General features: G+C 56.7%; 222 protein-coding genes, 4 tRNA genes and 1 pseudogene (2 of these 227 running past the window's edge). 108 read left to right on the top strand and 119 right to left on the bottom strand.

From position 1 onward, the window contains the following. The 20 genes from LINBF2_RS03675 to LINBF2_RS03580 form a co-directional block, all read right to left on the bottom strand. Positions 1-579, bottom strand: partial view of an NADH-quinone oxidoreductase subunit J gene (locus LINBF2_RS03675; protein WP_281891277.1) — the 5' portion only. The gene continues 135 nt to the left of window position 1, outside the view; the window shows 579 of its 714 coding nt (coding positions 1-579); its start codon is at positions 577-579; the stop codon falls past the left edge of the window. Positions 580-590: 11 nt separating this feature from the next. Beyond that, positions 591-1,103, bottom strand: a complete 513-nt coding sequence (nuoI, locus tag LINBF2_RS03670; protein ID WP_108359112.1) for an NADH-quinone oxidoreductase subunit NuoI — start codon at positions 1,101-1,103, stop codon at positions 591-593. A 15-nt stretch (positions 1,104-1,118) separates the two neighbouring features. Continuing rightward, positions 1,119-2,201, bottom strand: coding sequence for an NADH-quinone oxidoreductase subunit NuoH (gene nuoH, locus LINBF2_RS03665; protein WP_281890500.1), 1,083 nt, complete (start codon positions 2,199-2,201; stop codon positions 1,119-1,121). After that, positions 2,201-4,303, bottom strand: coding sequence for an NADH-quinone oxidoreductase subunit NuoG (gene nuoG, locus LINBF2_RS03660; RefSeq protein ID WP_281890498.1), 2,103 nt, complete (start codon positions 4,301-4,303; stop codon positions 2,201-2,203). The genes nuoH and nuoG overlap by 1 nt, the downstream gene beginning before the upstream one ends. Positions 4,304-4,317: 14 nt before the next feature. Continuing rightward, complete coding sequence (gene nuoF, locus LINBF2_RS03655; protein WP_281890496.1) at positions 4,318-5,673, bottom strand: NADH-quinone oxidoreductase subunit NuoF; 1,356 nt, start codon at positions 5,671-5,673, stop codon at positions 4,318-4,320. A 2-nt stretch (positions 5,674-5,675) separates the two neighbouring features. Beyond that, the gene (nuoE, locus tag LINBF2_RS03650) at positions 5,676-6,191 is read right to left on the bottom strand and encodes an NADH-quinone oxidoreductase subunit NuoE (RefSeq protein WP_104799157.1); all 516 of its coding nucleotides are present in this window, start codon (positions 6,189-6,191) and stop codon (positions 5,676-5,678) included. After that, positions 6,188-7,441, bottom strand: coding sequence for an NADH-quinone oxidoreductase subunit D (locus LINBF2_RS03645; protein WP_281890493.1), 1,254 nt, complete (start codon positions 7,439-7,441; stop codon positions 6,188-6,190). Before LINBF2_RS03645 ends, nuoE begins: the two co-directional genes overlap by 4 nt. Positions 7,442-7,443: 2 nt before the next feature. Continuing rightward, the gene (locus LINBF2_RS03640) at positions 7,444-8,055 is read right to left on the bottom strand and encodes an NADH-quinone oxidoreductase subunit C (protein WP_281890492.1); all 612 of its coding nucleotides are present in this window, start codon (positions 8,053-8,055) and stop codon (positions 7,444-7,446) included. A 13-nt stretch (positions 8,056-8,068) separates the two neighbouring features. Next, on the bottom strand, positions 8,069-8,545 hold the full coding sequence (locus LINBF2_RS03635) for an NADH-quinone oxidoreductase subunit B (RefSeq protein WP_100132916.1): 477 nt from the start codon (positions 8,543-8,545) through the stop codon (positions 8,069-8,071). Positions 8,546-8,585: 40 nt separating this feature from the next. Beyond that, positions 8,586-8,945 carry an NADH-quinone oxidoreductase subunit A gene (locus LINBF2_RS03630; protein WP_104799154.1) on the bottom strand — a complete coding sequence of 120 codons (360 nt, stop codon included), beginning with the start codon at positions 8,943-8,945 and terminating at the stop codon, positions 8,586-8,588. 88 nt (positions 8,946-9,033) lie between these two features. Next, positions 9,034-9,118 (bottom strand) — tRNA-Leu (locus LINBF2_RS03625). Positions 9,119-9,226: 108 nt separating this feature from the next. Beyond that, a complete protein-coding gene (gene secG / locus LINBF2_RS03620; RefSeq protein ID WP_104799153.1) occupies positions 9,227-9,565 on the bottom strand; it encodes a preprotein translocase subunit SecG in 339 nt (112 codons plus the stop codon). A 25-nt stretch (positions 9,566-9,590) separates the two neighbouring features. After that, complete coding sequence (gene tpiA, locus LINBF2_RS03615) at positions 9,591-10,349, bottom strand: triose-phosphate isomerase (RefSeq protein WP_281890488.1); 759 nt, start codon at positions 10,347-10,349, stop codon at positions 9,591-9,593. Further along, complete coding sequence (locus LINBF2_RS03610) at positions 10,349-11,350, bottom strand: NAD(P)H-quinone oxidoreductase (protein ID WP_281891276.1); 1,002 nt, start codon at positions 11,348-11,350, stop codon at positions 10,349-10,351. Before LINBF2_RS03610 ends, tpiA begins: the two co-directional genes overlap by 1 nt. 28 nt (positions 11,351-11,378) lie before the next feature. After that, a complete protein-coding gene (pnp, locus tag LINBF2_RS03605; protein WP_104799151.1) occupies positions 11,379-13,511 on the bottom strand; it encodes a polyribonucleotide nucleotidyltransferase in 2,133 nt (710 codons plus the stop codon). A gap of 195 nt (positions 13,512-13,706) precedes the next feature. Beyond that, the gene (gene rpsO, locus LINBF2_RS03600) at positions 13,707-13,970 is read right to left on the bottom strand and encodes a 30S ribosomal protein S15 (RefSeq protein ID WP_104799150.1); all 264 of its coding nucleotides are present in this window, start codon (positions 13,968-13,970) and stop codon (positions 13,707-13,709) included. A 126-nt stretch (positions 13,971-14,096) separates the two neighbouring features. Then, entirely contained in the window at positions 14,097-15,137 is a 1,041-nt protein-coding gene (tsaD, locus tag LINBF2_RS03595) for a tRNA (adenosine(37)-N6)-threonylcarbamoyltransferase complex transferase subunit TsaD (RefSeq protein WP_281890485.1), read from the bottom strand. Positions 15,138-15,187: 50 nt separating this feature from the next. Next, positions 15,188-17,197, bottom strand: a complete 2,010-nt coding sequence (locus LINBF2_RS03590) for a hypothetical protein (protein WP_281890483.1) — start codon at positions 17,195-17,197, stop codon at positions 15,188-15,190. Positions 17,198-17,284: 87 nt separating this feature from the next. Continuing rightward, a complete protein-coding gene (locus tag LINBF2_RS03585) occupies positions 17,285-18,682 on the bottom strand; it encodes a HAMP domain-containing sensor histidine kinase (RefSeq protein WP_281890481.1) in 1,398 nt (465 codons plus the stop codon). 3 nt (positions 18,683-18,685) lie between these two features. Continuing rightward, positions 18,686-19,375, bottom strand: a complete 690-nt coding sequence (locus LINBF2_RS03580) for a response regulator transcription factor (protein WP_281890479.1) — start codon at positions 19,373-19,375, stop codon at positions 18,686-18,688. 160 nt (positions 19,376-19,535) lie between these two features. Here LINBF2_RS03580 and LINBF2_RS03575 point away from each other — a divergent pair, with 160 nt between their 5' ends. The 6 genes from LINBF2_RS03575 to LINBF2_RS03550 all read left to right on the top strand — a co-directional run bounded on the left by LINBF2_RS03575 (position 19,536) and on the right by LINBF2_RS03550 (position 23,762). Next, positions 19,536-19,835: a hypothetical protein gene (locus tag LINBF2_RS03575; RefSeq protein ID WP_281890478.1), complete on the top strand. Its 300-nt coding sequence runs from the start codon at positions 19,536-19,538 to the stop codon at positions 19,833-19,835. A 72-nt stretch (positions 19,836-19,907) separates the two neighbouring features. Next, positions 19,908-20,810: a DNA-binding protein YbiB gene (gene ybiB / locus LINBF2_RS03570; protein WP_281890476.1), complete on the top strand. Its 903-nt coding sequence runs from the start codon at positions 19,908-19,910 to the stop codon at positions 20,808-20,810. A 2-nt stretch (positions 20,811-20,812) separates the two neighbouring features. After that, a complete protein-coding gene (gene cobA, locus LINBF2_RS03565; RefSeq protein WP_281890475.1) occupies positions 20,813-21,595 on the top strand; it encodes a uroporphyrinogen-III C-methyltransferase in 783 nt (260 codons plus the stop codon). Between the two features lie 39 nt (positions 21,596-21,634). Continuing rightward, positions 21,635-22,885: an NAD(P)/FAD-dependent oxidoreductase gene (locus tag LINBF2_RS03560; protein WP_281890474.1), complete on the top strand. Its 1,251-nt coding sequence runs from the start codon at positions 21,635-21,637 to the stop codon at positions 22,883-22,885. Positions 22,886-23,020: 135 nt separating this feature from the next. Continuing rightward, positions 23,021-23,233: a 30S ribosomal protein S21 gene (rpsU, locus tag LINBF2_RS03555; protein ID WP_006296472.1), complete on the top strand. Its 213-nt coding sequence runs from the start codon at positions 23,021-23,023 to the stop codon at positions 23,231-23,233. Positions 23,234-23,315: 82 nt separating this feature from the next. Next, positions 23,316-23,762: a GatB/YqeY domain-containing protein gene (locus tag LINBF2_RS03550; RefSeq protein ID WP_104799142.1), complete on the top strand. Its 447-nt coding sequence runs from the start codon at positions 23,316-23,318 to the stop codon at positions 23,760-23,762. A 242-nt stretch (positions 23,763-24,004) separates the two neighbouring features. Here the strand turns inward: LINBF2_RS03550 and pmbA are convergent, their stop codons facing one another. After that, on the bottom strand, positions 24,005-25,393 hold the full coding sequence (gene pmbA / locus LINBF2_RS03545; protein ID WP_104799141.1) for a metalloprotease PmbA: 1,389 nt from the start codon (positions 25,391-25,393) through the stop codon (positions 24,005-24,007). Between the two features lie 79 nt (positions 25,394-25,472). Between pmbA and yjgA the strand changes: the two genes are divergently transcribed. Both yjgA and mog read left to right on the top strand, forming a co-directional pair. Continuing rightward, on the top strand, positions 25,473-26,147 hold the full coding sequence (gene yjgA / locus LINBF2_RS03540; protein ID WP_281890471.1) for a ribosome biogenesis factor YjgA: 675 nt from the start codon (positions 25,473-25,475) through the stop codon (positions 26,145-26,147). Positions 26,148-26,155: 8 nt separating this feature from the next. Next, positions 26,156-26,776, top strand: a complete 621-nt coding sequence (gene mog, locus LINBF2_RS03535) for a molybdopterin adenylyltransferase (protein WP_281890470.1) — start codon at positions 26,156-26,158, stop codon at positions 26,774-26,776. A 45-nt stretch (positions 26,777-26,821) separates the two neighbouring features. Here the strand turns inward: mog and LINBF2_RS03530 are convergent, their stop codons facing one another. From LINBF2_RS03530 to LINBF2_RS03520, 3 genes are read right to left on the bottom strand one after another with little or no spacing between them, the layout of a single operon-like run. Beyond that, the gene (locus LINBF2_RS03530; protein WP_104799138.1) at positions 26,822-27,211 is read right to left on the bottom strand and encodes a hypothetical protein; all 390 of its coding nucleotides are present in this window, start codon (positions 27,209-27,211) and stop codon (positions 26,822-26,824) included. A gap of 2 nt (positions 27,212-27,213) precedes the next feature. After that, positions 27,214-27,984, bottom strand: a complete 771-nt coding sequence (gene cysE / locus LINBF2_RS03525; RefSeq protein ID WP_281890468.1) for a serine O-acetyltransferase — start codon at positions 27,982-27,984, stop codon at positions 27,214-27,216. 48 nt (positions 27,985-28,032) lie between these two features. Then, complete coding sequence (locus tag LINBF2_RS03520; RefSeq protein ID WP_281890466.1) at positions 28,033-28,806, bottom strand: RNA methyltransferase; 774 nt, start codon at positions 28,804-28,806, stop codon at positions 28,033-28,035. A gap of 104 nt (positions 28,807-28,910) precedes the next feature. On the opposite strand from LINBF2_RS03520, the gene LINBF2_RS03515 reads away from it, so the two are divergent. From LINBF2_RS03515 to LINBF2_RS03500, 4 genes are read left to right on the top strand one after another with little or no spacing between them, the layout of a single operon-like run. Then, on the top strand, positions 28,911-29,804 hold the full coding sequence (locus LINBF2_RS03515; RefSeq protein ID WP_281890465.1) for an inositol monophosphatase family protein: 894 nt from the start codon (positions 28,911-28,913) through the stop codon (positions 29,802-29,804). A 30-nt stretch (positions 29,805-29,834) separates the two neighbouring features. Further along, positions 29,835-32,549 carry a DNA mismatch repair protein MutS gene (gene mutS, locus LINBF2_RS03510; RefSeq protein ID WP_281890463.1) on the top strand — a complete coding sequence of 905 codons (2,715 nt, stop codon included), beginning with the start codon at positions 29,835-29,837 and terminating at the stop codon, positions 32,547-32,549. Further along, a complete protein-coding gene (locus LINBF2_RS03505; protein ID WP_108282154.1) occupies positions 32,546-33,373 on the top strand; it encodes a proteasome-type protease in 828 nt (275 codons plus the stop codon). The genes mutS and LINBF2_RS03505 overlap by 4 nt, the downstream gene beginning before the upstream one ends. 5 nt (positions 33,374-33,378) lie before the next feature. Continuing rightward, positions 33,379-34,197, top strand: a complete 819-nt coding sequence (locus tag LINBF2_RS03500; RefSeq protein WP_281890462.1) for an alpha/beta hydrolase — start codon at positions 33,379-33,381, stop codon at positions 34,195-34,197. Between the two features lie 109 nt (positions 34,198-34,306). Here LINBF2_RS03500 and LINBF2_RS03495 read toward each other — a convergent pair whose 3' ends face one another. Further along, positions 34,307-35,164, bottom strand: coding sequence for an undecaprenyl-diphosphate phosphatase (locus LINBF2_RS03495; protein ID WP_281890461.1), 858 nt, complete (start codon positions 35,162-35,164; stop codon positions 34,307-34,309). Positions 35,165-35,218: 54 nt separating this feature from the next. On the opposite strand from LINBF2_RS03495, the gene LINBF2_RS03490 reads away from it, so the two are divergent. The 3 genes from LINBF2_RS03490 to LINBF2_RS03480 all read left to right on the top strand — a co-directional run bounded on the left by LINBF2_RS03490 (position 35,219) and on the right by LINBF2_RS03480 (position 38,315). Then, positions 35,219-37,051: a glutamine--tRNA ligase/YqeY domain fusion protein gene (locus LINBF2_RS03490; RefSeq protein ID WP_281890459.1), complete on the top strand. Its 1,833-nt coding sequence runs from the start codon at positions 35,219-35,221 to the stop codon at positions 37,049-37,051. Positions 37,052-37,081: 30 nt separating this feature from the next. Beyond that, positions 37,082-37,447 (top strand): hypothetical protein, encoded by a 366-nt coding sequence (locus LINBF2_RS03485; RefSeq protein WP_281890458.1) that lies wholly within the window; start codon positions 37,082-37,084, stop codon positions 37,445-37,447. A gap of 229 nt (positions 37,448-37,676) precedes the next feature. Further along, complete coding sequence (locus tag LINBF2_RS03480; protein ID WP_281890456.1) at positions 37,677-38,315, top strand: NAD(P)H-dependent oxidoreductase; 639 nt, start codon at positions 37,677-37,679, stop codon at positions 38,313-38,315. On the opposite strand, the gene LINBF2_RS03475 is transcribed toward LINBF2_RS03480, so the two are convergent. Next, positions 38,316-38,984 (bottom strand): SOS response-associated peptidase family protein, encoded by a 669-nt coding sequence (locus tag LINBF2_RS03475; RefSeq protein ID WP_281890455.1) that lies wholly within the window; start codon positions 38,982-38,984, stop codon positions 38,316-38,318. A gap of 78 nt (positions 38,985-39,062) precedes the next feature. Here LINBF2_RS03475 and LINBF2_RS03470 point away from each other — a divergent pair, with 78 nt between their 5' ends. From LINBF2_RS03470 to LINBF2_RS03430, 9 genes and pseudogenes are all read left to right on the top strand, one after another. Further along, on the top strand, positions 39,063-39,596 hold the full coding sequence (locus LINBF2_RS03470) for a pseudouridine synthase (RefSeq protein WP_281890454.1): 534 nt from the start codon (positions 39,063-39,065) through the stop codon (positions 39,594-39,596). A gap of 29 nt (positions 39,597-39,625) precedes the next feature. Then, positions 39,626-40,240 carry a nucleotidyltransferase domain-containing protein gene (locus LINBF2_RS03465; RefSeq protein WP_281890453.1) on the top strand — a complete coding sequence of 205 codons (615 nt, stop codon included), beginning with the start codon at positions 39,626-39,628 and terminating at the stop codon, positions 40,238-40,240. Beyond that, positions 40,221-40,640 carry a hypothetical protein gene (locus LINBF2_RS03460; protein WP_281890451.1) on the top strand — a complete coding sequence of 140 codons (420 nt, stop codon included), beginning with the start codon at positions 40,221-40,223 and terminating at the stop codon, positions 40,638-40,640. Before LINBF2_RS03465 ends, LINBF2_RS03460 begins: the two co-directional genes overlap by 20 nt. Positions 40,641-40,832: 192 nt before the next feature. Then, positions 40,833-41,114: a hypothetical protein gene (locus tag LINBF2_RS03455; RefSeq protein WP_281890450.1), complete on the top strand. Its 282-nt coding sequence runs from the start codon at positions 40,833-40,835 to the stop codon at positions 41,112-41,114. A 10-nt stretch (positions 41,115-41,124) separates the two neighbouring features. Beyond that, positions 41,125-41,430, top strand: a complete 306-nt coding sequence (locus tag LINBF2_RS03450; protein WP_104799123.1) for a 2Fe-2S iron-sulfur cluster-binding protein — start codon at positions 41,125-41,127, stop codon at positions 41,428-41,430. Positions 41,431-41,432: 2 nt separating this feature from the next. Beyond that, on the top strand, positions 41,433-42,113 hold the full coding sequence (locus tag LINBF2_RS03445; protein ID WP_281890449.1) for an RluA family pseudouridine synthase: 681 nt from the start codon (positions 41,433-41,435) through the stop codon (positions 42,111-42,113). Between the two features lie 62 nt (positions 42,114-42,175). After that, positions 42,176-43,357, top strand: coding sequence for a beta-ketothiolase BktB (gene bktB, locus LINBF2_RS03440; protein WP_108282143.1), 1,182 nt, complete (start codon positions 42,176-42,178; stop codon positions 43,355-43,357). A gap of 6 nt (positions 43,358-43,363) precedes the next feature. Further along, positions 43,364-44,695: pseudogene (locus LINBF2_RS03435) on the top strand (MFS transporter); the annotation flags it as partial. Positions 44,696-44,819: 124 nt separating this feature from the next. Next, entirely contained in the window at positions 44,820-45,341 is a 522-nt protein-coding gene (locus LINBF2_RS03430) for a hemerythrin domain-containing protein (protein WP_281890447.1), read from the top strand. Between the two features lie 357 nt (positions 45,342-45,698). Here LINBF2_RS03430 and LINBF2_RS03425 read toward each other — a convergent pair whose 3' ends face one another. The 4 genes from LINBF2_RS03425 to ettA form a co-directional block, all read right to left on the bottom strand. Further along, on the bottom strand, positions 45,699-46,739 hold the full coding sequence (locus LINBF2_RS03425) for a methionine synthase (RefSeq protein WP_281890445.1): 1,041 nt from the start codon (positions 46,737-46,739) through the stop codon (positions 45,699-45,701). A gap of 21 nt (positions 46,740-46,760) precedes the next feature. Further along, entirely contained in the window at positions 46,761-47,771 is a 1,011-nt protein-coding gene (locus LINBF2_RS03420) for an LLM class flavin-dependent oxidoreductase (RefSeq protein ID WP_281890444.1), read from the bottom strand. 61 nt (positions 47,772-47,832) lie between these two features. Next, positions 47,833-48,465 carry a response regulator gene (locus LINBF2_RS03415; RefSeq protein ID WP_281890443.1) on the bottom strand — a complete coding sequence of 211 codons (633 nt, stop codon included), beginning with the start codon at positions 48,463-48,465 and terminating at the stop codon, positions 47,833-47,835. Between the two features lie 205 nt (positions 48,466-48,670). After that, positions 48,671-50,338, bottom strand: a complete 1,668-nt coding sequence (ettA, locus tag LINBF2_RS03410; RefSeq protein WP_281890442.1) for an energy-dependent translational throttle protein EttA — start codon at positions 50,336-50,338, stop codon at positions 48,671-48,673. 168 nt (positions 50,339-50,506) lie between these two features. On the opposite strand from ettA, the gene LINBF2_RS03405 reads away from it, so the two are divergent. Further along, a complete protein-coding gene (locus LINBF2_RS03405; protein ID WP_281890441.1) occupies positions 50,507-50,947 on the top strand; it encodes a hypothetical protein in 441 nt (146 codons plus the stop codon). Positions 50,948-51,144: 197 nt separating this feature from the next. Further along, positions 51,145-52,998 (top strand): DEAD/DEAH box helicase, encoded by a 1,854-nt coding sequence (locus LINBF2_RS03400; protein WP_281890439.1) that lies wholly within the window; start codon positions 51,145-51,147, stop codon positions 52,996-52,998. A 3-nt stretch (positions 52,999-53,001) separates the two neighbouring features. On the opposite strand, the gene LINBF2_RS03395 is transcribed toward LINBF2_RS03400, so the two are convergent. From LINBF2_RS03395 to LINBF2_RS03355, 9 genes are all read right to left on the bottom strand, one after another. After that, positions 53,002-53,316: a 2Fe-2S iron-sulfur cluster binding domain-containing protein gene (locus tag LINBF2_RS03395; RefSeq protein WP_281890438.1), complete on the bottom strand. Its 315-nt coding sequence runs from the start codon at positions 53,314-53,316 to the stop codon at positions 53,002-53,004. Beyond that, a complete protein-coding gene (locus tag LINBF2_RS03390; RefSeq protein ID WP_281890437.1) occupies positions 53,313-54,353 on the bottom strand; it encodes an aromatic ring-hydroxylating dioxygenase subunit alpha in 1,041 nt (346 codons plus the stop codon). Before LINBF2_RS03390 ends, LINBF2_RS03395 begins: the two co-directional genes overlap by 4 nt. A 21-nt stretch (positions 54,354-54,374) precedes the next feature. Continuing rightward, entirely contained in the window at positions 54,375-55,112 is a 738-nt protein-coding gene (locus tag LINBF2_RS03385; protein ID WP_281890436.1) for an ABC transporter ATP-binding protein, read from the bottom strand. Further along, positions 55,105-55,875 (bottom strand): ABC transporter ATP-binding protein, encoded by a 771-nt coding sequence (locus LINBF2_RS03380; protein ID WP_281890434.1) that lies wholly within the window; start codon positions 55,873-55,875, stop codon positions 55,105-55,107. The genes LINBF2_RS03385 and LINBF2_RS03380 overlap by 8 nt, the downstream gene beginning before the upstream one ends. Next, entirely contained in the window at positions 55,872-56,846 is a 975-nt protein-coding gene (locus LINBF2_RS03375) for a branched-chain amino acid ABC transporter permease (RefSeq protein WP_281890432.1), read from the bottom strand. Before LINBF2_RS03375 ends, LINBF2_RS03380 begins: the two co-directional genes overlap by 4 nt. Continuing rightward, entirely contained in the window at positions 56,843-57,721 is an 879-nt protein-coding gene (locus LINBF2_RS03370; protein ID WP_281890430.1) for a branched-chain amino acid ABC transporter permease, read from the bottom strand. The genes LINBF2_RS03375 and LINBF2_RS03370 overlap by 4 nt, the downstream gene beginning before the upstream one ends. After that, complete coding sequence (locus LINBF2_RS03365; protein WP_281890428.1) at positions 57,721-58,887, bottom strand: ABC transporter substrate-binding protein; 1,167 nt, start codon at positions 58,885-58,887, stop codon at positions 57,721-57,723. The genes LINBF2_RS03370 and LINBF2_RS03365 overlap by 1 nt, the downstream gene beginning before the upstream one ends. Positions 58,888-58,914: 27 nt before the next feature. Next, entirely contained in the window at positions 58,915-59,688 is a 774-nt protein-coding gene (locus LINBF2_RS03360) for a GntR family transcriptional regulator (protein WP_281890427.1), read from the bottom strand. A 62-nt stretch (positions 59,689-59,750) separates the two neighbouring features. Next, positions 59,751-60,470: an alpha/beta hydrolase gene (locus LINBF2_RS03355; protein WP_281890426.1), complete on the bottom strand. Its 720-nt coding sequence runs from the start codon at positions 60,468-60,470 to the stop codon at positions 59,751-59,753. 149 nt (positions 60,471-60,619) lie between these two features. Here LINBF2_RS03355 and LINBF2_RS03350 point away from each other — a divergent pair, with 149 nt between their 5' ends. Beyond that, positions 60,620-62,242 carry an FAD-dependent monooxygenase gene (locus LINBF2_RS03350; RefSeq protein WP_281890425.1) on the top strand — a complete coding sequence of 541 codons (1,623 nt, stop codon included), beginning with the start codon at positions 60,620-60,622 and terminating at the stop codon, positions 62,240-62,242. A gap of 12 nt (positions 62,243-62,254) precedes the next feature. On the opposite strand, the gene LINBF2_RS03345 is transcribed toward LINBF2_RS03350, so the two are convergent. Genes LINBF2_RS03345 through LINBF2_RS03335 form a run of 3 tightly spaced genes read right to left on the bottom strand, consistent with a single transcriptional unit; the run spans position 62,255 to position 65,280 of the window. Further along, positions 62,255-63,235, bottom strand: a complete 981-nt coding sequence (locus LINBF2_RS03345) for a tripartite tricarboxylate transporter substrate binding protein (protein ID WP_281890423.1) — start codon at positions 63,233-63,235, stop codon at positions 62,255-62,257. 19 nt (positions 63,236-63,254) lie between these two features. Beyond that, complete coding sequence (locus LINBF2_RS03340; protein WP_281890422.1) at positions 63,255-64,331, bottom strand: amidohydrolase family protein; 1,077 nt, start codon at positions 64,329-64,331, stop codon at positions 63,255-63,257. A gap of 13 nt (positions 64,332-64,344) precedes the next feature. Beyond that, on the bottom strand, positions 64,345-65,280 hold the full coding sequence (locus tag LINBF2_RS03335) for a 2-hydroxyacid dehydrogenase (protein WP_281890421.1): 936 nt from the start codon (positions 65,278-65,280) through the stop codon (positions 64,345-64,347). A 69-nt stretch (positions 65,281-65,349) separates the two neighbouring features. Here LINBF2_RS03335 and LINBF2_RS03330 point away from each other — a divergent pair, with 69 nt between their 5' ends. Then, positions 65,350-66,123, top strand: a complete 774-nt coding sequence (locus LINBF2_RS03330; protein WP_281890419.1) for an enoyl-CoA hydratase-related protein — start codon at positions 65,350-65,352, stop codon at positions 66,121-66,123. Between the two features lie 78 nt (positions 66,124-66,201). Here LINBF2_RS03330 and LINBF2_RS03325 read toward each other — a convergent pair whose 3' ends face one another. The 5 genes from LINBF2_RS03325 to LINBF2_RS03305 form a co-directional block, all read right to left on the bottom strand. After that, positions 66,202-66,516, bottom strand: coding sequence for a high-potential iron-sulfur protein (locus tag LINBF2_RS03325; protein ID WP_108359161.1), 315 nt, complete (start codon positions 66,514-66,516; stop codon positions 66,202-66,204). A gap of 90 nt (positions 66,517-66,606) precedes the next feature. Continuing rightward, the gene (locus LINBF2_RS03320; RefSeq protein ID WP_281890416.1) at positions 66,607-67,182 is read right to left on the bottom strand and encodes a nucleotidyltransferase family protein; all 576 of its coding nucleotides are present in this window, start codon (positions 67,180-67,182) and stop codon (positions 66,607-66,609) included. After that, a complete protein-coding gene (locus LINBF2_RS03315; RefSeq protein WP_281890414.1) occupies positions 67,179-68,168 on the bottom strand; it encodes an XdhC family protein in 990 nt (329 codons plus the stop codon). Before LINBF2_RS03315 ends, LINBF2_RS03320 begins: the two co-directional genes overlap by 4 nt. An 8-nt stretch (positions 68,169-68,176) precedes the next feature. Beyond that, positions 68,177-70,327, bottom strand: coding sequence for a xanthine dehydrogenase family protein molybdopterin-binding subunit (locus LINBF2_RS03310; protein ID WP_281890413.1), 2,151 nt, complete (start codon positions 70,325-70,327; stop codon positions 68,177-68,179). 17 nt (positions 70,328-70,344) lie between these two features. Beyond that, on the bottom strand, positions 70,345-70,809 hold the full coding sequence (locus tag LINBF2_RS03305; protein WP_104799108.1) for a (2Fe-2S)-binding protein: 465 nt from the start codon (positions 70,807-70,809) through the stop codon (positions 70,345-70,347). 112 nt (positions 70,810-70,921) lie between these two features. Between LINBF2_RS03305 and pdxH the strand changes: the two genes are divergently transcribed. Beyond that, positions 70,922-71,560: a pyridoxamine 5'-phosphate oxidase gene (gene pdxH, locus LINBF2_RS03300; RefSeq protein ID WP_104799107.1), complete on the top strand. Its 639-nt coding sequence runs from the start codon at positions 70,922-70,924 to the stop codon at positions 71,558-71,560. Between the two features lie 73 nt (positions 71,561-71,633). Here pdxH and LINBF2_RS03295 read toward each other — a convergent pair whose 3' ends face one another. The 3 genes from LINBF2_RS03295 to msrA all read right to left on the bottom strand — a co-directional run bounded on the left by LINBF2_RS03295 (position 71,634) and on the right by msrA (position 74,800). Further along, complete coding sequence (locus tag LINBF2_RS03295; RefSeq protein WP_281890409.1) at positions 71,634-73,763, bottom strand: TonB-dependent receptor; 2,130 nt, start codon at positions 73,761-73,763, stop codon at positions 71,634-71,636. A 91-nt stretch (positions 73,764-73,854) separates the two neighbouring features. Continuing rightward, complete coding sequence (locus tag LINBF2_RS03290; RefSeq protein WP_104799105.1) at positions 73,855-74,250, bottom strand: hypothetical protein; 396 nt, start codon at positions 74,248-74,250, stop codon at positions 73,855-73,857. Continuing rightward, on the bottom strand, positions 74,243-74,800 hold the full coding sequence (gene msrA / locus LINBF2_RS03285; protein ID WP_281890408.1) for a peptide-methionine (S)-S-oxide reductase MsrA: 558 nt from the start codon (positions 74,798-74,800) through the stop codon (positions 74,243-74,245). Before msrA ends, LINBF2_RS03290 begins: the two co-directional genes overlap by 8 nt. Positions 74,801-74,871: 71 nt before the next feature. Between msrA and LINBF2_RS03280 the strand changes: the two genes are divergently transcribed. The 7 genes from LINBF2_RS03280 to LINBF2_RS03250 are packed head-to-tail and all read left to right on the top strand — an operon-like array spanning position 74,872 to position 83,166. Continuing rightward, complete coding sequence (locus LINBF2_RS03280) at positions 74,872-75,648, top strand: YdcF family protein (protein WP_281890407.1); 777 nt, start codon at positions 74,872-74,874, stop codon at positions 75,646-75,648. Positions 75,649-75,703: 55 nt separating this feature from the next. Next, a complete protein-coding gene (locus LINBF2_RS03275; protein ID WP_281890405.1) occupies positions 75,704-76,369 on the top strand; it encodes a TetR/AcrR family transcriptional regulator in 666 nt (221 codons plus the stop codon). Then, complete coding sequence (locus LINBF2_RS03270; RefSeq protein ID WP_281890403.1) at positions 76,366-77,547, top strand: efflux RND transporter periplasmic adaptor subunit; 1,182 nt, start codon at positions 76,366-76,368, stop codon at positions 77,545-77,547. The genes LINBF2_RS03275 and LINBF2_RS03270 overlap by 4 nt, the downstream gene beginning before the upstream one ends. A 15-nt stretch (positions 77,548-77,562) precedes the next feature. Continuing rightward, positions 77,563-80,745: an efflux RND transporter permease subunit gene (locus LINBF2_RS03265; RefSeq protein ID WP_281890401.1), complete on the top strand. Its 3,183-nt coding sequence runs from the start codon at positions 77,563-77,565 to the stop codon at positions 80,743-80,745. Between the two features lie 41 nt (positions 80,746-80,786). Then, complete coding sequence (locus LINBF2_RS03260; RefSeq protein WP_281890399.1) at positions 80,787-81,440, top strand: protein-L-isoaspartate O-methyltransferase; 654 nt, start codon at positions 80,787-80,789, stop codon at positions 81,438-81,440. 9 nt (positions 81,441-81,449) lie between these two features. Then, the gene (locus tag LINBF2_RS03255) at positions 81,450-81,791 is read left to right on the top strand and encodes a rhodanese-like domain-containing protein (RefSeq protein WP_281890397.1); all 342 of its coding nucleotides are present in this window, start codon (positions 81,450-81,452) and stop codon (positions 81,789-81,791) included. 16 nt (positions 81,792-81,807) lie between these two features. Continuing rightward, entirely contained in the window at positions 81,808-83,166 is a 1,359-nt protein-coding gene (locus LINBF2_RS03250) for a TolC family outer membrane protein (protein ID WP_281890395.1), read from the top strand. Here LINBF2_RS03250 and LINBF2_RS03245 read toward each other — a convergent pair. Genes LINBF2_RS03245 through LINBF2_RS03235 form a run of 3 tightly spaced genes read right to left on the bottom strand, consistent with a single transcriptional unit; the run spans position 83,163 to position 86,877 of the window. Next, complete coding sequence (locus LINBF2_RS03245) at positions 83,163-84,437, bottom strand: 3-deoxy-D-manno-octulosonic acid transferase (RefSeq protein WP_281890394.1); 1,275 nt, start codon at positions 84,435-84,437, stop codon at positions 83,163-83,165. The genes LINBF2_RS03250 and LINBF2_RS03245 overlap by 4 nt on opposite strands. A gap of 23 nt (positions 84,438-84,460) precedes the next feature. Further along, complete coding sequence (gene waaC, locus LINBF2_RS03240) at positions 84,461-85,480, bottom strand: lipopolysaccharide heptosyltransferase I (RefSeq protein ID WP_281890392.1); 1,020 nt, start codon at positions 85,478-85,480, stop codon at positions 84,461-84,463. Beyond that, positions 85,477-86,877, bottom strand: coding sequence for a phosphomannomutase/phosphoglucomutase (locus LINBF2_RS03235; RefSeq protein ID WP_281890390.1), 1,401 nt, complete (start codon positions 86,875-86,877; stop codon positions 85,477-85,479). Before LINBF2_RS03235 ends, waaC begins: the two co-directional genes overlap by 4 nt. A gap of 84 nt (positions 86,878-86,961) precedes the next feature. On the opposite strand from LINBF2_RS03235, the gene LINBF2_RS03230 reads away from it, so the two are divergent. The 5 genes from LINBF2_RS03230 to LINBF2_RS03210 all read left to right on the top strand — a co-directional run bounded on the left by LINBF2_RS03230 (position 86,962) and on the right by LINBF2_RS03210 (position 90,009). Beyond that, entirely contained in the window at positions 86,962-87,468 is a 507-nt protein-coding gene (locus LINBF2_RS03230; protein WP_281890388.1) for a methylated-DNA--[protein]-cysteine S-methyltransferase, read from the top strand. Continuing rightward, the gene (locus tag LINBF2_RS03225; protein ID WP_104799094.1) at positions 87,465-88,364 is read left to right on the top strand and encodes a DMT family transporter; all 900 of its coding nucleotides are present in this window, start codon (positions 87,465-87,467) and stop codon (positions 88,362-88,364) included. Before LINBF2_RS03230 ends, LINBF2_RS03225 begins: the two co-directional genes overlap by 4 nt. A 181-nt stretch (positions 88,365-88,545) precedes the next feature. Continuing rightward, positions 88,546-88,791 carry a hypothetical protein gene (locus LINBF2_RS03220; RefSeq protein WP_236657881.1) on the top strand — a complete coding sequence of 82 codons (246 nt, stop codon included), beginning with the start codon at positions 88,546-88,548 and terminating at the stop codon, positions 88,789-88,791. Between the two features lie 125 nt (positions 88,792-88,916). Then, positions 88,917-89,423 carry a hypothetical protein gene (locus LINBF2_RS03215; protein WP_281890385.1) on the top strand — a complete coding sequence of 169 codons (507 nt, stop codon included), beginning with the start codon at positions 88,917-88,919 and terminating at the stop codon, positions 89,421-89,423. A gap of 91 nt (positions 89,424-89,514) precedes the next feature. Beyond that, entirely contained in the window at positions 89,515-90,009 is a 495-nt protein-coding gene (locus tag LINBF2_RS03210; protein ID WP_281890383.1) for a hypothetical protein, read from the top strand. A gap of 120 nt (positions 90,010-90,129) precedes the next feature. Here LINBF2_RS03210 and LINBF2_RS03205 read toward each other — a convergent pair whose 3' ends face one another. From LINBF2_RS03205 to folC, 10 genes are all read right to left on the bottom strand, one after another. Continuing rightward, the gene (locus LINBF2_RS03205; protein ID WP_104799091.1) at positions 90,130-90,498 is read right to left on the bottom strand and encodes an RNA-binding protein; all 369 of its coding nucleotides are present in this window, start codon (positions 90,496-90,498) and stop codon (positions 90,130-90,132) included. A 253-nt stretch (positions 90,499-90,751) separates the two neighbouring features. After that, positions 90,752-90,828: transfer RNA gene (locus LINBF2_RS03200), tRNA-Asp, on the bottom strand. A 58-nt stretch (positions 90,829-90,886) separates the two neighbouring features. Further along, positions 90,887-90,962, bottom strand: a tRNA-Glu gene (locus LINBF2_RS03195). A 58-nt stretch (positions 90,963-91,020) separates the two neighbouring features. Beyond that, a tRNA-Ala gene (locus LINBF2_RS03190) sits at positions 91,021-91,096 on the bottom strand. A gap of 34 nt (positions 91,097-91,130) precedes the next feature. Continuing rightward, the gene (gene gltX, locus LINBF2_RS03185; RefSeq protein ID WP_281890380.1) at positions 91,131-92,522 is read right to left on the bottom strand and encodes a glutamate--tRNA ligase; all 1,392 of its coding nucleotides are present in this window, start codon (positions 92,520-92,522) and stop codon (positions 91,131-91,133) included. An 8-nt stretch (positions 92,523-92,530) separates the two neighbouring features. Beyond that, positions 92,531-93,742, bottom strand: a complete 1,212-nt coding sequence (locus LINBF2_RS03180) for an O-succinylhomoserine sulfhydrylase (protein WP_104796310.1) — start codon at positions 93,740-93,742, stop codon at positions 92,531-92,533. Between the two features lie 7 nt (positions 93,743-93,749). Then, positions 93,750-95,264, bottom strand: coding sequence for an amidophosphoribosyltransferase (gene purF, locus LINBF2_RS03175; RefSeq protein WP_281890377.1), 1,515 nt, complete (start codon positions 95,262-95,264; stop codon positions 93,750-93,752). Beyond that, positions 95,264-95,758 (bottom strand): CvpA family protein, encoded by a 495-nt coding sequence (locus LINBF2_RS03170; RefSeq protein WP_281890374.1) that lies wholly within the window; start codon positions 95,756-95,758, stop codon positions 95,264-95,266. Before LINBF2_RS03170 ends, purF begins: the two co-directional genes overlap by 1 nt. Positions 95,759-95,768: 10 nt before the next feature. After that, positions 95,769-96,488 carry an SPOR domain-containing protein gene (locus LINBF2_RS03165; protein WP_281890372.1) on the bottom strand — a complete coding sequence of 240 codons (720 nt, stop codon included), beginning with the start codon at positions 96,486-96,488 and terminating at the stop codon, positions 95,769-95,771. A gap of 12 nt (positions 96,489-96,500) precedes the next feature. Then, positions 96,501-97,799 carry a bifunctional tetrahydrofolate synthase/dihydrofolate synthase gene (gene folC / locus LINBF2_RS03160; protein ID WP_281890370.1) on the bottom strand — a complete coding sequence of 433 codons (1,299 nt, stop codon included), beginning with the start codon at positions 97,797-97,799 and terminating at the stop codon, positions 96,501-96,503. A gap of 55 nt (positions 97,800-97,854) precedes the next feature. Here folC and LINBF2_RS03155 point away from each other — a divergent pair, with 55 nt between their 5' ends. The 4 genes from LINBF2_RS03155 to argG all read left to right on the top strand — a co-directional run bounded on the left by LINBF2_RS03155 (position 97,855) and on the right by argG (position 100,634). Next, positions 97,855-98,214: an arsenate reductase gene (locus LINBF2_RS03155; protein ID WP_281890368.1), complete on the top strand. Its 360-nt coding sequence runs from the start codon at positions 97,855-97,857 to the stop codon at positions 98,212-98,214. 85 nt (positions 98,215-98,299) lie between these two features. Beyond that, entirely contained in the window at positions 98,300-98,839 is a 540-nt protein-coding gene (locus tag LINBF2_RS03150) for a hypothetical protein (RefSeq protein ID WP_236657666.1), read from the top strand. A gap of 115 nt (positions 98,840-98,954) precedes the next feature. Continuing rightward, positions 98,955-99,272 carry a pyrimidine/purine nucleoside phosphorylase gene (locus tag LINBF2_RS03145; RefSeq protein WP_104796316.1) on the top strand — a complete coding sequence of 106 codons (318 nt, stop codon included), beginning with the start codon at positions 98,955-98,957 and terminating at the stop codon, positions 99,270-99,272. 21 nt (positions 99,273-99,293) lie between these two features. Further along, complete coding sequence (gene argG, locus LINBF2_RS03140) at positions 99,294-100,634, top strand: argininosuccinate synthase (RefSeq protein WP_281890364.1); 1,341 nt, start codon at positions 99,294-99,296, stop codon at positions 100,632-100,634. 51 nt (positions 100,635-100,685) lie between these two features. On the opposite strand, the gene murB is transcribed toward argG, so the two are convergent. Then, positions 100,686-101,738 (bottom strand): UDP-N-acetylmuramate dehydrogenase, encoded by a 1,053-nt coding sequence (gene murB, locus LINBF2_RS03135; RefSeq protein ID WP_281890362.1) that lies wholly within the window; start codon positions 101,736-101,738, stop codon positions 100,686-100,688. A gap of 39 nt (positions 101,739-101,777) precedes the next feature. On the opposite strand from murB, the gene LINBF2_RS03130 reads away from it, so the two are divergent. Beyond that, on the top strand, positions 101,778-102,263 hold the full coding sequence (locus LINBF2_RS03130) for a YajQ family cyclic di-GMP-binding protein (RefSeq protein WP_108282095.1): 486 nt from the start codon (positions 101,778-101,780) through the stop codon (positions 102,261-102,263). Positions 102,264-102,339: 76 nt separating this feature from the next. Here the strand turns inward: LINBF2_RS03130 and plsY are convergent, their stop codons facing one another. The 3 genes from plsY to LINBF2_RS03115 all read right to left on the bottom strand — a co-directional run bounded on the left by plsY (position 102,340) and on the right by LINBF2_RS03115 (position 106,019). Further along, positions 102,340-103,005 (bottom strand): glycerol-3-phosphate 1-O-acyltransferase PlsY, encoded by a 666-nt coding sequence (gene plsY / locus LINBF2_RS03125; RefSeq protein WP_281890360.1) that lies wholly within the window; start codon positions 103,003-103,005, stop codon positions 102,340-102,342. A gap of 22 nt (positions 103,006-103,027) precedes the next feature. After that, a complete protein-coding gene (locus tag LINBF2_RS03120) occupies positions 103,028-104,095 on the bottom strand; it encodes an aldo/keto reductase (protein ID WP_281890358.1) in 1,068 nt (355 codons plus the stop codon). An 85-nt stretch (positions 104,096-104,180) separates the two neighbouring features. Further along, positions 104,181-106,019: an AMP-binding protein gene (locus tag LINBF2_RS03115; protein WP_281890356.1), complete on the bottom strand. Its 1,839-nt coding sequence runs from the start codon at positions 106,017-106,019 to the stop codon at positions 104,181-104,183. A gap of 25 nt (positions 106,020-106,044) precedes the next feature. On the opposite strand from LINBF2_RS03115, the gene LINBF2_RS03110 reads away from it, so the two are divergent. From LINBF2_RS03110 to LINBF2_RS03090, 5 genes are all read left to right on the top strand, one after another. Then, entirely contained in the window at positions 106,045-106,962 is a 918-nt protein-coding gene (locus tag LINBF2_RS03110; RefSeq protein ID WP_281890354.1) for an alpha/beta hydrolase, read from the top strand. A gap of 40 nt (positions 106,963-107,002) precedes the next feature. Next, complete coding sequence (locus LINBF2_RS03105) at positions 107,003-107,554, top strand: hypothetical protein (protein ID WP_281890352.1); 552 nt, start codon at positions 107,003-107,005, stop codon at positions 107,552-107,554. 59 nt (positions 107,555-107,613) lie between these two features. Further along, a protein-coding gene (gene prfB, locus LINBF2_RS03100; RefSeq protein ID WP_281890350.1) for a peptide chain release factor 2 occupies positions 107,614-108,718 on the top strand; the annotation gives its coding sequence in 2 pieces (ribosomal slippage) (positions 107,614-107,694 and positions 107,696-108,718; 1,104 coding nt in all). 8 nt (positions 108,719-108,726) lie between these two features. Then, positions 108,727-111,444, top strand: coding sequence for an aminopeptidase N (gene pepN, locus LINBF2_RS03095; protein WP_281890348.1), 2,718 nt, complete (start codon positions 108,727-108,729; stop codon positions 111,442-111,444). 9 nt (positions 111,445-111,453) lie between these two features. Continuing rightward, positions 111,454-112,467 (top strand): class 1 fructose-bisphosphatase, encoded by a 1,014-nt coding sequence (locus LINBF2_RS03090; protein WP_281890346.1) that lies wholly within the window; start codon positions 111,454-111,456, stop codon positions 112,465-112,467. A gap of 74 nt (positions 112,468-112,541) precedes the next feature. On the opposite strand, the gene LINBF2_RS03085 is transcribed toward LINBF2_RS03090, so the two are convergent. The 5 genes from LINBF2_RS03085 to LINBF2_RS03065 are packed head-to-tail and all read right to left on the bottom strand — an operon-like array spanning position 112,542 to position 117,119. Further along, complete coding sequence (locus LINBF2_RS03085; RefSeq protein WP_281890344.1) at positions 112,542-113,252, bottom strand: ABC transporter ATP-binding protein; 711 nt, start codon at positions 113,250-113,252, stop codon at positions 112,542-112,544. Between the two features lie 3 nt (positions 113,253-113,255). Next, on the bottom strand, positions 113,256-114,014 hold the full coding sequence (locus LINBF2_RS03080; protein ID WP_281890342.1) for an ABC transporter ATP-binding protein: 759 nt from the start codon (positions 114,012-114,014) through the stop codon (positions 113,256-113,258). Next, entirely contained in the window at positions 114,011-114,985 is a 975-nt protein-coding gene (locus LINBF2_RS03075; protein WP_281890340.1) for a branched-chain amino acid ABC transporter permease, read from the bottom strand. The genes LINBF2_RS03080 and LINBF2_RS03075 overlap by 4 nt, the downstream gene beginning before the upstream one ends. 26 nt (positions 114,986-115,011) lie before the next feature. Beyond that, positions 115,012-115,932, bottom strand: coding sequence for a branched-chain amino acid ABC transporter permease (locus LINBF2_RS03070; protein ID WP_281890338.1), 921 nt, complete (start codon positions 115,930-115,932; stop codon positions 115,012-115,014). A gap of 2 nt (positions 115,933-115,934) precedes the next feature. Then, complete coding sequence (locus LINBF2_RS03065; RefSeq protein WP_281890336.1) at positions 115,935-117,119, bottom strand: ABC transporter substrate-binding protein; 1,185 nt, start codon at positions 117,117-117,119, stop codon at positions 115,935-115,937. Positions 117,120-117,173: 54 nt separating this feature from the next. On the opposite strand from LINBF2_RS03065, the gene LINBF2_RS03060 reads away from it, so the two are divergent. Beyond that, positions 117,174-117,926, top strand: a complete 753-nt coding sequence (locus tag LINBF2_RS03060) for a class I SAM-dependent methyltransferase (RefSeq protein ID WP_281890334.1) — start codon at positions 117,174-117,176, stop codon at positions 117,924-117,926. Here LINBF2_RS03060 and LINBF2_RS03055 read toward each other — a convergent pair whose 3' ends face one another. After that, complete coding sequence (locus LINBF2_RS03055) at positions 117,927-119,228, bottom strand: hemolysin family protein (protein WP_281890332.1); 1,302 nt, start codon at positions 119,226-119,228, stop codon at positions 117,927-117,929. 28 nt (positions 119,229-119,256) lie between these two features. Between LINBF2_RS03055 and LINBF2_RS03050 the strand changes: the two genes are divergently transcribed. Next, entirely contained in the window at positions 119,257-120,114 is an 858-nt protein-coding gene (locus LINBF2_RS03050) for a symmetrical bis(5'-nucleosyl)-tetraphosphatase (RefSeq protein ID WP_281890330.1), read from the top strand. A gap of 72 nt (positions 120,115-120,186) precedes the next feature. Here LINBF2_RS03050 and LINBF2_RS03045 read toward each other — a convergent pair whose 3' ends face one another. The 9 genes from LINBF2_RS03045 to phaZ are packed head-to-tail and all read right to left on the bottom strand — an operon-like array spanning position 120,187 to position 128,537. Beyond that, on the bottom strand, positions 120,187-122,271 hold the full coding sequence (locus LINBF2_RS03045) for an AAA domain-containing protein (protein ID WP_281890328.1): 2,085 nt from the start codon (positions 122,269-122,271) through the stop codon (positions 120,187-120,189). Between the two features lie 31 nt (positions 122,272-122,302). Then, entirely contained in the window at positions 122,303-122,692 is a 390-nt protein-coding gene (locus LINBF2_RS03040) for a transcriptional regulator (protein ID WP_281890326.1), read from the bottom strand. A gap of 17 nt (positions 122,693-122,709) precedes the next feature. Beyond that, positions 122,710-123,018 carry a type II toxin-antitoxin system HigB family toxin gene (locus tag LINBF2_RS03035; protein WP_281890324.1) on the bottom strand — a complete coding sequence of 103 codons (309 nt, stop codon included), beginning with the start codon at positions 123,016-123,018 and terminating at the stop codon, positions 122,710-122,712. 9 nt (positions 123,019-123,027) lie between these two features. After that, positions 123,028-123,231, bottom strand: a complete 204-nt coding sequence (locus LINBF2_RS03030; RefSeq protein WP_281890322.1) for a hypothetical protein — start codon at positions 123,229-123,231, stop codon at positions 123,028-123,030. Positions 123,232-123,288: 57 nt separating this feature from the next. Continuing rightward, entirely contained in the window at positions 123,289-124,764 is a 1,476-nt protein-coding gene (locus tag LINBF2_RS03025; protein ID WP_281890321.1) for a DEAD/DEAH box helicase, read from the bottom strand. A gap of 37 nt (positions 124,765-124,801) precedes the next feature. Further along, positions 124,802-125,635: a Rossmann-like and DUF2520 domain-containing protein gene (locus LINBF2_RS03020; protein ID WP_281890319.1), complete on the bottom strand. Its 834-nt coding sequence runs from the start codon at positions 125,633-125,635 to the stop codon at positions 124,802-124,804. Further along, a complete protein-coding gene (gene dcd / locus LINBF2_RS03015) occupies positions 125,636-126,211 on the bottom strand; it encodes a dCTP deaminase (RefSeq protein ID WP_100132599.1) in 576 nt (191 codons plus the stop codon). Positions 126,212-126,229: 18 nt separating this feature from the next. Beyond that, a complete protein-coding gene (locus LINBF2_RS03010; protein WP_281890317.1) occupies positions 126,230-127,282 on the bottom strand; it encodes an adenosine deaminase in 1,053 nt (350 codons plus the stop codon). A gap of 37 nt (positions 127,283-127,319) precedes the next feature. Beyond that, positions 127,320-128,537: a polyhydroxyalkanoate depolymerase gene (phaZ, locus tag LINBF2_RS03005; RefSeq protein WP_281891275.1), complete on the bottom strand. Its 1,218-nt coding sequence runs from the start codon at positions 128,535-128,537 to the stop codon at positions 127,320-127,322. A gap of 132 nt (positions 128,538-128,669) precedes the next feature. On the opposite strand from phaZ, the gene LINBF2_RS03000 reads away from it, so the two are divergent. Together LINBF2_RS03000 and LINBF2_RS02995 are read left to right on the top strand one after the other, a co-directional pair. Next, positions 128,670-129,326, top strand: coding sequence for a glutathione S-transferase family protein (locus LINBF2_RS03000; RefSeq protein ID WP_281890315.1), 657 nt, complete (start codon positions 128,670-128,672; stop codon positions 129,324-129,326). A gap of 26 nt (positions 129,327-129,352) precedes the next feature. Continuing rightward, complete coding sequence (locus tag LINBF2_RS02995) at positions 129,353-129,778, top strand: cupin domain-containing protein (protein WP_281891274.1); 426 nt, start codon at positions 129,353-129,355, stop codon at positions 129,776-129,778. A 72-nt stretch (positions 129,779-129,850) separates the two neighbouring features. Here LINBF2_RS02995 and LINBF2_RS02990 read toward each other — a convergent pair whose 3' ends face one another. The 11 genes from LINBF2_RS02990 to LINBF2_RS02940 form a co-directional block, all read right to left on the bottom strand. Next, on the bottom strand, positions 129,851-130,993 hold the full coding sequence (locus LINBF2_RS02990) for a BMP family ABC transporter substrate-binding protein (RefSeq protein ID WP_281890313.1): 1,143 nt from the start codon (positions 130,991-130,993) through the stop codon (positions 129,851-129,853). A gap of 42 nt (positions 130,994-131,035) precedes the next feature. Further along, entirely contained in the window at positions 131,036-131,953 is a 918-nt protein-coding gene (locus LINBF2_RS02985) for an ABC transporter permease (protein WP_104796347.1), read from the bottom strand. Continuing rightward, entirely contained in the window at positions 131,953-133,041 is a 1,089-nt protein-coding gene (locus LINBF2_RS02980) for an ABC transporter permease (protein ID WP_281890310.1), read from the bottom strand. Before LINBF2_RS02980 ends, LINBF2_RS02985 begins: the two co-directional genes overlap by 1 nt. Continuing rightward, entirely contained in the window at positions 133,028-134,575 is a 1,548-nt protein-coding gene (locus tag LINBF2_RS02975) for an ABC transporter ATP-binding protein (protein WP_281890308.1), read from the bottom strand. The genes LINBF2_RS02980 and LINBF2_RS02975 overlap by 14 nt, the downstream gene beginning before the upstream one ends. 9 nt (positions 134,576-134,584) lie before the next feature. After that, a complete protein-coding gene (locus LINBF2_RS02970) occupies positions 134,585-135,967 on the bottom strand; it encodes a glycerate kinase (protein WP_281890305.1) in 1,383 nt (460 codons plus the stop codon). A gap of 28 nt (positions 135,968-135,995) precedes the next feature. Then, positions 135,996-137,000: a transketolase family protein gene (locus tag LINBF2_RS02965; RefSeq protein WP_104796351.1), complete on the bottom strand. Its 1,005-nt coding sequence runs from the start codon at positions 136,998-137,000 to the stop codon at positions 135,996-135,998. Between the two features lie 47 nt (positions 137,001-137,047). Continuing rightward, on the bottom strand, positions 137,048-137,887 hold the full coding sequence (locus LINBF2_RS02960; RefSeq protein ID WP_104796352.1) for a transketolase: 840 nt from the start codon (positions 137,885-137,887) through the stop codon (positions 137,048-137,050). A gap of 37 nt (positions 137,888-137,924) precedes the next feature. Further along, complete coding sequence (locus tag LINBF2_RS02955; RefSeq protein WP_104796353.1) at positions 137,925-139,184, bottom strand: TRAP transporter large permease; 1,260 nt, start codon at positions 139,182-139,184, stop codon at positions 137,925-137,927. 13 nt (positions 139,185-139,197) lie between these two features. Continuing rightward, positions 139,198-139,704, bottom strand: coding sequence for a TRAP transporter small permease (locus LINBF2_RS02950; RefSeq protein ID WP_104797096.1), 507 nt, complete (start codon positions 139,702-139,704; stop codon positions 139,198-139,200). Positions 139,705-139,771: 67 nt separating this feature from the next. After that, a complete protein-coding gene (locus tag LINBF2_RS02945) occupies positions 139,772-140,755 on the bottom strand; it encodes a TRAP transporter substrate-binding protein (RefSeq protein ID WP_104796354.1) in 984 nt (327 codons plus the stop codon). A 48-nt stretch (positions 140,756-140,803) separates the two neighbouring features. Next, entirely contained in the window at positions 140,804-141,553 is a 750-nt protein-coding gene (locus LINBF2_RS02940; RefSeq protein WP_104797097.1) for an SDR family NAD(P)-dependent oxidoreductase, read from the bottom strand. Between the two features lie 112 nt (positions 141,554-141,665). Between LINBF2_RS02940 and LINBF2_RS02935 the strand changes: the two genes are divergently transcribed. The 3 genes from LINBF2_RS02935 to LINBF2_RS02925 all read left to right on the top strand — a co-directional run bounded on the left by LINBF2_RS02935 (position 141,666) and on the right by LINBF2_RS02925 (position 146,153). After that, positions 141,666-142,541 (top strand): LysR substrate-binding domain-containing protein, encoded by an 876-nt coding sequence (locus tag LINBF2_RS02935; RefSeq protein WP_104796355.1) that lies wholly within the window; start codon positions 141,666-141,668, stop codon positions 142,539-142,541. Positions 142,542-142,602: 61 nt separating this feature from the next. Next, positions 142,603-144,615, top strand: a complete 2,013-nt coding sequence (tkt, locus tag LINBF2_RS02930) for a transketolase (protein ID WP_281890298.1) — start codon at positions 142,603-142,605, stop codon at positions 144,613-144,615. Between the two features lie 113 nt (positions 144,616-144,728). After that, complete coding sequence (locus tag LINBF2_RS02925) at positions 144,729-146,153, top strand: 8-oxoguanine deaminase (RefSeq protein WP_281890296.1); 1,425 nt, start codon at positions 144,729-144,731, stop codon at positions 146,151-146,153. Positions 146,154-146,201: 48 nt separating this feature from the next. Here LINBF2_RS02925 and LINBF2_RS02920 read toward each other — a convergent pair whose 3' ends face one another. Genes LINBF2_RS02920 through LINBF2_RS02910 form a run of 3 tightly spaced genes read right to left on the bottom strand, consistent with a single transcriptional unit; the run spans position 146,202 to position 149,058 of the window. Next, on the bottom strand, positions 146,202-147,512 hold the full coding sequence (locus tag LINBF2_RS02920) for a TRAP transporter large permease subunit (protein WP_281890294.1): 1,311 nt from the start codon (positions 147,510-147,512) through the stop codon (positions 146,202-146,204). After that, positions 147,512-148,078, bottom strand: a complete 567-nt coding sequence (locus LINBF2_RS02915) for a TRAP transporter small permease (protein ID WP_104796358.1) — start codon at positions 148,076-148,078, stop codon at positions 147,512-147,514. Before LINBF2_RS02915 ends, LINBF2_RS02920 begins: the two co-directional genes overlap by 1 nt. A gap of 2 nt (positions 148,079-148,080) precedes the next feature. After that, complete coding sequence (locus LINBF2_RS02910; protein WP_104796359.1) at positions 148,081-149,058, bottom strand: TRAP transporter substrate-binding protein; 978 nt, start codon at positions 149,056-149,058, stop codon at positions 148,081-148,083. Between the two features lie 162 nt (positions 149,059-149,220). On the opposite strand from LINBF2_RS02910, the gene LINBF2_RS02905 reads away from it, so the two are divergent. The 7 genes from LINBF2_RS02905 (at position 149,221) to LINBF2_RS02875 (ending at position 154,805) form a co-directional block, all read left to right on the top strand. After that, positions 149,221-149,754 (top strand): winged helix DNA-binding protein, encoded by a 534-nt coding sequence (locus tag LINBF2_RS02905; protein ID WP_104796360.1) that lies wholly within the window; start codon positions 149,221-149,223, stop codon positions 149,752-149,754. A gap of 18 nt (positions 149,755-149,772) precedes the next feature. Next, complete coding sequence (gene pxpB / locus LINBF2_RS02900; protein WP_104796361.1) at positions 149,773-150,522, top strand: 5-oxoprolinase subunit PxpB; 750 nt, start codon at positions 149,773-149,775, stop codon at positions 150,520-150,522. After that, positions 150,519-151,568 (top strand): biotin-dependent carboxyltransferase family protein, encoded by a 1,050-nt coding sequence (locus tag LINBF2_RS02895; RefSeq protein WP_104796362.1) that lies wholly within the window; start codon positions 150,519-150,521, stop codon positions 151,566-151,568. The genes pxpB and LINBF2_RS02895 overlap by 4 nt, the downstream gene beginning before the upstream one ends. A 14-nt stretch (positions 151,569-151,582) precedes the next feature. Beyond that, positions 151,583-152,365 carry a 5-oxoprolinase subunit PxpA gene (locus LINBF2_RS02890; RefSeq protein WP_104796363.1) on the top strand — a complete coding sequence of 261 codons (783 nt, stop codon included), beginning with the start codon at positions 151,583-151,585 and terminating at the stop codon, positions 152,363-152,365. Beyond that, positions 152,362-153,648: a Glu/Leu/Phe/Val dehydrogenase gene (locus tag LINBF2_RS02885; RefSeq protein ID WP_104796364.1), complete on the top strand. Its 1,287-nt coding sequence runs from the start codon at positions 152,362-152,364 to the stop codon at positions 153,646-153,648. The genes LINBF2_RS02890 and LINBF2_RS02885 overlap by 4 nt, the downstream gene beginning before the upstream one ends. A 62-nt stretch (positions 153,649-153,710) precedes the next feature. Next, positions 153,711-154,061, top strand: a complete 351-nt coding sequence (locus LINBF2_RS02880; RefSeq protein WP_281890284.1) for a CidA/LrgA family protein — start codon at positions 153,711-153,713, stop codon at positions 154,059-154,061. Between the two features lie 3 nt (positions 154,062-154,064). Beyond that, positions 154,065-154,805, top strand: a complete 741-nt coding sequence (locus LINBF2_RS02875; RefSeq protein WP_281890282.1) for an LrgB family protein — start codon at positions 154,065-154,067, stop codon at positions 154,803-154,805. Positions 154,806-154,808: 3 nt separating this feature from the next. Here the strand turns inward: LINBF2_RS02875 and modC are convergent, their stop codons facing one another. The 8 genes from modC to uraH form a co-directional block, all read right to left on the bottom strand. Further along, positions 154,809-155,897, bottom strand: coding sequence for a molybdenum ABC transporter ATP-binding protein (gene modC, locus LINBF2_RS02870; RefSeq protein WP_281890280.1), 1,089 nt, complete (start codon positions 155,895-155,897; stop codon positions 154,809-154,811). Continuing rightward, the gene (modB, locus tag LINBF2_RS02865) at positions 155,894-156,586 is read right to left on the bottom strand and encodes a molybdate ABC transporter permease subunit (RefSeq protein ID WP_281890278.1); all 693 of its coding nucleotides are present in this window, start codon (positions 156,584-156,586) and stop codon (positions 155,894-155,896) included. Before modB ends, modC begins: the two co-directional genes overlap by 4 nt. Positions 156,587-156,595: 9 nt before the next feature. After that, a complete protein-coding gene (modA, locus tag LINBF2_RS02860; RefSeq protein WP_281890275.1) occupies positions 156,596-157,342 on the bottom strand; it encodes a molybdate ABC transporter substrate-binding protein in 747 nt (248 codons plus the stop codon). Between the two features lie 9 nt (positions 157,343-157,351). Continuing rightward, positions 157,352-158,563, bottom strand: coding sequence for a urate hydroxylase PuuD (locus LINBF2_RS02855; protein WP_281890273.1), 1,212 nt, complete (start codon positions 158,561-158,563; stop codon positions 157,352-157,354). A 183-nt stretch (positions 158,564-158,746) separates the two neighbouring features. Next, entirely contained in the window at positions 158,747-159,583 is an 837-nt protein-coding gene (gene xdhC, locus LINBF2_RS02850; RefSeq protein WP_281890271.1) for a xanthine dehydrogenase accessory protein XdhC, read from the bottom strand. A gap of 7 nt (positions 159,584-159,590) precedes the next feature. Then, entirely contained in the window at positions 159,591-161,951 is a 2,361-nt protein-coding gene (gene xdhB, locus LINBF2_RS02845; protein WP_281890269.1) for a xanthine dehydrogenase molybdopterin binding subunit, read from the bottom strand. Then, complete coding sequence (gene xdhA / locus LINBF2_RS02840) at positions 161,952-163,424, bottom strand: xanthine dehydrogenase small subunit (RefSeq protein WP_281890266.1); 1,473 nt, start codon at positions 163,422-163,424, stop codon at positions 161,952-161,954. Positions 163,425-163,517: 93 nt separating this feature from the next. After that, positions 163,518-163,874, bottom strand: a complete 357-nt coding sequence (gene uraH, locus LINBF2_RS02835) for a hydroxyisourate hydrolase (protein WP_281890264.1) — start codon at positions 163,872-163,874, stop codon at positions 163,518-163,520. A gap of 107 nt (positions 163,875-163,981) precedes the next feature. Here uraH and LINBF2_RS02830 point away from each other — a divergent pair, with 107 nt between their 5' ends. The 9 genes from LINBF2_RS02830 (at position 163,982) to LINBF2_RS02790 (ending at position 174,567) form a co-directional block, all read left to right on the top strand. Then, positions 163,982-164,650, top strand: coding sequence for a GntR family transcriptional regulator (locus LINBF2_RS02830; protein ID WP_281890262.1), 669 nt, complete (start codon positions 163,982-163,984; stop codon positions 164,648-164,650). Positions 164,651-164,705: 55 nt separating this feature from the next. Further along, entirely contained in the window at positions 164,706-165,677 is a 972-nt protein-coding gene (gene puuE / locus LINBF2_RS02825) for an allantoinase PuuE (RefSeq protein WP_281890260.1), read from the top strand. A 61-nt stretch (positions 165,678-165,738) separates the two neighbouring features. Then, positions 165,739-167,571, top strand: coding sequence for a 2-oxo-4-hydroxy-4-carboxy-5-ureidoimidazoline decarboxylase (gene uraD / locus LINBF2_RS02820; RefSeq protein WP_281890258.1), 1,833 nt, complete (start codon positions 165,739-165,741; stop codon positions 167,569-167,571). A gap of 36 nt (positions 167,572-167,607) precedes the next feature. Beyond that, positions 167,608-168,858, top strand: a complete 1,251-nt coding sequence (locus tag LINBF2_RS02815) for a M20/M25/M40 family metallo-hydrolase (protein WP_281890256.1) — start codon at positions 167,608-167,610, stop codon at positions 168,856-168,858. Positions 168,859-169,293: 435 nt separating this feature from the next. Then, positions 169,294-170,781, top strand: coding sequence for a nucleobase:cation symporter-2 family protein (locus LINBF2_RS02810; protein WP_281890254.1), 1,488 nt, complete (start codon positions 169,294-169,296; stop codon positions 170,779-170,781). A gap of 202 nt (positions 170,782-170,983) precedes the next feature. Beyond that, positions 170,984-171,673, top strand: a complete 690-nt coding sequence (locus LINBF2_RS02805) for a TerC family protein (protein ID WP_104796384.1) — start codon at positions 170,984-170,986, stop codon at positions 171,671-171,673. A gap of 247 nt (positions 171,674-171,920) precedes the next feature. Then, the gene (locus LINBF2_RS02800) at positions 171,921-172,955 is read left to right on the top strand and encodes an ABC transporter substrate-binding protein (RefSeq protein ID WP_281890252.1); all 1,035 of its coding nucleotides are present in this window, start codon (positions 171,921-171,923) and stop codon (positions 172,953-172,955) included. A gap of 13 nt (positions 172,956-172,968) precedes the next feature. Beyond that, positions 172,969-173,793 carry an ABC transporter ATP-binding protein gene (locus LINBF2_RS02795; protein ID WP_281890250.1) on the top strand — a complete coding sequence of 275 codons (825 nt, stop codon included), beginning with the start codon at positions 172,969-172,971 and terminating at the stop codon, positions 173,791-173,793. Between the two features lie 6 nt (positions 173,794-173,799). Next, positions 173,800-174,567, top strand: a complete 768-nt coding sequence (locus tag LINBF2_RS02790) for an ABC transporter permease (protein ID WP_108359242.1) — start codon at positions 173,800-173,802, stop codon at positions 174,565-174,567. Here LINBF2_RS02790 and LINBF2_RS02785 read toward each other — a convergent pair. Beyond that, positions 174,553-176,313, bottom strand: coding sequence for an ABC transporter transmembrane domain-containing protein (locus tag LINBF2_RS02785; protein ID WP_104796387.1), 1,761 nt, complete (start codon positions 176,311-176,313; stop codon positions 174,553-174,555). The genes LINBF2_RS02790 and LINBF2_RS02785 overlap by 15 nt on opposite strands. Beyond that, complete coding sequence (locus LINBF2_RS02780) at positions 176,310-177,569, bottom strand: putative Na+/H+ antiporter (RefSeq protein ID WP_281890247.1); 1,260 nt, start codon at positions 177,567-177,569, stop codon at positions 176,310-176,312. Before LINBF2_RS02780 ends, LINBF2_RS02785 begins: the two co-directional genes overlap by 4 nt. Before the next feature lie 406 nt (positions 177,570-177,975). Here LINBF2_RS02780 and LINBF2_RS02775 point away from each other — a divergent pair, with 406 nt between their 5' ends. From LINBF2_RS02775 to LINBF2_RS02740, 8 genes are all read left to right on the top strand, one after another. Beyond that, positions 177,976-178,551, top strand: a complete 576-nt coding sequence (locus LINBF2_RS02775) for a hypothetical protein (RefSeq protein WP_281890245.1) — start codon at positions 177,976-177,978, stop codon at positions 178,549-178,551. A gap of 8 nt (positions 178,552-178,559) precedes the next feature. Beyond that, positions 178,560-180,203, top strand: coding sequence for an ion transporter (locus tag LINBF2_RS02770; protein WP_281890243.1), 1,644 nt, complete (start codon positions 178,560-178,562; stop codon positions 180,201-180,203). Positions 180,204-180,311: 108 nt separating this feature from the next. Continuing rightward, a complete protein-coding gene (locus LINBF2_RS02765) occupies positions 180,312-181,223 on the top strand; it encodes an ion transporter (RefSeq protein WP_281890241.1) in 912 nt (303 codons plus the stop codon). Positions 181,224-181,231: 8 nt separating this feature from the next. Beyond that, positions 181,232-182,188, top strand: coding sequence for an ion transporter (locus LINBF2_RS02760; RefSeq protein WP_281890239.1), 957 nt, complete (start codon positions 181,232-181,234; stop codon positions 182,186-182,188). A gap of 18 nt (positions 182,189-182,206) precedes the next feature. After that, on the top strand, positions 182,207-182,416 hold the full coding sequence (locus LINBF2_RS02755) for a hypothetical protein (RefSeq protein WP_104796393.1): 210 nt from the start codon (positions 182,207-182,209) through the stop codon (positions 182,414-182,416). Positions 182,417-182,428: 12 nt separating this feature from the next. After that, positions 182,429-183,001 (top strand): DUF4337 domain-containing protein, encoded by a 573-nt coding sequence (locus LINBF2_RS02750; RefSeq protein ID WP_281890236.1) that lies wholly within the window; start codon positions 182,429-182,431, stop codon positions 182,999-183,001. Positions 183,002-183,066: 65 nt separating this feature from the next. Next, on the top strand, positions 183,067-184,659 hold the full coding sequence (locus tag LINBF2_RS02745; RefSeq protein WP_281890234.1) for an ion transporter: 1,593 nt from the start codon (positions 183,067-183,069) through the stop codon (positions 184,657-184,659). Between the two features lie 57 nt (positions 184,660-184,716). Then, the gene (locus tag LINBF2_RS02740) at positions 184,717-185,331 is read left to right on the top strand and encodes a flavin reductase family protein (RefSeq protein WP_104796396.1); all 615 of its coding nucleotides are present in this window, start codon (positions 184,717-184,719) and stop codon (positions 185,329-185,331) included. Between the two features lie 75 nt (positions 185,332-185,406). Here the strand turns inward: LINBF2_RS02740 and LINBF2_RS02735 are convergent, their stop codons facing one another. Further along, positions 185,407-186,018: a class I SAM-dependent methyltransferase gene (locus tag LINBF2_RS02735; RefSeq protein ID WP_281890231.1), complete on the bottom strand. Its 612-nt coding sequence runs from the start codon at positions 186,016-186,018 to the stop codon at positions 185,407-185,409. A 105-nt stretch (positions 186,019-186,123) separates the two neighbouring features. Between LINBF2_RS02735 and LINBF2_RS02730 the strand changes: the two genes are divergently transcribed. Next, a complete protein-coding gene (locus LINBF2_RS02730; protein WP_281890229.1) occupies positions 186,124-186,912 on the top strand; it encodes an energy transducer TonB in 789 nt (262 codons plus the stop codon). Between the two features lie 23 nt (positions 186,913-186,935). On the opposite strand, the gene LINBF2_RS02725 is transcribed toward LINBF2_RS02730, so the two are convergent. Continuing rightward, positions 186,936-188,336, bottom strand: coding sequence for a sensor histidine kinase (locus LINBF2_RS02725; RefSeq protein WP_281890227.1), 1,401 nt, complete (start codon positions 188,334-188,336; stop codon positions 186,936-186,938). After that, positions 188,333-189,022 carry a response regulator transcription factor gene (locus LINBF2_RS02720; protein WP_281890225.1) on the bottom strand — a complete coding sequence of 230 codons (690 nt, stop codon included), beginning with the start codon at positions 189,020-189,022 and terminating at the stop codon, positions 188,333-188,335. The genes LINBF2_RS02725 and LINBF2_RS02720 overlap by 4 nt, the downstream gene beginning before the upstream one ends. A gap of 63 nt (positions 189,023-189,085) precedes the next feature. Here LINBF2_RS02720 and LINBF2_RS02715 point away from each other — a divergent pair, with 63 nt between their 5' ends. Further along, positions 189,086-190,315, top strand: coding sequence for an efflux RND transporter periplasmic adaptor subunit (locus LINBF2_RS02715; RefSeq protein ID WP_281890223.1), 1,230 nt, complete (start codon positions 189,086-189,088; stop codon positions 190,313-190,315). Beyond that, positions 190,312-193,386, top strand: a complete 3,075-nt coding sequence (locus LINBF2_RS02710) for a CusA/CzcA family heavy metal efflux RND transporter (RefSeq protein ID WP_281890221.1) — start codon at positions 190,312-190,314, stop codon at positions 193,384-193,386. The genes LINBF2_RS02715 and LINBF2_RS02710 overlap by 4 nt, the downstream gene beginning before the upstream one ends. Here LINBF2_RS02710 and LINBF2_RS02705 read toward each other — a convergent pair. Both LINBF2_RS02705 and LINBF2_RS02700 read right to left on the bottom strand, forming a co-directional pair. Then, the gene (locus LINBF2_RS02705; RefSeq protein WP_348773714.1) at positions 193,383-194,357 is read right to left on the bottom strand and encodes a tripartite tricarboxylate transporter substrate binding protein; all 975 of its coding nucleotides are present in this window, start codon (positions 194,355-194,357) and stop codon (positions 193,383-193,385) included. The genes LINBF2_RS02710 and LINBF2_RS02705 overlap by 4 nt on opposite strands. A 31-nt stretch (positions 194,358-194,388) precedes the next feature. Next, positions 194,389-195,198: an amidohydrolase family protein gene (locus tag LINBF2_RS02700; RefSeq protein WP_281890218.1), complete on the bottom strand. Its 810-nt coding sequence runs from the start codon at positions 195,196-195,198 to the stop codon at positions 194,389-194,391. Between the two features lie 37 nt (positions 195,199-195,235). Here LINBF2_RS02700 and LINBF2_RS02695 point away from each other — a divergent pair, with 37 nt between their 5' ends. Genes LINBF2_RS02695 through LINBF2_RS02685 form a run of 3 tightly spaced genes read left to right on the top strand, consistent with a single transcriptional unit; the run spans position 195,236 to position 198,012 of the window. Further along, positions 195,236-195,976, top strand: a complete 741-nt coding sequence (locus LINBF2_RS02695; RefSeq protein ID WP_281890216.1) for a GntR family transcriptional regulator — start codon at positions 195,236-195,238, stop codon at positions 195,974-195,976. A 15-nt stretch (positions 195,977-195,991) separates the two neighbouring features. Next, complete coding sequence (locus LINBF2_RS02690) at positions 195,992-196,990, top strand: tripartite tricarboxylate transporter substrate binding protein (protein WP_281890214.1); 999 nt, start codon at positions 195,992-195,994, stop codon at positions 196,988-196,990. Positions 196,991-197,007: 17 nt separating this feature from the next. After that, positions 197,008-198,012 carry a tripartite tricarboxylate transporter substrate binding protein gene (locus LINBF2_RS02685; protein WP_281890212.1) on the top strand — a complete coding sequence of 335 codons (1,005 nt, stop codon included), beginning with the start codon at positions 197,008-197,010 and terminating at the stop codon, positions 198,010-198,012. 46 nt (positions 198,013-198,058) lie between these two features. Here LINBF2_RS02685 and ttdB read toward each other — a convergent pair whose 3' ends face one another. The 3 genes from ttdB to LINBF2_RS02670 are packed head-to-tail and all read right to left on the bottom strand — an operon-like array spanning position 198,059 to position 200,562. Then, complete coding sequence (gene ttdB / locus LINBF2_RS02680; RefSeq protein ID WP_104796406.1) at positions 198,059-198,667, bottom strand: L(+)-tartrate dehydratase subunit beta; 609 nt, start codon at positions 198,665-198,667, stop codon at positions 198,059-198,061. Further along, entirely contained in the window at positions 198,664-199,563 is a 900-nt protein-coding gene (ttdA, locus tag LINBF2_RS02675; protein WP_104796407.1) for a L(+)-tartrate dehydratase subunit alpha, read from the bottom strand. Before ttdA ends, ttdB begins: the two co-directional genes overlap by 4 nt. Positions 199,564-199,593: 30 nt before the next feature. Beyond that, entirely contained in the window at positions 199,594-200,562 is a 969-nt protein-coding gene (locus LINBF2_RS02670; RefSeq protein ID WP_281890209.1) for a tripartite tricarboxylate transporter substrate binding protein, read from the bottom strand. A gap of 95 nt (positions 200,563-200,657) precedes the next feature. Between LINBF2_RS02670 and LINBF2_RS02665 the strand changes: the two genes are divergently transcribed. After that, the gene (locus LINBF2_RS02665) at positions 200,658-201,572 is read left to right on the top strand and encodes a LysR family transcriptional regulator (protein ID WP_108402388.1); all 915 of its coding nucleotides are present in this window, start codon (positions 200,658-200,660) and stop codon (positions 201,570-201,572) included. Positions 201,573-201,594: 22 nt separating this feature from the next. Here LINBF2_RS02665 and LINBF2_RS02660 read toward each other — a convergent pair whose 3' ends face one another. After that, complete coding sequence (locus tag LINBF2_RS02660) at positions 201,595-202,266, bottom strand: hypothetical protein (RefSeq protein WP_104796410.1); 672 nt, start codon at positions 202,264-202,266, stop codon at positions 201,595-201,597. Between the two features lie 51 nt (positions 202,267-202,317). Further along, the gene (locus tag LINBF2_RS02655) at positions 202,318-202,557 is read right to left on the bottom strand and encodes a DUF333 domain-containing protein (protein ID WP_108402387.1); all 240 of its coding nucleotides are present in this window, start codon (positions 202,555-202,557) and stop codon (positions 202,318-202,320) included. Between the two features lie 157 nt (positions 202,558-202,714). Between LINBF2_RS02655 and recC the strand changes: the two genes are divergently transcribed. The 8 genes from recC (at position 202,715) to LINBF2_RS02615 (ending at position 218,178) form a co-directional block, all read left to right on the top strand. Continuing rightward, complete coding sequence (gene recC / locus LINBF2_RS02650; RefSeq protein ID WP_281890204.1) at positions 202,715-206,314, top strand: exodeoxyribonuclease V subunit gamma; 3,600 nt, start codon at positions 202,715-202,717, stop codon at positions 206,312-206,314. Further along, the gene (gene recB, locus LINBF2_RS02645; RefSeq protein WP_281890201.1) at positions 206,311-209,931 is read left to right on the top strand and encodes an exodeoxyribonuclease V subunit beta; all 3,621 of its coding nucleotides are present in this window, start codon (positions 206,311-206,313) and stop codon (positions 209,929-209,931) included. Before recC ends, recB begins: the two co-directional genes overlap by 4 nt. Beyond that, entirely contained in the window at positions 209,928-211,751 is a 1,824-nt protein-coding gene (gene recD / locus LINBF2_RS02640) for an exodeoxyribonuclease V subunit alpha (RefSeq protein ID WP_281890199.1), read from the top strand. The genes recB and recD overlap by 4 nt, the downstream gene beginning before the upstream one ends. 34 nt (positions 211,752-211,785) lie before the next feature. Beyond that, complete coding sequence (locus LINBF2_RS02635; protein WP_281890197.1) at positions 211,786-213,336, top strand: hypothetical protein; 1,551 nt, start codon at positions 211,786-211,788, stop codon at positions 213,334-213,336. Between the two features lie 31 nt (positions 213,337-213,367). Then, positions 213,368-214,120, top strand: coding sequence for an OmpA family protein (locus LINBF2_RS02630; protein WP_281890196.1), 753 nt, complete (start codon positions 213,368-213,370; stop codon positions 214,118-214,120). A gap of 15 nt (positions 214,121-214,135) precedes the next feature. Then, entirely contained in the window at positions 214,136-215,584 is a 1,449-nt protein-coding gene (locus LINBF2_RS02625) for an EH signature domain-containing protein (protein WP_281890194.1), read from the top strand. A gap of 135 nt (positions 215,585-215,719) precedes the next feature. Continuing rightward, positions 215,720-217,684, top strand: coding sequence for an acetate--CoA ligase (gene acs / locus LINBF2_RS02620; RefSeq protein WP_281890192.1), 1,965 nt, complete (start codon positions 215,720-215,722; stop codon positions 217,682-217,684). Positions 217,685-217,821: 137 nt separating this feature from the next. After that, complete coding sequence (locus tag LINBF2_RS02615; protein ID WP_201746934.1) at positions 217,822-218,178, top strand: flagellar protein FlaG; 357 nt, start codon at positions 217,822-217,824, stop codon at positions 218,176-218,178. Between the two features lie 13 nt (positions 218,179-218,191). On the opposite strand, the gene LINBF2_RS02610 is transcribed toward LINBF2_RS02615, so the two are convergent. After that, entirely contained in the window at positions 218,192-218,818 is a 627-nt protein-coding gene (locus tag LINBF2_RS02610; protein WP_104796436.1) for a ParA family protein, read from the bottom strand. A 116-nt stretch (positions 218,819-218,934) separates the two neighbouring features. On the opposite strand from LINBF2_RS02610, the gene LINBF2_RS02605 reads away from it, so the two are divergent. From LINBF2_RS02605 to LINBF2_RS02585, 5 genes are all read left to right on the top strand, one after another. After that, on the top strand, positions 218,935-219,261 hold the full coding sequence (locus LINBF2_RS02605) for a polymer-forming cytoskeletal protein (protein WP_281890189.1): 327 nt from the start codon (positions 218,935-218,937) through the stop codon (positions 219,259-219,261). Between the two features lie 111 nt (positions 219,262-219,372). Beyond that, positions 219,373-220,026 carry an energy transducer TonB gene (locus LINBF2_RS02600; protein WP_281890187.1) on the top strand — a complete coding sequence of 218 codons (654 nt, stop codon included), beginning with the start codon at positions 219,373-219,375 and terminating at the stop codon, positions 220,024-220,026. A gap of 48 nt (positions 220,027-220,074) precedes the next feature. Continuing rightward, positions 220,075-220,812, top strand: a complete 738-nt coding sequence (locus LINBF2_RS02595) for a MotA/TolQ/ExbB proton channel family protein (RefSeq protein ID WP_281890185.1) — start codon at positions 220,075-220,077, stop codon at positions 220,810-220,812. A gap of 3 nt (positions 220,813-220,815) precedes the next feature. Further along, positions 220,816-221,238, top strand: a complete 423-nt coding sequence (locus LINBF2_RS02590; RefSeq protein ID WP_104796440.1) for a biopolymer transporter ExbD — start codon at positions 220,816-220,818, stop codon at positions 221,236-221,238. A gap of 2 nt (positions 221,239-221,240) precedes the next feature. Next, positions 221,241-221,675 (top strand): biopolymer transporter ExbD, encoded by a 435-nt coding sequence (locus tag LINBF2_RS02585; RefSeq protein WP_281890183.1) that lies wholly within the window; start codon positions 221,241-221,243, stop codon positions 221,673-221,675. A 15-nt stretch (positions 221,676-221,690) separates the two neighbouring features. On the opposite strand, the gene LINBF2_RS02580 is transcribed toward LINBF2_RS02585, so the two are convergent. Together LINBF2_RS02580 and LINBF2_RS02575 are read right to left on the bottom strand one after the other, a co-directional pair. Next, entirely contained in the window at positions 221,691-222,917 is a 1,227-nt protein-coding gene (locus tag LINBF2_RS02580) for a CaiB/BaiF CoA-transferase family protein (RefSeq protein ID WP_281891273.1), read from the bottom strand. 54 nt (positions 222,918-222,971) lie between these two features. Then, positions 222,972-223,601, bottom strand: coding sequence for a hypothetical protein (locus LINBF2_RS02575; RefSeq protein WP_281890181.1), 630 nt, complete (start codon positions 223,599-223,601; stop codon positions 222,972-222,974). Positions 223,602-223,829: 228 nt separating this feature from the next. Between LINBF2_RS02575 and leuC the strand changes: the two genes are divergently transcribed. From leuC to LINBF2_RS02545, 6 genes are all read left to right on the top strand, one after another. Beyond that, the gene (gene leuC / locus LINBF2_RS02570) at positions 223,830-225,251 is read left to right on the top strand and encodes a 3-isopropylmalate dehydratase large subunit (RefSeq protein ID WP_281890179.1); all 1,422 of its coding nucleotides are present in this window, start codon (positions 223,830-223,832) and stop codon (positions 225,249-225,251) included. 15 nt (positions 225,252-225,266) lie between these two features. Beyond that, a complete protein-coding gene (locus LINBF2_RS02565) occupies positions 225,267-225,401 on the top strand; it encodes an entericidin A/B family lipoprotein (protein WP_281890177.1) in 135 nt (44 codons plus the stop codon). After that, entirely contained in the window at positions 225,401-226,057 is a 657-nt protein-coding gene (gene leuD / locus LINBF2_RS02560; RefSeq protein WP_281890175.1) for a 3-isopropylmalate dehydratase small subunit, read from the top strand. Before LINBF2_RS02565 ends, leuD begins: the two co-directional genes overlap by 1 nt. Positions 226,058-226,078: 21 nt before the next feature. Further along, entirely contained in the window at positions 226,079-227,164 is a 1,086-nt protein-coding gene (gene leuB / locus LINBF2_RS02555) for a 3-isopropylmalate dehydrogenase (RefSeq protein WP_281890173.1), read from the top strand. Between the two features lie 317 nt (positions 227,165-227,481). Continuing rightward, positions 227,482-228,612: an aspartate-semialdehyde dehydrogenase gene (gene asd, locus LINBF2_RS02550; RefSeq protein ID WP_281890171.1), complete on the top strand. Its 1,131-nt coding sequence runs from the start codon at positions 227,482-227,484 to the stop codon at positions 228,610-228,612. Between the two features lie 21 nt (positions 228,613-228,633). Then, positions 228,634-228,749, top strand: partial view of a FimV/HubP family polar landmark protein gene (locus LINBF2_RS02545; RefSeq protein ID WP_281890169.1) — the beginning only. The gene runs 1,546 nt beyond the window's last position; the window shows 116 of its 1,662 coding nt (coding positions 1-116); the start codon lies at positions 228,634-228,636; its stop codon lies beyond the right edge, outside the window.

Below are 228,749 nucleotides of genomic sequence, written 5' to 3'. Positions count from 1 at the left end.
GCGCAAAGTCAAAGCGATGGCAGCAATCAAAGCCACCAACAAAATCAACGCCGCCACTTGCACGGGGTACAGGTACTCGGTGTAGAGCAACACGCCCAGGGCCTTGGTGTTAGAGGCTTGCGCCACCACCACGTGGCCCACATCTGCAGCAGAAGCCACATCAACAGGCGCCGCCGCAGTAACCGCCGCTGGAGAAATGACTTGTGCAGCCAGTTGCTTTTGGGGTTCGCTGATGCGGAAACCGCCCAATAAGACACCGGCCAATTCCAGAGCAATCACCGCACCCACAGTGGCGGCGAGTGGGAAATGCTTCCAGAAGCCTTGGCGAATGCTGTCGATGTTGATGTCGAGCATCATCACCACGAACAAAAACAAGACCATCACCGCGCCCACGTACACGAGCACGAGAGCGATGGAGAGGAATTCTGCTTTGAGCAACATCCAGATGCCCGAGGCTTGGAAGAAAGCCAAGACCAAATAGAGCGCGGCGTGCACAGGGTTACGCGCCGTGATGACGCGGAATGACGCAAACAGCATGACTGCTGAGAACGCGTAAAAAAGAGCCGATTGAACGTCCATCATGAAATCTTTCAACGGTATTTGGCGTCAGCTGCTTTGTTAGCAGCGATTTCGGGTTCGTAGCGGTCGCCCACTGCCAACAACATTTCTTTAGTGAAGTACAAGTCACCGCGTTTTTCGCCGTGGTACTCAAAGATGTGTGTTTCAACGATCGAATCCACAGGGCAGCTTTCTTCGCAGAAACCGCAGAAGATGCACTTGGTCAAGTCGATGTCGTAGCGCGTGGTACGGCGGCTGCCGTCTTCGCGCTGGTCTGATTCGATGGTGATTGCCATCGCTGGGCACACTGCTTCGCACAGTTTGCAAGCAATGCAACGCTCTTCGCCGTTTTCATAACGACGCAAAGCATGCAGGCCACGGAAGCGAGGTGACAAAGGTGTCTTCTCCTCCGGAAACTGAATGGTGATGCTGCGCGAGAACATGTATTTGCCTGTGAGGGCCATGCCTTTGAAAAGCTCGAGCAACAAGAAGCTCGACAAAAAGTCGCGCAACGAGAAAGGAGCGGAATGTGTAGTCGTTGTCATGGTGTAGTTCCGGCCTTAGTTCCAGATATTCCAAGGTGTTTGGATCCAAACACCCACCACCAACAACCAGATCAGGGTGAGTGGAATGAAGATCTTCCAACCCAAACGCATGATTTGGTCATAGCGATAGCGTGGGAACGTGGCGCGCACCCACAAGAACATGGTCACGACCACAAAGGTCTTAAGCCCGAGCCAAATCCAGCCGGGGATCATGTTGAACAGTGCGTTGTCGAAGGGTGACAACCAGCCGCCCAAGAACATCACCACGGTCAACACAGAAACCAAAATCATGTTGGCGTATTCGGCCAAGAAGAACATGGCGAAGGACATGCCCGAGTATTCGATCATGTGGCCAGCCACAATTTCAGACTCACCTTCCACCACGTCAAACGGGTGGCGGTTGGTTTCAGCCAAGCCGGAGATGAAGTAAATGATGAACACAGGGAACAAAGGCAACCAGTTCCAAGACAAGATGCCTAGGCCCTTGTCAGCCATCATGCCTTTGGCTTGGCCCATGACGATGTCGGTCATGTTCAAGCTGTTCGAAATCATCAAGACGATCACGAAGCAAAAGCCCATCGCAATTTCGTAGCTCACCATTTGGGCCGATGCGCGCATGGCACCAATGAAAGCGTACTTGGAGTTGGAAGCCCAACCCGCGATGATGACGCCGTACACCTCAAGCGATGTGATGGCCATCAAAAACAGCAAGCCTGCGTTCACGTTGGCCAAAGCGACATCAGGACCAAATGGCACCACCGCCCATGCAGCCAAGGCTGGCATGATGGTCATGATCGGGCCCAAGAAGAACAAGCTGGTTGTCGCTTGTGTAGGGATGATGATCTCTTTGGTGAGCAACTTCAGCGCGTCAGCGATGGGTTGCAACAAACCACCAGGGCCTGTGCGGTTCGGGCCTTTACGGATTTGGGTGTAACCAATGGCTTTGCGTTCCCACAAAGTCAGGTAGGCCACGCAACCGAGCAAAGGCAACAGCACCGCCACGATCTTAAGCAAGGTCCACAGAACGGGCCAAGCCAGTGTGGTCCACCACACATCAGACATCAAGCCAAAGCCTGCGTTGTAAATGTTGTCAACCATTACAGGCCTCCTTGCAACTTCGCGTCAGCGGTGAGTTGCAGCGATGGTGCGCGACGCACCAAGCTGTCGAGTTGATAAATCGCCGCAGAGGCAGGCTGACCTGCAGCTGGGCTCACGTCCACGCTCGCGGAGCATGCGTTGGACAACAAGGCTTGCACGTCGGCAGGGATCGCTTGAGCGCGAACTTCTTCGATGGTTTCGAATTCGAAGCCAGGCACGTGGAGCATAGAACCCAACACGCGCAACACTTTCCATGCAGGACGCGCTTCGCCCAATGGCTTGACCACACCATGGAAGCTTTGTGCGCGACCTTCGGTGTTGATGAACGTGCCAGCAGTCTCAGTGAAGGGCGAGATAGGCAGCAGCACATCGCTGATGTCCATATTGGCCTTGAAGGGAGACAAGGTGACCACCATTTCGGCTTGGCCGATGGCTTGTGCAGCAGCAGCGCCGTTGGCAGCGTCGAAAGCGGGTTCGGTGTTAAGCAACACCACCGCCTTCAAACCACCTGCCAACATTTGGCCTGCAGTTTGACCACCCGCTTTTGGCAAGGCACCCACCACTTGAGCACCCACCGTGTTGGCGGCTTCGCCGAGGTAACCCACGGTTGCGCCAGTTTGTGCGCCGATCCAGTTGGCCAAGCTGAGCAAGCTGGAGGCTTTGGCGTGGTGTGCGGCTGCGTTGCCCAACAAAATGGCTTTGCGCTCACCGCCTGTCAATGACTTGGCGATGGCTTGTGCTTCTGCGCTGTTGGCGTTACCCGCCACAGGTGCAGCCGCGCCAGTGATAGCGCCCACGGCAGCAGCGATGTCAGCCAAGGCTTGCACCCAGTTGGCGGCATCCGCCACCAAGGTGCTGGCCACAGGCATGGCCCAGTCGTAGGCTTGTGCGTTCAAGGCATTGACCTTGCCGCCATTACGCACTGCTTGACGCAGACGTTGGGCCAACAAAGGTTGGTCTTTACGGATGTTTGAACCAATCACCAATGCACGTTGCAGTGTGGTGAGAGAAGCCACAGAAGTACCCAACCAACGGGCTTTGCCATCGGTTTGGAAGTCTGCAGCGCGCAAACGTGTGTCGATGTTTTGGCTACCCAAACCACGCGTCAGGTTGGCAGCCAAGAACAACTCTTCAGCCGTGCTGTGTGGGCTAGCCAAAGTGCCGATGGCTTGTGGGCCGTGCTGGGCTTTGACGCCTTGCAAGCCGTTGGCCACGTATTCGAGGGCAGTTTGCCAATCGACTTCTTTCCACTCGCCGCCTTGCTTGAGCATGGGCTTGGTCAAGCGGTCTGCGCTTTCCAAAGCTTCGTAGCTGAAACGGTCGCGGTCAGCAATCCAGCATTCGTTGACGTCTTCGTTTTCCAAAGGCACGACACGCATGACTTTGTTGTTCTTGACTTGAACGATCAGGTTGGCACCTGTTGCATCGTGTGGGCTGACCGACTTGCGACGGCTCAATTCCCAAGTACGTGCGCTGTAACGGAATGGCTTGCTGGTCAACGCGCCCACGGGGCAGATGTCGATCATGTTGCCTGAGAGCTCGGAGTCGACCGATTGACCCACGAAGGTTTCAATCTGAGCGTGTTCACCACGGTGGGACATGCCCAATTCCATGATGCCTGCCACTTCTTGACCAAAGCGCACGCAGCGTGTGCATTGGATACAGCGGCTCATCTCTTGCATGCTGACCAAAGGACCCACGTCCTTGGGATTGACCACACGTTTTTCTTCTTCGTAACGTGAAGTGGTACCGCCGTAGCCGACCGCCAAATCTTGCAACTGGCACTCACCGCCTTGGTCGCAAATTGGGCAATCCAGTGGGTGGTTGATGAGCAAGAACTCCATCACCGACTGTTGAGCCTTGATGGCGCGTTCGCTCTTGGTGCGAACAATCATGCCTTGCGTCACGGGTGTGGCGCAGGCAGGCATGGGCTTAGGCGCTTTTTCCACATCGACCAAGCACATGCGGCAGTTGGCCGCGATGCTGAGTTTCTTGTGATAGCAGAAGTGCGGAATGTAGGTGCCGGCCTTTTCAGCTGCGTGCATGATCATGCAGCCTTCTTGGACGTCAATCTTTTTACCGTCGAGTTCGATTTCAATCATGGCACTTATCCGTGTCAAACGTAGGCAGAGACCGTGCAGGTCTTGTGCGTGATGTGGTGTTCAAACTCATGGCGGAAGTGCTTGATCATGCCGCGCACGGGCATGGCTGCTGCATCTCCGAGGGCGCAAATCGTGCGGCCCATGATGTTCTCTGCCACGTTGTCGAGCAAAGCCAAGTCGCTTTCGCGGCCTTCACCACGCTCAATGCGGTCGACCATGCGCCACAACCAACCTGTACCTTCACGGCAAGGTGTGCATTGGCCGCATGACTCGTGCATGTAGAAGTAGCTCAAGCGCAGCAGACTCTTGACCATGCAGCGTGAGTCGTCCAAAACGATCACAGCACCTGAACCCAACATTGAACCGCCGTCTTTGGCGATGCTGTCGTAGTCCATGGTGAGCTTCATCATCAAGTCGCCAGGAACAACTGGCGAAGAAGAACCGCCAGGGATCACAGCTTTGAGCTTGCGACCCTTGCGAACGCCACCGGCTAACTCCAACAATATGGAGAACGGTGTGCCCATAGGCACTTCGTAGTTGCCAGGACGCTCGACATCACCGCTCACCGAGAAGATCTTGGTGCCGCCGTTGTTGGGCTTGCCGCATTCGAGGTAAGCCTGACCACCGTTGTTGATGATCCAAGGCACCGCCGCGAAGGTTTCGGTGTTGTTGATGGTGGTGGGCTTGCCGTACAAACCAAAGCTCGCTGGGAACGGTGGTTTGAAACGGGGTTGGCCTTTTTTTCCTTCGAGCGACTCGAGCAATGCAGTTTCTTCACCGCAGATGTAAGCGCCAAAACCGTGAGCCGCGTGCAACTGGAAGCTGAACGTGGAGCCCAAGATGTTGTCACCCAAGAAGCCAGCTGCGCGGGCTTCTTCGAGGGCAGCTTCAAAACGCTCGTAGGTTTGGAAGATTTCGCCGTGGATGTAGTTGTAGCCCACGCTGATGCCCATGGCAAAAGCGGCGATGGCCATACCTTCAATCACGATGTGGGGGTTGTGTTGCAAGATCTCGCGGTCTTTGCAAGTACCGGGCTCGCCCTCGTCTGAGTTACAGACCAAGTACTTTTGACCTGGGAACTGGCGAGGCATGAAGCTCCACTTCAAACCTGTGGGAAAGCCCGCACCGCCGCGACCACGCAATCCGGATTCTTTGACGATCGCAATGACTTGATCTTGGGTCAAACCTTCCGTCAAGATCTTGCGCAGGGCTTGGTAGCCACCGCGTGCGACGTAGTCTTGCAACGACCAGTTATTGCCGTTCAAACCAGCCAAAATTTGTGGGCCGATGTGACGGTCGTGGAAACATGTTTCCACTGCGGTCGTTTGGAATTGGGAGAGAACTTGTAAAGCTTGGCTAGAGGTAGTCATGCTTATTCCTTCACCGCGCGCAAGCCTGCGACCATTTGGTCGATCTTGTCGTCGCTCATGTAGCTGCACATGGTGCGGTCGTTCACCAACAACACTGGCGCATCGGCGCAAGCGCCCATGCATTCGCCGGGTTGCACGGTAAACATGCCATCAGCCGTGGTCTCGCCGACTTCAATACCCAAGGTCTTGACCAAGTGCATCAAAGCGCCCTGCCCGTTGCGCAATTGGCATGGCAGGTTGGTACACACGTTGATCTTGAACTTGCCAACCGGTTGTTGGTTGTACATGTTGTAGAAGGTGGTCACTTCGTGCACAGCCATGGGGGCCATGCCAAGCAACTCAGCAATCACGCGCTCGCTCTCGGCGCTGACAAAGCCCTGCTCTTGCTGGGCGATGGACAAGCAAGCCATGACGGCAGATTGCTTCTGGTCGTCTGGGTATTTGGCGACTTCACGCGCAAAACGCGCCTGAGCCTCGGCCGACAGCGGTGCGCTGTGGTGGGTGTTTACAGAACTCATCGGTCAATTTCCCCGAACACAATGTCCATCGTGCCAATCACCGCCACGGTGTCAGCGATCATGTGGCCACGCGCCATTTCATCCATGGCTGCCAAGTGGGCAAAGCCAGGAGCGCGAATCTTCATACGGTAAGGCTTGTTGGCACCATCACTCACGAGGTAGATACCAAACTCACCTTTGGGATGCTCAACGGCGGCATACGCCTCGCCTTCGGGCACGTGGAAACCTTCAGTGAAGAGTTTGAAGTGGTGGATCAACTCTTCCATGTTGGACTTCATGCCTTCACGGCTAGGTGCAGCCACCTTGTGGTTGTCGGTGATGACAGGACCTGGGTTGACACGCAACCAGTCCACGCACTGCTTGATGATGCGGTTGGACTGACGCATTTCTTCGACGCGCACCAAATAACGGTCGTAGCAGTCACCGGTTTTGCCCACAGGAATGTCGAAGTCCATGCGGTCATACACGTCATAAGGCTGGTGCTTGCGCAAGTCCCATGCAATGCCTGAGCCACGCAACATCGCACCTGAGAAACCAAGGTTTTTCGCGCGCTCTGGCGTGACCACACCGATGTCGACCGTGCGTTGCTTCCAAATGCGGTTGTCGGTGAGCAGTGTTTCGTACTCGTCAACCAACTTGGGGAAGCGCTGCGTGAAGTCGTCAATGAAGTCGAGCAAAGAGCCTGAACGGCCTTCGTTCAAACGTGCCACCGACTTGGCATTGCGCACTTTGCTGGCTTTGTACTGAGGCATGCTGTCTGGCAGGTCTCGGTACACGCCGCCTGGACGGAAGTAAGCCGCATGCATACGAGCACCAGAGACTGCTTCGTACATGTCGAACAAATCTTCACGTTCGCGGAAGCAGTAGATCAAGATGTTCATCGCGCCGCAGTCGAAACCATGGCAACCCAACCACAACAAGTGGTTGAGCAAACGGGTGATTTCGGAATACATCACACGGATGTACTGCGCACGCTCAGGCACTTCAATGCCCATCATTTTTTCGATGGCCAAGCAGTAAGCATGCTCGTTACACATCATGGACACGTAGTCGAGACGGTCCATGTAGGGCAACGATTGAATGTAGGTTTTGCTCTCGGCCAGCTTCTCAGTGGCGCGGTGCAACAAACCGATGTGTGGATCGGCACGTTGGACCACTTCGCCGTCGAGTTCCAACACCAAACGCAGCACGCCGTGTGCTGCAGGATGTTGAGGGCCCAAGTTCAGGGTGTAGTTCTTGATATCAGCCATGGTCAGTGCGTACCGCCGTAGTTGTCTTCACGAATGATGCGCGGTGTGATTTCGCGCGGCTCGATGGTGACGGGTTGGTACACCACACGTTTTTGCTCGGCGTCGTAACGCATTTCCACGTGACCCGAGGTTGGAAAATCTTTACGGAAGGGATGACCCACGAAACCGTAATCGGTCAACAAGCGACGCAAGTCGAGGTGACCTTCGAACACGATGCCGAACAAGTCAAACGCTTCGCGCTCGAACCAGTTGGCAGAGTTCCACAAATCGTTGACCGAAGCAACCACAGGCACGTCTTCGCTCACAGCGAACACGCGCACACGCAGGCGCCAGTTATGGCTGACCGACAACAAATGGCTCACCACGGCATAGCGCGGGCCATCTGTGAATTTGGAATGGGCGCCATCTTTGTAGCTGGAGTAATCAAGACCACACAGGTCCATCAACTGCTCAAAGCCCAAACGCGAATCGTCGCGCAAGGTTTGGCACACACCGTGGTAATCAGCAGCAGAGACCGTCAAGGTCAATTCGCCCAAAGCGGATTCGAGAAGCTTGACTTTGCTACCCAGCACGTCTTGCAAGGCCGCTTCAAGCGTTTGAATGGAATGACTCATCTGTTTTTCCTAATCAGCGAGCGATGGTGTTTTCGCGGCGAATCTTGCTTTGCAGCTGCAAGATGCCATACAACAAAGCCTCAGCCGTGGGTGGACAGCCTGGCACGTACACGTCTACTGGCACCACGCGATCACAGCCGCGCACCACCGAGTAGCTGTAGTGGTAGTAGCCACCGCCGTTGGCGCATGACCCCATAGACAACACCCAACGTGGCTCAGACATTTGGTCGTACACCTTACGCAAAGCGGGGGCCATCTTGTTGCACAAGGTGCCAGCCACGATCATCAAATCGGACTGACGTGGACTTGGACGGAACAACATGCCAAAGCGGTCGATGTCGTAACGGGCAGCGCCCGCATGCATCATCTCCACCGCGCAGCAAGCCAAGCCGAATGTCATTGGCCACAACGAGCCTGTTTTGGCCCAATTCACCACCGAGTCGTAGGACGTGGTGATGAAGCCTTCTTTGAAAACGCCTTCAAGTGACATAGTTATTCCTTATTCCCAATAGGACAGAGAGCCGATTGGGTTACTCCCAATCGATGGCACCCTTGATCCACATGTAGGCAAAGCCTGCAACGAGGATGGCAAGGAAGATCATCATGTCGATGAAGCCAATGAAACCAATTTCCTTGAGCGCCACAGCCCAAGGGAACAAAAATGCGATTTCCAAATCGAACAAGATGAAGAGGATGGCGATCAAGTAGTAACGCACATCAAACTTCATGCGCGCGTCTTCAAACGCCTCGAAGCCGCATTCGTAAGGGGAGTTTTTGGCCGGATCTGGGCGACGAGGGCCCAAAAAGAAGCCGATGACTTGAGGAGCAACCCCCACGCCTAAGCCCACAAGGATAAATAAGAGGACGGGAAGGTATTGTTCTAAGCTCATCTCAATCTCGCGGTCTGACTATCTGGTTTTTAGTCTGCGAAGTCTGCCGTAACTGGTTGACACCAGAGTTACAGCAGACTTTTTTGGATGGTGCCGTCGGCGAGACTCGAACTCGCACAGCTTTCGCCACTACCACCTCAAGATAGCGTGTCTACCAATTTCACCACGACGGCTTTGGGTTGTTTGTTCAAAAAAGCGAAGAGGGATAACGCTTCCTGAACAGCCTAAGAGTTTACCCCGAAAAAGGGCCCCATTCGCTCTGAGGCGTGAAGGTTTTGCGATTACTTCGTTGGAATTTGCGCAGCACCAGAGGCTGGCACTTCCACCACCGGCGCAGGCGCCACAACAGCACCCTCAAGCACACTACCAGAGCTGACAGGACGCAAGTTACCGAAGTAAGCCAAGGCCAAAGTACACACAAAGAACACGGCTGCCAACACCCCGGTGGTGCGTGACAAAAAGTTAGCGCCACCGCTGGCACCAAACAAGCTGCCCGAGCTGCCGCTGCCGAAAGCTGCGCCCATGTCTGCACCTTTGCCGTGCTGAACCAAGATCAAACCAATCATGCCCAAGGCAGACAACAACTGAACCACTTGGACGATATTCAAAATCAAACTCATAAAAACTCCGAAAAAATTATTACTTTCAACGCGCCGCAGCCGCGATGATGGTTAAGAAATCTGCCACCTTGAGGGCTGCACCACCAATGAGGCCGCCATCAATGTCGGGTTGCGCCAGCAATTCAGCCGCATTCGCCGCGTTCATGCTACCGCCGTACAAGATGTGCACGCGATCCGAATGCTCGGTCGCCGCCTTGAGCTGACCACGCAACACAGCATGCACCGCTTGCGCTTGCTCTGGCGAGGCTGTTTTGCCTGTGCCAATCGCCCACACTGGCTCGTAAGCCACCACGATTTCGCTGATGCAATGACCATTGGCGTGAATCACAGCCGCCAATTGTCGCTTGACCACCTCTTCGGTTTTACCCGCTTCGCGCTCAGCCAAAGTTTCGCCCACACACACGATGGGCGTGATGCCTGCCGACAAAGCGCGTTGGGCTTTGTGCGCCACTTGCTCATCGGTTTCACCGTGGTATTGACGACGCTCGGAATGCCCCACGATGGCGTAACGCACCGCAAAGTCTTTCAACATGGCAGCCGAAACCTCACCGGTGTAAGCACCCTGCTCGTGCGCCGACACATCTTGCGAACCCAAGTCAATGACAGAACCTTTGACGAGTTGCTGCACTTGCGACAAATATGCCGCAGGCACGCACACCGCGACTTGCGCGCGTTTGCCGCCCAAGGCTTGCACCAAACCCTGCTGCACACCGTGCACCAAGACTTCGTTGGCAGCCAAGCTGCCATTCATCTTCCAATTGCCTGCAATAAGTTTTTGCTTCATCACTTACTCCAAGTCAAAACAATCTTGCCAATGTGCTGATTGGACTCCATCAAACGGTGCGCGTTGGCTGCACCATCCGCTGGAGCCGCATCAAACGTGGCGTGAATCACAGGCTTGATACGCCCAGACTCAATCAATGGCCAAACGCGTTCACGCAAGTTGCGCGCAATCGCAGCTTTGAATGCCACGGGCCGCGGACGCAAAGTCGAACCCGTGATGTGCAAACGGCGACGCAGCACTTTGCCTGCGTCGAAATTGCCTTTGGTGCCACCTTGCAAAGCAATGATGACCAAGCGGCCATCTTCTGCCAAGCAATCCACCTCACGCGCCACATAGTCGCCCGCCACCATATCGAGCACAACATCCACACCTTTGCCGTGGGTCAGGCGCATGGCCTCGGCCGCAAAGTCGTGGGTTTTGTAGTTGATCGCATGGTCTGCGCCCAGTGCCACACAAGCAGCACATTTGTCGTCGTTACCCGCAGTCACGATGACGGTCGCACCCATGGCCTTGGCCATTTGAATCGCCGTCACGCCAATGCCGCTAGAGCCTCCTTGCACCAGCAATGTCTCGCCCGCTTGCAATTGCGCACGGTCAAACACATTGCTCCACACGGTAAAGAATGTCTCGGGCAACGAAGCTGCCTCGACATCACTCAACCCTGCGGGCACTGGCAAACACTGGGCCACGGGTGCCACACAATATTGCGCATAGCCTCCGCCAGCCACCAAAGCACACACACGGTCGCCCACCTTCAGACCCGCAGCAGCCAAAGCCGCCGCATCACCTGATTCGATGACACCCGCCACCTCAAGGCCAGGCACATCAGACGCGCCAACAGGCACAGGGTAGTGGCCCTTTCGCTGCAACACGTCAGGGCGATTGACGCCACTGGCGCTGACACGAATCAGCAACTCACCCTCACCTGCCTGCGGCACAGGCCGCTGGCCAACGCACAGCACCTCTGGGGCGCCGTACGTGGTGATTTCAACGATGTGCATCATGTGCGCAACCGCTTCTCAAACCCAATTAGGCGTGAGGTGCTGCGTCGTGTGCGTGGTCAGCTTGTGGACGCTCGATCAATGCCTTCATCGACAACTTGACGCGACCTTTTTCGTCTGTCTCGAGCACTTTGACGCGCACGATTTGACCTTCGCTGAGGTAGTCAGTGACTTTCTCGACGCGCTCGTGTGCGATTTGACTGATGTGCAACAAGCCGTCTTTACCTGGCAACAAGTTGACCAAAGCGCCGAAGTCCAACAACTTGGTGATGGGGCCTTCGTAGATCTTGCCGATTTCGACTTCAGCCGTGATTTCGGTGATACGACGCTTGGCGATTTCAGCCTTCTCGCCATCGGTGGCAGCGATGGTGATCGTGCCGTCTTCTTCGATGTTGATCTGGCAACCGGTTTCTTCGGTCAACGCACGGATGGTGGCGCCACCTTTGCCGATCACGTCACGGATCTTCTCGGGGTTGATCTTCATGGTGAACAACTTAGGTGCAAAGTCAGACACTTCAGTCTTGGCTTCGCCCATGGCTGCTTGCATCTTGTCCAAGATGTGCATGCGTGCTTCTTTGGCTTGAGCCAATGCAACTTGCATGATTTCTTTGGTGATGCCTTGGATCTTGATGTCCATTTGCAAAGCAGTAATACCGTTGGTGGTACCAGCCACTTTGAAGTCCATATCGCCCAAGTGATCTTCGTCACCCAAGATGTCGGTCAACACAGCAAAACGGTTGCCGTCTTTGATCAAGCCCATGGCGATACCAGCCACGTGTGCTTTCATGGGCACGCCAGCGTCCATCATGGACAAGCAGCCACCGCAGACCGAAGCCATCGATGAAGAACCGTTGGATTCTGTGATTTCAGACACCACTCGCATGGTGTATGGAAACTCTTCTTTGGTTGGCAACACAGCCACCAAAGCACGCTTGGCCAAACGGCCGTGGCCGATTTCGCGGCGCTTTGTAGAGCCCATGCGACCCACCTCGCCCGTGGCAAAGGGAGGCATGTTGTAGTGCATCATGAAACGGTCTTCGTATTCACCGGCCAAAGCGTCGATGCGTTGTGCGTCGCGCTCTGTACCCAAAGTAGTGACCACCAAAGCTTGGGTTTCGCCGCGTGTGAACAAGGCAGAACCGTGGGTGCGTGGCAACACGCTGTTACGGATTTCGATGGGGCGCACTGTGCGTGTGTCGCGGCCGTCGATGCGAGGCTCGCCTGCCAAGATTTGGCTGCGAACGATGTGGGCTTCGATGTCGAACAACATGTTTTCGACTTTGACCGAATCAAACTCAACGCCGTCGGCCTTGAGGGATTCCATCACAGCAGCGTAGGCTTGGCGGCAAGCCAAGGTGCGTGATTGTTTGTTGCGGATTTGGTAGGCAGCGCGCAGTTTTTCTTCGGCGTGTGCTTGAACCTTGGCGATCAGTGGCTCGTCCTTGGCAGGAGCAGCCCAATCCCATGCTGGTTTGCCAGCGTCGCGCACCAATTCGTGGATGGCGTTGATCGCGATGTTGCCTTGCTCATGGCCGAACACCACAGCACCCAACATGATTTCTTCTGACAGCTGTTGAGCTTCAGATTCCACCATCAACACAGCGGCTTCGGTACCAGCGACCACGAGGTCCATCTGGCTGTCTTTGCGTTGTGTTTGACCTGGGTTCAAGACGTATTCGCCGTTGATGTAACCCACGCGAGCGGCACCGATGGGGCCGTTGAAAGGAATGCCAGAGATGCTCAAAGCAGCAGACACAGCGATCAAGGCTGCGATGTCAGCATCGACTTCTGGGTTCAACGACACAGTGTGAATCACCACGTGCACGTCGTTGTAGAAACCTTCTGGGAACAAAGGACGGATGGGGCGGTCGATCAGACGGCTTGTCAATGTCTCGTGTTCGCTAGGCTTGGCTTCGCGCTTGAAGAAGCTGCCAGGAATCTTGCCTGCAGCGTATGTTTTCTCGATGTAGTCAACGGTCAAGGGGAAGAAGTCTTGGCCAGCTTTGGCGATCTTCGAACCCACGACAGTGGCCAACACCACGGTGTCGTCCATGTTGACGAGCACAGCGCCGCCGGCTTGGCGAGCGACTTCGCCGGTTTCCATGGTGACCGTGTGTTGGCCCCATTGGAATGTCTTGGTAACTTTATTGAAAATGGACATGTGATTTCCTTGTGAAATTAGCAATCAACCGGTGCAGCACACGATGCCATTCCAGAAAAGTTGGGGCTCTTTTGGAATGACACAGCTGTCGAATCTGCGCCTTGTTGTCTTGCTGTGGGTGAAAAAGCGTGTTTAAAAGTGCAAAACGCCTGAGCTTCTTGAAAACTCAGGCGTTTGTCGTTAGGACTTTAACGATTACTTGCGCAGGCCAAGCTTGGCGATCAGAGCAGCGTAACGGTCAAAGTTTTTCGACTTGAGGTAGTCGAGCAATTTGCGACGACGGCTCACCATGCGCAACAAACCGCGACGACCGTGGTGGTCTTTGGCGTGTTGTTTGAAGTGAGGTGTGAGTTCGTTGATACGAGCTGTCAACAAAGCCACTTGGACTTCGGGACTACCTGTATCGCCTGCGGCGCGTGCGTTGTCTTTAACGACTTCAGCAATTTTTGCTGTCAACATGGTTTTTTCCTTAAATATTTGACTTGCGTTGCACCGTGGAAGTTGGTGCAACGTGCTGTGTTTACCCCAAAAGGTAAAGCCCGCAGAGTATAGCAGGCGCAGCCGTCTTGAGCCAATTGGCCTGATTCAGGCCAATTCAGCCAGCGGCCAGCGTGGCTTGACGTCAAAGCTGTAGCGCGGCTGGGCTTGGGCCATGCCGCCCTCGCCACTTTGCAGGCGCATGGCAGCGGCCATGGCGATCATGGCACCGTTGTCGGTACACAAATGCAGCTCGGGGTAATGCACCCGCACGCCTTGGCGCTTGCATGCAGCATTGAGTTGCTCGCGCAAATGCCGGTTGGCCCCTACGCCGCCAGCCACAACCAAGCGTCTCAGCCCAGTTTCGCGCAGCGCTGTGAGAGATTTCTTCAAAAGCACCTCGACGATGGCAGCCTCGGTCGATGCCGCCAAATCAGCTTTTCGGGCTTCTAAGTCATCACCCAGCTTTTTGGCTTGGGTCATGACCGCAGTTTTGAGGCCAGCGAACGAAAAATCTAAATTACCGCTGTGCAGCAAGGGACGCGGTAGCTTGAAGGCAGCAGGGTCACCCTGCTCAGCCAGCTTTGAGAGCGCCGGGCCACCGGGGTAGCCCAAACCCATGAGCTTGGCCGACTTGTCAAAGGCCTCGCCTGCAGCATCGTCAATGGTTTCACCCAGCAACTCATAGTGCCCCACCCCGTCCACACGCATGAGCTGCGTGTGGCCGCCCGACACCAACAGGGCGACAAACGGAAACTCGGGCGGGTCTTCGCTCAAAAACGGCGACAGCAAATGGCCCTCAAGGTGATGCACGCCAAGCACAGGCTTGTTCAAAGCAGCGCCCAAGGCACAGGCCACACCAGCCCCGACCAGCAAAGCGCCAGCCAAACCTGGGCCGCGGGTGTATGCCACCACATCCACATCTTGTAAGGTGCGCTGCGCCTCGGCCATCACCTCACGCGCCAGCGGAATCACACGGCGAATGTGGTCTCGGCTGGCCAACTCAGGCACCACGCCGCCATAGGCCACATGCATGGCCACTTGGCTATAAAGAGCGTGCGATAGCAACGTGGGTAAGGCCGAGCCTTCAGAGCGGACCAGCGCCACACCTGTTTCGTCGCAAGAGGATTCAATACCGAGGATCAACATAGGCCTTGAGTTTATGCGCTGCACCCAAGGCATCGCCACCACGCATCACCTCAACGTGGTTGTTCACGCACAGAAGCCAGCTCGGATTCGAAGACGTTGGACTGCTCAATGGGCTCTGACGTCAGAACTGGCAGCATGATCAAAGGCCCCGTCACCGAACGCCCCAAAGTCATGCGCGTCTCAATCGGTGCGGCAAATGCAATCGCAAAGGCTGCAACCATGAACTGAACATAGACAAAACCGCGACCACGCAACAACGCCGCATCGCCGGATCGACCCCGCTTCGTCGCGAAAGTGGCGCGATCGACTGGAGCAATCAGCACACCATCAGTGGACAAAGACTGCACATCGGCTGCGGCTTCCACTGGGAGGGTGGCACCATGATGGCCGTTTGGCGGCACGTCTTTTTGTTCTTTTGCGCCTTGCTCTTTTGCCGCATCAGGCAAAGCCTCAGCACCAACACCCGCGTCCGTCATGGAAAACTCAAGCCCAAGCCGAGCAAATGACGCGTTGACCAACTGTTGGTTCATGTCAGACGCATCATCGTCCATCAAGACAAATGCATCATTGAACTTTTGCGCGCGTCCTATCTGCAAAAAACGGGAATGGGCCACCTCAAAACGGTCAAGCCTGTGGTTGACCTCTTCCGCCACCTCATGGATATTTTGCAACCGAACCTCTGGCGCGATGGCCTCGCGGTGCAAATCCGAAGTTTCTACATCCAGTGTTTGCACATTGGCGTCAGCCCCACCCAGCTCAATCGACTGACGGTTGGCCATGGCGTCCGAAGGGGCAAGGAGTTGTCGATTGGCATCTTGTGTTGACGCGTCTATTTGCTGCACATTGTCAGCAAGCCCTGCGCCATCGATGCGTTGACGATTCTTGGACGCATCGTCATCGCCGAGCTTCTGAAGGTTCAAACCGTCCGTGGCATTCAAACCCACCTTGACGACATTACCTTGGCTTTCGAAATCATCTGACACGCTTTGGATGTTGTCGCTCATGGTGCGGGCGATGAATTGACTCATCTCAGAGTCATCCGCAGCCCCCACCCATACCCCTTGGTTCGCAGCCTCGGATAAGCCATCGATCTTCGTCCCACTGGCATCGATCAACTCGTTCTTGAATGTGACCCCCTCCTCCTCATCGCTGCCGGTCAGACGTTCGTGGGTCACGCGATTTTTAAATGCACTGGTATCGAATGGCTTGAAATTTTTGGTTTCCAGAACTTTCCAATAACGTGCAAAGGTTTTCTCGGTGAAACCAAATGCCGTCAACATGTTCAGAAAAAGCTTGTCCTCCAAATGCGCCACTTCGCCGTCTGACAACATCGAATCACACACATTCGTCAGGATGTAGATTTTTTGCTCAGGCCTTAACAAAGCTGAAGCCTCATCCAAGAACTGCTTTAACTTGACCGAGCGCACGTATTTCAGCGCCACGTTTTGTAAGCCCTCAAACTCGCCAATCGCAGCCTCCAACTGCCCTACCTCTTGGGGGCCAATTGAGCCATCTGACGTCAACATGTAAAGCAAGGCAATCGCCAGCGCAAAGTGGGGCGTCATGGGCTGGCGATCTTCCCTGACGCCCGTGTATTTACCCAAAACAGACTTGTCGTTTTTGAGCGCCAGTATTTTGAAATAAGGTTCAAACTGCGCTTCACGCATGCCAAACGCGGTTGTCATTTGCGCAAAAAGGGCCAGCTCGGCATGGTCCGCGTGCCCATCTGCCAGCAAGGCATCGCATACGTTGGCCAAAATGCACCACTTGTCTTTGACGCTCAGCAGCTCTGAAGCCGTTACAAAAAACTGCTCAATGGGAACCGACTGCACATAACGCAAGGCGTAGCTGAGGACGGCTTTATCACCGCCCAGCACAGCTTGGAGTTGGCTGCTCTCTTGCGCTTCTAGCTCACCGTCAGACGCCATCATGTAGAGCAAGCTGCAAGCAAGCGCCAAATAAGGCGTTAAAAAGATTTGCTCAGCACCGTCAAGCCCAACCTCACCTGCCTGATTTTTGAGGTTGTCTAAAAGATTGGGTTTGAGGTTCGCGACGGCCATGCATCACGGTAATCACTCCGATAAGTTTTTGGGTGACAACTGCGTCATAGACCCGCTTGATGACGCCTTCGTCATCAAGCACACAGCTCAAACTGAAGGTGACAAAGGTGCAGACAAGGTTGCCATGACTGTTTGTTTCTCGGTCACGGTCAACGCCAAAGTCGCTTTGTGCAACTTGGCGATCTCCAAACAAATACTCAAGCCCAACCCCAAGCCATCCACCTGACGGGCGTGGGATGCATCCCCTCGGTAAAAGCGATCAAACGCCCGCTCACTCAAGTCCGCGGGGATGTCTGATGTTGGGTTTTCAACCGACAACTTAAAAGCCCCGTCTTCTTGCTCAAGCGTGACATGAATCCACCCATGTGCTTGGTTGTAATTCACCGCATTGGCATACAAGTTGTGAATGAGTTGATGAGCCAATGTCTTGTCGCAACGCCAAATCACATGAGGTGCAATGGTGCTAGAAATTTTCAAATTCGATTGGAACGAATGGGCATCTTTGACCAACTGCGTCAGCAACAAACTCAAATTCACATCGGTTAGCTCTTGCTTTAAACTGTTGGCATCTGCGCGAGACAACAGCAAAAGCTTTTCTGTGATTTCAATCAAACGCTCGACCTCATCACTCATGCTGCGCATGCGAATTTGAGCATCTGAACCCATCGGAAAATCGTGAATCAAGCGCTCGACGTTGCCACGCAAAATGGTGAGCGGCGTTCTCAACTCGTGTGATGCATCAGAGGCAAAGCGACGCGCTTTGGTGAAGCTGTCGTTCAAGCGAAAACGCAAATCATCAAACACTTTGACCAAGGCTTCAAATTCTTTGAAAGGCGCTTGCAACACAATGGATTGATCCAACGTATTCGCGGTCAGCTTGGCCATGTTGTTTTGTATAGAAGCGATGGGCCGCATCACCACATAGGTTAAGTAGAGCGTCAATGCCAGCAGCGTGACAAGAATCGTTGGCAACACGTAAATGGTGTTGCGATCACGCAATGCCCACACACGCAGCATCAAAGCATCAATCTCCGCCCCATCCAGCCAAATTTCAGAGCCTTTCAATCGGTCTTTGAACCGAACCGCGTACCAACTCTGCGAGCCGATCGCGCCATGCGAAAACTCAACATGACCTTGAGTCGAAGCCGCATCACCTCGCCAAAAATCATTGGCCTTCAACAAGGACCGACACACAGGAAAGGCAGGGATGTCAACGGTATCTTTTGCGCTGTCACACAGCACATAAAAATCAGAAATATTGCTGAACAAACTACCTTTTTCAAGTGCCTTGAAGCAGCTTAGAAACTCGTCGGGGCGCTGAAAATGATCTTCACATTTTTCTAGCGCCACGCCCATTTCTTGATGGATGCGGGTTTGCAACTGATCGGTTAAAAAATGCTGCGCCGTCAAACGATTGGCAACAATCACGACCGCCGTGATCAAAACCACATGCAAAAAGATACGTACCTTGAACGACTTTTTCATGACTCAAGCCTCCACGCGTAAGCGATAACCAACTCCGCGCACAGATTCAATGGGCGATACACGCCCATTAATGCCTCGCTCAAGCTTTCGCTTGATGCGACGCACGCACACATCCACCACATTGGTTTCTGGATCGAAGTTAATTTCCCACACGTGTTTGAGAATTTGTTGACGCGAAAAAATATGTCCTGGTGAGCGCATCAAAAACGCCAACAAACTGAACTCGCGTTGGCTCAGGACAGCGTTGACATCAAACCACTGCACCTTGTGACTGACCACATCCAGCGTCAGATGGCTCAATGAAATTTGCTGCACTTGCTCAGGCATCTTGCGCTGCATCACGGCCTTGATGCGCGCCACCAGTTCTTCCACAAAAAACGGTTTGGGCAAGTAGTCATCTGCGCCCATCTCAAAACCCATCAAGCGGTCGGGTAAATCGACTTTGGCACTGAGGATGATGACCGGCGTTGTAATGCCAGCCCCTCTTGCTTGATGCAAGAGGTCAAAACCATTGAGCTTGGGCAACATCACATCCAAGATCACCAAATCGTGCGCACCTACAAGCACTGCGGCGAGGCCTCGTTCACCATCATCGACATGCGTCACGTCATAGCCAGCGGCAGACAAACCCTTGATGACGAATTCTGCAATCTTGGCTTCGTCTTCAATCAACAAAATTTTCAAACCAACCATCCCTTGTTTTTGATTTGATTTCATTTTGAATCGATTAGTTCCAATTGAAAGGACAGGCCAAATGACATCTTCGTCATCGTTCGGCGCATGACGGGCATGTCACTAATCTAGCGTGAATGCGTGTCGATAGTTCAGGTGTAAACGCTCACAGAGAACCGCCATGCCACACCTACCGCCCATCGCCAGCACGCCAGCCCACCTGGAAGACCCCGTGATCAGCGCGGTAACGTCGATCGCCAACACGGCCCCGACGCCCTCCGCTTCCGCGACATCTCAAGCACACGCCCCCAGCGTGATTGCGGTGTCGTTTGCGTTTGACAGCATTGAAAAAACACTCAATGTGGTCATCAAAGATGAGCGATCTGGTGAGGTTGTGAGAACTATTGAATACACACACATACCTGCCGATATCCACCGAAGCGACAAGCTGAACGGATTGCTTCTGGACCAATTCGTTTAGCGCTTCAACGTGTATCCACGCCTAAATTAGTCATATAGCCATAAGTTATCTAGCCTGCGAGACAATCGCAGTATGAGCATCAGCCACTACATCAAAGACATCGGACGCGGCCGCGACGGCGCGCGTGCGCTGGACCGTGCACAAGCCGCTGATTTGATGGGCCAAATCTTGGATGGTCATGTCACCGATTTAGAGCTGGGTGCCTTTTGCATAGCCATGCGCATCAAGGGCGAAACCGACCAAGAAATGGCTGGCTTTCTAGATGCCACACATGCGCGCTTGCAGCACATCAGCGCCACCAGCCCTGTGGTCGTACTGCCCAGCTACAACGGCGCACGCAAGCTACCCGTGCTCACACCTTTACTCGCCCACTTGCTGGCCCGCGAAGGCTTGGCCGTGGTGATGCACGGCACAGCCACAGAATCTACCCGCATCACCAGCCAAGAAGTGCTCAGCGCCATGGGCGTGCAGGCCTTGACCCAAGCACGCGCTGTCGCAGCGGGTGAGGTGGTGTTTGCCCCCACCGAAGTGCTCAACCCCAACCTCAAACGTTTGCTCGATGTACGTCGCGTCGTAGGCCTGCGCAACCCCGCGCACAGCTTGGTCAAGCTGATGAACCCCACGACAGAAGCAAACGCCTTGCTGGTCAGCAGCTACACCCACCCCGAATACGCCGTCTCCATGGCCGCCACGTTTGAGTTGACCGGTGCACGCGCACTGCTTCTGCGCGGCACCGAAGGCGAAGTCGTGGCCGATGCACGCCGCACACCACAAATGGACGCTTTTGTGCGCGGCATGCGCACGGCCTTGGTCGAAGCGCAAGCAGGCTCGCTCATCAAACTGCCAGAGCTACCCACCGACATAGACGCAGCCACCACCGCACGCTACACACAAGCCGTGCTCAGCGGAGATCTACCCGTACCTGCCCCACTGGCTGCGCAAGTGCAAGCCGTGCTGAAAGCCTTGAGCCTTTGACCATGACACACCCATCTCAACCCCTTGTCACCTTGGTCGGCGCTGGCCCGGGCGACCCTGAGCTACTCACGCTCAAAGCTGTCAAAGCCATTGCCTCGGCCACCCTATTGCTGGTCGACGATTTGGTCAGCGACGCCATCACTGCCCATGCCTCGCCCACGGCACGCATCATCCATGTGGGCAAGCGCGGCGGCTGCAAATCGACCCCGCAAGCCTTCATTGAAAAACTCATGGCCCAAGAAGCGCTGGCGGGCGAAACCGTGGTGCGCCTCAAAGGCGGCGACCCGTTCATCTTTGGTCGTGGCGGCGAAGAAGTCGAACACTTGCAGGCGCAAGGCATCACGGTCACAGTCATCAATGGAATCACCTCCGGGTTAGCGGGCGTGACCTCGTTGGGCATTCCCCTCACCCATCGCGAACACGCGCATGGCGTGGTGTTCATCACCGGCCACGCCAAACAAGGTGCGGCTGACAGCGTGGACTGGGTGGCATTGGGCCAAACTGCACAACAAGCCAAACTCACGCTGGTCATTTACATGGGCGTGACTGGCGCAGCGCATCTGCAAGACGCCCTGCTGCAAAGCATGCGCGCCGATACGCCTGTGGCCGTGATTCACCAAGTGAGCCTGCCTACGCAGCGCCATGTGGTGTGCGAGCTGCAGCAGTTGCATGACACCATCATTCGCGAGCGACTGGCGAGCCCGTCTGTCATCGTGATTGGCGATGTATTCAAAGGCTTGCTGGCGATGCAACACGGCACTGAACTGCAAGCCTCTGCGGGCTAAGTGCTTAGCGCTAAAGCGCAGCACCACTAAACTCGCCGCATGAAAATTTTTGACGTTGTGATCGTGGGCGCCGGTGCTGCCGGTTTGTTTTGTGCAGGCGTGGCTGCGCAACAAGGCTTACAAGTGCTGGTGCTGGACCACAGCGAGAAAGTGGCCGAAAAAATTCGCATCTCCGGCGGGGGCCGCAGCAACTTCACCAACCGCGAGCTTGATGTTCGCGCCCCGCACAAACACTTTTTGGGTGACAACCCTCAGTTTTGTCGCAGCGCGCTGTCGCGCTACACGCCGCAAGACTTTGTGGCGCTCATGCAAAAGCACAACATTCCGTTTCACGAAAAGCACAAAGGCCAGCTGTTTTGTGACCGCTCCGCCGAAGACCTGATTCAAATGTTGCTGGCTGAATGCAATGGCTCGGCGAGCGGCGGCAGCGTCACCCGCTGGCAGCCTTGCAACCTCAAAGACATTCGCTACTCCGACGCCGCCCCTGATGCGCAACGCTACGAAGTCGACACCAGTCAAGGCACAGTGCACGCAGCGGCTGTGGTGGTCGCTACCGGCGGCTTGTCCATCCCCAAAATTGGCGCGACCGACATTGGCTATCGACTGGCCAAGCAATTCAACCTGCGCTTGGTTGAGCCCCGTCCCGGCCTTGTGCCCCTCACCTTTGACGACAAAGCGTGGGCGCCCTACGCCCAACTCTCGGGCCTCTCGCTGCCTGTGCGCATCGAAACAGGCGCAAAGAAAACCCTGCAAAGCTTTGACGAAGATTTGCTGTTCACCCACCGAGGGCTGTCTGGCCCAGGCGTGCTGCAAATCTCTAGCTATTGGCAAGCAGGTACTGACTTACGCATCAACCTCGCCCCCGAGGTGGACCTGACTGACGCCTTGATGACAGCCAAGCAGCAGTCTAAAAAGCTCATTGCCAACGAACTCAACGCTTGGGTCCCCTCACGCCTCGCCGATACGTGGGCCAGCCAAGACGCAGCATGGCAACGCCCCGTAATTGAAGCCAGCGACAAAGCCCTGAACCTCTTGGCCCAGCGCCTGAGCGCTTGGCCCCTCACCCCCACGGGCACCGAGGGCTACAAAAAAGCCGAGGTCACCGTGGGCGGCGTGGACACCCGCGATTTGTCGCAGCAAACCATGGAATCCAAGCAACCAGGCCTGTATTTCATTGGCGAAGTGGTGGACATCACCGGCTGGCTGGGCGGCTACAACTTCCAATGGGCTTGGTCCAGCGCGCACGCCTGCGCAAAAGCCTTGGGCGCCCATTTAAAACCGGCGGTTTAGTCGCTATAATTTCGGTCTTTGCTGGCAAACCCCCAACGGCCTGATCAACTTAATGTTGGGGAACACCGCAGGCATGGCGCTCAGGCACGATCTTCCTAGGCACCCTCTGACTGCAAATAATTGGAAATTTTGGTAATGACCACCATCCGTGTAAAAGAAAACGAACCGTTTGACGTCGCTCTGCGTCGCTTCAAGCGCACCATTGAAAAATTGGGTCTGTTGACCGACTTGCGCGCTCGCGAGTTCTACGAGAAGCCAACCGCTGAACGTAAACGCAAAAAAGCAGCAGCCGTGAAACGCAACTACAAGCGCATCCGCAGCATGCAGTTGCCCAAGAAGCTGTACTAAGCAGCCTCTGCCCCAAAAAAGCTCGCTAGGGACGCCTCAGCGGGCTTTTTTTTCGAACAACTTTTCTCCCAAGGAACACACCATGAGCCTCAAAGCACAAATCACCGAAGACATGAAAACAGCCATGCGCGCCAAAGACAGCGTGCGCTTGGGCACCATCCGCCTACTGCAAGCCGCAATGAAACAAAAAGAAGTTGACGAGCGCGTGGAGCTGGACGACGTCATGGTGATCGCCATCGTGGACAAGCTGATCAAGCAACGCAAGGACTCGGTGGCTGCGTATGTATCAGCACAGCGCCAAGACTTGGCTGACATCGAAAGCGCCGAAATGAAAGTGCTGGAGGTGTATTTGCCTCAGCGTTTGAGCGCCGAAGAAATCACCGCTGCTGTGAAAGCCATCGTGGCTGAACTGGGCGCCACGGGTGCTGGTGACATGGGCAAGGTCATGGGCGCTGTGAAGGCGCAGTTGGCGGGCAAGGCTGATATGGGTCTGGTGTCTGCTGCTGTTAAGGCTGCGTTGGCGGGCTAAGGCTTAGCCGCTCTTGTCTAACTGTTGTGGCTGAGGGGGAAGGACTCCCCTGCTTTTACTGTTGAAGTAAGGGTTTTGAGCGCAGCGACAAAACTTATGTAGAGCGCATAAAGCGAATGTGGTGTGGCGTGACTGCCCGTAGCGACATTCTGAGCGCAGCGAAGAGGAGCCTAGGGCAGTTACGCCACACCGCATTCGCGCAGAAGCAAACTACAAAGCCAAAACGCAACGAGCAAAGAAGACTAGCTACCTGCCACCTTCATGCGATTGATCAGCACAGAACCAATCGTCTTAGCACCCATCGTGTAAGCATCCGAGCCAATGGCCTCAATACCTTGGAACATGTCTTTCATATTGCCCGCGATGGTGATCTCTTGCACAGGATAAGCAATGCGCCCGTTCTCCACCCAAAAGCCGCTGGCTCCACGTGAATAGTCGCCCGTCACGTAGTTCACGCCTTGGCCCATCAGCTCAATCACAAACAAGCCCGTGCCTAGTTTCTTCAACATGGCATCGAGGTCGTCTGCGCTTTGAGTGAGGCGTGAAGACATCACCAAGTTGTGCGAGCCGCCTGAGTTACCTGTGGTGGGCATACCCAGTTTGCGCGCGGTGTAGCTGCTGAGGAAGTAGCCTTCCACACGGCCAGCATCCACCACGCGGCGTGCGCGAACGGTCACGCCTTCGTCGTCAAACGGCGAGCTGCCTTTGCCACGCATGACAAACGGGTCTTCTGAAATATCAATGTGTTTAGGGAACACCGTGGTCCCCAACGAATCGAGCAAGAAGGTGCTCTTGCGGTACAACGCACCGCCGCTCACGGCTTGTACAAAACCGCCCAGCAAACCAGCGGCCACGGGCGCTTCAAACAACACAGGACATTCAATCGTGGCAATCTTGCGAGATTTCAAGCGGCTCAAGGCGCGCTCGGCTGCGTAGCGCCCAACTGACTCGGGTGAAGCCAACTCATGGGCATCGCGCATGGAGCTGTACCACGCGTCGCGTTGCATGCCGTCGCCCTTACCCGCAATGGGCGCCACCGAAATGGTGTGACGTGAGCTGGCATAGCCACCTCGAAAACCATGAGTGTGGGCACTGAAGAAATGGCTTTGTTGCGCCGACACCGCAGCGCCTTCGCTGTTGGTGATGCGCTTGTCAGTTTGCATGGCCGCGGCTTCGCAACGCAGTGCAAGGGTGGCCGCGTCTGCGCTGGTGATGTTCCAAGGATGGAACAAATCCAAATCGGGGTGGTGGGTGGCAATGTCTTTTTCGTCGGGCAAGCCAGCCACGGGGTCTTCGGCGGTGAAGCGGGCAATGTCGTAGGCCGCTTGCACGGTGCGCTCAATCGCGGCTTGCGAAAAGTCGGACGTGCTGGCGTTACCGCGGCGGTGGCCCAAGTACACCGTCACGCCCAATGATTTGTCGCGGTTGCGCTCGACGTTTTCTAGCTCGCCTTTGCGCACCGACACGCTCAAGCCGCAGCCCTCAGACGCATCGGCCCCCGCATCAGTGGCTCCCAGCTTTTTGGCGTGCTTCAGGGCTGCATCGACGAGCGACTCGAAGTGCTCGCGGCTGTAGCTGAAACCTTGAGCAGGCGTGTGGGATGAGGCTTGGGTTTTAGAGGCTTTGGTCATATCGAAGGCTATGATACTGGCCACTGCGTTTGCTCTTTGTGTTGAAGGGCAAACCGACCTATTTAAAGCTCCCCAATTTATGTCACGTAAACCCAAAAAAGGTTACTTTGTCCGAGGCCAGTTTGTGGCCGAAGGCAGCGAACTCGACCTCGAACTCAAAGCCGAACTCAAAGGCACTGAGGGCCTGAGCCGCACCGACCGCAAAAAAGACAGCGACGACCGCCAAGACTTGGGCGTCGAGCTGCTGACACTGCGCACTGAGTTGATGGACCGCCTGAACACCCAAGGCCACATCACCGACCTGCTGCGAGAAGCACTGGCCGAAGCCCGCCGCATCACCAATTTTGAAGGCAAGCGCCGTCAAATGCAATTTGTCGGCAAGCTCATGCGCAAGCTCAGCGAAGAATCTGTGGAGGCCGTCAAAGACGCGCTCAACGAGCAACGCATGGGCAGCACCAAAGACACCTTGGCCCTGCACTTGGCCGAAAGCTGGCGTGATCGCCTGATGGCCGAAGACACAGCTCTGCAAGAGTGGATGAACGAATACCCCAGCACCGACAGTCAGCAGCTCCGTGCACTGGTTCGTCAAGCGCGCAAGGATGACGTCACCACCAAAGCAGACATTGCCAAAGGTTTGTTGCCACGCCAAAGCCGCGCTTTCCGCGAAATTTTCCAGCTCATCAAAGAGCAGTTCAACCTCGTGGACGATGTGCTGCACACGCCCGATGACGACGAAGATTCTTACAAGCCGTGATTCAAGCCATGACAGACACCACCTTGCCTACCCCAGATGCCCGTTGCGACACCATCAAGGTTGGCATCGTGTCCATCAGCGACCGTGCCTCTAGCGGCACTTACGAAGACAAAGGCCTGCCCGCTTTGCGCGATTGGCTGGGTCATGCTTTGTACAACCCGATTGCGTATGTCGAGCGCCTCATCCCAGACGAGCAAACCACCATCAGCCAAGCTCTGATTGAGCTGGTCGATGCGGGTTGCAACTTGGTGCTAACCACCGGTGGTACAGGACCAGCCAAGCGCGACGTGACACCCGAGGCCACCTTGGCCGTGGCACACAAAGAAATGCCGGGCTTTGGCGAGCAAATGCGCCAAGTGAGTTTGAAGTTTGTGCCCACCGCCATCCTGTCACGCCAAGTGGCCGTGATTCGTGACGAGTGCCTCATCATCAACTTGCCCGGTCAACCCAAATCCATCCAAGAAACCTTGGGTGGTTTGAAAGACGCAGAGGATAAACAAGTGGTGGACGGTATCTTTGCTGCGGTGCCCTACTGCATCGACTTGATTGGCGGACCGTACATGGAAACGCGCGATGCGTTTTGCAAAGGCTGGCGTCCTAAGACTGCGTTGAAATCTAAGCGCGTGTGACGCAACACACGCCCACAAAAAAGCCCGCTGACTCAGCGGGCTTTTTTACTTCTGGGTGCTGCCTGCACCGATCTTTTGCACAACCGGCTCATCACCCGACATATCAAAGTAGATGCCATCAAAAAATAGCTTCACCATCGGCAGATCGTTGCCAGGTGCGCTGCGGCTAGGCATGAACTGCAACACCTCAAACACATAGTGATTGAGCGTGTCCACAAACTTGTCAAAGTGCGGCATCTCCACGTCAAACATGGGCTTCACCAGGATCTTCCACTGCCCAACCATCAGCGGGTCTTCACAAACCGTCACATCACACACGATGTCACTGGTCACCAAACCGTATTGCTCTAAGTCAAACGTGAACTGGCCCTCAAAAGCCCCAACAGGATTCAAAGTCGCCCACAAGCGCTTGGGGTACACATTCAAAAAACGCATCGTCAATCCAACAGCTGGTTGATGCGTGCCGCCTCAAAGTGCTCTTGTCGAGCAGCATCTGTAGGCACGCAATCGGGTTTGGCTTGACCTGCAGAGAGCTGTTCAATGGCTTTCCACAACAAAGCAATTTGGTGTTCTTGTGACGTAGCGTTGTCAATCAAGCCACGCATGGCTTGGCTCACAGGGTCGTCGTTTTGCGTCACGCCATAGGCTGAGAAGCCCATCTTGGATGCGGCTTCTTCACGCTTCGCATCGGTCTCAGCTTGGATGATGCGTGCGGGGTTGCCCACCGCAGTGGCACCTGCAGGCACGGGCTTGGTCACCACAGCGTTGCTGCCCACTTTGGCACCGTCGCCCACGGTGAAACCGCCCAACACTTTGGCGCCTGCGCCAATCACCACATCTTTGCCCAAGGTGGGATGACGCTTTTCGCCTTTGTAGAGCGACGTGCCGCCCAAGGTCACGCCTTGGTAAATCGTGCAGCCGTCACCAATCTCGGCGGTTTCGCCCACCACCACGCCCATGGCGTGGTCGAAAAACACGCGGTCGCCAATCTTGGCGGCGGGGTGAATTTCAATGCCGGTGAACCAGCGCGAGATGTGTGAAATAAAGCGGCCCAGCCACTTGAAGCCGATGTTCCAGCAGCCATGCGCCAAGCGGTGCAGCAGCACCGCATGCAAGCCGGGGTAGCAAGTCAGCACTTCCCAGCGGCTTCGAGCGGCGGGGTCGCGGTCCAAAATGCATTGAACATCAGAGCGTAGGCGTGAAAACATAGTGGCGTGATTATCGTTGCCTGAATAGATGCTTTTGGGGCTGCATTTTTAGGCTTGTTTTTGGTCCGCAGTTTTGGCAGCTTGCGACATGGTTTTGGCAATGCCACGCAAGATGTGAATTTCCTCTTGCGTCACCTGCGCGCGGTTGAACAACTGGTTCAGGCGAGGCATGAGTTTCTTCGGCGCTTCTGGGTCTAAAAAGCCAATGTCCGTCAGCGACTGTTGCCAGTGATCGAGCAAGCCTGCGAGTTGTTGAGCGTCGGCCAAGGGCGTTGGCTCTTGCGCTGCGGGCGCAATCTCTTCAGAAGGCACCATCGTGGCAAGCCCGCCCAATGCCTCCCGCCAGTCATAAGCCAACACCTGCACCGCCGCGCCCAAGTTCAGCGAACCAAACTTCGGGTCTGTCGGAATGCTCAGGCAGGTGTGGCAGCGGTACACGTCTTCGTTACGCATGCCAAAGCGCTCAGAACCAAACAAAAAGCCCACGCCAAAGTCGGCGTTCTGCTTGTGCTCGGCGGCTAAGGCGGCAAAGTGCGGACGGGGTTCCAGCGTGGGCGGGCCAAAGTCGCGGGGCGTCATGGCAGTGGCGCACAGGTGGTGCAGGCCATCAATTGCTTCATCCAAAGTGGCCACCACGCGGGCATTGGCCAGCACGTCTAGGGCGCCGCTGGCACGCTGGATGGTCTCTTCGCGGCGCAGCACGTTGTCCCAACGGGGCGCGACCAGCACCAAATCGGTGAAACCCATCACCTTCATGGCGCGGGCCGTGGCCCCCACATTGCCGGCGTGGCTGGTGTTTATTAGGATGAAGCGGGTTTTCATAGATGGTTTTGTAAGTCTTAGCGCGTAAAATCTGCCTCATTGTCGCCGCCCGCATCGCCGGGCGTTCATCTTCGGTCTGCCAAGGCCAGCTCTTCACAAAATCTATGTCGTCCTCTTCTTCTGTACACCCCATGCTCAATGTGGCCGTCAAGGCTGCACGCGCCGCAGGCGCCATCATCAACCGCGCTGCGCTCGACGTGGAAGCTGTGCGTATTTCACAGAAGCAAGTGAACGACTTTGTGACCGAAGTTGACCAAAACAGCGAACGCATCATCATCGAGACCCTGCTCACCGCCTACCCCGACCACGGCATCTTGGCCGAAGAGTCAGGCACCATGCACGGCAACCCCAACGCAGACCACATCTGGATCATCGACCCACTCGATGGCACAACCAACTTCATCCACGGCTTCCCCTACTACTGCGTGAGCATCGCCTTGCAAGTGCAAGGCCGCTTAGAGCAAGCCGTCATTTACGACCCCACCCGCAACGACTTGTTCACCGCCACCAAAGGCCGTGGCGCGTTCATGAACGACCGCCGCATCCGCGTGAGCAAACGCACTCGCCTGGAAGAGTGTTTGCTCGCTACCGGCTTCCCGTTCCGCCCAGGTGACGACTTCAACAAATACCTCAGCCTCATGGGCGATGTGATGCAGCGCACGGCTGGCTTGCGCCGCCCCGGTGCTGCTGCGCTCGACTTGGCCTATGTGGCCGCGGGCTTTAGCGATGGTTTCTTTGAACTCGGCTTGAAGCCTTGGGACATGGCCGCAGGCGCATTGCTCATCACCGAAGCCGGTGGCTTGGTGAGCAACTTCACGGGCGAAGGCCCTTACCTTGAGCACGAAGAGTGCTTGGCCGCGCCTCCCCGCATCTACGCACAGTTGGTGCCCATCACGCAAAAATATTCCAAGTTTGCAGGCGCAGACGACAAGCGCGCGGCCAGCACAGCAGCCAAGACTTTGAGCATTTCACGCCAAGCGCCAGACGCGCCGCTGTAACTCGTTCAACACTTTCTGGCAGGCACTGCGATGCGTGATTTGTCTGGGCACACACCCATGATGCAGCAGTACTTGGGGCTCAAAGCTGACCACCCCGAGACGCTGTTGTTCTACCGCATGGGCGACTTTTACGAGTTGTTCTTTGCGGACGCTGAGAAGGTCACGCGCCTGCTCGACATCACGCTCACGCAACGCGGCCAGTCCAACGGCGAGCCCGTGGTGATGGCCGGTGTGCCGTTTCACTCGCTCGAAACCTACCTCTCACGCCTCATCAAGCTAGGCGAATCCGTGGCGATTTGCGAGCAAGTGGGCGATGTGGGTGCGAGCAAAGGTCCTGTCGAGCGCAAAGTGGTGCGCGTGGTCACGCCGGGCACGCTCACAGACAGCGCCTTGCTCAGCGACAAAACCGAAGCCTATGTATTGGCCATTCACCAAAGCGACCGCGCCGGATGCGGCTTGGCCTGGCTCAGCGTCACGCAAGGCTTGGTGCACTTGGCCGAGTGTGAGACAGCAGAGCTGCCCAACTGGATTGCCCGCGTGGCCCCCAGCGAAATCATTTACAGCGCCGAGGTTAGCCCCGCGTTTGAGCAACAGCTGAAAAACTTTTGCAGCAACCTTGGCCTGCCCGCTCAAGTGCGCCCCGCATTTCAGTTTGATGCCGCTTTGGGTGGCCGCAAGCTGCTGGAGCATTTGCAAGCCGCCTCGCTCAATGCGTGGAACGCACAAGACGTAGTGCAAGCTCACGCCGCCGCCGCCGCACTGCTGGCCTACGCTGAACATACCCAAGGTCGCGCCCTCACACACATGCACGGCGTGTACGTGGCACGCAACGATGCGCTGATCGACCTGCCGCTCACCACCCGTCGCAACCTAGAGCTGACCCAAACACTGCGCGGCGAAGACTCGCCCACCTTGTTCTCGTTGCTCGACACCTGCATGACGGGCATGGGCAGCCGCCAGCTCAAAAACTGGCTGCTCTCGCCAGAGCGCGACCGCACGCAAGCCATGCACCGCTTGGCCGCTATTGAAGCGCTGCAAGACAACCGCACGCAAAGCTACAAAGTGCTGCGCGACGCCCTCAAAGGCTCAGGCGATGTGCAGCGCATCAGCGCCCGCGTGTCGCTGCGCCAAGTGCGTCCACGTGAATTGGTGTCCTTAGGTCAGGCGCTGCAAAAGGCGTTGCGCATTCAGCCGCTGATTCCTATCGCCTCAGAAGCGAGGGCGGTGGAGCGCTCTGCGAAGGTCAAGGAGGAGCTCGCGCAGCGAGCGGGGGACACGCAGCAGAGCGCTCTGCCGCCCTCGCTTCTGTCGCCCACGTTGTTGGTGCAAATCGCCCAAGACATGGGCGTGCCGCCCGAATGCGGTGCATTGCTCGAACGCGCATTGCTGCCCGAGCCCGCCGTCTTGGTGCGCGATGGTGGCGTCATTGGCCACGGCTACGACGCTGACCTGGACGAGCTACGCGCCATCCAAAACAACTGCGATGGCTTCTTGCTTGAACTCGAAGCCCGCGAACGCGAGCGCACCGGCATTGCCAACCTGCGCGTGCAGTTCAACAAAGTGCATGGCTTTTACATCGAGGTCACGCAAGGCCAGATCGACAAAGTGCCGGCCGACTACACGCGCCGCCAAACCTTGAAGAACGCCGAGCGCTTCATCACGCCCGAGCTCAAAACCTTTGAAGACAAAGCGCTCAGCGCCCAAGAGCGTGCCCTAGCCCGCGAGAAGTTTTTGTTCGAGCAACTGCTCGACACCTTGCAGCAGTTCGTGCCCGCACTCACCCGCTTGGCGCAAGCCGTGGCCACGCTCGACGCACTGTGCGCCTTGGCCGAACGCTCGCTCACGCTGGGCTGGTGCGCACCTGAGTTTGTGAAAACACCGTGCATTGAAATTGAGCAAGGCCGCCACCCCGTGGTGGAAGCCCGCTTGGCTGAAACGCATGGCGTGGTGGCTGGCGGCGCAGCCAAAACCTTCATTGCCAACGACACGCGGCTGGGCCATCTGCACCGCATGCAAGTCATCACCGGCCCCAACATGGGCGGTAAGTCGACCTACATGCGCCAAGTGGCCATCATCGTGCTGCTCGCCAGCATTGGCAGCCATGTGCCCGCAACGGCTTGCCGCTTAGGCCCGATTGACGCCATCCACACCCGCATTGGTGCGGCCGACGACTTGGCCAACGCGCAATCGACCTTCATGCTGGAAATGACCGAGGCCGCGCAAATCTTGCACGCTGCCACGCCGCACAGCTTGGTGTTGATGGACGAGATTGGTCGCGGCACATCCACCTTTGACGGCTTGGCCTTGGCCAGCGGCATTGCCACCCACTTGCATGACAAGACCCAAGCCTTCACGCTGTTTGCCACGCATTACTTTGAACTCACCGAATTCCCTGCCAACCACCGCGCTGCGGTGAACGTGCATGTGAGCGCGGCCGAGAGTGGCGCAAGCATTGTGTTCTTGCACGAAATTCAGCCCGGTCCCGCCAGCCGCAGCTACGGTATTCAAGTGGCTCGCTTAGCTGGCATGCCTTCTGCTGTACTCAGTCATGCCCGCCATGCGTTGGCCTCGCTTGAAGCGGGGGCTGACGCATCGAAGGTACAAGTCGATCTGTTTGCGCCACCGCCGTTGCAAGACGATGTGGGCCCCAGCCCACTGCAAGCCAAGCTGGCCGAGATCGACCCCGACAAACTCAGTCCACGCGATGCGTTGGACGCTCTGTATCAATTGAAGAAACTGTTATGACCTACTGCGTCGGTATCAAACTCAAAGCGGGCCTCGTGTTCTTGTCCGACTCGCGCACCAACGCGGGCCTCGACCAAATCAGCACCTTCCGCAAAATGATCGTGTACGAGAAGCCGGGCGACCGTTTCATGGTGTTGTTGTCGGCAGGCAATTTGTCCATCTCGCAATCGGTGCGTGAGATCTTGCAAGTCGAGCAACTCAAAGACACCCCCGAGAGCGAACCCATCACCATCTGGAACGCCAAGAGCATGTTTGATGCGGTGCGCGTATTAGGCGCAGCCATTCGCCGTGTGCACGAGCGCGATGCAGCCGCCCTCAAAGCCTCGGGTGTGGACTTCAATGTGTCGCTCATCTTTGGTGGGCAAATTGCAGGCGAAGGCATGCGTTTGTTCCAGGTGTACTCACCCGGCAACTTCATCGAAGCCACGGCTGAAACACCCTACTTCCAAATTGGCGAATCCAAATACGGCAAGCCCGTGCTTGACCGCGTGTTGCATCCAGACACCCCGCTGGACGAAGCCGCCAAGTGTGCGTTGGTGTCGATGGACTCCACACTCAAGTCCAATCTCTCTGTTGGTCTGCCGCTCGATATGGTGGTTTACGAAGCCGACAAGTTTGAAAGCGACAAGGTGGTTTGCATTGACGAAAACAATCCGTACTTTCAGATGATGCACAACACATGGGGCGTCAAACTGCGCGAAGTGTTTGACGGCATTGAAGATCCCGTGTGGAACGGTGCGGCCACTGCCACGCCCTTGCTGCAACCTGCACAGCGTGTGCAGGCATTGAAGAAAATTCAAACCCCAGACGACAAACTCATCTGACCGGCATGACACAACCGCTCATCGTTTTTTCGCACGGCAACAGTTTTCCAGCTTGCACCTACCGCGTCATGCTCGAAGCCGTTCGTGCGCGTGGCTTTCGCGTCGAGGCCATCGATAAATTTGGCCACGACCCACGCTACCCCGTCACAGACAACTGGCCGCACTTGGTGCAGCAGCTGACCGACTTTGCCTCGCCATTGGCTGCGCAAAGTGGCCCCGTGTTTTTGGTGGGCCACTCGTTGGGCGGCATCCTCAGCATGATGGTCGCTGCCAAGCATCCCGAGCTGGTACGTGGCGTGGTGTTGCTCGATTCGCCCATGCTGGGCGGCTGGAAAGCCAAGCTGCTCAAAACGGTCAAGCGTGTGCCTGGCGCTGAGGTGTTTTCACCGGCGGCCATCAGCCGCAAACGCCGCACCACTTGGGCCAGCGAAGCTGAGGTGATGGACCACTTTCAAAGCAAAAAACTGTTTGCCAAATGGCATCCACAAGTGCTGCAAGACTATGTGAAATACGGCACGCACGACGAACAAACCGCCCAAGGCACACGCCGCGTGCTGAGCTTTGACCGCGACGTGGAAAGCGCCATTTACAACGGCCTGCCCGATCACTTAGAAAACTATTTCAAACGCCATCCGCTCAAATGCAAAGCCGCCCTGATAGGCGGCTTGCAATCGCGTGAGTTGAAACAAGTGGGTTTAGATTTCAGCCGTCGTGTCACGCAGGGGCGCGTGATGAAGATAGATGGCACGCATCTATTTCCAATGGAGCATCCGTTTGTGGCAGCGGCGGCTGTCGAAACCGCGCTGCTGAACTTGATTGGCTAAGTGACTTGAAGCTGGCAAGCGCGGCCAGCACCCACGGCGGCTCATACGTCGCTACGCGCCTCAAAATCGCCTTCGCGGGCGCTGACCACACTCACCAGCTTCAAGTGCTTTAGGCGGCCCAAGTCACCGTGCCAGTCCACGCGGTGGCCAACACCACGATGCCAAACACAATGCGATACCAAGCAAATGGTACAAAGCTGTGACTGGCGATGTAGCGCAGCAACCAACGCACGCAAATCCAAGCGCTGATGAATGAGAATACCAAGCCCACGGCAAACACGGGCGCATCGGCCATGCTGAGCAGCTCGCGTTCTTTGTAGAGGCTGTACGCACCCGCACCAATGAGCGTGGGGATGGCCAAGTAAAACGAAAAGTCTGTTGCGGCTTTGCGCGACAAGCCCAGCAACATGCCGCCAATGATGGTCGCGCCACTGCGGCTGGTGCCCGGAATCATGGCCAAACACTGCACCAAGCCTACTTTCAAAGCGTCGATGGGCGACATGGCTTCCACCGTTTCAATGCGCGCTGGCTCAATTGCTGGCTCTTCTTCGCCCTCAGGCTTGGCACGGCCCCAGCCTTCGGCCCACAAAATGATGAAGCCGCCAATGATGAAGGTGCTGGCCACCACGGTGGGCGTGAACAAATGCGCCTTGATGAACTTTCCAAACAACAAGCCCAGCACCACGGCAGGCACAAAGGCGATGAACACGTTCAAAGCAAAGCGGCGGGCCTCGACCTGCGTAGGCAACGCCACCACGGTGCTGAAAATCTTTTGCCAGTAAACAATGATCACGGCAAAGATCGCGCCGGTCTGAATGGCGATGTCAAACACCTTGGCTTTGTCGTCATCCATTCCCAGCAATGCGCCAGCCAAGATCAGGTGACCTGTCGATGAAATAGGCAAAAACTCGGTCAAACCTTCGACCACACCCATGGCTGCAGCTTTGAGCAATAAAACGATATCCATACAACTCCTTTAACTCGCCCAATTATCGAGGGTGCGGGCCCCTAAAATCACGGCATGACGAAACCCGCCAACCCCGCGACAGAACAAGACCACAAGCCCAGCAACTTTTTGCGCCAAATCATCGAAAACGATTTGGCCCAAGGCACTTACGCCACCCGCCGCTGGGCGGGCAGCCCAGGGGACGCAGCGCATCACGCCAAAGGCGAACCAGACCCCGCCAAGATTCGTACGCGTTTTCCACCCGAGCCCAACGGCTACTTGCACGTGGGCCACGCCAAAAGCATTTGCATCAACTTCGGTTTGGCGCGTGACTACGGCGGCGTGTGCCACCTGCGCTTTGACGACACCAACCCCGAAAAAGAAGACACCGAATACGTCAACAGCATCATCGACGCAGTGCAATGGCTAGGCTTTAGCTGGAGCCAACCGGGCAATGACAAGGCCTACCAAGCCAGCGACTATTTCGACTTCATGTACCGCGCTGCCGAGGCCTTGATTGAAGCCGGTCACGCTTACGTGGACGAACAAACGCCAGAAGAAATGCGCGTCAACCGTGGCGACTTTTCTAAGCCCGGCGTGAACAGCCCTTTCCGCACACGCACCCCCGCTGAAAACCTTGCACGGTTTCGTGAAATGCGCGATGGCAAGTTGGACGATGGTGCAGCCGTGCTGCGCGCCAAGATTGACATGGCCTCGCCCAACATCAACCTGCGCGACCCAGCCATCTACCGCATTCGCCGCGCCACACACCACAACACGGGCGACACTTGGTGCATCTACCCGATGTACACCTTTGCCCACCCCATCGAAGACGCGCTGGAGCAAATCACACACAGCATTTGTACGCTGGAGTTTGAAGACCAACGCCCGTTCTACGACTGGCTGATGGACCGCCTGTGCGAGTGCGGCCTGCTGGCTGCACCTGCACCCAAGCAATACGAGTTCTCGCGCCTCAACCTCACCTACGTCATCACCAGCAAACGCAAACTCGCGCAACTGGTGAACGAAGGCAAGGTCAACGGCTGGGACGATCCGCGCATGCCCACCATCGTCGGCCTGCGCCGCCGTGGCTACACACCCGAGAGCCTGCAGCTGTTTGCCGAACGCATTGGCGTGACCAAGAGCGACAGCTGGATTGACTACAGCACGCTCGAAGGCTGCTTGCGCGAAAGCCTAGAAAACACTGCACACCGCGCCATGGCCGTGCTGGACCCCGTCAAACTCGTGCTCACCAACTGGGACGACGTGATGGGTGCGGGCCACTTAGAGCCGTGCACACAACCTGCACTGCCCCACGCAGAAGAAGGCGCTGAAGTACCCACACGCCATTTCAAAATTGGCAAAGAAGTGTGGATTGAGCGTGACGACTTTTTAGAAGAACCACCCAAGGGATACAAACGCCTTTATCCGCCCCGGTTAGGCGCGGATGGCCAAATGCTTCCCGGCAACAAAGTGCGCCTCAAAGGCGGCTACGTCATTGAGTGCACGGGCTGCACCAAAGATGCGGCGGGCCACATCACCGAAGTGCAAGCCACCGTCATCCCCGACACCAAGAGCGGCACGCCCGGCAGCGCCACCGTCAAGGCCAGCGCCGCCATCACATGGGTGGGCGTGAGCGACGGCCTGCAAGCCGAAGTACGCATGTATGACCGCTTGTTCACCGACGCACAACCCGACGCAGGCGGCAAAGACTTCCTAGCCGCCCTCAACCCCGACAGTCTGAAAGTGGTAACCGCGTATGTGGAGCCGTCACTGGCCAACGTGCCCGCAGGTGCTCACTTTCAGTTTGAACGTCACGGCTACTTTGTGACCGACCGCGTGGACCATGCGGGTAGTAAGTTGGTGTTTAACAAGATCACAGGGCTCAAGGATACTTGGGCAAAGTAAACTTAAGTTTTATACATCTTCAGTTTACAAATGGAACTAATTTCAAAAATATTTGATGGTCATCCTTATCTCATCACTGCCTTCACCATTTTGACCATTCAATACTATCTATCGAAAGAGTATCCAAAAACAATGGTGCCGATAACGATGGGTTTCCAAGTCATATGTCTGCTTTATATGATTTATTGCTCTGGCTACAACATGGCCCTAATTCAAATTCCATACGAAGCAAACGATGTGAACATTCTGCGAGATGGAGTTCAGATGAAATTAGGCCAACTTCTGAAAAGTTGGGAAAAAGATACGATTTTTCCCGGCTTGCTATTGCTCGCAAGTATTTTTGGTTGGTACTTCTTCCCATGGTTAGAAAAGCACCGCAGAGATGCTTCTGAATAATTGATCGAAGCAATCGCAAAGTTAATGCAAATTGTCCCGTGCATCTGTGCATGAACCTGTGGACAACATCTTGAATATCTCTTCAAGTCTAGTGTCCATCAGGCTTGGCAAGCATTGCCTTGAAAACAGGCAATGAAGCACCACCTACTGACACCACTCAACCCAATATCCCCAAGCCAGCAAACCACTGCTGGCTTGGCTATGCTTCCACCGTAAAGGAACTTATTCAATGTCTACTCTTCTCGACAAACTGCAATGGCGCTACGCCGCTAAAAAAATGGATGCCACCAAAGTGGTGCCTCAAGACAAAGTGGAGCGCATCATCGAGGCGGCTCGCTTAGCGCCCACATCGAGCGGCTTGCAGCCGTTTGAAATTATTTTGGTTACCAACCCCGAAGTTCGCGCCAAGATTCAAGCCAGCGCACATGGCCAAGCTCAGATCACCGAAGGCTCTCACCTGTTGGTGTTTGCTGCATGGGACAACTACACCGCTGATCGCATCAACATGATGTTTGACCTGACCAACGCACAGCGCGGCGGCACAAACGAAGGCTGGGAAAACTACCGCCAAATGCTGTTGGCCAACTACCCTGTGCGTGACGAACATGTGAACTTTGAACACGCCGCTCGCCAAGCCTACATTGGCTTGGGCGCATCTTTGATCGCTGCAGCGTTTGAAGAAGTGGACGCTACGCCGATGGAAGGTTTCGACCCGAAAGCCGTGGACGAAATTTTGAACTTGCATGCACGCGGTTTGCGTAGCGTGGCCATCATGCCTTTGGGCTACCGCTTGGCTAAGCAAGACTGGCTCGCACCGCTCAAGAAAGTGCGTCGCCCAAGAGAGCAGTTCGTGACCGAAGTGAAGTAATTACTTCTTCTCGACGGGATTGGCCGTCAACAAGTTAGCCGAGTAAGCGCGCATAAATTCGCGGGCTTTCTCGGCTTTTGTATTGAGCCATGCGTCATACGCGCCCTCGCCCAAGATGACGGGCATGCGTTTTTCGTTGCCGTTTTGTTGGTAGCGGTGCAGCAAGGCGTGGCTGTTGGCATTGACTGTCAGCAGCGTGAAGCTGATGATTTCTGTGCCGTCCTTGGCCCAACGCTCCCAAATGCCCGCCACACCCATGGGCTTGCCGTCCACACGGGTGATGCGCGTGGGCACAGCTTTACCGCTGCGCCAGTCGTCTTCAAAAAACGCCGTCATGGGCACGATGCAGCGCTGGCCTGCCAGCCATGCATCGCGAAAGTTGTTGGATGTGGTGACGGTTTCAGAGCGGGCATTGACCATCTTGGTGGAGCGCAGCTTGGCGTCTGATGCCGACTTGACCCACTGCGGCACAAAGCCAAACTGGCCCACGGCCAGTTCGCGCACCGGCTTTGCATCAACTTCAGCGCCTTCAGCCGCAGGCGCATTGCGCACAAACACGCCCAACTTGCGCGGCCACAGGTCGCGCTCAAAGACAATTTCGGGGGCTGCCACATCAAAGGCATCGGGGTACATCGCGGCGTTTTGCACGCTTTCAAAATGGGCAGTCATGCAGCCATGGTAGCCGCGTGCACCAAAGCACAGCCCCGAGGCTGATACGCTCTAGCCTTCGTTCGCTTTTCATCTGCCATGCTGATTCGTTTTAACAAGCCCTACGGGGTGCTGAGCCAGTTCACCCCCGAGGGGAAATGGCGCGGCCTGAAAGATTTCATCACCCTGCCCGGCGTGTATGTGGCCGGCCGCTTAGACGCCGACAGCGAAGGCCTGCTGCTGCTCACCGACGACGGCCAGCTGCAAGCCCGCATTGCCGACCCGCGCTTCAAGATGGAAAAAACTTACCTCGCGCAAGTCGAAGGCGTTGCAGACGAAGCCGCGCTGCAAGCCCTGTGCAGTGGCGTGATGCTTAACGACGGCATGACCCTGCCCGCCCGCGCCCGTGCAGCAGAAGCGCCAGCCTACCTGTGGGAGCGCGACCCGCCCATCCGTGTGCGGCAAACCAAACCTACGTCTTGGATAGAGCTGACCATCCGCGAAGGCCGCAACCGCCAAGTGCGCCGCATGACCGCCGCTGTGGGTTTGCCCACCCTGCGCCTGATACGCACAAACATCGGCCCCTACAGCTTGATGGACCTGCCGCTGGCAACTTGGCAAGAAACACGATAAAACCCAAATAGGGTACGATATACCCCATTATGGGTATTTCAAACATTTCCAATCTGGCAGATGCGCTGTTCCCGAAAGTGCGCCAACGCGTGCTGGCCGTGTTGTTTGGACAGCCTGACCGAAGCTTTTATGCGAACGAGGTGATTGCACTCGCGCAGTCAGGCACAGGCGCGGTGCAGCGTGAGCTGGCAGATATGGCACAAGTCGGCTTGATCACCGTGACCAAGGTGGGTAACCAAAAACACTTTCAAGCTAACACGCAGTCACCGGTGTACACCGAGCTGCGCGGCTTGGTGCTTAAAACCGTGGGGCTGGCCGATGTGCTGCGCAGCGCCCTAGCTCCTTTGGTCAATCGCATCGACACCGCATTTGTTTACGGCTCAATGGCCAACCAACAAGACACCGCTCAAAGCGATGTGGATGTGCTGCTGGTGAGCACCACGCTTAGCTACGCCGATGTATTTGGCGCACTGGAAAGTGCCAGCCAACAGCTCAAGCGCAACATCAACCCAACGCTATACACACCCAACGAATTTGCCCAACGCCTAGACCAAGATCAGGCCTTCATCACCCGCGTGATGCAGCAGCCCAAGATTTGGTTAATAGGCAAGTTGGAGCAAACGGATGGACAACACCGCACTTGAGAACCTCAGTGGTCCCGGCAAAGCACTCAAAGCAGAAGCACCTGACGAGGCAGAGCTTGCGGGCCTGATACGCACCGGCACAGCCCGCTTGCACGATGCACACAACGAAGCCCTGGCGCTAGAAAGCCAATTCGACTTGGCCTACAACTCCGCGCACGCGCTTTGCTTAGCCGCACTCAGGCGCAAGGGCTATCGGCCCAGCAACCGCTTTATCGTGTTTCAGGTGTTGCCCCACACACTGGGCCTTGGCCCAGAGGTTTGGCGTGTGCTTGATAAATGTCACAACACGCGCAACCTCGGCGAGTACGAAGGCATGCTGGATGTGAATGCGCGCTTGGTGGCCGACCTGATCACCGCCACACAGCGCGTGCTTGACGCGCTGAACGCGCAGCCTTGCTGATGTGACTTACCATTCCACTATCTCAATCCGAGACAACTACAACGAAGGTGATATGGCCAAAGGCGAACAACACAGCAACAAAATGACAAAGAAGCCTAAAAAGGACACGTCACCTCCTAAGACATCCACCTCGGATCGTCCCAACCCTCCCACTACTTACGTCGCGCCACGCGGCAAGATTAAGAACAAGTAATGTCTGCCACCCTTGCTCTCGCCACCCTTCGTATGGCACTGACCGACTTGCGCAACAACGCGCTGACCGACCGTGCGTTCATACAAACAGCCCGCTCGCAAGAGGCTTTGTTCAAAGCCCTGCCGCCCAAGTTTGAAGAGGTGTGGTTAGAGCTGGTAGACCGACTGGAATCGAGCGCTTTGTTCAGCGAAGAAAGCTGCTCATTTAGCCAAACCGATTTGCTAGACAACCTTGCGTTGGTGCTGGACAAAGCGGAAGCGAAATTAACCGCCTCGAATTAACCATCTAAGCATGACTGCCCCAGAGAATTTTGAAATCTTCACCGTCAAGGTGGAGCCCGCTGGCCTGCAATACGACGTCGAGGGTGACCTCACTTTGCTAGAAGCCGCCGAGATGTCACGCATCGAGCTACCCAGCTCTTGCCGCAATGGCACGTGCCGCACCTGCGTGTGCCGCCTTGTGAGCGGCGAAGTGACCTACACCATCGAGTGGCCAGGCCTGAGTGCCGAAGAAAAAGCCGAGGGTTATGTGCTGCCCTGCGTGGCTAGACCCACCTCAAATGTGGTGCTTGAGCAAACACAGGCTCGCGCTACCTAAACATGAACCCGATTTACGAAGACGAACACCTGCTGGTGTTCGAAAAACCCAGCGGCCTGCTGTCTGTGCCGGGCCGTGGGCCTGAAAAGCAAGACTGCCTGTCCAAGCGTGTGCAAGACATTTACACCGATGCACTGGTGGTGCACCGCCTCGACCAAGACACCTCGGGCCTCATCGTGATGGCGCGTGGCATTGAGGCGCAGCGCCGCATCAGCCGCTTGTTTGAAACACGTCAGGTGAGCAAGCGCTACATGGCGGTGGTAGCAGGCAACCCGCTGCTCACCCAAACGCATGTGCCCACCAACGAAGACGGTTGGCGAGCCATTGAAGGCAACATCATGCTCGACTGGGAGCGTCGCCCCATTCACATCATTCATCCTGACGGCAAACCCAGCCTGAGCTTGTGGCGCATGGTGCAAGCGGGCAACACGGCCAGCTTGATTGAACTAGAGCCCTTCACTGGTCGCACACACCAATTGCGCGTTCACATGCAAAGCCTTGGGCACCCCATGCTGGGCGATTCGCTGTATGCGCCGCCAGAAATCAAAGCGCTCACACCGCGCCTGATGCTGCACGCGCAAGACATTGGATTTCCACACCCGTTTACAGAAGAACCGCTGTTTTTCAGCGCACCCGTGGCTTGGTCTGCGGCAAACCCCTACGTTTTAGGGCCTCAAACGTAAGACATCTGTAGCCCAAACGGCGCAAACTCATTTGGTTCTAACTTTTATAACTGGAGACAGAAATGCGTGAAGTAGTTGTGGTCAGCGGTGTTCGTACAGCAATTGGTACTTACGGCGGCAGCCTGAAAGACATTCCCCCCACCGAGCTGGCCGCCCAAGTGGTGCGCGAGTCATTGGCACGCGCTAACGTCGAAGGCAAAGATGTGGGCCATGTGGTGTTTGGCCATGTGGTCAACACAGAACCCAAAGACATGTACCTGTCTCGCGTGGCGGCCATCAACGGCGGTTGCGCCGAAGGCACGCCCGCTTTCAACGTGAACCGTTTGTGTGGTTCGGGCCTGCAAGCCATCGTGTCTGCCAGCCAAGCCATCATGCTGGGTGACTGCGACATCGCCATTGGCGGCGGCGCAGAAAACATGAGCCGCGGCCCTTACGCGTCTCTCAGCGCACGCTGGGGCGCACGCATGGGCGACACCAAGATGGTCGACATGGTGGTGGGCGCTTTGCACGACCCCTTCCAAAACATTCACATGGGTGTGACTGCTGAAAACGTGGCGGCCAAGTTTGGCATCACCCGCGAAATGCAAGATGCAGCAGCCGTCGAAAGCCACAACCGCGCCCAACGCGCCACAGAGGCTGGCTACTTCAAAGACCAAATCCTGCCTGTGATGCTCAAGAGCAAAAAAGGCGATGTGGCCTACGCAACTGACGAGCACTTCCGTCCCAACTGCAAGCTCGAAGACATGACCAAGTTGAAGCCAGTTTTCATCAAAGAAAACGGTACGGTCACCGCCGGTAACGCATCAGGCATCAATGACGCAGCTGCCGCTGTGGTTTTGATGGACGCTAAAACGGCGCAAGCGCGTGGTGCAAAGCCATTGGCACGTTTGGTGTCTTACGCCCACACAGGCCTCGACCCAAAAATCATGGGCATGGGCCCTGTGTCGGCGTCTCGCCTCGCTTTGCAAAAAGCTGGCCTGACCACGAACGACATGGACGTGATTGAAGCCAACGAAGCCTTTGCTGCACAAGCTTGCGCCGTGAGCAAAGAACTCGGCCTCGACCCTGCCAAAGTCAACCCCAACGGCTCTGGCATTTCTTTGGGTCACCCCATCGGTGCGACCGGCGCTTTGATTACAGTCAAGGCCCTGTACGAACTGCAACGCATCAATGGCAAGTACGCTTTGGTCACCATGTGTATTGGTGGCGGCCAAGGTATCGCTGCTATTTTTGAGCGTCTTTAAACCCACATGAACCGCCCTACCGACGACAGCTTTATCCAACGCGAAGCCAACCAGTTCGCACTGTTAAATCAACGTCGGTTTGGGCCGTTCTTCTGGACGCAGTTTTGCGGCGCAGCGAACGACAACCTGTTCAAGTTCGCTTTCACCGTGATGGTGACCTACCAGCTCAGTGTGAGCTGGTTGCCTGTCTCTTTAGCGGGCTTGGTGATTGGGGCACTGTTCATCCTCCCCTATTTGTTGCTCTCCGCCACCAGTGGGCAACTGGCTGAAAAGTATTCAGACACAACCATCATGCGATGGGTGAAAAACTGTGAAATCGCCATCATGCTGCTCGCAGCTGTGGGTTTTATGACCCAGCAAGCCGCCGTGCTGTTGGCCTGCACTTTCTTGATGGGCCTGCACTCCACCGTGTTTGGGCCTGCTAAATATTCGTACCTGCCACGCGTGCTAGATGAGCATGAACTCACAGGTGGCAACGGCATGACGGAGATGGGCACGTTTGTAGCCATCTTGCTGGGCAATGTGGCGGGTGGTTTGTTGGTGGCTATTCCTGACATTGGCCACGCCTCAGTGGCCGTGGCTTGCGTGGCCGTAGCGGTGTTTGGCCGCTGGATGAGTGGGCGCATGCCTGCGCTCACAGCAACGCACCCAAATGAGGCCATCAACTGGAACCCCATCACCGAAACCATGCGCAACCTGCGCTTGGCACGCGCCAACGCCAAGGTGTTTCAAACGCTGCTGGGCATCAGCTGGATGTGGTTTTTTGGCGCTGTGTTTTTAAGTCAGTTTCCTAGCTTTGCCAAAGAGGTGTTGCACGGCGATGCACAAGTGGCTTCGCTGTTATTGGTATTGTTCTCGGTGGGCATTGGCGCGGGTTCGCTCTTGTGCGAATACCTCAGCCGCGGTCGCGTGGAGATGGGGCTGAGCCCTTTGGGCGCAATCGGCATGACACTGTTTGCCGTGGACTTGTATGTGGCCGCTAGCAATTTGCCTGTGTCTGAACTGATGGGCGTCAGCGCCTTTGTGGCACAAAGCGCGCACTGGCGCATCATGGCCGACTTGCTGCTGTTGAGTTTGTTCACCGGCATTTACAGCGTGCCCATGTATGCGCTCATTCAAATCGAGAGCAAAGCCCATGAAGTGGCCCGCATCATTGCAGCCAACAACATCATCAATGCCATCTTCATGATTGCCAGCTCGCTCATTGCAGGAGCCATGCTGAGCGCTGGTCTTTCAATTCCAGACATCTTCTTGTGGACCGGCGTGGCCAATGCGGCGGTGACGCTGGCCATCTTCATGGCTGAGCCCAGTTATTTGCACCGATTTGCGGCTTGGCTGCGCGGGGTTTGACCCAGCGCAAAAGCGTGGCGGCTTTTTACAATTAAGCTAGCCTCCGCAAAGTCAAAACGCCTTCGCAAGCCACTCGCAGCGAACCGGCACTCTGTTTTATTCGAAAGCTCTTATGTCCGACACACTCACCGCCACATTGCCCACCCGCGAAGTCACCCTCGCTTGGTCTGACGCTTTGTCCCTTGAGCTGGACTTCATGGACGACACGCACCGTGAGTTTGTCGACTTGCTGGCCGCTACCGAGCTGGCCGATGACGACACCTTGACCGAGCGCTTCGCCGCCCTGATCGAGCACACCGAAGAGCACTTTGGTGGTGAAGACAAGTGGATGAAAGACACCAAGTTTTCATCCAGCAACTGCCACACCATGCAGCACAACGTCATCCTCGAAGTGATGCGTGAAGGCTTGCGCCGTGGCCGCGAAAAAGGCGACATGGCCGTGATGCGCCAAATGGCACACGAGCTGGGCATTTGGTTTCCGCAACACGCGCAAACCATGGATGCCGCTTTGGCATTGCACTTGCGCCGTGTGGGCTATGACGCTGAGACTGGCATCGTCTCAGCACCTGACGCCTTGCCTGAAGAAGAGATTCACGGCATCGGTAGCTGCGGTGACAGCGGCTGCGCTTCTTAAGTCGCGTCTTTTCTTCGTTGGCTGAGGCGGCCCATGCAGCTTGGGCGCCTTGTTACGCTCATGTCCCCCGAGAGGCGCTAAGCGCCTCTCTCCTCCTTGACTTCGCTCCACAAGACACCCAAGCTGCATGGGCCTTTGGGTTTGCACGCGAAAGTTTGGCAGCAGCGACTTCTGCAATGAGCAGTGGATTCTGTAGCTTGCAAAGCCAAAGGCGAGCAAGCATCTTCGTGAGCGAAGAGAGGGGTTTGGGTATCTGTTGTAGCGAAGTCAAGGAGGAGATTCAGGCTTTGCCTGAATCGGGGGACATGAGCGTAAACAGATGCCCAAACCCCTCGCCTCCCGAACAACAAAACGAACTCAGGCGTAACGCGTGCGAGCCAACGCAGCCCCAGCCGCCAAAGCCTCCAGCTTCTTCATCGCCACCTCGCGGCTCATAGGCGCCAAGCCGCAGTTGGTGCACGCAATCAAACGGTTCTTAGGCACGTACTTCAGAGCCATGCCAATGGTGTCCGCAATTTGCTCTGGCGTTTCAATCACATCGCTGGCCACGTCGATCACGCCCACCATCACGTCTTTGCCTTCTAGCAACGCCATCATCTCTGGCGGTACGTGTGAGTGGTAACACTCCAAGCTCACCTGCTGGATGCTGCTTTTAGCCAAGGCGGGCAACACTTTTTCGTATTGACGCCATTCGTCGCCAAGTGTCTTCTTCCAGTTGTTGTTGGCTTCGATGCCGTAGCCATAGCAAATATGGACGGCGGTGGTGCAGGTCAAACCTTGTGCGGCACGCTCTAGGGCTTTGACACCCCAGTCTGCGGCTTCGTCTAGGTAAACGTTGAACGCAGGTTCATCAAACTGAATGATGTCCACGCCATCGGCTTGCAAAGCCAAGGCTTCTTGGTTGAGCAACTCGGCAAATGCAAACGCCATGTCGATGCGGCCTTGCACGGCGTCTTTACCTTTGCCGTAGAAACGGTCAGCCACGGTGTCGACGATGGTCATGGGGCCAGGCAAGGTGAACTTGAGTTTCTTCTTGGTGTGGGCGCGGGCCAGCTGCGCTTCAAACGCGTGCACGCGGCCTTTGAGGCGCAGAGGTGCGATGACTTGTGGCACTTGCGCGTCATAGCGGTTGTTGCGAATGCCCATCGTCACTTTGTTTTCAAAGTCGATGCCTTCGACTTGCTCTAAAAAGCCGTGCACAAAGTGTTGGCGCGATTGTTCGCCGTCACCAATCACGTCGAGGCCCGCGTCTTCTTGCGCTTTGATCCACAACAGTGTGGCATCGGCTTTGGCTTGCAAGAGCGCATCGCCTTCGGCCTGCCACTTGGGCCAGAGTTTGTTGGTCTCGGCCAACCATTCGGGTTTGGGCAAGCTACCTGCGATTGCGGTTGAAAACATGGTTTGGTCTCCGTTTTGGTTTTAGGTTGATGTCGTCAATGAAAACTCTTTGGCCAGCAGCTCATACGAGCGGGCCTGCGCTGCGGGCTCATGCGTCCAAGTGATGATGACCACTTCGTCGAGCTGCAAACGTTCTGCCAGCTTGCGCAGTTTGTCGGCCACCTGTGGGGCACTGCCCACCAAAGCGCCTGCACGCAGCTCGGCCATGGCCACTTGCTCTGAAGCGTTGTAGTCGCGCACAGCTTGATCAGGGGGCAACAAAGCACCAATGCGACCTGTGTTGCGGTCCATCTTCCAACGGGCGCGGCTTTGGAACAAACGCCACGCTTCGTCTTCAGTATCTGCGGCCAAGGCCCATACGCAGACAGTAGCGCGAGGCTTTGGGTTGCGTTCGTTGGGACGGTAGTTGGCGCGGTACAGGTTGAACGCGTTGTCCACGCCCTGCCCTTCGGTGATGAAGTAGGCAAAGGCATAAGGCAGGCCCAAATGCGCGGCAAGCTGTGCGCCGTAGTCTGAGCTGCCCAACATCCACACATCGGGCGATGTGGGCCCGCTGGGGTAGGCATACACGCCGTGGCCGGGATGGCCTGCAGGAATGGGCTCACCCGTGACCCACGCTTGCAGCTCCATCACTTGCTGTGGGAAGTTGTCAGAGGCGTGGCGGTCGGGGTTGAGCAGCTGCGCGGTGCGGCCATCGCTGCCGGGCGCACGGCCCACGCCGAGATCGATGCGGCCTGGGGCCAAGGCATCAAGCACGCGGAATTGTTCAGCCACTTTGAGCGGCGCGTAGTGCGGCAGCATGACGCCTGCACTGCCCAGCCGAATGCGCGTGGTGCGTGCGGCAATGGCGGCCATCAACACTTCGGGCGCAGTGCCTACGATGCTGGGGTGGCTATGGTGTTCGCTTACCCAAAAGCGGTGATAGCCCCAAGCCTCGCACTGAATGGCGAGGTCTAGGGTTTGACGAATGGCTGTGTCTTGGCTTCGGCCAGAGGCAGCAGCGGATTGATCGAGGACGGAGAGTTTGAGCACGGGGCAGAGCTTAACTGGCTCTTCCCCCTTCAGCTGTCACTCAGGCACCAAAGTGCAAGATTTAAGCAGGTTGAGCGCGTGAGCGACGATTGATTTGACGCACAGACATCAGCGCATCGAAAAAGCCGTGCAACCAGTCCATGTCGATGGGCTTTTGCAGCAGTTGCACACCATCTGGCAAGCCGCCTTTGGCACGCACCTCTTCCGCGCTCATGCCGGTCATGACGACCACGGCTAAATTGCTGAACAAGTTATGCGCGCTGAGAGTTTTCAAAAACTCAAAACCGTCCACATTGGGCATTTTCAAATCGGTCAACAGCACTTGTGGCTGCAAGCTGGGCATGTCCAGCAAAGCTTCCATGGCGGATGCATACATCACGGCATCCAAAGGCAAGCCCCATTGGTCAAAGTTGGTTTGCAACATCAAACGTGTGCTCTCGTCATCCTCCACCACCAACACGCGCAAGCGGTCTTCACCTTGCATCATGGACGCGGGGGCCAAATTGTGGCGACGTTGGTAGTCTTGGATGGACTGCAATGAAATACGGCGGTGACCACCTTGGGTCTTCCAGGCTTTTAGGTCGTTCTTTTCGACCAAACCTTGGACGGTACCCACAGAGATACCCAACATTTTGGCTGCATAGCTGGTACCGCAGTAGCCGTCATACGGCTCTTTAGAAGGAGGCATATTCATTACAAGTTCCTGTTCTCTTAACTAATCTGAGGAAAGCTACATACAAAATATGCAACCTTATGTATGCATTGTATCGTCAATTAAAACCATCAAAGTATTAAAAATGATGAAGTGAGACTTCTTAAATGAAAAATTTACACATCTAAAAAACAAAAAATGCCCAATCACCACCTAGATGATTGGGCATTCGCAGAAAAGTAAAAGGTTATTTGAGGGCTTTGAAGCGCACGCGCTTAGGCTTGGCCCCCTCTTCACCCAAACGTTTCTTCTTGTCGGCTTCGTACTCTTGGTAGTTGCCGTCAAAGAACACCCATTGACTATCGCCTTCAGCGGCCAAGATGTGGGTGGCAATACGGTCTAGGAACCAACGGTCATGGCTGATCACCATCACAGAGCCCGCGAACTCCAACAGCGCGTCTTCCAACGCACGCAAGGTTTCCACGTCCAAGTCGTTGGATGGCTCATCGAGCAGCAACACGTTGCCGCCTTCGATCAAGGTCTTGGCCAAGTGCAAGCGACCACGCTCACCACCAGACAACATGCCGACTTTCTTTTGCTGATCGCCGCCGTTGAAGTTGAAGCGGCCGCAATACGCACGGCTTGGCATTTGGAACTTGCCGACGTTCATGATGTCCAAACCACCTGAGATGTCTTCCCACACGGTTTTGTTGTCGTTCAAGTCGTCGCGCGACTGGTCCACAAACGCCATCTTGACGGTTTGGCCAATCTTCACTTCACCGCTATCTGGCTGCTCTTTGCCAGCAATCAGCTTGAACAAGGTCGACTTACCTGCACCGTTGGGGCCAATGATGCCCACGATCGCACCTGCAGGCACTTGGAAGCTCAGGTTGTCGATCAACAAACGGTCGCCAAAGGACTTGCTGACATTCTTGAACTCAAACACTTCATGGCCCAAGCGCTCTGCCACTGGAATGAAGATTTCCTGTGTTTCGTTGCGCTTTTGGTATTCGTGATCGGACAACTCTTCAAAACGGGCCAAACGGGCCTTGCTCTTGGCTTGACGACCTTTGGGGTTTTGACGCGCCCATTCCAATTCCTTCTTCATGGCCTTGGAGCGTGCGTCTTCGGTGCGCTGCTCGGTGGCCAAACGGGCTTCTTTTTGCTCCAACCATGTGGAGTAGTTGCCTTTGTATGGAATGCCGTGGCCACGGTCGAGTTCCAAAATCCACTCGGCTGCGTTGTCCAAGAAGTAACGATCGTGGGTAATGGCAACCACAGTGCCTGAGAAGCGGGCCAAGAACTGCTCCAGCCAATCCACCGATTCGGCGTCCAAGTGGTTGGTCGGTTCGTCAAGCAACAACATGTCGGGCTTAGACAGTAGCAACCGGCACAGAGCCACGCGGCGCTTTTCACCACCAGAGAGCTTACCAATGATGGCGTCCCATGCGGGCAGACGCAGCGCGTCGGCGGCGATTTCCAGCAAGTGGTCTGAGCCGTCACCCGCACCAGAGGCAGAAATGATGGCTTCAAGTTTGGCTTGCTCGGCAGCCAAAGCGTCAAAGTCAGCATCTTCTTCGGCGTAGGCGGCATACACCTCTTCGAGGCGAGCTTGCGCTTCTTTGACCTCGCCCATGCCGCTTTCGACCGATTGGCGCACGGTGTGCTCAGGGTCGAGTTGAGGCTCTTGGGGCAAATATCCGATCTTCAGGCCCGTCATGGGAATAGCTTCGCCCTCGATCTCTTTGTCGATGCCAGCCATGATTTTGAGCAAGGTGGACTTGCCTGAACCGTTGGTGCCCAACACGCCAATCTTGGCTCCGGGGAAGAAGGACAGGGAGATGTCTTTCAAGATCTGACGCTTGGGCGGCACGATTTTGCCGACGCGGTTCATACTAAAAACGTACTGAGCCATTTGTTTTTCTTTCGGGTAGCGAATGCAATAAATCCATAATTATCCTCGCCTTAAACACTTCCTTAAAAAACATAAAAAATCGAACCAAATAAAAATAAATGCCATAAATAAAATATTTATAGATATAATAAAATCAATACGATAAGATTAAGTTTTTCCGAGTCTGACATGATTAAAAAAATAGCAATTTCACTTCTGTGTTTCTTAAGCCTGCTATCCGCTGTCGCCAGCGCTCAAGTATTTCAGCCTCAAAGTTGGAAATTTCAAAAAAATCAAGACAACAAATGTGTGGCGCGCAATGTCGCCAACCCAAGCTTGGAATTGATGGCACAAAAGTTGACCATCACGACAAAAGAAACATCGGATCTCAAAACCTTCCAAGTTTCGATCAATGAACAAGTGGTCGTGCCGATGGGCCGGGCCAGTTTGACAGACACTGCATGCAAATGCGTTCGTATCCGCAACATGAACGCACTGGCGTCTGATGATTTAAATATCCGTATTCAAGGACTAACGACCAGCGAGAAAACGGTTGATATGACCCTAAATGCCAAAGATGTGGCCGCAGCCCTACAAGCCTTAAAGCTAGATAGCTGCAAGAAGTCTTAAAAAGCATTTTCAGATTCGTGCGACAATTCATTCCGTTGCCGCCGCCAGTTGCCGCAACATCAGCACTTCTGCTGGAGCTGGTTCCAAACACTTCTGTTTGTGATTTTTGAGCTCACCTGTAAATATTGCCGACCTTTGACTGGGTGGCCTTCGGGCCAAGCGGGTTGGTGTCATGCGCTGACATAAAGCGCTCCATCATGAAATTTGAAGATTTAAATTTGGCTCCGGCCATCCAAAAAGCTGTGGCCGAACAGGGCTACGAAACTCCCACCCCCATCCAAGCCCAAGCCATTCCAGCGGTTCTCGCCGGACACGACTTGTTGGCAGGTGCCCAAACCGGCACCGGTAAAACAGCGGCATTCACCTTGCCCATGTTGCACAAGCTCACCATGAGCCGCAGCAAAGAAAACAAATTTGGCGTGTATGGCGTGCGCGCCTTGGTACTGACCCCCACTCGCGAACTCGCGGCCCAAGTGGAAGAGTCGGTGCGTAACTACGGCAAATACTTGCAACTCACCTCCACCGTCATCTTTGGCGGCGTGGGCATGAACCCTCAAGTGGCACGCATCAAAAAAGGCGTGGACATTTTGGTAGCCACACCCGGCCGCTTGCTCGACTTGCAACAGCAAGGCTTGCTAGATTTGTCCACAGTGGAAATCTTGGTACTCGACGAAGCCGACCGCATGTTGGACATGGGCTTCATCCACGACGTCAAGAAAATCTTGGCCTTAGTACCCAAAGACAAGCAAAGCTTGTTGTTCTCAGCCACCTTCAGCGACGAAATTCGCGAACTGGCCAACAATCTGCTGAAAGACCCACAAAGCATCCAAGTCACGCCTAGCAACACCACCGTGCAACGCATCACGCAAGTGGTTCACCCTGTGGGTCGCGGCAAGAAAAAGGCTTTGCTCGCACACATCATCAACGAACACAACTGGAGCCAAGTGCTGGTGTTCACACGCACCAAGTTTGGTGCCAACAACGTGGCCGAGTTCTTGACCAAGAACGGCATCAGCGCCATGGCGTTGCACGGCAACAAGAGCCAAACTGCACGTACCCAAGCCTTGTCGGGCTTCAAGACCGGCGAAATCCGCGCCTTGGTGGCCACCGACATTGCCGCACGCGGCATTGACATTGACGAGTTGCCACACGTGGTGAACTACGAAATCCCCAACATCAGCGAAGACTATGTGCACCGCATTGGCCGCACAGGCCGCGCTGGCTCAAGCGGTGAAGCCGTGAGCTTGGTGTCGTTGGATGAACAAGGTTTCATGCGCGACATCGAAATCTTTACCAAACAACAAGTGCCTGTGGTGCCTGTGGCCGACTTCGGCCCAGACGCTGACGAAAAGGCCGAACCCATCGCCATGGGCCGTCAAACCTTGTGGGGCGGTATCGGCAAGCCCCCAGGCCGTGACGTGATGGCGGCTGCAGCCAAAGCCGCTCGCGGTGAAATGATGCAACGTATTCGCGACACCAAAGCCACTGGCGGCGGTCGCAATGGTGGTGGCGGTCGTGGTGGTCAAGGTGGCGCCTCCGAAGGTCGCGCACCTCGCCCCAGCGGCCATGTGAGCCGTGACCGCGTGGGCGATCGTCCCGCACGCGATGGTGAACGCGCCCAGTTTGGTGACCGTCCTGCACGCAGCGGCGAACGCCCAGCACGTGATGGCAACCGCCAGCCTGGCAATGGACAGGGCCAAGGTGCTCGCGCCCCTCGCCAGTTTGACAACCGTGGCCCACGCAACGACGCGCCACGTCCACCGCGTGACTTTGACGCGCCTCGCGCCCCACGCCGTGACGACGATGACTTCCAACCCCGTGCCAATGCACACTTGGGCACCCAAAGCGGCGTGAACGCTTTTGGCCATAAAACACAAGGCGGCGGTCAGCGTCAGCCCGACCCCACACGCACCAGCGTGGACCTCATGACCGAACGCAAACGCGGCGGTGGTGGCGGTGGTTATGGCCGTCGTCCTAGCGGCGGCGGTGGTGGCAATCGCTCAGGTGGCGGTGGCCGTTCAGGTGGTGGTGGCGGCGGTTACGGCCGTTAAGCCTCAAAGATCCAGCATCAACACCGCAGTTTTGCTGCGTGAACAGCAAGGTGTGAACTGATCGTTCGCGTCTTGCTCTTCACCGCTCAAATACATGTCGCGGTGATCCGGCACTCCACCCACTACACGGGTCAGGCAAGTGCCGCAAATGCCCTGCCCACACGACATGGGCACGTCAATCCCCGCAGCCTCCAACACTTGCAAGGCTGTTTGATCGGTGCCCACTACCAGACGTTGGCCTGATTTCACAAGTTCGAGGGTGAACACCCCGTCGCTGCCCACGGGCGTATCGATGCCTCCATTCAATTTGTCGCTCATGCTGCGGCTCCTGTGTTTTCTTTGGCTAAAAGACGTTCAATCACGCGGCGCGATTGCACACCGCCTGCGTCGATGTTGAGCATCAACAAATTGCGCTCTGGGTACTTGCTCAAGTTGCGTTGCTGCGACTCCAGCATCTCTAAATCTTCAGAAAAGATCTTGCCTTGGCCTTCACGAATCATGGCGGTCAGCTCAGCGCTTTCAGGCTGGAACTGGCGAGCCATGCCCCAGAAATAAAGAATCGACGTTTCGGTTTCTGGCGTGATGAAGTCAACCACCATGCTGTACACCTTGCTCTCATCGGCTGCGTCATAGCCGCCTTTACCTGCATGCGCCACGCCCACTTCAATCATCACATGGCTGGGTGGTGTGAAGTGGCAAATTTGCCAGCGGTCCACGGGCACATCATCTGCCAAGTTGTTGCTGCGCAGCGCCATTTTCCAAAACGGTGGCGCTTCAATGTTTTCCATGAACCGACTGGTGATCACGTGGTCACCCTCCACCTTGGTGGTGCAAGGCACTTCGTCAATTTCTTTTTGTCCAATGCTGTTGGAATGCACGTAGGTTTCGTGCGTCAAGTCCATCAAGTTGTCGATCATCAACTTGTAATTGCACTGGATGTGATACAGCCCACCGCCATAGGCCCATTGCGGGTTGTCGAAGAACTCAAACACCGGCAGTTTGGATTCATCTGCCTCAGCCACATCACCAGGCCACACCCAAATAAAACCATAGCGCTCCACGGCGGTAAAACTGCGAATGGCAGGAAAGCCGCGCACACGCTGACCCGGCATGGACACGGTCTTGCCGTCACAGCCCATCTCTAAGCCGTGGTAACCGCACACCAACTTGCCGTTGCACACCTTGCCCAAAGACAAAGGTGCACCACGGTGTGGGCAAAAGTCTTCGAGCGCAGCCACCTTGTTGGCTTCACTGCGGTAAAACACCATGGGCTCGCCGCAAATGGTTCGGCCCAAGGGCTTGTCTTGCACTTCAGCAGCAGTCGCCGCCACGTACCAAGCGTTTTTAATGAACATACGCACTCACTTTCTCAATCTTCAATCGACACGGGCAACGCCCAGCAGACGATCCAACAAGTCGGGTTGATCCAACAACGCTTGCGCGCTGCCGCTGTGCACCACCGTGCCGTGGTCAAGCACCAGCGCTTGGTGGCTGATCTTCAAAATCGCTTGTGGGTGTTGCTCAACGATGATGGCGCTCAAACCCTCTTCGCGGGTGATGCGTGCAATCGCACGCAACAACTCTTCCACAATGATGGGGGCCAATCCCTCTAAGGGTTCATCCAACAACAGCAAACGTGGGTTGAGCACCAAGGCGCGACCCACAGCCAACATTTGTTGCTCGCCTCCTGAGAGCTGTGTGCCCAAGTTATCTTGACGTTCTGCCAAACGTGGGAACAACTCGTACACACGCTCGGGCGTCCAAGCGCGATGCTTTGTGTTGCTCGCACCACGTGCCACCGCCGTGAGGTTTTCATGCACAGAGAGCGACTTAAAAATGTTGCGCTCTTGTGGCACCCAGCCAATGCCAGCCGCAGCACGTTCATGCGGCGCCATGCGATGCAAAGCAGCCCCGCCCAATTGAATCGTGCCGCCATGTTGTGTGGTCACGCCCACCAAGGTGTCCATCAGCGTGGTTTTGCCTGTGCCGTTTCGGCCTAGCAACGCTAAGGTTTCACCTTCGTTCACGCTCAGCGAAATGTCGTGCAACACCACGGCTTCACCGTAGCCCGCGCTCAAACCTTCCATGCGCAACAGTTCTGTGGCTTTAGTCATGGCTGGTCCCCAAGTACACGGCTTTGACTTGCGGGTCATGCGCAATCTCTTGCGGCGTGCCCTCGGTCAGCACCGCGCCGTTGACCAACACCGTGATACGGTCGGCAAAGTTAAACACCAAGTCCATGTCGTGCTCAATCAGCACGATGGACACATCGCTGGGCAACGCAGCCACGGTTTGTAGCAACTCATCGCGCTCGCCAGCGGGCACACCTGCTACGGGTTCGTCCAACAACAAGAGGCGCGGCTCGCAAGCCAAAGCGATCGCCATTTCTAACAAGCGGCGTTTGCCGTAGGCTAGATGCTCGGTGCGTTGCTGCATCACATCGGTGAGGTGGAACTGCTCCAGCAATGCTTCAGCGCGCTCAGTAATGGCTGCGCTGTGACCCAGCGGCTGCCACCAACGTGCGCCCTCGCCTCGGTGCTGTGTGACGACCATCGCCAAGGTCTCTAAAGGCGTGAGTGAGTTGAACAGTTGGTTGATTTGAAAGGTGCGCACCATGCCGCGTGCCACACGTTGATGCGGCGCCAGGTGCGAAATGTCTTCGCCCTGCAACACGATGCGACCTTCGGTCACGGGTAGCACGCCGGTCATCAAGTTGATGAGCGTGGTTTTGCCTGCGCCATTGGGCCCAATCAGGGCGTGACGCGCACCATGTGCAATGTTGAGGTTGACATGGTCGGTGGCCGTGATGCCACCAAAACGTTTGACCAGCCCTTGCGTTTGCAAGGCATAGCCGCTGAGGTTAGAGACCGCGCTCATGACTGCCCCTCTTTGCGTGCTGCAGAAAACCAAGTCCAAGGACGAATCAAACGTTCACGTCCAACGAGCACGAGCACTACCAAAAACAAACCCATCCAAAACGTCCAGTACTGCGGGGTGATGTTGGCAATCACGTCATACATCAGCTTGAATGCGACTGCACCTGCGATGCCGCCATACAACCAACCCACGCCACCAATGGCCAGCATCAACATGACATCGGCAGAGCGGTCCATCGCAAACACATCGAGCGATGCAAACCCTGTGGTCTGCGCCATCAAAGCGCCAGCCGCACCCGCAATGCCAGCGGCCACGGTGTAGACCACAGCCAAGCGTGCCGTGACTGGAATGCCAATGACCATGGCGCGCAAGCGGTTGTCGCGCACCGCCTTGAGCGTGGCGCCCAAGGGCGCATGCACCAAACGACGTGCCAGCACAAACAACACCAGCAACACGGCTAAGGAGTACCAAGCCGAGGTTTGGCCCATCAGGTCAAACTCAAACTGGCCCAGCAACGGCCCCATGATGACGCCTTGCAAACCATCGGCGCCACCTGTCAAGTCGCTGAACTTATTGGCCAGCTCTAGCAAGATGAGTGCGGTGCCCAAGGTGACCATCAAACGCGTCAAATCACTGCCACGCATGATGGACAACGAACACACAGCGCCCAGCAAAGTGGCGGCGCCCATGCCCACCAACAGTCCCAGCAATGGATCAGGATGGATGTGCTTGGCAAACAAAGCTGCCGAGTACGCACCAAAACCCAAAAATGCCGCATGCCCCAGAGAGACAATGCCGGTGTAACCCAACACCAAGTCCAGCGACACCGCGAACAAAGCCACGATGGCAATCTCGTTGATGATGAGCGCATGCTGCGCCAGCAACCAAGGCGAGGCAAAGGCGAGCGCCCAAAACAAAAATTCCAGAGGCTGCCAACGCGCCGCACGCAGCAAAGTAGTCTGTGCGTTCATGACTTACCTCCTTGACGCACAAAGAGGCCTTGTGGACGCCAAATCAAAATCGCAATCATCAGGGCATACACAATGAACGCGCCCAATTTAGGGATGTAGTACTTGCCCGCCACATCGGCAATGCCCAGCAACAACGCGGCCAGCAAAGGCCCCGTGATGGAGGTGGTGCCGCCGACGGCCACCACGATCAAAAAGTACACCATGAATTTCAAAGGAAAGGTCGGGTCCAAGCCCAGCACCTCAGCACCTAAGGCCCCGCCTAAACCGGCCAAACCAGAACCCACGGCAAAGGTGGCAGCAAACACCACGTTCACGTTGATGCCCAAGCCAGACGCCGCACGCGGGTCGTCCACACTGGCGCGCAAGCGGCTGCCAAAACGCGTGGCCGACAGTACATACTGCAAACCGATCGTCAACGCCGCACACACCGCGATGATGAACAAACGGTAGTGGCCCATGCCCAACACAAAGGGCGTGTCAGCAAACAACTCGGTGCGGCCACGCAACCAATCGGGCAGCTGCATGATTTGCTGTTGCGAGCCCATCAGATAGTCCGCCGAGGCAACGGCCATGAAGGCCAAGCCAATCGAAAACAACACTTGGTCCAAGTGCGGTTTCTTGTACATGGGCCGATACAGCGTGCGCTCCAGCACCACACCCACGGCCGCCGAGGCCAAAAAGGCCAACGGCAAACACATCAAAAACGGTACGCCGTGGCGCTGCATCAGCGCCACGGTGACGTAGCCTCCTAGCATGGCAAACGCGCCATGCGCGAGGTTGATGAAGTTCATCAACCCCATGGTCACGCACAAACCCACTGCAAGAATAAACAGCAGCATGCCGTACGCGACACCGTCAAACAACAGGGTGAGCATTACTTGGTCTTACCTGGATCTTTGACGTCAGGGATGGTGCTGAACTCTTGGTTAAAGAGTTGACCACCCACCTTCTCCACCTTGCGGATGTAGATGTTGTGCACCACATCACGCGTTTGCGCATCAATGAACATGGGGCCGCGTGGGCTTTCAAACACTTGGCCTTTCATGGCATTGAGCAACGCCTCACCATTGCCACCTTTGGTGACCTTGGCTGCTTCATAAATCACACGCATGCCGTCATAGCCACCCACGGCCATGAAGTTGGGGCGCAAGCCCGCGTTGGCCTTTTCAAACGCAGCGACAAATTTTTTGTTGAGTGGCGAGTTATGCGACGCCGAGTAGTGGTGCGAGGTCACCACACCATGGGCCACATCGCCCATGCTGTTCAAGATATCGTCATCGGTGATGTCGCCCGTACCAATCAACTTGATGCCGGCTTTGTCCATGCCACGTTCGGCAAACTGTTTCATCAGCGCGGCTCCGGCGCCCGAGGGCACAAACACAAACACCGCATCCGGTTTCAAATCACGCACCTTTTGCAAGAACGGTGCAAAGTCGGGGTTACGCATGGGCACGCGCAAGGTGTCCAACACTTGACCACCGTTGAACATCAAACGCTCTTTGAAAAACTTTTCAGCATCGATGCCGGGACCATAGTCAGACACCAAGGTCACCACTTTTTTGATGCCATTGTTGGGCGCCCAATCGGCCAAGGCCACTGCGGCTTGTGGCAAGGCGAAGCTGGTGCGCACAACATAAGGCGAGGCTTGCGTGATGCTGGATGTAGCCGCAGCCATCACCACCATCGGCGTTTTCGACTGTGTGGCCAAGGGTGCTGTGGCCATGGCCAATGGCGTCAAGCCAAAACCAGCCAATACATTGACCTTCTCGTTCACCACCAGTTCTTGCGCAATACGCTTGGTCACATCAGGTGCGCTGGTGTCGTCTTTGACAATCAACTCCACTTTTTTACCGCCCACGGTGTCACCGTTTTGCGCCATGTACAAGCGCGCAGCGGCTTCAATTTGCTTGCCCGTTGAGGCAAAGGGACCGGTCATGGGCAAGATCAAACCGATCTTAAATTTCTCTTGAGCCAAGGCCGTGCCCGCATGCGCGGCTAACAAACCAAGCGTTACAGCGCTGAGGAAAAAACGTTTTTGCATGAACTGTCTCCTTTGAAATAATCGTCGTTAAGAACTGGGGGAAATCAAATGCACGCCCGGCAGATGAAGCGAACTGCGCACCGCTTCGCGTAAATTTCTTTGCGCCAAACGCGAGTGTTCGCGCATCAACGCTTCAGCCCTCGCACCCTCGCGCTGGACAATGGCTTGCATTACTTGTCTGTGTTGGTCTTGGGCCACGATGAGCATGTCACGCGCCTGAGGCGAGTTGGCTTGCACGCCCACAAAGCCGGAAGGCGATGCAAATGGCAAGCTGCCCACGCGCTCCAACTCGCGCTGAATCACAGGAGAGGCTGAGAAGCCACCCAACAAAGTGTGGAATTGCGCATTCAAATCGACATAGCGCGAGAAAGCCTCTTCGTGCAACACCGGCTCGCGAAGCAAAAGATCAATTTGATCAAGGCATTCATTAGCTTGTTCTAGGTTTTGCTCAGACGTACCGCGCTCTGCCGCCATGCGCGCAGCCAGACCTTCTACCGTGCCTCGCAACTCAATCGCATCGGCCACATCGGCTTCCGAGAATTTGCGCACAGCAAAACCACCGCTGGGCATTTGTTGCAACAACCCTTCTTGCTCGAGTCGGATCAAGGCAGCGCGAATCGGCGTTCTCGAAACGCCAAGCTTTTCAACCAGCGCTAGCTCGGTGATGCGTGATCCAGCCTTCAAGTCGCCAGCCAACACCATCTCGCGTAACTTCAACTGGACCTTGACGGCCTGCGACCCACCTTCTTCAAAAGGTTCGCCGTGAGTGGTGTGAGTGGCAGTTACAAAATTCGGTTGCATTTAAAAATTGTATACATTGAGACTTGATTTAGCTCAACAAATAGGCATTTAAAGGGTAAATGCTAGTATTTTGTATCCAACCAGTGTAAAAACTCGGCCACTACCAAGTCAGGACGCTCCATGGGAGCCATATGCCCTGCCTCGTCTATCACGGCCAAACGGGCGTGTGGCGCAAGCTGATGCATGGCCTCATGCTGCGAAGGTGGAGACCAAAAGTCTTGTCGCCCACAAAGAATCAAAGTTGGCACGCGGATGGATGACAACACATCGCTGGCATCGGGTCTGTGAATGAGCGCATGAAGTTGATGCGCAAATACTGCGGCGTCTTTGCGATCGAACATGGCCAAGATGCGCTCAATCAAATCTGCATCAGCCAACCGATCTGGATGCACCATGCCTTGCACCCATTCACGCGCCATAGCGCGCACACTTTGGTTCTGCGCAATTTGCAGCAGCGCCATGCGTTTGCGAACCTCTTCCTCCCCAGCAGCTCCCGCCAACTTTGGCAAATAGCCTGTATCCAAAAGCGCCACACCCGCCACGCGCTCAGGTGCGATGCGCAGCACCTCCAGCGCCACACGAGCTCCCATGGAGTGTCCCGCTAGATAAAACAAAGGCGGCGCATCTTGCAATAACTGAACCGCCATTTGGGGAAGCGAATTCGCATCACCATGATCGACCACCGTGCAAACGTGCGAGGACGACAGCCGAGGCAAGAGAGGATCCCAAACCGTGTGGTCACACATCAATCCAGGCACAAGCAAAAGGGGTAAGGCGTTCATTCGTATATCTTCATCATCAGAGTAAGAGGCAATCCTCACGCATGGTTTGTAACGCAAGAGCCTAGCGTACGTTGGCAAGTTCGCGACAGGAATCCGCGATGGAGACCGCGACAATGTGTTCTTTGGAAATGGTTCACATGACAGACAGCATGCACTCTTCTTTTGAAACCGATGTGGTGATCATCGGCGGCGGCCCCGTGGGTCTTGGCTTGGCGATTGAGTTGGGGCAACGCGGTGTTCACTGCATATTGGCTGAACGCCACACGCAAACCCAACCTATTCCAAGGGGCCAAAACCTGACGCAGCGCACGATGGAGCACTTTCATTTTTGGGGTGCTGAGCCACAGCTGCGCGCAGCGCGAACCATTCCCCCTGAATACGGCATCGGTGGCTTGACCGCTTATGGTTCGTTGCTGAGCAACCATCACTACGACTGGCTGCAACGTGAACTGGTGAAGCCGTATTACTTCAAAGACAACGAACGTCTGCCCCAATACGAAACTGAAAAGGTATTGCGCCAACGCGTGGCCGTGCTGCCGACCATCAAGACGCTATTTGGCTGGGGAGCAGAAACCATCGCGCAAGACGATGAAGGCGCCACCGTCACACTGACTGAACGCAGCAGCAAACAACAACAAATCATCCGTGCGAAATATGTGGTGGGATGTGACGGCAGTCGATCGCCAACGCGAGAGCAAGCGGGCATCACACAAACACTGTCTGACCATGATCGGTGCATGGTGCTGCTGGTTTTCAAATCGCAAGAACTACACACGTTACTCGCTCGTTTCCCTGGCAAATCGTTTTACAACGTGCTGCATCCAGACCTCAAAGGGTATTGGAAGTTTTTCGGCCGTGTCGATCTGGGCAACACATGGTTCTTTCACGCACCAGTGCCCATGGGCACCACGGCAGACAACTTTGATTTCAAAAAATACCTTCATGAATCCGTGGGTGAGGCGTTTGAAATTGAGTTCCAACACATTGGGTTCTGGGATTTGAGGTTTGCCTTGGCCGACCACTACCGCGCAGGCAGGATCTTCATTGCTGGCGATGCTGCACACAGCCACCCACCTTATGGCGGCTATGGCGTCAATTCAGGGTTTGAAGATGCGCGTAACCTAGGTTGGAAGTTAGCCGCTGTCTTGCAAGGCTGGGGCGATGATGCCCTGCTCGACTCGTATGACGCTGAACGCCGCCCTGTGTTTGCCTCCACCATCGATGACTTCATTGCCAAATCCATTGAGACAGACCGTGCATTTTTAGAGGCCTTCGATCCCATGCGCGCGCCTGTCGCCTTCGAAGCGGCTTGGGCCGAAAGATCACAGGGCGCGGTGGGCGAGGTCCATGCGTTTGAACCCCACTACGAAGGCTCGCCGATTGTTTGGCCAGACACGAAGGCTGGACACGTGTGCAGCGCCAAAGGCTCACATCAATTCAAAGCGCGCACAGGGCACCACTTGGCACCCGTCATGTTGAGCAATGCGCACAATGTGTTTGATCTGTTAGGCGATGGTTTCACTCTGCTCGCCTTAGGTGCCGATTCAACCGACGCGCAAGTGCTGACAGATGCCGCAGCCGCTGCGGGCGTGCCACTGAAAGTCATTCACGAACATGCCGGCTCGCACGCTGACCGTTATGAAGCCCGTTGGATTTTGGTGCGCCCAGATCAATTCGTGGCGTGGGTCAGCGAAGAACAGACCATTCATCCAGACTTGGCCCATCAGTTATTCAAGCGCCTGCGCGGTCAGATCAACCACGCAGCGCATTGAAACTGAAGCGGGTCAATCTGCTGTGATTTGCTTGGTGCGAATCACAGTCCCCCAACGAGGGTAATCTTTGGCAACGATGGCCGATAGCTCTGCGGGAGTCGATGCAGAGGCGTCCATGCCGGCTTTACCCAAAATATCCTTGACATCAGCTTGTCTCAAAATGGCTGCCATTTCGGTATTCAAACGGTTCACCACAGCAGCAGGCGTTTTGCTTGGCAAGAAAAAGGCGTACCAAAGATCCACATCAATGCGCTTAACCCCCACCTCGTCAAAGGTCGGCACATCAGGCGCCACAGGATGACGTTTGGGACTCCCGACAGCCAAGGCATTCAAGCGACCGCTTTTCACAAAACCTTGGGCGATGTGTACAGGTAAAAAGCCCACATTCAGCTCACCCCCCAACAAGTCTTGTGTGTAGCCAGCAGAGCCACGGTAAGGCACATGCAGCATGAAGGTGTTGGATTCGAGTTTGAACAACTCCATCGCCATGTGGTGTGGCGTACCCACGCCAGGCGAACCAAAACTGATCGCACCAGGCTTGGCTTGCGCCTCTTTGATCAAATCGGCCAAGGACTTGATGCCCGTTTTTGGATTGGCCACCAACATCAACGAGCCGTAAGCAGCCATTGAAACAGGCGCGAAATCTTTCACGGGATCGAAGCTCACGTTTTTGTACATCTGGGATGCCATCAACATGGTGTTGGCCCCCATCAAGATGGTGTACCCATCCGGATTGGATTTGGCCACTGCATCTGCGCCAATGTTGCCACTGGCACCCGGTTGGTTTTGCACCACCACGGACTGACCCAATCGTTCACTCAAACGGGGCCCCACGACACGGGCAATCGTGTCCATGCCTGTGCCGGGCGTGAAAGGCACAATGATTTTGATAGGTTGGCTTGGGTAAGGGGTTTGCGCCACAGCGCCAAAACTGAAAAGCCCTAAGGCAGCGAGAGCAAAGGTTGCCGCTTGTCGGCGATCAAAAGAAGTCATGTCAGTCTCCGTTATCAATTTATTTATTCGCGTTGGCAGCTGGCGCAATTTTGAACAAGCGCTCAGCGTTGTCTTGAAAAAAGGCTTGGCGCACCTGCGGTGCCATGTCGAGGCTTTCCAACATCGCCACTTCTTCTGGGACATATTGGTAGGGGTAGTCCATGGCGTAGAGCACACGATCTGGGCCCATGAAGTCTTGTGTGAATTTCAGTGCAGCGCCCCAAGCCACACCACTGTTGGTGATGTGAAAGTTCTCGCGCAAGTAGTCGCTGGGTTTGCGCTTCGTGGGCAGCACGCTGGGGTAACGCTTCGATTTAACGGTGGCAGCATGCATGTAGTCCAAGCGATAAGCCCAAAACGGCAAGGCCTCACCCATATGGCCCAAGATGATTTGTAACTTAGGAAAGCGATCAAACACGCCCGAGGTGATGAGGCGTAAGGCATGCAAACCTGTCTCCACACCAAACCCATAAATCGCGCCATCTAAGCCGGCTTCGATGAAGTGCTGAATCATGCTGGCAGGCATGGCATTGGGGTGCAGATAAATGGGTGTGTCCATCGCCTCAGCCGCTTCAAAAATGGGCCAAAACTTTTGGTCGGACAAATACTCACCTTGGGTGTGCGAATTGATCACCACCGAGTGCATGCCCAGTTGGTTCACCCCACGTTGAATCTCTTTCGCTGCAGCAGCAGGGTCTTGCGGTGCAACAGCAATCATGCCGACCAAACGATCAGGGTGGCGACGCATGGCATCTGCCAAGATGTCGTTGGCCACGGGTGCAAACGCGACAGCCGTGCCTTTGTCCATGATCTGTACGCCGGGTGATGTGAGCCCGATGACTTGAACATCTACACCCGCTTCGTCCATGTGCTGTAAGCGCAACGCATCCAAGTCGGTCAAGCAGCGCATGATGTGCGTGGCACGCTCACTCGGGCTGCTCATGTAAAAGCCCATGAGGTGTTTGAAGCCCACATCCACATCATCTTTGGCCAAAATGCGTTTGTAAATTTCTAGCATTTCGGGGGGAGAAAACGCCTCTTCAGTGGCGATGCGTCGATAAGGCCGTGCAGGCAAAGACGACGAAATGGTGGTCATGGACTTCCTCAAATTATTGGCACTCAGGCACTGGCGTTGGCAAAGCCCTCCTTTCATAGAAGGCTTGCAAGTTATCGAGGGTCAATGCTGCCATGGCTTGACGTGTTTCATCTGTCGCGCTGGCGATATGGGGCGTCAACACCACATTGGGCAAGCGACGCAAATCGGGATCAACAATGGGTTCATCCCAAAACACGTCGAGCGCCGCGCCCGCTATCGCTTTGCCTTTGAGCGCTTGCACCAATACCGGTTGATCCACCACCGAGCCACGCGCGATGTTGATGAGGTAGCCCTTGGGGCCCAGTGCTTGGAGCACAGAAGCACCAATCAAATTCTTAGTGCCGTCACCGCCGGGCACCGCCACCACCAAATAGTCCACCTCGGCCGCCAAGGCCGTGGCAGTTTTGTAGAAGGCGTAAGGCACATCGGCCTTGGCTTCACGACCGGTGTACGCAATACGCATGTCAAATGCGGCCGCACGCTTGGCAATGGCACGGCCAATGCGGCCCATCCCCACCACGCCTAAGCGTGCACCCGTGACTTTACGGGTCATGGGAAACGTGTCGTTCACCCAATCACCGTTGCGCACAAAGCGATCGGCCTGTGGAATACGACGGCCAATCGACAACACCAAGCCCAACGCCAAATCGGCCACATCGTCGGTCAGCACGCCTGGCGTGTGCGTGACCACGATGCCTTTTTCTTTGGCCGCAACCACGTCTACGCCGTCGTACCCGACGCCACAAATGGCTATCAACTTCACGTTGGGCAGCATGCTCAGCAATTTCTTATCCACCACCGCCGCACCTGTGCCGACCAGTGCTGTCACTTTGACCAGCGCGCCTGGGTCTTTGATGTGGGTGTGGTCGTGCACGATGTAATCGGCTTCTTGCAGCGCATTCATCATGAACGGGGGCAAGGGCGACACTTGCATGATTTCTTGTGTCATGGCGGAATCCTCCAGCAGTCTTTGGTACTGACCCTTACTCTACTCCGTGATTGGCTAACATCACAGACTATGACTGAAGGCACCCCTCTCCTCGACATCTCTGGCGCTGTGGCCACCCTCACCTTGCGCCGTCCCTCGCAGCGCAACAGTTTGACGGACGATGACCTCAATACCTTGCTGGCCCACTTTGAAACCATCAACCGCAACACGGCGATACATGCGGTGGTGTTGCGCGCTGACACCAGCACACAAAAACAAGCCGTGTTCAGCGCAGGCTACAACGTGGGTGGGTTTGACAACGACCCCATGGCGCCTTTGTTCTTTGAAAAGATCCCAGAGGCTCTGGAGCGTTTACGTCCTGTGACGATTTGTGCCTTGAATGGCAGCGTGTATGGCGGCGCGACAGACTTGGTGCTTGCCTGCGACTTCACTGTGGCGCAGCGCGGCTACACATGGCGCATGCCTGCAGCCGCACTGGGCCTGCACTATTACCCCAGTGGCTTGCGCCGATACGTCAGCCGCCTAGGTGTGCAAGCGAGTAAGCGCGCATTTCTTTTGGGCCAATCCATGGCCTATGAAGACCTCGAAACCCTGGGTCTATTTGAGGCACTCGTCAACGCCGAGGCCTTTGAAGCCACGCTTGAAAAAACTGTACAGGCTTTGTGCGGCATGGCACCGTTGGCGCTGCAGGCCACCAAGAAAAGTTTGAACGAGATTGCTGCAGGCTTGTACAGCGAGCCTGCACTGAAAGAGCGCTCACGTCAGTCGGTACACACGCAAGACTTTACCGAGGGTCGCGCCGCATTTGCTGAGCGCCGCACCCCCAAGTTCACAGGCCGCTAAAGCTCTGCTTCAGGCATAAAAAATGGGAGCCTGTGGGCTCCCATTTTGTTCAGACCTTGAAAAAGGCCCAGACTTAAATTAAGCCTTCTTGGCGTAAGCCGAACACCAACCTTTGCCAGCAACTTGTTTGCCCGCGAACAAGGGGCAACCGCCAGCAGCATCTGCCGCCTTACCTTGGAACAACGCACAGTTGCTGCACTGTTGGCCAGCCGCGTATTTAGGCTGCTTGGCTTTGTCCACTTTGGTGGCATCGGCTTTGTAGCCCAGGCCAGCGGCTTGTGGGTCTTTCTCGTCCACCATCGCTGCTTGTGCAGCAGTTGTTGCAAAGGCGGCAACGCCAGCAACAGAAATGGTTTGCATCATGAATACGCGACGGTTGGTAGGTTTGGTCATCAATGTCCCCTTGGGAAAGTTTGAAATTGGGCCAGAAGATACTGGCAGCGCGTATCTTAACGAGTGTTCCTAACGTTCAATTGACAGACATCAATTGGCACCACCTTTTTGTATACCTCTGTCTTGAATACGTAGTTCAGCAAGCGCTAAGGCGTCGACCGTGTCTACATCCATCACACACCCCTCATCGTCAACGTCTAGGCGGAACACGGTGTGATGCGCGACCACCGCACGCGCCCCAAAGTCACCCGTGAGCTGCAACAAGGCCGCACAGCACGACAAACCAAATCCCACAGGGTGGCCCTGTTGTCCTTGGTAGCGCGGTACCACTACCTCATGGGCTTGCAAGGCCTTGGCAACGGCCAACAAGGTACCGGCTTGAATCAACGGCAAATCAGCAGGCAAGATGAGCCAGCCATGCGCATCAGGCGTTGCAGCCACACCGCAGGCGATGCTGTCCCCCATGCCCGGGTTTGTTAGATGCGCCGTGTGTGTTCGCTCCACCAAATGCCACGGTAAGCCGCTGGCGCGCACCGCTGCCAACACGTGTTCGCGCACAGGTTGGCCACACAACAAAGATTGGAGTTTGTCTTGCGTCCCACCCGACGCCTTGAACCGTTCGCCCTTGCCAGCTGCTAAGACGATGACCGTCGGCAGGGCTTTCACGCTTTGACGCAGGAAGATTCGGTCGCCACGGGCGCAGCCGCTGCCGCGTTTTTGACTTGCAAGATTTGCGCAATGATGGACACCGCAATTTCGGCTGGCGTTTTAGCGCCAATGCTCAAACCGACAGGGCCATGCAAACGCTCAAGTGCCTCGGCACTGATGCCAAAGTGCTCCATCAACCGCTGCTTGCGTGTGGCTTGGTTGCGGCGCGACCCTAAAGCGCCCACATAGAACGCATCTGAATTCAAGGCCTCCATCAAGGCCATGTCATCCAACTTTGAATCATGCGTTAAGGCCACGATGGCGGTGTGTGCATCAGGCTTCAGCTCTAGCACCACGTCATCAGGCATGCCCATGACACGGGTCACGCCTTCGAGTCCAAGCGTGGCTGCGTATTCTTCACGCGGATCACACACCAGCACCTCAAAATCCAGCAGCTTGGCCATGTGTGCCACGGCTTGGCTGAGCTGACCAGCGCCAATCAACAACAAGCGCCAGCGCGGGCCAAACAAACTCGTGAGTGTGATGCCGTCAAACTGCAGTGCATCGGTGCGAGCTGCTTCACGTAACGTCACCTCGCCGGTTGACAGCTTGACCGTACGCGCCACCAATTGGTGTGACGAGGTGCGTTGCAACACCTCTTCAATCCACGCCACATCTTTGACTGGCTCTTGCACCAAACGCAAGGTGCCGCCGCAGGGCAAGCCAAAGCGTGCGGCCTCTTCTTTGCTCACGCCATAGGCCACCATGGATGGGTGCTCGAGGGCGTCGTATTCGCCAGCTTTGATGCGGGCAATCAAGTCATCTTCGACACAACCACCCGATACCGAACCACTGACCACGCCGTCGTCACGCACCGCGAGCAAAGCCCCAGGTGGGCGTGGCGCACTGCCCCACGTTTCCACCACCGTGACCAAGGTGACGCGCCGACCAGCTTGACGCCAAGCCAGCACATCCCCCAACACACGCAGGTCTAAGCTCTCCATGTCACGCCTTAAGCGACAGCGGTTTGCTTGAGTGCTTCAGCCGTGATGGGCAAGCGACGCACGCGTTTGCCTGTCAACTTGGCCACCGCGTTGGCAATGGCAGGTGCCACCACCGCAGTGGCAGGCTCGCCAATGCCACCAGGCTTCTCGGTGCTCTTGACCAACACGATATCAATCTTCGGCGCCTCGTTCATGCGCACAGGCTGGAAGTTGTGATAGTTGGTCTCTTGCACACGGCCATTGGTCATGGTGATTTGGTGCTTGAGCGCCGCACCCATGCCAAAGATGATGCTGGACTGCAACTGCGCTTCCACCGTGTCGGGGTTGACCATGTGACCCAAGTCGGCCGCCACAGTCACGCGATGCACTTGCACCTCGCCGCTGTCGTTCAGGCTGACCTCAGCCACTTGGGCCATGTAGGTGTCGTAGCCTTCCATCAGCGCAATACCCAAGGCACGGCCTTTGGCCAGTGGCTTACCCCAGCCTGCTTTGTCAGCGGCAAGTTTGAGCACATGGGCAAAGCGTGGTTTACCTGCGAGCAAGCTCATGCGGTATTCGTAAGGGTCTTTGCCTGCGGCTTTGGCCAGCTCGTCCATGAAGCTCTCGTTGGCGAACGCGTTCATGTTGTGGCTCACCGCGCGCCAGTAGCCCACGCGGATGCCGGTGTCATGAATCACCAAGTCGTGTTGGGTGTTGGCAATGTTGTAGCCCGTCACAGCAGCTTCGGCCATGAAAGGGTCCATCGTGTCTTTGGGCAAACCAAAGGCGCGTTGCGTCACCGACTGAGAAGCCACTTTGAAATGCATCGCCACAGGCTTGCCTGACGCATCCAAACCGGCCTTGAGTTGGTTCACACCAACTGGGCGGTAGAAGTCGTGGGTCATGTCGTCTTCGCGGGTCCACAGCAACTTGACAGGCTTGTTGACAGCCTTTGAAATTTCTGCCGCTTGCACGATGAAGTCGAGCTCCAAGCGACGGCCAAAGCCACCGCCCAAGAAGGTGGTTTGCAGCGTGACGTCTTCAGGCTTCAAGCCCAAAGCGCCAGCCACTGCGCCTTGTGCGCCTTGTTGGAACTGGGTCGGGCCAATCAGCAATGCTTTGTTACCTTGCACATGGGCCGTGAAGTTCATCGGCTCCAGCGGCGCGTGCGCTTGCATGGGGATGACGTACTCGGCTTCCAGCACTTTGGCAGCGCCTTTGAGGGCGGCCGCCACATCGCCTTGGGGCTTGGTGATTTCCAACACCTTGCCAGTTTTCAAAGCTTGGCGTGTGCCGTCGATGACGCTGGCATCGCTCAAGGCGGCACCTGCGCCCTCGTCCCACTGAATGCTCAACAAGTCGCGCGCTTTTTTGGCTTGCCACCAGCTGTTGGCCACCACGGCCACGCCGTCGCTGATTTGCACCACGTCAATCACGCCAGCAGAAGCTTTGGCTTTTGAACCGTCAAAGCTCTTGACCTTGCCGCCAATCACGGGGCACTGTGCCAGTGAGGCGTAGACCATGCCTGGCAACTTCACGTCAATACCAAATTCGGCCGTGCCGTTGACCTTGGCGGGTGTGTCCACGCGCTTGGTGCGCTTGCCCACGATTTTGAAATCTTTGGGGTCTTTCATCGGCGGCTTCTCTGGCACGGGCATGCGCGCGGCTGCTTCGGCCAATTCACCGTAAGTGGACTTCAAGCCCTTCGGGCCATAGACCATGCCTTTGTCGGCGCGGATCAAATCTCGGTCCACCGCCCAACGTGCAGCAGCAGCGGTGATCAACATTTCGCGCACTTGCGCGCCTGCCACGCGCAGCTTGAGCCAGCCGTCGCGCACCGAGGTAGAACCCCCGGTGATTTGCGCACCCAACAATGCGTTGACATACACCGCATCAGGCGGCGCAGCCGCCACTTTGATTTGACTGATGTCGACATGCAGCTCTTCGGCGATCAGCATGGGCATGGAGGTGTACACGCCTTGACCCATTTCAGAGCGCGCCGACAGCAAGGTGATGACGTTGTTGTCGGCAATGTGCACCCACGCATTGGGCGTGTGCACCGTGCCTGCGGCCATGGCTTCGCCAAGTGTGCCGGGCAAGTTAAAGCCGAGCATCAAACCGCCCGTGACGGCAGCAGATGTTTTGAGGAATGAACGGCGAGAGGTATTTGTGTGTGTCATGGTGTGTCTCCGGCGGTTCAAGCTTTGCGCATCGTGGCGGCGGCATCTTTGATGGCGGCACGCACACGGGTGTAGGTGCCACAACGGCACAGGTTGGCACTCATGGCTTGGTCAATTTCTGCATCGCTGGGGTTTTTGTTTTTGGCAAGCAACGCAGCCGCGCTCATCAACTGGCCCGATTGGCAGTAACCGCACTGAGGCACGTCGTGTTTGATCCACGCCACCTGCAGTGGGTGGCTGTTGTCTTTGGAGAGGCTCTCAACCGTGGCAACTTTTTTACCAGAAACACTGGAGAGTGGGGTTTGGCACGAGCGCACAGGCTGACCATCCACATGCACGGTGCAAGCACCGCACAACGCCGCGCCACAACCAAACTTGGTGCCTGTCAGGCCCAGCTCATCGCGAATGACCCACAACAAGGGGGTATCTGTTTCGGCGTTGGCCTTGGCGGCTTTGCCGTTGATTTGAAAATCGACACTCATCAACGTCTCCTCAATAAAAGTACAGTCGAGTATCAAGGAAAAGTCTTTACGATGCGTGAAACCTCGTGTCGGGTTTTCCCTTTAACTGTCACACAAGACACACAGATTGACCATGAGCCACATTTCCAACCTTCGCAAAAGCTACGAACGCGCCGAGCTCAACGAGTCGGCCTCTGCAGCTGACCCCATGCAGCAGTTTGACCAATGGCTCAAAGAAGCCATTGACTCCGAAGTGCCCGAGCCCAATGCCATGACCCTGGCCACCGTCAGCAGCGACTTGCGTCCCAGCACGCGCGTGGTGCTTATCAAGGGTTATGACGCGCGCGGCATTGTGTGGTTCACCAACTACAACAGCCGCAAAGGTCAGCAATTGGCAGGCAACCCCTTTGCGGCGTTGCAATTCCATTGGGTGGAGCTAGAGCGCGTGGTACGCATCGAAGGCCGCGTGGAAAAAATCAGCGATGCCGAGAGTGACGACTATTTCAACAGCCGGCCACTTGATTCGCGCATCGGCGCATGGGCCAGCCCGCAAAGCCAAGTGATTGACGGGCGCGGTACCTTGGTGGCCAACGCTGCCAAATACGGCGCACAGTTTTTGCTGCAACCGCCTCGCCCTCCGCACTGGGGGGGCTATCGCTTGGTACCTGAGCAGTGGGAGTTTTGGCAAGGGCGCAAGAGCCGTTTGCATGACCGCTTGCGTTATCGCCAATCGGCTGATGGCGATTGGATTCGCGAACGACTCGCCCCATAAATCTTCAGCCCACACAACGTGACACAAAACAAAAGCGGCACTGAGGCCGCTTTTTTTTTGGTGCTTCTGAGTCTTAGAAGCTCACTTGAGCGCCAACCTTCAAGCTACGCCCAGCAATAGGCGGGGCATTGGTGCCCATGGTCTGCGTCAACACAGACGTGGACGAGTACGCCAGCTTGTTGGAGATGTTGTCGAGCTTGGCAAACAACAGCCAGTGCGTCGGGCCATAGGTGTGTGCGTGGTAGTTGATGCCCGCATTCCACAGCGTGTGGCCTGCCGTGGTGACGCCACCATCAGGCACTCTGTTTTGAGCCGCTGCATGCATGAAGCCAAAACGTGCACCCCATGCGTTGCGTGACCACACAGCATCCGCCCCCAAGCGCATCGGCGCTATGCGTGGCAAGTAGCTGTTGTGCGTGAGGTCTTTGGCACGCACCACATCGGCACGAAGTTCGAGGTCCATTGCGCCATGGGTTGTATTGGGCGACACCAAAGCCGATTGACCGCCGACCACGCGCAGTTTGGCGGTGGACTCTATGCCGTAGAAGCGCGCGCGGACGCCTTCAAAGCGGTAGGCCGGCATTTCTGTACCAACGGGCGTCACAAAGCTTGTGCCATCCCAACCCTCACCTGTTGGGCGCAACGCCAAATAGTTTGAGAACTGCGAAGCAAAACCAGTGATACCAAATTTGTGTGGCCCTTGCTTCCACTCGCCACCCATATCCAGTTGCGTACCTTTTTCTAAACCATTGCTAGGCTGACCAATCTCATAGGCTGCTGTGGCCACGTGCGCACCATGGGCAAACAATTCGTAGTCTTTGGGGGCGCGCTGACTGGCACTGAAGTTGGTGGTGAGCTGCCAACCGTTTTGCGCCTCACCCACACGCAAGTTGCGCATGGCACCCAAAGCAAAACTGAGGGGTTTGAATTTCTTGGATTGAGCCGCATTGTCATTGTTCGGGCCAATGTCCTCGAACGAGGCCACCTCCACCGTTTCAGCTCGCGCACCCGCACTGAGTTGACCCCATGATGTTTTCAGCGCTTGATAGGTAAACACGCCTGTGCTTTGCGTGCGACTGGTTGGCAAAAACCGCTCTGCGCCTGTGGCACCCAATTTGTTACGTTCGCGTTGAAGCCCCACAACCCCCTCAAGCTGCATGCCATTGCTCAATCGAACAACACGCTGGCGACCTTCCAATCTCAGGTCATGCCCCTTGTTGTCAAAACGTGTACCTGCGTCCGCACCTTCGTATTCGGTGTGCGTGTAGTTGGTGTTACCCAGTTGAAATTTGAGATCTTGAAATACGCCTACATTTCGCAACAAACCTTCTGATACCTGATGACGGCGCAGTAAGCCAATGCGCACTTCAGGCTCTGCCACCGTGCCGTAGGTGCTGCGGTATTCGCTGGTCGACAAACCCAAATAACCACGATCAAACAACAATGTGCCGCCCAGTGCGCCACCTTTGCTGTCGCTGGCTGAGTTACACACGCGACGACCGTTGGGTGTTGCGGCAAGACCTTCTCCGCAATTCATGTCTTTGGGCACACGTAAGTTTTGGGTGCTGCGGTCAAACGCATCGACGTGCAACACCAATTTGTCGTTACCCGCTTCCACCAGAGCGCCGGTACTGCGCTCATCAGCTGCGCCACCCACGCGCACTTCGGCTTTACCCATCACGCCACCTTTGGCATCAAAGATGCGTTCACGCGCGATGCGGTTGTCGATCACATTCACCACACCGCCGATGGCACTGCCGCCGTACAGCAAAGTGGCAGGACCACGCAACACTTCAATCCGCTCGGTGGTAAGCGGATCGATCGGAACGGCGTGGTCATTGCTGAGGCCCGACACATCCATGTTGGCACCACTGTTTTGCAAGATGCGTATGCGGTCACCTTCCATGCCGCGAATGATGGGGCGGCCCACATTGGGACCGAAAGAGCTGTTGGCAATGCCCGGCAAGTTGTCCAGCGTTTCGCCCAAGGTGCTGCCCTGGCGCTGGGTGAGCGCTGCACCTGAAAGCTGCTGCGCGGGCACCAACACACCGCCACTGTCTAGGTTACGAGCGGTGATGGTGACCTCATCCAAACGATGGACCTCATCGGTATGCGCCGTTTGCGCCCATGCGTTGCCAATCGAGAGCGAGAACAATGAGTAAGCAGCGGCAGCCACGGCGCTGCGTTGAAAAACGTGTGTCATGTGATGTTCCTGCGGGGCATGCGCTTAGCCCCTATGTTTTGCAATGAGAAGTCAGCACGCCCGATCTAAGCTGGGTGCGCTGATGGGGTGTTCAAAGCAAATCAGCAGGTGGCCCTCGGGCCGCATAAAAACGTTCAAACAGCGCAAAGCGCTCGCGCAACACAGCAGTCACCCAAGTGGGCACGGCTGATACAGCTGGCAACGTCCAAGCAGGAGCGTGCAGCAAATCGGGACAGGTTTGGTCAAACAGTTGGCACTCAGCCGAATTGCTGTGATCACCCCAAATGGCAGCCAACACACTCACATCGTCTTGCGCCACAGCAGGGGCAACATGAGAAAAAACACTCGCGCTTTGCTGCGCATGCGCCACACGGTGCAACACGCCCACCGTTTGCACCATGATCAAGGCAGCGAGCAACACCAACACCACTCGCTGCAAGCTGCGCAGGGTCAGCGCGATGGGCCAGTAGCGCAGCGCGTTAGTCACGGCGGACCTTGTCTGCAAAGGACTGCACAAACTTTTGCACCTTGGGTGCCACCACGAAGGCGCAATAGCCTTGGTTGGGGTTGTGCTGAAAATAGTCTTGGTGGTAGTCCTCGGCCGCGCAATAGTTGTCCAAAGCTTGCAGCTCTGTCACCACACGGCCAGACAGTGCGGCATTGACCTCGTCCAACACTTGCTGAGCCACAGCATGGTCGGCTTCGTCACTCCAGTAAATACCGCTGCGGTATTGAGTGCCGGCATCATTGCCTTGGCGGTTCAAGGTCGTGGGGTCGTGGATGACAAAGAAAATTTCTAACAACTCACGCAGGCTGATGACCTGCGGGTCATACACCAAACGCACCACCTCGTTGTGGCCGGTGTCGCCCTCGCACACTTGCGCGTAGGTGGGATTGCGCGTGTGGCCATTGCAATAGCCGGACTCCACATCTACCACCCCTTTGACGCGCACAAAAACCGCTTCGGTGCACCAAAAGCAGCCACCACCCAAGGTGATGATTTTGTGCATGTGAGTGGGCTCGGTGTGTGTGGTCATAGCGCTTGATTCTATGATTGCGTGCGCCACAGCACAGATGCCCGCACCGCGGGCAGGCACACTGGAAACTCATGGACACATTGCTCGCTCTCAAACCTATTCTCTCCACGCTGATCTTGCCCGCGACCAGCGGCTTGTTGGCCATCTTGGCCTTGTTGGTTTGGGCTTGGCGACGCAGCGCGCGTGCGCACAGTCGTTTGCCAGTTGCGGTCGCAGGTGTCACTACATTGGTGCTTTGGCTTTTGAGCTGCCAAGCCGTGGCCATTTGGCTGTCGTTGCATCTGCTGCCGCAAGTCAGCCCCATCCACCATGAGGACTTGAAACGTCTGCAGGTGCAAGCCATCGTGGTGCTGGGCGGTGGCGTTGAAAACGAAGCGTTGGAGTACAACGGCCCCACCTTGTCGCCCGATGCCATGTCGCGTCTGCTGTATGGTGTGCACTTGTCTCGCAACACACAGCTGCCGATGGCCTACACGGGCGGTATTGGTTGGGCAGGGCAAAGTCGGCAAACCTCCGAAGCCGAAGTGGCTGCTTTGGCACTGACTCGCCTAGGTGCCCCCGCATTGCGCTGGCAAGAAAACCAATCACGCGATACGCGCGAAAACGCTTTGCTCACGGCCGCTTTGCTGAAAAACGATAGCATCACACGCATTGCCCTGGTCACCCATGCTTGGCACATGCCACGCAGCGTGCGCCAGTTTGAAGCGGCAGGCTTGCAAGTCACGCCCGCACCCATGGGTTACATCCGCAGTGACTCATCTCCTCTGCTGCAATGGCTGCCCAGCGGCAAAGGCCTGCGCGACACGGGTTGGGTCATTCGCGAATGGCTGGGTCTTTTGCTCACCTAAGTGCTTCTAAAGGATTAAGCTGGTACATTACTAACCAATCAGTCATTAACAGCTTATGACCACCGACATCCTCATCCAACGCGCAGAACAGACGCCCAAACGCGAGCGCCGCAAAGAAGCGCGCCCAGGCGAATTGCTGGATGCGGCGTTGGACTTGTTTGTTGAAAAAGGTTTTTCTGCCACCCGCGTGGAAGAAGTGGCTGCACGTGCTGGCGTGTCTAAAGGCACGCTGTTTTTGTATTTCCAAAGCAAAGAAGATTTGTTCAAAGCGGTGGTGCGTGAAAACATTGCCAACAAATTTCCAGCGTGGCAAGAAGAGTTCGTCACGTTCAAAGGCACCAGCGCAGACATGCTGCGCTACGCCCTGGTGTCGTGGTGGGAGCGCATTGGTAAAACACGCGCCAGTGGCATCACCAAACTGGTAATGAGCGAGGCGCAGAACTTTCCTGAGATTGCGGCCTTCTACCAAGATGAAGTCATCAAACCGGGCAACGCCATGATCCACAGCATCTTGGAACGCGGCGTGCAAAGTGGCGAATTTCGCGACATGGATCTAGAGCAAGCCGTTCACATCATCGTGGCCCCGATGATTTTTCTGATGATGTGGAAACACTCCATGGGCGCCTGCGCGGCCTCGGCCAAGATCGTTGACCCCGAACAATTCATTCACATGCAAGTCGATGTGCTGCTGCACGGCATGACTGCAAAGAAAAGCAAATGAAAAACATCAAACCCCGTTGGATCGTCATTGGCGTCATCGTCTTGGCCTTGGTTGCCGGTGTGATTCGCGCCATGAGCAACAAACGCGCACAACAAGCTGCGGCAAGCGCCCCAACCAGTGCCGTGACACAAGTGGAATTGACCAACACCGATGTGCTCAAAGCCGAGTTGCGCGACATCACCCAAGGCTTGGCTGTGTCGGGCACTGTCAAAGCAGTGAACTACGCAGTCATCAAAGCCCGCGTGGCCGGTGAGCTCAAAGAAGTGTTGGCGCATGAAGGCGATGCGGTCAAAGCTGGTGATGTGCTCGCCCGTATCGACCCCACCGAGTACCAACGCCGTTGGCAGCAAGCAACCGAAACTGCCAGCGCCGCCAAGTCACAAATGGAAATTGCGCAGCGTCAATGGGACATCAACAAATCCTTGGTCGACCGCGGCTTCATCTCCAAAATTGCCATGGACAACTCAGACGCTTCCTACCAAGGCGCCGTGGCCAGCCACAAAGCCGCCATCGCGGGGGCCGACGTGGCCCGCAAAGCGCTGGACGACGCCACCTTACGCGCGCCTTTTGCTGGCATCGTCTCTGGCCGTGCCGCGCAAGTAGGCGAACGTGTGGGCGTTGACGCCAAGATCATGGAGTTGGTCGACTTGAACCAACTCGAAGTCGAAGTGCCTTTGAGCCCCAGCGAATCTATGGATGTACGCGTGGGCCAAGTGGCCGCATTGCAAGTGGAAGACCGCAAAGACACCATCGGGGCCAAAGTCAAACGCATCAGCCCCAGCGCCCAAACAGGTAGCCGCAGCGTGCTGATTTATTTGGCACTCGACAAAGCCGAGGGTCTGCGCCACGGTTTGTTTGCCAAGGGCATTTTGGGCATGGGCAAAAGCCAAGTGATGGCCGTGCCTTTGTCTGCTGTGCGCACCGACCGCGCACAACCTTATGTGCAAGTGGTGGAGCAAGTGGGCGACCAACTGCAAGTGATGCACAAAACCGTCACGCTGGGCGTGCGCGGCATGGACTTGGCTCAGCCCGAATCCGAAACCATGGTGGGTGTGGCGGGTTTGCCTGAAGGCAGCACCGTACTCAAAAGCCATGTGGGTGCCTTGCGTGAAGGCATGGCTGTGAAGTACACCGCAGCTGCAAGTGCGCCAATCGCCAGCGCCAGCAACGCCAACTGAAGCGACTGACACAGCATGTGGTTCACCAAAGTCAGTTTAAAAAACCCAGTCTTCGCCACCATGGTGATGCTCGCCTTTGTGGTGCTGGGCTTGTTCTCGTACCAACGTCTCAAGATTGACCAGTTCCCCAACATCGACTTTCCCGTGGTGGTGATCACCACCGAATACCCAGGTGCATCGCCTGAGATTGTGGAAAGCGAAGTCAGCAAGAAGATTGAAGAAGGCGTTAACGCCATAGCCGGCATCAGTGCCCTCACCTCGCGCAGCTACGAAGGCATGTCGGTGGTGGTGATTGAGTTTCAACTTTATGTCGATGGCCGCAAAGGCGCCGACGATGTACGCGAAAAAGTGGCGGCCCTTCGTCCCACCCTGCGCGATGACGTTAAAGAACCCAAGGTCTTGCGCTTTGACCCCTCGAGCCGCGCCATTTGGTCGCTGGCCGTGGTGCCTGAAACACCACAAGGCGGCAAACCACTCTCTGCCGTGGAGATGACCAACTGGGCCGACCAAGTGTTGAAGAAACGCCTTGAGAACGTGCGCGGCGTGGGCTCGGTGTCGTTGGTGGGTGGCACCAAACGCGAAATCAATTTGTACCTCAACCCGCAAGCCATGGAGTCGCTCGGCATCAGCGCCGACCAAGTGGTGAACGCAGTCAAAACCGAAACCCAAGACTTGCCCGTGGGCAGCTTGCGCTCGCTGCAACAAGACCGCGTGATTCAAATTCAAGGCCGCATGTTGCGCCCAGAAGACTTTGGCCAAATCATCGTCGCGCGAAAGAACACCACGCCGATTCGCCTCAACCAAGTGGCCACCGTGAATGACGGCGCGCAAGAGGTTGAAAGCTTGGCTCTGTACAACGGCCAACGCACCTTGTTGATGACCGTGCAAAAAGCGCAAGACGAAAACACCATCGATGTAATTGACGGCCTCAACAAAACCGTGGCCGAGATGAAAGCGCAATTGCCCGCAGGCGTGCGCCTAGAGCAAGTGCAAGACGGCTCGCGACCCATCCGCGTGGGCGTCGCCAACGTACGCCAAACCCTCATTGAAGGTGCGCTGCTGACGGTGCTGATCGTGTTCTTGTTTTTGAACTCGTGGCGCTCTACTGTCATCACTGGCCTCACGCTGCCCATTGCCATCATCGGCACGTTTTTGTTCATGTACATGTTTGGTTTCACCATCAACATGATCACACTCATGGCTTTGTCGCTGTGCGTGGGTTTGTTGATTGACGACGCCATCGTGGTACGCGAAAACATCGTGCGCCATGTTCAAATGGGCAAAGCGCCTTACCAAGCAGCGATGGACGGCACGCAAGAAATTGGCTTGGCTGTGCTGGCCACCACGCTGTCGATCGTGGCAGTGTTTTTGCCGATTGGTTTCATGGGCGGCATCATCGGCAAGTTCTTCCATGAGTTCGGCATCACCATCGTGGCGGCCGTGCTCATTTCGATGTTCGTCAGCTTCACGCTCGACCCCATGTTGTCGTCCATCTGGCACGACCCCACCATTCATGCGCATGGTGAGCATGGCCACTCGAATGCGTTTTACGACCGCACCATCGGCCCCATCACCACTTGGTTTGAGACCACCACCGACAAACTGGTGGCCTTGTACCAACGCATCTTGAAATGGGCCCTGTCGCACAAACGCGCCACCGTCGCCCTAGCGATTGGCACCTTTGTGCTGAGCATCTTCATGGTGCCGCTGCTGGGCACCGAGTTTGTGCCCAAGGCAGACTTCTCTGAAACCACGGTCAACTTCTACACACCTGTGGGCTCATCGCTCGAAGTGACCGAAGCCAAAGCCCAGCAGGTGGAAGCCATCATTCGTGAGTTCCCCGAGGTGCGCTACACCCTGTCGACCATCAACACAGGTGCCGCGAACGGGAAAATTTACGCCAGCATTTACATCCGCTTGGTGGATCGCAAAGACCGCAAACGCAGCGTCGACCAAATGTCGGCCACCTTGCGCGAACGGCTGCGTCAAGTGCCGGGCATCACCGTCACACACGCGGGCTTGCTCGATGCGGTGGGTGGCAACAAACAGGTGGAGTTCTCGTTGCAAGGCAGCGACTTGCGTGAGCTTGAGCGTTTGACCGCAGAGGCGATGGACAAAATTCGCAACATCCCCGGCTTGGTCGATTTGGACTCCAGCGTGAAGCCCAACAAGCCCACCATCGAAGTGAAGGTGCAACGCGAAGCAGCGAACGACCTTGGCCTGTCGCTGGGCAGCGTGGCCAACCAACTGCGCATTTTGGTGGCGGGCACCACGGTGACCAACTGGCGCGCCGCCGATGACCAAACCTATGACGTGAACGTACGCTTGGCCCCCAACGCGCGCAACGCCATGCAAGACCTCGAGCGTCTGCCCTTCACCCTCGGCACCAACACCGACGGCAGCCCACGCGTGGCCCGCTTGAACCAAGTGGCACAAGTTGTTGAGGGCACAGGCCCCAACCAAATCAACCGCCGCGACCTGATGCGCGAAGTGGCCATCAACGCCAACGTGTACAACCGCTCAGCGGGCGAAGTGTCGGCCGACATTCGCAAAGCCATGGACAGCATCCAAATGCCGCCCGGCTACCGCTACCAGTTCAGCGGTTCCACCAAAAACATGGCGGAATCATTTGGCTATGCCATCTCGGCCTTGGTCTTGGCCATCGTCTTCATTTACATGATTCTGGCCAGCCAGTTCAAAAGCTTCTTGCAGCCCATGGCCTTGATGACCGCCCTGCCACTCACGCTGATTGGTGTGGTGCTGGCCTTGCTGTTGTTTGGCTCTAGCCTGTCGATGTTCTCCATCATTGGCGTCATCATGCTGATGGGTTTGGTCACCAAAAATGCGATTTTGCTGGTCGACTTTGCCATCCGCTCGCGTGAGCCCCAAGAGCAACCCGATGGCTCCATCAAACCGGGTCTGAGCCGCCACGACGCCCTGCTGCTGGCGGCTGAAGTGCGTTTACGCCCGATTTTGATGACCACCTTGGCCATGGTGTTTGGCATGGTGCCCTTGGCTTTTGCCCTGTCTGAGGGCTCTGAACAGCGCGCCCCCATGGGCCAAGCCGTGATTGGCGGGGTGATTACCTCGTCACTGTTGACTTTAGTCGTCGTCCCCGTGGTGTACTGCTATTTGGACGATTTGGCCGAATGGATGAAACGCAAATGGTCGTCAGGCTCTGACAGCCCCGCCCGTTAAAATTTTGCCCAGCTTTAACTGAATGATTTCGGAGTTTTGAGATGAATACCCAACAAGCCCGCTTCAACATGGTCGAACAACAAATCCGCCCTTGGCAGGTGCTCGACCCCCAAGTGCTGACCGTGTTGTCCAACGTGCCACGCGAATTGTTTGTGCCACAGGCTTACCAAGCCATGGCCTACACCGACACCGACATCCCTTTGGGTCACGGCGAATTCATGGCCCCTCCCCGCGTGGCTGCGCGTTTGATGCACGACCTGCAATTGACTGGCACTGAGAAGGTTTTGGAAATCGGCACAGGCAGCGGCTACATGGCTGCTTTGTTGGCAGGCCGCGCCCAACGTGTGGTGAGCTTGGAAATCAACCCCGAGCTGGCCAGCAACGCCCGCAACAACCTGCAACGCGCTGGCATCACCAACGTGGACGTGCGCGTGGCTGACGGCAGCACCGGCGCATCGGGCGATGCCCCATTTGATGCCATCGTGCTCGGCGGCTCCGTGGCTGAAGTGCCGCAAGCTTTGCTGCAACAACTCAAAGTCGGTGGTCACTTGTTGGCCATCGTGGGCCAAGACCATGTCATGGTCGCCACCCTCTACACACGCACCGCTGACGCCGCATGGAGCAGCAAAGCCTTGTGGGACCACACCGCCCCACGTTTACAAGGCTTTACAGAGCCCACACGCTTCAAGTTCTAAAAGCGCGGCATGATTGACCAAGTCCAACCCGCTCAGTTGCAAGACTGGATCGCATCACAAGCACCCAACGGCTCGACCGTGGTGCTGGATGTGCGTGAAGCATGGGAAATCCAAACCGCCTGCGTGACCGCGCAAGGCTTCGATTTGGTGAAGATTCCCATGCACCTCATCCCACCTCGCTTGGCCGAACTGGATCAAGACCAACCGATTGCGGTGTTGTGTCACCACGGTGGTCGCAGCATGCAAGTGGCGGCGTTTTTGGTTCAACAAGGTTTCAGCCATGTGGCCAACATCGCAGGTGGGATCAACGCTTGGTCATCACAAGTGGACACCGCTGTGCCCACGTATTGATTTTTGAAAGAACTGAATGTCGCTCTCTCGCACCCTGTTTCGTACCCTGCCCCTGACCGCTTCGGTGGCATTGGCTTTTGCATCTGGCGCGCAAGCCCAAAGCTTGGTAGAGATGTACGACGCAGCGCGAGGCTACGACGCTGGTTTTATTTCAGCCAAGGCGCAGTTTGAAGCGAACTTGGCCAGAGCGAATCAGGCACTGGGCGGCATCTTGCCTAACATCTCAGTGTCGGTGAGCCAAGTACGAACAGACTTTCAGCGACAAGCAGAAGGTGCAGCTAAATCTGCGATCACAGAGCTAGAAACCAAAACCACAGCTGCCACGTTGGTGCAACCCATTTACCGCCCTGCGGCATGGGCCACTTACCGACAAGGCGGCCGTCAATTGCAACAAGCTGCCGCACAGTATGAAGCTGCTGAGCATGATTTGCTGGTTCGCGTGTCACAGGCTTACTTTGATGTGCTCACCAGCGAAGACAACTTGGAGCTGGTACAAAACCAAAAGAAAGCCGTCAGCGAACAACTGGCCTCGGCCCAGCGCAACTTTGAAGTGGGCACGGCCACCATCACCGGCGTGCGCGATGCACAAGCCCGCTTTGACTTGGCTAATGCCCAAGCCATTGCCGCTGAAAACGAGCTGCGCACCAAACGCTTGGCGCTGAATATGGTGGTGGGTCTGAGCGATGCCAAACCCAAACGCCTTGCGAAAAGCACTGTTTTGGTTGAGCCCCCCAAAGAAGACGTCAATGCTTGGGTCAGCCAAGCACAGACCAACAGTCCTGCTGTGCGCCAAGCGCAACTGGCGGTGGAAGTGGCTGACTACGAGATGGACAAAGCCACTGCCGTTCATAAGCCTACGCTGGATGCACAGATGACCTATGGCCGCACTGAAAACTTAAAAGGCTCGTTTGTTGGAACAACCTATGCGTCAACACCAACAACCACCTGGAACCCATCCGTCGGCCTCGTCTTGAATGTGCCGTTGTTCGCCGGTTTCAGTGGCGTCTACAAAGTCAAAGAAGCGATTGCTTTGAAAGACAAAGCACAGTCTGATTTAGAAAATGCACGTCGCGGTACCGAGCAAGCCACACGCAACACCTACTTCGGTTTGCTTGCCGGTCTGAGCCAAGTCAAAGCCTACGAAGCAGCAGAGGCATCTAGCCAAAGCGCGTTGGATGCCAACAAACTGGGTTACTCGGTGGGCGTGAACATCAACATCGATGTGCTGAACTCGCAAAGCCAGCTCTACCAAACCAAGCGTGATTTGGCCAAAGCCCGTTACGACGTGTTGGTGACCAATCTGAAATTGCGCCAAGCCGCGGGTACGTTGACGCCTGCAGATTTGCAGCCGATCAACGATTTGCTCGTTCCTTAATTTGTTTTCAAATAAGGCAGCAACGCCTGCGCGGTACGCTGCGCAGCGCCTCGGTGAGCTTGTGAAAACGTCATGCACGCTTGCACGTGTGCATTTTCATCAGGGGCGAAACGCACCATTTGCAACGCGGTGGTCACGGCTTGTGCCATGTCTTCGACGCGTAAGGCTGCGCCAGCCTCTTCAGCGAGTTGAGCCGCTTCAGCAAAGTTAAACGTGTGCGGGCCCATGATGACGGGGCAACCACACGCGGTGGACTCAATCAAGTTTTGTCCGCCCAAGGGAGCAAAGCTGCCACCCAGCAAAGCAGCATCGGAGAGGCCGTAATACAGCGCCATTTCACCCAAGGAGTCGCCCAGCCAAATGGTGTTGACATCGTCTTGTTGTTCGGCATCTAGGCCATCTGTCCATTGACTGCGGCGTGACACGTGCCAGCCTCGCTCTTCAATCAAGGCGGCCACTTCATCAAAGCGCTGCGGATGACGCGGCACGACCAACCAATGCACGGCATGGATGTGGTCTTGGTGGTCTAGCGGTGCATCTTTCAAGGCTTGCAAGATGTCTAGCCACATCACTTCTTCGCCTTCACGTGAGCTGGTGAACAGCACCACGGGGCGCTTGAGCTTTTGCTTCCACGTTTGCGCCAATGTCAGTTGTGCAGCATCAGGCTTGGCATCAAACTTCAAATTACCCAGCACCGCATCGACCTTGGCGCCCAAGGTTTGTAAGCGCTCGGCATCAGCTTGTGTTTGCGCCAGCACAGCCGACAAACCTTGGTAGGCCGGGCGTGACAGCCAAGCCAAGCGCTGCGCTTGCTGCATGCTTTTTTCGCTCATGCGTGCATTCACCAGCACCAGTGGCACCTTCGCCTTGTTGCACTGAGCGACCCAGTTGGGCCACAGCTCGGTTTCTAAGATGATGCCCACACGCGGTTTGAACTGCGTCAAAAAACGTTGCACCGCCGCAGGCGTGTCCCACGGTTGCCACACTTGCACATCACCGTCTTGCAGCAAGCTCACGCCCTGCGCACGCCCTGTGGCTGTGCCGTGGGTGAGCAAGATGCGAATGCCAGGCTGCGCCGCGCGCAAGGCTTGTAGCAACACTGCTGCAGCTCGTGTCTCACCTAAGGAGACAGCATGCACCCACACGTAGCCACCTTCGGTGACGGGCTGTGTGTAATGCCCAAAGCGTTCTTCAATGGCCTGCAAATAACCTGCCTCTTCACGCCCACGGCGTTGCAGTTTGCGACGCAACAAAGGTTGCAAGGCCCACATGGCCGCGCTGTAAATTGACAGTATCACGGTGCTGAACCCTCGGTGTGCAAGCACGCCTGCCACGAATCCCACACGGCATCGACGCTGGGCGTGGGGCAATCGATCACACTGCGCTGACGCATCAAACCTTCGGGGCCTGTGCGCCATGCGGTGTCGAAGTTGTAAATCTGAACATGGGGCAAATCGAGTGCCACAGCGATGTGACTCAAGCCGCTGTCCACACCAATCACGCCCGTGCATTGCGCCATCTCGTTGGTGAGTTGGTCCAGCGACAAGCGAGGCCACACCACGGCACCGGGCAACATCTCGGCCATGACCACGCTGCGCAAGCGTTCTGCTTCGTTGCCATGTGGCAAGGCCACATCGAAGCCTTGTTGCTTTAGACGCGTACCGATGTCAAACCAATGCGACAAAGGCCACTCTTTGTCGGCACGCGATGTGCCATGCACCAAAGCGACGATAGGTTTGCGCTGCGCAGCCGCTTGGCCCAAGCCATAGTTCAAATGCGCAGGTACGTCATAGCCCAAAGCTTTGGCGCACAGCACGCGGCCACGTTCCACCGCATGGATGTGCGGCGTGATGGGCACGGCCACATCGGCCACCCAACGTGTAGGGCGCTCGTAGCCCGAACCCTCGGTGCGATTGGCCAAGGCATAACGTTGGCCACCTTTGGCTTTGCGCGCCAGCCATGCCACCAAGGCTGACTTGGTCAGGCCCTGTAAATCGAGGATGACGTCGTACGCCTCTTGCTGCAGATCAGCTTTGAAGGCTTGCCACTCGGCACGTGTTTGCGCACGGGTGTCTGCTTTGAAAAACGCTTTGCGCCAGCGACGTAGGTCGCAGGGGATCACGCGATGCACCGCCGCACATCGTGCGGCCAGAGGTGCAAAGCCACGTTCCACCACCCAATCAATTTGGGCATTGGGAAACGCAGCTTGAATGTCCATCACCGCAGGCATGGCATGCACCACGTCGCCCAGTGACGAGAGCTTGACGATGAGCACCTTCAACGGTGCTTGTCGGTCATGCAAAGCGAGGCTCAATGCGCGGCCTCTTGAAACTTCGCATCGGGCTTGACGCGACGCAACAGCGCCAGCATGTCATGCTCAATACGGTCCAGCGCAGCTTGGGTTTGGCCTTCAAAACGCAGCACCAACACGGGCGTGGTGTTAGACGCACGAATCAAACCAAAGCCATCGGCCCAGTCAATGCGCAGGCCATCAATCACGCAAGCCTCGGGCTTGAACTCGGGCGAAGGCAAGGTTTCGCTAGACACGATGTGTTGCAGCTCAGCGCTCAAACGGTGTGGCTCGCCTTCGGCACAGCCCACGTTCAATTCAGGCGTGGAGAAGCTGGTGGGCAATGCGTTCAGCACCACATTGGCATCGGGGCTGCGGCTGACAATTTCAAGCAAGCGGCAACCGGCATACGTGCCATCGTCAAAACCAAACCAACGTTCTTTAAAGAAGATGTGGCCGCTCATCTCGCCACCCAAAGGCGAATCGACTTCTTTCATCTTGGCTTTGATGAGGGAGTGGCCTGTTTTGAACATCAAGGCTTGGCCGCCTGCTTCGCGAATGGCGGGGGCCAAACGCTGCGAACACTTCACGTCAAACACAATCGCGCCGCCGGGCACGCGCGAAAGCACGTCTTGTGCAAACAGCGTCATTTGGCGGTCGGGGTAAATGGTTTCGCCGTCTTGGGTGACGATGCCCAAGCGGTCGCCATCGCCGTCAAAGGCCAAGCCCAATTCAGCACCTGTGGTCTTCAACGCCGCGATGACGTCTTTCAAGTTCTCAGGCTTGCTGGGGTCTGGGTGGTGGTTGGGGAAGTTGCCATCCACTTCGCTGAACAGCTCAATCACCTCGCAGCCCAAGGCGCGGAAGATGCCGGGAGCGGTGGCACCTGCAATGCCGTTGCCGCAATCGACCACCACTTTCATGGGGCGGCTCAGGCGCACATCGCCCACGATGCGGGCCACGTAGTCGGCCGTCACATCCATGTGTTGGATGCTGCCGCCGGCTTTAAGGGTCCAGCTCTCGGCTTGCATGATCTCTCGCAAGCCTTGAATTTCGTCACCATAAATAGCGCGGCCACCGAGGACCATTTTGAAACCGTTGTAGTCCTTAGGGTTGTGGCTGCCCGTGACTTGAATCCCGCTCTTGCACAAGGTGCTGGCTGCGAAGTACAGCATGGGAGTTGTCACAGCGCCCACATCAATCACTTGCACACCTGCGGCGACCAAGCCACGAATCAGGGCTTCGACCAGCGAAGGTCCGCTCAAACGGCCATCGCGGCCCACGGCGACGGTGGTTTCGCCACATGCAGCGGCATGTGTGCCAAAGGCTTTGCCGAGGGCTTCGGCGACTTCGACATTGAGGGTGGAGGGAACGACACCGCGGATGTCGTAGGCTTTGAAGATGGAGGCGTTGACTTGCATAGTGATCAGATTGTAGAGAGCCAAGTCACAGCTTTTGCAGGCCCACTATGATGGGCCAAACATCGCCTCAAAGCCCATTTCACTGTGTCCGCCAAGCCCACAAACCTCATTTACCAAAGCCACACTACCTCGCCACTCGGTGATGTGCTGCTGGCAGCCACCCCACAAGGTTTGGCGGGCGTGTGGTTTGTGCATCGGCAAGAGCATTTGCCTGACAGCCGCCAGTGGGTCACCGACAACGCACACCCCACCTTGATGGCTGCGGCAACACAACTGCGTGAGTACTTTGACGGCCAACGCCAAACTTTTGAAATTGAGCTGCAACCGGCTTGGGGCACCCCGTTTCAGCGCGCCGTGTGGCGAGCCTTGCAACGCATTCCTTACGGCCACACCAGTACCTATGGCGGCATCGCGCACGACATTGACAAACCCAAGGCCGTGCGTGCCGTGGGTGCTGCGATTGGCCAAAACCCGCACAGCATCATCGTGCCGTGCCACCGCGTGTTGGGCGCCAACGGTTCGCTCACGGGCTTCGCTGGTGGCTTAGACCGCAAAAAGCATTTGCTGGCACTTGAGGCCACACACGCATGACCGAGCGGCATCTGCATTGGCGCGAATGGGTGCCTGAGTTTGTGCTGCTGGCACTACTGTGGGGTTCGTCGTTTTTGTTCATGCGCGAAGGTGCGTATGCGTTTGGCCCTTTCCCCACGGCTTGGGTGCGCATCACCTTGGCGGCGGTCATCCTCACACCGGTGTTGATGTGGCGACGCGAGGTGGGTGTGTTGCAACAGCACTGGCGCCCTGTGATGTCATCAGGCTTGCTCAATGCTGGGCTTCCTTTCGCTTGCTATGCCTATGCACTGATGCACATCAATACCGGGCTGACGTCGATCTTGAATGCCACCACGCCGCTCTTTGGCGCGCTCATTGCTTGGTTTTGGTTGGGCGACAAACTCAATGCCACGCGTGCGTTGGGTTTGGCATTGGGCTTCACAGGCGTGGTCTTGCTCGCCAGCGATGTGCCAGGTGGCATTTCGTTCAAAGCAGGCGGCTCAGGACTGGCGGTGGTCGCTTGCTTAGTCGCCACGTTTTGCTACGGCATTGCTGGCAGCTTCACCAAACGTTATTTGCAAAACGTGCCCTCGCTGGTCACCACCACCGGTAGCCTGTGGGGCGCAAGTCTTGGGCTCACCATTCCAGCCTTGCTCACGTGGCCCAGCGACATGCCATCGCTACACGCCTGGGGCGCACTTGGCATTGCAGGCCTGCTGTGCACCGCCTTGGCCTATGTCTTGTATTTCCGTTTGATGACGCGCACCGGTCCTGCACGCGCCATGACTGTCACTTACTTGATTCCGGTATTTGCCAATGTGTTTGGCATGGTGTTCCTCGATGAAGTCGTCACCCATTGGATGATGGGTTGCGCCGTGGTCATTGTGATCGGCACGGCCTTGGCCTCTGGTTTGGTCGGGCGTCGACCTAACTAAACAAAAAATCCCATCACCTGTTACAATAGTTGATCGCTTTAGTCGACTTCTAGCACGCTACCTCTACCTTGCGCGTGCCAGCCCCTTAGCAAAGGGGCGTTTTAAGTAAATTCCCACTTCTTCGCGTATTTCAACCAGTTCTTACAGAACTGCGTTTTGTCGTTCTATTTTTAAGATTTTCATGATTTCAGCTATTCATACCCAACATACCGCCATCACAGTTGGCAAATACCGCATCGCGGCCTGCCCGCGTGCCTTACCCAGCGGCCGGTTTGCGGCCCAAGTCTCGGTCGCCAGCGGCCAAGGCAGCGCCAGCACAGCACGCATCATGTCATTCGTTGATGACTTTGCTACCCACGATGACGCAACCCAATACGCCTTGGCTCAAGGCATGGATTGGGTCAACGGCGTCACCCCCACGCATTGACAACGCGTTTCTTATCAAAAAATAACCATAGTTTTTATAGAACATCATCGCAGCGCCACACGCAAACTGAATGTGAGACTTACACTTTCGGTAACTTGAGATTCCGATCAAGTTGAAAGATGCCAGTGCGCAATCTCCACGTCGATCAACCGTTAGTCACCGATGAAGAGCTGAATGCGCTCATGGGTGAGGATGTGCCTGCTGCTTCCAACACCGATACGTGGTTCAAATACCGCAACTTATTTTTGTTGGTGGTGGTGACTTCTCAAGTCATCAAGTTACTGTTCTTCTCACACCTAGCCATCGGAAACTTTGAGCTAGGCACACTAGATCCACAAGCGTTTGAGCGTTACCTCGTTTTTAGAGCTTGCTTCATCATCGGCATCAGCGCTTTTTATCTCTTCAGTTATTTGAAAAACTGGTATTTTGAAAAAGTGTCTTTGCTCTACGTCGGCATCGCCATCACCGCCTTGGTGATGGACTACTTCAATGCCTATGTTTATTTGAGCGAAAACCCCTTGCAATGGATTACAGGTTTGATTGCGCTGAGGTTTATGGCTGTCTACTGCTTGTGGATGAATGCGCTGCGTGCGCCACGTGCACCGGCCATGCCAAGGTACCTTTGGTCATGAATAAATAATTAATAAGAATTAAAATTAGTCAACTTAAATAAACTATTAAGCGTTACTTTCTTTCTCATCACTCTTTGAAAGAAAGTTCGCCATGCAAACGTTACGCAAACACGCCTTGATCGCTTTAGGCGTTTTGACCCTTGCTTCATTTGCCAACATTGCCAATGCCGCCAATCCGCTTGAGCAAATCAACCAAGAAGTTGATAAATACCAGCAACACGGCAGAGAACGTGCCGATGAGGTTGATCAATACCGCCACCATCGCGAACACGGCCGCAAACGTTACGACCACGAAGGGCAACAACAAAGCGGCGCATCCAGTTCTTGCCGTGATGAACGCAACCTGCGATCCGTGCAAGGCAATGTGCACACCAGCATGAAGTTTTTGAATAACAGCAACCAGGAGGTTCGCACCTACTGGTTGGACTACAGTGGCCGCCGCGTGTTTTACAAAACCATTCCAGCGCACGGCCAATACACACAACCGACCTTCCAAACCCATCCATGGGTGGTGACAGATGCACGCGACAACTGCATCAACATCTTTGTGTCTAACCAGCCTTCGGCTATCGCAGAAATTCGCTGATCACGGATGGATAAATTCCGCATGAATACCCACTACTAAATTGAAAAAGGCCTTGAAACCGAAGTTTCGAGGCCTTTTAATTTGGCTCAGCACAAAGCTGAGTCAAGAGATCTGCAGGGCTTAGTAACCGCCGCGACCGCCACCGCCGTAACCGCCTGAACGATCACCGCCGCCGTAACCGCCACCGCCTGAGCGATCGCCACCACCGTAGCCGCCACCACCTGAACGGGGAGGACGTGGCTCCATCGGACGGGCTTCGTTCACAGTGATGCTACGACCACCCAATGATTGACCATTCATGCCTTCGATAGCAGCTTGCGCTTCGGCATCGCTGCCCATTTCGACAAAGCCGAAACCTTTTGAACGGCCAGTGTCGCGTTCCATCATGACTTTGGCGCTGGTCACAGCACCGAATTCACCGAAAGATTGCTCGAGGTCGCCATCGCGAACCGTGTATGGCAGATTGCCGACGTAAAGTTTATTGCCCATGGGGACTCCTTAAATACATGAAATAGCGATGGGGTCCCGAAAGCACAACTAACCCGAGAAGTAACGCCGTAGCGCACGAAACTGACCTATCACCAAAATTGCACCGATTATTTAAAACCGGCGCCTGCGGATTATGCGCTTCTTTTTAAGGTTTCGAATATAAAGAGGAGTTTTATTCGAATATAGAGTTATTTCGTAAATCATGCACCAAAGAAAAAAGCCTAAATAGCGAACTATTTAGGCTTTCTCGTTTTGGCGGAGTGGACGGGACTCGAACCCGCGACCCCCGGCGTGACAGGCCGGTATTCTAACCAACTGAACTACCACTCCTGGTAGCTGTAACTTTTGCTCAGTTGCTTTCGCAACCAAAGCCAAGTGCTACAAAACTTGGCGACCCTACGGGGATTCGAACCCCGGTACTCACCGTGAAAGGGTGATGTCCTAGGCCTCTAGACGATAGGGTCATAACCTGGACTGTTTCTTTCGAAACTTGTTGCTTCTTTCGAAACGTCTCGACATTTTTGGTGGAGGTAAGCGGGATCGAACCGCTGACCTCTTGCATGCCATGCAAGCGCTCTCCCAGCTGAGCTATACCCCCGTTGGGTGTCGAGAACAATAGTATAGCTAAATTTTTAGCGTTTCGTCAAACGTGCCAAAACTTTTTCTTTTCCGCACAAGAAAAGCACCGCATCGACCGATGGCGTTTGCGGCGTGCCCATGACCAACACGCGGACAGGCATGGCGAGCTGCGGCATTTTCAAACCCTGCTCAGCCAACACCTCTTTGAAGGCTGCGCTCACGTTGGCTGTGCTCCACTCGGCCAATGCGCCTAGCTTGGCAGCCAAGGCATCGAGTGCAGGCAACACGGCGGATGTGATGTGTTTGGCCACATCGTCAGCTTGTGGAATGACGTCGTTGTAGAAAGCAGTGGCCCAATCAGCCAATACCAACAAGGTGTCGCAACGGTCTTTGAACAAACCACAAATGGCAGGCAAGCGATCGTCGGCAGTGATGCCACGCTTGGCCAACTCAGCGCTCACCAGGGGCGCCAAAACATCATCGGCCATGGCTTTCAAATGTTGTGCATTCACCCACTTGAGCTTGGCTTCGTCAAACTGCGCAGCGCTGCGGCCGAGATGGTCAAGGTTGAACCACTCTAAGAACTGAGCACGACTGAAAATTTCATCATCGCCATGACTCCAGCCCAAACGTGCGAGGTAGTTGACCATCGCATCGGGCAAGTAGCCTTCGTCGCGGTATTGCGTGACAGCCTTCGCGCCATTGCGCTTACTCATCTTCTCGCCTTGCTCATTGAGCACGGTGGGTAAGTGGGCATAAACCGGTGTGTCTTTGCCCAACGCTTTAAAGATGTTAATTTGGCGCGGCGTGTTGTTCACATGGTCGTCACCACGGATGACGTGGGTGATGGCCATGTCAACGTCGTCCACCACCACGCAGAAGTTGTAGGTGGGTGTGCCGTCGGGGCGGGCAATGACCAAGTCGTCCAACTCGTCGTTGCTGATCTCGATGCGGCCTTTGACTTTGTCTTCCCAAACGACAGAGCCGCCTTGTGGATTTTTAAAGCGCAACACAGGCTTCACGCCCTCAGGAATGGCAGGCAAGGTCTTGCCTGGCTCTGGGCGCCATGTGCCGTTGTAGCGTGGTTTTTCTTTGTTGGCCATTTGCTGTTCGCGCAGGGCGTCGAGCTCTTCCATGCTCATGTAGCAGGGGTACACGTGGCCACCGGCTTTGAGCTCTTCCAACACGGCCTTGTAGCGGTCCATGCGTTGCATTTGGTAGAACGGGCCTTCGTCGTGGTCGAGACCCAACCACTTCATACCTTCGATGATGACGTCCACCGACGCTTGGTTAGAACGCTCCAAGTCGGTGTCTTCAATACGCAAAATAAAGTCACCACCCGTAGCACGTGCAAACGCCCAAGGGTACAAGGCCGAGCGAATGTTGCCAAGGTGAATAAAGCCAGTGGGGGATGGCGCGAAACGGGTACGAATTTTTGAAGTCATTACAAAATTTACAGAGTGTCCAAGCCGCGCAAAAGGTCAGCCTTCATGTCGTCTAAATGCTCAAGGCCTGCGGCCAAGCGAATCATGCCTTGGCCGATGCCTGCGGCTTGACGCTGATCTTCCGACAATTTGCCGTGCGACGTGCTGGCGGGGTGCGTGAGCAAAGTTTTGGTGTCGCCCAAGTTGGTACACAGCGAGAGCGTGCGCAAGCTGTCGAGCACATGAAACGCGCGGGTGCGCGCTTGCTGCGAGTCAGCTGCCTTCACATCAAACGACAACACCGCACCGCCCATGCCAGACATCTGCTTCAATGCCAAGTCGTGCTGTGGGTGAGAAGCTAAGCCTGGGTAGTACACGCGCGACACAGCAGGATGCTGCTCAAGCCACTGAGCCATCGCGTGGGCATGAGCGCTTTGGGCGCGCATGCGAATGTCGAGTGTTTCCAAACCTTTGAGCACTACCCATGCGTTGAAGGGCGACAACACCATGCCGCTGTTTTTCATGACGGGCAGCAGCTTTTCTTTGATGAGTTTCTCGCTGGCACACAAAGCGCCCGCCATCACGCGGCCTTGGCCATCCAAATACTTGGTACCTGAGTGCATGACGATGTCTGCGCCCATGGCAATGGGGCGCTGCAAAATCGGCGTTGCAAAACAGTTATCGACAGCCAGCAAAGCACCCGCGTTGTGCGCCATGTCAGCCAAGGCGGCGATGTCACACACCTCGGTCAAGGGGTTGGTGGGCGTCTCGGCAAACAAGAGTTTGGTGTTGGGACGAATGGCAGCTTGCCACGCAGCCAAATCAGTTTGCGACACCACGGTGGACTCCACGCCAAAGCGTGCAAACTCAGAACCAATGAGCTTCAAAGTCGAACCAAACATCGACTGCGAATACACCACATGGTCGCCCGCTTTGAGCAAGCTGAACAGCATCAACATGACCGAAGACATACCGGACGATGTAGCCAAAGCTGCCTCGCTGCCCTCTAAGGCGGCCAAGCGCATTTCAAAGCTAGTGACAGTTGGGTTGCCCGAGCGGCCGTAGGTGTAGCCGTCTTCTTCGCCTGCAAAGCGGCGGGCCGAGGCTTCGGCTGAGGGCTGCACATAACCGCTGGTGAGATACAAGGCTTCTGAGTTCTCGCCGTATTGGCTGCGGTCTGCAGCCAAGCGCACAGCCAAGGTCTCTAAGTGCAAATCAGTGGGCAAAGGGTGTTGACTCATACCTTGGTCACTCCGATTGATTGGGCAAGGCGAGGCGCGAATTGTCTTCAGCGCCCTCTTCTGTGCCCACGCGTTTTTCGTTCAAGCGCACGATATCGCCTACTGACACATCGCCTGTCACGTACACGCCGTCAAAGCATGAGGCATCAAAGCCATCAAGCTTGGGTGCAGAGCCTGCTGTGGCGTCGCGCACGGCTTGCTTCATGGCTTCGACGTCTTGGTAAATCAAGGCATCGCAACCAATTAATTTGCGAATTTCCTCAACCGTGCGATCGTGTGCCACCAACTCTTCCGGCGTAGGCATGTCAATGCCATACACGTTAGGAAAACGAACAGGCGGCGCCGCGCTGGCCAAATACACCTTGCGCGCGCCAGCATCACGGGCCATTTGCACAATCTCTTTGCTGGTGGTGCCGCGCACGATGGAGTCGTCCACTAGCAGCACGTTGCGGCCTTTGAATTCACTGGCAATCACGTTGAGCTTTTGGCGCACGGACTTTTTACGCACACCTTGGCCCGGCATGATGAAGGTGCGGCCCACGTAACGGTTTTTCACAAACCCTTCGCGGTAAGGCACACCCAACAAATGCGCCAGCTGTGTGGCGCTGGGGCGGCTCGATTCTGGGATCGGGATGATCACATCAATGTCTGTGGGCGGCACAACCGAAATCACGCGTTTGGCCAAGGTCTCGCCCAAGTTCAAGCGAGCTTGATACACAGAGATGCCATCCATCGTTGAGTCAGGACGGGCCAAATACACGTATTCAAAAATACATGGCTTGAGTTGCGGCGCATCGGCGCATTGCATGAAGTGCGCTTGACCTGCGAGGTCAATGAACACGGCTTCGCCTGGCGCGATGTCGCGCTCAAACACATGGCCTGTGCCATCCAGGGCGACTGATTCACTGGCCAACATGTAAGTGCCGTCAGCACCTCGTCCGATACACAAAGGGCGAATGCCAAATGGGTCGCGGAAAGCCAGCAAACCGTGACCTGCAATCATCGAAATAACGGCGTAAGAACCTTTGATGCGGCGGTGCACACGGCGCACAGCTTCAAACACGTCAGACGCTTTGAGTGGCAAGCCACGCGTGGCTTTGTCAATTTCGTGGGCCAAGACGTTGAGCAACACCTCAGAGTCACTCTCAGTATTGATGTGACGGTGGTCTTCAGAGAACAACTCAGCTTTCAACGCATGCGCGTTGGTCAGGTTGCCGTTGTGAACCAACACCAAACCAAACGGTGCGTTCACATAAAAAGGCTGGGCCTCTTCTTCGCTGAAGGCATTGCCTGCAGTGGGGTAGCGCACTTGGCCCAAGCCGTTGTTGCCAGGCAAGGCGCGCATGTTGCGGGTGCGAAATACATCACGCACCATGCCCTTGGCTTTGTGCATGAAAAATTTACGGTCCAGCTGGGTGACGATGCCTGCGGCATCTTGGCCTCGGTGCTGCAAGAGCAACAAGGCGTCATAAATCAACTGGTTCACAGGTGCGTTGCTTGCAACGCCGACGATGCCACACATTAGGGGAGGTACTTTCCAAAATCAGCCGGTAACACCGGCTTCAACACATGCAAAAACTGTTGCAACCATTGCGTGCCCTGCGCTTGCTTCCAAGCCTCGGTGTCACGCATGGGCGTCATGCCCACCAACACGGTCACGGCCAACAAAATGACCACGCCGCGCATCAATCCAAACAAGCTACCGAGCAAGCGGTCTAACGGACCAAGACCGACTGCAGAAATTAATTTTTTGACCACCCAGCTGACCAACACCGTGGCCACCAAAACAGCCACAAACACCACCACAAAACCAGCGGCGTAACGCAGCATCTGGCTGCTGCCCTCCATGGGCAACCACGCGGCAGCCATCGGGGCGTACATCTGCGAGACATAAAACGCAGCCACCCATCCCACCAACGACAACACCTCTTGCACGATGCCGCGCCACAAGCCCAGCAGGAATGACAGACCCAAGACGGCCAGCAGAATCCAATCTACGGCCGAAAGTGTTTGCATAACGCGTGGGTTACAGCGTCAAGACTTGCGGCTGCAATTGCAACTGCTTGATCTTGTTTGCCATCTTGTCGGCATCGTCACGTTTGGTAAAGGGGCCTACGCGTACACGCACACGACGCCCCTCTTTGCTCTCGATGACTTGGGTGTAGGTGGTGATGCCTGCTTTTTCGAGCTTGTTACGCGTTTCACGCAACTTGCCATCGTCCGAAAACGTGCCGGCTTGCACCACGAAGCGCGCGCCTGTGTCTTTGCTGTCAGCAGGCTTAACCGCAGATTTGGCGTCTGGTTTGATGTCAGCCTTCGCGGGCTCTGACTTTGTTTCGGCCTTGGGCACCACCGCGGCCACGGCTGCTGCGCCAGCAGCTGCGGCCATAGCTGTTTCAGGCTTCACATCTGGCTTAGCTTCAGCTTTGGCGTCAGGCACCACTTCCTCTTTGGCATCGAGCCCCGCAGAAGCAGATAAGGGCTTGGACGTTGAGGTGTCCACCAAGGGCTTGGCTGTCGCGCGGTCAGGAATATCCACCGCAATGTCCACCGACACAGGGCGCGGCTGGGTGTCAAACAACAAGGGAAAGCCGACAACACCCAACACGACCAACACCGAAGCGCCAATCAAACGGTGACGGGCGCGGCGGCGCATGGCGTCCACGCTCTCGGCGGGAGAATTGCTGGTATTACCTTGGGGCTCGCCGGTCGCTTGACCGGGCAGTCGAAACTTGAAAAAAGCCATGTGAATGGGGTCTCAGGAGCTCAAATGTGGGGCGTCTAAACGGGGAATGCCATTCGCCAAAATCCCCCCGACCGTGAAGAACGATCCGAAGACCACAATTCTATCAGCGGGGTCTGCCGCAGCCACGGCTGCGTCCAGCGCGGCTTGGGGGTTGGCATGGGTGCTAGCTTGCACGTCTTGACGGGTGTTGCCCGCCTGCCAAACGTCTTGCAACTGAGTGGCTTTGGCGGCGCGTTCGGTGGGCAAATCACAAAAGTACCAACGGTCCACCAAAGGGCCTACACGCGCCAGCATAGGCGCCACGTCTTTGTCGGCCATGGCCCCAAATACCACATGGGTGGTGGGATAAAAGCCCATGGCATCGAGGTTTTCAGTGAGTGCCGCCACCGCGTGGGCGTTGTGCGCCACGTCAAACACCAAGGCAGGCTGACCCGGCACGATTTGGAAGCGCCCTGGCAACTCGACCATTGCCAAGCCATTGCGAATCGCTTGGGCCGTTACAGGCATCTCGCTACGCAAAGCCTCAAGCGCCGCCAACACGCCGCTGGCGTTGACCAACTGGTTAGCCCCGCGCAACGCGGGATAAGCCAAACCGCTGTAACGACGGCCACGCCCTGCCCAGCCCCACTGCTGCTTGTCGCCCGTGAAGTTGAAATCACGGCCAAACAGCCACAGGTCTGCGCCAATTTCTGTGGCGTGGTCAATCACGCTGTGCGGCGGCACGGGGTCACTCACGATGACGGGGCGGCCCGTGCGCATGATGCCCGCCTTCTCGCGGCCAATGGTTTCGCGGTCGTGGCCTAAAAAGTCCATGTGGTCCAAGTCCACGCTGGTGATGATGGAGCAAGTTGGCTCAATCACATTGACCGCGTCCAAGCGGCCGCCCAAGCCCACTTCAAGAATGGCCACATCGATGGGCGACGAAGCCATCAAACTCAAAATCGCCAAGGTGGTGAACTCGAAGTAAGTGAGTGACACCTCACTGCCTTGGGTACGCGCAGCTTCTACTTTTTCAAAATGCGGCAGCAAGTCGTCGGGCTGGACGGTTTCGCCATGCACGCGGCAGCGTTCTTGGAAATGCACCAAATGTGGTGAGGTATACACGCTGGGGCGATAGCCCGCTTCCAGCAAACAGGCCTCCAACATGGCGCAGGTCGAGCCCTTGCCGTTGGTGCCCGCCACGGTGATGACGGGGCAATCAAACTTGAGCGCCATGCGCTCGGCCACTGTGCGCACGCGCTCTAGGCCCATGTCGATGTTTTTGGGGTGCAAACGCTCGCAATGCGCGAGCCAGCTGTCGAGTGAATTCATCTGTCAATTGTCACCCACCGCTGCAGGCCATTGGGTTTGCGGCATGATTCACCCTATGAGCAAAACAACCATCACCGTTTACGGCATTCCCAACTGCGACAGCGTCAAAAAGGCCCGCATGTGGCTGAGTGACCATGGTGTGGACTATGTGTTTCACGATTTCAAAAAACAAGGCGTGCCGCCAGAGGCCGTCGACCTGTGGCTCAAGCATGTGAGCTGGGACGTGTTGGTCAACCGCAAAGGCACGACTTGGCGCAAGCTAGACCCAGTCCTGCAAGCCAGCGTGGTGGACAACGCCTCGGCCCGCGCCTTGATGCTGGAACATGCCAGCGTCATCAAGCGCCCTGTGGTGGTCAAAGGCGCAACTGTCATCGTGGGCGTCAACCCTGAGGCTTGGGCGCGCGTTATCGGATAAGTGAAACAGCGCAGGTTTTACCGTCGCTTTACAGACATTCACAGTGCACACACTACACTTCTGCCAAGTTCAACAGGGATTTCCCATGAAAAAGATCACCATTCAAATCACATTGTTCGCCGGCCTGATGGCTGTGTTGGCATCTGCTGCCGTACACGCCCAAGAAGTGGGCAAAGTCATCTCCAGCACCCCCATCATTCAGCAAGTGGCCGTGCCACGCCAAGTCTGTAACAACCAACAAGTGGTCACCGAAGGCCAAAAATCTGGCGCTGGTGCCGCCATGGGCGCGATCGCTGGTGGCGCCATTGGTAACAGCATGGGTCAGGGTTCCGGTCGTGCTGCCGCCACCATGCTGGGTTTGTTCGGCGGCGCTATCTTGGGTGACAAGGTGGAAGGCGGCGGCACACCAGAAGTGCGTAACGTACAAAACTGCAGCCAGCAAATGTTCTACGAGAACCGCACGATGGCATACAACGTGGTTTATGAATTCGCAGGCAAGCAATACACCGTGCAAATGCCCCAAGACCCAGGCCCCACCGTGCGTTTGCAAATCACACCCATGGCACCAGCCGCCAACACTAGCTACGGCAATGTGCCGCCACCCGGCTCTGCCCCACGCTACTAAGCCAGTCCAAACGCCTGTTTGGGCGTTTGAACCAAGCAAAAGCCGCTTTCAGCGGCTTTTGGCGTTTTGGGTCACCTAAAATCTACTGTTTTGCAATTCATACCGAGCGCACACCATGACCACAGAAAAAATCGACGGCGCCAGCGTCACCACCAAAGCCAATGTTTACTTTGACGGCAAATGTGTCAGCCACGGCCTGACACTAGCTGACGGCACCAAACTGTCGGTGGGCGTCATCTTGCCCGCCACCTTGACCTTCAACACAGGCGCACCTGAAATCATGGAATGCGTGGGCGGTTTTTGTGAATACAAACTCGACGGCACCCAAGACTGGGTCAAGTCCAGCGCTGGCGAAAAATTCAACGTGCCCGGCAACTCGAAGTTCGACATCCGCGTGACCGAGCCCTACCACTACATTTGCCACTTCGGTTAATCCAAGGCGCAACGACACACCATGAGCACCATCCTCCAACACCTCCCCAAAGGCCAAAAAGTCGGCATCGCCTTCTCAGGCGGCCTCGACACTTCTGCTGCCCTCTTGTGGATGAAGCAAAAGGGCGCTGTGCCCTACGCCTACACCGCCAACCTCGGCCAGCCCGACGAGTCGGACTACAACGAAATCCCACGCAAAGCGATGGAATACGGCGCAGAAAAAGCCCGCCTCATCGACTGCCGCAAACAACTCGCCCACGAAGGCATTGCTGCCATTCAGTGCGGCGCGTTCCACATCAGCACCGGTGGCATCACCTACTTCAACACCACGCCCTTGGGCCGTGCCGTCACAGGCACCATGCTCGTGGCTGCGATGAAGGAAGACGACGTCAACATCTGGGGCGATGGCAGCACCTTTAAGGGCAACGACATCGAGCGCTTCTACCGCTACGGTTTGTTGACCAACCCCAGCTTGAAAATCTACAAGCCTTGGCTGGACCAACTGTTCATCGACGAACTCGGTGGCCGCGCTGAAATGAGCGCCTTCATGACTGCCAACGGTTTTGGCTACAAGATGAGCGCCGAAAAGGCCTACAGCACCGACAGCAACATGCTGGGTGCAACACACGAAGCCAAAGACCTTGAGAGCCTCTCAAGCGGCATGAAGATCGTCAACCCCATCATGGGTGTGCCCTTCTGGCGTGAAGACTGCGTGGTGAAAGCCGAAGAAATCAGCATCCGTTTTGAAGAAGGCCAACCCGTTGCCTTGAACGGTGTGGAATACGCTGACCCCGTTGAGTTGTTCCTGAAAGCCAACGAAATCGGTGGCCGCCACGGGTTGGGCATGAGCGACCAAATCGAGAACCGCATCATCGAAGCCAAGAGCCGTGGCATCTACGAAGCCCCGGGCATGGCGCTGTTGCACATCGCTTACGAGCGTTTGGTCACAGGCATTCACAACGAAGACACCATTGAGCAGTACCGCATCAACGGCCTGCGGTTGGGCCGCTTGTTGTACCAAGGCCGCTGGTTCGACCCACAGTCCATCATGTTGCGCGAAACCGCCCAACGCTGGGTGGCACGCGCCGTGACCGGCACCGTGACCCTAGAGCTGCGCCGTGGCAACGACTACAGCATCTTGAACACCGAAAGCCCCAACCTGACCTACGCCCCAGAGCGTTTGAGCATGGAAAAAGTGGAAGACGCGCCATTCAGCCCACTCGACCGCATTGGCCAATTGACCATGCGCAACTTGGACATCGTGGACACACGCGCCAAACTGGGCATCTACGCACACACAGGCTTGCTGTCGTTGGGCGAAGGTGCTGACATGATCAAGTTGGAAGGCGGGTCTAAGAAGTAAACACTTCTTTGCACCAAGTAAAAAGCGACCTTCAGGTCGCTTTTTTATTGCTTAAACCACCACAGGTTCGGGTTCAAGTCGAATGCCAAACCGCTCATACACACTGGTTTGAATGGCTTTGGCCAAGGTCATCACCTCGCCGCCTGTGCAGGGGTGCTCTTTGCCGCCCACGTTGACCAACACCAAGGCTTGTTTTTCGTACACACCCGCATTGCCCACGGTTTTGCCTTTCCAGCCGCAGGCGTCGATCAGCCAACCAGCCGCCAGTTTGATACGGCCATCGTCTAGCAGGTAGTGCACCACCTTGGGCTCACGCGCGATGATGTCGTCGCACTGGTCTTGGGTGACGGTGGGGTTTTTGAAGAAGCTGCCCGCGTTGCCAATGACGGCTGGGTCTGGCAGCTTGGCGCGGCGAATGGCGCACACCCATTCAAAGATCTGCTGGGCCGTGGGTTGGCTGATGCCAGTCTCGGCCATTTTGCGTTCGAGGTCGAGGTAGCCCAGCACGGGTTTCCAGTCTTTGCGCAACAAGAACCGCACGCGGGTAATCAGGGCTTTGCCTGCCAAACCCAAGCCGTTCGGGCCGCTGCTTTCGTGTTTGAACACCGAGTCGCGGTAGCCAAATGCGCATTGCGCGGCATCGAGGCTGAAGGTTTCGCCAGTGGTCAGATCAATCGCGTCCAGCGAGTGAAAGCGGTCTTGCAGCTCCACACCATACGCGCCAATGTTTTGCACGGGGGACGCGCCTACGCTGCCGGGAATGAGGGCCATGTTTTCAAGGCCGGGCCAGCCGTTGTCCAGCGTCCAAGCCACCAAGTCGTGCCAGCTTTCGCCTGCGGCGGCTTCGACCACCCAGGCCTTGTCGGTCTCTTCGACCAAGCGCATGCCTTTGATTTCCACCTTCAGCACCAAGGGCTTCACGTCGCCGGTCAGCACAATGTTGCTGCCGCCGCCCAGCACAAACTTGGGCACAGCGCGCAAGGCCGCATCGGCCAGCACAGCTTGTACGTCAGCTTCGGTGCGCACGCGCACAAGTTGCAGGGCTTTTGCTGAAATGCCAAAGCTGTTGTGCGCTTGAAGGGGGTAGTTGGGTTCCACTAACATACGACAATTGTCTCATTCCGAATTTGAAAGCCGACTGCCATGCCTTCTTTTGACACCGTACTCGAACCCAACTTGGTCGAAGTGAAAAACGCCGTTGAAAACACTTCCAAAGAAATCGCCACTCGTTTTGACTTCAAAGGCACATCTGCCGCTGTTGAACTCAAGGACAAAGAGATCACCATGTTTGGCGATGCCGACTTTCAACTCGTGCAAGTCGAAGACGTGCTGCGTAACAAACTGACCAAACGCGAAGTGGACGTACGCTTCCTCGACAAAGGCGATGTGCAAAAAGTGGGCGGCGACAAGGTCAAACAAGTCATCAAAATTCGCAATGGCATTGAAACCGAAGTGTCTAAGAAGATCCAACGCTTGCTCAAAGACAGCAAGATCAAAGTGCAAGCTGCCATCCAAGGCGACGCTGTGCGCGTGAGCGGCACCAAACGTGACGACTTGCAAGCCGCCATGGCCCTGATTCGCAAAGACATGACCGACTTGCCTTTGTCGTTCAACAACTTCCGCGACTAAGCCACGTCTTAGCTTCAAACACAAAGGGCCTCAACAGAGGCCCTTTTGTTTTGCATCGCCACAAGGCAGAAAGCGTTCATGCCTGTGCTTCTGACTCTTCAGTTGGGGCTTCTTTCTTCGCACCAATCTTTGACTCTTGGCCCGACACCAAACGCTGGATGTTGTCTTTGTGGCGCATGAGCAGCAAGGCGCTCATGACCATCACAGCCAACAGCTCAGCTTCGCTCATTTGCCACACCACTTGGTTTCCCATCAAATAGTAGGCAGGCGCCAGCAAAGAAGCCGACAAAGCCGCCAGCGACGAGTAGCGGAACACCACCGCCATCAGCAACCAAGTGCCCATCACCGCAGCGCCCAACAAGGGCTCCACACCAAACAAAATACCTGCGGCAGTCGCAACGCCCTTGCCACCTTTGAACGCAAAGAACACAGGCCACAAGTGACCCATGAATGCCGAGATGGCCACCAAGGCCACAGCACGGTCGTCCAAGCCAAAATCTGGGCCATACAACTTGACCAACAACACGGGGAAGTAGCCCTTGAGTGCATCAAACAACAAGGTGGCGATGGCCGCTTTTTTGTTGCCCGAGCGCAGCACGTTGGTGGCACCTGGGTTTTGGCTGCCGTAGGTGCGGGGGTCATCCAAACCCATCACGCGGCTCACGATGACCGCAAAGGACAAGGAACCCACCAAGTAACCGCCCAAAACGAGCAACACCACGACTGAAGCATCAGCAAACATTTATCTTTCCTCTTTGTAATTTTTATTGCGCAGGGTCGCGCATTTCCCAACGAATGGCATCGATTGCGGCCAACACTTCAGGCGACAAAGTGGTGCCCCATGCGTCCAGATCGGCATCAAGTTGCGCCATCGACGTCACACCAATGATGGTGCTCGCCACTTGCCACTTGGTGTAACAAAACGCCAGCGCCATTTGCGTGGGCGTCATGCCGTTTTCTTGTGCCAATGCGTTGTAGCGGCGTGCCGCCACCAACGACTCAGGGCGACCCCAGCGTTGCTTGCGCACACTCTCGTAGCCAGAGATGCGCGCGCCTTTGGGCGCATCTGGGCCGGTGATACCGCTGGCATCGTACTTGCCAGTGAGCAAACCAAAGCCCAAGGGCGAATACGCCAACAACGACACATTCAAACGGTGGCAAGTCTCATCCAAACCGTTTTCATACGTGCGGTTGATCAAACAATATGGGTTTTGCGTGGTCGCCACGCGTGGCAAGCCGTGCTGCTCGGCCAAGCGCACAAACTCGTGCACACCATAGGGTGTTTCGTTGGACAAGCCCACATGGCGCACCTTGCCAGCTTTGACCAACTGCGCCAGCGCTTCTAGCTGAGCATGAATCGGCGTCTCTGACGTTTCTTTTTGGGGGTCGTAGTACACGCCACCAAACGCTGGCACATGGCGCTCGGGCCAGTGGATTTGGTAGAGGTCAATCACATCGGTTTGCAAGCGGCGCAAACTGCCTTCGCACGAGGTAACGAAGTCTTTGACTTTCAGCCCCATGTGGTCACGAATCCAAGGCATGCCGCGCGAAGGGCCGGCCACTTTGGTGGCAAGCACCAGCTTTTGCCGTGCGCCTGGATTCTTGGCAAACCAGTTACCAATGATGGTTTCGGTGTGGCCACAGGTCTCAGCTTTAGGCGGCACCGAATACATCTCGGCGGTGTCGATGAAGTTCACGCCACGCGCCAGCGAGTGGTCAAGGATGGCGTGTGAATCAGCTTCGTTGACTTGTTCGCCAAAGGTCATCGTGCCCAAACAAATGGGCGTGACGTGCAAATCGCTGGTGCCCAGCTGAACGAAAGGAAAAGTCATGGATTCACTCCGAGGAAGGAGATAGATGAAAAACGCTACAAGTCTAAAGCCTGCCGGGTGCCTTCTTTGGCTCAGCGTATGTGCGTTATTTCGCCTTGGCGCGCTCTTCTTCTTGCAAGCGCAGCACGCGGCGTTGCACCTTGCCCGTGGTGGTCATGGGCAGTTCACGAATGAACTCAATCTCTTTGGGGTACTCATACGGTGCAAGCTTGCCGCGCACATGCAGTTGCAGGTCAGCCACCAAGGTATCGCTGGCTTCATGGCCTGGGGCTAACACCACATAGGCTTTGACCAACGCACCACGCTCGGCATCTGGTTTGGGCACCACGGCAGCATTGGCCACAGCAGGGTGTTTGACCAAGCAGTTTTCAATCTCGCTGGGACCAATGCGATAACCAGCCGCTTTGAACACGTCGTCGGCACGGCCTTGGTACCAGAGGTAGCCATCAACATCCTGCACCGCCATATCGCCCGTGCGGCACCAGTCACCGATGTATTTGTTGAACGTGGATTTCTCGTTTTTCCAATAGCCCAAAAAGAAGATGGGGTCGTGCTGGCCGTGTTGGTTGTAACGGTTCAGCGCCACGTCGCCGGGCACGCCTGCGGGGCACTCATGGCCGTCGTCATCAATCACCGCCACGCGGTGGCCGGGGTAGCCCTTGCCCATGCTGCCCGGTTTAGCGGGCCAGCCCACGTTCGTGCGATGCATGCTCACGCTTACACCTTGGGCGCCCCACTCCATAGCGCAGTTGCCCACGATGTAGTTGATTTCGGTTTGACCAAACATCTCATTCACCGTCACGCCCATTTGCGTTTGGCAGTAGCCAAACACCGCATCGCCCACGGCTTCGCCTGCGCTCATGATGGCTTGCAGCTTGAGTTTGAATTGGCTGCTGGGCTTGGGGAAAGCCTTCATCATGGCCTTCAACGCGGTGGGGAACAAAAATGTGTGCGTGACGCCGTGCTGCTGCATCAAGGTGAACGCCAGCTCTGGACTAAAGCGCCCATTCCACGCCACGATGGGGCGGCCAAAATAGAGCGTGGGCAACAAGGCATCCATCAAACCGCCCGTCCACGCCCAATCGGCGGGGGACCAAAACACGGCTGCACTGCCAGCGGGTAAGTGTTGCGACTTTGAAGATAAAGCGCTTGGCCCAGCAGCGGACGTTGAAGAAGCCGCCACTGTTGCAAACCCAAACCAGTTTTGGCTACACACAAAACCCGTCAAATTACCAATCAAAGCGCGGTGCGGAATCAGCGCGCCTTTGGGCGGCCCCGTGGTGCCGCTGGTGTAAATCAACACCGCGCCCTCGTCCGCTTTGGTTTGTATCGCTGTGAACGCGCGTTGCTGCGCGGCAATGGCACTGGCGTAGTCCACATCCACGTGCAGCATGTCAGCGGCGTTGCTCAGATCAATGCCCACCACCTCGCGCAGCGCGGGACACTGCGCACGCACAGCCAGCACATTACTCACCGACGACGCATCCACGAGGGCCACCACGGCCTCGCTGTCTTGCAGGCGGTACTCCAAAGCCTCGGGGCCAAACAGCAGCGACAGCGGCATGGCCACCGCGCCCATTTGCATCACGGCCACATAGGCCACTGCCGTTTCAAAGCGCTGTGGCAGCACGATGGCCACGCGGTCACCGCGCTGCACGCCCATACCGGTCAGCACATGGCTCAGTGCATCGGCGGCTTGCTGCAACTGGGCATAGCTGCAGCTGCGTGGCGCAACGGCACGCCCACTCGCATCGGCGGCAGCATGTTCAACGATCGCCACACGCTGTGCCGCATCGGGCTCAGCAGCCCAACGGCGACTGCACATCTCAGCCATGTTGAAGTGCTCGGGCACTGCCCAACCAAAGCCTTGCTGCATGGCTTGGTAAAAGTCGTGTGAAGTGGAGTTCGCAGAATGCTTGGCCATGTCTCGTGTCCTTATGATTCGAACAATGTACCTAATCCAAAAGCCTTCGCGCAGCGAGTTTGTCCCAATCCGTCACCTGAGTTACCACGTCTTGCAGTGGGGCACGCCCTCGCCCGACAAAGCACCGTTGGTCATGGTGCATGGCTGGATGGATGTGGCGGCTTCGTTTCAGTTCGTGATCGACGCCTTGAAAGACGACCATTGGGTCATCGCGCCCGACTGGCGCGGCTTTGGCCTGACCGAAACGCCCGACACCGACAACTTCTTTTTCCCCGACTACTTGGCTGACCTCGACCAGCTGTTAGACCATTACGTGGGCGAACGGCAAATCCACCTGCTAGGCCACAGCATGGGCGGCCACGTGGCCACGATGTACGCGGGCATTCGCCCCGAGCGCATCAAGAAGCTCATCAACCTCGAAGGCTTTGGCATGCCTGCCACTCGCCCGGCACAAGCGCCCAGCCGTTTGGCCAAGTGGATGGACGAGCTCAAAGCCTTGCAGCGCGGCGAGATGGACCTCAAGCCCTATCCCAACCTCGAAGCCGTGGCGCAGCGCCTCATCAAAACCAACCCACGCTTAGGCTCAGACAAAGCGCATTGGCTGGCTCAACACTGGGCGCGTGCCAACGCGCAAGGCGAATGGCGCATCTTGGGCCACGCAGCCCACAAAGTGGTCAACGCCCAGCTGTTCAAAACCGACGAGACCCAAGCCATTTACGAGCGCATCACTGCGCCTACTTTGTGTGTGGTGGCCAGCACAGACAGCATGAGCCAGTGGTGGAAAGACAGCTACACCTTGGATGAATTCATGCAACGCATTGCCGCAGTACCCCATCTCACCCACGCGGTCATTGAGGAGGCGGGACACATGCTGCACCACGATCAGCCCGCCATACTGGCTCGACACATAGAAGAATTCTTAAGTCTTCAAACCGTCATATAAGCCACTAAAATTTGGCACTTAATTACGATCTCAGCAACTCATGGCATTCCCCTCTTCATTTCGCGCCACGATGGCAGCCTTGGCACTCGCTTGCACAACAGGCGTTGGTAACGCCCATGCAACCGACAACGGTTTGTACGACTGGCAACCCTGTCCCAACAGTTTGGCCGTTGAAGGCGGGGCACAACCCGCCAAAAAGTGGGATCTGACCCTGTCGCCTTACACCCACCACTGGAACTACAACCCCGAACACCGCCCCGTCAAACTGGTCGCGATGGACAGCCACGTGTCTGGCGGTCGCTTTTGTGGTTTGGCCTTGTTCACCAACTCGTTTGGCCAAGAATCTGCCTACTTGTATGTGGGCCAACAGTGGGACGGCATTTTTGGCAACCCAAAACTGTTCACCAAATTGTCTGCAGGTTTGCTGTGGGGTTATCGGGGCGAATACAGAGACAAAATCCCGTTCAACCACCTTGGCATTGCGCCGGCTGTGATCCCGTCTCTCGGCTACTACATCACACCCAAAGACTCCGCACAAGTTTATGTATTAGGCAATGCGGGGCTTTTGTTCGCTTACACCCGCAGCTTTTAACAGCCGCTCTTAACGTGAGAAAATACGCGGTTACTTAGACACCTAAAGAAGACCGCACCATGGAAGCAGAACGCATCAACCTTATTGGAACCACCCTCGCCGACCTGAGCGTCCGCACGGTGGATCTCCGGAGGTATCTTTGACTACGATGCCAAATCTGAGCGTCTACGCACTGTCAACGCGTCCCTAGAAGACCCCACCATCTGGAACGACCCCAAAAAAGCGCAAGAGCTGGGTCGTGAAAAGAAAGCACTCGACGGTGTGGTCGTCACCCTCACACGCCTCACGCAGGAGCTGGCAGACAACGCCGAGTTGTTTGAAATGAGCAAGGCCGACAACGACGAAGACGGCTTAATCACGATTGAGACCGACACCCAAGGCTTGGTCAAAACCATTGAAGAGCTCGAATTCCGCCGTATGTTCAGCAATGAAGCGGACCCGCTCAATTGCTTCTTAGACATCCAAGCCGGTGCCGGTGGCACCGAAGCCTGCGACTGGGCCAGTATGTTGCTGCGCCAGTACCTCAAGTACGCCGAACGCAAAGGTTTCAAAACCACGGTGGAAGACGAATCTGCTGGCGACGTGGCCGGCATAAAAGGCGCAACCATCAAAATCGAAGGCGAATACGCGTTTGGTTTGTTGCGCACCGAAACTGGCGTGCACCGCTTGGTGCGCAAGTCTCCCTTCGACAGCTCGGGCGGTCGCCACACCTCATTTGCCTCGGTGTTCGTATATCCCGAGATTGACGACTCAATCGAAATCGACATCAACCCTTCCGACGTGCGCACAGACACCTACCGTGCCTCTGGCGCGGGTGGTCAGCACATCAACAAAACCGACTCTGCCGTGCGTTTGACCCACATGCCCACAGGCATCGTGGTGCAGTGTCAAGACGGCCGTAGCCAGCATAGCAACCGTGATGTGGCTTGGAAACGTTTGCGTTCGCGCCTGTATGACTTCGAAATGCGCAAGCGCCAAGAAGAACAGCAAAAGCTCGAAGACACCAAGACCGATGTGGGCTGGGGTCACCAAATTCGCAGCTACGTGCTGGACAACAGCCGCATCAAAGATTTGCGTACAAACGTTGAAGTCTCGGCCACACAAAAAGTCTTGGACGGCGACCTCGATGCTTTCATCGAAGCGTCACTCAAGCAAGGTATTTAAGGAAAACTATGTTCCGCGAAGGCACAGCCCAATTGATTCAACGCGCCGACTACACCGCGCCTGCGTTTTGGATTGACACCGTCGATCTGACGTTTGACCTTGACCCCGCCAAAACCCGCGTGCTCAACAAAATGCGCGTGCGCCGCAACCCTGACGTGGCGGCTCAGCCCCTGCGCTTGGATGGCGATGAGCTCAACCTCGCCCGCGTGTTGGTCAACGGCCAAGGCACGTCGTTCAAGATGGAAGGCAGCCAATTGGTGCTGGAGAACTTGCCCGAAGGCCATGAGGCTTTCGATCTAGAAATTTTCACCACCTGCAACCCTGCGAAGAACACCAAGCTCATGGGCTTGTACGTCAGCAACGACTCGTTCTTCACGCAATGCGAGGCAGAGGGCTTTCGCCGTATCACGTATTTCTTAGACCGCCCCGATGTGATGTCGAACTACAGCGTCACGCTGCGCGCTGACAAAAAGGCGTTCCCTGTGTTGCTGAGCAACGGCAACTTGGTGGAAGAAGGCGACCTCGAAGAAGGTCGCCACTTTGCCAAATGGGTGGATCCACACAAAAAGCCGTGCTACTTGTTTGCTTTGGTCGCGGGCCAATTTGTGTGCCGCGAGCAGCGCGTCAAAGCGCCGTCGGGCAAAGAACATTTGTTGCAAGTGTTTGTGCGCTCAGGTGATTTGGACAAAACCGAACACGCCATGAACTCGCTCATGGCCAGCATCAAGTGGGACGAGCAGCGCTTTAACTTAAGCCTCGACCTCGAACGCTTCATGATCGTCGCCACCAGCGACTTCAACATGGGCGCGATGGAGAACAAGGGCCTCAACATCTTCAACACCAAGTTTGTGTTGGCCAACTCTGCCACCGCCACCGACATGGACTACGCCAACATCGAGAGCGTGGTCGGTCATGAATACTTCCACAACTGGACCGGCAACCGCGTGACCTGCCGCGACTGGTTCCAACTCTCGCTCAAAGAAGGCCTGACGGTTTTCCGCGACCAAGAGTTCAGCCAAGACTTGGCCGCTGAAGCACTCAAAGACAACGCGCAAGCGGCGGCGTCGGCCAAAGCTGTCAAGCGCATCGAAGACGTGCGCTTGTTGCGCACCGCACAGTTCCCAGAAGACGCAGGCCCCATGGCCCACCCCGTGCGTCCTGACAGCTATGTAGAAATCAACAACTTCTACACCGTCACGATTTACGAAAAAGGCTCTGAGGTCGTGCGCATGATGCAGACCCTGGCGGCAACGCCAGCTTCCAATATTTCGTCACGTGAAGGCTTCGCCAAAGGCATGTCGCTCTACTTCGAGCGCCACGATGGTCAAGCCGTCACATGCGATGACTTCGCCCAAGCCATTGCCGATGCCAACCCAGGCTCAGCCTTGGCCACACACCTGACGCAATTCAAACGTTGGTACGCGCAAGCAGGTACACCGCGCGTGCAAGCCGCTGGCAGCTATAACGCCGACACAGGCACGTACACACTGAGCCTGAGCCAAAGCTGCCCACCCAGCCCCGGCCAAGATCACAAGGAGCCGTTCGTCATCCCCGTGCAATTTGGCTTGCTCGGTGCGGATGGCCGCGAGGTGTTGGCCACACAACTCTTGGTTCTGACCGAAGCCACACAAAGCTTCGAGTTCAAAGACTTGTCCTTGCAAGCAGGTGAAGAGCCTGTGCCCTCCATCCTGCGCGGCTTCAGCGCCCCTGTGGTGTTGGAGAAAGACTTCACGCCCACGCAACTGCTCACACTCTTGGCGCACGACACCGACCCATTCAACCAATGGGAAGCAGCGCAACGCCTGTGCTTGAATGCAGCTCTCAGCGCAGTCGCCGCCAGCGACGCACCTGCACAGGTGTTGGATGCTGCCTTGGTTCAAGCCCTGCGCACCGTGTTGCGCAACCCTGCCTTGGACGCCGCGTTCAAAGACTTGGTGCTCACCTTGCCATCTGAAACCTACATCGCTGAACAGCTCGATGTGGTCGACCCACAACGCATCCACGCCGTGCGCGAAGCCATGCGTGCACAGCTTGCCAGCGAGTTACACGACGATTGGGCTTGGGCCTTTGAAGCGCACAGCGAGAACGGCGCTTTCAGCCCCGACCCCGTGTCGAGTGGTCGACGCGCTTTGAGCGGCATGGCCCTCACCATGTTGTGTTTGGATGCACGCACCACGGACGACGAAGTTTGGCCTGGCCGCACCTTCCAACGCTTCAAAGACGCGCACAACATGACCGACCGCTTCAATGCCTTGTCGGCGTTGGTCAGTGCAGGCCACGATCTGGCAGGCGATGCCCTGCAACGCTTCTACAACCTGTTCCACAACGAAGCCTTGGTGATGGACAAGTGGTTTGCCCTGCAAGCCGGCAGCACCGACCGTGGTGGCAACATCTTGTCATTGGTGCGCAACCTCATGTTGCACCCCGACTTCCACATCAAAAACCCCAACCGCGCACGCAGCCTGATTTTCAGTTTCTGCAGTGCCAACCCCGGCGCATTCCACCGCAGCGATGCGGCAGGCTATGTGTTCTGGAGTGAACGCGTATTGGAGCTCGACGCCATCAACCCCCAAGTCGCCGCCCGTTTGGCACGCGCCTTAGACCGTTGGAGCAAACTGGCTGAGCCCTACCGCACCGCCGCGCACGAAGCCATCAAACGCGTCGCCGCCAAAACCGATTTAAGCAACGACGTGCGCGAAGTGGTTTCGCGCGCGCTCGCCAACTAAGGACTTGCCATGAGTGTTTCTCTCACCCGCTATCTGGTCGAACAACAACGCGCCAAAGGCCTCATCCCATCTGAGCTGCGCTTGTTGCTCGAAGTCGTGGCTCGCGCTTGTAAGAGCATCAGCCACGCCGTGAACAAAGGTGCCTTGGGCAGCGAACTCGGCGATGTCATGGGCTCAGCCGGCAGCGAAAACGTGCAAGGTGAAGTGCAAAAGAAACTCGACATCATCGCCAACGATGTGTTGATCGAAGCCAACGAATGGGGCGGCCACTTGGCTGCCATGGCGTCCGAAGAAATGGACAGCATCCACGTCGTGCCCAACCGCTACCCCCAAGGCGAATACCTCTTGATGTTTGACCCACTTGATGGCTCAAGCAACATTGAAGTCAACGTCAGCATCGGCACCATCTTCAGCGTGCTCAAAAAAGTGGACCCCAGCAAAGGCGTGAGCGAAGACGACTTCTTGCAGCCCGGCACCCAACAAGTGGCTGCTGGCTACTGCGTGTACGGCCCACAAACCACCTTGGTGCTGACCGTGGGTGACGGCGTGGCCATGTTCACCTTAGACCGCGAGCAAGGCTCGTTTGTGTTGACCCAAGAAAACGTGAAAGTGCCTGCCGACACCAAAGAGTTCGCCATCAACATGAGCAACATGCGCCACTGGGATGAGCCTGTGAAGCGCTACATCGACGAATGCCTACAAGGCGAAGAAGGCCCACGCGGCAAAAACTTCAACATGCGTTGGATTGCGTCCATGGTGGCCGACGTGCACCGCATCCTCACACGCGGTGGTGTGTTCATGTACCCGTGGGACAAGCGCGAGCCAGGCAAAGCCGGCAAGCTGCGCCTGATGTACGAAGCCAACCCCATGAGCTGGTTGATCGAACAAGCCGGTGGCGCTGCCACTGACGGTCGCCAACGCATCTTGGATATCCAGCCCACTCAACTGCACCAACGTGTGAGCGTGGTCTTGGGTTCTAAGAACGAAGTGGATCGTGTGACGAGCTATCACGCGCAAAAATAAACGCAGCGCTCATGGGGCGCATGCCAAACAAAAAGCCCGCTTCATGCGGGCTTTTTGTTTGACTCTGTGACGTACTACACACCAACGTAGCGATGCCACAAGCTGTGGTCAGCCTCTAGCGCCACAGACGCACCCTGCCACACCACTTGCCCGCGCTCAATGATGGTGTGTTGGTCTGCCAATTGAACAAGCTTTTGCACATACTTGTCGATCACCAAAATGCTTTGACCTTCGCCACGCAAGGTGTGCAGGCAGCGCCAAATGTCTTCACGCACGAGAGGGGCCAAGCCTTCGGTGGCCTCGTCTAGCACCAGCAAATGCGGGTTGGTCATGAGGGCGCGGCCAATGGCTAACATTTGTTGTTCGCCACCCGAGAGCTGGTTGCCCATGTGACGGTGGCGCTCAGCCAAGCGCGGGAACAAGGCATACACGCGCTCTAGCGTCCACGGGTTGGTGCTGCTGTTGCGGTTGGCTGCAAAGGCCAGCAGGTTTTCTTGCACAGAGAGTGTTGGGAAAATTTGCCGACCTTCGGGCACAACAGCCAAGCCCATGCGTGCAATACGGTCGGGGCTATAGCCCTCGACACGCTCGCCACAAAAACGAACGGTGCCAGACAACGCAGGCGTGAGGCCCAAGATGGAACGCACGGTGGTGGTCTTGCCCATACCGTTGCGGCCCAGCAAAGTAGACACACCGCCCGCCTCAATCGACAGGCTGATGCCAAACAACACTTGGCTGCTGCCATAGCCGCTGTGCAAGTCGTGAACTTCTAACAAGGCGCTCATGGTTTATTCGTCGCCTAGGTAAGCGCGCTTCACAGCCGCATCGTTTTTGATGTGCTCTGCCGTGCCACACGCGATGACTTGGCCCGACACCAACACCGAGATGGTGTCGGCCAAACGAAACACCGCATCCATGTCGTGCTCGACCAGCAGCAGCGTGGTGTCACTACGCAAGCTTTGCAACAGTTGCACCATGCGCTCAGATTCATCAGGGCCCATGCCGGCCATGGGCTCGTCGAGCAACATCAACTTCGGCGAAGTGGCCAAAGCCAAGCCCACTTCGAGCTGGCGTTGCTCGCCGTGCGACAGCGCACCAGCGGGCTGCATGAGTTGTGCTTGCAAGCCCACGCGCTCGGCCACCTCGGCGGCGCGTGCATAACGCGCGTGTTCGCTGCGTGCGGCACGCCAAAACTTGAAGCTAGTTTCCACAGCTTCGGAATTGCCAGCTTGGATAGCCAACGCCAAGTTGTCTTGCACCGTGAGGCGTGTGAACACGCTGGTGATTTGATACGAACGCACCAATCCCAAACGTGCACGCTGGTGCATCGCCGTGTGCGTGAGGTCTGTGCCATCAAACACAATGCGGCCTTCGTCGGGCGCTAACGCACCTGAGATTTGGTGAATGAGTGTGGTCTTGCCTGCGCCGTTGGGGCCAATGAGTGCATGAATTTCACCGCGCTGCACTTGCAGCGTGGCGTGATCAGTCGCTGCCAAACCCCCAAAGCGTTTAACCAAGTTGTCCACGTGCAGCAAAGGCGCGCTCATGGCCGGTCCTTTCTCTGCAAGCGTTGCAACACGCTGGTCAGGCCATTGGGAGCCAGCAGCACAACCAGTAGCAACAAAGCGCCCAGGCCCAGCTGCCAATGGATGGTGAAGTGGCTCAGTGTTTCTTCCAGCAGCAAGAACACCACTGCGCCCCACACGCCGCCATACAAGTGGCCCACACCGCCCAAGATGACCATCATCATCAACAGGCCCGATTGGCTCCACTGCATGAGCGCGGGGCTGACAAAGCCACCTTGGTTGGCGAGCAATGCACCGGCCAAACCCGCCAACGCACCGGACATCACAAACGCAGCCAGCTTGTAGCGATACACCGCGTAGCCCAGCGCTTGCATGCGCACTTCGTTCTCGCGAATGGCTTGCAGCACATGGCCAAAGCGCGCATTCAGCACACGGGCCACAGAATAGATGGCCGCCACGCACACAGCGAGCACCACGTAATAAAACGAGGTCTCGTCATGGATGTCTACCAACGGAATTTGCGAACGAGTGGCCAACGACAACCCATCGTCACCGCCATAGGCTTTGATGGAAATGGTGAGGTAGTAAATCATCTGGGCAAAGGCCAGCGTGATCATGATGAAGTACACGCCTTGCGTGCGTAGGCTGATTGCGCCAATCAGCAAAGCAAACAAGGCACTCACCACCATCGCCGCAGGCCACAACACCCATGCGTCCGTGATGCCGATTTGCGTGAGGATGGCCACGCTGTAAGCGCCCACGCCCACAAATGCCGCATGGCCAAAGCTGACCATGCCACCAAAACCCAAAATGAAATTAAGGCTCGTGGCAGCCAGAGCAAAAATCAAAATGCGACTGGCCAAGGCAATGTAAAAACCTTCGCCCACCGCGTTGGCGATGAATGGCAACGCGACCAACAGCAACAACGCAGGCACGCTCCAGCGCCACTGCAAAGAGTGGTCTAAAGATGTGGAGCGAGGTGAATGGGCCATACGAAATTTGCTGTACTGTGTGTTGCTTACCCGTGCGTAGGAAACAAACCGCGTGGCTTAAAGAACAAAACAGTAGCCATGAGCATGTAAATCAAGATCGACGCCACAGCAGGGCCTGCGCTCGATGCCGCCTCTGCACTGAGCAGCGAGTCAAACACCATGGGCACCAAGGTGCGCCCTGCTGTGTCGACCACGCCCACCAACATCGCGCCCAAGAACGCGCCGCGTATCGAGCCAATGCCACCGATGACGATGACCACAAACGCCAAAATCAAAATGCTCTCGCCCATGCCCACTTGCACGGCCAGCAGCGGGCCCAGCATGCCGCCCGCAATCGCGCACAGTGCAGCGCCCACACCAAACACAGCGGTGAACAAACGCGTCACGTTGCTGCCCATGGCCAAAGCCATTTCGCGGTTAGCAGCACCCGCACGCACTTGCATGCCCACGCGTGTGCGCGTGATGAGCACATACAAAAACAAAGCCACGGCCAAGCCCACACCAATGATGAACAAACGATAAGCAGGATAGAAAAAGCCACTCACCAATTCCACAGGGCCGCTCAGTGCAGCCGGAGGGTTGAGCGTGATGGGCTGTGCGCCCCAAATCAAACGCACGGTTTCATTGCACATCAAGAGAATGGCAAACGTGCCCAACACTTGCGAGAGGTGGTCGCGCTCATACAGGCGGCGCAGGATAGACACTTCTAGCAACACGCCAAACAGCGCAGCGCCCGCCACTCCCGCAGCCAGCCCCAGCCAAAAAGAATCGGTGGCCGCAGCCACCGTGGCAATCAGGTAAGCGCCCACCATGTAGAGCGAGCCATGCGCGAGGTTGATTATGTCCATGATGCCAAACACGAGCGTCAAGCCCGCGGCCAGCAAGAACAACATCAACCCAAACTGCAAGCCGTTGAGCGATTGCTCAAACAGCAAAATGCCATCCATGTTTACAGGCTAGGCATCTTGCAGCTGGCTACGTAAGCGTCCGCATGGTTTTTGAACACGGGGCTCAAAGTGCGGTTGGTCACGCGGCCTTTGGCGTCTTTGGTGATGACGCGCAAGTAGTAGTCTTGAATGGGGAAGTGGTTGCTGTTGAACTTGAACGCACCACGCACCGAATCAAACTTGGCCGCTTCCAAAGCTTTGCGCACAGCGGCTTTGTCGTCGAGCTTGCCTTTGCTGTCACGCACAGCAGCTTCGATCAAACGCGCTGCGTCAAAACCTTGCGCTGCGTACAACGTAGGCAAACGGCCATAGGCTTTCTCGAACTCGGCCACAAACTTTTTGTTAGCCGCATTGTCCATGTCGTGGCCCCATTGCGAGGTGTTGAACATGCCCAGCATGGGCTCACCCACGGCTTTGATCACGTCTTCATCGCCTGAGAAGCCAGGGCCAAACAAAGTGATGTCCTTAGACAAACCCGCGCCCACAAACTGCTTGATGAAGTTGATGCCCATGCCGCCGGGCAAGAAGATGTACACAGCGTCAGGCTTGGTCGCACGCAGCTTAGACAGCTCTGTGCCGTAGTCGAGTTGGTTCAAAGCGGTGTAGGTCTCTGATGCCACTTCGCCTTTGAAGAAACGCTTGAAGCCAGCAATCGCATCTTTGCCTGCTGGGTAGTTAGGCGCGATCAAAGCGACTTTCTTAAAGCCTTTGTCTGTCACCACTTTGCCCACGGCTTCGTGCATGTTGTCGTTTTGGTAAGACGCGCTGAAGAAGTAAGGGTTGCACTGCTCGCCCGCAAACTGCGATGGGCCAGCGTTGGCGCTGATGTAGAAGGTTTTAGATTGGAAGGTGGGCGCGCCCACAGCCAACATGACGTTGGAGAACACGATGCCCGTCATGAAGTCGACCTTGTCGCGCTTGACCAAACGGTCTGCAGTTTGGCGGCCCACATCGGGGCTGGCTTGGTCGTCGGCCACGATGACATCCACGGCCTTACCGCTGAACTTGCCACCCGACAGTTTGACCGCGAGCTGAAAGCCGTCACGGATGTCAACGCCCAAACCCGCGCCGGGGCCTGACAAGGTGCTGAGCAAACCGACCTTCACAGGTGCGTCGTTTTGCGCAAAACCAGATGCGCAAGCCAAGCCCAAACTCAGGGCAATCAAAGAACGGCGAAAAGCGTGCATGAACAAGTCTCCAAATATGAGGGCTAGATTTTAAGTTGGCTATCATTCTCTCCCATGAAATTCATGACTTGGCCCGTTCCCGCCCTGCTCGCTTGGGGTTCGTCTTGGCTCATCTTCAAAGGTTTGCAAGCGGTGGGCCTGAGTGAAGCCATTGCCTTCGTTGCGGCCACGTGTTTGGGTGGTTTTTTAAGCGCCTTGGCGCACACGCCCATGCGTAAGGCCTTGATCGTGTTGGGTTTTCCACTCTCGATGGCGGCGTCTTCATCGACCCTGAACGTGCCGCCTATTGGCTGGCTATTCTTGTTGGGCTTGATCGTTTTGGTTTACCCACGCAAAGCATGGCGCGATGCACCGCTGTTCCCCACCCCTAAAAAAGCGCTGCGTGAAATGCAGCAACACATCGTGCTGCCGGCAGGCGCGCGCATCTTAGATGCAGGCAGTGGCATGGGTGACGGTTTGTTAGCTTTGCGTGATGCGTTTCCACGTGCCGAGCTGCACGGCGTCGAAATGAGCTGGCCATTGCGCGTGCTCAGCGCCATGCGCTGCTCGTTTGCGCGCATTCGCCAAGGCGACATTTGGCTGGTGGACTGGCGCAGCTTTGACATGGTTTACATGTTTCAACGCCCCGAAAGCATGCCCCGCGCTGTGGAAAAAGCAGAGGCTGAACTGCGCCGCGGTGCTTGGCTGGTGAGCTTAGAGTTTGAAGCACAAGAGCTGATTCCCAGCGCCATCCTCACCTGCCGCGATGGCCGCCCAGTGTGGATGTATCAAGTGCCGTTTAACCGACGCAGCGATGCGCGTCGCTAATTAAGTCAGACGGCTCACCAACAGCTTGTCAATGCGTCGGCCATCGAGGTCGACCACTTCAAAGCGCCACTCGCCAAAAGTCACTACATCGCCAACAGCGGGCAACTCGCCAGAGATTGCCATCACCAAGCCCGCCACCGTGTTGTAAATGCCACGGTCCTCGTCTGGCAATTCTTTGATGCCCAGGCGCGCTTTGAATTCAGTGACGGGCATCAAACCATCGACCAGCCAAGAACCGTCTTCGCGCTGTGTGGCCCATGCCTCATCGGTGGGCGTGGCTTGAAGCAACTCACCCGTGATGGCCTCCAACAAATCGCGCGGTGTGAGCAAGCCGTGCACCACGCCGTATTCGTCCACCACCAACACCATGCGTCCGTGCGCGGTGGCGCGCTCGGCGGGTTTGCGAAACTGCTCTAGCAAATCCAACCCACTCAAAGTTTCTGGAATAAAGGCCACGGGCTTGGCCAAAGCCTCCACCGTCATGTCGGTGCCAGGTGGCAAGCGCAAGAGCTGAGACACACTCACCGCGCCCACCACGTTGTCGAGGTCACCACGACACACGGGGTACCACGAGTGCGCACCGCTTGCGCCCACTTGCGCCAAGGCTTGGGGCACGAGCAGCTTGGCGTCGAGCCACTCGATGTCCGAGCGATGCACCATGATGGAGGTGAGCGGACGCTCATCCAGGTTGAACACGTTTTGCACCATTTGGTGTTCGTGCTGCTCGATCAAGCCCGCATCCACACCTTCGACCAAGCTGGCTGAAATTTCTTCTTCCGTCACCGTGCGTGCGCCGTGCACATCCACGCGCAACAACTTCAACATGCCGCTGGTGCTGGCCGACAACAAATACACAAAAGGCTTGGCCAACGTAGCCAAAGCCAACATCACGGGCGCCGCCACACACGCCACGGACTCTGGAAACAACTGGCCAATGCGCTTGGGCACCAGCTCGCCAAACAAGATGGTGCTGAAGGTGATGATGGTCACCACAAAGGCCGTGGCCAAACCAGCGGCCCAGCTCTCGGGCACGCCTTGCACCAGCAACCAATAAGAAAAGTCGTCACTGAACGCCGCCTCACCCACGATGCCGTTGAGAACACCGATGGACGTGATGCCAATTTGCACGGTGGACAAAAACTGCGTGGGCTGCTCCATCAGCCGCAGGGCGGCGTGCGCACCGGTATCGCCACTCTCGGCCAATGCTGCCAAACGCGCTTTGCGGCTGGATGACAGCGCCATCTCAGACATGGCAAACACGCCGTTGAGCAGCGTGAGAAAAACGATCAGCAGAACATCCATTGAGAATTTAATTAGTGACAATCAACACATGGCACTTTACTTGATTGGCGACGTACAAGGCTGCGACGAAGCCTTAGAACGTTTGTTGACGCACATCGCGTTCTCCCCCAGCCGCGACACGCTGTATTTGCTGGGCGACTTGGTTAACCGTGGCCCTGATAACGCGGGCGTGCTGCGCCGCTTGATGGCCCTCGGGGCAAGTGCGCAATGCTTGCTGGGCAACCACGATTTGCATTTACTCGCTGTGTCGCAGGGCGTGCGCAAGCCCAACAAACAAGACACCATCCAAGACATCTTGACCGCCTCCGACAGCACCGAGCTGCTGCACTGGCTGCGCCACCAACACATGGCCTTGTGTGTGAACAACCTGCTGATGGTGCACGCAGGCGTGCTGCCACAGTGGACCGCACAGCAAACCATGGCGCTGGCTGGCGAAGTAGAAGCCGTGCTGCGCAGCGACGACTGGGTGCACTTCATGCCGCAGATGTATGGCGGCATGCCCAATGTGTGGCGTGATGACCTAGAGGGCGCAGACCGTTTGCGCGTGATCGTCAACGCCCTCACCCGCTTGCGCTTTTGCGATGCACAGGGCGCGATGGACTTCAGCGTGAAAGAAAGCGCAGACAAAGCCCCCGCGCACTTGATGCCGTGGTTTGATGTGCCGGGCCGACTGACGGCCCATGTGCGCGTGGCCTTTGGCCATTGGTCTACCGTGCACATTGAAGACCGCGCAGATGTGGTGTGCTTAGACGATGGGTGCGTGTGGGGTGGGTGCTTGAGTGCGGCGAAGCTTGAAGCCAAAGACACGCTTGTGAATGTGAACGATGCACCTGCGTGGCAGCGGGTCAGCGTGAAGTGCCCACAAACCATGGACCCGTTGGCGTAGCCACACAGCCTGGCGGCCATAGCCCCAAGCACAGGCCTGCGCTGTCAATTTCACCGTTGAAAGTCCACTGCGTTATGAGGCGTCTTTAACGCTTTGGTGGAATGCCAGTTCGGCCATCTCATGCGCCGTGCGATAGCCACCCACTCCCTTCACATAAGCCAACAACTCCACAAAAAACGGATGCCTGCAAAGCGTGGTCGAATCGCCCACCAGCAACAGCTTGCGCCGTGCGCGGGTCATGCCCACGTTCATGCGGCGGATGTCAGACAGAAAGCCGATCTCGCCTTGGGGGTTGCTGCGCGTCAAGGTGATGGCAATGATGTCGCGCTCTTGGCCCTGAAACGAATCGACGGTGCCCACGCTGAGCCTGCGTTGCTGCAGCAAACCATTCAGCACTTCGCTGTCTTCGATGGCGTCTTTCAAATAGTTGATTTGGGCTCGGTACGGTGCGATGACGCCGATGCTCAGCGGGGTGTGTTGGTGTTCGTCGTGTTCGGCGGCGTCGTAAGGCGCCAGCAGCTGCGCCAGCCGCTCCAGCAGCAAGTGGGCTTCTTCGGGGTTGGCGGTTGAACGGCTCTCAGGAATGGCCACTTCTTGATAACCGCAACCCGCCGTGTCGATGAACTCCACCGGCAGGTCGGGCGCAAAACGCAGGTCATACGCCTCTAGGCCAGCGTGGCGCACGCTGGCGTGCGGCACCAGTTGGCCGCCATAAAACTTCTCGGAGCTGAAGCCCATGATCTGCTCGTGCATGCGGTATTGCGTAGTCAGCATGCGGGCCGTGTTGGGTTGGCGCTGAATGCACTTTTCAAACAGGGTTTCGCGCAGGCCTTCGCGGGCGGCTTGTTCGCTTTTCACAGTGGGCGGCAGTTGGTGGTGATCGCCCGCCAACACAATGCGCTGGCCCTTGGCAATGGGAATCCAGCAACCCGGCTCCAAGGCCTGAGCGGCTTCGTCAATGAAGACGGTCTCAAAGCTCAGGTGGCGCATGTGGCGGTGGCTGGCACCCACCAGCGTGCAGGTGATGACCTGCACCGATTCGAGCACGTCCTCGGTCATGAAGCGCTCTAAGTCGTCGGCGGCTTGGCGCAGCGTGCGCGCCTCTTCGCGCAGCCATTGGCGGTGCTGTCGCTCTTCAAAACCAAAGTGGCGCACATGCTCGCTGGCAGTGTCTCGGTGCTGCTCAGCGGTTTGGCGCATCGCGTGCATCTTGGCGTAGCTGGGGTGGGCCATCACACCGGCATCGAGCGTGTGCTGAAGCAGCAGGTCCGACACGCGGCTGGGGTTGCCCATGCGGATCACATTCACACCGCGCTCGGCCAGCTTTTCGGTCAGCAGGTCTACGGCGGTGTTGGAGGGGGCACACACCAGCACGCGCCGCTCACGCCGGATGGTTTCCAAAATGGCTTGCACCAGCGTGGTGGTTTTGCCCGTGCCGGGCGGGCCATGGATGATGGCCACGTCTTGCGCCGAGATCACATGGCGCACAGCCACTAGCTGCGAGTCGTTGAGCGCACTGGGGTAAAACAAGTCGTCGGCTTGGGGCTCGCGAAAGCTGGCTTGCCTGACGCCCAGCAGAACGTCGCGCAGTTCGGCCAAGCGGTTGCCGTGTGCGGCCATGACCGAGCTCAGGGCTTGGTTCATCTCGCGGTAGCTCACCTCGTCAAAGGTGAGGTCAATTCCCAGCGTGCTGCCGTTGAGCGTGCTGCCGTTCATCACCCACTCGGGCAGTTCTTCTTTGGTGGTGGTCAGCACAAGCTTGTTGCGCCGCACGCTGGTGACAACGCCGCTCAGCGTGAGCCTGTCAGATTCCTTATGGCCTGACGATGGGCCTGCTGTATTGCTGAACAGCGAAGCATTCTTGCCCACCTGAAACAAATGCAGGTCTTGCCGATGTGCAGGGCGCTCTAGCTCCAACACCACCTTGCCACCAAAACCAATGTCTTCTTGGGTGATGGTCACGGGGTACCAGGTCAGGCCACGCCGACGCCGCTCTTTGATGCTGGCACTGGCATTTTTGAGCTTGAACTGCGCCTGGTCTTCCTTTTGCTCCAGCTGCATGAGTGCACGCACATGGCGTAACTCATGTTGAACATCACGTTGAACATCGTGTTGAACAGCGCAAGGTGCGGTGAGGATCGGGTCTTGGTCAGCCAAAGGGAATGGGAAAGGGAGCGATACGGTTCAATCACGCCGCTGCTGATCGGGGCGTGTTGGCGTTTTCCGCAATCAGAACCTGGGCAGAGATACCCAAGCCTTTGTTCAAGTTTCGGATCATGCGCAGCGTAAGGGGACGTTTGTGGTTGAGCACTTCATAGACACGGTTGGGCTGGCCAATCATGGGCTCCAGATCTTTCACCGACAGCCCTGCTTGGTCCATACGGAACTTGATGGCTTCCACCGGATCGGGCAAATCAATCGGGTGGTGCTTGCGCTCATAGGCCTCAATCAAGGTAGAGAGCACATCCAAGCGTTCGCCTTCGGGCGTGTCAGGCGATGGATCTTGATCCACCAGTGTTGACACCACGCGCAGTGCTGCACGGTAGTCTTTCTCTGTACGGATGGGTGTGATTTCCATGATGTTTTCCTTGACGCTCACGACTGATCCACTGTGGCCGCATCGACTTTGTCGTACTCGGCATGGGTGCCTACAAACTTGATGTAGGCAATTTGCATGCGATAGGCAAAGGCGACGATGAGCCGATATTTGTTACCTGCAATGTTGAACACGATCCGGTTGTTGCCAACAATGCTGGCGTTTCCGTATTGAGCTTTTACATCGCCTGGGGACTTCCATTCGGCGCGACATGCCTCACCGTACCAAGTTTTCAAAGGCTCTTCTGAATCTGTACGCCCAGGTTTTTCCCAAAATGTCTTGAGAGTGGATACGGCAATGACACGCATGACGGTATTTTAGTCCCAAATTGGGACTGATGTCTTAGCCGTGAATGTGTCGGTTTGGGTCGTGCCCATGAGTGCGGCCACATCGCCTTGTGTGAGGCCCACTTGTGTGCGTGCTGCAATCAGTTCACGGGCCAGCTCAAACTCAGGCGCTTGTGCGTCGTAGGCTTGGCGAACGGCAGGGTTGGCCAGTAGTTCGGCTTTAAGTTTTTTCATGCTTTTCATTTTGCCCACCTCGCACCAAAAAAAACGCGCCATCAGCGCGTTTTCTTTTTAAGTGGTGGACTTGAACAAAGCCGCCATCACCCGCTTGGGCTTGATGTTGGCCGACTTGCGCAGTGGGTCGGGTGCGGCAGGTGCTGCGGCCTCTGCGCTGCGCACAGGTGCTTCGTAGGGCTTGTCAAAGAACGGGTCGTTCTTGATACGCGGTGCGGGCACGTAGCCCACTTCGCGGCTGCGGCGGCTGTCTTGCTCGCGGGGGCGTGCATCGCGCGGGGCATAGCCTTCGCGAGGACGACTGGAAGACTCTGAACGCTCGCCGCGAGGTGCATCACCGCGAGATTCGCGTGAATCATTGCGTGGCTCACGACGCTCACGCAAGCGGTCTTGCTCCACGCTCACGGTTTCTAACGTTATCTTGGTCTTGAGCAATTTCTCAATGTCGCCCACCAAGCGTTGGTCGCTGCCCGACACAAAGCTGATGGCTTTGCCCAAAGCACCGGCGCGGCCTGTGCGGCCAATGCGGTGCACATAGTCTTCGGCGTTGAAGGGGATGTCAAAGTTGAACACCGCTGGCACGTCTTTGATGTCCAAGCCACGTGCGGCCACATCGGTACAGACGAGCAAATCGACTTCGCCTTTTTTGAAGCCTTCGAGGGCTTTCAGGCGTTCGTCTTGGCTCTTGTCGCCGTGCAAGGCGCTGGTGCGAAAACCGTCACGCTCTAGAGAGCGGGCCAACCGGGCGCAGCCAAGTTTGCTGTTGCAAAACACAAAGGCTTGCTTCATGTCGTTGGCTTTGATGAGGTGGCGCAAGGCGTTGTACTTGTCGTCCACGCTCACGCTGTAAAACTGCTGCGTGATGGTGGCGGCGGTCTCATTGGGACGCGCCACTTCAATGGTGACGGGGTTTTGCAAATAGCTGCCAGCCAAGCGTTTGATCTCGGTGGAGAACGTGGCCGAGAACAACAGCGTGGTGCGCGTCTTGGGCAAGTGGCTCAGGATGCGTTGCAGGTCTGGCAAGAAGCCGATGTCCAACATGCGGTCGGCTTCGTCGAGCACCACGTATTCCACTTGGTTGAGCACCACGTTCTTGGCTTCGATGTGGTCTAGCAAACGGCCGGGCGTGGCCACCAAAACTTCGACGCCCTTTTTCAGCTCGATGGTTTGGGGCTTCATGTCCATGCCGCCAAACACCACCATGCTGCGCAGGTTGGTGTGCACGGCGTATTGTTTGATTTGCTGGGCCACTTGGTCGGCCAGCTCGCGGGTGGGCAACAGCACCAAAGCGCGCACGGGGTGACGTGCGGGCGAGGTGGAGCTGTTTTCGTGTTTGAGCAAACGTTGCAGCAGTGGCAGCGAGAACGCTGCGGTTTTGCCGGTGCCGGTTTGCGCGGCGCCCATCACGTCTTGGCCGGTCAGAACCACGGGAATGGCCTGGGCTTGGATGGGGGTCATGGATTCGTAGCCCATTTCGGCTACGGCACGTGCCAGCGCGGGGGCCAGCTGCAAATTAGAAAAAGAGGTCGTCATGTCTGGGGCATATTGTCGCATTGTGGGCGGGTGCGCCTTAAATGCGGGTTTTGCCGTGTTTTTTGAGCTGGGCTGCCAGCTCGCTGAGGGTTTTGTACACGTCACCCGCTGGCGCGTTCCAGCGCTTCACCACTTCGCCCTGAGCCTGCACCACAGCGGTGTCGCCACGGGCGGCTGGGCCAGTTAGGGCCTGCGCGGGGCCCATGGCCAGCACGTTGTCCACCGTGCTTTTGAGTAGCGCCTCGGTCAGTGGGCGCATCAGCTCGGGCGGCACGCCTGCACTTTGCCAAGCGTCTTGGGCGATGCCTTGCAACACCACGGTGAAGTTGCTGCTAAACACCGCGGCTGCGTGATACAGCGGTTTGTCTGCACTGGCAATCTCAAAGCAACGCCCACCAATGGCGCTAAGCGCGGTGTGCAGCCAAGCCAACGCTGGGGCATCGCCCTCTAAGCCGCAAGGTGTGCCTGCAAATTGGCGCACGCCTGTTTCAGGAGAAGCAAAGTTCAACACCGGATGTGCGCTGGCCACATGGCAGCCCAAGGCTTGCACGGGCTGCAGCTCGGCGGCGCTTAAAAAGCCGCTGTTGTGAAACACGAGTGCGCCAGCCAGCTGAGCGCCCTGCGCGTCGGCCAAGGCCTGCGCGGCTGCGCCTACTTGGGCATCCGGCACGCTGAGCAGCCACACGTCGGCGGCGCGCATGTGGGCCAGCTCGGCCACGGGCTTGCCTGCACCCACAAACTGTGCCGCTTGCTCGGCGCTGCTGAAGCTGCGCGAATACAGGTCTTGCACCTGCACTTGGGTGTGCTGATGTAACAAGGCCGCGAGGGTTTGACCCACGCGGCCGCAACCGATGACGTTGAAAGAGGTCAATTAGGTCTTGGGCAGTGTGACGCCCACTTGGCCTTGGTACTTACCGCCACGGTCTTTGTAGCTGGTTTCGCACACGTCGTCTTTGTCGCTCTCGAAGAACAACACTTGGGCACAGCCCTCGCCTGCGTAAATCTTGGCGGGCAGTGGCGTGGTGTTGGAGAACTCCAAGGTCACATAGCCTTCCCACTCGGGCTCGAATGGGGTGACGTTGACGATGATGCCGCAACGAGCGTAAGTGCTCTTACCCAAACACACGGTCAGCACATTGCGCGGAATGCGGAAGTACTCCATGGTGCGGGCCAGCGCGAAGCTGTTGGGCGGGATGATGCAGACGTCAGACTCGATGTCCACAAAGCTTTTGGGATCAAAGTTCTTGGGGTCCACCACGGTGCTGTAGATGTTGGTGAACACCTTGAACTCGGGTGCGCAACGGATGTCATAGCCGTAGCTGCTGGTGCCGTAGCTGACGATTTTTTCGCCTGCTGCGTTTTGGCGGATTTGGCCTGGCTCGAAGGGCTCGATCATGCCGTGCTCTTGGGCCATGCGGCGGATCCATTTGTCTGATTTGATACTCATGGTGTCATTTTAGAGGGGTTAGTGATCGCCTTCGGCGTAGCGTTCAAAACAGAGCTTCAGCTCGTGGATCCACTTCTGGCGCTGTGGCTCTGGCACAAAGCTGGCTTCAAAGCTGTTGCGAGCCAACACATAGGCTTGTTGCGCGGTCAGCCCTGTGGCCTCGAAGGTCTGCACAAAGTTGTCGTTCATGTAGCCGCCAAAGTAGGCAGGGTCATCCGAGTTGATGGTCACGCACAGGCCAGCGTCTAGCAGTTGACCGATGTTGTGATTTTTCAAATCGGGAAACACGCACAGCTTTTGGTTGGACAACGGACACACGGTGAGCGGCGTGCGGTCTTTGGCCAAGCGGGCCATGAGTGCCGCGTCGTGCACGGCTTGCACGCCGTGGTCGATGCGCTCGACGTGCAACACATCCAAAGCGCTCCACATGTAGGCAGGTGGCCCCTCCTCGCCCGCATGGGCCACGAGGTGCAGGCCATGCGCGTGCGCCAAGGCGAACACGTTTTTAAATTTCTCTGGCGGGTGGCCCACTTCGCTGGAGTCCAAGCCCACGCCAATGAATTTGTCTTTGAAGGGCAAGGCGTCGTTGAAGGTTTGCAACGCAGCCTCTTCACTGAGGTGGCGCAAGAAGCACAAGATGAGCTGCGCGCTCACGCCCAGCTGCGCTTGCGCATCCACACACGCACGGTGCAAGCCGTTGATGACAGTTGCCATGGACACGCCGCGCTCGGTGTGCGTTTGGGGGTCAAAGAACATTTCGGTGTGCACCACATGGTCGGCCTTGGCACGCTGCAAGTAGGCCCAAGCCATGTCGTAGAAATCTTGCTCGTGCAGCAGCACGCTTGCGCCTGCGTAGTAAATGTCGAGGAAGCTTTGCAGGTTGGTGAAGGCGTAGGCCGCACGCAACGCCTCAACGCTGGCATAAGGGAGCTTCACACCATTGCGCTCGGCCAGTGCAAAGATGAGTTCAGGCTCTAGCGAGCCCTCAATGTGAATGTGCAGCTCGGCCTTGGGCATCTCGCGCAAGAGCTTGGGCAAATTGACAGTGGCAACGGCGTGAACTTTGAACATGGCAGTCTCCTAACAAGACTTCATGCTACCCAAGTTTTCAGTGTGCCGATCGAATCAAGTTGCGCACCACCGGATAAATTTGCGACTCCCAACGCCTGCCATTGAACACACCATAGTGGCCCACGCCTGATTGCAAATGGTGCGTTTTTCTATACGCGGGCAACATGCTGCACAAGTCTTGCGCAGCCAGGGTTTGGCCCATGCCGCAAATGTCGTCGCGTTCGCCCTCCACCGTCAGCACAAAGGTTTTGCGAATGGCTTGCAGGTTCAAGGGGCGGCCACGGTAAGTCATCTGGCCCGTGGGCAAGGCGTGGTCTTGGAATACCTTTTTGACCGTTTCTAAATAGAACGGTCCCGACAAATCCATGATGGCGAAATACTCTTGGTAGAAGTCACGAATCACATCGGCCTTTTCATCTTCGCCATTCACGCGGTGTTCGTAGAGATTCTTGAACGACTGTTGGTGACGTTCAATGTTCATGTTCAAGAACGCCATCAACTGCATGAAGCCTGGATACACCCGTCGGCCCACACCTTTGAACTGCAAGGGCACCATGCCAATCAAGTTGGCTTCAAACCACTCAATCGGTTTGCTCATGGCCAACTCGTTCACACCCGTGGGGTTGACACGTGTGTCGATGGGGCCCGCCATCAAGGTCAGAGAAGCAGGCTGGCAGTCGCTGCGGTCTTCAGCCAATACGGCTGTGGCGGCTAAGCACGCCACCGTGGGTTGGCACACGCCCATCAAATGCGCGTTAGGCCCCAAGTGCTGCATGAACCAGATGATGTGTTCGATGTATTCATCCAAACCAAACTCACCCTCGCTCATAGGAATGTCGCGGATGTTTCGCCAATCGGTCACATACACCTCGTGGTCTTGCACCAGCGTTTGCACAGTACCGCGCAGCAAGGTGGCGAAGTGACCCGACATGGGAGCCACGAGCAAGAGCTTGGGCAAGTCTTTCGAGTCGTCTCGACAAAAACGAACCAGGTCGCAAAACGGTGTTCGGAATGACGTGGTCTCAATAATGGGCACACGTTTGCCTTGTGCGTTCATCACGCTCGCAATGTTGAACGAGGGGCGTGTGTGCGTGAAACCCAACAACGCGACTTGCTCGTAGTAAGCCGCCATGCGTTGCAAAGGCGTGATGCGTTTGTCATCGAACCAGTTCAGGCTGATGTCTCGCGCATGCTCTGCAAATTTTCGAATGGGGTCTGAAACATCGGCCACCAATTGGTAGTTGTGATAAATCATGGGGTTGTCTCCACGCCGTTGAACGTTGTCTTCATGCGTTGACAGGTGCAAGACGCGTGCCACTGGCATGGCATACCTCTTGCAATGTGTGAACAGCACACACGTGACCCCCTCATGCACCGGAAAGCAACCATGGCCAAAACCACGCTCACACTCAGCAGCAAGAACTACTCATCTTGGTCTCTGCGAGGCTGGCTGATGGTCAAGCTGGCAGGCCTTCCCTTTGAGGAAACACCTGTGGCCACGGACAACGTAGACGCCCGCGCAGAATTGCTTTTGCTCTCACCTTCTATCCTCGTACCCTGCCTCAACCACGGCAACGCACGCGTGTGGGACACGCTGGCCATTGGCGAGTACCTGAATGAAATCGCACCAAAAGCACACCTGTTGCCCACCAACGCGGTGCATCGTGCACATTGCCGGTCCATTTGCGGCGAGATGCATTCGGGCTTTTCAGCGTTGCGTGCCTCGCTGCCCATGAATATCAAAGCCAAGTTCAGCAAATTCAAAGTGTGGTCCAAAGCACAGCTCGACATTGACCGCGTGCTCTTCATCTGGCGCGATTGCCTGAGTACCTACAAAGGTCCCTATTTATTTGGTAAGAAGCCCACGCTGGCCGACTGCATGTTTGCCCCAGTGGTCACACGTTTTGTCACCTATGGCATTGCACTGGACCCCGTGTGCGAAGCGTATTGCCAAACTATTTTGGCGATGCCCGAGATGAAGGAGTGGATGGCAGCCGCAACTGCAGAGCCTGATGACATTGAAGAACTTGAAGTGGAGTTTTAACCATGAGTACCGCTGTTTCTAAAACCATTGCCTACGAGAGCCACACCGACTTCTCTCACGTCAAGCCCGAAGACACCCAGTTCTTACCCGGTGGCTTGCGCGACTTCTTTGTGTACCGCGACCTCGGCGTCGCCGCTGCAACACGCGGCAAGGTCATTGCGCACATCGCCAAAGCCAACATGCCACCCGACAACGGCACAGGCTGGCACTACCACGTGGCTGAATTTCAAATCGTCATCATGCTCAAAGGCTGGGCGCGTTTCATGTACGGCGAAACACCCACGCTGGTGTCTGCGGGCGACTGCGTGCATCAAAAGCCCGGCATCATTCACTACCTCTTCGACTACTCGCCTGACATGGAGTACTTAGAAATTGTGGGACCTGCTGACTTTGAATCCATCCCTGTCGATGGGCCGTGTGCAGTGCCGCAGATAACACCTTGGGTGAAGTAATTTTTCAACCATCGTTCAGACATAAAAAAAGACCACCCGAGGGTGGTCTTTTTTGTGGATCACAAGCGTGAATTACTTCGCGCCTGGCACTTTGCCTTCGACGCCCTTGACGTAGAAGTTGACGCCGCTCAAGAACTTGTCGTCAGCGACTTCGTCTTTCTTCAACACTTCTTTGCCCGTGTTGTCGACCAAGGGGCCTTTCCAGATGGCGAAGCTGCCGTCTTTCAAACCTTTCTTGACCTCTTCCACTTTGGCTTTGGTGTCTGCTGGCACATCTTCGGCGATGGACACGATGTCAATCGCACCGTCTTTCACACCAGACCAGGTGTGGCCGCCGCCTGTCCACTTGCCTTCCAAGGCTTGGCGGGTGGCGTTGATGTAGTAAGGCGTCCAGTTGATCACGGCAGAAGCCAAGTGAGCTTTGGGGCCGTAGGCGGTCATGTCAGAGTCCCAACCAAAAGCGCGCTTGCCTTTGTCTTGGGCTGTTTTCAACACAGCAGGTGAATCGGTGTTTTGGAACAAAATGTCAGCACCGCCGTTGATGAGCGATGTGGCAGCTTCGGTTTCTTTCGGTGGGTTGAACCACTCGTTGACCCACACCACTTTGGTCTTGACTTTGGGGTTGCTCGATTGCGCGCCCAAAGTGAAACTGTTGATGTTGCGAATGACTTCAGGAATTGGGATAGACGCCACAACGCCCAAGGTGTTGCTCTTGGTCATCTTGCCCGCGATCACGCCAGCCATGTACGCGCCTTCGTAGGTGCGGCTGTCGTAGGTACGCATGTTGGCGGCTTGTTTGTAGCCAGTGGCGTGCTCGAACTTCACATCAGGTGTGTCAGCGGCCACTTTGAGCATGGGCTCCATGTAGCCGAAGGTGGTGCCAAACACCAGCTTGTTGCCTTGACCGACCATGTCGCGGATCACGCGCTCTGCATCAGCAGACTCGGGCACGTTTTCAACGAACGATGTAGAAATCTTGTCACCGAATTCTTTTTCGAGGGCTTTACGTGCGTTGTCGTGCGCAAAGGTCCAGCCGCCGTCGCCCACAGGGCCGACGTAGGCAAATGCAATTTTCAAGGGCTCAGCCTTGGCTGCAGCGGCAGGCGCTTCAGCGGGCTTGGCTTCTTCTTTTTTGCCACAGCCCACCAACACTGCGGCAGAGACTGCGGTCAAGGCTGCGGCTTGCAACCAGCGACGTTTGAACAAATTAGTCATGAAAAACCCTTTACAAGAGAACTAGAAAAAGTGGAGAAATTATCAACCAGGGAAAAACGGTTTGCCAATCGAAGCGGGCATATTTACCCTGAGCCAACGCGGATTTTTAGAGATCAGCGCCAGCACCACGATGGTGGCCAAGTAAGGCAGCATGCTCAAGAACTGACTGGGCACGTCCACACCCGAGGCCTGCAAATGAAACTGAAGCATGGTCACACCACCAAACAGATAAGCACCAAGCAACACGCGTGCCGGACGCCATGTGGCGAAGGTGGTGAGCGCCAAGGCGATCCAGCCTTTGCCTGCAATCATGCCCTCCACCCACAGCGGCGTATAGATGATGGAGATGTAGGCACCCGCCAGACCACACAGCGCACCGCCGACCACCACCGCCAACAAGCGGATACGACGCACGGGATAGCCCAAAGCATGGGCGGATTCGGGCGACTCACCCACGGCACGCAAAACCAAACCCGAACGTGTTCGGTAGAGGAAATAAATCAAACCTAAAGTGAGCGCAATGGCCCCGTAGACGAGTGGATGGTGCTTGAACAAAGCAGACCCAAACCAAGGAATGTCTGCCAAAAATGGCACGTCATACTGAATGCGCTCAGGCAGCTTGGCCTGCACATAACTCGTACCCACAAAGGCCGAGAAGCCGCCGCCAAAAAGGCTGAGCGCCAAGCCCGTGGCGTATTGGTTGGTGTTCATCCAAATCACCAACACGCCGAACAGCGCAGCCATCAAAGCACCTGCGCCCATGCCCGCCAAAAAGCCCAGCGTGTCGCTGCCTGTAGTGGCCACAGTGGCAAAGCCTGCAATGGCAGCGCACAGCATCATGCCTTCTGCGCCTAAGTTGACGATGCCCGCTTTTTCGTTGATCAACAGGCCCAGCGACGCCAGCGCCAAAACAGTGCCTGCGTTCATGGTGGAGGCCCACAAGAGTGCGTAGGTTTCCATCACAGTGCCTCCGCAGAATTTGGATGTGCTGCGCGGGATACCCAACGCACGCGGTATTGCATCAAGGTGTCACACGCCAACAGCGTGAACAACAACAAACCTTGGAACACGCCCGTCAGTGAACGGGGCAAGCCAAGGCGCGATTGCGCCAGCTCACCGCCGATGTAAAACATGCTCATCAATATGGCCGACAGCACCATGCCCACGGGGTGCAAGCGCCCCACAAAGGCCACGATGATGGCCGCGAAACCATAGCCCACCGGCACAAACGGCGTGAGCTGACGCAGCGGCCCTGCCACTTCTAAAGCGCCCGCCAAACCAGCGGCTGCACCCGAGGTGAGAAGCGCCAGCCACAACGCCTTGCGTGACGAGAAGCCCGCATAACGCGCTGCATCGGGGGCCAAGCCGCCCACTTGCTGCGCAAAGCCTGCGTGCGTGCGAAACAAAAACACCCACAGTGCACCCACACCCGCCAGCGCCAGCAGCACGCCAATGTTCACGCGTGTGCCAGTGATGAGCTTGGGAATTTGCGTGATGGCATCAAAGGTTTTGGTTTGCGGAAAGTTGTAGCCCAGTGGGTCTTTCCAAGGGCCGTAGACCAAAAAGTTCAGCGTCATGATGGCCACGTAGACCAGCATGAGGCTGACCAAAATTTCGCTCGCATGAAAGCGGTCTCGCAAAAACGCGGTGATGCCCGCCCACACCATGCCGCCCGCAATACCCGCCAGCAAGATCAGCACCCAAAAGCCTGCGCCTGTGTTGGCATCTGCCGTCAGTGCCGCGCCCGAGGCAAACACCGCGCCCATGACAAACTGGCCTTCAGCGCCGATGTTCCACACGTTGGAGCGAAAGCACACGGCCAGCCCCAAGGCAATCAGCAACAGCGGCGTGGCCTTGACCATCAACTCGGACAAGGCATACACGCTCTTGATGGGTTCCCAAAAGAACACCTGCAAACCACGCACAGGGTCTTTGCCCAGCGCGACAAACAGAATCACACCCAACACCACCGTGATGGCGAGCGCCAGCAAGGGCGAGGCATAGCGCCACAGGTTCGATGGCTGGGCACGCGGCTCAAGACGCAGCATGGTTCACCTCCTGCGCGGCGTTGTCCCAAAGACCACTCATCCACGCACCGATGCGCGACACATTGGCCTCTTCGCGTGTCAGCGCGGGCGACAAGCGGCCCTCGGCCATCACATGCAAACGGTCTGACAGCTCTAACAATTCGTCCAACTCCTCACTCACCACCAACACCGCGCAGCCTGCATCGCGCAAGGCCAGCAGTGCGGCGCGTATTTGCGCGGCAGCGCCCACGTCCACACCCCATGTGGGCTGCGACACGATGAGCAACTTAGGCGCCGCTTCAATCTCGCGGCCCACCAAAAACTTTTGCAAATTGCCACCCGACAACGAACGCGCAGCCGCATCGGGGCCGCCTGCCTTCACTTGGTATTTGGCAATGATGTTGGCCGCTTGGGTGTGCAGCGTATTTAGGTTGAGCCAACCCAAAGCACCGGCTGCACCGCTGGAAGCCACCGCGTCATGGCGGGTGAGCAACAGGTTTTGCGCAAGGCTCAGGCTAGGCACTGCGCCACGGCCTAGACGCTCTTCAGGCACAAAGTGCAGGCCGAGGTTGCGGCGTTGGTCTGGGTTGAGCTGGCCCATGGCTTGGCCACTGAGATGAATGCTGTCAGCCGCCGCACGCATGTCTTCGCCCGACAAAGCAAACAGCAGCTCGCGCTGGCCGTTGCCCGAGACGCCTGCAATGCCCACTACCTCGCCTGCGCGCACTTGCAGGTTCACGCCATTCAGATCCACGCCAAACGGGTCGTCGGCTTTTAGCGCCAAGTCATTCACACTGAGCACGGCAGCGCCAGGCTTGTGCTCGCGCACGTGCAGCTCGGGGGGCAAGCTACCAATCATGAGTTGGCTCAGCGAGGCATTGGTTTCTTGGCGCGGGTCGCAAACGCCGGTCACACGGCCGGCACGCATGACGGTGCAAGCGGTGCACAAGGCGCGAATTTCGTGCAGCTTGTGGCTGATGTACAAAATGCTGCGGCCCTCACTGGCGAGCTGACGCAGCACCACAAATAGCTTCTCCACCGCTTGCGGTGTGAGTACCGAGGTGGGCTCGTCCAAGATCAGCAGCTGCGGGTTGGTCAGCAAAGCGCGGATGATTTCCACGCGCTGCATCTCGCCCACGCCCAGCGTGTGCACGGGGCGGGCGGGGTCAATGTCGAGGCCGTATTGCGCGGCGGTGTCGGTGATGCGTTGCGTCACTTCGGCGAGGCTGAGCGACTTGTCGAGGCCGAGCCAAACGTTCTCAGCCACGCTGAGGGTGTCAAACAAGCTGAAGTGCTGAAACACCATGCTGATGCCCAGACGACGCGCCTCTTGCGGGTTGCGGATGTTCACCACCTCGCCGTTGAAACGAATCTCGCCCGCATCGGGCTTGACCGCGCCATAAATGATCTTCATCAGCGTGGATTTGCCAGCGCCGTTTTCGCCCAACACGGCGTGAATTTCGCCGGGCTGCACCGTCAGGCTCACGCCATCGTTGGCCACCACAGCGGGGTAACGCTTGGTGATGTGGGAGAGTAATAGGCGGGGCTGGCTCATCCCCGTAGGTTACAACACCAAGATGGCGCGGAAATCGTTCACATTGGTGTGCGTGGGGCCGGTCACCACCAAGTCGCCCACGGTTTGAAAGAAACTGTAGGCATCGTTACGGTCTAGGCAGTCGGTGGCTTTCACGCCTTGAGCCACAGCGCGGGCCAAGGTGTCGGGCGCGACCAAGGCACCTGCGTTGTCTTCAATGCCGTCAATGCCATCGGTGTCAGCCGCAATGGCCCAGACGTTGGGTTGCGCTTGCAAGGCCACGGCTAGGCCTAGGCAGAACTCCCCTGCTCTACCGCCACGGCCAGGCCGAGCGTGCGGCAGAGCGCTCTGCTCCGTGTCCCCCGCCCGCTGCGCGGTCTCCTCCTTGACCTGCGCAGATCGCCCTGCCACACGCTCGGCCTTTCGGATGGTCACAGTAGTTTCGCCGCCACTCAAAATCACACAGGGCTTTTTGAAAGGACCTTGGCCTTTGGCCGCTGCACGCGCTAACGCGGCGTGGACTTTGCCCACTTCGCGAGATTCGCCTTCCAGTTCATCGCTCAACACATAGGCGTTCAGGCCTGCGGCACGCGCCACTTCGGCTGCGGCTTCCAACGACTGTTGAGGCGTAGCAATCAGACGCACGGGCTGCTTGTCCCACGCGGGGCTGGGCTTGGGTGTTTCTAGTGCGCCTGCTTTCAGCGCGGCTTCGATGGCGGCGGGCACTTCGATGTTGTAGCGTTGCAGGATGGCCCATGCGTCGGCACAGGTCGTCACGTCGGGCACGGTGGGGCCGCTGGCGATGACCGAAGGGTCGTCGCCCGGCACATCGCTGATGGTGAGCGTCACCACTTGTGCGGGGGCACACGCGGCGGCCAAGCGGCCGCCTTTGATGCGGGAGAGGTGCTTGCGCAAACAGTTCATCTCGCCAATGCCGGCACCGCTGTTGAGCAAATCGCGGTTGATGCGTTGCTTGTCTTCTAGCGTCAAGCCATCGGCTGGCAGCGTGAGCAGCGCAGATCCACCACCGGAAATTAAAAACAACACCAAGTCGTCTTCGGTCAGCCCTTGGGTCAGTTGCAAGATGCGCTCAGCAGCCGCAAGGCCCGCCGCATCGGGCACAGGGTGCGATGCCTCGACCACCTCAATGCGCTGGGGCACACCCGGAGGGCGCGATGGCGTGTGGCCGTAGCGCGTGACCACGAGGCCGGACAAAGGTTTGTCTGCTGGCCACAGAGCTTCCACAGCTTGCGCCATGGCGCCACCTGCTTTGCCTGCGCCCAACACCACCGTGCGGCCTTTGGGCGGTGCTGGCAAATGGGCTGCCGTGTTGTGGAGAGGCAGTGCGCGGTGCACCGCTGCATCGTAGAGCTGGCGTAGGAAAGCTTCGGGGTCAATGCGTGGATCAATCATCTGCGTATCCTAGCGCCAGCGCGAAACATCAAGCCAGCCAAGCCTTGAGCGAAGCCGCCACTTTCTCAGCCGAGATGCCGTAACGGTCATGCAAGGTGGGCAATGCACCCGCGTCGAGGAATGCATCAGGCAGACCCAACATGCGGAACTTGGCAGGTGCTGCACCTTCGCGCAACAACAAGCCAGCCACTGCTTCGCCCAAGCCGCCAATCACTGAGTGGTTCTCAGCCACCACAACCAAACGACCAGGCTTGCGCACTTCGGCCAAGATGGTGGCTTCGTCGAGCGGCTTGATGGTGGGGCAATGCAACACCGCCACATTGATCTTGTCGGCTTCAAGCTGCTTGGCCACTTCGAGTGTGCGCATGGTCATGAAGCCGCTGGAAATCACCAGCACATCATTGCCTTCGCGCAGCATCTTGGCTTTGCCCAACTCGAACTTGTAGTTGTACTCATCAAGCACCAACGGAACATTTCCACGCAACAAGCGCATGTACACAGGGCCTTGGTGGGCCGCGATTTGTGGCACGGCTTGCTCGATGTCGAGCGCGTCGCAAGGATCCACCACGGTCAGGCCAGGAATGGCGCGCATCATGGCCAAATCTTCGGTGGCCTGATGGCTGGGGCCGTAGCCGGTGGTGAGGCCGGGCAAGGCGCAGCAAATTTTCACGTTCAAGTTTTCTTCAGCGATCACTTGATGGATGAAGTCATACGCACGGCGTGTGCCGAACACGGCGTAGGTTGTGGCAAATGGCACCAAGCCTGTTTTGGCCATGCCGCCTGCAGCACCCATGAGCAACTGCTCGGCCATGCCCATTTGGAAAAAGCGCTCGGGGTGCGCCTGCGCAAACAAGTGCAAGTCAGTGTACTTGGCGAGGTCGGCGGTCATGCCCACCACTTCGGGGTGGCTGGCGGCATATTCCACCAAGGCTTTGCCGAACGGTGCGGCTTGCACACGTTGGCCTTCACTTGCGATGGAGGCGATCATGGCCGAGGTGGTCAGCCGAGGTTTTTTTTCAGTTACAGCATTCATATCTTCTCCAAAGGGAACAGAGCTAAAGATCTGTCCCCAAGAATTTGTTAAGGACGGTTGGCGTCCAGCACTTCCAACGCTTGTTGCCACTCAGGTGGGTCCACGCGGATGAAGTGGTTTTTCTCACGTGTCTCTAAGAAAGGCACGCCTTTGCCCATCAAGGTGTCGCACAAAATCACACGGGGTTTGGCATCGGGCAAGGCGCGTGCGGTGTCGAAGGCACGCAGCACGGCGGGCAAATGGTTGCCATCGACACGTTGCACATGCCAACCAAACGACGCCCATTTGTCGGCCAAAGGCTCGAAACCCATCACCTTGGTAGAAGGGCCATCGGCTTGTTGGTTGTTGATGTCCACCATGCAAATCAAGTTGCCTAAACCATGGTGCGCGGCAGACATGGCGGCTTCCCATGTGGAGCCTTCGTCGAGCTCACCGTCGGACATGGAGTTGTAAACAAACGCTGAGCTGCCTTGGTGGCGCAGCCCTAAGGCCATGCCCACCGCAATGGGCAAACCTTGACCGAGCGAACCGCCCGACATTTCCATGCCGGGTGTGTACGTGGCCATGCCCGACATAGGCAAGCGGCTGTCGTCGCTGCCGTAGGTTTCGAGTTCGGACTCGGGGATGATGCCCGCCTCAATCATGGCGGCATACGCGGCAATGGCGTAGTGACCGTGCGAGAGCAAAAAGCGGTCACGCCCTTCCCACTCGGGTTCGTTGGGACGGAAGTTCATCGCGTGGCCATAGGCCACCGCCAGCACGTCGGCATAGCCCAAAGCTTGGCCCACATAACCTTGGCCTTGCACTTCGCCCATGCGCAAGGCATAACGACGAATGCGATAAGCGCACTGAGCAATGGAGGACAAGTTGTCCTGAGTTGAATTCATTCATTTCTCCAATCAACTATTTGCAATCAATATTCGGTCACTTGAAAATGGCCTCAGGCACATAAGACACCAACAACAACACGCCAAAGGCAACCAAGTAAAACGGTCCGAGTTCGCGCACGGTTTCACCCACTTTGACCTTGGCCAAGGAGCTGGTGATAAACAACGTAGTCCCCACGGGCGGGGTGTAAAGACCAATGGCCAAGTTCACGGTCATCATGATGCCCAGCTGTGTGAGATCCATGCCAATCGAGTTAGCAAGCGGCACAAACACAGGGGTCAACAACAACACGGCAGCGGGTAAGTCGATGAACATGCCGCAGACCAACATCAGGACGTTCATGAGCAAGATCACAGTCCAAGCACTAGACAAATTGGCCTGCGCCCAACCCACCACGCCATCGGGCATACGGTCAAACGTGAGCAACCAACCAATGGCTGCCGAGGCCATGATGACGAGCAAGACCACACCTGTTGACAAACCTGCTTCCATCACAGCTTTGTGCAAGCGCTTCCAACCCAAATCACGGTAAACCACGACAGAAACCACACCCGCATACAGCGTAGACAACACGCTCACCTCGGTGGGCGTGGCAATGCCAAAGCGCAAGAAGATCACAATCAAAACCGGCAAGACCAAAGCAGGCGCTGCATACAACAGCTGCTGCCCGAAGATGCCCCAATTGAGCTTGCGTGTCTCCCGTGGGAAGTTGCGTCGACGCCCCACCCACCAGCACACAGCCATGAAGCCACCGCACATCAGTAAGCCCGGCATGATGCCTGCCACAAACAGCGCGGCAACCGACGTGTTGCTCGACAGGGCAAACAAAATCATCGGGATCGAAGGTGGAATCAAGATGTCGATCGTGGCGGCTGCGGCCAAGGTGGCAGCAGAAAAAGCGGGCGGGTAACCCAAACGCTTTTGCCACGGGATCAACAACGACCCGATGGCCGAAGCATCAGCCACAGCCGAGCCCGAGACACCCCCAAAAATGGTGGACGACAACACCCCCACCTGACCCGGGCCACCATGAAAGCGGCCGATCAAGGTGGACAACACGCCAATCAGCGCTTCACCCAGTTTGCCGCCCATCATGAGCGATCCAGTGAGCATGAAAAACGGAATGGCGATCAAAGGAAAACTTTGCACCTGCGCCACCATTTGCTGCACCAGCAAATCCAATGGCACGCGGTCTGAGGTTGCGGCGGCAGCCATAGCGGCCACCAACAAGGCATGAGCGATCGGAATAGCGATCACGGCAGCGCCCAAAAAAACAAGCAAGATCAATGCGGTCATGGTTCTATCTTTCTCACCAATGAACCGGTGCAGGTTCAGTAGACACAGGGGCATTCGGATCGGCGATCCAAGCGCGCCAAGCCGACATCACAGCCAACACAGCGAGCAGCGCCATCCCCACCATCACGCAGGCGTAGGTGATCGAACCTGGTATTTGCAAAATAGGGGACTTCTCGTCGTGCACGATATCCAGCATGCGCCAAGTCGCCAGTGTCAAAGTGCCGTAAAGCACGCAAACCACAGCCCAGCCCAAGACGCCCCAGAGCCGACGTGCAGCGCCCGACATCTTGTCCATCAAAAAGCTCGTGGTGATGTGCGCGCCATGCTGTGCAGCCAACACCACACCGGACATGACGAGCCAAGGGAACAGCAATTCAGGCACTTCGTTGGCCCATTGCAAACTGGCACCCGTGGCGTAACGCAAGATGGTGTTGCCAACCAAGATGGCAAAAATCACCACGGTGCTTATCCACAGCAACACCTGACACAAGACCGAGATGGTCCGTTCAATCAAATTCATGAGGTTCTCCAACCCGCACGCGCTAGCGTGCGGGGGTAGGACAAAGAGGCTTGCAAGCCCTTGAAGATCAGCGCGCAGCTGCGATCACTTTTTTCAGGAAAGGACCGATGGGAGAAGCCAACCATTTGTCATCCACGTTGCCAGTCGCCTTGGCAAAAGCTGCTTTGTCTACGGTGTTGATCTGAGCGCCCTTGGCTTTGAGTTCGCTGATCAACTTTTCGTCGCTCTCCTTAGACAACTTGCGCTGCAACTCTGTGGCCTCAGCGGCAGCTTCTTGCAACACTTTCTTGTCTGCATCGTTCAAACGGTCCCAGCTGCGCTTGCTCATCAGCAAGGGTGTCATTTCGTATTTGTGGCCTGTCATCGAAATGAACTTGTTCACTTCATAGAGTTTGCTAGCGTGGATGTTCATGAGCGGGTTTTCCTGACCATCCACCACACCCTGCTGCAAAGCCACATACAACTCAGCAAACTTGATCTGTTGAGCCTCAGCACCCAACGCTTGCATGATGTCGACCGTCACGGCATCAGGGGGCGTACGCATCTTGAGACCTTTGAGGTCTTCAGGCTTGGCCAACGCACGCTTGCTGTTGCTCATGTGACGAATGCCGTTGTCCCAGTAACCCAAAACCACCAAGCCTTTTTCTGCAGACTTGTCGGCCAGTTCTTTGCCCAGGGGACCATCCAGCATTTTCCAAACTTGTGGCAAATCGCTGAACAAGAAAGGCATGCCAAAAGCAGCGTACTCCGGCACGGTGGTGGCCACAGCGCCTTGCGAGTTGGCACTGATATCCAAAGCACCTGTGCGCAGCGCCGTAACCATGGCTGCGTCGTCACCCAATTGGGCTGATGGGGCCACTTGGATTTCGATACGGCCACCTGATTTGGCCTTCGCAACCTCGGCCATCTTCACTGCGGCCTCATGGCGCGGATTGCCGGGGGCAGCGCCGTGACCCAAGGTCAACTTGACGGCTTGGGCATGTGACAAGGTTGTCGCAGCCAAAACTGCAGTGGCCAGCAAAGTGCGGCGAATGAAAGAAATGTGTTTCATGGTTTTGTCTCCTGATATTGTTTAAGTGAACGACTAACGAGGGGGGATTTAGTGAATCAACATGCCACCGTTCACGTCTAACGTGACACCGGTGCAGTACTTCGACAAGCTGCTGGCAAGGAACACCACGCAACCTGCGACATCGTTTGGCTCGCCAATGTGGCCGAGTGGAATGCCATCCAAAATGGCTTGGCGTTTGTCTTCAGGGATCTTGCCTTTGTTGATGTCGGTGGCGATGAGGCCAGGTGTCACGCAGTTGACGCGGATGTTGTTGCCGCCGTATTCGCGAGCCATGGCACGGGCCAAGCCCAACACACCTGCCTTGGCTGCTGAGTAATGAGGGCCACCCAAAATGCCTCCGCCACGTTGGGCAGACACGGAAGAAATACACACGATAGAACCGCTGTTTTGCGCAATCATCAATGGCAACACCGCTTGCGAAGCGTAGAGCGTGCCGCGCAGGCTCACGTCCAAGATGCGGTCGTAGTCAGCGCCAGTGATGTCCAAGAACTTCACAGGTTGTGTGATGCCAGCGTTGTTCACCAAAATGTCGATGCGACCGTACTTGGCTTTGATTTGCGCCACAGCCGCTTCACATGAAGCCTTGTCGGTCACGTTGCCCACCAAACCCAAATGCTCGGCACCCAGTTGGGCAGCTGCGGCTTGTGGGTTGGCCACTTCCAAATCGAGGATGACCACTTTGGCGCCCTGCTCCGCCATCATGCGTGCGGTGGCAAAGCCCAAACCGTTTAAACCTGCGCCGCCTGTGACGACGGCAACTTTGTCCTTGAGTAGCATGCTTGTCTCCTTGTTTGATTGCATTGCGTTGATCGAGTGGCGCGATTGTTTGACAGGCAAGCACTTGAGCGCAAACGATATAAACTCACTCATGATTTAATTTCATTCAACCATGATCCCCCCACTCGCCGCCCTGCAAGCCTTTGAAACCATCGCCCGCCGCAAGAGCTTTGCGCTGGCTGCCGAAGAGCTACACCTGACGCCTTCAGCCGTCAGCCACCAAGTCGCCAAGCTAGAAGGCCTGCTGCATGTGCGCTTGTTTGAGCGCTCGGCCCGTGGGGTGGAAATGACGCCCGCAGGCCAGCAATATTTGCAGCGCGTGGCCAGCGCCTTGGGCGCCATCAACGCCGCCACCGAAGACTTACGCCACGGCGTGCAAGACACCTTGTATGTGCACAGCAGCCCCAGCTTTGCCAGCCTGTGGCTGATGCCGCGCATTGCCCGTTTTGCCGAGCGACATCCCAACATTTCGCTCATGTTGTCGGCCTCGCATGTGCATTCAGACTTTCAGCTCGGGCAAATGGACATCGACATCCGCTATGGCATGCCCAACTGGCCCAACCTCGAAGTCGAGGCCATCTTCACCGAGCGCATCATGCCGCTGGCCAGCCCGGAATTCATCCGCACCCACGCGCTGCACGAACCCGCAGACTTGATGCGCGTGCCACTGATTCAGTCCAGTGTGAGCGTGGTGCAATGGCCCGATTGGTTCACCCGCTTTGGGGGCGAGTTGCGCCCTGAGCGCATGGGCCTGCGCTTTGACCGCGCCATGATGAGCTTGGACGCAGCCGTGCAAAAACTCGGCGTGGCACTGGAGAGCTCAAGCGTGGGTCAGTCCCTCATTGACAGCGGCAAGTTGCAACCCGTGTTTGCTGAGCACATGAGCATCGAAGTGCAAGCACACTTCATGGTGTACCCAGCTCGACATGCGTCACGGCCTGAAGTGAAAAGCTTTGTGGAGTGGTTGCGGGAAGAGGCGGCACCTTAAGCCACCCAAAAGGTTGAATTAGGTTCATCTGAGCCTGAATATTCATCGCTTGCGCTCATGTATGGGGTTGGCAAAAATCCGCCTCATGAACGCACACCCTCAACAAAATCTGGCGCACGCCATCCGTTTTCTCTCGATTGACGCCATCGTCAAAGCCCAAGAAGGCCACCAAGGTGTACCGCTGGGCATGGCCGAAATCGCCACCGCGCTGTATACGCGCCATCTCAAGTTCAACCCACAAGACGCGGGCTGGTTTGACCGCGACCGCGTGGTGCTGTCCAACGGGCATGGCTCCATGCTCTTGTATTCGCTGCTGCACCTGACGGGCTATCCGGCGTTTCCGATTGAAGAAGTGCAGCGCTTTCGCGTGCTGGGCTCCGTCTGCGAAGGCCACCCCGAGCGTCCGCACGACGAGCCCAACGGCATTGAAGTGACCACCGGCCCACTGGGCCAAGGCATTGCCAACGCCTTTGGCATGGCGGTGGCCGAGGCGTATCTGAATGCCCGCTTTGGCAAGGACTTGGTCAACCACTTCACCTACGCGTTTGTGGGCGACGGTTGCCTGCAAGAAGGCGTGGGCCAGGAGATGATTTCATTGGCCGGCCATTTGCAATTGGGCAAGCTGGTGCTGCTCTGGGACGACAACCAAATCACCGACGACGGCAGCACCGACTTGTCCATCAGCGAAAACGTGGCCGAGCGCTTCCGTGTGGCGGGCTGGCATGTGGTGGAGCTGGACGGCCACGACATCGAAGCCGTGTCTGCCGCCCTCGATGCTGCACGGCTTGACCCACGCCCCTCCATGCTGGCCTGTCGCACCGTGATTGCCAAAGGCATTGCACGCTTGCAAGGCCAGCGCGGCGGTCACAGCGGTCGCTTGTTTGAAGAAGACGCACAAGCCGCACGCGACATGCTGGGCTGGACGCATGGCCCGTTTGAAATCCCTGCGGACGTGCAACAAGCCTGGCGCACAGCCGGTCAGCGCAGCACCGCCGAACACCAAGCTTGGCAAGCCCGCGTGGCTGCATTGCCCGCTTCCGAGCGCGCAGAGTTTGAACGTGTCATGCGCGGCGAGTTGCCCGCGCACTGGCAACACGTGCTGTTGGACTACAAACACAAAGCTTTGCAAGCACCACCCGCGCCCAGCGGCATCTTCATCTCCGCTGAAATCAACGACTTGCTCACACCGGTGTTGCCCGAGCGCATGGTGGGCTGCGCTGACCTGGAGGCGCCCACCAGCCACAAACGTGGCCTGACCGCTTTCAACACGCAAGACCGTTCAGGCTCGTACGTGCACTGCGGCGTGCGCGAGCATGTGATGGGCTCGATGGCCAACGGCATGGCGGCGCACGGCGGTGTGATTCCACTCTCGGTCACCTACCTAGCATTTGCCGACTACGAACGCCCCGCCATGCGCATGGCCGCGCTCATGGGATTGCCTGTGAAGTTTGTGTTCAGCCATGATTCGATTGGCATTGGTCGAAACGGCCCCACGCACCAACCGGTCGAGATCCTCGCCTCGCTACGCGCCATGCCCAATATGTGGGTCATGCGCCCGGCCGATGCGGTGGAAGCTGCTGAGTGTTGGGAGCTGGCTTTACAAAACCAAGCCGGTCCTGTCAGCCTGGTGTTTGCACGTCAGTCATTGCCTTTGGTGCGTCACGCGCACACCACCGACAACCTCACACGCCGTGGTGCGTATGTGTTGCACGAAGCCACTTGCGGGCCGCGCCAAGTAACCTTGCTGGCCACCGGCTCTGAAGTATTGCTGGCCGTGCAAGCACGCGAACAGCTCGAAGCCGCAGGCGTGGGCACGGCGGTGGTGTCGATGCCGTGCTGGGAATTGTTCAACGTGCAAGACGCGGCTTATCGCCAAAGTGTGTTGGGCACCGGCATTCGCGTGGGCATCGAGGCTGCGGTGCGTCAAGGCTGGGATGCTTACCTTGGCATCGACGGCGGCTTTGTGGGCATGACAGGTTTTGGCGCCAGCGGCCCAGCGGATGAGTTGTACAAACTGTTCAACATCACGACCGAAGCGATGGTGGCCGAGGCCAAGCGCCTGCTTAAAATCTAAACCACTGCAAAAGCCCGGGATGCGCGGCAACGTGGTGCTCGCCCAAGTTTTGTGAACGGTACAAAGCCAGGACTCGGCCACGACTTGTTTGATTGTTTCTTTAGGACAAGTCCATGACCACCTTGCTCATCCACCGCGCCCGCTGCATCGCCACGCAAGACGATGCCAACACCGAACTGAATGACGCCTCTCTGCTGCTGCGCGATGGACGCATTGAACGCATCATTCCCGCCGACGAAAACATCGATGAGCTGCTGAAGCAAGTGGATGAGGTGATTGACGCCCGCCGCCACGTGGTGGTGCCTGGCCTGATCAACACGCATCACCACATGGTGCAAAGCCTCACGCGTGCCGTACCGCAAGTGCAAAACGCCGAGCTGTTCAGCTGGCTCAAAGGGCTGTACCCCATTTGGGCAGGCCTCACGCCCGAGATGGTGCTGGTGTCTAACCAAGTGGCGATGGCCGAGCTGCTGCTGAGCGGCTGCACCACCAGCAGCGACCACCTGTACATCTACCCCAACGGCGTGCGACTGGACGACAGCATTGAAGCCGCGCACACCATTGGCATGCGCTTCACGGCCACACGCGGCAGCATGAGCGTGGGCGAAAGCCAAGGCGGCCTGCCGCCCGACCGCGTGGTGGAAAAAGAAGCCTTCATACTGAAAGAAACCCAACGCCTGATTGAGACCTACCACGACGCCAGCTATGGCGCGATGACGCACGTGGCCGTGGCCCCCTGCTCGCCCTTCAGCGTGAGCCAAGACCTCATGCGCGAAGCAGCCAAACTGGCCCGCGCGCACAAGGTGCGCCTGCACACGCACTTGGCCGAGAACGACCACGACATTGCGTACACCAAAGAGAAATTCAACTGCACGCCCGCGCAATACGCCGAAGACCTAGGCTGGGTTGGCAACGACGTGTGGCACGCTCACTGCGTGAAGCTGGACGACGAAGGCACGTATTTGTTTGCACGCACGCGCACCGGCATTGCCCACTGCCCCTGCAGCAATATGCGATTGGCCAGCGGCATCTTGCCCCTGCGCAAAATGCTAGACGCCGGTGTGCCCATTGGTTTGGGCGTAGACGGCAGCGCCAGCAACGACGCCGCCCACCTGCTGAACGAAGCCCGCCAAGCCATGCTGCTTGCACGCGTGGGCCGAGCGCTAGATGACCCACGCGTCGAAGACGGGCATACCGTATTCGGCTGTGACCGCGGCCCATCCGAGATGACACCGCGCGACGCCCTGCGCCTAGCCACACGCGGTGGCGCAGAAGTGCTGGGCCGCGCCCACGAGCTGGGGCAAATCAAAGAGGGCTATTGCGCCGACATTGCGATGTTCCGCACAAACACACTCAGCATGGCCGGCGCCGCAGTGCACGACCCCGTGGGTGCGCTGCTCCTATGCGCCAGCGACAACGCCGACTACACCATCGTGAATGGACGCGTAGTCGTGCGTAAAGGTGAGATTGCAACGGTGGACATGGGGCCGTTGATTGAGCGGCATAACCAGCTGGCGATGCAGTTGGCAGGAAGATGAGAAACACGCCAAGATTTCAAGTTAAATCTTGGCGCGCATCGGGCTCACTTAGACCTCTTGGCCCATGACCCAGTTAGGCACACTGGTGACGATCTCCGGAAAAATCGTGATGAGCACAATGGCCAAGATCATGCAAGCAAAAAATGGCAGCGTCATACGCGCGATTCGATTGCTGTCGATCCCTGTCATGTTTTGCAACACGAACAGGTTAAAACCCACCGGTGGCGTGATCTCTGCAATTTCAATCAGCATGATGATGAAGATGCCAAACCACACCAAATCGAAGCCCGCTTTTTGAATCATGGGCAACACCACTGCGCTGGTCAGCACAATCATGGAGATGCCATCCAACGCTGTGCCGAGCACGAGATAAATCACCACCAACACGGCAATCAAACCGAAGGGGGAAAGATTCAGGCTCTGCACAAACTCTGCCAATTCACGCGGAATGCCTGTGAAGGCCATGGTCTTTGTGAGAAACGCCGCGCCTGCCAAGATGAACATGATCATGCAGCTGATGCGTGTGGCACCTGCAAGGCCTGCCCAAAAATTTTCCCAAGTCAAACTGCGTCCAGCAGCGGCAATGGCCAGTGATCCAACGACTCCCCAAGCGGCACATTCGGTGGCCGTTGCTAAGCCGCTGACCAGCACCCAAACGATGAACACAATCAGCAAGCCACAGGGAATGAGACTGCCAGATCGGCGAAGTTTTTCGGTCAATGTGGTCGGAGCTTCAGGCGGAGGAACACGGTCGGGGTGTCGAATGCTCCACCAAGCGATGTAGCCAGAGAACAAGCCCATCAACAAAAAACCAGGTAAAAAACCTGCCAAGAACAGTCTGATCACGCTGGCATCCGCAGCCACCGCATAAACAACCATCGTGATCGATGGCGGAATCAAAATGCCAAGACCGCCTGCGGCTGAGAGTGACCCCAGTGCCAGTCCTTTGTCATAGCCGCGTCGCTCCAATTCGGGCAATGCGACTTTGGCAATCGTGGCGCAGGTTGCGGCAGAGGAACCCGAGACCGAACCGAAAATGCCGCACCCCAAAATGGTGGTGTGCATCAGGCGACCCGGTATGCGATTCAACCAAGGTGCCAAGCCATCAAACATTTGCTCAGACAAACGGGTGCGATACAAAATTTCACCCATCCAGATGAACAGCGGCAAAGCTGCAAGTTCCCAACTCGCCGTGGTTTCCCAAAAAGCAGTGAACAGGTTCATGCCCGGCTCGGTGCTGGTAAAGAAAGCCTGACCGACCCAGCCCACTATGGCCAGCGTCATCGCGATCCAAACACCACCGCTCAACATCAACAGCATCAACAGCAGCAAAAATCCGCCAATTTCAAGCAAGCTCATCACAACTCCTCGGAAAAATCGCCACGTGCGTGGCGTTCTTCCACACGGACCACGTAGCTAGGCTTGCCGCCACGCAAAACGCAGACACACTCGTCCACAACCGCCACAAACAAAATGGCAGCGCCAATCACAAAACTCAGTTGTGGAATCCACAGTGGAATCGCCACCATATTGCCTGCAATGTCGTTGAACTCCCAGCTTTGATAGGTGAAACGTGCGGCCCAAAAACTCAGGTAGCAAATGGCAACGCTCGCGGTTGCCAAAGAAATAACTTCAAGCCAATGTCGCGTGCGTGGGGACACTTTTTCAAGCAACAAAGTCACCCGTACAAAGTCACCATTTCTAAAGCTATAGGCCATGCCAAAAAAGGCGGCGGCCGCACACAACCATGACACCACGTCGTTGATCCAAGAGACTCGCCAGTCCAGGCTACGCCCCAAGGACGCACCGACCATAAGCAACAAAATGATCAGAACACACAAAGAGGAGATCACTCCTCCCAGTGCATATAGTCCATCGAGGCTGCGTCGCAGCCTCGATGGTTGCGTAACGTTTGCAGTGTTCATGATCAACGTTTGTAGTCAGCCAGCAAGGCTTGGCCGTCAGCGCCAGACTTCTCCAGCCACTCGGTAAGCATCGTGTCACCGACTTTCTTCATGTCGGCTTTGAGCTGAGCAGATGGCTCCAGCACTTGCATGCCGTTGGCTTTGAGTTTGAGCTTAGATTCGGCATCCACACGCTTGCTGGCCGCCAGTCCACGCGTTTCCGCAGCGGCAGCTGCGTTCATGACCGCCGTTTGCGTTGCTTTGTCCAAAGCGTCAAATGCTTTGCGATTGACAATCACCATGTTCTTAGGCAACCAAGCTTGAACGTCGTAGTAATACTTGAGGTGCTCGTACAACTTGCTGTCAACACCTGTGGCGCCTGAGGTCATGGTCGCCTCGACCACGCCAGTTGCTAACGCTTGAGAGAGTTCTGCAGCTTGCACGGTCACAGGTTGCGCCTTCACTAAATCAGCGATACGAGCCGTGGCTGGGCTGTACGCACGCCATTTGACGCTCTTGAGATCAGCGGCTGAGGCAATCGGCTTTTTGGTGAAGATTCCTTGTGGGGGCCAAGCCACGGCATAGAGATAAACCAAACCCTGATCAGCCAACTTTTTCTCAACCATAGGACGCTGTGCAGCTTGCAACTTGACCGATTCGTCATAGCTGTCTGCCAAGAACGGTAAACCATCTGCACCGTAGATTTGCCATTCGTTTTGCAAACTGGCTTGAATCACCTCACCGGCTTGCGCCTGTCCACCTTGGACTGCACGCTTGATTTCTGTTGCCTTGAACAGCGAAGCGTTCGAATGGACGGTGATCTTGAGCTTGCCTGCTGTTGCTTTTTCCACATCGCTGGCGAACTGCATCAAGTTCTCAGAATGAAAGTTACTAGCTGGATAGGCTGAAGCCAAATCCCATTTGGTCTGGGCCTGAACAAGGCCAGCAGTCAGACAGCTTGCTAGACCCAAAGCGGCGAGAGAAAGATACTTGCGTTTCATGAAACATCTCCAATCAGTAGTTAAGTTACGACAGAATGAATTTACCTTTTTATCAACGATTCATCATAGGTATATTCCCTAATCGTTGACATTTTGTTGACGATTTGATTTTATGATGGCGACATAAGCACCACCCGCCAAGCCACCTTTGAGAGAACACGTATGGCAAAGAAACCCAACACCGAACAACATACCAGTGTGCCGATCGTCTCATCGTCACACCTGGTCTCACCTCGAAGCGCCGAAATGAGTGAATTCGAATTTGGTCTGATCGTGGCAGGAAATGCATTTCATCGGTGGATCATCCATTGCATGTCTGCAGCAGGACTGAAAGACCTCACCCCGCTCGATGTACTGGTGCTCCACCATGTGTCTCACCGAGCACGAGACAAACGTCTGTCCGACATCTGCTTCATCATGAACGTGGAGGACACGCACCTTATCAACTACTCCCTCAAAAAGCTGCAAGGGCTGGGTGTGGTGGCGTCGCGCAAGAGCGGTAAAGAAGTGACCTACTCTTCGACGGCGACAGGTAACGAATATGTGCAACGCTACCGCGAGATTCGCGAGAGCTGTCTCATCAATGCCTTGAAAGCTGATGAGGCCCTCAACCGTGACATTGGCGAACTGGCCAGACTGCTGCGCGTCTTGTCAGGCGTCTACGACCAAGCCGCTCGGTCAGCCGCATCGCTGTGAGCGCGACGAATCCCGCATATGACAACACGACTCTTGGCCCTTGGCGACAGCGCATGGACGGTGGAGTTTGGCACGGACATTAGCCCCGAACTGAATGCACAAGTCATGGCCTTCGCAAATCGCATCGCGCAAGCACGCCTAGATGACCCCCGGTTTGCAACCATCACAGACGTCGTCCCCACATTTCGCTCGCTCACCGTGCATTTTTCTGTACAAAACACCGATGCGGATGCACTGGCCACGCAGTTGTTGGCGTTGGCACAAGACAGCGAACAGCAAACGATCCAGGGTAAACAATGGCGCTTACCCGCGTGCTTCGACCCAAGTTTTGCACCTGATTTGTCGGCTTGGGCAGAGGCGAAACAGATCGGTGAAGACGCCCTCATTGAACGTATGTTGGCCACTTCATTTCGCGTTTACATGATTGGTTTTTTGCCTGGCTTTCCTTATATGGGCGGCTTACCGCCAGAATTGGCCATGCCTCGATTGACCAGCCCGCGCCAGCGCGTGCCAGCCAACTCGATCGCCATCGCAGGAGAAATGTGCGCGGTCTATCCTTGGGAAAGCCCCGGGGGATGGAACTTAATTGGGAAAACCCCCGTTCAGTTGTTCGATCCGCACCACATCGAACAACCTGCCATGCTGGCAGCGGGCGACATCGTCAGGTGGTATGCCATTGACAAAAGTGAATACGAACACCTGCTCTCCCAATGCAGCAACGGGAAATTAACGCGCGACGCATTTCTTTCTTCGGGAGATGTGTCATGAGTCGGACGTCTCACGGCCTGATCGAAATTCTGCAGCCGGGTATTGGCACCACCGTCCAGGATCGAGGACGCGCAGGACACCGCCATGAAGGCATTCCTTTGTCTGGTTGGCTGGACGCACCGTTGGCAGAGGCCGCCAATGCTTTGGTAGGAAATGCGGGTGGAGAAGCCGTCTTGGAGTTGCGCGGCATGGGCACCGAACTGCGCATCAAGTCGGGGCCTGTACGCATCGCATTAACGGGGATCATTGGCGCGAAGTGGTTAACCCAAGAGGGCACCATCACGGCCTTGCCTGCTTGGCAAAGCGCTACGCTACAAACAGGTGATCGATTGACATTGGGCATTGCCGAAACAGGTTGCGCTTATCTGGCCGTCACCAGTGGCCTACAACTGCCTGCACAACTTGGTAGCCGATCTAGCTATTGGCGCGCTGGACTGGAAGGGCTGATGGGTCGCGCATTCCGTCCAGGTGATGTGCTGCCCTGTAGCACCTGGACCACCTCTGACTTTCGCGAATGGCGAAGCCGTGAACCATGGACGCACGAAGCAGGACCTGTGCGTGTCATTTTGGGGCCTCAACACCATCACTTCTTGCCAGAGTCAATCGCCTCGTTTCAACATGAGGAATGGGAAGCGACCGTTGAACAAGATCGCATGGGCCTGAGGCTGCGCGGTAAGGCCTTGATGCACACCCACGCAACTGCGGCCGATATCGTCTCGGATGCTGTGACACCGGGAGCCATCCAAGTGCCCGCCAATGGGCAACCGATTGTGCTGCTGGCAGACAGCCAAACCGTGGGGGGGTATCCCAAAATTGCCACCGTGATTCAAGCGGATTTACCAAAGCTTGCGCATTTGAAACCGGGATCTCGGATACGGTTTCAAAGTGTGACCAACGCTCAAGCGAGGCAAGCCCTACAAGCACAGCGCGCTGCATGGATGCAATGGATGACCGCGCGTGAATCGTTTTTACCTCCTGGATTTATTGATGAACAAGCCCTCTACAACTGCAACCTTGTGAGCGGCATGTTGCGCGCAGAACTGTGATTGGAACCATGACGATGACACCCCATCAAATCAACCTCAATGCTGACTTAGGTGAAAGCTTCGGCGCCTGGACCATGGGTGACGATTCAGCCTTGCTACAAATCGTCAAAAGCGCCAACGTCGCTTGTGGCTTTCACGCAGGCGATCCCACCGTGATGCAAACCACCGTCCGCCAGGCGATTGCCCAGGGCGTGAGCATTGGCGCACACCCCTCTTACCCAGACCTTCAAGGTTTTGGACGGCGCGTGATGCAGATGTCGGCCAAAGATTTAGAGGCCAACCTGATTTATCAAATCGGGGCATTGCAAGCTATCGCGGCCGCAGAAGGCGGACGCGTCACTCATGTAAAACCACATGGGGCTTTGCACAATGTCGCGTGCGCGGACGCTGAGGTAGCCACCACCGTGGTCAAAGGTTTGCGCAAGCTAGACTCCTCTCTGATTCTTCTTGCGCCCCCCTACTCAACGCTCGCTAAAGCAGCGGAAGATGCAGGACAACCCGTTCGGTACGAGGTATTCGCTGATCGCACCTACTTAGATGATGGACAACTCACACCACGCTCGCGCGAAGGCGCGGTGATTCACGACAGCCAAGCGTGCGTCTCGCATGTGCTGCGAATGCTCAGCGCCAAAGCCATCGTGACAGCCAATGGCCTTCATCTGCCCTGTCGAATCGATAGCATCTGTGTCCACGGCGACGGACCTGAGGCGGTGGCAACCGCGCAAGCGATACGACTCGCGCTTGAAGCGGCAGGCTACACATTGACGGCACTTACCCAGTTAGGAGACGATCAATGACCACGCAAATTCACACCTTACCGTCTTACCTTGATCCCCAGCACTTAGGCCCTTGGGGCATTTATTTGGAGCAAATCGATCGGGTCACCCCATATCTAGGTTCGCTATCGCGCTGGGTGGAAACGCTCAAACGACCCAAGCGCATGCTGATCGTCGATGTCCCCATCGAACTGGACAACGGGACAGTGGCGCACTTCGAGGGCTACCGCGTACAACACAACACAAGTCGTGGCCCTGGCAAAGGCGGGGTTCGCTTTCACCAAGACGTGACCCTGTCCGAAGTCATGGCGCTTTCGGCGTGGATGTCTGTCAAAAACGCTGCCGTCAACCTACCTTTTGGCGGTGCCAAGGGGGGGGTGCGGGTCAACCCTCAAACGCTATCTCGCGGTGAACTCGAACGCGTCACACGTCGCTACACCAGTGAGATCGGCATCATCATTGGTCCTACACGCGATATCCCCGCCCCTGACGTGAACACGAACGAACAGATCATGGCCTGGATGATGGATACCTACTCCATGAACGAAGGCGCCACCGCCACGGGCGTGGTCACGGGCAAACCCATCGCCCTCGGTGGATCGCTTGGGCGCAAAGAAGCCACTGGTCGAGGTGTCTTTACCGTTGGCGAAGAAGCCGCGCGCCGGATTGGGTTGAACTTGCAAGGGGCCCGCGTGGCCGTGCAGGGCTTGGGTAATGTGGGCGGTGTCGCCGCTCAGCTGTTTGCAGAAGCTGGTTGCCGCATAGTTGCGGTGCAAGACCATGTCAGCACCCTCTATTGCGAAGCAGGTTTCAATGTCACGCAGCTGTTGGCCCATGTGGCACAACATGGGTCCGTGAAAGGCTTTGCACCCGCCGCGTCTTTAGAGACTGATCAATTCTGGCAAGTGCCATGTGACATCCTCGTGCCAGCGGCGTTAGAGCAACAAATCACCGCCGCCAATGCTCACCATGTCCAAGCAAAACTTGTCATTGAAGGGGCCAACGGTCCAACCACACCCGAAGCCGACGACATCCTCGCAGAACGTGGCGTATTGGTCGTGCCAGACGTGATTGCCAATGCTGGCGGTGTGACCGTCAGCTACTTCGAATGGGTGCAGGATTTTTCCAGCTTCTTCTGGGACGAAAACGAAATCAATGCAAGGCTCGTGCGCATCATGCGTGAAGCTTTTGCAGCGATCTGGCAAACGGCGGACACACACAAAGTCAGCCTGCGCACGGCCACATTCATCATCGCATGCACACGCATGTTGCAAGCTCGCGAACTCCGCGGTTTGTATCCCTGAAATGCGTTCAAACGCCAAGCTCATCGGGCACCCACACCGTCACTGTTGTCTAAACTCCAGCCATGATCCAAGGCCTCGTCCAACTCTTCATCTTCCAAGCCCTCGGCGAACTCGTCTCTAAGTTCGCCCTGCCCTTCATCCCTGGCCCTGTGTTGGGCTTGGTGTTGTTGCTGGTGTATCTCAGCGTTCGCGGCCACGTGCCTACGTCAATAGACCTTGTTGGTGGCAGCATCTTGCAGCACTTGGGGTTGCTGTTCATCCCCGCATCGGTGGGCGTCGTGCTTTACTTGCCCGTGTTGCAGGCCAACGCGTGGGCCATCAGCGCGGCGCTGGTGGTGAGCGTGGTGGCCACGGTGGCGGTGACGGCGGGCTTGCTGAAAGTGTTGGCCAAGAAGGCGCCGACCGATGCATAACGTATGAATAAGGAATTTCAAACGCAGTTGCCACCCATCTCTGACATTTGGGTGTACCTCTCGGGCAGCCCCCTGCTGGCCTTGGTGCTGACGCTGAGCGCGTATTTGTTGGGGCTCACGCTGTACGAACGCAGCCAGCGCAACCCGCTGGCCAACCCTGTGTTGATTGCGGTGGTGGTGGTTTGCTTCAGCATCAGCGTGCTCGACATGCCGTATGCCAAGTATTTCGAGGGCGCGCAGTTTGTGCATTTCTTGCTGGGCACGGCCACGGTGTCGCTGGCCATTCCGATCTACAAAGGTTTTGCGTCGCTCAAGGGCCGCATGGGCGTGTTGCTGCTGTCACTGGTGGCGGGTGGCATCACATCAGTGTTCACTGCAGTGGGCATGGCGCGTTGGTTGGGTGTGGACGAATCGCTGGTGCGCGGCTTGGTGGCCAAGTCGGTCACCGCGCCGATTGCGATGGGCATTGCCGAACGCGTGCAAGCCTCGCCCACTTTGACCGCCATCTTTGCGGTGAGCACTGGCATCTTGGGAGCCATCCTTGGCCGCTACGTGCTGGATGCCCTGCGCGTCACACAGTGGTGGCAACGCGGCTTTGCCTTAGGCGTGGCCGCACACGGCATAGGCACTTCGCGCGCCTTCAGCGTGCACCCCGAAGCAGGCGCCTATGCCAGCTTAGGCATGGGCCTGCACGGCATTGTGGGTGCGGTGGTGATTCCTTATGCGGTGGCTTGGTGGTTTTAAGGCTTACTTAACCAGCGCCACCGACTTCACCTGCGCCCACGCAGGCATGCCCACCTGCAGCCCCAACTCATGCACGCCACGCGCAGTGACGCGCGCGAGCAGCACCGTGTCGCCACAGCGCAAGCGCAGCAAGGCTTGTGAAGGGTGAGCCTCAGGCGTGATGGCGTCCACCACGCATGGCACGTGGTTTTGAATGCTGGTGTGCGTGGCTTCGTGCAAGGTCACGCTCACGTCGCGGGCCAGCACGCGCAGGCGAACGGTTTGACCTACGGTCAAGCCGCTGTCGCGCACCCACAGCGCACCACCGGCAAAGCCCACTTGGGCCAAATGCCATTGAGTGTCGATGTTCAACACGATGCCTGTCAGCAACGCCCCCGCGTCCTCACCCACCACCACGGATAAGTTGGCTTGGGTCAGCACTTCGGCTACGGGGCCGTTGGCTTGCACGCGGCCTTCATTCATCACCACCAGTGTGTCGGCCAAGCGGGTCACTTCATCCACCGCGTGGGTGACGTAGAGCATGGGGATGTTCAAGTCGTCGCGCAGTTTTTCTAACCACGGCAGCACTTCTTGTCGGCGTGCGTGGTCAAGTGCGGCCAAGGGTTCGTCCAGCAACAGCAAACGTGGCTGTGTGACCAAGGCGCGGGCAATGGCCACGCGTTGGCGCTCGCCGCCCGACAGCTCATAGCTGCGGCGCTTGAGCAAATGGCCAATGCCCAGCAGCTCGATGGTTTGTTGCACCACGGCTTGGCTCATCGCGTTGCGGTTGTTTTTTTCGGCACGTTGGTGGCCATAGGCCAAGTTGCCCGCCACATCCAAGTGGTCAAACAACGACGCCTCTTGAAACACATAGCCCAAGGCGCGTTGGTGGGTGGGCAGGCGCACGCCTTGCTCGTCGTCTTGCCAAACTTCGTGACCCAGTTGCACCACGCCACGCGCTGAGGGCTCTAGTCCCGCGACGCAACGCAACAAAGTGGTTTTGCCGCAGCCCGATGGGCCAAAGATGACGGTGATGCCATGTGCGGGCAACTGCACATCGACCGACACATCAAAGTCGGCACGCGCAATATCGAGCTGCAAGTGGATATTCATGCACCCACCTTTTGATGACAAGTGGTCCGACGGTTAAACCAAGACAAACCCAACAACACCACAAACGAGAACACCAACATCACACCGGCCAAGCCATGCGCTTGTGAATACTCAATCGCTTCCACATGGCCATAAATTTGGGTGGACACCACGCGCGTTTTGTCGGGGATGTTGCCGCCAATCATCAGCACCACACCAAACTCGCCCACGGTGTGCGCAAAGCTCAGCATGGCGGCCATCACAAAACCGGGCTTGGCCAAAGGCACGGCCACAGTGAAGAAGGCATCCCACTTGCTGGCTCGCAAAGTGGCAGCCACCTCCATCGGGCGTGGGCCCATGGCCTCAAACGCGTTGACCAGCGGCTGCACGGCAAACGGCAGCGAGTACACGATTGAGCCCAACACCAAGCCCCAAAAACTAAACGCCAATGTGCCCCAACCCGCCCATTGCGTGAACTGGCCAATCGGGCCATTGGGGCCAAGCGCCACCAACAAATAAAAACCCAATACCGTGGGCGGCAACACCAAAGGCAGAGCGACGAGCGAGGCAACAGGCGCACGCCAAGCCGACCGCGTGTGCGCTAGCCACCACGCCACTGGCGTGGCCAGCAACAGCAGCAACACCGTGGTGACGCTGGCGAGTTGCAGCGTCAACGCAATGGCTTGGAAATCTTCAGCGCTTAAATTCATGCCCACACTTTACAGGGCGTAGCCGTAGCTGGTGATGATGGCTTTGGCGGTGTCGCCTTGCAGGTATTTCAGCAGCGCGTTTGCGGCTGCGTTGTCTTTGCCTGCGTTGAGCAGCACAGCATCTTGCTTCAAAGGTGCGTGCAAGTGTTGTGGCACAACCCATGCCGAGCCTTGGGTGATGCGACCATCAACAGAGATTTGCGATAAGGCCACAAAACCCAGCTGTGCGTTTTCGGTGCTGACGAATTGGTAAGTCTGGCCAATGCTCTCGCCTTGCACGAGCTTAGGAACAACGTTGGCTTGCACGCCCAGCTTGTGGATGACTTCCATCGCTGCCATGCCATAGGGGGCGAGCTTGGGGTCGGCAATGGCTAGCTTGTTGAAGCTGTTGCTCCGCAGCACCTCGCCTTTGTCATCCACCAAGTTGGGGCGTTTGCTCCAAAGCGCCAAGCGACCCGTGGCATAGGTGAAGCGCGTGCCTGCAATGGCGAGGCCTTCTTTTTCTAAGCGTGCAGGGGTTTCGTCATCGGCGGCCAGCAGCACGGCAAACGGCGCACCGTTTTTGATTTGCGCGTAGAACTTGCCCGTTGCACCAAATGCTAACTGGGCTTTGTACCCCGTGTCTTGCTCAAACGCTTTGGCGATTTTTTGCATGGGGGCGGTGAAGTTGGCAGCGACGGCTACCGTCACTTCACGCGCTTGAGCAGCAACAAAAAAAAGTGTGCTGGCAGCTGCCAGCATCAGGCGTAATTTCATAGGCGCTGATTATCTCAGCGCGGCTCCTGCTTCGTACCAACGTTTGATGGTCATGCGCTCGGCCTCGGTGATGCCCGTGGCATTGTTCATTGGCATTTGGCGTGTGACCACCGCTTGTTGGTAAATGCCCAAGGCGTGTTGCTTGATGCCTTCGGCTGTGTCAAAGCGCACGTTCTTCATTTGCACTTGCTCGCCGTGGCAGCTTTGGCAGCGTTGCACGAAGATGGCATTGACTTCTGCAAATGTCACAGGCGCATCACTCACAGCCACTGCTGCGGATGGCGCAGGGCGCATCCACACAATGACACTCAGCAACAACACCACACCAGCAATGGCAAACGGCAGTGGGTTCTTGGCACGGCCCAAGTGGTAACCGTGGCGTTGCACGAAGAACTGGCGAATCAAAGCACCAGCCAACATCATCATCACCAAGATGACCCAGTTGTTTTCATAGGTGTAGAGGAAGCTGTAGTGGTTGCTCAGCATCGCAAAGATGACGGGCAGCGTGAAGTAGGTGTTGTGCACGCTGCGCTGCTTGCCGCGCTTGCCGTGCGTGGCCAACTCTTTGGGGTCCATCGCCACGCCCGATGTCATGGCAGCCACGACCTTGCGTTGGCCTGGGATGATCCAGAAGAACACGTTGGCGCTCATGGAGGTGGCAATCATCGCGCCCACCAGCAAGAACGCGGCGCGACCTGCAAACAACTGGCACGACAACCACGACGCAAACGCCACCACCACAATCATGGTGAGGGCCACCGTGCGTTCGCCGTTTTCACGGAAGCCAAACACGCGGCACACCGCGTCGTAGATGAACCAAAACGCCACCAAGAAACTCAAAGCGGCAGTGATGGCCGCAGCGGGCGACCAGTCCATCAGCGACTTGTCGATCAAGAACGTGCCCGCATTCCACAGGTACAGCACGGTGAACAAACCAAAACCTGTCAGCCAGGTGGAATAGCTTTCCCAATAGAACCAGTGCAGCTTGGTGTGAATCTTCTTAGGCGCCACCATGTACTTTTGCGGGTTGTAAAAACCGCCGCCGTGCACGGCCCACATCGCACCGTCCACACCTTTTTCCAGCAGGTCGGGTGAGTTGGGTTTGATGAGGTTGTTGTCTAAGAAGACAAAGTAGAACGAGGAGCCAATCCACGCGATGGCGGTGATGACGTGCACCCAACGCAACAGCAGGTTGGCCCAGTCTAAGAAATATGCGTCCATGTCGAGACCTCAGTCTTTTCAGTCAAAGTTGCCATTCACCACTGCGGGCGCTGTGAATGACACGAGGGTCGCGAACAAGGGCTGATAGCTGCCCTGCTCCGCTGCGACAAGTGATGCAAAGTGTATACAAAATCTGTCGCCAAACAAAGCTGAATGTTTCGGTGCAAACCCTAGCGTCAAACGCTATCGAACTCGCAACAACTGTGCCGCCACCGACACCGCAATGACTTCGGGCTCTTTGCCCGTGATACCGCTCACACCAATGGGGCAAGTGATGAACGCCAACTCTTCGGCGGTAAAGCCTTTGGCTTCGAGGCGGTGCTGAAACGTGGCCCACTTGGTTTTGCTGCCAATGAGGCCGACGAATTTCAAATCGCCGTGCAAGCGTTGGCGCTTCAAGCAAGCGGCCACCACATCTAAATCTTCCGCATGGCTAAAGCTCATGACCAGCACGCTCGCGCCGCTGGGCAAATCAGCCACGGCCGCGTGCACGGGGTCGGAGTGTTCGCACACGACGTTGGGCGGTAGTTGTGCGGGAAAGATTTCGTCGCGACTGTCAATCCACTGCACGTTGTAGGGCAAGGTGCTGAGCACATTCACCAAAGCGCGGCCTACATGGCCACCACCAAACAATGCGAGCGGTTGGCCATTGGCCAAAAGTCGTTGTTTGAGTGCGGGGGCATCAGCGGCACTGATGCGCTCGAACTTCAAATGCACCACGCCGCCGCAGCATTGGCCCAAGGCGGGGCCTAGGGCGTAGCGAGTCGTTAACGCGTTGTCTTCATGGGTCGCAGTGCTTGCGGCATTTTCTGAAACGGGACGTGCCATCAAAGCACGCGCTTCTGTGATCGCCTGAAACTCCAAGTGCCCGCCACCGATGGTGTTGACCAAGGTCTGCGGGAACACCGCCATCCAAGCCCCCACTTCGCGTGGACCCGAGCCCTGCACGCTGTCGACCGACACCAACACGCCGTCGGCATGTTGGAGTTGGTTCAACAGCTCAGCGGTGTGGCGTGGCACGAAGGGTTTAAGCCGCGGCCTTGGCCTTGACGGCTTCGCACGCCATCAAGATGCGCTCGGGCGTGGCGGGTGCGTCCATGTGCACCACAGCTTTGTGGTCAGCACTGGCAGCCACCGCATCGCGCAAGGCGAAGAAGGCAGACAGGCCCAACATCAAAGGTGGCTCGCCCGTGGCCTTGCTATTGAAAGGCGTGGGCTTCAAGTTGGCGTTGTCGAACAAAGACACATTGAAGTGTTCTGGGATGTCGCCCGCCACTGGAATCTTGTAGGTGCTTGGGCCATGCGTGAGCAGCTTGCCCTTCTTGTCCCAAATGCACTCTTCCATGGTGAGCCAGCCCATGCCTTGCACAAAAGCGCCTTCGATCTGGCCTTTGTCCAATGCGGGGTTGATACTGCGGCCCACGTCGTGCACGATGTCCACGGCTAGGAGCCACCACTCGCCGGTACGGGTGTCGATCTCTACTTCGCTCACAGCAGCGCCGTAGCAGTAGTAATAGAAAGCACGGCCGTTCAGAGTGGTGAAGTCGTATTTGATTTCGGGCGTCATGTAGAAGCCAGTGACGCTCAGGCCCACGCGATCGAGCCACGCTTGCTTGGTCACGTCAGCCCACTTAACGGACTTGCCACCGCCGTAGACTTCGTTGTTCGCAAACGTCACATCGCCTTCGGCGCAACCCAACATGCGGGCTGCCACAGGCTTCAAGCGCTCACGCATTTGCATGGTCGCGTTCATGATGGCTGCGCCATTGATGTCAGCACCGCTCGAAGCGGAGGTGGCTGAAGCGTTCGGCACTTTTTGCGAGTCGGTGGCGGTGATGCGCACATGGTCCACGCTGATACCCAAACCATCGGCACACACCTGTGCCATCTTGGTGTTCAGGCCTTGGCCCATTTCTGTGCCGCCGTGGTTGCAGCTCACCGAGCCGTCCATGTAAACCACCAGCAGCGCGCCGCCTTGGTTCAAGTGTGTGGCCGTGAAGCTGATGCCGAACTTCAAAGGCACAAGAGCCAAACCGCGCTTGCGTGTTTTGCTCTTGGCGTTGAAGGCTTGTACCGCAGCGCGACGCTCGGCGTATTTGGATTCGTCTTCGACCTGCGCGATCACCTTGTCACCCACCCAGTCTTCGATGAGCTGGTTGTATTGGGTGGTCATGGTGTCAGGCGTGCCACTGATGGCGGGGTCTTTGTAGAGGTTGAGCTTGCGCACTTCCAATGGGTCTTTGCCCAAAGTCATCGCAATTTCGTCCATCACCGTCTCGATGCCAAACATGCCTTGTGGGCCGCCAAAACCACGGAAAGCAGTGGCGCTTTGTGTGTTGGTTTTGCAGCGGTGGCTTACCAACTTCAAAGCTGGGATGTGATAGCTGTTGTCGATGTGCAAGCAAGCGCGGTCGTTCACAGGGCCGGAGTAGTCGGTGCTGTAACCGCAGCGAGACATGAGCGTGATGTCCGCGCCCAAGACGCGGCCGTTGTCGTCGAAACCCACTTCGTAGTCGATTCGAAAATCGTGGCGCTTGCCGGTGATGGTCATGTCGTCATCGCGGTTGATGCGCAGCTTGACGGGTTTGTTCAGTTTGAACGCGGCCAAGGCAGCGCTTTGGCTGAAGATGCTGGCATTGCCTTCTTTGCCACCAAAGCCACCACCCATGCGGCGGCAAATCACTTCGACGTCGTTGGTGTGCAGGTTCAATGCATGTGCGGCTTCGCGTTGGTTGCCGTCTGGATGTTGGGTCGACACGTACAGCGTGAGTTGGCCGTCTTCCTTAGGCACCGCATAGGTGATTTGGCATTCCAGATAAAACTGTTCTTGCTGGCCAGTGTTGGTGCTGCCTTTGATTTTGTGGGGGGCGCTGGCAATAGCCGCAGCTGCGTCGCCACGCGTGATGCCCTTGGGCGGCATGATGAAGCTGTTGGCTGCCATCGCCTCTTCCACCGTCAAGATGGGCTTGAGTTCTTTGACCAACACCTTGGCTTTTTTAGCGGCTTCGCGTGCGTAGAGCATGTCGCGCGCTACGACCACGGCAACGGCTTGGCCAACGAACTCGACCTTGCCAGCGGCGAGGAACGGATCATCGTGCACGATGGGGCCGCAGTTGTTTTCGCCCGGAATGTCTTTGGCGGTGTAGACGGCTACGACGCCGTGCTCTTTGAGGATGGCTTCGCGGTCAATGCCGTCACCAATCAATTCACCATGCGCCACGGGCGACAAGATAAGCGCGGCATACAAAGTGCCTGCGTGCTCGGGGATGTCGTCGATGTAAGTGGCAGAGCCGGTCACGTGCAAGTGAGCAGACTCGTGAACGACGTCTGTGCCTTGCTGAACGCCTGACACAGGCAGCAAGTTTTTGAGTGCGGTAGGAGCGTTCATTCAAGCCACCTCTTTCTGTTCTTCGATGAATTCCAAGGCCAAGTTGCGAGCCACCAATGCGCGATAAGCCCATGTGGCACGCAAGCCGTCGCGAGCGGTGAAGCTTGAAGCAATCACTGCATCCAGATCAGCTGCTTTCACGTCTGCTGGCAATTTGCCTTCAAGCACAGCTTCGAGTTTTGGCGCACGCGCTGGGAATGGGCTCAGGCCGTTGTAGGCCAGTTTCACGCCAGCCAACTTGCCGCCTTTGAGGGTGTAGCTGATGGCCGCGCAAGTGGCCGAAATGTCTTGTTCAAAACGCTTGCTCACCTTGTGGGCGCGGAACACTTGGCCGGCCACTGGCTTGGGCAGCTCGACCGCTTCGATGAACTCACCGGCTTCGAGCACGCTTTTCTTCATGCCGGTGTAGAAGTTTTCCAGCAGTACGTTGCGGGTCTTCTCGCCACGGCGCAACACCAAGTTAGCACCCAACGCCAGCAAGCAAGGCATGGAGTCACCGATGGGCGAACCGTTGGCGATGTTGCCCGCCAAGGTGGCGGTAGAACGGATGGGGGGCGAACCAAAGCGACGCAGCACTTCGGCAAAGTCGGGGTACGCCTTAGCAACCAGCTCTTCCACTTTGGTCAGCGACACCGCTGCACCAATGCGCCAAACCTTGTCGGTCTCGGCCACTTGGCGCAGCTCTTTGACGTTGCCCAAGTACATGATGTGGTCAGGACGCGCGAACTGCTTGTTCACTTGCAAACCGATTTCGGTGCTACCTGCTAGCAAGGTGGTGGTGGGGTGCTTGACCAAATAGTCAGCCACTTCAGCCAAGGTGGCGGGTGACACAAACTCGTTGCCCTTGCGGGTTCGCACCACGGGCTGCACGATGATGTCGCCCTCGAGGCTCATGGTCGGTGTGCTGGCACGCTTGATTTCTTTGAGCAGGGGCAAGTCGGCGCTGTCGTCTACTTTGAGAGCCGATTTCTTCTCGCAAGCTTTGGCGGTCGCGTCGATGATGGGCGCGTAGCCTGTGCAACGGCACAAGTTGCCGCTCAGGGCGTCGGTGATTTCTTGGCGCACGGGCGAGGTGTTGGTTTGCACCAAGTTCACCAAACTCATCACGATGCCAGGTGTGCAAAAGCCGCATTGCGAGCCGTGGCACTTGACCATCTCGTCTTGCACGGGGTGCAAAGTACCGTCGGCCTTTTTCAAGCTCTCCACCGTCTTGATAGATTTGCCATCGAGCGAAGGCAGCAATTGGATACACGCGTTGGTGGCCACATAGTCCACGCCCGTACCAGCGGCATTGAGTTCACCCACCATCACCACGCAAGCACCACAGTCGCCCTCGGCGCAACCTTCTTTGGTGCCAGTGCGGTGGAGCTGCTCGCGCAGGTAATCGAGAACGGTGGTGGTGCGACGGGCACCTTGGGCTTCAACGATCTGGCCGTCGAGCACAAAGCGCACGGTGTTGGTGACTTGGGTCATGGTGTGGGGTGTAGAAATCTGGAGAAAGAGCCCAGATTTTAGTGACAAGCACCCCATTTCGGCAGCAGGTATGCCGCTGCGTATACAAAAAAATTAAGACCCGCGATAGGTCGAGTAACTCCAAGGACTTACCAACAAGGGAACGTGATAGTGCTGATCAGTGTGGGCCACGCCAAAGTCAAGGCTGACTTGGTTCAAGAAATTAGGCTCAGGCAATTCAACATGCCGAGAGGCAAAGTAGCCCTTCACATCAAACACCAAGCGGTAGGTGCCTTTTTTCAAGCTGTCGTTGTCGTACAGCAGGCCGTCGGGGTTGCGGCCATCGTGGTTGAGGTGGAACGACTTGACCAAGGTGGCGTGGCCATCCTCGGTGGTGGTGAACAGGGACACTTTCATGCCAGCTGCGGGGCCGCCGTGCATGGTGTCTAAAACGTGTGTGCTCAATCCCATGAAATGCTCCGAAAATGGTTAGCGACCGACTTGGTCGACTGAAAGTGTATACAATTTTTGCATTTGGGTCTATCATGAGACTCACGTGAATTTGCCGGAGACCCGAAATGGACAGCTCAACCGCCACTCGCAGCATTGTGGACGCCCTCACCAAAGCCATTGTGGAGCACCGTCTGCACCCCGGCACCAAACTGGCCGAGCAAAAACTCGCCGACCACTTCGGCGTGTCACGCACCCTCATTCGCCAAGCGCTGTTTCAACTGGTGCAAAAGCGCCTCATCCGCATGGAGCCCGCGCGCGGTGCGTTTGTGGCCACGCCCTCTTCCGACGAAGCCCGCCAAGTGTTTGCCGTGCGCCGCATGTTGGAAGCTGAGATGACACGCAGCTTTGTGCGCAACGTCACCTCCGCACAAATCAAAGCCCTCAAAGACCACGTGACCGAAGAGAAAGCAGCCGTCAGCCGTGGCGATGTAGCTGGCCGAACCGACTTGCTGGGCGACTTCCATGTGCGCATGGCCGAGCTGATGGGCAACGATGTACTCGCGCAAATTTTGGGCGAACTCATTTCACGCTGCGCCCTCATCACCTTGATGTACCAAAGCAGCAATGCCGCCGAACACTCGGCCGAAGAACACGCCGAAATTTTGAAAGCCATCGCCGCCAAAGACGAAGACTTGGCCGTCAAGCTGATGGACGAACACCTGCGCAACGTGGAAGAAGGTTTGGCGCTTGACCGCAAAGTGCCCAGCAACGACATCGCGATGGCTTTGGCCTAAGCGCTTGCGCTTTTCCAGCTCAACGCTTGCGCTTATTCAAATACGGAGTTATTGCATGTCCAACCCCAATGCCACCTACGACAGCACCGCTGCCTACCCTCGTGACCTCGTAGGTTACGGTCGCCAAGTGCCGCACGCGCAATGGCCCAACCAAGCCCGCATTGCGGTGCAGTTTGTGCTGAACTACGAAGAAGGCGGCGAGAACGCCACCGTGCACGGAGACGCTGGCAGCGAGATGTTTTTGAGCGAGATGTTCAACCCGCCTAGCTTTCCAGACCGCCACCTGAGTATGGAAGGCATTTACGAATACGGGTCACGCGTGGGCGTGTGGCGCATCTTGCGCGAGTTTGAAAAACGCGGCCTCCCACTCACCGTGTTTGGCGTGAGCATGGCGCTCGAGCGTCACCCCGAACTCACCGCTGCGTTTGTAGAACTCGGCCACGAAATTGCCTGCCACGGCTACCGCTGGATCAACTACCAAACCACTGACGAAGCCACCGAGCGTGCGCACATGAACAAAGGCATCGAGATCATCGAGCGCCTCACACACACCACGCACGGCAACAGCATTCATGGCGCAGGCTGGTACACCGGCCGCGACAGCCCCAACACCCGCCGCCTCGTGGCCGACCACGGTGGCTTTGAATACGACAGCGACTACTACGGCGAAGACCTGCCCTTTTGGATGAAGGTCCAAAAAACCAATGGCGAGGTGGCGCCCCAACTCGTGGTGCCCTACACGCTCGACTGCAACGACATGCGCTTTGCCTTGCCCCAAGGCTTTAGCCAAGCAGAAGACTTCTTTGTGTATTTGCGTGACAGCTTTGATGCGCTGTATGCCGAGGGCGACGAAGCACCCAAGATGATGAGCATTGGCATGCACTGCCGCTTGCTGGGCAAGCCCGGGCGCATCGTGGCATTGCAAAAGTTCTTAGACCACATCGCCAAGCACGACCGTGTGTGGGTGGCCCGCCGCATCGACATCGCGCGCCACTGGAAACAAGTGCATCCGTACAGCGGCAGCTGATCACTCGCACACGCCTTCAACACGACCTTAAACAGCCTCACTCCCCAAGCAGGACAACGACATGAGCCACTCGCACATCACGCTGAACCAAATCAACACCCTGCCCCGCGCTGAGGCTGCGGCATTGCTGACCGGTTTGTACGAACACTCCGATTGGATTGCCGAGCAAGCCTTAGACGCACGCCCTTTTGCATCTGCCGCCGCGCTCAAGCACGCGATGGTGGAGGTGCTGGCAAAAGCAGGCCGCGCACCCCTGCTCGCACTGGTGCGTGCCCACCCCGAGTTGGCAGGCAAAGCGATGGTGAGCAAAAGCCTCACCGCCGAATCGACCAACGAACAAACCAAAGCGGGCTTGACCAACTGCACGCCCGAAGAGTTTGCGCACATCCAACAGCTCAACGCCAGCTACAACGCTAAGTTTGGTTTCCCATTCATCTTGGCCGTGCGCGGCCCGCGTGGCTCTGGCTTGAACAAACAACAAATCATCAGCACGTTCGAGCGCCGCCTGCACAACCACCCCGACTACGAACTGGCCGAGTGCTTGCGCAACATCCACCGCATCGTGGAGATTCGCCTCAACGACAAGCTGGGCTACGAACCCGCGCTAGGCCACGAAGTGTGGGACTGGCACGAATGGCTGGCCCAGTTCAGCGATGCAGGCGTGGTCAACAAACACGCACCGCACGCCGCACGCGAAGAACTCACCGTCACTTACCTGACCGACGCACACCTGAAATGCGCCCGCACGATTGAGCTGGGCATGAAGGCCTGCGGCTTTGACGAGGTGCACATCGACGCGGTGGGCAACGTGGTGGGTGTTTACAAAGCCTCATCTCAGCACGCTAAAACTTTGATTACCGGTTCGCACTACGACACCGTGCGCAACGGCGGCAAGTACGACGGCCGCCTAGGCATCTTCGTGCCCATGGCCTGTGTGCGCGAGCTGGCCCGTGCGGGCAAGCGTTTGCCCTTCAACCTCGAAGTGGTGGCCTTTGCCGAAGAAGAAGGCCAACGCTACAAAGCCACCTTCCTTGGCTCTGGTGCTTTGGTGGGCGATTTCAAAAACGAGTGGCTGGACCAAAAAGATGCGGACGGCATCACGATGCGCCAAGCCATGAAGCAAGCCGGCTTGAAGATTGAAGACATCCCCAAACTCACCCGCAACGCAGCTGAGTATTTGGGTTTTGTGGAAGTGCACATCGAACAAGGCCCTGTGCTCAACGAGCTAGACATTCCACTGGGCGTGGTCACCTCCATCAACGGCAGCGTGCGCTTTGTGGGCGAAGTGGTGGGCATGGCCAGCCACGCAGGCACGACACCGATGGATCGCCGCCGCGATGCGGCCACTTCGGTGGCCGAGTTGGCGTTGTTTGTTGAAAAACGCGCAGCAGCATTGAACGCCGTCTCTGCCGACACGGCGAAGTCGCCAACTTCAGCATGCGTTGGCACGATCGGCATGCTGACTGTGCCCAATGGCTCCATCAACGTGGTGCCCGGGCGCTGCCAATTCAGCCTCGATTTGCGCGCCACCACCGATGCATTGCGCGACAGCCTGATGCACGATGTGCTGGCCGAACTCAAAGCCATTTGTGAGCGCCGTGGCTTGCACTACACCCTCGAAGAAACCATGCGCGCCAGCGCCGCACCAAGCGACGCCAAGCTACAAGCCGCGTGGGAAAACGCTGTGCAAAGCTTGGGCGTGCCCGTGTTCCACCTTCCCAGCGGTGCGGGTCACGACGCAATGAAACTGCATGAAGTGATGCCACAAGCCATGTTGTTCGTGCGCGGCCAAAACGCCGGCATCAGCCACAACCCGCTGGAGAGCACCACCAGCGACGACATGCAACTGTGCGTCGACGCCTTCATGCACTTGCTGCACAACACGCACGCTTAAAGCCTGCGCATCACCCATAACAACCAGAGACAAACCATGAGCCAAACCCAATACGCCCAACTCGACGCTTGGATCGACGCGCACTTTGACGAGCAAGTGAAGTTCTTGCAAGCCTTGGTGCAAGTCCCCACCGACACCCCGCCCGGCAACAACGCACCCCACGCCGAGCGCACTGCCGAGCTGCTGCACAGCTTTGGCTACGAAGCCGAAAAGCACGCCGTGCCTGCTGACGAGATGAAAGCCTACGGTTTGGAAAGCATCACCAACCTCATCGTGCGCCGCAAGTTTGCCGATGGCGGCAAAACCATTGCGCTCAACGCACACGGCGATGTGGTCCCTCCGGGCGAAGGCTGGACACACAAGCCTTACGGCGCTGAGATTGAAAACGGCGCCATGTACGGCCGCGCCACAGCGGTGAGCAAGAGCGACTTTTCTACCTTCACCTTTGCCACACGCGCACTCGAATCTTTGGGCCTGCCGTTGAAAGGCGGCGTTGAACTGCACTTCACCTACGACGAAGAATTTGGCGGCGAAAAAGGCCCAGGCTGGTTGCTGTCTCACGACCTGACCAAACCCGACTTGATGATTGCCGCCGGCTTTAGCTACCAAGTGGTCACCGCCCACAACGGCTGCTTGCAAATGGAAGTCACCGTGCAAGGCGAAATGGCCCACGCCGCCATTCCCGACAGCGGCACAGATGCCTTGCAAGGCGCGGTGCACATCCTGAACGCCCTGCACGCGCTCAATGAGGGATACAAACAAACCACCTCCAAGATCGAAGGCATCACTCACCCCTACCTCAACGTGGGTCAAATCACCGGCGGCACCAACACCAACGTCGTGCCCGGCAAGGTCGTGTTCAAACTCGACCGCCGCATGATTCCGGAAGAGAACCCCGTTGAAGTGGAAGCGTCCATTCGCAAAACCATCGAAGACGCAGCCGCTTCATTCAACCCACCCCGTGGTGGCAAGCAACTCAAAGTCGACATCAAACGCCTCTTGCTCGCCAAGGCCATGGTGCCGCTGGCTGGCAACAAGCCTTTGGTGGACGCCATCCAAAAACACGGGGGCGAATTGTTTGGCGAGCCCATCCCCGCTGTGGGCACGCCGCTGTACACCGATGTGCGCTTGTATGTGGCGCAAGGCATTCCCGGCGTCATCTACGGCGCAGGGCCACGCACTGTGCTTGAGAGCCATGCCAAGCGCAACGATGAACGTGTGATGTTGGAAGATGTGCGTCGGGCGACCAAGGTGGTGGCGCGCACCTTGTTGGATTTGTTGAGCTAAACCTGTTTCGTAGAGTTTCGCTCCGGAGGGGGTTGCGCAGCTTGGGTGCGGCGGCCTCCTCATGCTGGGGTACCAGAAATCGTCGGCCGCCGCACCCAAGCCGCACAACTGTTTTGAATTGAAACACCCTAGGCCCACGCTTCACGTTGGCGGTACAAATTTGCGAACTGGCAGCGTGCGATGAATCGGTGCACATATGCAAGCCAAAGAACAAACCTCTGCAAGGAACAGTTCTAACCAAACATTTGCCAGCCGCAGTCTGTGCGTAGAGGGCTTGGGCCGGTGACGATTTCTGTACCCAGCATGAGGAACCGGCCCAAGTCCTCTGCGCACAGCGAGCCCAGCAAAACCACACAAAAATAGGGTTTCTCCGTAAGTCGCTCCAACAATATTTTGTATACAGTTTTGTATGCGAAAAATCCACAAGGAGAAATGATGTCCCAATCCACCCATCCCGTCGACGAACACTTGCCCACCGGCAAGCTCGCCGCTCTCGGCTTGCAACACGTGCTCGTCATGTACGCAGGCGCTGTGGCTGTGCCACTCATCGTTGGCCGTGCTTTGAAGCTCAGCCCTGAACAAGTGGCCATGCTGATTTCAGCCGACTTGTTTGTCTGCGGTTTGGTCACCCTCATTCAATCGTGGGGCGCCACCCAATGGTTTGGCATTCGCTTGCCCGTCATGATGGGCGTGACCTTTGCTGCTGTGGCACCGATGGTGGCCATGGCCAACGCCAACCCCGGCGACGCAGGCGCTCAACTCATCTTCGGCGCCATCATGGGTGCCGGTGCCATTTCTATCCTCATCGCACCGCTGGTCAGCCGCATGTTGCGGTTCTTCCCACCAGTCGTGACGGGCACCATCATTGCCGTCATCGGTATCAGCTTGATGCGCATCGGCATCAACTGGATTTTTGGCAACCCCTTCGGCCCCACAGCCCCATCCATCGTCAACCCAGAGCACGCTAAGTGGCTGGCTGACGCTGCAGCGGCTGCTTCGGCACCGGGCTCCACGCTGGCTGCCGTGCCCAAAGATTTGGCTTTGATGGCTAAAGTGCCTAACCCCAAATACGCCGACCTCACAGGCGTGGGCATTGCATCTTTGGTCTTGGTGTCCATCTTGATGATTTCTAAGTTCGCCAAAGGCTTCATCGCAAACATCTCAGTGCTCTTGGGCATCATCATTGGTGGCGTCGTGGCCACCAGCTTCGGGCTAATGAACTTTGACAAAGTGGGCAAAGCCGAATGGTTTGGCATCGTCACACCGTTCCAGTTTGGTATGCCTGTGTTTGACCCCGTGCTCATCCTCACCATGACCTTGGTGATGATCGTGGTGATGATCGAATCCACCGGCATGTTCTTAGCCTTGGGCGAGATGACCGACCGTCATGTGGACCGCGCCGCGCTTACCCGTGGTTTACGAACCGATGGTTTGGGCACGCTGATTGGCGGCATCTTCAACACCTTCCCCTACACCAGCTTTTCGCAAAACGTGGGCCTCGTCGCCGTTACGGGTGTGAAGAGCCGCTTTGTGTGCGTGGCTGGCGGCATCATCCTCATCATCTTGGGTGTCATTCCTAAGATGGCCGCTTTGGTTGAATCGCTCCCCACCGTGGTCTTGGGTGGTGCTGGCTTGGTGATGTTTGGCATGGTGGCAGCCACCGGCATTCGCATCTTGGGCGGCGTGGACTTCAAGAACAACCGCTTCAACAGCTTGGTCGTGGCCATCTCCATCGGCATCGGCATGATTCCGCTGATCGCCCCCAACTTCAAGCAATGGATGCCGCACAACCTGCACCCACTGATTGAGTCAGGCATCTTGTTGGCCTCCATCTCTGCCGTGGTGTTGAACCTGTTCTTCAACGGCGCGTCCAAAGACGACTCGGCTGCGGTAGCAGCGGCACGTCAAGCCGACAGCCACTAAAAAGGCAAACGCCTTGTGCATAGCCCGCCGAACAAGCGGGCTTTTTTTTGGGCAACAAACCTTGCACGGCCTGCGGTGTGTCGCATAAGCAGTAATACCAACAGGCTCAGCAATAGCGCGCCGTTACACTCGTCGATCAAAAAGTTGCTTTGTCTCAAGGCACTCAAACAACAACATTTCCTTTGTCTGGAGCAAACAAAACATGGAACTACTTCAAAGCACCGATTTCTGGCTAGGCCTGCTGCTGATTATTTGGATCAACATCATCTTGTCAGGCGACAACGCCGTCGTGATCGCATTGGCTGCACGCAGCTTGCCCCCTGAGCAACAGAAAAAAGCCATCATGTTTGGCTCTGGTGCTGCCGTGGTGTTGCGTATCGGTTTGACCGTGGTGGCCGCGAAATTGATGACGTTGGAATACCTGCAAATCGTGGGTGGCATCTTGCTGCTCTGGATTGGCGCGCAATTGCTGGCTGGCGAAGACGAAGACGATGGTGAAGGCGGCGAACAAGGTAACCTTTTTTCTGCCATCCGTACCATCTTGATTGCTGACGTGGTCATGAGCTTGGACAACGTGATTGCTGTGGCTGCTGCCGCCAAAGGTGATGAGGTCTTGCTCATCATTGGCTTGGCCATCAGCATTCCTTTGGTCATCTTTGGCAGCACCTTGATGATCAAACTGATGGAGCGCTATCCCGTCATCATCACTTTGGGGGCCGCTTTGATCGGCTGGGTGGGTGGTGAGACCATCGCCAGCGATGCCGTGTTGCGCGAATTCAGCGCGGCCAACTCTTGGTTCCATTTGACCGCAGCAGCGGCAGGTGCCGCCGCTGTTTTTGCATGGGGCAAATTCAACCAGTCGCGTAAACACAAAACAGCAGAAGCCGCATAAGCCTTTCCGCTTGTAGCTTCTTCCCAAAAGCCAGCCACCGTGCTGGCTTTTTTGTGGGTGATCGAAACCAAGAGTAACGCACCACGTTGGTGCAAAACACCAGACTGGTGCAAACCCTTTTTGTATACAAACCAAAGTCGCGCACAATTTATCCTCAGCAGCCCGCAAACAGGTACCTCACGCTAGGCACCAATATTGCAAGCTTGTATACATCACCCTTTACTCATTTTATTTTTCAGAGGCCCACATGATCAAACGCACCTTCATCAAAACCACCCTCGGCTTGGCACTGGCTGCCAGTTTTGCAGGTGCTTCGGCACAGACAACGCCCCTCAAGTTCCAACTCGACTGGCGCTTTGAAGGCCCCTCTGCTTTCTTCTTGGTACCTGTGGCCAAAGGCTATTTCAAAGACGCCAAGCTCGATGTGACGGTAGACGCCGGCAACGGTTCTGGCGGCGCGGTCAACCGCGTGGCCTCAGGCGCTTACGACATGGGCTTTGCCGATTTGGCGGCCTTGATGGAGTTCCACGCCAACAACCCTGACGCGCCCAACAAGCCTGTGGCCGTGATGATGGTCTACAACAACACGCCCGCATCGGTGATGGCCTTGAAAAAATCTGGCATCAAAACCCCAGCCGACTTGGCTGGTAAAAAACTCGGCGCGCCCGTGTTTGACGCAGGCCGTCGCGCCTTCCCCATCTTTGCAAAAGCCAACAGCGTAGGCACTGTGAACTGGGTCACCATGGATCCCCCATTGCGCGAAACCATGTTGGTACGCGGCGATGTGGACGCCATCACTGGTTTCACCTTCACCTCCTTGCTCAACATCGAAGCTCGCGGCGTCAAGGCTGACGACGTGGTAGTCATGCAATACCCAGACTTCGGCGTGAAGCTGTATGGCAACGCCATCATTGCCACGCCCAAGCTCATCAAAGAAAACCCAGCCGCCATCAAAGCCTTTTTGGCCGCGTTTGCCAAAGGTGCGAAGGACGTGATCGCGGATCCAGCCAAGGCCATTGAAACGGTCAAGGCCCGCGACGGCATCATCAACAGCGAACTCGAAACACGCCGCTTGAAGTTGGCCATCGACACGGTCATCAACAGCCCAGACGCGCGTGCGGAAGGCTTTGGCCAAATCAAAGGTCCACGCTTGTCTTTGATGGCGTCTCAAGTGTCTGATGCGTTCAACACCAAAACACGCGTGAAAGCAGACGACATTTGGAACGGTTCTTTCTTGCCCACAGCCAAAGAACTCGACGTGTTGCCAAAAGGTAAGAAGTAATAGGCACCTTTTGATGACCGCTTCTCCTGAACACTTCGTCGACTTTCAAAACGTCTGGCTCGCCTACAACGATGAGTTGTTGGCGCAAAACCACTTCGCCGTAGAAGACATCAACCTGCAAGTCAAACAAGGCGAGTTCATCGCGATTGTTGGACCTTCGGGTTGTGGCAAATCCACCTTCATGAAGCTCACCACGGGTTTGAAAAAACCCAGCCGTGGTGAAATTTATGTGGATGGTCAGCCCGTCAACGGCCCGCTCAAAATCAGCGGCATGGCGTTTCAATCGCCCTCGCTGCTGCCTTGGCGCACCACGCTGGACAACGTCTTGCTGCCTTTGGAAATCGTGGAGCCTTACCGTTCCAACTTCAAAGAGAAAAAGGCCGAATACGAAGCCCGCGCGATTCAACTGCTTCAAACCGTCGGTTTGGGTGGCTACGAGCGCAAGTTCCCGTGGGAGCTGTCAGGCGGTATGCAACAACGCGCCAGCATTTGCCGCGCGCTGATTCATGAACCCAAAATGTTGTTGTTGGATGAGCCATTTGGCGCGCTCGACGCCTTCACCCGCGAAGAGCTGTGGTGCACGCTGCGCGACCTGCACGCCATGCAAAAGTTCAACGTCATCCTGGTCACCCACGATTTGCGCGAGTCCGTTTTCTTGGCCGACACCGTGTATGTGATGAGCAAGAGCCCGGGCCGCTTTGTGGTCAAGCGCGACATCGACCTGCCACGCCCCCGCGACTTGGAAGTGACTTACACCCCCGAGTTCACCAACATCGTCCACGAGCTGCGCGGCCACATTGGCGCCATGCGCAAAGACGGCACCAACCTCGGGCAGTAACACACCATGAATCAAAAACAACTCGAAACTTGGGCGCCTTGGGGCTTGCTGATTGCCACCTTGGTCATTTGGCAAGGCATGTGCTCGCTCTTCAACGTGTCTGAATTTGTCTTCCCATCACCGCTGCGCATTTGGCAGCAAATGGTCGAATACCGCGACGTCATTGCCGGTCACGCCTGGCGCACCTTCTGGGTGACCATGGTGGGCTTTGGCATTGCCATCGTCGTGGGCGTGCTGTTGGGTTTTGTCATTGGCAGCTCACGTTTGGCTTATGCCGCTGTGTACCCGCTCATGACCGGCTTCAACGCCTTGCCCAAAGCGGCGTTTGTGCCGATCTTGGTGGTGTGGTTTGGCATTGGCGTGGGCCCTGCCATCCTCACGGCTTTCTTGATCAGCTTCTTCCCCATCATGGTGAACATCGCCACCGGCTTGGCCACCTTGGAGCCTGAGCTAGAAGATGTGCTGCGCGTGTTGGGTGCCAAGCGCTGGGACGTGTTGATCAAAGTGGGCTTGCCCCGCTCCATGCCTTACTTTTACGGTTCGCTCAAAGTTGCCATCACCTTGGCTTTTGTGGGCACCACCGTGTCAGAGATGACCGCCGCCAACGAAGGCATTGGCTACTTGCTCATTTCCGCTGGCTCGGCCATGCAAATGGGCTTGGCGTTTGCGGGCTTGGTGGTGGTCGGCGCCATGGCCATGATCATGTACGAGCTGTTCAGCATGATCGAAAAGCACACCACCGGTTGGGCGCACCGCGGTTCACAAAACCACTGAGTCGGAGAACTGCAAGGCGGCCAAACTGGCATACAGGCCCGCACGCGCCATCAGCTCGGCGTGTGTGCCCTGCTCTACCAAACGGCCATGCTCTAGCACCCAAATACAGTCGGCACGTTGCACCGTGGCCAAGCGGTGTGCAATCACCAAAGTCGTTCGGCCTTGCATGGCTTTCTCTAAAGCGGCTTGCACCATGCGCTCGCTGTTGGCGTCCAAAGCGCTGGTGGCTTCGTCCAACAGCAGCATGGGCGGGTTTTTCAAAATAGCCCTTGCAATCGCAATGCGCTGACGCTGCCCCCCAGACAAGCGCACGCCTCGGTCACCCAAATACGTGTCAAAGCCTTCGGGCAGTTCGTTGATAAATTCCGTGGCAAACGCCGCTTCTGCCGCAGCGTGCACGGCTTGGTCGGTGGCATCGGGTTGGCCGTAGCGGATGTTCTCCATCACCGTGCCCGAAAACACCACCGGCTCTTGCGGCACCACGCCAATGCGCTGACGCAAGTCGTGCAAATCCATTTGCTCAATCGCCACGCCGTCTAACAGCACCTCGCCTTGCTGCGGCGCATAAAACCGCATCAACAAAGAAAACAGCGTGGTCTTGCCCGCACCACTGGGGCCAACAATGGCCACGGTTTGCCCTGCATGGACCTCGCCCGTCAAGCCATTGAGGGCGCGCTGCGCGGGCCGCGACGGGTAGTTGAAACTCACCTCACGCAACACCAAGCTCGAACCGTGTGTGGGCCAAGGCGCACGCTGTGGCTGCTCGGGCGAACGCACATCCGACTGGGTGTGCAGCAGCTCCATCAGCCGCTCGGTCGCGCCTGCGGCACGCAGCACGTCGCCATACACCTCGCCCAGCACGGCAAAGGCACTGGCCAGCAACACCACATACACCACGGTTTGGCCCAGCTCACCAGCGGTGGTCGTGCCCGCACGCACCGACAGCGCGCCCATGTACAAACCCCACAACAAGGCCGCACTCGACGCCATGATGATGAAACCCACCAAAGCCGAACGCGCCCGCACACGGCGCAGCGAGGTGGCCAAGGCTTGCGCGGTAGAGCCGCTGAAGCGCAAAGCCTCGCGCCGCTCGGCCGTGTAGCTTTGCACCACCGAAATGGCATTCAGCACCTCAGACGCCATCGCGCTCGAATCGGCCACACGGTCTTGGCTGGCCCGCGACAGGCGGCGTACGCGGCGCCCCAAATACACACTCGGAAACACCACCAGCGCCAGCACCCCAATCACTTGCAACATCAGCCAAGGGTTGGTCCAAATCAGCATGGCCATTGCGCCCACACCCATCACCGCATTGCGCAGCCCCATCGACAACGACGAACCCACCACGGTTTGAATCAAGGTGGCGTCGCTCGTCAAACGCGACAGCACCTCGCCCGACTGCGTGGTTTCAAAAAACGTGGGGCTTTGCTGCAGCACATGGGCGTAGACCTTGTTTTTCAAGTCCACCGTGATCTTCTCGCCCAGCCAGCTCACCATGTAAAACCGTGCCGACGAAAACACCGCCAAGGCCGCTGCCACCATGAACAGCTCAACAAACTGAGTGGCCAACACCTCGGGCGTGGCCTGCTCGGCCAAGCCTTGGTCAATCAGCGTGCGCAGCGCCCACGGAAAGGCCAAGGTCGTGCCAGCCGCCAGCAACAAAAACACACCCGCAAGGGCCACCTGAACACGGTAAGGGCGAATGAATGGAATCAGTCCAGACAGCGATTGGGGGGTGGGTTTCATAAATAAAGTAAGGCTGCCATGGCCACCAGTGTAGGGAACAACGCCCCCACCAGCAAACCACCCGCCCCCACCGACGCATCGGCAAACCCCGCACGCAGCAGCGCCACGCCTGCGGGGTTGGGTGCGTTGGCAATCACGGTCAAGCCGCCGCCTGCCACCGCACCAGCCACCAAGCTGTATTTGGCTTCGTCCGAGATATCCAAAATCAACGAGCCCAAATATGTCAGGGCAGCGTTGTCGGTGAAGGCGGTCAGCACCGTGGTTCCGTAGAACAACACCTGCGGGTCCATGGTCGACACAATGGGTTGCAACCACCACTGCTGCATGCCGCCCAACACCACCAAGCCCGCCAAGAAAAAGCCCACCAACAAAGCCTCTTTCAAAATCAGCGGGTTCTGGTAGCGCTCATAGGCTTGTGCAAAGCCCATGAACATCACAAACAGGCCAATGAACGCCACGGGGTGATGCGCCATCACCACCACAGCGCCCAAAAACGCCAAATGCACAAGCACCACGGTTTTAGGAATGCGATCTGTCACGGGCGATTCGTTTGCACTGGTATTTGCACCCAAATGGTTGCGCAACACAAAAACCGCCACAGTGGCATTCACCAGCACAGCCAACGCAGCCTTCCAGCCAAACTGGGTAAACATAAACGCACTGTCCCAGCCCCACACAGTGGCCACCATCAACACGGGCGGTGCAGCATATGAAGTGAGCGTGCCGCCAATCGAAATATTGACAAACAACACGCCCAGCGCAAAGTACTTCACCCGCTCAGGCACTTCGGGACGAAACACTTGGGGGGCCAGCATCAGCGCGGCAATGGTCATGGCCGCGGGTTCGGTGATGGCCGAGCCCAGCAAAGGCACGGCAAACAAGCCCAACCAAGCCTTGGCCAACGAAGCGCGCATGGGCATGAGGCGCGACAAGGCATCCACGGCAGAAATGACAAAGGTCAAGATTGGCTTTGACGCCGCCACCACCATCACCACAAACACAAACAGTGGCTCGGTGTATTGGCGCGACTCGGCATAGGTCAGCGCTTGCGTGCCGTCTTGCAGCCACGCCATGCACACGATCAGGACGATGGCCCAAAAGCCAAACACCACCTCGACTTCACCCAAGAGGTGAAACAAGCCAGCATGCTCAGAGTAACGATGGGACAGCCGCTCAAAGAACTTGGTGGCAAAGGTATGAATCAGGGCGACTGCAAATAAAACAGCAGCCACCCACTCAATAGAAATAGGAGTCATGGCAAACACAGGTTTTCTCGCGTGGCGGCCCGACCGACGCTAAACCTGTTGACTCAACATTGAATGAACACCCACTCCCATTCTAATGAACGCACATCAACCATTCGTTTGCTGCTGGTTTCACCATTGGCATGGGGAGCTGTGCATAACGATTGGGTTGAGACATACAGCAAGTGAAAATGCACAGGGCGCCATCATTGAAAATGAGAGGCCTTTTATGCTTTCAAAAGCCGCTTCAACCGCGGCTTTTTTTACGCCTTTAATATTCATTAGAAACCGTAAGTTCGTCGAATATCTAGCCTTAATTCGATAAATTCGCCAAATTTACGAATATCATCAGTGCCACTTTTATCCAGCGCTAGGCCTACCTTGGCACGCCGGATCCCCTCTATTCAAGGCGATACACATGGCATCTTCCAGTGAACACACCACCGAGCACGTGCATCTCGGCCCCAACTCAACAGACAAGCTTTTTCTGGCCTTTTTGGTCTTGATTGTGGCGGGCGTCACTTGGCTGGGCGTTGTCAACTACCAAGAAGCACTCAAAACCGAACAAGCCAAAAGCAACGGTGAAGCTTGGGTGGCATGGTTAACCGAAACTGGCACCACACGTTTTGAGGCCAACACGCCGCATCCTGCGTGCAAAGGTGGTGTCAAACCTACAGCCGATGCCAAAGCCGACACCCCCGGCACTTGGGGCGCTTGCTTGGCTCACATCATGGCGACGACCGAGCTGAAAGACCAAGTCAACACATTTTTCAACAAGCCCCCCCATTTCGTGGCGGCCTGTGACCCCAAAGATCGCACCTTGATGGGTGCCGTTCTGTTGGAAGACTTGATGCCTACCCCTCCCGGCTCAGCCACTCCCTTTGTGGCGTCGCAGCTGCTTGAGACCGACAGCATTGACTACAAGATGCAATTGCGACTTTCTGTATGCGACAAAGGTGGCGCGGCTATCAAAGTTGCTGAGTTCGAATTCTGAGGTCTGACATGAATACAACATCCAAACACGACAAATTCCTCGAAGACCTCGACGTCAAAGCCATTCTGGGCCAAGACGTAGAAGCCAACATCGACCGCAACTTGCCCATGCGCAAGTGGCTTTACGCATGGTTGCTCGATCCAAACATCCCCGGTAACTTTCAAAAAGAATTGGACAAATGGGTCAGCTATCTGATCATCATCAACTTGTTCACCTTGATGTTCGAGCACGTTCCTGCGGTGTACGAACCGTACCGCGTCTGGTTTGAGTGCTTTGACATCTTCTCAGTGGCCGTGTTCACCATTGAATACGCCCTGCGCTTTTACCTCGCACCTGAAGACGAAGAGTTCAAAAACCGCAAGAACGCACGCTTGGGCTTTGTGACCAGCCCCTTTGCGATCATCGACTTCTTGGCTGTGGCACCGTTCTACTTGCAAGCCTTCATTCCCATCGACTTGCGCGTGTTGCGATTCCTGCGACTCTTGCGAATCATGAAGTTGTTCCGCGTCTTGATTCCTGCCATTGCTGAATTCAAAGAGCTCAACAAAGGGCGCACCTTTCGTCAGAAAGTGCACGCCTTGGTGTTCCCAAGCGAATTCGGCGGCACCATGCAACACATCTTTGAGGTGTTCATTGGTGTGTGGGTGATCTTGTCTGTGCTGGCCGTGATCTTGGAATCGGTCAAAGGCATCAACTACGTCTTGCATTTGCAATTCGTCATCTTGGACGCCGTGGCTGTGGCCATCTTTACCGTGGAGTACTGCATGCGCATGTACGCTTGTGTGGAAGAGCCTGGCTACAAAGGTTCGATCATCGGCCGCTTCAAGCAAGCCAAATCGCCATCGACACTCATCGACTTCTTGGCCATCTTGCCCTTCTTCTTAGAAGTGTTCTTGCATCACCTCCTTGATTTGCGCTTCTTGCGAGTCTTCCGTTTGGCGCGACTGCTCAAACTCACACGCGGCAGCGATGCCACTGCGGTGTTGGTCAAAGTGGTGGTGCGTGAGTGGCCTGTCATGGGCGCGGCCACCTTCATCATGATGTTGCTGTTGGTCTTGACCGCCAGCTTGGGCTATTTGTTTGAGTACGACGCGCAGCCAGAGAAGTTTGAAAACATCCCCACCTCCATTTATTGGGCGGTCATCACCTTGGCCTCTGTGGGCTATGGCGACATTTCACCTGTCACACCGATGGGCCGCGCGATGACCAGCATCTTGGCGCTGATGGGCATTGGTATCTTCGCCATCCCCGCTGCTTTGCTGGCCTCAGCTTTCAGCGACGAGTTGGTGAAAGAACGCGACCAGTTGAAAGCCAAACTGTTCAGCATTCTGAAAGACGGCCACATCACTGAAGCCGAGGCTGCCATCATCCGTGCAGAAGCCAAGCGCTTGCACTTGACGGTGGAAGAAGTGAATGCGTTGATTGAAGTGGTGATCAAAGAGCACGAGCTCGAGGAGCGCAACCCGCTGCCGATCCACAAAATTGCTGAAAACCCAGCCTTGGCTGTGGAGCATTACAAAGTGTTGTTGGGCCAAATCCGACAACTCGGCGTGCAAGTGGATGCCGCACAGTTTGACCAAGCTGCACAACAAGGCGATCGCCTGTCTGCTAACGAATTTGCCTTGTGGCAAAAAATTCAAGGCAAGGCTTAAAACGCCGCTTGGCTTGATGACTCAAGTCTTAAAAAAAGCGGTCACACACATGCTGTGTGACCGCTTATCAATTAAGCCCTATAAATTCAATATCGTTAGACCTTCGCCATGACAACAGGCCCCAAACACACACTGATGGAAATATTGGACGGCTCGCCCAAGCACGCTGCCAGCCGTTACGTCGAATGGGCCATCACCCTGGTGGTACTGGTCAACTGTTCTGCAGTGATTCTTGATTCCGTCCCAGAAATTCACGCTGAATTCAAAGACTTCTTCCACGAGTTGGAGTTCTGGAGCGTCATGTTCTTCACGGGTGAATACATTTCACGCGTGTGGTCCTTGGGTGCGAAATATGACAAGGCGCATGGCGGCTCATGGAAAGGTCGCTTCGAATACATGCTCAGCCCGTTCGGATTGGTGGACTTTTTTGCCACCATGCCCTACTACATGCACATCTTCTTGCCAGGACTGGATTTGCGTATCTTGCGCGTCTTGCGCTTACTGCGAATCTTGAAACTCTCCAAATACAACACCGCACTGCAAGACTTATTTCATGCCATCCATTCTGAACGTCAGGCGTTTGGTTCTGCGGTGTTTTTGTTGACCATTGCCACCATCGTGTCAGCTTCGTTGATGCACTTCGCAGAAGGCCATCACCAGCCAGAGTTCTTTGGCACGATTCCACATTCCATCTATTGGGCGATCGTCACCATCACATCTGGCTACGGCAACGTCGAACCCACCACCAAAGCCGGCGAAGCCATTGCGCTCATCACCGGCTTCTTGGGGGTGTGTATGGCCGCCATCATGACCGGTATCGTGGCCTCGGCCTTCTCCAACCAAGTGGCGCGTAAAAAGGCGGCGTTTGAAGCGCAACTGCGCGAAGTCTTCAAAGACGGCAACATGTCTGAAGAAGAACAACAAACACTGCAGCGCTTGCAAGCGCACTACCGCCTCAGCGATGAACAGGTCGAAGCCATGATGCTGCGCGCGAAAAATAAATCCTCATCGAATGAATGAGCGCCACCATGAACACAGCAGCCGCTAACCTCACGACTTACCAGCGCATCAAGCGCCGCACCTTCGAAATCATGGAAGGTGAAGTCCCCGACAAGTACAGCCATTTCGTCGAAATCTTCATCGCGCTCTTGGTGGTCGCCAACGTGGTGGGCATCATCTTGGAATCCGTGCCGGAGATCCATGAAGCCTTCATGTACGAGTTCCATGCCTTTGACGTGTTCAGCGTGGCCGTGTTCTCTGTCGAATTCATCTTGCGCGTGTGGTCGTACAGCGAAAAGTACCTCCACAGTGGCGGCACCGCATGGCAAGGCCGCAAAGAATATGTGTTCAGCTTCTACGGCATCATCGACTTTGTCAGCACCGTGCCGTTTTATTTGCAATTGCTTTTCCCAGGCGCCGACTTGCGCGTGCTGCGCATGTTCCGCTTGATGCGAATTTTCAAGCTCTCTCGCTACAACAGCGCGTTTGAAGACATGGTGGCTGCGGTCAAGGCGGAGCGAGACTCTTTTTCGTCTGCCGTGTTCTTGTTGTTCATCAGTTGCTTGCTTTTCTCTTCACTGATCTACATCATCGAAGGCCATGAGCAACCTGATGTCTTCCCATCCATTCCAGCGGCCATGCACTGGTTTGTCATCACCATCATTGCGGGTTGGGGCAACGTAGACCCCGTGACATTTGTGGGTACGGTGTTGGTCATCCTCACCCAAATCTTGTCCATCGCCTTGGCTGCCATCTTGACCGGTGTGGTGGCCACGGCGTACACCGCGCAGGTGGAGCGCCGTCAAGCCCTGTATGAAATGGAAGTTCGTTCCGTACTGTCCGATGGTGTTGTCACCGAAGAGGAGCAAGCTCAACTTAAAATCATGCAAGCTAAGCTGGGGATGTCTGACGAGCAAGTTGAAGCCATCAAACACCAGATGCAAGAAGAAAAACACATCTCAGAAGCCAACAAGCAATCCAAGTAACTCCCAACAAAGGTCATCATGGACAACGGCGCCTACCAAAAGTACAAACAAGAGAACCCCGACGTCTACACGCCGCTGTCGACCTACGACTACGTCGATCAGTTTGTCCACAAATTAACGAACGCTGAATTGGTGGTGTGTGTGGTGGCCGTGGTGTTGGCCGTGTTTGCTTTGTATAAAATTTTTGCCAAACGCAAAAACAAGCATTCCGACGACCACAAAGAATAACAAGGAAAAACCATGAGTGAAGTGCCAGAAACCGAATTACCAGAGCACGGCAACGACCCCTTTCGCACCCGTTGTGCCATGTTGGTGTCCATCTTGGCCATGTGTTTGGCCATTGCCAGCTTAGGTGGTAACAACGCTGCCAAAGAAAGCATGAGCAACAACATCTTGGCAGCCAACGCGTATTCGTTTTACCAAGCCAAAAACATCCGCCAGACCGACTACAAAATTGCGGCTGACGAATTGCGCATCCAAATTGCCAACGACAAGCTCTCGTCTGCCGCCAAAGCTTTGGCTGAGAAAAAGCTCGAAGCCTACGAAAAGAACATCGCCCGCTATGAGTCCGAGCCAGAGACTGGCGACGGCAAAAAAGAGTTGATGGAAAAAGCCAAAGCGCATGAACACGAGCGCGACATCGCTTTGCGCCAAGACCCATGGTTTGACTACGCAGAAGCCTTGTTGCAAATTGCCATCGTGCTGACCTCGGTGGCCATTCTGACTGGCGCACATGTGCTGTTCTGGGTGCCATGCGCCCTAGGTATCCTGGGCATTTTTTCAACGCTCAACGGCTTTTTGCTTTTGATCTAAGCCCCTCACACACCACTCAAAGGCTCCTACTGGAGCCTTTTTAAATCACACCCATGACGACCCACATGACACACACCCACACTTCGCTGCTTGCCAAGATCTACAAGTGGTTGTTTGACCCAGAGTTCAAACACGGTTTTCACCATGTCGTCGAGCGCAGCATTGGATTTCTCATCGTCGCCAGCGTCATCGCGGTGTTGATTGAAAACACACCCGAGATTTACAACGCTCACACCGCATGGTTTCATTGGTTTGATGTGGTGACTGTGGGCATCTTCACAGCGGAATACCTGCTGCGTGTGGCCACTGCCCACGTCAACCCCGACTTTGCGGGCAAGTCTTTTCCGCGTTTGCGTTATGCATTCAGCTTTTACGCGTTGGTCGATTTGATCGCCATTGCCCCGTTCTACTTCGCACGCTTTGTCGATGTGGACGTGGAGATGTTGCGCGTTTTGCGAGTCATGCGACTGGCGCGAATGTTCAAACTCTCGCGCCAACTCATTCCTGCGTGGCATGAGTTTCAAGAACTCAATGCGGGACGCAGCTTGCGTGCCAAAGTGTTTGCCATGTTGGAGCCCACCGGCCACTCGGGTCGCTTACACACCTACATCGACAACTTCATCGTGTTTTGGATTGCCTTGTCCATCACCTGTGTGGTGTTTGAGACCGTGGCGTCTGTGCACGCCTTGTTCGCCACCGAGTTCATGGTGATTGACGTGATTGCGTTCACCATCTTCACCCTCGAATACATTGCACGCGTTTACTCAGCGCCAGAAAACCCGAAATACAAGCACCTGCGCATGCCGCATTGGGCCCATGTGCGCACGGGGCAAGCCATCATCGACTTGTTCACCATCTTGCCGTTCATCCTCGAGAGTTTGTTCAGCCAGCATTTGGATTTGCGTTTTTTGCGGGTCTTCCGCTTGATGCGCATGCTCAAACTCACGCGCTACACCTCGGCCATGGAAACGCTTTACAAAGTGGTGCTGCGCGAGTGGCAAATCATCTTTGCCTCGGTGTTCGTGATGATGCTATTGGTGGTGCTCACCGCCAGCTTGGGTTACTTGTTTGAGCACCCTGCACAACCCGACAAGTTCGAGAACATTCCCCAATCCATTTATTGGGCCGTGGTCACACTGGCCTCGGTGGGCTATGGCGACATCTCGCCCATCACTCCCATGGGCCGCGCACTTACCGTGGTGCTGGCGTTGCTGGGCATTGGTATTTTTGCCATCCCAGCAGGCTTGCTGGCATCGGCCTTCACTGACCAATTGCGCATTGACCGCGATGCCTTCAAGCACCGCTTGATGATGGCTTTTGAAGATGGCATGCTCGATGGCGCTGAACGCGAACTCATCGTGGCCGAAGCTGAGCGTTTGCACTTGTCGCATGAAGAAGTCAAGCGACTCACTGCAGAAGCCAAGGCCGAATTTGAAGCCAAAGCCACCGAACAACTCACCCAAGCCAATGGTTTGATACTCGACGCCAAAGCACACCCTCAACTCGCAGCGGCTCAGTTCAACCTCCTGGTCGCGCAGCTGGATTTGATTGCCCAAGCCACGGGCACCGACACACTGCGCCAGAGCCTGACCCACACCACAGGGGATGCAACAGCTGCGTTGGCGGTGCTGAACCTGTTGGATAAAAAGCCGAGCTGAGTGTCATGAGTTAACCCTGCGACAGCAGGGGTGCAGGTTTGCGTTTACCGTACACCCATGACACATTTTTACGAACCCAAAAACGGCCACGGCCTGCCCCACGACCCCTTCAACGCCATTGTTGGCCCTCGGCCCATTGGCTGGGTCTCGACCGTCAGTAATGACGGCGTGTTGAATCTTGCCCCTTACAGTTTCTTCACCGCGTTCAACTACATCCCACCCATCATTGGTTTTTCTAGCACCGGCCCCAAAGACTCTTTGCGCAACGTGCAAGAAAACGGCATGTTTGTGTGGAACCTGGTCACGCGCCCTTTAGCCGAAGCTATGAACCAAACCTGCGCGCCTGTGGGCCCCGAGGTGAATGAGTTTGAATTGGCCGGTTTGAAGACCGCGCCCTCACGCGTGGTGGATGTGCCGCGTGTGGCCGACAGCCCTGTGTCGTTTGAATGCCGCAGCACGCAAATCATTCAACTCGAAGGACTGGACAAACAAAAAGTGCCCACATGGTTGGTGCTGGGTGAAGTGGTCGGTGTGCACATTGCCAGCCACTTGCTCAAAGACGGTGTGTACGACACCGCCAACGCGGGCCACATTTTGCGTGGCGGCGGTCCGGCTGATTACTTCAGCATTGGGCCAGAGCAGCTGTTCAAGATGTCACGGCCACCCGCCTGAGGCTGACATCTCAGCTCACAGCATGCGCAGCACTTGCTTGGCGACTCATTTGCATTTCTCATCGTCTAACTATTTTTAAGCCCTACACCAGCAATACAAAAACTGTTGGCGTGTTCCCATAGGGGTGTTGTGTTCGGCTAGCTGGCTTCCCATCATCTGGAAGCCTTCCCCAAACTCATGATGCAAACTTTGATCGTCGTAGCGCACCACATCTAAACCACTGCACTGCAAAGGGCCGTCAGGTCCAAACGTCGCCATCAACACATAGCCGCCTGGCCTCACAGAACGCCGAACCAATTCCACATAGGCCTGTCTGGCGGCTGGGTCTGTCAGGAAATGAAACACGGCCCTGTCGTGCCATAAATCAAACCGCTGGTCACCAAAGTCGTGTTGCGTGATGTCGCCCACATGCCACGTCACCTCTTGAGCAAGCGGCCCAAGACGTTGGCGTGTGAAGTCAATCGCTGTGGACGAGATGTCTAACACCGACACATCGACGTATTGGCGATGCAGCAGGTCATCCACCAAAGTGGACTCGCCACCACCAATGTCAATGATGGAGGCGTTGGCGTCGGGGCATAACTCTTGAATCAAACGCAGCGACTCGCCCAAGTGAGGTGCATACCAACTCACCGCATCAAATGACTTGTTGCGATAGACGTTTTCCCAATGGTCAGATGGGTGCATGGTGCACTCCTATTCAAAAATAATATTGGTCAATAATATTAGATCCTACTTATTTAACAACCCGTGCCCACGCGCTTGCTAAGCGGCCCACAACGCCTGATATTTTTGACTGTCGCCATCGCGTTACACGTGGTGGTGATCATTGGCGCGAGCCAACATTTGTTTGGCGTCAGACAAACTGCCAAGGTGCAAGAGCTAGAAGCCGAGGTGTTTTTCATCAAAGCCGAGCCACCACCTAGCGCTGCACCACAGATCGAGCAAACCATGTCGACCATGGATGCCGACACGACCCACGCCAAAACCGAAAAAACACCTGCCACCCTGTCGGCCCCCTCAGCGCCTACCGCTGAAGAGTGGGCATTTGCCGCTCAGTACACCAATAAAAACAGCAAAGGCTATCGTCACAGCTGGGGCCAACAAGTGCGCAGCATGATGGGCACAGCGGTGGAGGGCCCCGATCAGGGTGAAGTGCGCTTTCGCATCGAAATAGCGCCCAACGGCACGCTGGCTCAACTGGATACTTTGTGGAGCACCTCGGCACTCGCAGAAAAACTGGCGCGCCAAGCGATTCAAAACATGCCGCCCTTGCCCCCTACACCCACTGGCAAGCCCCTGATTTTTGAAAAAACAATTTCGTTTTCGCCATTCGCATCAGATGGTGCGCCAAGCTACAAAGACGACTGCCTGCCAGACACACCGTCATTTAAAAATCCGTTCGCGTGGGACGGCAAATCTGAGCAAACCAAAACTCATAGCGAACCCCCGCAGCCCAAACTAGATGCAAAGGCCATGGAAGAGTGCTTGAGGCAATTACCGAAAGACTCCATCGAAGCTGAGATGGCGCGTGACCAACGCGTGATGGACCAATGGGGCAGTTCTAAAACGGGACGCTGAGAGAAGAGTGCATAAGGGCCACGCTACAGCGACGACTTGTCAAACGTCACATGCACACACAAGCCATGCGGCTGCGCAGCAGCAAGGGCAACACGCGCGCTCAGCAGTTTGGCATAGGTGCCCACAATCGCCAAGCCCAAACCCACGCCCGCTTTGAGCGTCTCGCCCGCTGCGCCTTGCACCCAACGCTGGCTGATTTGCTGCAGCTTGTCGGGCGGTACACCCGCGCCGTTGTCAGTGACCGACAGCACCACGCTATAAGGCGTCGTCTCGACCGCAACGGTGATGTGGCTCTCGCCGTTGTGTGCACGGCCATAGCGCAGCGCGTTATCGATGAGGTTGTTCAAGATGCCTTCTATCAGCGCCGCATTGCCCTGCACGACCACCGCATGGTCAATGCCTTTGGCACCGAGGTCCACACCTGTGGCATCGGCCTTGGGCAAATACCGCAGCACGGCTTCGCCCACGAGTGCATCTAATGACACCGCAGTTTTTTCTAAATCTTGATGCGCTTCATCTGCCAAGGCCAGCGCCAGCAGCTGGTCGACCAAATGGCTAGCTCGCTCTTGGCTTTTAGCAATGCCGTGCAGCTGCTCGTGCCACACCTGTGGGTCGGTGTGGCGGAGGCCGTAGTCGGCCAAGGCGCGAATGCCTGCCAACGGTGTGCGCAGCTCGTGCGCCACATTGCCCGAGAACTCGCGCTGCGCTTGCACGCTAAAGGCAATGCGACCCAACAGCGCATTGATGGCTTGGCCCAAGCGCTGCACATCGTGGGTGGTGGCGGTCACGGGCACAGGTGTGAGGTCGCGCACGTCACGTTGACCCACTGCCGTTTCTAGCTCAGCTAGGGGCACCAAATCTTCTTCAATCGCGCGGTACAACCACGCAGCCAACAAACCCAACAACAGCACTTGGGGAATGACCGAGAAAGTCAGCAAGCGTTGCAACAAGCTGTCGCGGCTGGCCGTGGTTTGCGCCATCACCACATAAAAATCTGCCGGTTGTTGGCGGTGCACCGTCACGCTGCGCAGTGTGCGGCCTTGGTAATCCAACGCATCAAACATGGGCTTCAAGTCTTCTTGCAGCCGTGTGGGCCGCAGCCCTGGGTGCCCTGCCAACAGCGAGCCATCTGGGCGCAGCACCGCAAAATACAAAGTTTCGCTTTGGTCAAACAGCACGGTGCTCATCTCTTGCGCAGATAGGCTCAGTTCTAGGCCACCACCGCTGGCGTCATTGGCCCGGCGCACATGGCTGGCCACCAAATAAGCATCGTCTAACAAAGCACGGTCAAACGCCTGCTGCGCAAAGTACGAGGCAATGCCCACCACCAAAGCCGTGCCCACCAGCCAAGTGACGGCGAGTGGAATCAACACATGGCGCAGCAGCCGGTTGCGCAACGAGGGTTTGCTTTGGGTCTGACTCATGGCTGTTCTTCTAAAACATAGCCGATACCGCGCAGGGTGCGAATGCACGCACCACTGTCAGCCAGCTTTTTGCGCAAGCGAGAAATAAAAGCTTCGAGTGCGTTGTCGCCCAAAGCTTCATCAAAGCCAGACAGCTTGTCAGACAACACGCGCTTGCTAACCGCGCGACCCGGTGGCGTCATGAGCTCGCACAGCACCTCAAACTCTCTGGCGGGTAAAGCCAAATCGGCGTCATTCACAAAGATGCGGCGCAGCTTGCGGTGCAGGCGCAGTTGGCCCACTTGCACCTCGTCGTCCACACCTTGCGTGCGACGCACTAGGGCACGCAGGCGGGCTTCCACTTCTTCTAAATCAAAGGGCTTGCCCAGATAGTCGTCAGCGCCGGCATCTAGACCGGCTATGCGTTCGTCGGTGCGGTTGCGCGCCGTCAGCACCAGCACGGGTGTGCGGTCACCACGCGCACGTGCTTCGCGCAGGAGCTGCAGACCGCTGCCTTGTGCCGCGTGGGCTTGACCGTTCAAAGGCAGGTTGAGGTCCAGCAGCACGGCGTCATAGGCCTGCACTTGCCAAAAGTGTGCAGCTTCTTCCAAATGGCTGGCGGCGTCCACGCGGTGGCCCGCATCGCCTAGGCTGCGCAGCATGACCGCTTGCAGCACGGCATCGTCTTCAATCAACAAGATTCGCACAAGGGTGACAGATGTAAAAGTTAAGTCAGGGGCTGGTCAGCCACGGTCAACGATAAACGTGGCATGAGCATACGACAGAACCTGCAAGCGCCCCTGCGCCAAGCCGCCGCCCTTTTCAACACGCCCACCAAACGCATCATCGCGGGGGGCAGTGCATTGGCCATCGCCGTGTTGGCCTATACCGTGCTCAACCCCACCCCCACAGCCAAACCACCCACACCCGAACCCATCGTGCAAGGCGAGCAGCTACGCTTTCCTGCAGGCCATCCACAAATTGCGCTGCTGGGCACAGTAGCGGCCAAAGCCGCTGAAAGCATCACCATCGAGCTGCCTGCCCGCTTGGTGTGGAACGAAGAACGCACCCAGCGCATCTACCCCGCGTTTGCGGGCCGCGTGCTGAGCCTGAATGCCGACATTGGCCAAAGCGTGAACGCAGGGCAAGTGCTGGCCACCCTCGCCTCGCCCGAGTTTGGTGCAGCCCAAGCCGACACTGCCAAAGCCATGGCCGATGCCCAAGTGGCCGACCGTGCGCTGGCACGCCACCAAACCTTGTTTGAAGCCGATGTAATTTCGCGCAAAGAACTCGACAGCACCGAAGCCGAAGCCCTGCGTGCCCGCGCCGAACTGGCCCGCGCCCAAGCCCGCACCCGCATGTATGGCAGCGCCCAGAACGTGAACCAACAACTGGGCCTCGCTGCCACCGTCAAAGGCGTGGTGGTCGAGCGCAACCTCAGTGCGGGCCAAGAAGTGCGCCCCGACCAAGGTGGCCCCGGCAACCCCGCCCTGTTTGTGGTGAGCGACCCCAGCGTGCTGTGGGTGCAAATTGATGCCCGCGAAGCAGACATTGCCTCGCTGCAGCCGGGCACCAAAATTTCATTGACCCTGCCCAACTACCCCGACCAAAGCTTTGAAGCCAAGATCGCCGCCACGGGCGACTTCATTGACAGCGCCACCCGCGCCATCAAAGTGCGTGCCGTGATTGACAACGCCAAGCGTTTGCTCAAGGCCGAAATGCTAGGCACGGCTCGCATTCAGCGCAAACTGGCCACTGGCGTATTGGTGCCTTCTAGCGCCGTGCAGTTGCGCGGCAACGAGCACTGGACTTATGTGCAAACCGAAGCCGGTGTGTATGAACCCCGCCGCGTGAAGCTGGGCTACGAAGGCATCAAAGAGGTGCTGATCGTCGAAGGCGTGCAAGCGGGTGAACAAATCGTCAAAGACAACGGCTTGCTGTTGGCACGCGAGTTCCGCATTGCCCAAGAAAACGCACACAAACCGGCAGAGCCCAAATGAAGCGCCTGATTCATTACGCGCTCAACCAGCCGCTTTTCATCTTGCTGGGCACGCTGCTGTTTGTCATGGCGGGCGTGTTTGCGTTCAAGAACTTATCGGTCGAAGCTTTTCCTGATGTGACCGACACGCAAGTGACGGTCATCTCGCTCTACCCCGGCCGTGCGGCTGAAGAGGTGGAGAAGCAAGTCACCCTGCCCATCGAAGTGGCGCTGGCGGGTTTGCCTAATTCGATTCGTGTGTTCTCGCACACGCAGTTTGGTTTGTCGTTCACCGTGGTCACGTACAACGACAACGCCGAGGTCAACTTGGTGCGTCAACAAGTGAACGAACGCTTGCGCGGCATTCAGCTCCCAGAAGGTGTGGAAGCGCAAATTGCGCCCAACGCCACACCTGTGGGTGAGATCATGCGCTACCGCCTGCGTGGCGACGGCCTGAGCACCACCGAGCTGCGCACCCTGCAAGACTGGACTGTGGAGCGCAGCATGCGCCAAGTGCCGGGCGTGGCCGATGTGGTGGCCATGGGCGGCTTCATCAAACAATACGAAGTGCAGCCCGACCTGCAAAAGCTCAGCCAGTTCAAGCTCACGCTGCAAGACTTGTCTGAGGCCTTGGGCCGTGGCAACAGCAACGCAGGCGGCAGCTATGTGACGCAAGGCGTACAGCAATACGCCATCCGTGGTTTGGGCTTGCTGCACTCGGCCGATGACATTGGTCGCGTGGTGGTGACTGCGCGTGGCAACACGCCCATCCTTGTGCGCGATGTGGCACACGTCACCATCGGGGCAGTGCCCCGCTTGGGCACCGTGGGTCAGGACATGGACGACGACGTGGTGACCGGCATCATCATCATGCGCAAAGGCGAAAACCCCAGCGTGGTGTTGAAAGGCGTGAAAGAACGCATTGAAGATTTGAACGCACGCGTGTTGCCTGCGGGCGTGCAGATCGTGCCGTTTTATGACCGCAGTTGGTTGATGGGCAAGACCCTCACCACCGTGTTTAAAAACTTGGTCGAAGGCGCATTGCTGGTGGCACTGGTGCTCTACTTGTTCTTGTCGAACATGCGCGCATCGTTGGCTGTGGTGGTGGTCATTCCGCTGTCGCTGCTGGCCACCTTCATGGGCCTGAAGATCATGGGCGTGCCTGCCAACTTGCTGAGCTTGGGCGCGATGGACTTTGGCATCATCGTGGACGGCGCGGTGATCGTGGTGGAAAACATCATGCACCGCTTGGCCGAACGTGGCGAAGGCATGAACGAGAAAGAACGTCGCACCCTCATCACCGAAGCCACCAACGAAGTGGGCCGTCCTACGTTGTTCTCGATGCTCATCATCATCGCAGCGCACATTCCTATCTTTGCGCTGCAACGCCACGAAGGCCGCATCTTCCAGCCTATGGCTTTGTCGGTCACCACCGCGCTGGTGGGCTCGCTGATTTTCTCGCTCACCCTTGTGCCTTTGTTGGCATATTGGATGTTGCGCAAAGGCATTCCCCACGGCGACAACGCGGTGGTGGCTTGGGCCAAGCGCGTGTACGAACCTGTTTTGAATTGGTCTATCGCGCAGCCACGCAAAGTGGTGACCATGGCTGTGTCGGGCTTCTTACTCTCCATGTTGGTGGCCTCACAACTGGGCTCTGAGTTTTTGCCTGAGTTGAACGAAGGAACGATTTGGGTGAACGTGCGTTTGCCTGCCAGCATCTCGAACGACGAAGCAGCCAAAACTTTGCACAACGTGCGCAAGGCTTTGATGACCGTGCCCGAAGTGCGCACCACCGTGTCGAAAGCGGGCCAACCCGAAGACGGCACAGACCCCAAAACCATCAGCATGGCCGAGGTGTTTGTAGATGTGAAACCACCCGAGCAATGGCGCAAAGGCCTGACGCGTGAACAACTGATTGAAGACATGGACCACGCCGTGTCGGTGTTGCCCGGCATGCAGCCCACGTTCTCACAGCCGATTCGCGACAACGTGCTCGAATCGATTTCGCAAATTGATGGCCAGATCGTCATCAAGATTTCTGGCGACGACTTGGATGTGCTGCGCCACACCACCGAGGCGGTGGAAAAAGAAGTGCGCCATGTGCGCGGCGTCTACCGCGCTGAGATTGACCGCCAAGGTGAACTGCCTCAGCTCTTGATCGACATTGACCGTGAACGCGCCGCACGACTTGGCCTGAACGTGGGTGACATTGAAGACGTGATTGAAACCGCGTTAGCCGGCAAAGCCACCACCAACCTGTGGGAAGGCGAACGCCGCTTCACTGTGGCGGTGCGTTTGTCTGAACAGCGACGTGCCATGGTCAACCTCGACAGCATCTTGATCCCTACGCCCAACGGCGGCAGCACACCACTCAGCAGCGTGGCCACCATTCGCGAAAGCAGTGGCGCGATGAACATCGCACGTGAAGCGGGCCGCCGCACCATGGCGATTGGCATATTCATCAAGGGCCGAGACATGGGCTCGATCGTGGCCGACATGAAAGACGCCGTGGCCAAGAAGGTGGAAATCCCCCGCAACTACGCACTCACCTGGTCGGGCGAATTTGAAAACCAAGAACGCGCCATGCAACGCTTAGCCGTGGTGGTGCCCATCTCGCTCTTGCTGATCTTTGTGTTGCTGTTTGATGCGTTCAGCTCGTTCAAAACCGCAGGTCTGATTTTGATCAACGTGCCTTTGGCTTTGATTGGCGGTTTTGTGGCGCTGTGGATTTTCAACATTCCGCTGTCGGTGTCTGCGGCCATTGGCTTCATCGCGCTGTCGGGCCAAGCGGTGCTGAATGGTGTGGTGATGTTGTCGGTGTTTCAGCAGCTGCGTAATGCAGGCTACACCGTGCTGGATGCTGTGAAAGAAGGTGCACTGCAGCGCCTGCGCACGGTGCTGATGACCGCCATGTTGGCCGCGCTAGGCTTGCTGCCCATGGCACTGAGCCGAGACATTGGGTCTGAGACCCAACGCCCCTTGGCCATTGTGGTAATTGGTGGCTTGGTCACGGCCACACTGCTGACGCTGGTGGTGTTGCCAGCCCTGTATGTGGCGTGGTTCTCCACACCTAAAAAAGAAACAACAGCTTAGTCCGCCGTGATCTTGGCGTTCAACACCACAGGTCGCCAACGCTTGATCTCGCGCTGAATCAGTTGGCCAAACGCCTCGGGCGTTGTCGGCGTTGCCGTTGCACCTTCGGTCTTGAGTCGGACCACCATTTCAGGCGTAGACAAATTGGCGTTGACGACTTGGTTGAGTTTTTGCACCACGGCTGTAGGAGTGCCCGCGGGCGCCACCAAGCCATACCATTGGTCGGCCTCGAACCCCTCCAAACCTTTCACGCCTGACTCAGCCAACGTGGGCACATCGGGCAATAAATCCAAACGTTTGGGGCTCGACACGGCAATGGCACGCAGCTTGCCGGCCTTCACCATCGGAACCAACGCGGGCGCACCCGTGAACACCATTTGAATTTGTCCGGCCACGGCATCGGTCACCGACGGTGCGGTGCCTCTGTAGGGCACATGCACCACAAAGGTTTGGGTCGACAGTTTGAAATATTCCATCGCCAAATGCGCGGCACTGCCATTGCCACCCGAGCCGTAATTGACTTTGCCTGGATTGGCTTTGAGGTACTTCACCAACTCGGTCACGTTGTTAGCTGGCACTGATGGATGAATGGCCAACACGTTAGGTACCTTGGCCACCCAAGCCACCGGGGCAAAAGACTTCACAGGGTCATAAGGCAAGTTGGGATATACCGAGGGTGCAACAGCCAAAGTGCCGACATGGCCCATCAACAAGGTGTAGCCGTCGGGGGCGGCCTTAGACGCGCGGTCCGCACCGATAGTGCCGCCAGCACCTGGCACGTTTTCAATCACCACGGCCGCACCCGTGCTCTCAGTAATTTTTTGGCCGATGGTGCGCGCCAACACATCAGGGCTGCCACCAGGCGTGAACGGCACGATGATGCGAATTGGCTTGCTGGGATACGTTGGCTCGGCCCATGCAGTCGAAGCGGCCAAGGTGGCGAGCGCTATTAAAAACGTCGATCGTTTCATCATCCAACTCCAAGTGTTATGCGCACAGATGCTACAACGGTACAGCATCAGACCAATACAAACGCTGTGGGTTATGTGACAGCACTTGGTCCAGGTGCTCGTGGCCAACCCAGGTTTCAAGCGAAGCAAATAAGTCCGGGTAACTCGCCAGTTGCTCATGGTTGGTGCAAGGCCAATCACTCCCCCAAAGCAAAGCCGAAGGTCCGAGTTCGTGCAACCAAATACGAGCAAGATTTAAAGCATCTACGCCGCCTAGGCGGTATGCGCCACTGAGCTTGACATAGGTGGGCACATGTTTCGTACGGGCAATCAAAGCAGCCACGCTGGCATCCATTGCGTGTGCTTCGTTGGGTTTGCCCATGTGATCCACCACCAGTGGCATGTCGGTTGGCAACTGCGCCAACACCTTGGGTAAGCCGCCTTGATCGGTATGCACTTCAAGATGCCAACCCAGTTGGCGCATCGTGTGCCACACAGGTTCAGCCTGTGTCCACTCGGGTATGTCATGCGAGATGCCTGCCAAATTCAAACGCAGCCCCCGCACACCCACCGCATGCAAAGCCTCTAACACTTCGACATCTGCGGTGGCAGCCACCACAGCCACACCACGCAAAACATCCGAGTGCGTTTTGAGGGCGCTCACCATCAGGCTGTTGTCGACGCCTAAAAAGCTGGGCTGCACCCAAACACCGCGTGTCACACCCACGCCTTGCGCAAGCGCCATCCAGTCTTGCAGCGCGGCGTTGTATGGCGGCACGTAGCGCGCACCTTTCACAGCCACACCTGCATGAAACACATGAAAGTGGGTGTCTACCCAATTCTTTGACTGTTTTTTATTCATGGTGTACATTCTAGTCCTCTAGATGTCTAGTTTACGCATGAACACCACACTTCTATCTCACACACCTGGTCAAAGCCGTTATGGCAAATTGGCACTGGCCTTGCGCGATCGCATCGTGCAAGGCGAATGGACGCCAGGCGAGGTGATTCCTGCTGAATCCAGTTTGGCGCAAAGTTACGGTGTGGCACTGGGCACCATTCGCCAAGCACTGGCCCTACTGGTGGAAGACGGCGTGCTGCAACGCCGTCACGGCAAAGGCACCTTTGTCACCAAAGGCGTGGATGGCGCATCGATGATGCGTTTCTTTCGCTTTCGAGGCGTGGACGACGCCAGCAGCGAAGCCCCACAGTCACGCATTTTGTCTAGCCGCCTGCGCACGGCCACCACACAAGAAGCCAATGCTTTTGGCATCGCAAAAGCAGCGCAGGTGCTGCAACTCGAACGCCTGCGCAGCATCGGCAACGAACCCTGCTTACTAGAAACCATCGTGTTGCCACTGCCGCTGTTTGGCAAGTTGGTGGATTCCGACACGGATGCGTGGGACGACTTGCTCTACCCCATGTTTCAACAACGCTGCGGCGTGGTGATTCAAAAAACACAAGACAGCTTGAGCTTTTCACAGCTCAACGCCACCCAAGCCAAACGCCTCAAGCTCGCCCCCGCGCACCCCTGCGTGCTGGTGGAACGCCATGCGTTTGACATGGCCGGACGTTGCGTTGAACTGCGCACCACGCGTGGCGACGCCTTCTCATTCAAGTACACCGCACAGTTGCAATAAAACAGGAGACAACAGATGACCCCTCACACACCTCACCTTCGCCGCAATGCACTCAAGGTGCTTGCTTTGGCTTCCCTCGCACTGTGCACGTTTGCACCTGCAGCCATGGCGCAAGGCGCATTCCCGAACAAACCTATCACCTTGGTGGTCACCTACCCACCTGGCGGTGGTGCAGATGCCATGGCGCGTTTGATTGCCCCCAAGATGGGTGAAGCACTGGGTCAAGCCGTCATCATCGAAAACAAACCGGGTGCCAGCGGACAAATTGGCGCATCGGCCGTGGCCAAAGCTGCACCCGATGGCTACACCTTGATGTTGGATGCGTCTTCTTTCTCAGCCAATCCAGCGCTGTACCCCAAGCTGCCGTATGACAGCCTCAAAGCCTTCAAGCCGATTGGTGTGGTGGCCTTGTTCCCCAACGTGGTGTTGGTCAATGCCAACTTCCCTGCCAAAAATATTGCCGAGTTAACTGCTGCTGCACGCAAGACAAAAGACGCAGTGTCGTATGCCTCATCGGGCAATGGATCGGCCCAACACTTGGCAGGCGCTTTGTTTGAATCGGCAGCCAAGGTAGACATGGTGCACGTGCCCTACAAAGGTGGCGGCCCCGCACTGAATGATGTGATTGGTGGCCAAGTGCCTTTGTTCTTTGGCAACCTCGCATCGACCTTGCAACACGTGCAATCAGGCAAGCTCAAAGCATTGGCGGTGACATCCGCCAAGCGCTCACCCATCTTGCCCGAGGTACCCACCTTGGCAGAAGCAGGTTTGAAAGGCGCTGAAATTTACGAGTGGAATGCCGTGTTCGCACCTGCCAACACCCCCGAACCTGTGGTGGCAAAACTGGCTGCGGCGTTTCAACAAGCGCTGGAGTCACCCGAGGTGAAAGCACGTGTGGCACAACTGGGTGGCGACATTCAAAAAGGTTCACCCGATGAGACCAAGAAATTCATCGACCAACAAATCAACCAGTGGAGTCGCGTGATCAAAGAACGTGGCATCACCACCGAATAACCCCTGAAAAGAAAACAGTGAACCACTTCGACACATCCGCACTCACACGTCGCCAACTCTTGGCCAGCACCGCAGCTTCTGCGCTGGCTTTGTCACCCACTTTCTCACAAGCACAAGCTGCATGGCCTAGCAAACCTTTGCGTTTGGTTGTGCCTTTCGCACCGGGCGGTAGCTCTGAAATCGTGGCACGCGCCTTGGCTGGCGAGATGGGCAAGACGATCGGTCAAAGCGTGTTTGTGGACAACAAACCCGGCGCGGCTGGCAACATTGCCATGCAAGAAGTGGCCAACTCGACCGACGAGCACACCCTCATCTTGGGCCACATTGGCACCTTGGCTGTGAACCCCTATATCTTTCCTAAGCTGTCGTATGACCCAGCGAAAGACTTCACGCCCATCACGTTAATTTCTAAAGTACCCAGCTTGTATGTGGTGCACCCAGACTTGCCCGTGAAGAACCTCAAAGAGTTTGTGGCTTACGCCAAAGCCAACCCAGGCAAACTCAACTACGGCTCTGCAGGCAACGGCAGCGCGGGCCACTTGGCGTTTGAATACCTCAAGATGGTGTCAGACACCTTCATCTTGCACGTGCCCTACCGCGGTACAGGACCCATGTTGACCGACCTGATGGCGGGCCGCTTAGATGCAGCTGCTGTCGGCGCACCAGCGCTGCTGCAATTCATCAAAGCGGGCAAGCTGCGTTGCATTGCCACGGGCACCAGCACACGTTTGCCTCAGTTGCCCGATGTGCCCACCGTGGCTGAGCAAGGCTTTAAGGGCTTTGAGATGACGCAGTGGTACGGCCTGATGGCCCCTAGCAAAATGGCCAAAGCCAACATCGACAAGTTAGAGAAAGAAGCTATTGCCGCTGCGCGCAGCAAGATCGTGAATGACAAACTCAGCCAAGACACCGCACTGGCCGTAGGCAACACGCGTGTCGAGTTTGAAGCTTTCATCAAACTCGAACAAGCGCGTTGGAAGCCTGTGATTGCACGGGCGCAGATCAAGCCTGAAGGCGTTTAACAAAAAATCCACCCTAGGGTGGATTTTTCTTTGGCTGTGAATTCGCTTATTTGATGAAGCGAATTTGTTGGTTGATGCGCTCAAGAATCGGTTTCTTCTTTTCGTTGAACACCGCTTTGTTTTCTTCAATCAAGTTTTTACCTTTGGTGTCAATCGAGATGATCAAGGGGCCAAACTCTTTCACGCGGTTGACCCACAAGGTTTCGGGCATGCCCAGGTCCGTCCACTCAGCGGCTTCAATCTTCTCAACTTGTGTTGCAGCTAACACGGCGCAGCCGCCTGGGAAGATGGCATGCACGGCTTTGTTCTCCATGCAACCTGCTTGTGTTTCAGGGCCCATGCCGCCTTTGCCCACAATCAGTTTGACGCCGGTACGTTTGATGAATTCTTTTTCAAACTTTTCCATGCGCATGCTGGTGGTGGGACCAATCGACACCATTTCGTATTCGCCATTTTCTTTTTGGCGCACGATGGGGCCCGCATGAAAAATCGCACCGCCTTCTAAGTTGACGGGCAGCTCGCGGCCCAGCTCAATCAATCGGCGGTGCGCCACATCTCGGCAAGTGACCAGCGTACCTGTGAGGTACACCACGTCACCGATGTTCAACGATTCAAGATCTTCGTCTTTGATGGGGGTGGTGAGAATTTTCTTCACAGCGTGAATCCTTTGTGCGAAATGATTTCGTAAGACATGTCGGCATTGATCTTGATCTTGCCGCGACGGTGCGCCCAGCAACCGGTGGACACCGCCACACCAATGGTCGATGGGTGACGAGCAGATGACTCGATGTTCACGCCCATCACACTGTTGTTACCCGTCAGGCCTTGAGGGCCTAAACCCAATTCGTTCAAACCATCGGTCAACAGCTCTTCCATCAAGGCGGCGTTGTCGTTGCTGTGGCGCGAGGTCACGGGGCGAAGAATGGCTTTCTTCGACAAACGTGCCGCCGTTTCAGCCGAGGTGGACACACCCACACCCACCAACAAAGGTGGGCACGCATTCACACCGCGTGAGGTGATGACGTCAAACACAAACTCGGCCACACCTTCGTAGCCTTGGCCGGGCATCAACACTTTGGCGGCACCCGGCAAGGTGCAACCGCCACCTGCCATGTACACATCGATGATGACGCTGTCGTCACCAGGCACGATTTCCCAATCGAGCCATGGAATTTTTGAACCGGTGTTGGTGCCTGTGTTTTTCTCGACAAAGGTCTCCACCGCGTTGTGGCGCAGTGGGCCGTCTTTGGTAGCGCCTTGTGTGGCGCCCAACAAAATTTCTTCCAGCTCACCCAACAATGGAAAGTTAGAACCTGCGGTGAGGAAGTATTGAATGACGCCGGTGTCTTGGCAGCTCGGGCGGTCTAACTTGTCGGCGGCGTCTTGGTTTTGACGCATGGACTCGTACACCTCTTTGGCCAAGAAGTTGACTTCTTTCTCACGCAACTCACCCAGCTTTTCGGTCACGTCGGTGGGCAAGCGCTTGCCGATGTATGACGTGAACTTCGCCATCACATGGGTCAGGTCTGCTACTGCTGTTTCTTTGTTCACGGGGAACTCCTTTGGTAAATGGGTGGGCGCTCAGTCGAGCGTGACCTTGCCTGCTTTGACTAAGCCAGCAAACTTTTCGGTTTCTTCTTTGATTTGTTTGGCCATCTCGTCTGGCTTGTTGCCGATGGGCTCTGCGCCGATGTCCAACATTTGCTTTTTAAACTCGGGCGTGTGGATGATCTTTACCACTTCTGCGTTGAGTTTGGTCACCACATCTTTAGGGGTAGCTGCAGGCGCAAGCAAGCCAAACCATGTGCCAATGGCAATGCCAGGCACACCCGCCTCTTGCAACGTTGGCACATTGGGCAACGTGGAAGAACGCTTGGCAGTGGTCACAGCCAACGGTTTCAACTTACCTTCTTTGATGAAGGGCAACACAGGTGTGACAGTGTCAAACGACATGTCTACTTGACCACCCAACAAGTCGGTTGTCAACGGCGCGCTGCCTTTGTAGGGCACATGCAAAATTTGAGCACCCGAAACAACTTGAAATTGTGTGCCAATCATGTGCTGCGCAGTACCGTTGCCGTTAGAGCCATAGGCCAACTTATCAGGCGTGGCCTTACCTGCGGCGACGAGGTCTTTCACACTGTTGTAAGGCGACTTGGCATTGACCACCAACACGTTGGGCACCAAGGCCACGGTAGTAATGGGTGCGAAGTCTTTGTCGAAGTTGTAGGTCAGGCCCTTGTACACACTGGTGGCAATGGTGTGGTGCACCGCGCCCATCAGCAAGGTGTAGCCATCCGCATTGGCCTTGGCCACTTGTGCAGCCCCCAAAGTGGCACCTGCACCGGGCTTGTTTTCAACGATGACGGTCTGACCCAAATTCGCCGAAAGCTTGGTGGATACCGCACGGGCCAGTACGTCCGTAGTGCCACCCGGTGGGAACGGCACAACGATGGTGATGGTCTTGGTGGGCCACGCTTGGGCTTGCGCCAAACCTGCTATGCCGCACATAGCGGCAACCAAAATTTGTTTTTTAAATGTGTTCAACATGGTTGTCTCCTTTATTTGATGGAAACAACTGTAAATATTTGAAGGGTAAAAGTTCAGCGCTATATTCAAAGTATTGTTAACCTAAAGCTAAAGATATGACAAAACTCATTAGCCCTGCCGACTTAGGCTTTTTCATCGCGTTGGCCAACGCAGGCTCGCTCAGCGCAGCGGCGCGCGAGCAAGGCATTTCTACCGCAGCGGTCAGCCGCCACTTGGGGTTGATGGAATCGCGCTTAGGTATTCCCTTGGTCAACCGCACCACACGGCGCATGGGCCTCACGCCCGAGGGTGAGGTGTATTTGGACTACGCCCGCAAAATCATGGGCGACATCGAAGGTCTTGAAACCCACTTGCTGGGTGCCACCGCTGCACCGCAAGGCCTGCTGCGCGTGAACGCCACACTGGGTTTTGGCCGCAGCCACATTGCGCCACTCATCTCGCAGTTCACGCGCCTGCACCCCAAGGTGGATGTGCAGTTACAGCTCTCGGTCAACCCACCGCCCAGTGGCGACGATGCATTTGACATTTGCTTTCGCTTTGGCAACCCGCCTGACTCGCGCTCGATTGCGCGCTTCATTGCGGCCAACCAACGCGTGGTGGTGGCCTCGCCTGCGTACTTGAAAAAATTTGGCACACCCAAAACACCGTCGGAGTTGGTGAAGCACAACTGCATTGGCATACGCCAAGGCGACGAAGCCTATGGCCTGTGGCGCTTCACCACCGCCAAGGGCAAAGCCAAAGAGCAACAAACCGAGAGCGTGAAAATTCGCGGCAACCTCACCACCAACGATGGCGGTGTGGCGTTGAACTGGGCACTCGACGGCCACGGCGTGCTGCTGCGCGCGCAATGGGATGTAGAGAAATATGTGCAGTCAGGCAAACTGGTGCAGCTGCTACCCAGCTACAACAGCCCCGATGCCGACATCTATGCCATCTACGCCGAACGCCACCGCACCTCGGTGCGGGTGAAGGCCTTGATTGATTTTGTAGCGGCGGCGTTTAAGCGCTGAAAAACTCTTTGATTTTAAAAAGTCACACACGGTCAAGCCAAGCCAAATCAAAAAGAATAGGTTGAGCTGCCGACTGAATTTTTGAAAAATACTCAAACTCATCAGCTGGGCAAAAAATAAAAAGAACCTCACACAATTCGAAAGATAAGTCGTTCGGTACACGCCACTCTCTTTCATGAGTTGCATCAAAACCATCATGAATGATGTTTACAAATGGGTGCAGCTCAACTGGAATGAAGTTGTACACAAATCGTGCATAAACCTCTTCATTACAAACGAAACTCTTCTTTAGCAAAGATTCGCGAATGTTGAGACATGGATTTGCCCCTTTTGAAAAGAGCAAATCTCTATCAAATGCAATACCGTATTTAGCATTAAACATGTCCCGATGCGCTTTCAACCCTGAAAGGGTACTTTCAGTAAAGCACACAGCCTTGGTATGACTTGAACCATTGAATGTTCTGGTTACTGGATTAAAAATCTTCGGGGCTGCTGCGCTGTACCAACCTGAATTCGATGCTTTCAGCAGAGGTTTTTGATGAGCCCCAACGAAATCGAGAATCGAAGAAAGAATTTTTTTAGCTTCATCATCATTCTTATCGTCGTTTTGACGTATCAAATGCGTCAACAAAAAAGAGCAATCCGTGCTCAGACGCGCAAGTTCCTTTGCAACACAAGCTGTTGTTTGGGGCATTTAAAAAGTCCTTCTGAATCAACAATGTAATTTCTAAAAATTGAACGTAAATTAAGAGCACTCACCCCGAAACAAAGCCCACTCCTCGCACACCTTGCCCGAGGGCAATTGGCACATGCCAAATTCGCCTTGCGGGGTGCGTTTGATGATCAGCTTGCCGCCTGCGTTGATGCAGTTGACCGACGCGGGGTTGGCCATTTCGGCGACGGGAACATGGGGCTTGTCAGACGGTGAGCAGGCGCAGCTGGCTAGGGCGATGGCGCAGAGGGTGGCAATTTGCGGCAGATGCATGTCAATTAACCGTTATGTATTCGTTTATTCAATTTAAGTTAATTCTATTGTGTCGATATATAGACGGTTAGCAGGCTCATGGTTTGCGCCCAGCCATCCAGTATGCTCACTGACTTACGCAAATATTTAGCCCCTTTTTTCGCCCGTTCTGCCCCACATGTCTAGCCCCCACGCCACCGGTTTTATGGTGCTTCATAGCAACCAGCTAGAGGGCCTGCGCGAGTTGGCGGTGCAGTTCATCCGCAACCACCCGCTGCCGGTGCTCGCGCCCGAGGTGTTGCTGGTGCAAAGCAACGGCATGAAGCATTGGCTAGAGCTAGCCTTGGCCAAAGACCTTGGCATTTGCGCGGCTACGCAGGTGGAGCTGCCGTCTGCGAAGCTGTGGCAGATTTACCGCGCGGTGTTGGGGCCTGACAGCGTTCCGGCGCACATGCCGCTGGACAAGTCGCCACTGGTGTGGCGCATCATGCGTTTGCTCCCCAGTTTGTTGGCCAAGCCCAGCTTTGCACCACTGAAAAACTACCTTGGCCAAGCCGAGGCTGACGCGTCGCCCATGAACCGCCGCGCGTATCAGTTGGCCGCACAGCTGGCCGACGTATTAGACGGTTACCAAAACTACCGCGCCGATTGGCTAGAAGACTGGGCCAATCACAAAGACACACTGCGCACACAAACTGGCACAGCCACACCCCTACCCGCCGCACAAAGCTGGCAGCCCGAGCTGTGGCGCGATTTGCTAGACGACCTTGCTGCTGATGCCGAAGTCAAGGCCGAACTTCAACACAGCTACAGCTCACGCGCCAAAGTGCACGAAGCCTTCATGGCCAAGATGGCATCCATCCCCGAAGGCCAACGCCCTGCGGGTGTGCCGCACCGCATCATGGTGTTTGGCGTGACGTCGCTGCCCATGCAAACCGTGCAGGCGCTGGCCGCTTTGGGTCGCGTGTGCCAAGTGCTCATGCTGGTGCAAAACCCCTGTCAGCACTACTGGGGCCATGTGGTGGAAAGCCGTGTGCCCTTGATCAAGTTAGCCAAGCTGTCCAAGCAACGCCAAGCACACAAAGCCGGTTTGCCCGTGCCGCAAGACGATGGCTCGCTGTCCGAGGCCGACCAATACACCCTGCACACCGACACGCACCCCCTGCTGGCCGCATGGGGCAAACATGGCCGCGACTATTTGCACTTGCTCGATGGCTTTGACGACGTAGACCAATACAAAGGCCAGTTCAACCGCGTGGATGTGTTTGTCGACCCCGCAGACACAGCCGCCGACGAAGGCCGCGAGCCCACGATGCTGGAGCACTTGCAGTCGTCCCTACTCAACCTTGCGCCTCTGCCCGACCACTTAACCAACGTGCCCGCAGACGACACCAGCGTACGCTTTGTGCAAACGCACTCGGCCCAACGCGAGGTAGAAGTGCTGCACGACCGCCTTCTGGCGTGGCTGGATGCAGACCCCACGCTCAAGCCCGCCGACATCATGGTGATGGTCCCCGACATGGCCAACTTTGCGCCGCACATCCATGCGGTGTTTGGGCGCTTCGCCAGCAACGACCCGCGCCATCTACCCTACACCGTGGCCGACACCACGCCGCGCACCGAACCACTGGTGCAAGCACTAGACACCCTGCTGCAACTGCCCCAACTACGCGTGACGCGCGTGGAATGGCAAAGCCTGTTTGAAGTCGCCGCTGTGCGTGAACGCTTCGGCATAGAAGAACACGACGTGGCCCAGCTCGACACTTGGCTGGCCGACGCCGGCGTGCGCTGGGGCTTAGACGCGCCGCACCGCAAACCGTGGGGCATTGCGCCCGACATGGCCGACGCCAACCAAAACAGCTGGCTGTTTGGCATCGAACGTTTGCTGTTGGGCTACGCCACGGGCGCAAGCGACGACCTCGCCACACCGTGGGCCGACACCCTGCCCCAAGCAGGCGTGGGCGGGCTAGACGCACGCGTGGTCGATGGCCTGTTGCAATGGCTGCGCCATACACAAATTGCGCTGATCAAACTGCGACAAGAACACACGCCCACCGAATGGGTGGCGGTGCTGCAACAGCTCGTCGCGTTGTTCTTTAAGCCGAGCGACGAAGCGGATGAGCGACTGATAGAACGCGTGATGGCCCCGCTAGAAACATGGCTGGCCGAATGCCAACTGGCACGCCTCGACAGCCCACTGCCACTGGTGGTGGTGCGCGAACACTGGATGGCCCAGCTGCAACAGCCCGCCATGCAACGCCGCTTCTTTGGTGGTGGCGTGCAGTTCGCCACGCTCATGCCGATGCGCTCCATCCCCTTCAAGTGCGTGTGCTTGCTGGGCATGAACGATGGCGACTACCCACGCAGCCAAACCCCACGCGACTTTGATTTGATGAGCGACGCAGCACACGCAGGTAGCACCCCACATTACGCCAATGTGCACTGGCGCGCAGGCGACCGCTCGCGCCGCGAAGACGACCGATATTTGTTTTTAGAAGCGTTGCTGTCGGCCCGCGACAAGCTCTACATCAGTTGGCAAGGACGGCGCACGACGGACCATGAAGTGAAGCCACCGTCGGTGTTGGTGGCGCAGTTGATGGACTACCTCAATGCGGTGTGGACGCAGCGCAATGACAAAGGCGAACCCGCACCCGCGTGCGTTGCACCGTTGCAACCGCTGCAAGCGTTTTCGCCCAAGTACTTCACGCAAGACTCCACGTTTCAAACCTATGCGGATGATTGGCAGCGTGCGTTGTTGTCGTCCTCTGCTTCGTCTGCGCCAACTGCGTCAAACGAAACAACGCCAAGTGAAGCCGCGCCCACCGAGCTGACGCTGCAACATTTGCAGCGCTTGTTGCGTCAACCCGTGGAAGTGTTTTTGATAGACCGTTTGCGCCTGCGCCTAGACCAACCCGAAGAAGCCGCCGAGGAAGAAGAGCCTTTCTCGCTGGACGGTTTAGAAAAATACAAACTCAACCAACGCATTGCGCAGGCTGAAGATGCGCAGCAAGCCATTGACCAACTGCGCCTGAGTGGCCAACTGGCCATGGCCGGTTTTGGCGAAGCGCAGCAACACCTGTTTGAGAACGACCGCGAAAAACTGCGCGAGCAACTGGATGTGTTGTTGCCCAAGTGGCCCCTGCACTTGAGCGTGCAATCTGCCCATTGGCAACTGGGCCACACACACCTGGGTGCCGAGTGGGCCAATGGCCAAACCATGTGGCACACCAACGGCAAAGCGCATGACGCTGGACAGCAGTGGCTACAAGTGGCGCTGCGACCAGGCGCGGTGACCGAAGGCAAAAAAGAAAACCAAGTCGCCCGTATCGACACACTCGGCCAACTGTGGCTGCACCACTTGGCCGCGTGCGCCAGTGGCACGCCCACCACCAGCGTGCAAATTGGTTTTGATGCGGCCATCGAACTCAAGCCCATCGAGGCAGACAAAGCGCAAGTGCATTTGCAAGACCTGTGCAATGCGTATTTAGAAGCATGGACACAGCCCCTGCCCGTAGCCGCCAAGACCGCCTGCGCATTTGTGATGGGCGTGTACGGCGGCAGCAAAGACGCGATGAGCAAAGCGCAAGCTGCGTTTGAAGGCGGCTTTGGCAAGAGCGGCGAATACACAGGCTCGCCCGCCTTGCAACGTGTGTTCACGAGTTTTGAAGATGTGGAAGCAGACCTGAACCATTGGGCCACCCGCTTGTACGAACCCATGTTCAAAGCCGCCAAGGTGATTCACCTAAGTGCAGACAGCGCTGAGGAGGCTGACGCATGAAAGCCCTCAACGCACACACCCTGCCGCTGCACGGCCGCCAAGTGATAGAGGCCAGCGCAGGCACAGGCAAAACTTGGACACTCGCTGCGCTGTACCTGCGCCTGGTGCTGGGCCACGAACGCACAGAGGCTTTGCTGCCCCCACAAATTTTGGTGATGACGTTTACCGACGCCGCCACCGCCGAGCTGCGCGAACGCATTCGTACACGCCTGAGCCAAGCCGCCACTTACTTTGACTTGAGCGCGCAGGGCCGCGAGTTCCCCGCCTCGTTGAAAGTGGATGAATTTTTAGAAACACTGCGCGACAGCTTTGACGCCTCGCTGTGGCCGCGCTGCGCCTTGCAGCTCAACTGCGCTGCCGAGTGGATGGACGATGCCGCCATCTACACCATTCACGGTTGGTCGCGTCGCATGCTCACGCAGCACGCGCTAGAGAGCCACAACCTGTTTGAACAAACCCGTTTAGAAAACGCAGACCAACTCAAGCTCACGCTGGTGCAAGACTATTGGCGTGAATGGTTTTACCCGCTGAGTGGCGACACGCTGCAACACATCACACCCCTCATCGGCCAAGACCCAGCCAAGCTGCTGAAAACCTTGAGCGAGATGTGGAAGGAACAAGAGCGCAAACCACGCGAAGTGGTTGCACCCAACATCACGCCCACACAAGCCATTGACACGCACATGGCGTGGCAAGCACAAGTCGAAGCTGCAGCACTTGCTGCGCGTGAAGCGTGGAGCGAGAAGACGCTGCAAGCCCTGCAAGAAGCAGGCGCGCAGAAAAAAATCAAAGGCCTGCGTGCCGACTACTTTGCCAACTGGCTCAAAGCGCTGCACGCGTGGGCCACGCAAAGCGCGAAGGCGCAAGTCAGCAAAGAAGAATTCAAAGTGCTAGAGCGCTTCACCACCCAAGCCTTGCAAGACAAAGGTTGGGCCGAGGCAGAAGGCTTTGCTTTCTTCGCAGCGATGCAAACCTATGTGGCGTTGTTTGACGCTAAGCCCACCACAGACAAACACATTGCCCTGCACGCCGCATACGCGGTGGGCGAAGCCTACAAGGCAGCCAAAACACAACGCGCCGCGTTTGACTTTTCAGACCTGTTGCAAAACCTGCATCACGCCGTGATGGCCGACGACGGCCGATTGGCCACCGCCATTCGCCAGCAATACCCTGTGGCTTTGGTGGACGAGTTTCAAGACACCGACCCTTGGCAGTACGGCACGCTCAACCGCATCTATGCACCAGACGCTTGCACAGATGCCAACGCGCTGGTGATGATTGGCGACCCCAAGCAAGCCATCTACAGTTTCCGTGGCGCAGACTTGGGCACGTACCTGCAAGCGCGCAACGATGCGCAAGCCACGAACACAGACGCGCTGCACACCCTCACTGGCAACCACCGCTCAAGCGTGGGCTTGGTGCAAGCGGTGAACCATGTGTTCATGCAAACCGAGCAACCGTTTGCATCAACACAAGGCGAGATTGAGTTTGTGGAGGTGTCAGCCCAAGGCAAAGAGCCTGCGCTGGTGGTGAACGGCGAAGAGTGCCCACCCTTCACCGTGTGGCAAATGCACCCGCAAGGTGATGCGGATGTGGTGAGCAGCACCAGCTACTTGAACCACACCGCACAAGTGTTTGCCGACCAAATAGCAGACCTGCTGAACAAAGGCGCAGCCACCCCCGGCGACATGGCCGTGCTGGTGCGCAGTCAAAAGCAAGCCGATGCGGTGCGTCACGCCCTGCGTGCGCGACTCATTCCTAGTGTGTATTTGTCTGACCACACCAGCGTGTATCAATCGACCGAGGCCACCGACTTGTGGCGCTTGTTACGTGCGGTGGCTTCGCCCCGCCAAACGGGCTGGGTGCGTGCCGCAGTGGGCAGCCGCTTGTGGGCGCTGGACTTGCACGAAGTGCTGGCCACCACGCAAGACGAAGCGCAGTGGGAGCAACTGCTAGAACAATTCCACCAATGGCACGGCCTGTGGCAACAACACGGCGTGCTGCCCATGCTGCACCAGTGGCTACACAGCCAACACGTGGCGCAGCGCATGTTGGCGCAGCCCGATGGTGAACGTCGCCTGAGTAACCTGCTGCACTTGGGCGAGTTGCTGCAACACGCCGAGCAAAGCCTGCAAGGCGAGCACGCACTGGTGCGCCACCTAGGCGAACAAATTCAAAACCAACACCACGACAGCGATGCACAACAAGCGCGCCTAGAAACCGATGCCTTGTGCGTGAAAGTCATCACGTATCACAAGAGCAAGGGCTTGCAATACCCGCTGGTGTTTGTGCCGTTTGCAGGCGCGTTTGCGGTGGAGAAAAAAGCCAAGACCAACTTCGCACAAGAAGACGAAGGTGAGGACGACAGCGACCCAACCGCCACTTCGGTGGAAGAAGACATGCGCCTGCTGTACGTGGCCCTCACGCGTGCGCAACGTGGTTTGTGGATGGGCGTGGCCGAAACCAAAAATGATTTGAGCAAGGCCACTACCAAGAGCGATTTAAAACTGAGTGCCTTGTCGCAATTGCTGATGCGCAAAGAGCGCGGTGATTTAGCCAATCAGTTGCACGCCTTGTGGGGCACGTGTGACCACATCCAAGTGGCCGACTTGCCAGAGTTGCAAGGCATTCGCTACCAAGCCCCCGCTGCCATCAGCGCACCCAAAGATGCCCTGACCCCCACACGCACCCACCACAGCCTGTGGTGGACGGCCAGCTTCAGTGCCATCACGCGTGGGCTGGTGTCTGAATCGAAACGCGACGAAGCGGTGGCTGATGCCATCACGGATGCGACCTCCGATGCACAGCCCTATGCAGTGGCTGCATCAGCTGCCTCTGTAACACCTACGCCAGACCCCGAAAGCATCAGCGCATGGCAAAGCTTCCCCGCCGGTGCGCGCTACGGCACGCTGCTGCACGATTTGTTGGAATGGCTGTCGCAAAACAATTGGCCTGTGGCGAATGAGAATGCGCCCGAGTGGGCCAAGCAAGCGTGGGCCAATTTGCTGGAACGCAAAGCCAGCTGGTTGCAGCTGGACGATGCACCACGCGCACAACTAGAGCCATGGCTGCAAGCCGTGGTGCAAACGCCGCTGCCTTTGCATGAGCTCAACGCTGCGCCTTTGACATTGCGCGACCTGAGCACCGAGCACATGTGGCCCGAGATGGAGTTCAACTTAGAAGTGAGCCACGTCAGCGCCACTGCGCTGGACCAGCTCATTCAAAGCCATGTGTTTGAAGGCACGCCCCGCCCTGCCCTGCAAGCGCGTGTGATGCAAGGCATGCTCACCGGCTCGATGGACTTGGTGCTGCAGCACGATGGCCGCTATTGGGTGGTGGACTACAAGTCGAACAAACTGCCCAGCTACGACCCCAACACCTTGCAAGACGCGGTGCTGCACAAACGCTACGAGGTGCAATACGTGTTGTACACCTTGGCGCTGCACCGCTTGCTCAAAGTGCGCCTACCCGGCTACGACTACGCCCAACACATGGGCGGCGCGGTGTATATGTTCTTGCGCGGCATTCACGCCAAAGGTGCGGGTGTGCATTTGCAGCGGCCGCCGCAGGCGCTGATTGAAGCGTTGGATGCGTTGTTTGAGAAAGGCTCCGCATGACCATGCTCAAAGACCTGCTGAAACAACCTTGGGGACAAGCGCACGCCACGCCGCTGACCGGCTTAGACACAGCCTTGGCCAACTTGCTGCACAGCAAGCAACCCAGCGATGACCCACGCCACTTGTGGTTAGCAGCCCTCACCAGCCACCAATGGGGACGCGGCCATGCGTGCCTAGACCTTGCCACGCTACAAACGCAAGTCGCTGAGTTGTTGGGCTGGACCGACGAACAAACCGCCACACTCCCAAGCAAGCTGCATGAAGCCGCCGCCACCTTGCCGTGGACGCAAGGCGATGCTTCGCCGCTGGTGCTGACCGAAGACACACAAGGCGCACGTTTGTATTTACGCCGCGCATGGAAGGCTGAGCAAAACATTCGATTGCAACTGGCGCAGCGCTTAGCCCTGCCCTGCGAAGTGCCTGCGGATTTGCAACAACGCTTAGACGAGTTGTTCACGCCCACCACCGATGGCACGCCTGACATGCAACGCTTGGCCTGCGAGGTGGCCGCGCAAAACCGCATCACCCTCATCACCGGCGGGCCCGGCACGGGCAAAACCACCACGGTGGTGAAACTGCTGTCGCTGTTAGTGCGCACATCGCCACGCGAGCTGCAAATTCACTTGGCCGCCCCCACGGGCAAAGCAGCGGCGCGTTTGACCGAGTCGATCAGCAACGCACTCACCAAGATGCCCGCCGATAAGCGCCCGCACATGCCCAGCCAAGCGCAAACGCTGCACCGCTTGTTGCAAACCAATAGCCGCGCAAACCAAGTGCATCAGCTTGCCACCGATGTGGTGGTGGTCGACGAAGCGTCGATGATTGACTTAGAGATGATGGCCCGCCTGCTGCAAGCTGTGCCGCCGACTGCGCGTTTGATTTTGCTGGGCGACAAAGACCAGCTCGCGTCTGTAGAAGCTGGTGCGGTCATGTCCCAGCTGTGCACGGGCAGTTTGCTCAAAGCTCAAACCGTCACGCTCATTCACAGCCACCGCTTCGATGCCAAGAGCGGCATTGGCCAATGGGCACGCACCGTGAACGCGGACGCGGCCGACAACACACCCGCCCTCAAAGCCCTGTGGAACGCTGCACCCGATTGGCTGGCCACGTTGCCTTTGCAACAAAGCGTTCTCCTTGACGAAGGGGGCGATGCCGCAGAACCCGACGTGACCCGCCTGCAACTGAACAATGCCAGCGACCCCAAGCTGGCCGTGGGCCTGCGCTACGGTTGGCGCAATTGGCTGGCTTTGCTAGACGCACACCGCCCCAGTAAAACAGCGCCAGCTGCACCGTGCAGCGATGCGCAAGCGGTGGCGTTGCTCAAAGCCTTCACCGAGTTTTGTGTGTTGTGCGCGGTGCGCGAAGGCCCGCTGGGCGTGGTGCAGCTCAATGCACAAGTCGAGCACGCGCTGGGCTTAGGCCAAAGTGCTTGGTATGCCGGTCGCCCTGTGATGGTGACGCGAAACGACTACGCGCTAGAACTGATGAACGGCGACATTGGCCTGTGCCTGCCCGGGCCTGACGGTGTGTTGCGCGTGGCCTTCCCTGCGGTGGATGGTGGTGTGCGTTGGGTCATGCCCTCGCGTCTTGACAGTGTGGAAACCGTGTTTGCCATGACGGTGCACAAATCACAGGGCTCAGAGTTCACGCATGTGTTGCTGGTGATCCCAGCACTTGAGTCCCCCGTGCTCACGCGCGAGCTGGTGTACACCGGCCTCACACGCGCCAAAAAGCGCCTGACGCTGTGGGCCCCGCAGTTGGGCGTGCTGTGGAATGGCTGTGCGCGGCGCGTGTTGCGCAGCGGTGGTTTGGGCATTTAACTTTTCCACAATTTAACTTGTTCACAATAGCGCCATGCCTACGAATCAATACCTCGTCCAACTCGAACAGTTGGCTGTGCCACTGGCCATTGCAGCCGTGATTTTTGTGTTCTCGCTCATCAGCTTCGGCGTGTGGGCTTCGCGCATTCGGCGCGTGCGTGCCGAGGTGGTGGGGCTCGATGCCCGCCTAGGCGCACACCAGGGCAGCAGTCGCGAAGCGCTGGCTTTGGCCGAGAGTAAAACCACCGACGACGAGCTGAAGTTTTTGTTGCGCGAAACCGAGGCGGGCCTGATTGACCTACCCACGCAACATGGTGTGAACCAAGGCCCACGCAGTAGCTACAGCTTTCGCAGCCACGCCGACACATGGACGGTGCGCAGCGTGCTCGGTGGCCGCATGAACTTGGCCTTGTTCGAGACCATGCCCAATTTGCTGATTGGTTTTGGCTTGATGTGTACCTTCATCTTCTTGGCGGTGGCTTTGCAGCAAGCAGGCTTGGCGCTCAATGCGCTGGATGTATCGGCACGTCAGCAAGACCAAGCTTTGCAGTCGCTCATTGCCACGGCGGGCGGTAAGTTCATCACCTCCATCGCGGGCTTGTTGTGTTCGCTGGTGTGGAACTGGCGCGCCAAAGTGGCGCTGGAAAACTTGCAGTCCAGCATCGACACGCTGTGCCACACACTGCGCAGCAAAGTGCCAGACAACGCAGCCGAAGCCAGCGTGCGCATGCAGCTGGCTTTGTTCCAGGACATCTTGGACGAGAACCGTTCACAGGTGAGCCAACTGCGCCGCTTTGAAGGTGACTTTGCCAACGCGATTGGCGACGCCCTCTCGCGCAATATGCAGCCCGCGTTTGACAAGCTGGCCCAACTGGCCGACAGCATTCAAACCTCTAGCCAAAGCTTTGGCAACGCTGGCAGCCAAGCGGCGGTCGAGCTGAGCAAAGCGGGCGAGACCTTGACCCAAGGCATCTCAACCGGCCTCGCTTCGTTTGGCGATGCCGTGGGCACTTTGGCACAAACCATTCAAAACACCCGCACCACCATCACCGAGCTAGATGCTTCGTTGGCACGCGCCAGCGCGATGGGCCAAACCGGCACGCAACAACTCGAAACCCTGCTGGGCACCTTGGGCCAAACCGTGCAAACGGTGCAAGGCGCGATGTCGGGCTTGCAAGGCACGGTCGAGCGCATTGACCAAACGGCTGAGAAATTCAAAGACAGCGCCAACGCCATAGAAGGCGCGGTGGGCTTGCAGCGTGCAGCGGCCACCGACTTCAAAGAAGCCTTGATTCCGATGAACCAAGCCCTCGGCCAAACCGTGGACACGCTCAAACAGAGCGCGGTGTCTGCCGAAGAAGCGCTGGGCCATGTACGCTCACATTTGCAAGACGCACAAAAAGCACTCACAGGCACGGTGGATGCACTGACCAAAGGTGTGTCGGGCTACAGCACCCAAATTTCTGACCTGCACACCAAGATGGACCAACACTTGGCCAGCGCAGTGAACCAGCTGAGTGGCAGCATCACCAACCTGGAAGAAGTGTTGGACGAGTTCATCGACGCTTTGCCACCCAAGGCTTAAAGCCTAAAAGTCAAAGTTAAACGCGTCAATCATGTTCATCAAAACACGCCGCAACACCGCAGCCACCAATGAGCAGGTGGAAGAGTCGGGTTACATGGCTTCGGCCAGTGACTTGATGATTGGCCTGCTGTTCATCTTCATCGTGATGGTGATGGTGCTGCTCTCACGCAAGCCCGAGCAGCCGCCCGAGCCCCCCGCCGACCCACTTGCCACAGTGGTGCACACCATCGGGACCAGACTGCAAAACGCAGGTGTGCCGGTGACGATCAACCAAGTCTCGGGCGTCATCAGCTTGCCAGCCGACACCTTGTTTGCACGCGGTAGCGCCGAGCTGGAAGGCTTGGGCGTGCGCACGTTGCGCCAATCGGCCGAACAACTGCAACAAGTCTTGCCTTGCTACATCTATTCGCAACGCCGCCGTCTGCCAGACGACTGCCCGCCCAACCCGCAACAGGTGGAGATTGAAACCATCCTGATTGAAGGCCACACCGACTCTGTGCCGCTGCACCGTGGCGACTACAACAACTGGCATTTGGGCCTAGACCGCGCACGTGCGGTTTACAAAGTGCTGGGCTCGGAAGGCATGCAAAGCTACCGCAACGAGCGCGAGCAGCCCGTGTTTGGCATCAGCTCGTATGCCGATGAGCGCCCCAGCAGCAAAGACAACGACACACAAAACCGCCGCGTGGAGCTGCGCTTTGTGTTGGCCTTCCAGCCCACCGATACCGGCGCGGCCAAAGGCCCGAGCAGCACCTTGAAGAAGATGCAAGAGACGGTGCGCTGAGCAACCGCCACAAACATGCACGAGTTTTTCGCCCCACTGCCGCAAGACTTTGACCAGCTGGCCCATGCTGCGCGGACCAAGCGTGGCGGCGGCTTTGGCAAAGACCCAGACTTGCGCACCGTGGGCGAGCGCACCTACAGCGCGTTTGAACGCGTGCAGTTTGCACCCAACAGCAGCGCACCGCGCCAACGCGATTGGCGACACATTCCCTACGCGCTGTGGCTCGACGCCGAGCGCGGCCTGCACACCCACACACCGTTGACCGACCGCTACTTTGAAGTGGCCGTGCCAGAGGCACTGGCCTCACGCCGTCCGCTCAAGTGGGGCCGTGGTTTGCTGCACACCTATTTGCAGGGCTTCAACCCAGAGAACCCCGTGTTCTTGAAGCTGGCCCACACGGCACGCGAGTTCTTCTTGGACCCACGCGTGTTGGCTTCGCTGTCCGAGACCGAAGCCAATGGCCTAGAGCGGCTCATCACCACCCTCGATGTGTTGGACCCGCTCAATGGCCCCGTGCATGTGGCCAACGATATTTTGGGCATGCCCGCCGACAAAACACTGGCGCAGTGGCAAGAGCGCCATGCGCTGACCCAAGGCTTTTGGCTGAACAACTTTTGCAAACAAGCCTTCATCGAAGCCTTGCAAGCCCCCGAAGAAATACGCAGCACCATTGGCTATGTGAAGCGTATGTGCGAATGGGCCATGCACGACATCGGCCAACCTACACAGCGCCTGCGCTACCCGCTGTGCCGCGACGAGTTTGCCTACAGCCTGCTCTCACCTTGGTTTGACCGCAACCCGCCACAAGACATCAAAAACGCACTGCTGTCTGAGTTGCTGCGCACCTTGGGCGACCCGCGCCACAACCACGCAGGCTGGCTGGGCGTGCGCCGCGAAGCCATCGAGACGGCTAGCCGCTGGCTAACCAGCCGCACCATGGATGCATTCTTTGAAATCTTGCGCCACACAGAAGATGACATTGGCCCCTACCGCCGCCGCTTCTGGGAAGCCTATTTCCACGCTGGCCATATTTTGGAAGCTTGGATTGCCTTGGGCGAACAGGCTATTACAGAGCTTCAAAAAATCGACCGTAGTGGGGAGCGGGGCTATGGCGAGCTGAGCTACGCCAAGATCTTGGGCAAGATCGCGCCTAACCAATGCGTGCTCATGCTGCGCATGGGCAATATCTTGTTTTGCGACTGGAGCCACCAAGGCCGTTTGCGCGCCATTGCACACAACGCCAAGCAAGCGCCCAAGCTGTACCAAAACGAGTACGAACTGTTCCAGCTGCGTTTCCCCACCACGCTGGACTTCAACGATGGCCAGCTGGACGACCCCGGCCTGTTGCACTACGAGTCCGAACTGGGCGGCTGGCAGGACACGGCGCGGCACTTCATTGATCAGCACCTGGGTATTCACTTAGAGCTCAGCGAGCTCATGCCCAGCGAAACGCCCAGTAAATAAGGCTAAATTGATAAAACACAAACCCGCGTCCCATCCAAGGGTTTGTATGCACCAAAAAAGTCAGACCCTTGTAAGAGCCCAAGCTCACAGTCACGGGGTTTTGACAGATACCGTCATATAAGAGGAGACCGGTTCATGAGCGACATCACCATTCACCAGCCATCAGCTGAGTTCGTCAAGCAAGCCAACGTATCCGGCATGGCCGCCTACGAAGCCTTGTGCAAAAAAGCTGAGACTGATTACGAAGGCTTTTGGGCCGAGCAAGCACGCGAGTTGCTGAGCTGGAAGACCCCCTTCACCAAAGTGCTCGATGAGAGCAACGCGCCTTTCTTCAAGTGGTTCGAAGACGGCACATTGAATGCCTCTTACAACTGCTTGGACCGCAACATCGAAAAAGGCTTGGGCGACAAGACCGCCATCATCTTCGAAGCCGACGGCGGCGAAGTGACCAAAGCCACTTACAGCCAATTGCTGGCCAAGACTTGCCAATACGCCAACGCCCTGAAATCAGTCGGCGTGAAAAAAGGCGACCGCGTGATGATCTACATCTCGATGTCGATCGAAGGCGTGGCCGCGATGCAAGCCTGCGCCCGTATCGGCGCAACCCACTCTGTGGTGTTCGGCGGCTTCTCAGCCCAATCTTTGCGTGACCGCGTGGAAGACACAGGCGCTGTGGCCATCATCACCGCTGACCAACAAGTGCGCGGTGGCAAGCATCTGCCTCTGAAAGCCATCGTCGACGAAGCTCTCACTTTGGGTGGTTGCGATTCTGTGAAAAACGTGTTGGTCGTCAAACGCACCGGTGGCGACATCGCCATGGTGGCAGGCCGCGACCAATGGATGGCCGACTTGGCCGACAAGCAAGCCACCACCTGCGAACCAGAATGGGTGGGCGCTGAGCACCCCCTGTTCTTGCTCTACACCTCAGGCTCCACAGGCAAGCCAAAAGGCGTGCAACACAGTACCGGCGGCTATCTTCTGCACGCAGCGTTGACCACCAAGTGGACCTTCGACTTGAAAGACAACGACGTGTTCTGGTGTACCGCCGACATCGGTTGGGTCACAGGCCACACTTACATCACCTACGGCCCATTGGCTTTGGGTGGCACTGAAATCGTGTTCGAAGGCGTGCCCACTTACCCAGACGCTGGCCGCTTCTGGAAGATGATCCAAGACCACAAAGTCTCGATCTTCTACACAGCGCCCACAGCGATCCGTTCACTCATCAAAGCTGCCGAAGCCAACGATGCTGTGCACCCAAAGAGCTACGACTTGTCTAGCCTGCGTTTGTTGGGTTCGGTCGGCGAGCCGATCAACCCAGCGGCTTGGGAGTGGTACTACAAGCACGTGGGCGGCAGCCGTTGCCCCATCGTCGACACCTTCTGGCAAACCGAAACCGGTGGTCACATGATCACCCCTCTGCCAGGCGTGACTCCTATGGTTCCCGGCTCTTGCACATTGCCCTTCCCCGGCATTCAAGCTGCCATCGTGGACGAGGCTGGTAACGACATGCCTAACGGCCAAGGCGGTATCTTGGTGGTCAAGCGCCCATGGCCTTCGATGATTCGCAACATCTGGGGTGACTCAGAGCGCTTCATCAAGAGCTACTACCCAGAAGAATTCAAGGGCAAGTACTACTTGGCTGGCGACGGCGCGATCCGCGACGAGAAAACGGGCTACTTCACCATCACTGGCCGTATCGACGACGTGTTGAACGTGTCTGGCCACCGCATGGGCACGATGGAAATCGAATCTGCCTTGGTGAGCTGCACCGAGTTGGTGGCTGAAGCCGCTGTGGTGGGTCGTCCGGACGACACCACGGGCGAAGCCATCTGCGCGTTTGTGGTGTTGAAGCGTTCACGCCCAACAGGCGACGAAGCCAAAGCGATTGCCAAAATCTTGCGCGACCACGTGGGCAAAGAAATTGGCCCCATCGCCAAGCCAAAAGACATCCGCTTCGGCGACAACTTGCCCAAGACCCGCTCTGGCAAGATCATGCGCCGCTTGCTGCGCAGCTTGGCCAAGAACGAGGCGATCACACAAGACACCTCGACCTTGGAAAACCCAGCGATTCTGGACCAGTTGACAGACAACCACTGATCTGGCTTACCGAATCAGCCGAAAGGCTCTGAAAACCCGCCTAATTGGCGGGTTTTTTTATGCTCATTCAGGGTTTATTGAGTTGAACTTAAAATTTCTCTAATTTAAAATCAAATCTGCACATTACGAGAACTGCTGTGCCCACCATTGCATCACCCACTGCTCAAACCCATGCTGTGCCGGCTGCCAAGCCCGCACCCGCAAAGGTGAGCGCGGGCGCAGCACCGCAAGCACCGGCAGAGGCGCCTGCCAAAAAAGTGGACCCTGTTCAGCAGATGCAGGCAGACAAAGAGGTGCGAGTGCAACGCCTGAACCAATCGTTGGATCGCAGTCAGCTCAATTACTCGTTTGACAAACAGTCCAGCACGCTGTCGGTGAAAGTGGTCAACAAGCAATCAGGCGAGTTCATTCGCCAGCTCGACTTCCAAGGTTTTCAAGCCATGGAATTCAGCACCCACGGCTACAAAGGCCGCTACGTGGACAACGCGGCTTAACGCTTCAACCGCGTCAGTCTTGGTCGAGCCAATGGCAAATAGGCTCCCACTGCTCTAAATCTTTTTGCACTTTCGATGGCGTGATGTCAAACATCGACAAGCCGTGCGCCGCCATGTGCAAGTAGTACTGGGTATCACGCAAGTAGGTCAGCACGGGTACTTGCAAGGACTCGATGAACTTGCGCAAGTTACCCGCCGAGATGGTGCGCGTGTCCACACGGTTGCCCACCACGCCCACTTGCGTGGGCAGCTTGGCGGTGATTTGCACCAGCTGATTCAAAAACTCATTCGTAGCTTGCATGTCAAACACACTGGGCATGACGGGCACGATGACCTTGTCGGCCCGCTCAATCACCTCTTGCAAGCGCCAACCACTGATGCCGCCCGGTGTGTCAATCACCACATGGGTGGTACCGCGGGGTGGCTTGGCCGTCAAAACCAAGTCGGGTTGGTATTCCCAAGTGGCAATGCTCGGCAGGGTGTCAGGCCGCTGGCTCAGCCAAAACTTGGACGACTGTTGGGTGTCTGCATCGCCCAGCATGACCTGGTGGCCTTGCGACGCAAAGTAACCGGCAATGTTGGTGGAGAGGGTAGATTTACCTGCACCACCTTTTGGATTGGCAACAACAACGACTTTCATAGTGTTTTATTTTCATCTGATAAACGTCACTCGTACGCCATTTGGCGTATTTAATTGAAGAAATTGACAATATCCATATAAACTCGAAAGCATTCATATTTCAGAAAGACAACTGTATGAGCGAAGGCAGCAAAGACAAAAGCATTTTCATTGGCGCCGGTGTGGTGTTCAAGGGCTCGATCAACGCCCCTAACCAAGCCATCATCTCAGGCACGGTGGAAGGCGACTTGGTTGCCAAAGATGTACTCATTGGTGCTGCAGGTGTGGTCACCGGTACCACCGAAGCTGACTTCATCGACGTCAAAGGCGAGTTGAACCAGTCCATCACCAGCAAAAGCGTGCTCATCGTGCGCAACACCGGCAAGGTCACGGGCGATGTGACTTACGGCGAAATCGAAATCGAACGTGGCGGCAAAGTCAAAGGCTCCATGAAGCAGGTCTAACACCTGCGACAGCCTTGACCCAAAGGGCAAGGCTGTGTTGCGCCACTTGGGCTGCATACAGCGTGACATGTAGCCCACTTAAAATGAGTGAAACTTTCAGAGCATCCTCGTTTGCCTCACTCGTCCCCCTCACACGCAGCCGCTGACACCTCAACCAGCGCCATCCAAACAATGGCAGCTTCGCCCTATGCGGCGCGTCAACGCTCACCCCGCAAACATCTGACTGGCATTGGCTGGGTTGTGCTGCTCCACGCTCTGCTGCTGTGGGCCATCTCAACGGGCTTGGCACGCGATGTGGTGCAGATGACCGAGAACACCGTCGAGGCCGTGCTGATGTCTGAGGCGCCGCCGCCTGCGCCCACGCCGCCCCCCAAAACACCGCTGCCTAAAACACCCGCACCGCCGCCGCCTGCGCCCACCAGCACAGCACCGGCCATCACGCAAACTGCGGCACCGCCAGCAGCAGCACCCCAAGCGCCAGCCATTCGCATGGGTGCCGTCATTCAAGCGGGTGCACATTGCGCCAAGCCCGACTACCCCAGCGCCTCGCGCCGCATGGAAGAAGAAGGCACAGTGACGCTGAAGTTTTTGATTGGTGTGGACGGTAAGGTGTTGCAGGCCGATGTTGAAAAATCATCAGGCTTCACCCGCTTGGACGAAGCCGCACGCAATGCGCTATCGAAATGCCAGTTCCGCCCCGGCACGGTGGACGGTAAGCCCGAGCAAAGCTGGGCCAGCATCAAATACACCTGGCGCTTGGAATAAGCGCCTTACCCAACACGCTCACACAAAGTCAGTCACAAGGAAACACCCATGTTGCAACACACCTTCACACGCGCCGCTGCCGCACTCTCAACACTGGCCTTCAGCGCCAGCGTCATGGCTGAAGAAGCCGTGGAGAACCCCTACGGCTTGTCCGCCCTGTGGGCTCAAGGCGACGTGGTGGCCAAGGCCACGCTGCTGATTTTGGTCATCATGAGCATGGGCAGCTGGTATGTGATCTTCACCAAGTTGGCTGAACAAAACCGCGTGTTGCGCTTTGCCAAAACGGCGCAAGACAACTTTTGGACCGCAGGCAATGTGCGCCAAGGCGCAGATGGCTTGGAAGAAGACAGCCCTTTCCGCTTCATCGCCGAAAAAGGTTTGGAGAGCGCAGGCAAGCACACCGGTTTGTTGGGCAACATCAACTTCAACGACTGGGTGACCATGAGCATCCAACGGGCCATGAACAACGTGCAAAGCCGCATGCAAGACGGCTTGGCCGTGTTGGCAACCGTGGGCTCGACCGCACCGTTCGTCGGTTTGTTTGGCACGGTCTGGGGCATTTACAACGCGCTGGTAAAAATTGGCATGTCGGGCCAAGCCAGCATCGACAAAGTGGCGGGCCCTGTGGGCGAGTCGCTCATCATGACGGCCATTGGTTTGGCTGTGGCTGTGCCTGCGGTGTTGGGCTACAACTGGTTGGTGCGCCGCAACAAAGTGGCGATGGAAGAAGTGCACGCCTTCGGCGCTGACTTGCACGCGGTGTTGTTGGGTTCGGCACAGAAGTAAGCCATGGCCATGCACCTAGGCCCCAGCGAGGGCGACGATGAGTTGCTAACCACCATCAACACAACGCCTTTGGTGGATGTGATGTTGGTGCTGCTCATCATTTTTCTCATCACCATTCCGGTGGTAACCACCTCTGTCAAAGTGGATTTGCCACAAGAGGTACAACAACCGCGCGAAACCAAGCCAGACAACATCATCTTGTCGGTCAATGCGCAAGGCCAAGCTTATTTGTATGACGCGCCCGTGCGCAGCAACGCAGACCTGATCAAGCAGCTGCAAACCTTTGCCGAGAAAACGCCACAACCCGAAGTGCAAATTCGTGGCGACGCCAAGACCGACTTTGAAGCCGTGGGCCGCGTGCTGTATGCCGCGCAGGTGGCGGGGTTGACCAAGGTGAGGTTCGTAACGGACCCGCAGGGGAAATAAGCATGGCGATGAACCTGCCCTCTTTGACGAAAGGTCAAGACGAACCCGAAGTGATGATGGACATCAACACCACGCCGTTGATCGACGTGATGCTGGTGCTGCTGATCATGCTCATCATCACCATCCCTGTGCAGCTGCATTCGGTCAACCTCGACATGCCGCAAAGCGCCACGCCGCAAACCAAGAAACCCAATGTGGTTCGCATCGAAGTGGATGCACGCAGCGTGGTCAACTGGAACGGCAAGCCCTTGGCCGACCGCGCCGCACTCGATGCGCTGCTGCAAGAGGCCAAAGCCCAAGAGCCACAGCCCGAGCTGCACATCAAAGCCCAAGGCAAAGCCAAATACGAAGCGGTGGCGGGTGTGTTGGCCAGCGCACAGCGTCAGGGCCTGACCAAGATTGGCATTGTGGGCACGGAGCAATTTGCTGCGCCTTAACGCCAAGTGAGCGACTTAGGCCACGATGCACTTGTCTTTGAGCGCTTGAATCTGCGCTGACGTCAAGCCAATTTCATTCAACACCGCATCCGTGTCTTGCCCAATGGTGGGCGCATTACGGCGGTGGCTGCCGGGGGTGCGTGACAGTTTGGGAATGATGCCGGGCACGGCCAGCGATGTGCCGTCATCCATCTGCACCTGTTGAATCATCTCGCGTGCTTGGTAGTGCGGGTCAGCCGCAATGTCGGCCACGGTGTAGATGCGGCCTGCGGGTACATCGGCTTTATCCAAAGCGTCTAGCACTTGCGCCACGGTGAGCTGCGCGGTCCACACGCCAATGGCCGCATCAATCTCAGCCACGCGTTTCACACGGCCTGCGTTGTCGCCCAGCGCTGGGTCGTTGCCCAAGTCATCACGGCCTAGGGTGTGCATGAGGCGTTTGAAAATGCTGTCGCCGTTGCCTGCAATCAGCACATAACCCTCATCTCCACAGCGGTAGGCATTGCTGGGTGCAATGCCGGGCAATGCACTGCCCGCTGCTTCGCGCACTGCGCCAAACGCGCTGTACTCGGGCAACAAACTTTCCATGCAGTTGAAGACGGCTTCGTACAAGGCCACATCAATCACTTGGCCTTGGCCGCTTTTCTCGCGCTCGTGCAGCGCCGTCAAAATTCCGATCACGCCATGCAGCGATGCCAGCGTGTCGCCAATACTCACACCCACACGCACGGGCACACGGCCTGGCTCGGCAGTCAGGTGGCGCAAGCCACTCATGGCCTCGGCCACCACGCCAAAGCCGGGCTTGTCGCGATACGGCCCCGTTTGCCCGTAGCCACTGATGCGCAACATGATAAGACGTGGGTTGATGGCCAACAGTTCGTCCGGCCCGAGGCCCCAACCTTCCATTGCGCCAGGGCGGAAGTTTTCAATCAACACATCTGCGTCTTTAGCGAGCTGACGCACGATGTCTTGTGCTTCTTTTTCTTTCAGGTCCAACGCCACCGAACGCTTGTTGCGCGACTGCACTTGCCACCACACGGACGTGCCGTCTTTGAGCAAACGCCATTTGCGCAGCGGGTCACCCGTCTTTGGGGTTTCAATCTTCACCACATCTGCGCCAAAGTCGGCCAACGTTTTGGCAGCAAAAGGGCCTGCGATGAGTTGACCGAGTTCGACCACGCGCAGGCCGTGAAGTGGGGTTTGGGCGGGGCTGTGTGTGGCTGAGCTGTTCATGCTTGGCATTGTGCCCATGCCCGCAACAACTGGGCACCCACGTCTTCACGCAGGCGACACGGCTCAGGGCAAAAACGCGGGGCTAAGCAAACGCAAGCCCACCGTGAACCAACGCTCGTGTTCGGGCTGACCTATGCGGTTGCCATAAGTGGTGTCAATCTGCACACGCTGGGGCACAAGCCACATACGCAAACCCACTTGGTAGCGTGTGCCCATGGCGGCTTCGCCATAGGTCTCAGCAATCGCGATGACTTTTGCGGTGAGTGGCAATTCGCCCCCCACACCCCATGTGGGCCGATTCACACCCAAGGTTTGGTGGTTGACCCAACCTGCGTTGAAGTGCACAAAACGGTCTTGCCCTAAGGGCACGGTCACCGGCACGTTGAGGTAATAGTCTTTGTCTTCAGGCCTGTCGCCCAATGCAGGGCGGGTGACCATGGCGCCCAAAGTGGTGGAGATACCCACCGTGTCCTCGCCCACAGGCACCCAGCGCTTTTTGGCTTGCGCCACCCAAAACTGCGTCTTGCCCAGCCCATCATCGGTTTGAGCATTGCCGCCGACAGACCACTCCACCTCGCCACCCAAGTTACAGCCGGGAATGGCCCAGCGTTCTAGCGACGTGTGGGTGGTTTTGACCCAACTCTCCAACTGACAGGCTTTGTCGTCCACGATGTTGGCGTCATCGGTGTTCATGGGGCGAGCGGCTTGAGCCTGGCTCGCACACAGAGCAACCAGCCCGAAAGCGAGAAGCGTTTGGCGCAGCTGAACAGAGGAAGGGATGAGGCGAAGCACGTCTGAAAATAGAAGTTGAAACACGGCGCGGTGTCGCCATGGATTCATTGTAGGAAGGCTTTATTTCATTTCCATGAATCAGCAGCCGTGGTCCCGCATAAAATCGCAGGCTCCATTTAAGGAAGACTCATGGGACGCACCCTTTACGACAAGATTTGGGACGAGCACGTCGTCCACACCGAAGAAGATGGCACATCCATCCTCTACATCGACCGCCATTTGGTGCACGAAGTCACCAGCCCACAAGCGTTTGAGGGCATTCGCCAAGCAGGCCGCAAGGTCTGGCGCGTCAGCTCGATCGTGGCCACTGCCGACCACAACACGCCCACCACCGGCTGGGAGCTGGGCTACGACGGCATCACCGACCCCATCAGCAAAGAACAAATCACCACGCTAGACAGCAACATGGCCGAGTTCGGCTCTGCCGCGTTCTTCCCGTTCATGTCTAAGCGCCAAGGCATCATCCACGTCATTGGCCCTGAGAACGGCGCCACTCTGCCAGGCATGACTGTGGTGTGCGGCGACAGCCACACCTCCACACACGGCGCGTTTGCGGCGTTAGCACACGGCATCGGCACCTCTGAGGTCGAGCACGTCATGGCCACGCAAACCTTGTTGGCCAAAAAAGCCAAAAACATGCTCATCAAAGTCGAAGGCACGCTGGCCAAAGGCGTGACTGGCAAAGACGTGGTGCTGGCCATCATCGGCAAGATCGGCACAGCCGGCGGCACGGGCTACACCATTGAGTTTGCGGGCTCTGCCATTCGCTCTCTCAGCATGGAAGGCCGCATGACAGTATGCAACATGGCCATCGAAGGCGGCGCGCGCGCTGGTCTTGTGGCGGTGGACGACAAAACCATTGAGTACGTCAAAGGCCGTCCTTTGTCCCCCACCGGCGTGGAATGGGACCAAGCCGTGGCGTATTGGAAAACTTTGCACTCTGACGCTGACGCCAAGTTTGACGCGGTGGTGGAGTTGAAGGCCGAAGACATCTTGCCGCAAGTCACTTGGGGCACGTCGCCCGAAATGGTGCTGGACATCAACGGCATCGTGCCTGACCCCGACAAAGAAAAAGACGCCAACAAGCGCGGTGCGATTGAACGCGCGTTGACGTACATGGACTTGCAGCCAGGCAAAGCGCTGAACGATTTGTTTGTCGACAAAGTGTTCATTGGCTCTTGCACCAACAGCCGTATTGAAGACATGCGCGAAGCCGCAGCCGTGGTCAAGAAACTCGGCCAAAAAGTGGCCAAGAACATCAAGCTCGCTTTGGTGGTGCCCGGCTCTGGCTTGGTCAAAGAACAAGCGGAAAAAGAAGGCCTGCACGAGATTTTCAAAGCCGCTGGCTTTGAGTGGCGCGAGCCAGGTTGCTCGATGTGTTTGGCCATGAACGCCGACCGCTTAGAGCCAGGCGAGCGTTGCGCGTCGACCAGCAACCGCAACTTCGAAGGCCGTCAAGGCAACGGTGGCCGCACCCATTTGGTCAGCCCCGCCATGGCAGCCGCTGCCGCCATTCACGGCCACTTTGTGGACGTGCGCAAGTTCGCGTAACTCAGGAGCATCGCTATGAAAAAATTTCTATGGATCGCTTTAGGCTTGGTGGCCGTGATGGGCCTCAGCGCTTGCAACACCCTACGCGGCATTGGCCAAGATGTGCAAAAGGCCGGCTCGGCCATTGAAGACGCAGCGAAGAAAAAATAATGCAGAAATTCACCTTACACAAAGGCATCGTGGCTCCGATGGACCGCGAGAACGTCGACACCGACGCCATCATCCCCAAGCAGTTTTTGAAGTCCATCCGCAAGACCGGCTTTGGCCCCAACTTGTTTGATGAGTGGCGCTACCTCGACCACGGCGAACCAGGCCAAGACCCCGCCAGCCGCCAGCCCAACCCGGACTTCGTGCTGAACCAACCGCGCTACAAAGGCGCATCGGTTTTGTTGGCTCGCAAGAACTTTGGCTGCGGCTCGTCACGCGAACACGCACCTTGGGCGATTGACCAATACGGCTTCCGCGCCGTCATCGCGCCTAGCTTTGCCGACATCTTCTTCAACAACTGTTTCAAAAACGGCTTGCTGCCCATCGTGTTGCCCGAAGCCGCGATTGACCTGTTGTTCAACGAAGTGCATGCCTTCCCCGGCTATGAGTTGACGATTGACCTTGAGAACCAAGTCATCGTGCGCCAAGGAAATGGCGGAGGGGGCGACCCCATTCCGTTTGAGGTGCAAGCCTTCCGTAAATACTGCTTGCTCAACGGCTTTGACGACATTGGCCTGACCCTGCGCCAGTCCGACAAGATCAAAGCCTTTGAAGCCGAGCGCTTGGCCACCAAGCCTTGGTTGGCTCACACGATGTAAACCCATTTAGAAGAACAACACATGAAAATCGCAATCCTCCCCGGCGACGGCATCGGCCCAGAAATCGTGGCCGAAGCGGTCAAGGTCTTGAACGTCCTCGACCTCAAGTTTGAATCCGAAACAGCCTTGGTCGGCGGCGCAGCGTTTGACGCGCACGGTCACCCTCTGCCCGAAGCCACGCTGAAGCTGGCCATGGAATCGGATGCTGTGTTGTTCGGCGCTGTGGGCGACTGGAAATACGACACCCTCGACCGCCCTCTGCGTCCTGAGCAAGCCATTTTGGGTTTGCGCAAAAACATGGGCCTGTTTGCCAACTTCCGCCCTGCCATTTGCTACGAGCAATTGGTGGGCGCATCCAGCTTGAAGCCTGAGCTGATTGCTGGCTTGGACATTTTGATCATCCGCGAGCTGACCGGCGATATTTACTTTGGCCAACCCCGCGGCCGCCGCGTGGCCACTGACGGCCACTTCCCAGGTGCAGAAGAAGCCTTTGACACCATGCGCTACTCCAAGCCTGAGATCGAGCGCATTGCACACGTGGCTTTCCAAGCTGCCCGCAAGCGCAAAGCCGCAGGCACAGAAGGCCGAGTGACCAGCGTGGACAAAGCCAACGTGCTGGAAACCTTCCAGTTCTGGAAAGACGTGGTGAGTGAAGTGGGCAAAGAGTACCCAGACATCGCCCTCGACCACATGTACGTCGATAACGCTGCCATGCAACTGGTGAAAGAGCCCAAGCGCTTTGACGTGGTGGTGACCGGCAACATGTTTGGCGACATCTTGAGCGACGAAGCTTCCATGCTGACTGGCTCCATCGGCATGTTGCCTTCTGCTTCTTTGAACTCAAAGAACCAAGGCTTGTACGAACCTAGCCACGGAAGTGCACCCGACATTGCTGGCAAAGGCGTGGCCAATCCCTTGGCCACCATCCTCAGCGCCGCCATGATGCTGCGCTTTAGCTTGAACCAAACCGAAGCGGCTGATCGTATTGAGACAGCTGTGAAAGCCGTGTTGGCCCAAGGCTTGCGCACGCCAGACATCTACAGCGAAGGCACGACCAAAGTGGGTACGGCTCAGATGGGCGATGCGGTGGTGAAGGCTTTGCGTTGATTCAAGCCTTTCCCCTGATGAAGAACGCGCCTCCATGGCGCGTTTTTTATTTCAGCGCCATCAAACTTCATCCTCTAAATCTGTCAGCCAGGCCCAAGCACCCATCCACTACAATAGTTGTCATGTTTCACGCCCGCTCGTTCTCTCTGAACTTCACAGCCCCCGCACTGGTGGCTGCGTTTGCGCGCGTGAACACCATCAAAACCACGACCATTAAGGGCTAAACGCTCCGGTTCGTCGTGCGCCCACCCGGCCAGACGAGCCGGGCAAACAGTCAGGTCTGGCACTGTTTTCTACATTTGAAAAGGCGTTGAAAAATGAGCAAGTTAGTAGGTTTAGTCGGTTGGCGCGGCATGGTCGGCTCGGTGTTGATCGACCGCATGGTTCAAGAGAAGGATTTCGATCTGATCGAACCCGTGTTCTTCTCCACGTCTAACGCAGGTGGCAAAGCCCCCGCGCAAGCCAAGAACGAAACCACGCTCCAAGACGCCAACAACATTGACGCTCTGAAGCGCTGCGACATCATCATCACCTGCCAAGGCGGCGACTACACCAAAGATGTGTACCCCAAGCTGCGCGCAGCGGGCTGGAACGGCCACTGGATTGACGCAGCCTCTAGCCTGCGCATGGCCGACGACGCCGTGATCATCTTGGACCCCGTCAACCGCAACGTCATTGACAGCGCGCTGGGCAAAGGCGGCAAAAACTGGATCGGCGGCAATTGCACCGTGAGCTTGATGCTCATGGGCTTGGGCGGCTTGTTCCAACACAACATGATCGAGTGGGTCAGCGCCATGACGTACCAAGCGGCTTCGGGCGCTGGTGCACAAAACATGCGCGAACTGCTCAGCCAAATGGGCGCTTTGCATGATGCAGTGAAAGACGACTTGGCCAACCCCTCTTCTGCCATCTTGGACATCGACCGCAAAGTGTCGGCCACCATGCGCAGTGCTGAGTTCCCCACCAAAAACTTCCGCAACACGGCCTTGGCTGGCAGCTTGATCCCTTGGATCGACGTGCCTGTCGAGCACGGCCAAAGCAAGGAAGAGTGGAAGGGCGGCGCCGAGTGCAACAAAATCTTGGGCAACCCAGCGTTCCGCACTGCAGGCTCTATCCCAATCGACGGTTTGTGCGTGCGCATTGGCGCGATGCGCTGCCACTCACAAGGTTTGACCATCAAACTGAAAAAAGACGTGCCGATGGACGAGATCGAAAGCATCTTGGCCAGCGCTAACGACTGGGTCAAAGTGGTGCCTAACGTGCGCGAAATCAGCGAACGCGACCTGACACCCGCAGCCGTGACCGGCACTTTGACAGTGCCAGTGGGCCGCTTGCACAAAATGGCCATGGGCAATGACTATCTTGGCGCGTTCACCGTGGGTGACCAGCTCTTGTGGGGCGCGGCCGAGCCATTGCGTCGCATGTTGCGCATCCTGCTCGAGGCATAAAACAAAGTAATATCTTTGGCTATGAAAAAAGCTCACCGCTCTGCTTCCCATTTGTTCCGGCGATCAGCGCTGTGGGCAGCCTTGTCACTGTCGGTCCTCGGCGGTGCGCAGGCACTCACTTTGAGCCGACCTGTCGT

Origin of the sequence: Limnohabitans sp. TEGF004 (genome assembly GCF_027924965.1) — a bacterium.
Lineage (GTDB): Bacteria > Pseudomonadota > Gammaproteobacteria > Burkholderiales > Burkholderiaceae_C > Limnohabitans.
The sequence above is the reverse complement of the archived record's forward strand: the minus strand, read 5'-3'. Positions and strand labels throughout refer to the sequence as shown.

Coding starts and splice junctions, on each gene's coding strand:
- LINBF2_RS02915 (WP_104796358.1), bottom strand. CDS start 148,078: ATGAACACTGCAAACGTTACGCAACCATCGAGGCTGCGACGCAGCCTC.
- recD (WP_281890199.1), top strand. CDS start 209,928: ATGACCATGCTCAAAGACCTGCTGAAACAACCTTGGGGACAAGCGCAC.
- LINBF2_RS03390 (WP_281890437.1), bottom strand. CDS start 54,353: ATGTTCATTAAAAACGCTTGGTACGTGGCGGCGACTGCTGCTGAAGTG.
- nuoG (WP_281890498.1), bottom strand. CDS start 4,303: ATGATTGAAATCGAACTCGACGGTAAAAAGATTGACGTCCAAGAAGGC.
- LINBF2_RS03120 (WP_281890358.1), bottom strand. CDS start 104,095: ATGACTTTTCCTTTCGTTCAGCTGGGCACCAGCGATTTGCACGTCACG.
- puuE (WP_281890260.1), top strand. CDS start 164,706: ATGTCCAACCCCAATGCCACCTACGACAGCACCGCTGCCTACCCTCGT.
- nuoH (WP_281890500.1), bottom strand. CDS start 2,201: ATGGTTGACAACATTTACAACGCAGGCTTTGGCTTGATGTCTGATGTG.
- pxpB (WP_104796361.1), top strand. CDS start 149,773: ATGACAACACGACTCTTGGCCCTTGGCGACAGCGCATGGACGGTGGAG.
- LINBF2_RS03035 (WP_281890324.1), bottom strand. CDS start 123,018: ATGCGTGTCATTGCCGTATCCACTCTCAAGACATTTTGGGAAAAACCT.
- LINBF2_RS02960 (WP_104796352.1), bottom strand. CDS start 137,887: ATGAATTCAACTCAGGACAACTTGTCCTCCATTGCTCAGTGCGCTTAT.
- LINBF2_RS03405 (WP_281890441.1), top strand. CDS start 50,507: ATGATTAAAAAAATAGCAATTTCACTTCTGTGTTTCTTAAGCCTGCTA.
- LINBF2_RS03180 (WP_104796310.1), bottom strand. CDS start 93,742: ATGAGTCAACACCCTTTGCCCACTGATTTGCACTTAGAGACCTTGGCT.
- pmbA (WP_104799141.1), bottom strand. CDS start 25,393: ATGACCAAAGCCTCTAAAACCCAAGCCTCATCCCACACGCCTGCTCAA.
- LINBF2_RS03475 (WP_281890455.1), bottom strand. CDS start 38,984: ATGACTGCCCATTTTGAAAGCGTGCAAAACGCCGCGATGTACCCCGAT.
- rpsU (WP_006296472.1), top strand. CDS start 23,021: ATGACCACCATCCGTGTAAAAGAAAACGAACCGTTTGACGTCGCTCTG.
- LINBF2_RS02585 (WP_281890183.1), top strand. CDS start 221,241: ATGGCGATGAACCTGCCCTCTTTGACGAAAGGTCAAGACGAACCCGAA.
- tpiA (WP_281890488.1), bottom strand. CDS start 10,349: ATGAAGCAAAAACTTATTGCAGGCAATTGGAAGATGAATGGCAGCTTG.
- leuC (WP_281890179.1), top strand. CDS start 223,830: ATGGGACGCACCCTTTACGACAAGATTTGGGACGAGCACGTCGTCCAC.
- LINBF2_RS02965 (WP_104796351.1), bottom strand. CDS start 137,000: ATGAATGCTGTAACTGAAAAAAAACCTCGGCTGACCACCTCGGCCATG.
- LINBF2_RS02935 (WP_104796355.1), top strand. CDS start 141,666: ATGATCCCCCCACTCGCCGCCCTGCAAGCCTTTGAAACCATCGCCCGC.
- LINBF2_RS02595 (WP_281890185.1), top strand. CDS start 220,075: ATGTTGCAACACACCTTCACACGCGCCGCTGCCGCACTCTCAACACTG.
- LINBF2_RS03635 (WP_100132916.1), bottom strand. CDS start 8,545: ATGTCACTTGAAGGCGTTTTCAAAGAAGGCTTCATCACCACGTCCTAC.
- LINBF2_RS02740 (WP_104796396.1), top strand. CDS start 184,717: ATGACACATTTTTACGAACCCAAAAACGGCCACGGCCTGCCCCACGAC.
- LINBF2_RS03085 (WP_281890344.1), bottom strand. CDS start 113,252: ATGAGCGCCTTGTTAGAAGTTCACGACTTGCACAGCGGCTATGGCAGC.
- LINBF2_RS03590 (WP_281890483.1), bottom strand. CDS start 17,197: ATGGCCGTCGCGAACCTCAAACCCAATCTTTTAGACAACCTCAAAAAT.
- leuB (WP_281890173.1), top strand. CDS start 226,079: ATGAAAATCGCAATCCTCCCCGGCGACGGCATCGGCCCAGAAATCGTG.
- LINBF2_RS03520 (WP_281890466.1), bottom strand. CDS start 28,806: ATGAAAACCCGCTTCATCCTAATAAACACCAGCCACGCCGGCAATGTG.
- LINBF2_RS02785 (WP_104796387.1), bottom strand. CDS start 176,313: ATGAAACCCACCCCCCAATCGCTGTCTGGACTGATTCCATTCATTCGC.
- pnp (WP_104799151.1), bottom strand. CDS start 13,511: ATGTCCATTTTCAATAAAGTTACCAAGACATTCCAATGGGGCCAACAC.
- tkt (WP_281890298.1), top strand. CDS start 142,603: ATGGGGTTGGCAAAAATCCGCCTCATGAACGCACACCCTCAACAAAAT.
- LINBF2_RS03270 (WP_281890403.1), top strand. CDS start 76,366: ATGAAAAACATCAAACCCCGTTGGATCGTCATTGGCGTCATCGTCTTG.
- tsaD (WP_281890485.1), bottom strand. CDS start 15,137: ATGTTGATCCTCGGTATTGAATCCTCTTGCGACGAAACAGGTGTGGCG.
- mutS (WP_281890463.1), top strand. CDS start 29,835: ATGCGTGATTTGTCTGGGCACACACCCATGATGCAGCAGTACTTGGGG.
- LINBF2_RS03365 (WP_281890428.1), bottom strand. CDS start 58,887: ATGCAAAAACGTTTTTTCCTCAGCGCTGTAACGCTTGGTTTGTTAGCC.
- LINBF2_RS03425 (WP_281890445.1), bottom strand. CDS start 46,739: ATGTTTTCAACCGCAATCGCAGGTAGCTTGCCCAAACCCGAATGGTTG.
- LINBF2_RS03150 (WP_236657666.1), top strand. CDS start 98,300: ATGAAAAAGATCACCATTCAAATCACATTGTTCGCCGGCCTGATGGCT.
- LINBF2_RS03210 (WP_281890383.1), top strand. CDS start 89,515: ATGCAAACGTTACGCAAACACGCCTTGATCGCTTTAGGCGTTTTGACC.
- LINBF2_RS02625 (WP_281890194.1), top strand. CDS start 214,136: ATGCACGAGTTTTTCGCCCCACTGCCGCAAGACTTTGACCAGCTGGCC.
- LINBF2_RS03490 (WP_281890459.1), top strand. CDS start 35,219: ATGACGAAACCCGCCAACCCCGCGACAGAACAAGACCACAAGCCCAGC.
- LINBF2_RS02975 (WP_281890308.1), bottom strand. CDS start 134,575: ATGAGCCAGCCCCGCCTATTACTCTCCCACATCACCAAGCGTTACCCC.
- pdxH (WP_104799107.1), top strand. CDS start 70,922: ATGAGCCACATTTCCAACCTTCGCAAAAGCTACGAACGCGCCGAGCTC.
- argG (WP_281890364.1), top strand. CDS start 99,294: ATGAGCACCATCCTCCAACACCTCCCCAAAGGCCAAAAAGTCGGCATC.
- acs (WP_281890192.1), top strand. CDS start 215,720: ATGAGCGACATCACCATTCACCAGCCATCAGCTGAGTTCGTCAAGCAA.
- uraH (WP_281890264.1), bottom strand. CDS start 163,874: ATGGGATTGAGCACACACGTTTTAGACACCATGCACGGCGGCCCCGCA.
- nuoI (WP_108359112.1), bottom strand. CDS start 1,103: ATGACAACGACTACACATTCCGCTCCTTTCTCGTTGCGCGACTTTTTG.
- LINBF2_RS03245 (WP_281890394.1), bottom strand. CDS start 84,437: ATGTGGGCCTTGCAACCTTTGTTGCGTCGCAAACTGCAACGCCGTGGG.
- LINBF2_RS03225 (WP_104799094.1), top strand. CDS start 87,465: ATGACCGAGCGGCATCTGCATTGGCGCGAATGGGTGCCTGAGTTTGTG.
- LINBF2_RS03370 (WP_281890430.1), bottom strand. CDS start 57,721: ATGCTCACCCTGTTGTTTGACGGTGTCGCGTACGGCATGCTGCTGTTT.
- modB (WP_281890278.1), bottom strand. CDS start 156,586: ATGAATTTAAGCGCTGAAGATTTCCAAGCCATTGCGTTGACGCTGCAA.
- uraD (WP_281890258.1), top strand. CDS start 165,739: ATGAGCCACTCGCACATCACGCTGAACCAAATCAACACCCTGCCCCGC.
- LINBF2_RS02985 (WP_104796347.1), bottom strand. CDS start 131,953: ATGGAAACCTACGCACTCTTGTGGGCCTCCACCATGAACGCAGGCACT.
- LINBF2_RS03550 (WP_104799142.1), top strand. CDS start 23,316: ATGAGCCTCAAAGCACAAATCACCGAAGACATGAAAACAGCCATGCGC.
- LINBF2_RS02795 (WP_281890250.1), top strand. CDS start 172,969: ATGACCGCTTCTCCTGAACACTTCGTCGACTTTCAAAACGTCTGGCTC.
- LINBF2_RS03485 (WP_281890458.1), top strand. CDS start 37,082: ATGGAACTAATTTCAAAAATATTTGATGGTCATCCTTATCTCATCACT.
- LINBF2_RS02810 (WP_281890254.1), top strand. CDS start 169,294: ATGTCCCAATCCACCCATCCCGTCGACGAACACTTGCCCACCGGCAAG.
- LINBF2_RS03380 (WP_281890434.1), bottom strand. CDS start 55,875: ATGAGCGCGGTCTCTAACCTCAGCGGCTATGCCTTGCAAACGCAAGGG.
- pepN (WP_281890348.1), top strand. CDS start 108,727: ATGTTCCGCGAAGGCACAGCCCAATTGATTCAACGCGCCGACTACACC.
- xdhB (WP_281890269.1), bottom strand. CDS start 161,951: ATGAACGCTCCTACCGCACTCAAAAACTTGCTGCCTGTGTCAGGCGTT.
- msrA (WP_281890408.1), bottom strand. CDS start 74,800: ATGACCACACACACCGAGCCCACTCACATGCACAAAATCATCACCTTG.
- LINBF2_RS02890 (WP_104796363.1), top strand. CDS start 151,583: ATGACACCCCATCAAATCAACCTCAATGCTGACTTAGGTGAAAGCTTC.
- LINBF2_RS03415 (WP_281890443.1), bottom strand. CDS start 48,465: ATGAATATGCCTCCTTCTAAAGAGCCGTATGACGGCTACTGCGGTACC.
- LINBF2_RS02710 (WP_281890221.1), top strand. CDS start 190,312: ATGAAGCGCCTGATTCATTACGCGCTCAACCAGCCGCTTTTCATCTTG.
- modC (WP_281890280.1), bottom strand. CDS start 155,897: ATGAATATCCACTTGCAGCTCGATATTGCGCGTGCCGACTTTGATGTG.
- LINBF2_RS03310 (WP_281890413.1), bottom strand. CDS start 70,327: ATGACACACACAAATACCTCTCGCCGTTCATTCCTCAAAACATCTGCT.
- LINBF2_RS02945 (WP_104796354.1), bottom strand. CDS start 140,755: ATGAAACACATTTCTTTCATTCGCCGCACTTTGCTGGCCACTGCAGTT.
- LINBF2_RS03585 (WP_281890481.1), bottom strand. CDS start 18,682: ATGAAAAAGTCGTTCAAGGTACGTATCTTTTTGCATGTGGTTTTGATC.
- LINBF2_RS03090 (WP_281890346.1), top strand. CDS start 111,454: ATGAGTGTTTCTCTCACCCGCTATCTGGTCGAACAACAACGCGCCAAA.
- LINBF2_RS03165 (WP_281890372.1), bottom strand. CDS start 96,488: ATGGCTTTTTTCAAGTTTCGACTGCCCGGTCAAGCGACCGGCGAGCCC.
- LINBF2_RS03495 (WP_281890461.1), bottom strand. CDS start 35,164: ATGGATATCGTTTTATTGCTCAAAGCTGCAGCCATGGGTGTGGTCGAA.
- LINBF2_RS03640 (WP_281890492.1), bottom strand. CDS start 8,055: ATGAGTCATTCCATTCAAACGCTTGAAGCGGCCTTGCAAGACGTGCTG.
- cysE (WP_281890468.1), bottom strand. CDS start 27,984: ATGTTTTCACGCCTACGCTCTGATGTTCAATGCATTTTGGACCGCGAC.
- LINBF2_RS02980 (WP_281890310.1), bottom strand. CDS start 133,041: ATGCTGCGTCTTGAGCCGCGTGCCCAGCCATCGAACCTGTGGCGCTAT.
- xdhA (WP_281890266.1), bottom strand. CDS start 163,424: ATGACCCAAGTCACCAACACCGTGCGCTTTGTGCTCGACGGCCAGATC.
- LINBF2_RS03465 (WP_281890453.1), top strand. CDS start 39,626: ATGGGTATTTCAAACATTTCCAATCTGGCAGATGCGCTGTTCCCGAAA.
- LINBF2_RS02715 (WP_281890223.1), top strand. CDS start 189,086: ATGAGCATACGACAGAACCTGCAAGCGCCCCTGCGCCAAGCCGCCGCC.
- LINBF2_RS03080 (WP_281890342.1), bottom strand. CDS start 114,014: ATGAGCGCGCCTTTGCTGCACGTGGACAACTTGGTTAAACGCTTTGGG.
- LINBF2_RS02765 (WP_281890241.1), top strand. CDS start 180,312: ATGACAACAGGCCCCAAACACACACTGATGGAAATATTGGACGGCTCG.
- LINBF2_RS02925 (WP_281890296.1), top strand. CDS start 144,729: ATGACCACCTTGCTCATCCACCGCGCCCGCTGCATCGCCACGCAAGAC.
- nuoE (WP_104799157.1), bottom strand. CDS start 6,191: ATGAGTTCTGTAAACACCCACCACAGCGCACCGCTGTCGGCCGAGGCT.
- LINBF2_RS02635 (WP_281890197.1), top strand. CDS start 211,786: ATGCCTACGAATCAATACCTCGTCCAACTCGAACAGTTGGCTGTGCCA.
- LINBF2_RS03360 (WP_281890427.1), bottom strand. CDS start 59,688: ATGCAACCGAATTTTGTAACTGCCACTCACACCACTCACGGCGAACCT.
- dcd (WP_100132599.1), bottom strand. CDS start 126,211: ATGAGTATCAAATCAGACAAATGGATCCGCCGCATGGCCCAAGAGCAC.
- LINBF2_RS03445 (WP_281890449.1), top strand. CDS start 41,433: ATGAACCCGATTTACGAAGACGAACACCTGCTGGTGTTCGAAAAACCC.
- LINBF2_RS02580 (WP_281891273.1), bottom strand. CDS start 222,917: ATGCCAAGCATGAACAGCTCAGCCACACACAGCCCCGCCCAAACCCCA.
- LINBF2_RS02735 (WP_281890231.1), bottom strand. CDS start 186,018: ATGCACCCATCTGACCATTGGGAAAACGTCTATCGCAACAAGTCATTT.
- ybiB (WP_281890476.1), top strand. CDS start 19,908: ATGAGCATCAGCCACTACATCAAAGACATCGGACGCGGCCGCGACGGC.
- leuD (WP_281890175.1), top strand. CDS start 225,401: ATGCAGAAATTCACCTTACACAAAGGCATCGTGGCTCCGATGGACCGC.
- LINBF2_RS03235 (WP_281890390.1), bottom strand. CDS start 86,877: ATGCAAGTCAACGCCTCCATCTTCAAAGCCTACGACATCCGCGGTGTC.
- LINBF2_RS03000 (WP_281890315.1), top strand. CDS start 128,670: ATGGCCAAAACCACGCTCACACTCAGCAGCAAGAACTACTCATCTTGG.
- LINBF2_RS02760 (WP_281890239.1), top strand. CDS start 181,232: ATGAACACAGCAGCCGCTAACCTCACGACTTACCAGCGCATCAAGCGC.
- LINBF2_RS02885 (WP_104796364.1), top strand. CDS start 152,362: ATGACCACGCAAATTCACACCTTACCGTCTTACCTTGATCCCCAGCAC.
- LINBF2_RS03460 (WP_281890451.1), top strand. CDS start 40,221: ATGGACAACACCGCACTTGAGAACCTCAGTGGTCCCGGCAAAGCACTC.
- LINBF2_RS03575 (WP_281890478.1), top strand. CDS start 19,536: ATGCCACACCTACCGCCCATCGCCAGCACGCCAGCCCACCTGGAAGAC.
- LINBF2_RS03400 (WP_281890439.1), top strand. CDS start 51,145: ATGAAATTTGAAGATTTAAATTTGGCTCCGGCCATCCAAAAAGCTGTG.
- LINBF2_RS02920 (WP_281890294.1), bottom strand. CDS start 147,512: ATGAGCTTGCTTGAAATTGGCGGATTTTTGCTGCTGTTGATGCTGTTG.
- LINBF2_RS03375 (WP_281890432.1), bottom strand. CDS start 56,846: ATGAACGCACAGACTACTTTGCTGCGTGCGGCGCGTTGGCAGCCTCTG.
- LINBF2_RS02800 (WP_281890252.1), top strand. CDS start 171,921: ATGATCAAACGCACCTTCATCAAAACCACCCTCGGCTTGGCACTGGCT.
- LINBF2_RS02830 (WP_281890262.1), top strand. CDS start 163,982: ATGGACAGCTCAACCGCCACTCGCAGCATTGTGGACGCCCTCACCAAA.
- LINBF2_RS03075 (WP_281890340.1), bottom strand. CDS start 114,985: ATGGCCCATTCACCTCGCTCCACATCTTTAGACCACTCTTTGCAGTGG.
- LINBF2_RS03130 (WP_108282095.1), top strand. CDS start 101,778: ATGCCTTCTTTTGACACCGTACTCGAACCCAACTTGGTCGAAGTGAAA.
- LINBF2_RS03330 (WP_281890419.1), top strand. CDS start 65,350: ATGACTGAAGGCACCCCTCTCCTCGACATCTCTGGCGCTGTGGCCACC.
- LINBF2_RS03010 (WP_281890317.1), bottom strand. CDS start 127,282: ATGTTCAAAGTTCACGCCGTTGCCACTGTCAATTTGCCCAAGCTCTTG.
- LINBF2_RS03610 (WP_281891276.1), bottom strand. CDS start 11,350: ATGCACATCGTTGAAATCACCACGTACGGCGCCCCAGAGGTGCTGTGC.
- LINBF2_RS03050 (WP_281890330.1), top strand. CDS start 119,257: ATGGCACTTTACTTGATTGGCGACGTACAAGGCTGCGACGAAGCCTTA.
- LINBF2_RS03220 (WP_236657881.1), top strand. CDS start 88,546: ATGATTTCAGCTATTCATACCCAACATACCGCCATCACAGTTGGCAAA.
- LINBF2_RS02745 (WP_281890234.1), top strand. CDS start 183,067: ATGACACACACCCACACTTCGCTGCTTGCCAAGATCTACAAGTGGTTG.
- bktB (WP_108282143.1), top strand. CDS start 42,176: ATGCGTGAAGTAGTTGTGGTCAGCGGTGTTCGTACAGCAATTGGTACT.
- LINBF2_RS03110 (WP_281890354.1), top strand. CDS start 106,045: ATGTACCTAATCCAAAAGCCTTCGCGCAGCGAGTTTGTCCCAATCCGT.
- LINBF2_RS03205 (WP_104799091.1), bottom strand. CDS start 90,498: ATGGGCAATAAACTTTACGTCGGCAATCTGCCATACACGGTTCGCGAT.
- LINBF2_RS03580 (WP_281890479.1), bottom strand. CDS start 19,375: ATGGTTGGTTTGAAAATTTTGTTGATTGAAGACGAAGCCAAGATTGCA.
- LINBF2_RS03430 (WP_281890447.1), top strand. CDS start 44,820: ATGTCCGACACACTCACCGCCACATTGCCCACCCGCGAAGTCACCCTC.
- gltX (WP_281890380.1), bottom strand. CDS start 92,522: ATGACTTCAAAAATTCGTACCCGTTTCGCGCCATCCCCCACTGGCTTT.
- LINBF2_RS03030 (WP_281890322.1), bottom strand. CDS start 123,231: ATGAAAAAACTTAAAGCCGAACTACTGGCCAACCCTGCCGTTCGCCAA.
- LINBF2_RS02690 (WP_281890214.1), top strand. CDS start 195,992: ATGACCCCTCACACACCTCACCTTCGCCGCAATGCACTCAAGGTGCTT.
- recC (WP_281890204.1), top strand. CDS start 202,715: ATGTCTAGCCCCCACGCCACCGGTTTTATGGTGCTTCATAGCAACCAG.
- mog (WP_281890470.1), top strand. CDS start 26,156: ATGACAGACACCACCTTGCCTACCCCAGATGCCCGTTGCGACACCATC.
- LINBF2_RS03070 (WP_281890338.1), bottom strand. CDS start 115,932: ATGGATGGCATTTTGCTGTTTGAGCAATCGCTCAACGGCTTGCAGTTT.
- LINBF2_RS03340 (WP_281890422.1), bottom strand. CDS start 64,331: ATGACCACCATTTCGTCGTCTTTGCCTGCACGGCCTTATCGACGCATC.
- plsY (WP_281890360.1), bottom strand. CDS start 103,005: ATGTTTGCTGATGCTTCAGTCGTGGTGTTGCTCGTTTTGGGCGGTTAC.
- LINBF2_RS02950 (WP_104797096.1), bottom strand. CDS start 139,704: ATGAATTTGATTGAACGGACCATCTCGGTCTTGTGTCAGGTGTTGCTG.
- LINBF2_RS03305 (WP_104799108.1), bottom strand. CDS start 70,809: ATGAGTGTCGATTTTCAAATCAACGGCAAAGCCGCCAAGGCCAACGCC.
- LINBF2_RS02590 (WP_104796440.1), top strand. CDS start 220,816: ATGGCCATGCACCTAGGCCCCAGCGAGGGCGACGATGAGTTGCTAACC.
- LINBF2_RS02575 (WP_281890181.1), bottom strand. CDS start 223,601: ATGAACACCGATGACGCCAACATCGTGGACGACAAAGCCTGTCAGTTG.
- ettA (WP_281890442.1), bottom strand. CDS start 50,338: ATGGCTCAGTACGTTTTTAGTATGAACCGCGTCGGCAAAATCGTGCCG.
- LINBF2_RS03500 (WP_281890462.1), top strand. CDS start 33,379: ATGACACAACCGCTCATCGTTTTTTCGCACGGCAACAGTTTTCCAGCT.
- LINBF2_RS02655 (WP_108402387.1), bottom strand. CDS start 202,557: ATGCATCTGCCGCAAATTGCCACCCTCTGCGCCATCGCCCTAGCCAGC.
- LINBF2_RS02770 (WP_281890243.1), top strand. CDS start 178,560: ATGAATACAACATCCAAACACGACAAATTCCTCGAAGACCTCGACGTC.
- LINBF2_RS03255 (WP_281890397.1), top strand. CDS start 81,450: ATGATTGACCAAGTCCAACCCGCTCAGTTGCAAGACTGGATCGCATCA.
- LINBF2_RS03530 (WP_104799138.1), bottom strand. CDS start 27,211: ATGCGTTTTTTGAATGTGTACCCCAAGCGCTTGTGGGCGACTTTGAAT.
- LINBF2_RS03505 (WP_108282154.1), top strand. CDS start 32,546: ATGACCTACTGCGTCGGTATCAAACTCAAAGCGGGCCTCGTGTTCTTG.
- LINBF2_RS03515 (WP_281890465.1), top strand. CDS start 28,911: ATGTCGTCCTCTTCTTCTGTACACCCCATGCTCAATGTGGCCGTCAAG.
- cobA (WP_281890475.1), top strand. CDS start 20,813: ATGACACACCCATCTCAACCCCTTGTCACCTTGGTCGGCGCTGGCCCG.
- LINBF2_RS03295 (WP_281890409.1), bottom strand. CDS start 73,763: ATGACACACGTTTTTCAACGCAGCGCCGTGGCTGCCGCTGCTTACTCA.
- phaZ (WP_281891275.1), bottom strand. CDS start 128,537: ATGATTTATCACAACTACCAATTGGTGGCCGATGTTTCAGACCCCATT.
- LINBF2_RS03105 (WP_281890352.1), top strand. CDS start 107,003: ATGGCATTCCCCTCTTCATTTCGCGCCACGATGGCAGCCTTGGCACTC.
- purF (WP_281890377.1), bottom strand. CDS start 95,264: ATGTGTGGCATCGTCGGCGTTGCAAGCAACGCACCTGTGAACCAGTTG.
- secG (WP_104799153.1), bottom strand. CDS start 9,565: ATGAGTTTGATTTTGAATATCGTCCAAGTGGTTCAGTTGTTGTCTGCC.
- LINBF2_RS03170 (WP_281890374.1), bottom strand. CDS start 95,758: ATGCAAACACTTTCGGCCGTAGATTGGATTCTGCTGGCCGTCTTGGGT.
- LINBF2_RS03260 (WP_281890399.1), top strand. CDS start 80,787: ATGAATACCCAACAAGCCCGCTTCAACATGGTCGAACAACAAATCCGC.
- LINBF2_RS02880 (WP_281890284.1), top strand. CDS start 153,711: ATGATCCAAGGCCTCGTCCAACTCTTCATCTTCCAAGCCCTCGGCGAA.
- LINBF2_RS03645 (WP_281890493.1), bottom strand. CDS start 7,441: ATGGCTGATATCAAGAACTACACCCTGAACTTGGGCCCTCAACATCCT.
- LINBF2_RS03350 (WP_281890425.1), top strand. CDS start 60,620: ATGCACTCTTCTTTTGAAACCGATGTGGTGATCATCGGCGGCGGCCCC.
- LINBF2_RS02670 (WP_281890209.1), bottom strand. CDS start 200,562: ATGTTGAACACATTTAAAAAACAAATTTTGGTTGCCGCTATGTGCGGC.
- LINBF2_RS03145 (WP_104796316.1), top strand. CDS start 98,955: ATGACCACAGAAAAAATCGACGGCGCCAGCGTCACCACCAAAGCCAAT.
- LINBF2_RS02605 (WP_281890189.1), top strand. CDS start 218,935: ATGAGCGAAGGCAGCAAAGACAAAAGCATTTTCATTGGCGCCGGTGTG.
- LINBF2_RS02775 (WP_281890245.1), top strand. CDS start 177,976: ATGGCATCTTCCAGTGAACACACCACCGAGCACGTGCATCTCGGCCCC.
- LINBF2_RS03395 (WP_281890438.1), bottom strand. CDS start 53,316: ATGAGCGACAAATTGAATGGAGGCATCGATACGCCCGTGGGCAGCGAC.
- rpsO (WP_104799150.1), bottom strand. CDS start 13,970: ATGTTGACAGCAAAAATTGCTGAAGTCGTTAAAGACAACGCACGCGCC.
- LINBF2_RS03275 (WP_281890405.1), top strand. CDS start 75,704: ATGACCACCGACATCCTCATCCAACGCGCAGAACAGACGCCCAAACGC.
- folC (WP_281890370.1), bottom strand. CDS start 97,799: ATGAATTCACTCGACAGCTGGCTCGCGCATTGCGAGCGTTTGCACCCC.
- LINBF2_RS03325 (WP_108359161.1), bottom strand. CDS start 66,516: ATGACCAAACCTACCAACCGTCGCGTATTCATGATGCAAACCATTTCT.
- murB (WP_281890362.1), bottom strand. CDS start 101,738: ATGTTAGTGGAACCCAACTACCCCCTTCAAGCGCACAACAGCTTTGGC.
- LINBF2_RS02910 (WP_104796359.1), bottom strand. CDS start 149,058: ATGAAACGCAAGTATCTTTCTCTCGCCGCTTTGGGTCTAGCAAGCTGT.
- LINBF2_RS02700 (WP_281890218.1), bottom strand. CDS start 195,198: ATGAATAAAAAACAGTCAAAGAATTGGGTAGACACCCACTTTCATGTG.
- asd (WP_281890171.1), top strand. CDS start 227,482: ATGAGCAAGTTAGTAGGTTTAGTCGGTTGGCGCGGCATGGTCGGCTCG.
- LINBF2_RS02695 (WP_281890216.1), top strand. CDS start 195,236: ATGAACACCACACTTCTATCTCACACACCTGGTCAAAGCCGTTATGGC.
- LINBF2_RS02955 (WP_104796353.1), bottom strand. CDS start 139,184: ATGACCGCATTGATCTTGCTTGTTTTTTTGGGCGCTGCCGTGATCGCT.
- LINBF2_RS02705 (WP_348773714.1), bottom strand. CDS start 194,357: ATGAAACGATCGACGTTTTTAATAGCGCTCGCCACCTTGGCCGCTTCG.
- LINBF2_RS02970 (WP_281890305.1), bottom strand. CDS start 135,967: ATGATTGATCCACGCATTGACCCCGAAGCTTTCCTACGCCAGCTCTAC.
- modA (WP_281890275.1), bottom strand. CDS start 157,342: ATGAAATTACGCCTGATGCTGGCAGCTGCCAGCACACTTTTTTTTGTT.
- LINBF2_RS02805 (WP_104796384.1), top strand. CDS start 170,984: ATGGAACTACTTCAAAGCACCGATTTCTGGCTAGGCCTGCTGCTGATT.
- LINBF2_RS02905 (WP_104796360.1), top strand. CDS start 149,221: ATGGCAAAGAAACCCAACACCGAACAACATACCAGTGTGCCGATCGTC.
- LINBF2_RS03060 (WP_281890334.1), top strand. CDS start 117,174: ATGAAATTCATGACTTGGCCCGTTCCCGCCCTGCTCGCTTGGGGTTCG.
- recB (WP_281890201.1), top strand. CDS start 206,311: ATGAAAGCCCTCAACGCACACACCCTGCCGCTGCACGGCCGCCAAGTG.
- LINBF2_RS03280 (WP_281890407.1), top strand. CDS start 74,872: ATGGACACATTGCTCGCTCTCAAACCTATTCTCTCCACGCTGATCTTG.
- yjgA (WP_281890471.1), top strand. CDS start 25,473: ATGTCACGTAAACCCAAAAAAGGTTACTTTGTCCGAGGCCAGTTTGTG.
- LINBF2_RS03065 (WP_281890336.1), bottom strand. CDS start 117,119: ATGCACGCTTTTCGCCGTTCTTTGATTGCCCTGAGTTTGGGCTTGGCT.
- LINBF2_RS03560 (WP_281890474.1), top strand. CDS start 21,635: ATGAAAATTTTTGACGTTGTGATCGTGGGCGCCGGTGCTGCCGGTTTG.
- LINBF2_RS02875 (WP_281890282.1), top strand. CDS start 154,065: ATGAATAAGGAATTTCAAACGCAGTTGCCACCCATCTCTGACATTTGG.
- LINBF2_RS03155 (WP_281890368.1), top strand. CDS start 97,855: ATGAGCAAAACAACCATCACCGTTTACGGCATTCCCAACTGCGACAGC.
- LINBF2_RS02790 (WP_108359242.1), top strand. CDS start 173,800: ATGAATCAAAAACAACTCGAAACTTGGGCGCCTTGGGGCTTGCTGATT.
- LINBF2_RS03630 (WP_104799154.1), bottom strand. CDS start 8,945: ATGAGCTTAGAACAATACCTTCCCGTCCTCTTATTTATCCTTGTGGGC.
- LINBF2_RS02940 (WP_104797097.1), bottom strand. CDS start 141,553: ATGCTACTCAAGGACAAAGTTGCCGTCGTCACAGGCGGCGCAGGTTTA.
- LINBF2_RS03345 (WP_281890423.1), bottom strand. CDS start 63,235: ATGACTTCTTTTGATCGCCGACAAGCGGCAACCTTTGCTCTCGCTGCC.
- LINBF2_RS02665 (WP_108402388.1), top strand. CDS start 200,658: ATGACAAAACTCATTAGCCCTGCCGACTTAGGCTTTTTCATCGCGTTG.
- LINBF2_RS03250 (WP_281890395.1), top strand. CDS start 81,808: ATGTCGCTCTCTCGCACCCTGTTTCGTACCCTGCCCCTGACCGCTTCG.
- LINBF2_RS02855 (WP_281890273.1), bottom strand. CDS start 158,563: ATGGACGCATATTTCTTAGACTGGGCCAACCTGCTGTTGCGTTGGGTG.
- LINBF2_RS02725 (WP_281890227.1), bottom strand. CDS start 188,336: ATGAGTCAGACCCAAAGCAAACCCTCGTTGCGCAACCGGCTGCTGCGC.
- LINBF2_RS02565 (WP_281890177.1), top strand. CDS start 225,267: ATGAAAAAATTTCTATGGATCGCTTTAGGCTTGGTGGCCGTGATGGGC.
- LINBF2_RS03315 (WP_281890414.1), bottom strand. CDS start 68,168: ATGGAGAGCTTAGACCTGCGTGTGTTGGGGGATGTGCTGGCTTGGCGT.
- LINBF2_RS02815 (WP_281890256.1), top strand. CDS start 167,608: ATGAGCCAAACCCAATACGCCCAACTCGACGCTTGGATCGACGCGCAC.
- LINBF2_RS03480 (WP_281890456.1), top strand. CDS start 37,677: ATGTCTACTCTTCTCGACAAACTGCAATGGCGCTACGCCGCTAAAAAA.
- LINBF2_RS03025 (WP_281890321.1), bottom strand. CDS start 124,764: ATGACGACCTCTTTTTCTAATTTGCAGCTGGCCCCCGCGCTGGCACGT.
- LINBF2_RS03470 (WP_281890454.1), top strand. CDS start 39,063: ATGCTGATTCGTTTTAACAAGCCCTACGGGGTGCTGAGCCAGTTCACC.
- LINBF2_RS02630 (WP_281890196.1), top strand. CDS start 213,368: ATGTTCATCAAAACACGCCGCAACACCGCAGCCACCAATGAGCAGGTG.
- LINBF2_RS02660 (WP_104796410.1), bottom strand. CDS start 202,266: ATGCCCCAAACAACAGCTTGTGTTGCAAAGGAACTTGCGCGTCTGAGC.
- LINBF2_RS02610 (WP_104796436.1), bottom strand. CDS start 218,818: ATGAAAGTCGTTGTTGTTGCCAATCCAAAAGGTGGTGCAGGTAAATCT.
- LINBF2_RS03455 (WP_281890450.1), top strand. CDS start 40,833: ATGTCTGCCACCCTTGCTCTCGCCACCCTTCGTATGGCACTGACCGAC.
- LINBF2_RS02895 (WP_104796362.1), top strand. CDS start 150,519: ATGAGTCGGACGTCTCACGGCCTGATCGAAATTCTGCAGCCGGGTATT.
- LINBF2_RS03335 (WP_281890421.1), bottom strand. CDS start 65,280: ATGACACAAGAAATCATGCAAGTGTCGCCCTTGCCCCCGTTCATGATG.
- LINBF2_RS03265 (WP_281890401.1), top strand. CDS start 77,563: ATGTGGTTCACCAAAGTCAGTTTAAAAAACCCAGTCTTCGCCACCATG.
- nuoF (WP_281890496.1), bottom strand. CDS start 5,673: ATGACTACCTCTAGCCAAGCTTTACAAGTTCTCTCCCAATTCCAAACG.
- LINBF2_RS03355 (WP_281890426.1), bottom strand. CDS start 60,470: ATGAACGCCTTACCCCTTTTGCTTGTGCCTGGATTGATGTGTGACCAC.
- LINBF2_RS02990 (WP_281890313.1), bottom strand. CDS start 130,993: ATGACTAATTTGTTCAAACGTCGCTGGTTGCAAGCCGCAGCCTTGACC.
- LINBF2_RS03040 (WP_281890326.1), bottom strand. CDS start 122,692: ATGGAAATCACACCCATCCGTACAGAGAAAGACTACCGTGCAGCACTG.
- LINBF2_RS02755 (WP_104796393.1), top strand. CDS start 182,207: ATGGACAACGGCGCCTACCAAAAGTACAAACAAGAGAACCCCGACGTC.
- LINBF2_RS03450 (WP_104799123.1), top strand. CDS start 41,125: ATGACTGCCCCAGAGAATTTTGAAATCTTCACCGTCAAGGTGGAGCCC.
- LINBF2_RS03385 (WP_281890436.1), bottom strand. CDS start 55,112: ATGACTAAAGCCACAGAACTGTTGCGCATGGAAGGTTTGAGCGCGGGC.
- LINBF2_RS03115 (WP_281890356.1), bottom strand. CDS start 106,019: ATGGCCAAGCATTCTGCGAACTCCACTTCACACGACTTTTACCAAGCC.
- LINBF2_RS02780 (WP_281890247.1), bottom strand. CDS start 177,569: ATGACTCCTATTTCTATTGAGTGGGTGGCTGCTGTTTTATTTGCAGTC.
- LINBF2_RS03055 (WP_281890332.1), bottom strand. CDS start 119,228: ATGGATGTTCTGCTGATCGTTTTTCTCACGCTGCTCAACGGCGTGTTT.
- LINBF2_RS02750 (WP_281890236.1), top strand. CDS start 182,429: ATGAGTGAAGTGCCAGAAACCGAATTACCAGAGCACGGCAACGACCCC.